General features: G+C 76.2%; 214 protein-coding genes, 3 tRNA genes, 1 pseudogene and 3 riboswitches (2 of these 221 only partly in view). Of the genes and pseudogenes, 105 read left to right on the top strand and 113 right to left on the bottom strand.

The genetic code is table 11. The features are described from left to right. Window positions 1-107: the 5' end (the start) of a hypothetical protein gene (locus BLQ97_RS21035; RefSeq protein ID WP_091368558.1), read on the bottom strand. It extends 451 nt beyond the left edge of the window; 107 of the gene's 558 nt are visible here — the first part of the coding sequence; it begins with the start codon at window positions 105-107; its stop codon lies off the left edge, out of view. A gap of 154 nt (window positions 108-261) precedes the next feature. On the opposite strand from BLQ97_RS21035, the gene BLQ97_RS21030 reads away from it, so the two are divergent. Together BLQ97_RS21030 and BLQ97_RS21025 are read left to right on the top strand one after the other, a co-directional pair. Beyond that, entirely contained in the window at window positions 262-1,095 is an 834-nt protein-coding gene (locus BLQ97_RS21030; RefSeq protein WP_217637301.1) for an SDR family oxidoreductase, read from the top strand. A 188-nt stretch (window positions 1,096-1,283) separates the two neighbouring features. Beyond that, complete coding sequence (locus tag BLQ97_RS21025) at window positions 1,284-2,477, top strand: sensor domain-containing phosphodiesterase (RefSeq protein WP_245692563.1); 1,194 nt, start codon at window positions 1,284-1,286, stop codon at window positions 2,475-2,477. A 34-nt stretch (window positions 2,478-2,511) separates the two neighbouring features. Here the strand turns inward: BLQ97_RS21025 and BLQ97_RS21020 are convergent, their stop codons facing one another. Beyond that, window positions 2,512-3,588, bottom strand: a complete 1,077-nt coding sequence (locus tag BLQ97_RS21020) for an alkene reductase (RefSeq protein WP_091368546.1) — start codon at window positions 3,586-3,588, stop codon at window positions 2,512-2,514. 72 nt (window positions 3,589-3,660) lie between these two features. Between BLQ97_RS21020 and BLQ97_RS21015 the strand changes: the two genes are divergently transcribed. Continuing rightward, entirely contained in the window at window positions 3,661-4,527 is an 867-nt protein-coding gene (locus tag BLQ97_RS21015; RefSeq protein WP_091368543.1) for an HTD2 family dehydratase, read from the top strand. After that, complete coding sequence (locus tag BLQ97_RS21010) at window positions 4,524-5,678, top strand: acyl-CoA dehydrogenase family protein (protein ID WP_091368541.1); 1,155 nt, start codon at window positions 4,524-4,526, stop codon at window positions 5,676-5,678. Before BLQ97_RS21015 ends, BLQ97_RS21010 begins: the two co-directional genes overlap by 4 nt. A 19-nt stretch (window positions 5,679-5,697) precedes the next feature. On the opposite strand, the gene BLQ97_RS21005 is transcribed toward BLQ97_RS21010, so the two are convergent. The 3 genes from BLQ97_RS21005 to BLQ97_RS20995 form a co-directional block, all read right to left on the bottom strand. Continuing rightward, on the bottom strand, window positions 5,698-6,456 hold the full coding sequence (locus BLQ97_RS21005) for an acyl-CoA thioesterase (RefSeq protein WP_091368539.1): 759 nt from the start codon (window positions 6,454-6,456) through the stop codon (window positions 5,698-5,700). A gap of 164 nt (window positions 6,457-6,620) precedes the next feature. Next, window positions 6,621-7,460: a LuxR C-terminal-related transcriptional regulator gene (locus tag BLQ97_RS21000; protein WP_091368536.1), complete on the bottom strand. Its 840-nt coding sequence runs from the start codon at window positions 7,458-7,460 to the stop codon at window positions 6,621-6,623. A gap of 187 nt (window positions 7,461-7,647) precedes the next feature. Continuing rightward, on the bottom strand, window positions 7,648-8,397 hold the full coding sequence (locus tag BLQ97_RS20995) for a LuxR C-terminal-related transcriptional regulator (protein ID WP_091368534.1): 750 nt from the start codon (window positions 8,395-8,397) through the stop codon (window positions 7,648-7,650). Window positions 8,398-8,785: 388 nt separating this feature from the next. Here BLQ97_RS20995 and BLQ97_RS20990 point away from each other — a divergent pair, with 388 nt between their 5' ends. The 19 genes from BLQ97_RS20990 to BLQ97_RS20900 all read left to right on the top strand — a co-directional run bounded on the left by BLQ97_RS20990 (window position 8,786) and on the right by BLQ97_RS20900 (window position 27,583). Beyond that, a complete protein-coding gene (locus BLQ97_RS20990; protein WP_091368531.1) occupies window positions 8,786-9,112 on the top strand; it encodes a TcmI family type II polyketide cyclase in 327 nt (108 codons plus the stop codon). A 26-nt stretch (window positions 9,113-9,138) separates the two neighbouring features. Then, the gene (accA, locus tag BLQ97_RS20985) at window positions 9,139-10,893 is read left to right on the top strand and encodes an acetyl-CoA carboxylase carboxyl transferase subunit alpha (protein ID WP_091368528.1); all 1,755 of its coding nucleotides are present in this window, start codon (window positions 9,139-9,141) and stop codon (window positions 10,891-10,893) included. A gap of 3 nt (window positions 10,894-10,896) precedes the next feature. Further along, window positions 10,897-11,400 carry an acetyl-CoA carboxylase biotin carboxyl carrier protein gene (gene accB / locus BLQ97_RS20980; RefSeq protein WP_091368525.1) on the top strand — a complete coding sequence of 168 codons (504 nt, stop codon included), beginning with the start codon at window positions 10,897-10,899 and terminating at the stop codon, window positions 11,398-11,400. Then, complete coding sequence (locus BLQ97_RS20975; RefSeq protein ID WP_175471854.1) at window positions 11,397-12,905, top strand: acetyl-CoA carboxylase biotin carboxylase subunit; 1,509 nt, start codon at window positions 11,397-11,399, stop codon at window positions 12,903-12,905. The genes accB and BLQ97_RS20975 overlap by 4 nt, the downstream gene beginning before the upstream one ends. Further along, a complete protein-coding gene (locus BLQ97_RS20970; protein ID WP_091368523.1) occupies window positions 12,872-13,135 on the top strand; it encodes an acyl carrier protein in 264 nt (87 codons plus the stop codon). Before BLQ97_RS20975 ends, BLQ97_RS20970 begins: the two co-directional genes overlap by 34 nt. A 29-nt stretch (window positions 13,136-13,164) precedes the next feature. Then, window positions 13,165-13,665 carry an SRPBCC family protein gene (locus BLQ97_RS20965; RefSeq protein ID WP_091368521.1) on the top strand — a complete coding sequence of 167 codons (501 nt, stop codon included), beginning with the start codon at window positions 13,165-13,167 and terminating at the stop codon, window positions 13,663-13,665. Next, window positions 13,662-14,621 carry an ACP S-malonyltransferase gene (locus BLQ97_RS20960; RefSeq protein ID WP_091368518.1) on the top strand — a complete coding sequence of 320 codons (960 nt, stop codon included), beginning with the start codon at window positions 13,662-13,664 and terminating at the stop codon, window positions 14,619-14,621. The genes BLQ97_RS20965 and BLQ97_RS20960 overlap by 4 nt, the downstream gene beginning before the upstream one ends. Further along, window positions 14,618-15,040 (top strand): cupin domain-containing protein, encoded by a 423-nt coding sequence (locus tag BLQ97_RS20955; RefSeq protein WP_091368515.1) that lies wholly within the window; start codon window positions 14,618-14,620, stop codon window positions 15,038-15,040. The genes BLQ97_RS20960 and BLQ97_RS20955 overlap by 4 nt, the downstream gene beginning before the upstream one ends. Further along, on the top strand, window positions 15,037-16,344 hold the full coding sequence (locus BLQ97_RS20950) for a beta-ketoacyl-[acyl-carrier-protein] synthase family protein (RefSeq protein WP_091368512.1): 1,308 nt from the start codon (window positions 15,037-15,039) through the stop codon (window positions 16,342-16,344). Before BLQ97_RS20955 ends, BLQ97_RS20950 begins: the two co-directional genes overlap by 4 nt. Beyond that, the gene (locus tag BLQ97_RS20945) at window positions 16,341-17,579 is read left to right on the top strand and encodes a beta-ketoacyl synthase N-terminal-like domain-containing protein (protein ID WP_091368510.1); all 1,239 of its coding nucleotides are present in this window, start codon (window positions 16,341-16,343) and stop codon (window positions 17,577-17,579) included. The genes BLQ97_RS20950 and BLQ97_RS20945 overlap by 4 nt, the downstream gene beginning before the upstream one ends. Then, window positions 17,576-17,923, top strand: a complete 348-nt coding sequence (locus BLQ97_RS20940; protein ID WP_245692562.1) for a putative quinol monooxygenase — start codon at window positions 17,576-17,578, stop codon at window positions 17,921-17,923. The genes BLQ97_RS20945 and BLQ97_RS20940 overlap by 4 nt, the downstream gene beginning before the upstream one ends. Continuing rightward, window positions 17,920-20,739: an FAD-dependent monooxygenase gene (locus tag BLQ97_RS20935; RefSeq protein ID WP_091368508.1), complete on the top strand. Its 2,820-nt coding sequence runs from the start codon at window positions 17,920-17,922 to the stop codon at window positions 20,737-20,739. The genes BLQ97_RS20940 and BLQ97_RS20935 overlap by 4 nt, the downstream gene beginning before the upstream one ends. Before the next feature lie 22 nt (window positions 20,740-20,761). Then, window positions 20,762-22,045: a cytochrome P450 family protein gene (locus tag BLQ97_RS20930; protein ID WP_091368506.1), complete on the top strand. Its 1,284-nt coding sequence runs from the start codon at window positions 20,762-20,764 to the stop codon at window positions 22,043-22,045. Continuing rightward, window positions 22,042-22,926 (top strand): TcmI family type II polyketide cyclase, encoded by an 885-nt coding sequence (locus BLQ97_RS20925; RefSeq protein ID WP_217637300.1) that lies wholly within the window; start codon window positions 22,042-22,044, stop codon window positions 22,924-22,926. Before BLQ97_RS20930 ends, BLQ97_RS20925 begins: the two co-directional genes overlap by 4 nt. Then, the gene (locus BLQ97_RS20920; protein WP_091368503.1) at window positions 22,917-23,348 is read left to right on the top strand and encodes a VOC family protein; all 432 of its coding nucleotides are present in this window, start codon (window positions 22,917-22,919) and stop codon (window positions 23,346-23,348) included. The genes BLQ97_RS20925 and BLQ97_RS20920 overlap by 10 nt, the downstream gene beginning before the upstream one ends. Before the next feature lie 225 nt (window positions 23,349-23,573). Then, window positions 23,574-23,720: riboswitch (cyclic di-AMP (ydaO/yuaA leader) on the top strand. Window positions 23,721-23,942: 222 nt separating this feature from the next. Then, window positions 23,943-24,545: an aggregation-promoting factor C-terminal-like domain-containing protein gene (locus BLQ97_RS20915; RefSeq protein ID WP_091368499.1), complete on the top strand. Its 603-nt coding sequence runs from the start codon at window positions 23,943-23,945 to the stop codon at window positions 24,543-24,545. Between the two features lie 125 nt (window positions 24,546-24,670). Further along, window positions 24,671-25,876: an EAL domain-containing protein gene (locus tag BLQ97_RS20910; RefSeq protein WP_091368495.1), complete on the top strand. Its 1,206-nt coding sequence runs from the start codon at window positions 24,671-24,673 to the stop codon at window positions 25,874-25,876. A gap of 100 nt (window positions 25,877-25,976) precedes the next feature. Next, window positions 25,977-27,080: a winged helix DNA-binding domain-containing protein gene (locus BLQ97_RS20905; protein ID WP_091368493.1), complete on the top strand. Its 1,104-nt coding sequence runs from the start codon at window positions 25,977-25,979 to the stop codon at window positions 27,078-27,080. Between the two features lie 65 nt (window positions 27,081-27,145). Continuing rightward, a complete protein-coding gene (locus BLQ97_RS20900) occupies window positions 27,146-27,583 on the top strand; it encodes a DUF1707 SHOCT-like domain-containing protein (protein ID WP_175471853.1) in 438 nt (145 codons plus the stop codon). On the opposite strand, the gene BLQ97_RS20895 is transcribed toward BLQ97_RS20900, so the two are convergent. Continuing rightward, the gene (locus BLQ97_RS20895) at window positions 27,572-28,432 is read right to left on the bottom strand and encodes a GGDEF domain-containing protein (protein WP_091368488.1); all 861 of its coding nucleotides are present in this window, start codon (window positions 28,430-28,432) and stop codon (window positions 27,572-27,574) included. The two genes, BLQ97_RS20900 and BLQ97_RS20895, sit on opposite strands and share 12 nt — an antisense overlap. A gap of 238 nt (window positions 28,433-28,670) precedes the next feature. Here BLQ97_RS20895 and BLQ97_RS20890 point away from each other — a divergent pair, with 238 nt between their 5' ends. From BLQ97_RS20890 to BLQ97_RS20880, 3 genes are all read left to right on the top strand, one after another. Beyond that, the gene (locus BLQ97_RS20890; RefSeq protein WP_091368486.1) at window positions 28,671-28,868 is read left to right on the top strand and encodes a hypothetical protein; all 198 of its coding nucleotides are present in this window, start codon (window positions 28,671-28,673) and stop codon (window positions 28,866-28,868) included. A 64-nt stretch (window positions 28,869-28,932) separates the two neighbouring features. After that, window positions 28,933-31,002 (top strand): hydantoinase/oxoprolinase family protein, encoded by a 2,070-nt coding sequence (locus tag BLQ97_RS20885; protein ID WP_091368483.1) that lies wholly within the window; start codon window positions 28,933-28,935, stop codon window positions 31,000-31,002. Next, on the top strand, window positions 31,002-32,882 hold the full coding sequence (locus BLQ97_RS20880; protein WP_091368480.1) for a hydantoinase B/oxoprolinase family protein: 1,881 nt from the start codon (window positions 31,002-31,004) through the stop codon (window positions 32,880-32,882). The genes BLQ97_RS20885 and BLQ97_RS20880 overlap by 1 nt, the downstream gene beginning before the upstream one ends. 52 nt (window positions 32,883-32,934) lie before the next feature. Here BLQ97_RS20880 and BLQ97_RS20875 read toward each other — a convergent pair whose 3' ends face one another. The 5 genes from BLQ97_RS20875 to BLQ97_RS20860 form a co-directional block, all read right to left on the bottom strand. Further along, window positions 32,935-33,714 carry an ABC transporter permease gene (locus BLQ97_RS20875; protein ID WP_217637299.1) on the bottom strand — a complete coding sequence of 260 codons (780 nt, stop codon included), beginning with the start codon at window positions 33,712-33,714 and terminating at the stop codon, window positions 32,935-32,937. A gap of 151 nt (window positions 33,715-33,865) precedes the next feature. After that, window positions 33,866-34,669, bottom strand: a complete 804-nt coding sequence (locus BLQ97_RS20870) for an ABC transporter ATP-binding protein (RefSeq protein WP_091368475.1) — start codon at window positions 34,667-34,669, stop codon at window positions 33,866-33,868. Beyond that, complete coding sequence (locus BLQ97_RS20865; protein ID WP_217637298.1) at window positions 34,666-35,733, bottom strand: ABC transporter substrate-binding protein; 1,068 nt, start codon at window positions 35,731-35,733, stop codon at window positions 34,666-34,668. The genes BLQ97_RS20870 and BLQ97_RS20865 overlap by 4 nt, the downstream gene beginning before the upstream one ends. Before the next feature lie 268 nt (window positions 35,734-36,001). Continuing rightward, a complete protein-coding gene (locus tag BLQ97_RS23525; protein ID WP_175471852.1) occupies window positions 36,002-36,169 on the bottom strand; it encodes a hypothetical protein in 168 nt (55 codons plus the stop codon). A 75-nt stretch (window positions 36,170-36,244) separates the two neighbouring features. After that, window positions 36,245-37,018 carry a helix-turn-helix domain-containing protein gene (locus BLQ97_RS20860; protein ID WP_091368468.1) on the bottom strand — a complete coding sequence of 258 codons (774 nt, stop codon included), beginning with the start codon at window positions 37,016-37,018 and terminating at the stop codon, window positions 36,245-36,247. Between the two features lie 87 nt (window positions 37,019-37,105). Between BLQ97_RS20860 and BLQ97_RS20855 the strand changes: the two genes are divergently transcribed. Further along, complete coding sequence (locus BLQ97_RS20855; RefSeq protein WP_091368464.1) at window positions 37,106-37,516, top strand: hypothetical protein; 411 nt, start codon at window positions 37,106-37,108, stop codon at window positions 37,514-37,516. Window positions 37,517-37,548: 32 nt separating this feature from the next. Further along, window positions 37,549-37,911 (top strand): nuclear transport factor 2 family protein, encoded by a 363-nt coding sequence (locus BLQ97_RS20850; RefSeq protein WP_091368461.1) that lies wholly within the window; start codon window positions 37,549-37,551, stop codon window positions 37,909-37,911. Window positions 37,912-37,923: 12 nt separating this feature from the next. Here the strand turns inward: BLQ97_RS20850 and BLQ97_RS20845 are convergent, their stop codons facing one another. Continuing rightward, entirely contained in the window at window positions 37,924-38,409 is a 486-nt protein-coding gene (locus BLQ97_RS20845; protein WP_091368458.1) for a DnaJ family domain-containing protein, read from the bottom strand. Window positions 38,410-38,443: 34 nt separating this feature from the next. On the opposite strand from BLQ97_RS20845, the gene BLQ97_RS20840 reads away from it, so the two are divergent. Then, on the top strand, window positions 38,444-39,013 hold the full coding sequence (locus BLQ97_RS20840) for an NUDIX domain-containing protein (protein WP_091368456.1): 570 nt from the start codon (window positions 38,444-38,446) through the stop codon (window positions 39,011-39,013). Here BLQ97_RS20840 and BLQ97_RS20835 read toward each other — a convergent pair. Beyond that, window positions 38,976-39,551 (bottom strand): NADPH-dependent FMN reductase, encoded by a 576-nt coding sequence (locus BLQ97_RS20835; protein ID WP_091368454.1) that lies wholly within the window; start codon window positions 39,549-39,551, stop codon window positions 38,976-38,978. The genes BLQ97_RS20840 and BLQ97_RS20835 overlap by 38 nt on opposite strands. 240 nt (window positions 39,552-39,791) lie before the next feature. Between BLQ97_RS20835 and BLQ97_RS20830 the strand changes: the two genes are divergently transcribed. Next, entirely contained in the window at window positions 39,792-40,805 is a 1,014-nt protein-coding gene (locus tag BLQ97_RS20830) for an ATP-dependent DNA ligase (protein ID WP_091368683.1), read from the top strand. A 251-nt stretch (window positions 40,806-41,056) separates the two neighbouring features. Here BLQ97_RS20830 and BLQ97_RS20825 read toward each other — a convergent pair whose 3' ends face one another. The 4 genes from BLQ97_RS20825 to BLQ97_RS20810 form a co-directional block, all read right to left on the bottom strand. Beyond that, on the bottom strand, window positions 41,057-41,560 hold the full coding sequence (locus BLQ97_RS20825; protein WP_091368452.1) for a MarR family winged helix-turn-helix transcriptional regulator: 504 nt from the start codon (window positions 41,558-41,560) through the stop codon (window positions 41,057-41,059). 32 nt (window positions 41,561-41,592) lie between these two features. Further along, window positions 41,593-42,630 (bottom strand): sensor histidine kinase, encoded by a 1,038-nt coding sequence (locus BLQ97_RS23520; RefSeq protein WP_175471851.1) that lies wholly within the window; start codon window positions 42,628-42,630, stop codon window positions 41,593-41,595. A gap of 119 nt (window positions 42,631-42,749) precedes the next feature. Then, a complete protein-coding gene (locus BLQ97_RS24320) occupies window positions 42,750-47,792 on the bottom strand; it encodes a SpoIIE family protein phosphatase (protein WP_139173776.1) in 5,043 nt (1,680 codons plus the stop codon). An 89-nt stretch (window positions 47,793-47,881) separates the two neighbouring features. Then, the gene (locus BLQ97_RS20810; RefSeq protein ID WP_091368443.1) at window positions 47,882-49,081 is read right to left on the bottom strand and encodes a DUF6986 family protein; all 1,200 of its coding nucleotides are present in this window, start codon (window positions 49,079-49,081) and stop codon (window positions 47,882-47,884) included. A 40-nt stretch (window positions 49,082-49,121) separates the two neighbouring features. On the opposite strand from BLQ97_RS20810, the gene uraD reads away from it, so the two are divergent. Genes uraD through pucL form a run of 3 tightly spaced genes read left to right on the top strand, consistent with a single transcriptional unit; the run spans window position 49,122 to window position 50,864 of the window. After that, complete coding sequence (gene uraD / locus BLQ97_RS20805) at window positions 49,122-49,619, top strand: 2-oxo-4-hydroxy-4-carboxy-5-ureidoimidazoline decarboxylase (RefSeq protein WP_091368440.1); 498 nt, start codon at window positions 49,122-49,124, stop codon at window positions 49,617-49,619. Then, window positions 49,616-49,933: a hydroxyisourate hydrolase gene (uraH, locus tag BLQ97_RS20800; RefSeq protein WP_091368437.1), complete on the top strand. Its 318-nt coding sequence runs from the start codon at window positions 49,616-49,618 to the stop codon at window positions 49,931-49,933. Before uraD ends, uraH begins: the two co-directional genes overlap by 4 nt. A 25-nt stretch (window positions 49,934-49,958) precedes the next feature. Beyond that, the gene (gene pucL / locus BLQ97_RS20795) at window positions 49,959-50,864 is read left to right on the top strand and encodes a factor-independent urate hydroxylase (protein ID WP_091368680.1); all 906 of its coding nucleotides are present in this window, start codon (window positions 49,959-49,961) and stop codon (window positions 50,862-50,864) included. A gap of 9 nt (window positions 50,865-50,873) precedes the next feature. Here the strand turns inward: pucL and BLQ97_RS20790 are convergent, their stop codons facing one another. Further along, on the bottom strand, window positions 50,874-51,353 hold the full coding sequence (locus BLQ97_RS20790) for a hypothetical protein (protein ID WP_091368436.1): 480 nt from the start codon (window positions 51,351-51,353) through the stop codon (window positions 50,874-50,876). A gap of 69 nt (window positions 51,354-51,422) precedes the next feature. On the opposite strand from BLQ97_RS20790, the gene BLQ97_RS20785 reads away from it, so the two are divergent. Beyond that, window positions 51,423-51,743 carry a cold-shock protein gene (locus BLQ97_RS20785; RefSeq protein WP_091368678.1) on the top strand — a complete coding sequence of 107 codons (321 nt, stop codon included), beginning with the start codon at window positions 51,423-51,425 and terminating at the stop codon, window positions 51,741-51,743. Between the two features lie 26 nt (window positions 51,744-51,769). On the opposite strand, the gene BLQ97_RS20780 is transcribed toward BLQ97_RS20785, so the two are convergent. The 4 genes from BLQ97_RS20780 to BLQ97_RS20765 all read right to left on the bottom strand — a co-directional run bounded on the left by BLQ97_RS20780 (window position 51,770) and on the right by BLQ97_RS20765 (window position 56,669). Then, entirely contained in the window at window positions 51,770-53,362 is a 1,593-nt protein-coding gene (locus BLQ97_RS20780; RefSeq protein WP_091368433.1) for a methyl-accepting chemotaxis protein, read from the bottom strand. Window positions 53,363-53,507: 145 nt separating this feature from the next. Further along, window positions 53,508-54,596 carry a class I SAM-dependent methyltransferase gene (locus BLQ97_RS20775; RefSeq protein WP_091368432.1) on the bottom strand — a complete coding sequence of 363 codons (1,089 nt, stop codon included), beginning with the start codon at window positions 54,594-54,596 and terminating at the stop codon, window positions 53,508-53,510. Between the two features lie 47 nt (window positions 54,597-54,643). Beyond that, complete coding sequence (locus BLQ97_RS24315) at window positions 54,644-55,759, bottom strand: class I SAM-dependent methyltransferase (protein ID WP_091368428.1); 1,116 nt, start codon at window positions 55,757-55,759, stop codon at window positions 54,644-54,646. Then, window positions 55,752-56,669, bottom strand: a complete 918-nt coding sequence (locus BLQ97_RS20765) for a haloalkane dehalogenase (protein ID WP_091368426.1) — start codon at window positions 56,667-56,669, stop codon at window positions 55,752-55,754. Before BLQ97_RS20765 ends, BLQ97_RS24315 begins: the two co-directional genes overlap by 8 nt. A gap of 296 nt (window positions 56,670-56,965) precedes the next feature. On the opposite strand from BLQ97_RS20765, the gene BLQ97_RS20760 reads away from it, so the two are divergent. Together BLQ97_RS20760 and BLQ97_RS20755 are read left to right on the top strand one after the other, a co-directional pair. Then, window positions 56,966-58,768: a S8 family serine peptidase gene (locus tag BLQ97_RS20760; protein WP_091368424.1), complete on the top strand. Its 1,803-nt coding sequence runs from the start codon at window positions 56,966-56,968 to the stop codon at window positions 58,766-58,768. A 4-nt stretch (window positions 58,769-58,772) separates the two neighbouring features. After that, a complete protein-coding gene (locus BLQ97_RS20755) occupies window positions 58,773-61,394 on the top strand; it encodes a putative bifunctional diguanylate cyclase/phosphodiesterase (RefSeq protein ID WP_091368421.1) in 2,622 nt (873 codons plus the stop codon). A gap of 73 nt (window positions 61,395-61,467) precedes the next feature. Here BLQ97_RS20755 and BLQ97_RS20750 read toward each other — a convergent pair whose 3' ends face one another. Both BLQ97_RS20750 and BLQ97_RS20745 read right to left on the bottom strand, forming a co-directional pair. Continuing rightward, window positions 61,468-62,304, bottom strand: a complete 837-nt coding sequence (locus BLQ97_RS20750; protein ID WP_091368420.1) for an SDR family oxidoreductase — start codon at window positions 62,302-62,304, stop codon at window positions 61,468-61,470. Window positions 62,305-62,344: 40 nt separating this feature from the next. Further along, a complete protein-coding gene (locus tag BLQ97_RS20745; RefSeq protein ID WP_175471850.1) occupies window positions 62,345-63,133 on the bottom strand; it encodes an inositol monophosphatase family protein in 789 nt (262 codons plus the stop codon). A 562-nt stretch (window positions 63,134-63,695) separates the two neighbouring features. Between BLQ97_RS20745 and BLQ97_RS20735 the strand changes: the two genes are divergently transcribed. From BLQ97_RS20735 to BLQ97_RS20715, 5 genes are read left to right on the top strand one after another with little or no spacing between them, the layout of a single operon-like run. Next, a complete protein-coding gene (locus BLQ97_RS20735) occupies window positions 63,696-64,718 on the top strand; it encodes an NADP-dependent oxidoreductase (protein ID WP_091368414.1) in 1,023 nt (340 codons plus the stop codon). A 42-nt stretch (window positions 64,719-64,760) separates the two neighbouring features. Continuing rightward, a complete protein-coding gene (locus BLQ97_RS20730; RefSeq protein WP_091113316.1) occupies window positions 64,761-64,955 on the top strand; it encodes a hypothetical protein in 195 nt (64 codons plus the stop codon). Continuing rightward, window positions 64,952-65,650, top strand: coding sequence for an alpha/beta fold hydrolase (locus tag BLQ97_RS20725; RefSeq protein ID WP_091368411.1), 699 nt, complete (start codon window positions 64,952-64,954; stop codon window positions 65,648-65,650). Before BLQ97_RS20730 ends, BLQ97_RS20725 begins: the two co-directional genes overlap by 4 nt. A 30-nt stretch (window positions 65,651-65,680) precedes the next feature. After that, window positions 65,681-66,079: a DUF1622 domain-containing protein gene (locus tag BLQ97_RS20720; RefSeq protein ID WP_091368410.1), complete on the top strand. Its 399-nt coding sequence runs from the start codon at window positions 65,681-65,683 to the stop codon at window positions 66,077-66,079. Continuing rightward, complete coding sequence (locus BLQ97_RS20715) at window positions 66,076-66,378, top strand: DUF1622 domain-containing protein (protein ID WP_217637297.1); 303 nt, start codon at window positions 66,076-66,078, stop codon at window positions 66,376-66,378. Before BLQ97_RS20720 ends, BLQ97_RS20715 begins: the two co-directional genes overlap by 4 nt. Here the strand turns inward: BLQ97_RS20715 and BLQ97_RS20710 are convergent. The 5 genes from BLQ97_RS20710 to BLQ97_RS20690 form a co-directional block, all read right to left on the bottom strand. Continuing rightward, window positions 66,357-67,379, bottom strand: coding sequence for a 1-aminocyclopropane-1-carboxylate deaminase (locus BLQ97_RS20710; protein WP_091368408.1), 1,023 nt, complete (start codon window positions 67,377-67,379; stop codon window positions 66,357-66,359). The genes BLQ97_RS20715 and BLQ97_RS20710 overlap by 22 nt on opposite strands. Further along, window positions 67,363-68,028, bottom strand: a complete 666-nt coding sequence (locus tag BLQ97_RS20705; RefSeq protein WP_245692559.1) for a GntR family transcriptional regulator — start codon at window positions 68,026-68,028, stop codon at window positions 67,363-67,365. The genes BLQ97_RS20710 and BLQ97_RS20705 overlap by 17 nt, the downstream gene beginning before the upstream one ends. Before the next feature lie 75 nt (window positions 68,029-68,103). After that, a complete protein-coding gene (locus tag BLQ97_RS20700) occupies window positions 68,104-68,676 on the bottom strand; it encodes a GNAT family N-acetyltransferase (RefSeq protein WP_175471849.1) in 573 nt (190 codons plus the stop codon). 14 nt (window positions 68,677-68,690) lie between these two features. Beyond that, entirely contained in the window at window positions 68,691-69,236 is a 546-nt protein-coding gene (locus BLQ97_RS20695) for a GNAT family N-acetyltransferase (RefSeq protein ID WP_245692557.1), read from the bottom strand. 14 nt (window positions 69,237-69,250) lie between these two features. Further along, entirely contained in the window at window positions 69,251-70,054 is an 804-nt protein-coding gene (locus BLQ97_RS20690) for an SDR family NAD(P)-dependent oxidoreductase (protein WP_091368404.1), read from the bottom strand. Between the two features lie 89 nt (window positions 70,055-70,143). Between BLQ97_RS20690 and BLQ97_RS20685 the strand changes: the two genes are divergently transcribed. Further along, the gene (locus BLQ97_RS20685; protein ID WP_091368402.1) at window positions 70,144-70,887 is read left to right on the top strand and encodes a Mut7-C RNAse domain-containing protein; all 744 of its coding nucleotides are present in this window, start codon (window positions 70,144-70,146) and stop codon (window positions 70,885-70,887) included. Window positions 70,888-70,997: 110 nt separating this feature from the next. Then, the gene (locus BLQ97_RS20680; protein WP_175471847.1) at window positions 70,998-72,290 is read left to right on the top strand and encodes an Nramp family divalent metal transporter; all 1,293 of its coding nucleotides are present in this window, start codon (window positions 70,998-71,000) and stop codon (window positions 72,288-72,290) included. A gap of 24 nt (window positions 72,291-72,314) precedes the next feature. Here the strand turns inward: BLQ97_RS20680 and BLQ97_RS23510 are convergent, their stop codons facing one another. Both BLQ97_RS23510 and BLQ97_RS20675 read right to left on the bottom strand, forming a co-directional pair. Next, complete coding sequence (locus BLQ97_RS23510) at window positions 72,315-72,485, bottom strand: hypothetical protein (RefSeq protein WP_175471846.1); 171 nt, start codon at window positions 72,483-72,485, stop codon at window positions 72,315-72,317. Window positions 72,486-72,510: 25 nt separating this feature from the next. Further along, window positions 72,511-73,419 carry an alpha/beta fold hydrolase gene (locus tag BLQ97_RS20675; RefSeq protein WP_217637296.1) on the bottom strand — a complete coding sequence of 303 codons (909 nt, stop codon included), beginning with the start codon at window positions 73,417-73,419 and terminating at the stop codon, window positions 72,511-72,513. A gap of 74 nt (window positions 73,420-73,493) precedes the next feature. Here BLQ97_RS20675 and BLQ97_RS20670 point away from each other — a divergent pair, with 74 nt between their 5' ends. Then, window positions 73,494-74,090, top strand: coding sequence for a TetR/AcrR family transcriptional regulator (locus tag BLQ97_RS20670; RefSeq protein ID WP_091368400.1), 597 nt, complete (start codon window positions 73,494-73,496; stop codon window positions 74,088-74,090). Window positions 74,091-74,112: 22 nt separating this feature from the next. Here BLQ97_RS20670 and BLQ97_RS20665 read toward each other — a convergent pair whose 3' ends face one another. Next, on the bottom strand, window positions 74,113-74,742 hold the full coding sequence (locus BLQ97_RS20665; RefSeq protein WP_091368397.1) for a class I SAM-dependent methyltransferase: 630 nt from the start codon (window positions 74,740-74,742) through the stop codon (window positions 74,113-74,115). Between the two features lie 134 nt (window positions 74,743-74,876). Between BLQ97_RS20665 and BLQ97_RS20660 the strand changes: the two genes are divergently transcribed. Continuing rightward, window positions 74,877-75,305, top strand: a complete 429-nt coding sequence (locus tag BLQ97_RS20660; protein ID WP_091368396.1) for a VOC family protein — start codon at window positions 74,877-74,879, stop codon at window positions 75,303-75,305. A gap of 5 nt (window positions 75,306-75,310) precedes the next feature. Here the strand turns inward: BLQ97_RS20660 and thiD are convergent, their stop codons facing one another. The 5 genes from thiD to BLQ97_RS20635 form a co-directional block, all read right to left on the bottom strand. Beyond that, window positions 75,311-76,141 (bottom strand): bifunctional hydroxymethylpyrimidine kinase/phosphomethylpyrimidine kinase, encoded by an 831-nt coding sequence (gene thiD, locus BLQ97_RS20655; RefSeq protein ID WP_091368393.1) that lies wholly within the window; start codon window positions 76,139-76,141, stop codon window positions 75,311-75,313. Beyond that, window positions 76,138-76,773, bottom strand: coding sequence for a thiamine phosphate synthase (gene thiE, locus BLQ97_RS20650; RefSeq protein WP_091368390.1), 636 nt, complete (start codon window positions 76,771-76,773; stop codon window positions 76,138-76,140). The genes thiD and thiE overlap by 4 nt, the downstream gene beginning before the upstream one ends. After that, window positions 76,770-77,555 (bottom strand): hydroxyethylthiazole kinase, encoded by a 786-nt coding sequence (thiM, locus tag BLQ97_RS20645; RefSeq protein ID WP_091368388.1) that lies wholly within the window; start codon window positions 77,553-77,555, stop codon window positions 76,770-76,772. The genes thiE and thiM overlap by 4 nt, the downstream gene beginning before the upstream one ends. Then, window positions 77,549-77,645: riboswitch (TPP riboswitch) on the bottom strand. It overlaps the preceding gene by 7 nt. Continuing rightward, the gene (locus BLQ97_RS20640) at window positions 77,638-78,273 is read right to left on the bottom strand and encodes a TenA family protein (RefSeq protein ID WP_091368386.1); all 636 of its coding nucleotides are present in this window, start codon (window positions 78,271-78,273) and stop codon (window positions 77,638-77,640) included. It overlaps the preceding riboswitch by 8 nt. After that, window positions 78,270-78,857 (bottom strand): TenA family protein, encoded by a 588-nt coding sequence (locus tag BLQ97_RS20635; protein ID WP_091368384.1) that lies wholly within the window; start codon window positions 78,855-78,857, stop codon window positions 78,270-78,272. Before BLQ97_RS20635 ends, BLQ97_RS20640 begins: the two co-directional genes overlap by 4 nt. Before the next feature lie 33 nt (window positions 78,858-78,890). Further along, a riboswitch (TPP riboswitch) is annotated at window positions 78,891-79,003 on the top strand. Between BLQ97_RS20635 and BLQ97_RS20630 the strand changes: the two genes are divergently transcribed. From BLQ97_RS20630 to BLQ97_RS20605, 6 genes are all read left to right on the top strand, one after another. After that, complete coding sequence (locus tag BLQ97_RS20630) at window positions 78,993-80,306, top strand: purine-cytosine permease family protein (protein ID WP_091368382.1); 1,314 nt, start codon at window positions 78,993-78,995, stop codon at window positions 80,304-80,306. Its footprint overlaps the riboswitch before it by 11 nt. After that, window positions 80,303-81,415: a glycine oxidase ThiO gene (gene thiO / locus BLQ97_RS20625; protein WP_091368380.1), complete on the top strand. Its 1,113-nt coding sequence runs from the start codon at window positions 80,303-80,305 to the stop codon at window positions 81,413-81,415. Before BLQ97_RS20630 ends, thiO begins: the two co-directional genes overlap by 4 nt. 3 nt (window positions 81,416-81,418) lie before the next feature. Continuing rightward, on the top strand, window positions 81,419-81,619 hold the full coding sequence (gene thiS, locus BLQ97_RS20620) for a sulfur carrier protein ThiS (RefSeq protein WP_091368377.1): 201 nt from the start codon (window positions 81,419-81,421) through the stop codon (window positions 81,617-81,619). Further along, entirely contained in the window at window positions 81,620-82,510 is an 891-nt protein-coding gene (locus BLQ97_RS20615) for a thiazole synthase (protein WP_281181455.1), read from the top strand. Next, a complete protein-coding gene (locus BLQ97_RS20610) occupies window positions 82,507-83,109 on the top strand; it encodes a thiamine phosphate synthase (protein WP_091368375.1) in 603 nt (200 codons plus the stop codon). The genes BLQ97_RS20615 and BLQ97_RS20610 overlap by 4 nt, the downstream gene beginning before the upstream one ends. Before the next feature lie 76 nt (window positions 83,110-83,185). Then, the gene (locus tag BLQ97_RS20605; protein ID WP_091368373.1) at window positions 83,186-83,611 is read left to right on the top strand and encodes an ATP-binding protein; all 426 of its coding nucleotides are present in this window, start codon (window positions 83,186-83,188) and stop codon (window positions 83,609-83,611) included. Between the two features lie 69 nt (window positions 83,612-83,680). Here the strand turns inward: BLQ97_RS20605 and BLQ97_RS20600 are convergent, their stop codons facing one another. The 3 genes from BLQ97_RS20600 to BLQ97_RS23505 form a co-directional block, all read right to left on the bottom strand. Next, on the bottom strand, window positions 83,681-85,765 hold the full coding sequence (locus tag BLQ97_RS20600) for a SpoIIE family protein phosphatase (RefSeq protein WP_245692555.1): 2,085 nt from the start codon (window positions 85,763-85,765) through the stop codon (window positions 83,681-83,683). Window positions 85,766-85,923: 158 nt separating this feature from the next. Then, window positions 85,924-86,799, bottom strand: coding sequence for a trypsin-like serine protease (locus BLQ97_RS20595; protein WP_091368371.1), 876 nt, complete (start codon window positions 86,797-86,799; stop codon window positions 85,924-85,926). Between the two features lie 838 nt (window positions 86,800-87,637). Next, window positions 87,638-88,408: a hypothetical protein gene (locus BLQ97_RS23505; RefSeq protein ID WP_175471845.1), complete on the bottom strand. Its 771-nt coding sequence runs from the start codon at window positions 88,406-88,408 to the stop codon at window positions 87,638-87,640. Between the two features lie 316 nt (window positions 88,409-88,724). On the opposite strand from BLQ97_RS23505, the gene BLQ97_RS20580 reads away from it, so the two are divergent. After that, on the top strand, window positions 88,725-90,080 hold the full coding sequence (locus tag BLQ97_RS20580; protein WP_091368362.1) for an APC family permease: 1,356 nt from the start codon (window positions 88,725-88,727) through the stop codon (window positions 90,078-90,080). Here BLQ97_RS20580 and BLQ97_RS20575 read toward each other — a convergent pair. Next, the gene (locus tag BLQ97_RS20575; protein ID WP_091368360.1) at window positions 90,022-90,936 is read right to left on the bottom strand and encodes an ATP-grasp domain-containing protein; all 915 of its coding nucleotides are present in this window, start codon (window positions 90,934-90,936) and stop codon (window positions 90,022-90,024) included. The genes BLQ97_RS20580 and BLQ97_RS20575 overlap by 59 nt on opposite strands. A 39-nt stretch (window positions 90,937-90,975) precedes the next feature. Here BLQ97_RS20575 and BLQ97_RS20570 point away from each other — a divergent pair, with 39 nt between their 5' ends. Continuing rightward, a complete protein-coding gene (locus tag BLQ97_RS20570) occupies window positions 90,976-91,923 on the top strand; it encodes a nucleoside hydrolase (protein WP_091368357.1) in 948 nt (315 codons plus the stop codon). Between the two features lie 6 nt (window positions 91,924-91,929). Here BLQ97_RS20570 and BLQ97_RS20565 read toward each other — a convergent pair whose 3' ends face one another. Further along, window positions 91,930-92,625: a GAF and ANTAR domain-containing protein gene (locus BLQ97_RS20565; RefSeq protein ID WP_091368353.1), complete on the bottom strand. Its 696-nt coding sequence runs from the start codon at window positions 92,623-92,625 to the stop codon at window positions 91,930-91,932. Window positions 92,626-92,763: 138 nt separating this feature from the next. On the opposite strand from BLQ97_RS20565, the gene BLQ97_RS20560 reads away from it, so the two are divergent. Then, window positions 92,764-93,261 carry an ATP-binding protein gene (locus tag BLQ97_RS20560; RefSeq protein ID WP_091368657.1) on the top strand — a complete coding sequence of 166 codons (498 nt, stop codon included), beginning with the start codon at window positions 92,764-92,766 and terminating at the stop codon, window positions 93,259-93,261. A gap of 6 nt (window positions 93,262-93,267) precedes the next feature. Here the strand turns inward: BLQ97_RS20560 and BLQ97_RS20555 are convergent, their stop codons facing one another. The 4 genes from BLQ97_RS20555 to BLQ97_RS20540 form a co-directional block, all read right to left on the bottom strand. After that, a complete protein-coding gene (locus BLQ97_RS20555; RefSeq protein ID WP_091368348.1) occupies window positions 93,268-93,504 on the bottom strand; it encodes a hypothetical protein in 237 nt (78 codons plus the stop codon). Between the two features lie 48 nt (window positions 93,505-93,552). Further along, on the bottom strand, window positions 93,553-94,242 hold the full coding sequence (locus BLQ97_RS20550) for an NYN domain-containing protein (RefSeq protein ID WP_245692553.1): 690 nt from the start codon (window positions 94,240-94,242) through the stop codon (window positions 93,553-93,555). Between the two features lie 115 nt (window positions 94,243-94,357). Then, window positions 94,358-96,460 carry a putative bifunctional diguanylate cyclase/phosphodiesterase gene (locus tag BLQ97_RS20545; protein ID WP_245692551.1) on the bottom strand — a complete coding sequence of 701 codons (2,103 nt, stop codon included), beginning with the start codon at window positions 96,458-96,460 and terminating at the stop codon, window positions 94,358-94,360. Between the two features lie 126 nt (window positions 96,461-96,586). Continuing rightward, on the bottom strand, window positions 96,587-98,215 hold the full coding sequence (locus BLQ97_RS20540) for an acyl-CoA dehydrogenase family protein (RefSeq protein WP_091368651.1): 1,629 nt from the start codon (window positions 98,213-98,215) through the stop codon (window positions 96,587-96,589). A 147-nt stretch (window positions 98,216-98,362) separates the two neighbouring features. Here BLQ97_RS20540 and BLQ97_RS20535 point away from each other — a divergent pair, with 147 nt between their 5' ends. Continuing rightward, the gene (locus BLQ97_RS20535; RefSeq protein WP_091368342.1) at window positions 98,363-98,689 is read left to right on the top strand and encodes a hypothetical protein; all 327 of its coding nucleotides are present in this window, start codon (window positions 98,363-98,365) and stop codon (window positions 98,687-98,689) included. Beyond that, window positions 98,686-99,921 carry a M14 family metallopeptidase gene (locus BLQ97_RS20530; RefSeq protein WP_091368339.1) on the top strand — a complete coding sequence of 412 codons (1,236 nt, stop codon included), beginning with the start codon at window positions 98,686-98,688 and terminating at the stop codon, window positions 99,919-99,921. The genes BLQ97_RS20535 and BLQ97_RS20530 overlap by 4 nt, the downstream gene beginning before the upstream one ends. A gap of 89 nt (window positions 99,922-100,010) precedes the next feature. Here BLQ97_RS20530 and BLQ97_RS24065 read toward each other — a convergent pair whose 3' ends face one another. The 4 genes and pseudogenes from BLQ97_RS24065 to BLQ97_RS20515 all read right to left on the bottom strand — a co-directional run bounded on the left by BLQ97_RS24065 (window position 100,011) and on the right by BLQ97_RS20515 (window position 102,941). Next, window positions 100,011-100,193, bottom strand: a complete 183-nt coding sequence (locus tag BLQ97_RS24065) for a hypothetical protein (protein ID WP_245692549.1) — start codon at window positions 100,191-100,193, stop codon at window positions 100,011-100,013. 127 nt (window positions 100,194-100,320) lie between these two features. Continuing rightward, window positions 100,321-101,163: pseudogene (locus BLQ97_RS20525) on the bottom strand (DUF222 domain-containing protein); the annotation flags it as partial. Between the two features lie 93 nt (window positions 101,164-101,256). Continuing rightward, the gene (locus tag BLQ97_RS20520; protein ID WP_091368335.1) at window positions 101,257-101,661 is read right to left on the bottom strand and encodes an SRPBCC family protein; all 405 of its coding nucleotides are present in this window, start codon (window positions 101,659-101,661) and stop codon (window positions 101,257-101,259) included. After that, a complete protein-coding gene (locus BLQ97_RS20515; RefSeq protein ID WP_091368332.1) occupies window positions 101,658-102,941 on the bottom strand; it encodes a competence/damage-inducible protein A in 1,284 nt (427 codons plus the stop codon). The genes BLQ97_RS20520 and BLQ97_RS20515 overlap by 4 nt, the downstream gene beginning before the upstream one ends. Window positions 102,942-103,119: 178 nt before the next feature. Here BLQ97_RS20515 and BLQ97_RS20510 point away from each other — a divergent pair, with 178 nt between their 5' ends. Further along, window positions 103,120-103,866: a hypothetical protein gene (locus BLQ97_RS20510; RefSeq protein ID WP_091368329.1), complete on the top strand. Its 747-nt coding sequence runs from the start codon at window positions 103,120-103,122 to the stop codon at window positions 103,864-103,866. Between the two features lie 27 nt (window positions 103,867-103,893). On the opposite strand, the gene BLQ97_RS20505 is transcribed toward BLQ97_RS20510, so the two are convergent. The 5 genes from BLQ97_RS20505 to efeU all read right to left on the bottom strand — a co-directional run bounded on the left by BLQ97_RS20505 (window position 103,894) and on the right by efeU (window position 110,719). Then, window positions 103,894-105,417, bottom strand: coding sequence for a protein kinase domain-containing protein (locus BLQ97_RS20505; protein ID WP_245692546.1), 1,524 nt, complete (start codon window positions 105,415-105,417; stop codon window positions 103,894-103,896). An 80-nt stretch (window positions 105,418-105,497) separates the two neighbouring features. Next, the gene (locus BLQ97_RS20500; RefSeq protein ID WP_091368326.1) at window positions 105,498-107,192 is read right to left on the bottom strand and encodes a serine/threonine-protein kinase; all 1,695 of its coding nucleotides are present in this window, start codon (window positions 107,190-107,192) and stop codon (window positions 105,498-105,500) included. Between the two features lie 185 nt (window positions 107,193-107,377). After that, on the bottom strand, window positions 107,378-108,679 hold the full coding sequence (efeB, locus tag BLQ97_RS20495; protein ID WP_217637295.1) for an iron uptake transporter deferrochelatase/peroxidase subunit: 1,302 nt from the start codon (window positions 108,677-108,679) through the stop codon (window positions 107,378-107,380). An 8-nt stretch (window positions 108,680-108,687) separates the two neighbouring features. After that, a complete protein-coding gene (gene efeO / locus BLQ97_RS20490) occupies window positions 108,688-109,845 on the bottom strand; it encodes an iron uptake system protein EfeO (RefSeq protein WP_091368324.1) in 1,158 nt (385 codons plus the stop codon). Then, a complete protein-coding gene (gene efeU / locus BLQ97_RS20485; protein ID WP_091368322.1) occupies window positions 109,832-110,719 on the bottom strand; it encodes an iron uptake transporter permease EfeU in 888 nt (295 codons plus the stop codon). Before efeU ends, efeO begins: the two co-directional genes overlap by 14 nt. 231 nt (window positions 110,720-110,950) lie before the next feature. Between efeU and BLQ97_RS20480 the strand changes: the two genes are divergently transcribed. Next, the gene (locus tag BLQ97_RS20480; protein ID WP_091368319.1) at window positions 110,951-111,727 is read left to right on the top strand and encodes an enoyl-CoA hydratase-related protein; all 777 of its coding nucleotides are present in this window, start codon (window positions 110,951-110,953) and stop codon (window positions 111,725-111,727) included. A 599-nt stretch (window positions 111,728-112,326) separates the two neighbouring features. Here the strand turns inward: BLQ97_RS20480 and BLQ97_RS20470 are convergent. The 3 genes from BLQ97_RS20470 to BLQ97_RS23500 form a co-directional block, all read right to left on the bottom strand. After that, complete coding sequence (locus BLQ97_RS20470) at window positions 112,327-113,973, bottom strand: dynamin family protein (RefSeq protein WP_091368312.1); 1,647 nt, start codon at window positions 113,971-113,973, stop codon at window positions 112,327-112,329. Further along, window positions 113,970-115,817 carry a dynamin family protein gene (locus BLQ97_RS20465; protein ID WP_091368309.1) on the bottom strand — a complete coding sequence of 616 codons (1,848 nt, stop codon included), beginning with the start codon at window positions 115,815-115,817 and terminating at the stop codon, window positions 113,970-113,972. Before BLQ97_RS20465 ends, BLQ97_RS20470 begins: the two co-directional genes overlap by 4 nt. A 116-nt stretch (window positions 115,818-115,933) precedes the next feature. Then, the gene (locus BLQ97_RS23500) at window positions 115,934-117,064 is read right to left on the bottom strand and encodes an IniB N-terminal domain-containing protein (RefSeq protein WP_091368306.1); all 1,131 of its coding nucleotides are present in this window, start codon (window positions 117,062-117,064) and stop codon (window positions 115,934-115,936) included. Between the two features lie 288 nt (window positions 117,065-117,352). On the opposite strand from BLQ97_RS23500, the gene BLQ97_RS20455 reads away from it, so the two are divergent. Then, the gene (locus BLQ97_RS20455; RefSeq protein WP_091368302.1) at window positions 117,353-119,242 is read left to right on the top strand and encodes an Hsp70 family protein; all 1,890 of its coding nucleotides are present in this window, start codon (window positions 117,353-117,355) and stop codon (window positions 119,240-119,242) included. Then, on the top strand, window positions 119,239-121,842 hold the full coding sequence (locus tag BLQ97_RS20450; protein WP_245692543.1) for a helix-turn-helix transcriptional regulator: 2,604 nt from the start codon (window positions 119,239-119,241) through the stop codon (window positions 121,840-121,842). Before BLQ97_RS20455 ends, BLQ97_RS20450 begins: the two co-directional genes overlap by 4 nt. Before the next feature lie 12 nt (window positions 121,843-121,854). Here BLQ97_RS20450 and BLQ97_RS20445 read toward each other — a convergent pair whose 3' ends face one another. After that, window positions 121,855-122,130, bottom strand: a complete 276-nt coding sequence (locus BLQ97_RS20445; RefSeq protein WP_245692540.1) for a hypothetical protein — start codon at window positions 122,128-122,130, stop codon at window positions 121,855-121,857. Window positions 122,131-122,235: 105 nt separating this feature from the next. Between BLQ97_RS20445 and BLQ97_RS20440 the strand changes: the two genes are divergently transcribed. Continuing rightward, window positions 122,236-122,874: an MBL fold metallo-hydrolase gene (locus BLQ97_RS20440; RefSeq protein ID WP_091368299.1), complete on the top strand. Its 639-nt coding sequence runs from the start codon at window positions 122,236-122,238 to the stop codon at window positions 122,872-122,874. 24 nt (window positions 122,875-122,898) lie between these two features. On the opposite strand, the gene BLQ97_RS20435 is transcribed toward BLQ97_RS20440, so the two are convergent. The 3 genes from BLQ97_RS20435 to BLQ97_RS20425 all read right to left on the bottom strand — a co-directional run bounded on the left by BLQ97_RS20435 (window position 122,899) and on the right by BLQ97_RS20425 (window position 124,170). Further along, on the bottom strand, window positions 122,899-123,165 hold the full coding sequence (locus BLQ97_RS20435; protein WP_091368296.1) for a GlsB/YeaQ/YmgE family stress response membrane protein: 267 nt from the start codon (window positions 123,163-123,165) through the stop codon (window positions 122,899-122,901). A gap of 100 nt (window positions 123,166-123,265) precedes the next feature. Then, window positions 123,266-123,727, bottom strand: coding sequence for an SRPBCC family protein (locus BLQ97_RS20430; RefSeq protein ID WP_091368292.1), 462 nt, complete (start codon window positions 123,725-123,727; stop codon window positions 123,266-123,268). Then, entirely contained in the window at window positions 123,724-124,170 is a 447-nt protein-coding gene (locus BLQ97_RS20425; protein WP_091368289.1) for a MarR family winged helix-turn-helix transcriptional regulator, read from the bottom strand. The genes BLQ97_RS20430 and BLQ97_RS20425 overlap by 4 nt, the downstream gene beginning before the upstream one ends. 60 nt (window positions 124,171-124,230) lie before the next feature. Between BLQ97_RS20425 and BLQ97_RS20420 the strand changes: the two genes are divergently transcribed. After that, window positions 124,231-125,400, top strand: a complete 1,170-nt coding sequence (locus BLQ97_RS20420; protein ID WP_139173775.1) for a phosphotransferase — start codon at window positions 124,231-124,233, stop codon at window positions 125,398-125,400. Here the strand turns inward: BLQ97_RS20420 and BLQ97_RS20415 are convergent. The 3 genes from BLQ97_RS20415 to BLQ97_RS20405 form a co-directional block, all read right to left on the bottom strand. After that, a complete protein-coding gene (locus tag BLQ97_RS20415; protein WP_091368283.1) occupies window positions 125,387-126,127 on the bottom strand; it encodes a GntR family transcriptional regulator in 741 nt (246 codons plus the stop codon). The genes BLQ97_RS20420 and BLQ97_RS20415 overlap by 14 nt on opposite strands. Window positions 126,128-126,191: 64 nt before the next feature. After that, window positions 126,192-127,460, bottom strand: a complete 1,269-nt coding sequence (locus BLQ97_RS20410) for a metallophosphoesterase (protein ID WP_245692538.1) — start codon at window positions 127,458-127,460, stop codon at window positions 126,192-126,194. Window positions 127,461-127,520: 60 nt separating this feature from the next. Continuing rightward, the gene (locus tag BLQ97_RS20405; protein ID WP_091368280.1) at window positions 127,521-129,140 is read right to left on the bottom strand and encodes a CYTH and CHAD domain-containing protein; all 1,620 of its coding nucleotides are present in this window, start codon (window positions 129,138-129,140) and stop codon (window positions 127,521-127,523) included. Between the two features lie 125 nt (window positions 129,141-129,265). On the opposite strand from BLQ97_RS20405, the gene BLQ97_RS23110 reads away from it, so the two are divergent. Continuing rightward, complete coding sequence (locus BLQ97_RS23110) at window positions 129,266-130,300, top strand: PRC and DUF2382 domain-containing protein (protein WP_139173774.1); 1,035 nt, start codon at window positions 129,266-129,268, stop codon at window positions 130,298-130,300. Window positions 130,301-130,304: 4 nt separating this feature from the next. On the opposite strand, the gene BLQ97_RS20395 is transcribed toward BLQ97_RS23110, so the two are convergent. Genes BLQ97_RS20395 through BLQ97_RS20370 form a run of 6 tightly spaced genes read right to left on the bottom strand, consistent with a single transcriptional unit; the run spans window position 130,305 to window position 135,604 of the window. Continuing rightward, window positions 130,305-131,066: a nitrilase-related carbon-nitrogen hydrolase gene (locus BLQ97_RS20395; protein ID WP_091368277.1), complete on the bottom strand. Its 762-nt coding sequence runs from the start codon at window positions 131,064-131,066 to the stop codon at window positions 130,305-130,307. Window positions 131,067-131,088: 22 nt separating this feature from the next. Then, a complete protein-coding gene (locus BLQ97_RS20390; RefSeq protein WP_091368275.1) occupies window positions 131,089-132,282 on the bottom strand; it encodes a pyridoxal phosphate-dependent aminotransferase in 1,194 nt (397 codons plus the stop codon). Further along, entirely contained in the window at window positions 132,282-133,751 is a 1,470-nt protein-coding gene (locus BLQ97_RS20385; protein WP_091368271.1) for an RNB domain-containing ribonuclease, read from the bottom strand. The genes BLQ97_RS20390 and BLQ97_RS20385 overlap by 1 nt, the downstream gene beginning before the upstream one ends. After that, complete coding sequence (locus BLQ97_RS20380; RefSeq protein ID WP_091368269.1) at window positions 133,748-133,972, bottom strand: RNA-binding S4 domain-containing protein; 225 nt, start codon at window positions 133,970-133,972, stop codon at window positions 133,748-133,750. The genes BLQ97_RS20385 and BLQ97_RS20380 overlap by 4 nt, the downstream gene beginning before the upstream one ends. A 2-nt stretch (window positions 133,973-133,974) precedes the next feature. Beyond that, on the bottom strand, window positions 133,975-134,679 hold the full coding sequence (locus BLQ97_RS20375; RefSeq protein ID WP_091368266.1) for an MOSC domain-containing protein: 705 nt from the start codon (window positions 134,677-134,679) through the stop codon (window positions 133,975-133,977). A gap of 1 nt (window position 134,680) precedes the next feature. Next, window positions 134,681-135,604: an aldose epimerase family protein gene (locus BLQ97_RS20370; RefSeq protein WP_091368262.1), complete on the bottom strand. Its 924-nt coding sequence runs from the start codon at window positions 135,602-135,604 to the stop codon at window positions 134,681-134,683. Window positions 135,605-135,933: 329 nt separating this feature from the next. On the opposite strand from BLQ97_RS20370, the gene BLQ97_RS20365 reads away from it, so the two are divergent. Next, the gene (locus BLQ97_RS20365) at window positions 135,934-136,926 is read left to right on the top strand and encodes a DUF222 domain-containing protein (RefSeq protein WP_245692536.1); all 993 of its coding nucleotides are present in this window, start codon (window positions 135,934-135,936) and stop codon (window positions 136,924-136,926) included. Beyond that, window positions 136,904-137,086 (top strand): hypothetical protein, encoded by a 183-nt coding sequence (locus BLQ97_RS24060; RefSeq protein ID WP_245692534.1) that lies wholly within the window; start codon window positions 136,904-136,906, stop codon window positions 137,084-137,086. The genes BLQ97_RS20365 and BLQ97_RS24060 overlap by 23 nt, the downstream gene beginning before the upstream one ends. Window positions 137,087-137,193: 107 nt before the next feature. On the opposite strand, the gene BLQ97_RS20360 is transcribed toward BLQ97_RS24060, so the two are convergent. The 3 genes from BLQ97_RS20360 to BLQ97_RS20350 form a co-directional block, all read right to left on the bottom strand. Next, window positions 137,194-138,351 carry a hypothetical protein gene (locus BLQ97_RS20360; protein ID WP_091368260.1) on the bottom strand — a complete coding sequence of 386 codons (1,158 nt, stop codon included), beginning with the start codon at window positions 138,349-138,351 and terminating at the stop codon, window positions 137,194-137,196. After that, complete coding sequence (locus BLQ97_RS20355; protein WP_217637294.1) at window positions 138,341-138,868, bottom strand: RNA polymerase sigma factor; 528 nt, start codon at window positions 138,866-138,868, stop codon at window positions 138,341-138,343. The genes BLQ97_RS20360 and BLQ97_RS20355 overlap by 11 nt, the downstream gene beginning before the upstream one ends. A gap of 112 nt (window positions 138,869-138,980) precedes the next feature. Beyond that, entirely contained in the window at window positions 138,981-139,568 is a 588-nt protein-coding gene (locus tag BLQ97_RS20350; RefSeq protein ID WP_091368258.1) for a TetR/AcrR family transcriptional regulator, read from the bottom strand. A 94-nt stretch (window positions 139,569-139,662) separates the two neighbouring features. Here BLQ97_RS20350 and BLQ97_RS20345 point away from each other — a divergent pair, with 94 nt between their 5' ends. From BLQ97_RS20345 to BLQ97_RS23495, 4 genes are all read left to right on the top strand, one after another. Then, complete coding sequence (locus BLQ97_RS20345) at window positions 139,663-140,826, top strand: acyl-CoA dehydrogenase family protein (RefSeq protein WP_091368256.1); 1,164 nt, start codon at window positions 139,663-139,665, stop codon at window positions 140,824-140,826. A gap of 113 nt (window positions 140,827-140,939) precedes the next feature. Next, on the top strand, window positions 140,940-141,371 hold the full coding sequence (locus BLQ97_RS20340) for a DUF1707 SHOCT-like domain-containing protein (protein WP_091368254.1): 432 nt from the start codon (window positions 140,940-140,942) through the stop codon (window positions 141,369-141,371). Window positions 141,372-141,446: 75 nt separating this feature from the next. Beyond that, window positions 141,447-141,842 carry a nuclear transport factor 2 family protein gene (locus BLQ97_RS20335; protein ID WP_091368252.1) on the top strand — a complete coding sequence of 132 codons (396 nt, stop codon included), beginning with the start codon at window positions 141,447-141,449 and terminating at the stop codon, window positions 141,840-141,842. A 100-nt stretch (window positions 141,843-141,942) separates the two neighbouring features. Then, on the top strand, window positions 141,943-144,603 hold the full coding sequence (locus BLQ97_RS23495) for a putative bifunctional diguanylate cyclase/phosphodiesterase (protein ID WP_091368250.1): 2,661 nt from the start codon (window positions 141,943-141,945) through the stop codon (window positions 144,601-144,603). A gap of 61 nt (window positions 144,604-144,664) precedes the next feature. Here the strand turns inward: BLQ97_RS23495 and BLQ97_RS20325 are convergent, their stop codons facing one another. Further along, on the bottom strand, window positions 144,665-145,111 hold the full coding sequence (locus BLQ97_RS20325; protein ID WP_091368248.1) for an ArsI/CadI family heavy metal resistance metalloenzyme: 447 nt from the start codon (window positions 145,109-145,111) through the stop codon (window positions 144,665-144,667). Window positions 145,112-145,191: 80 nt separating this feature from the next. On the opposite strand from BLQ97_RS20325, the gene BLQ97_RS20320 reads away from it, so the two are divergent. The 5 genes from BLQ97_RS20320 (at window position 145,192) to BLQ97_RS20300 (ending at window position 150,683) form a co-directional block, all read left to right on the top strand. Beyond that, window positions 145,192-145,593 carry an ArsR/SmtB family transcription factor gene (locus BLQ97_RS20320; protein WP_245692531.1) on the top strand — a complete coding sequence of 134 codons (402 nt, stop codon included), beginning with the start codon at window positions 145,192-145,194 and terminating at the stop codon, window positions 145,591-145,593. Between the two features lie 5 nt (window positions 145,594-145,598). Continuing rightward, window positions 145,599-146,009, top strand: a complete 411-nt coding sequence (locus tag BLQ97_RS20315; RefSeq protein WP_091368247.1) for an arsenate-mycothiol transferase ArsC — start codon at window positions 145,599-145,601, stop codon at window positions 146,007-146,009. A 352-nt stretch (window positions 146,010-146,361) separates the two neighbouring features. Further along, entirely contained in the window at window positions 146,362-149,220 is a 2,859-nt protein-coding gene (locus tag BLQ97_RS20310) for a zinc-ribbon domain-containing protein (protein ID WP_175471844.1), read from the top strand. A gap of 93 nt (window positions 149,221-149,313) precedes the next feature. Then, entirely contained in the window at window positions 149,314-149,985 is a 672-nt protein-coding gene (locus tag BLQ97_RS20305; RefSeq protein WP_139173773.1) for a hypothetical protein, read from the top strand. 5 nt (window positions 149,986-149,990) lie between these two features. Further along, on the top strand, window positions 149,991-150,683 hold the full coding sequence (locus BLQ97_RS20300) for an RES family NAD+ phosphorylase (protein ID WP_175471843.1): 693 nt from the start codon (window positions 149,991-149,993) through the stop codon (window positions 150,681-150,683). A gap of 144 nt (window positions 150,684-150,827) precedes the next feature. Here BLQ97_RS20300 and BLQ97_RS20295 read toward each other — a convergent pair whose 3' ends face one another. Continuing rightward, on the bottom strand, window positions 150,828-152,060 hold the full coding sequence (locus BLQ97_RS20295; protein ID WP_175471842.1) for a hypothetical protein: 1,233 nt from the start codon (window positions 152,058-152,060) through the stop codon (window positions 150,828-150,830). A 112-nt stretch (window positions 152,061-152,172) separates the two neighbouring features. On the opposite strand from BLQ97_RS20295, the gene BLQ97_RS20290 reads away from it, so the two are divergent. The 4 genes from BLQ97_RS20290 to BLQ97_RS20275 all read left to right on the top strand — a co-directional run bounded on the left by BLQ97_RS20290 (window position 152,173) and on the right by BLQ97_RS20275 (window position 155,096). Beyond that, entirely contained in the window at window positions 152,173-152,529 is a 357-nt protein-coding gene (locus tag BLQ97_RS20290) for a hypothetical protein (protein ID WP_091368238.1), read from the top strand. A gap of 4 nt (window positions 152,530-152,533) precedes the next feature. Further along, on the top strand, window positions 152,534-153,502 hold the full coding sequence (locus BLQ97_RS20285) for a tyrosine-type recombinase/integrase (RefSeq protein WP_091368236.1): 969 nt from the start codon (window positions 152,534-152,536) through the stop codon (window positions 153,500-153,502). Between the two features lie 164 nt (window positions 153,503-153,666). Beyond that, window positions 153,667-153,972, top strand: coding sequence for a hypothetical protein (locus BLQ97_RS20280; protein WP_139173772.1), 306 nt, complete (start codon window positions 153,667-153,669; stop codon window positions 153,970-153,972). 92 nt (window positions 153,973-154,064) lie between these two features. Further along, a complete protein-coding gene (locus tag BLQ97_RS20275; protein ID WP_139173771.1) occupies window positions 154,065-155,096 on the top strand; it encodes a hypothetical protein in 1,032 nt (343 codons plus the stop codon). An 80-nt stretch (window positions 155,097-155,176) separates the two neighbouring features. On the opposite strand, the gene BLQ97_RS20270 is transcribed toward BLQ97_RS20275, so the two are convergent. After that, window positions 155,177-155,722, bottom strand: a complete 546-nt coding sequence (locus BLQ97_RS20270) for an HNH endonuclease (RefSeq protein ID WP_091368232.1) — start codon at window positions 155,720-155,722, stop codon at window positions 155,177-155,179. An 803-nt stretch (window positions 155,723-156,525) separates the two neighbouring features. Here BLQ97_RS20270 and BLQ97_RS20265 point away from each other — a divergent pair. Continuing rightward, complete coding sequence (locus BLQ97_RS20265) at window positions 156,526-157,650, top strand: DUF3644 domain-containing protein (RefSeq protein ID WP_217637293.1); 1,125 nt, start codon at window positions 156,526-156,528, stop codon at window positions 157,648-157,650. Window positions 157,651-157,797: 147 nt separating this feature from the next. Here the strand turns inward: BLQ97_RS20265 and BLQ97_RS20260 are convergent, their stop codons facing one another. Both BLQ97_RS20260 and BLQ97_RS20255 read right to left on the bottom strand, forming a co-directional pair. After that, window positions 157,798-161,265, bottom strand: a complete 3,468-nt coding sequence (locus BLQ97_RS20260; RefSeq protein WP_091368230.1) for a hypothetical protein — start codon at window positions 161,263-161,265, stop codon at window positions 157,798-157,800. A 198-nt stretch (window positions 161,266-161,463) separates the two neighbouring features. Then, complete coding sequence (locus BLQ97_RS20255) at window positions 161,464-161,679, bottom strand: hypothetical protein (protein ID WP_139173769.1); 216 nt, start codon at window positions 161,677-161,679, stop codon at window positions 161,464-161,466. A 309-nt stretch (window positions 161,680-161,988) separates the two neighbouring features. Between BLQ97_RS20255 and BLQ97_RS20250 the strand changes: the two genes are divergently transcribed. Further along, window positions 161,989-162,831 carry a hypothetical protein gene (locus BLQ97_RS20250; RefSeq protein ID WP_091368227.1) on the top strand — a complete coding sequence of 281 codons (843 nt, stop codon included), beginning with the start codon at window positions 161,989-161,991 and terminating at the stop codon, window positions 162,829-162,831. 217 nt (window positions 162,832-163,048) lie between these two features. Then, window positions 163,049-163,465, top strand: coding sequence for a hypothetical protein (locus BLQ97_RS20245; RefSeq protein ID WP_091368225.1), 417 nt, complete (start codon window positions 163,049-163,051; stop codon window positions 163,463-163,465). On the opposite strand, the gene BLQ97_RS20240 is transcribed toward BLQ97_RS20245, so the two are convergent. The 3 genes from BLQ97_RS20240 to BLQ97_RS20230 form a co-directional block, all read right to left on the bottom strand. After that, on the bottom strand, window positions 163,434-164,309 hold the full coding sequence (locus BLQ97_RS20240) for a site-specific integrase (RefSeq protein ID WP_091368223.1): 876 nt from the start codon (window positions 164,307-164,309) through the stop codon (window positions 163,434-163,436). The two genes, BLQ97_RS20245 and BLQ97_RS20240, sit on opposite strands and share 32 nt — an antisense overlap. 283 nt (window positions 164,310-164,592) lie before the next feature. Further along, a complete protein-coding gene (locus BLQ97_RS20235; protein ID WP_091368221.1) occupies window positions 164,593-165,825 on the bottom strand; it encodes a site-specific integrase in 1,233 nt (410 codons plus the stop codon). Between the two features lie 266 nt (window positions 165,826-166,091). Further along, entirely contained in the window at window positions 166,092-167,429 is a 1,338-nt protein-coding gene (locus BLQ97_RS20230) for an ANTAR domain-containing protein (RefSeq protein WP_175471840.1), read from the bottom strand. A gap of 437 nt (window positions 167,430-167,866) precedes the next feature. Between BLQ97_RS20230 and BLQ97_RS20225 the strand changes: the two genes are divergently transcribed. Next, window positions 167,867-169,795 (top strand): SpoIIE family protein phosphatase, encoded by a 1,929-nt coding sequence (locus BLQ97_RS20225; protein WP_139173767.1) that lies wholly within the window; start codon window positions 167,867-167,869, stop codon window positions 169,793-169,795. A gap of 126 nt (window positions 169,796-169,921) precedes the next feature. On the opposite strand, the gene BLQ97_RS20220 is transcribed toward BLQ97_RS20225, so the two are convergent. From BLQ97_RS20220 to BLQ97_RS20205, 4 genes are all read right to left on the bottom strand, one after another. Beyond that, on the bottom strand, window positions 169,922-170,440 hold the full coding sequence (locus BLQ97_RS20220; protein ID WP_091368216.1) for a hypothetical protein: 519 nt from the start codon (window positions 170,438-170,440) through the stop codon (window positions 169,922-169,924). Continuing rightward, entirely contained in the window at window positions 170,437-171,075 is a 639-nt protein-coding gene (locus BLQ97_RS20215) for a hypothetical protein (RefSeq protein WP_139173766.1), read from the bottom strand. Before BLQ97_RS20215 ends, BLQ97_RS20220 begins: the two co-directional genes overlap by 4 nt. Window positions 171,076-171,200: 125 nt before the next feature. Continuing rightward, window positions 171,201-171,851, bottom strand: a complete 651-nt coding sequence (locus BLQ97_RS20210; RefSeq protein ID WP_091368212.1) for a hypothetical protein — start codon at window positions 171,849-171,851, stop codon at window positions 171,201-171,203. 173 nt (window positions 171,852-172,024) lie between these two features. Further along, window positions 172,025-172,110 (bottom strand) — tRNA-Leu (locus BLQ97_RS20205). A gap of 165 nt (window positions 172,111-172,275) precedes the next feature. Here BLQ97_RS20205 and BLQ97_RS20200 point away from each other — a divergent pair. The 7 genes from BLQ97_RS20200 (at window position 172,276) to pknB (ending at window position 181,797) form a co-directional block, all read left to right on the top strand. After that, window positions 172,276-173,106, top strand: a complete 831-nt coding sequence (locus BLQ97_RS20200; RefSeq protein WP_091368210.1) for an FHA domain-containing protein — start codon at window positions 172,276-172,278, stop codon at window positions 173,104-173,106. A gap of 13 nt (window positions 173,107-173,119) precedes the next feature. Continuing rightward, entirely contained in the window at window positions 173,120-173,578 is a 459-nt protein-coding gene (locus tag BLQ97_RS20195) for an FHA domain-containing protein FhaB/FipA (RefSeq protein WP_091368209.1), read from the top strand. A 55-nt stretch (window positions 173,579-173,633) separates the two neighbouring features. Then, window positions 173,634-175,052: a PP2C family protein-serine/threonine phosphatase gene (locus BLQ97_RS20190; protein WP_091368207.1), complete on the top strand. Its 1,419-nt coding sequence runs from the start codon at window positions 173,634-173,636 to the stop codon at window positions 175,050-175,052. Further along, a complete protein-coding gene (locus BLQ97_RS20185; RefSeq protein WP_091368206.1) occupies window positions 175,049-176,464 on the top strand; it encodes an FtsW/RodA/SpoVE family cell cycle protein in 1,416 nt (471 codons plus the stop codon). Before BLQ97_RS20190 ends, BLQ97_RS20185 begins: the two co-directional genes overlap by 4 nt. Next, the gene (locus BLQ97_RS20180) at window positions 176,461-177,909 is read left to right on the top strand and encodes a peptidoglycan D,D-transpeptidase FtsI family protein (RefSeq protein WP_091368204.1); all 1,449 of its coding nucleotides are present in this window, start codon (window positions 176,461-176,463) and stop codon (window positions 177,907-177,909) included. The genes BLQ97_RS20185 and BLQ97_RS20180 overlap by 4 nt, the downstream gene beginning before the upstream one ends. Beyond that, complete coding sequence (locus BLQ97_RS20175; protein ID WP_091368202.1) at window positions 177,909-179,726, top strand: serine/threonine-protein kinase; 1,818 nt, start codon at window positions 177,909-177,911, stop codon at window positions 179,724-179,726. Before BLQ97_RS20180 ends, BLQ97_RS20175 begins: the two co-directional genes overlap by 1 nt. 133 nt (window positions 179,727-179,859) lie before the next feature. Then, window positions 179,860-181,797: a Stk1 family PASTA domain-containing Ser/Thr kinase gene (pknB, locus tag BLQ97_RS20170; protein WP_091368200.1), complete on the top strand. Its 1,938-nt coding sequence runs from the start codon at window positions 179,860-179,862 to the stop codon at window positions 181,795-181,797. Window positions 181,798-181,856: 59 nt separating this feature from the next. Here the strand turns inward: pknB and BLQ97_RS20165 are convergent, their stop codons facing one another. Then, entirely contained in the window at window positions 181,857-182,507 is a 651-nt protein-coding gene (locus tag BLQ97_RS20165; protein WP_091368198.1) for an aminodeoxychorismate/anthranilate synthase component II, read from the bottom strand. A 42-nt stretch (window positions 182,508-182,549) separates the two neighbouring features. Further along, window positions 182,550-183,245: a DUF881 domain-containing protein gene (locus BLQ97_RS20160; protein ID WP_245692529.1), complete on the bottom strand. Its 696-nt coding sequence runs from the start codon at window positions 183,243-183,245 to the stop codon at window positions 182,550-182,552. A gap of 228 nt (window positions 183,246-183,473) precedes the next feature. Between BLQ97_RS20160 and crgA the strand changes: the two genes are divergently transcribed. Further along, entirely contained in the window at window positions 183,474-183,743 is a 270-nt protein-coding gene (gene crgA / locus BLQ97_RS20155; protein ID WP_091368197.1) for a cell division protein CrgA, read from the top strand. 497 nt (window positions 183,744-184,240) lie between these two features. Further along, window positions 184,241-184,645: a PH domain-containing protein gene (locus BLQ97_RS20150; RefSeq protein WP_175471838.1), complete on the top strand. Its 405-nt coding sequence runs from the start codon at window positions 184,241-184,243 to the stop codon at window positions 184,643-184,645. A gap of 3 nt (window positions 184,646-184,648) precedes the next feature. Here the strand turns inward: BLQ97_RS20150 and BLQ97_RS20145 are convergent, their stop codons facing one another. Continuing rightward, entirely contained in the window at window positions 184,649-185,413 is a 765-nt protein-coding gene (locus tag BLQ97_RS20145) for a rhomboid family intramembrane serine protease (RefSeq protein ID WP_091368629.1), read from the bottom strand. A gap of 134 nt (window positions 185,414-185,547) precedes the next feature. Next, the gene (locus BLQ97_RS20140) at window positions 185,548-186,081 is read right to left on the bottom strand and encodes a peptidylprolyl isomerase (RefSeq protein WP_091368626.1); all 534 of its coding nucleotides are present in this window, start codon (window positions 186,079-186,081) and stop codon (window positions 185,548-185,550) included. Window positions 186,082-186,218: 137 nt separating this feature from the next. On the opposite strand from BLQ97_RS20140, the gene BLQ97_RS20135 reads away from it, so the two are divergent. Beyond that, window positions 186,219-188,513, top strand: a complete 2,295-nt coding sequence (locus tag BLQ97_RS20135; protein ID WP_091368193.1) for a putative bifunctional diguanylate cyclase/phosphodiesterase — start codon at window positions 186,219-186,221, stop codon at window positions 188,511-188,513. 18 nt (window positions 188,514-188,531) lie between these two features. On the opposite strand, the gene BLQ97_RS20130 is transcribed toward BLQ97_RS20135, so the two are convergent. From BLQ97_RS20130 to gyrB, 6 genes are all read right to left on the bottom strand, one after another. Next, window positions 188,532-188,604 (bottom strand) — tRNA-Ala (locus tag BLQ97_RS20130). A gap of 28 nt (window positions 188,605-188,632) precedes the next feature. Continuing rightward, window positions 188,633-188,785, bottom strand: a complete 153-nt coding sequence (locus BLQ97_RS23490) for a DLW-39 family protein (protein WP_175471837.1) — start codon at window positions 188,783-188,785, stop codon at window positions 188,633-188,635. Between the two features lie 126 nt (window positions 188,786-188,911). After that, window positions 188,912-188,985, bottom strand: a tRNA-Ile gene (locus tag BLQ97_RS20120). 143 nt (window positions 188,986-189,128) lie between these two features. Next, window positions 189,129-189,920, bottom strand: a complete 792-nt coding sequence (locus BLQ97_RS20115; protein WP_091368190.1) for a DUF3566 domain-containing protein — start codon at window positions 189,918-189,920, stop codon at window positions 189,129-189,131. A 153-nt stretch (window positions 189,921-190,073) separates the two neighbouring features. Further along, a complete protein-coding gene (gene gyrA, locus BLQ97_RS20110) occupies window positions 190,074-192,542 on the bottom strand; it encodes a DNA gyrase subunit A (RefSeq protein WP_091368188.1) in 2,469 nt (822 codons plus the stop codon). 97 nt (window positions 192,543-192,639) lie between these two features. Further along, window positions 192,640-194,670, bottom strand: a complete 2,031-nt coding sequence (gyrB, locus tag BLQ97_RS20105) for a DNA topoisomerase (ATP-hydrolyzing) subunit B (RefSeq protein WP_091368186.1) — start codon at window positions 194,668-194,670, stop codon at window positions 192,640-192,642. Window positions 194,671-194,951: 281 nt separating this feature from the next. Between gyrB and BLQ97_RS20100 the strand changes: the two genes are divergently transcribed. Then, entirely contained in the window at window positions 194,952-196,469 is a 1,518-nt protein-coding gene (locus BLQ97_RS20100; protein WP_091368183.1) for an SDR family oxidoreductase, read from the top strand. Window positions 196,470-196,760: 291 nt separating this feature from the next. Here the strand turns inward: BLQ97_RS20100 and BLQ97_RS20095 are convergent, their stop codons facing one another. The 7 genes from BLQ97_RS20095 to dnaA all read right to left on the bottom strand — a co-directional run bounded on the left by BLQ97_RS20095 (window position 196,761) and on the right by dnaA (window position 206,317). Beyond that, window positions 196,761-198,521 carry an ABC transporter ATP-binding protein gene (locus BLQ97_RS20095; protein WP_091368180.1) on the bottom strand — a complete coding sequence of 587 codons (1,761 nt, stop codon included), beginning with the start codon at window positions 198,519-198,521 and terminating at the stop codon, window positions 196,761-196,763. 13 nt (window positions 198,522-198,534) lie between these two features. Continuing rightward, a complete protein-coding gene (locus tag BLQ97_RS20090) occupies window positions 198,535-199,407 on the bottom strand; it encodes a hypothetical protein (RefSeq protein ID WP_091368177.1) in 873 nt (290 codons plus the stop codon). Between the two features lie 13 nt (window positions 199,408-199,420). Continuing rightward, the gene (locus BLQ97_RS20085) at window positions 199,421-199,921 is read right to left on the bottom strand and encodes a DciA family protein (protein WP_091368174.1); all 501 of its coding nucleotides are present in this window, start codon (window positions 199,919-199,921) and stop codon (window positions 199,421-199,423) included. Further along, complete coding sequence (recF, locus tag BLQ97_RS20080) at window positions 199,914-201,074, bottom strand: DNA replication/repair protein RecF (protein ID WP_091368171.1); 1,161 nt, start codon at window positions 201,072-201,074, stop codon at window positions 199,914-199,916. Before recF ends, BLQ97_RS20085 begins: the two co-directional genes overlap by 8 nt. Before the next feature lie 27 nt (window positions 201,075-201,101). Continuing rightward, complete coding sequence (gene gnd / locus BLQ97_RS20075; RefSeq protein WP_091368168.1) at window positions 201,102-202,034, bottom strand: phosphogluconate dehydrogenase (NAD(+)-dependent, decarboxylating); 933 nt, start codon at window positions 202,032-202,034, stop codon at window positions 201,102-201,104. A 162-nt stretch (window positions 202,035-202,196) separates the two neighbouring features. Then, complete coding sequence (dnaN, locus tag BLQ97_RS20070) at window positions 202,197-203,408, bottom strand: DNA polymerase III subunit beta (RefSeq protein ID WP_245692523.1); 1,212 nt, start codon at window positions 203,406-203,408, stop codon at window positions 202,197-202,199. A gap of 1,103 nt (window positions 203,409-204,511) precedes the next feature. Next, window positions 204,512-206,317: a chromosomal replication initiator protein DnaA gene (gene dnaA / locus BLQ97_RS20065; RefSeq protein ID WP_091368162.1), complete on the bottom strand. Its 1,806-nt coding sequence runs from the start codon at window positions 206,315-206,317 to the stop codon at window positions 204,512-204,514. Window positions 206,318-206,929: 612 nt separating this feature from the next. On the opposite strand from dnaA, the gene rpmH reads away from it, so the two are divergent. The 8 genes from rpmH to BLQ97_RS20025 all read left to right on the top strand — a co-directional run bounded on the left by rpmH (window position 206,930) and on the right by BLQ97_RS20025 (window position 212,782). Continuing rightward, complete coding sequence (gene rpmH, locus BLQ97_RS20060; protein WP_091368159.1) at window positions 206,930-207,067, top strand: 50S ribosomal protein L34; 138 nt, start codon at window positions 206,930-206,932, stop codon at window positions 207,065-207,067. Beyond that, entirely contained in the window at window positions 207,006-207,464 is a 459-nt protein-coding gene (gene rnpA, locus BLQ97_RS20055) for a ribonuclease P protein component (protein ID WP_342670523.1), read from the top strand. The genes rpmH and rnpA overlap by 62 nt, the downstream gene beginning before the upstream one ends. Beyond that, window positions 207,461-207,880, top strand: a complete 420-nt coding sequence (gene yidD / locus BLQ97_RS20050) for a membrane protein insertion efficiency factor YidD (protein ID WP_091368153.1) — start codon at window positions 207,461-207,463, stop codon at window positions 207,878-207,880. Before rnpA ends, yidD begins: the two co-directional genes overlap by 4 nt. Next, complete coding sequence (yidC, locus tag BLQ97_RS20045) at window positions 207,873-209,060, top strand: membrane protein insertase YidC (RefSeq protein WP_175471836.1); 1,188 nt, start codon at window positions 207,873-207,875, stop codon at window positions 209,058-209,060. The genes yidD and yidC overlap by 8 nt, the downstream gene beginning before the upstream one ends. 129 nt (window positions 209,061-209,189) lie before the next feature. Next, the gene (locus BLQ97_RS20040) at window positions 209,190-209,834 is read left to right on the top strand and encodes a Jag family protein (RefSeq protein ID WP_245692521.1); all 645 of its coding nucleotides are present in this window, start codon (window positions 209,190-209,192) and stop codon (window positions 209,832-209,834) included. Further along, window positions 209,831-210,493, top strand: coding sequence for a 16S rRNA (guanine(527)-N(7))-methyltransferase RsmG (gene rsmG, locus BLQ97_RS20035; protein ID WP_091368148.1), 663 nt, complete (start codon window positions 209,831-209,833; stop codon window positions 210,491-210,493). Before BLQ97_RS20040 ends, rsmG begins: the two co-directional genes overlap by 4 nt. An 85-nt stretch (window positions 210,494-210,578) precedes the next feature. Continuing rightward, window positions 210,579-211,715, top strand: coding sequence for a ParA family protein (locus tag BLQ97_RS20030; RefSeq protein ID WP_091368145.1), 1,137 nt, complete (start codon window positions 210,579-210,581; stop codon window positions 211,713-211,715). After that, window positions 211,712-212,782 (top strand): ParB/RepB/Spo0J family partition protein, encoded by a 1,071-nt coding sequence (locus BLQ97_RS20025; protein ID WP_091368143.1) that lies wholly within the window; start codon window positions 211,712-211,714, stop codon window positions 212,780-212,782. Before BLQ97_RS20030 ends, BLQ97_RS20025 begins: the two co-directional genes overlap by 4 nt. 62 nt (window positions 212,783-212,844) lie before the next feature. On the opposite strand, the gene BLQ97_RS20020 is transcribed toward BLQ97_RS20025, so the two are convergent. From BLQ97_RS20020 to BLQ97_RS19980, 9 genes are all read right to left on the bottom strand, one after another. Continuing rightward, a complete protein-coding gene (locus BLQ97_RS20020; protein WP_091368139.1) occupies window positions 212,845-213,840 on the bottom strand; it encodes a D-alanine--D-alanine ligase family protein in 996 nt (331 codons plus the stop codon). Between the two features lie 5 nt (window positions 213,841-213,845). Beyond that, entirely contained in the window at window positions 213,846-215,246 is a 1,401-nt protein-coding gene (locus BLQ97_RS20015; protein ID WP_217637292.1) for an aminotransferase-like domain-containing protein, read from the bottom strand. A gap of 205 nt (window positions 215,247-215,451) precedes the next feature. Beyond that, entirely contained in the window at window positions 215,452-216,600 is a 1,149-nt protein-coding gene (locus BLQ97_RS20010; RefSeq protein ID WP_245692520.1) for an N-acetylmuramoyl-L-alanine amidase, read from the bottom strand. Window positions 216,601-216,740: 140 nt separating this feature from the next. Further along, window positions 216,741-217,067, bottom strand: a complete 327-nt coding sequence (gene trxA / locus BLQ97_RS20005) for a thioredoxin (RefSeq protein ID WP_091368131.1) — start codon at window positions 217,065-217,067, stop codon at window positions 216,741-216,743. A 149-nt stretch (window positions 217,068-217,216) separates the two neighbouring features. Continuing rightward, window positions 217,217-218,236 carry a thioredoxin-disulfide reductase gene (gene trxB / locus BLQ97_RS20000; RefSeq protein ID WP_245692518.1) on the bottom strand — a complete coding sequence of 340 codons (1,020 nt, stop codon included), beginning with the start codon at window positions 218,234-218,236 and terminating at the stop codon, window positions 217,217-217,219. A gap of 78 nt (window positions 218,237-218,314) precedes the next feature. Then, complete coding sequence (locus BLQ97_RS19995; RefSeq protein WP_091368130.1) at window positions 218,315-219,955, bottom strand: hypothetical protein; 1,641 nt, start codon at window positions 219,953-219,955, stop codon at window positions 218,315-218,317. A gap of 74 nt (window positions 219,956-220,029) precedes the next feature. Beyond that, a complete protein-coding gene (gene murJ / locus BLQ97_RS19990; RefSeq protein ID WP_245692516.1) occupies window positions 220,030-222,150 on the bottom strand; it encodes a murein biosynthesis integral membrane protein MurJ in 2,121 nt (706 codons plus the stop codon). Beyond that, window positions 222,147-224,402: a DUF6049 family protein gene (locus BLQ97_RS19985; RefSeq protein WP_091368127.1), complete on the bottom strand. Its 2,256-nt coding sequence runs from the start codon at window positions 224,400-224,402 to the stop codon at window positions 222,147-222,149. Before BLQ97_RS19985 ends, murJ begins: the two co-directional genes overlap by 4 nt. A gap of 67 nt (window positions 224,403-224,469) precedes the next feature. Then, window positions 224,470-224,946 carry an NUDIX hydrolase gene (locus BLQ97_RS19980; RefSeq protein ID WP_091112976.1) on the bottom strand — a complete coding sequence of 159 codons (477 nt, stop codon included), beginning with the start codon at window positions 224,944-224,946 and terminating at the stop codon, window positions 224,470-224,472. Window positions 224,947-224,988: 42 nt separating this feature from the next. Here BLQ97_RS19980 and BLQ97_RS19975 point away from each other — a divergent pair, with 42 nt between their 5' ends. The 4 genes from BLQ97_RS19975 to BLQ97_RS19960 all read left to right on the top strand — a co-directional run bounded on the left by BLQ97_RS19975 (window position 224,989) and on the right by BLQ97_RS19960 (window position 228,320). Next, a complete protein-coding gene (locus tag BLQ97_RS19975; protein WP_091368124.1) occupies window positions 224,989-226,482 on the top strand; it encodes a CCA tRNA nucleotidyltransferase in 1,494 nt (497 codons plus the stop codon). Then, a complete protein-coding gene (locus BLQ97_RS19970) occupies window positions 226,479-226,934 on the top strand; it encodes a helix-turn-helix domain-containing protein (protein WP_091368617.1) in 456 nt (151 codons plus the stop codon). The genes BLQ97_RS19975 and BLQ97_RS19970 overlap by 4 nt, the downstream gene beginning before the upstream one ends. Before the next feature lie 9 nt (window positions 226,935-226,943). Next, complete coding sequence (locus BLQ97_RS19965) at window positions 226,944-227,387, top strand: VOC family protein (protein WP_091368121.1); 444 nt, start codon at window positions 226,944-226,946, stop codon at window positions 227,385-227,387. A 96-nt stretch (window positions 227,388-227,483) separates the two neighbouring features. Then, on the top strand, window positions 227,484-228,320 hold the full coding sequence (locus tag BLQ97_RS19960) for a matrixin family metalloprotease (RefSeq protein WP_091368118.1): 837 nt from the start codon (window positions 227,484-227,486) through the stop codon (window positions 228,318-228,320). Here BLQ97_RS19960 and BLQ97_RS19955 read toward each other — a convergent pair. Further along, window positions 228,317-229,082 carry the 3' portion of an MFS transporter gene (locus BLQ97_RS19955; protein ID WP_091368115.1) on the bottom strand. 527 nt of this gene lie beyond the right edge of the window, so the window shows 766 of its 1,293 coding nt (coding positions 528-1,293); the start codon falls outside the window, past its right edge; it ends in the stop codon at window positions 228,317-228,319. The genes BLQ97_RS19960 and BLQ97_RS19955 overlap by 4 nt on opposite strands.

Raw genomic sequence — 229,082 nt, 5'->3', positions numbered from 1 at the left:
AGCCGCAGCCGGTGCAGCTCCTCCCAGACCACGGACGGCGGCGCGTCGATCACCCGCGACTGGCGGGTGACGTGGTCGGGCACCGGGACCACGTCGTCGAGGTCCATGCCACACCTCCCCCGCCCCAGGATGCCCCGCCGTCCGCGGCACCGGCACGGCCGCGGAACAGATCCCGGCACGCCGTCCTTGGTGGCGTCAGTGGCGCCGCGCCGTCGACGACGGCACCCGCCTGCCCGCGACCCCCGTCGGAGGAGAGCACCCGTGCCCACGACCTGGTTCATCACCGGCGCGTCCCGCGGCTTCGGCCGCGAGTGGACCACCGCCGCCCTGGAGCGCGGCGACGCCGTCGCCGCCACCGCCCGCGACCCGCGGACCCTCGACGACCTCGTCGCGCGGTTCGGCGACCGGCTGCTCCCGCTCAGGCTCGACGTGACCGACCGGGAGGCCGTCCTCGCCGCCGTGGCCCGGGCCCACGGCCACCTCGGCCGGCTCGACGTCGTGGTCAACAACGCCGGCTACGGCCAGTTCGGCATGATCGAGGAGGTCTCCGAGGCCGAGGCACGCGCCCAGTTCGACACCAACGTCTTCGGCGCGCTGTTCGTCACCCAGGCCGCCCTGCCGTACCTCCGGGAGCAGGGCTCCGGCCACCTCCTGCAGGTCAGCAGCATCGGCGGGATCAGCGCGTTCCCGAACATCGGCATCTACAACGCCTCGAAGTGGGCGCTGGAGGCGCTCAGCCAGTCCCTCGCCGCCGAGGTCGCCGGCTTCGGCGTGAAGGTGACGATCATCGAGCCCGGCGCGTACTCCACCGACTGGGGCGGCGCCTCGGCGAGGCACGCGACCCCCCACCCGGCCTACGACACCTTCCGCGAGGAGGCCGCCGAGCAGCGGCGGGCCCGCGCGGGCAACCCGGGCGACCCGGTGGCCACCCGCGAGGCGGTCCTCCGGATCGTCGACGCCGAGGACCCGCCGCTGCGCGTCTTCCTCGGCGACGGCCCGCTCGCCATCGCCACCCGCGACTACGAGTCCCGCCTGGCCACCTGGCGCGCCTGGGAGCCGGTCTCCGTCGCCGCGCACGGCGGCAGCACGGCCTGACGCCCGCCCCCGCCCGGCGTGGCGCGACCGCGGCACGCCGGGCGGGCGCGACAGGACGGCCTCTGATACCGCACAGTGAGGTCCACATCACCCCTCGTGGATGATGAGCGGAACGATCCCGTCTGCCGACGGGACGCGGCGCCGTGCCGGTCGGGGGACGGGACGTCCACGGGGGAGGACGCGTGCAGGTGGAGTGCTCGGAGGCCGCGCGACAGGTCGAGCGGCTGCTGCGGACGGCGCGCAGCAAGCTCGACCTCAGCGTCGCGTTCCTGAGCCGGATCGACGACACCGCGCGGACCGTGCAGGTCGTCGACTCGGCGGTGGCGGAGTTCCGCGCCGGCTACTCGGGCCCCCGCGACAGCGGGTTCTGCCTGGCCGTGGTCGAGGGGCGGCTGCCCCGCGTCATGCCCGACGTCCGGCGCGTCCCGGAGGCCGTGCGCCTGCACCCGGCCGACCTGCCGCAGATCCGCGCGCACGTCAGCGCGCCCGTCGTGCTCAGTGACGGCGCGGTCTACGGCACCTTCTGCGCCTTCGGCCTGACCACCGACCCCGAGGTCTCGCCGCGCGACCAGGCCCTGGTCGAGGTGCTCGCCGACGCCGCGGCCCTGGTCATCGAGCCGGAGGTGCGCCGGGCCGAGCGGCAGGCGGAGATCAACGGCCGGCTGGCCCCGGTCGTGGCCGGGGGCGGTCCCGAGGTGGTGCTGCAGCCGATCGTCGACCTGCGCACCGGCGCCCGCGTCGGCGCCGAGGCCCTGAGCCGCTTCCCCGCCGAGTGGGGCCGCGGGCCCGACGTCGTCTTCGAGGAGGCGCACAGCGTCGGCGAGGGCGACCGCCTCGAGCTGCTCGCCCTCACCCGCGCCGCGACGCTGCTGGACCGGGTGTCCGGCTACGTGTCGGTGAACCTCTCGCCGCAGACCCTGCTGACGCCGGCCTGCGGCGAGCTGCTCGCCCGGCTGCCGCTGCACCGCGTCGTCCTCGAGCTCTCCGAGCACGACCCGGTCGAGGACTACGCCGCCCTCGAGGCCGTCCTGGCCCCGCTGCGCGCGGCCGGCATGCGACTGGCGATCGACGACGTCGGCGCCGGGTTCTCCAGCCTGCGGCACATCGTGGTCACCGCCCCGGACGTGCTGAAGATGGACCGCAGCATCGTCAGCGGCGTCGACACCGACCCGGTGCTGGCCCGGCTCGCCCGGTCGCTGGTCGACTTCGCCCACGGCGTGGGCGTCGTCGTGGTCGCCGAGGGCGTGGAGACCCCGGCCGAGCACGCCGTGCTGCGCTCGCTCGGGGTGGACGACGGGCAGGGCTGGCTGTTCGGCCGCCCGGCGCCGGCGGACGTGCTCGCCGACGCCGGCACGGTGCCCGCGGCGTCCCTCGCCTCCTGACGGGGGGCGAGGGACGCCGTCCGCGCGCGGGGCGTCAGCCGGCGCGCAGCGCCGGGTAGTCGGTGTAGCCCTCGGGGCCGGAGCTGTAGAACAGGTGCGCCCTCGGCTCGTTCTCCGGGTGCTGCCCCGCCCAGCGCTCCACCAGGTCGGGGTTGGCGATGACCGCCCGGCCCACGGCGACGACGTCGGCGTGCGCGGAGTCGATCAGCGCCACGGCCTCCTCGCGGGTGGTCACCGAGCCGAAGCCGCTGTTGACCATCAGCGGGCCGTCGAAGCGCCGCCGCAGCTCCTGCACCAGGTCGCCGGCCGGCTCGCGGTGCAGCACCGAGAGGTAGGCCAGGCCCAGCGGGCGCAGCTGGTCGCCGAGGGTGCCGTAGGTGGCCAGCACGTCGGCGCGGTCGGGCTCGAGGGCGTCCTGGATGCCGTGCTCGGGGGAGATCCGCAGGCCCACACGGCCCGCGCCGATCGCCTCGGCCACCGCGGTGACCACCTCGACGACGACGCGGGCACGGTTCTCCGGCGAGCCGCCGTACTCGTCGTCGCGGACGTTGGCCGCCGGCGACAGGAACTCGTGCAGCAGGTAGCCGTTGGCGCCGTGGATCTCCACGCCGTCCAGGCCGGCCTCGACGGCGCGCTGCGCGGCGCGCACGAAGTCCTGCACGGTCGCGCGCACCTCGTCGGTGGTCAGCGCGTGCGGCACCGGGTAGGGCTGCTTGCCCTTCTCGGTGTGCCCGGCGCCGTCGATCGCGATGGCGCTGGGGGCGACCACCCGGTGGCCGCCGTTGACGTCGGGGTGGGTGACCCGGCCGCCGTGCATGACCTGCACGAAGACCTTGCCGTCGCGGGCGTGGACGGCGTCGGCGACGCGGCGCCAGCCCTCGACCTGCTCGTCGGTGACGATGCCGGGCTGCCCGACGAACGCCTTGCCCTCGATGTGCGGGTAGGTGCCCTCGGTGACGATCAGGCCGAGCGAGGCGCGCTGCGCGTAGTAGTCGACGACGAGGTCACCGGGGACGCCGGCCTGCCCCGACCGCATCCGGGTCAGCGGCGCCATCGCGACGCGGTTGGCCAGTTCGACGTCGCCCAGGATCACGGGTGAGAAGAGGTCCACGGAGGTTGCGACACCGCCCGGGCTCGGACCATTCCCCGGTGCGGCCGGGCTCACAGGCGGCAGGATGGCCCGGTGACGCCGCTCGCCTCCGCCGTCGAGGGCTGGTCGCCGGGGCCGGTGACCACCACCGCCCGCATCGGGGCCGGTCCGGCCGCCGCGTTCGCCGCGCTGCTCGACCAGCCCGCCCCGCCGCTGGCCGACGGGGACCCGCTGCCCCCGGGCTGGCACGGGTTCAGCTTCCTCGACCACCCCGCGACCGCCGACCTCGGTGAGGACGGCCACCCGCGCGCCGGGCACTTCCTCCCGCCGCTGCCGCACCGCCGCCGGATGATCGCCGGGGGCCGGCTGGAGGTCACCGCGCCGCTGCGGGTGGGCGCAGTGGTCGAGCGGACGTCGTCGCTGGCCCGCTGCGAGGTCAAGGCCGGCCGCAGCGGGGAGATGCTGCTGGTCACCGTGCGCAGCGAGCACCGGGAGGAGGGCCGGCTGCTGGTCACCGAGGAGCAGGACGTCGTCTACCGGTCGCAGGCGGGCGGCTCCTCCCCCGCCCCGGCCGGGCCGGGGACGCCCGCCCCCGCCGACGACGGCCCCGGCGTGGAGCTGCGGCCCGACGAGGCGCTGCTCTTCCGCTTCAGCGCGCTGACCTACAACGCGCACCGCATCCACTACGACCGCCCCTACGCCACGGGGGTCGAGGGCCACCCCGGGCTCGTGGTGCACGGCCCGCTGCTGGCGCTGTTGCTGCTCGAGGTGCCGCGGCGGCACGTCCCCGACCGGGCGGTCGTCTCCTTCACCCACCGGCTGACGCGACCGGCGTTCGCGGGGACGCCGGTCCGCGCGGGCGGTCGGGCCGACGGCGACCGGCTCGAGCTGTCCGCCGCCGCGGTCGGGCAGCCGTCGTCGATCACCGGTACCGCACTGCTCACGGGAGGAGCCCGATGACCGCGCTGAGCACCGAGGAGCAGGCCGTCGTCGACACGGTGCGCGCCTTCGTCGACCGCGAGGTGCGCCCGGTGGCGCGCGAGCTCGAGCACGCCGACACCTACCCCGAGGCGCTCGTCGAGCGGATGAAGGAGCTCGGCGTCTTCGGCCTGGCGGTGCCGGAGCCGTGGGGCGAGGCGCCCGTGTCGATGCCCTGCTACGCGCAGGTCACCGCGGAGCTGGCCCGCGGGTGGATGTCGCTGGCCGGGGCGATGGGCGGGCACACCGTCGTCGCCAAGCTGCTGGTCGCCTTCGGCACCCGAGAGCAGCAGGACCGCTGGCTGCCGCGGATGGCCACCGGCGAGGTGCGGGCGACGATGGCGCTCACCGAGCCCGGCGGCGGGTCGGACCTGCAGGCGATGCGCACCGTCGCCCGGCGGGACGGCGAGGGCTGGGTGGTCGACGGCGCGAAGACCTGGATCACCAACTCCCGCCGCTCGCAGCTCGTCGCGCTGCTGTGCAAGACCGACCCGGACGCGCAGCCGCGGCACCGCGGGGTGTCGGTGCTGCTGGTCGAGCACGGCCCGGGGCTGACCGTGTCGAAGGACCTGCCCAAGCTCGGCTACAAGGGCGTGGAGAGCTGCGAGCTGGTCTTCGACGGGTACCGGGCACCGGCCGACGCCGTCCTCGGCGGCGAGGAGGGCCGCGGCTTCGCGCAGATGATGACCGGCCTGGAGACCGGGCGGATCCAGGTCGCCGCCCGCGCCGTCGGCGTCGCGCAGGCCGCCTTCGACGACGCGCTGCGCTACGCCCAGGAGCGGGAGAGCTTCGGGCGGCCGATCTGGCAGCACCAGTCGGTGGGCAACCTGCTCGCCGACATGGCCACCTCGCTCACCGCCGCCCGGCAGCTCGTGCTGCACGCGGCCGAGCGCTACGAGACCGGGCAGCGGTGCGACCTGGAGGCCGGCATGGCCAAGCTGTTCGCCTCCGAGACGGCCATGAGGATCGCGCTCGACGCCATCCGCGTGCACGGCGGCCACGGCTACTCCACCGAGTTCGACGTCGAGCGCTACTTCCGCGACGCGCCGCTGATGATCGTCGGCGAGGGCACCAACGAGATCCAGCGCGACGTGATCGCCCGCCAGCTCGTCGCCCGGGGCGGCCTCGGCTGAGCGGGAGCGCCGCGGGAGGTCAGCGGGACAGCAGCCGGCGGGTCTGGCGGACCCGGGCCACCAGGGCGCCGTCGACCGTGCGCAGCTCGGCGTCGTCCACCGCGAGGTCGGCGTCGGTCCAGGCGAGCCGCTGGTCGACGCGCACCCAGTCGCCACTGGCCGGGAGCGGGCCGGCGAGGTGCGCGGTCAGCTCCACCGTGGGCATCACCGCCGGGGTGGTGCGGACGGCGAACAGCGCCGGCGGCAGCGCGTCGGCGAGCACACCGAGCTGCACGAGCGGCTCGAGGCCGCCGTCGACGCGCACCCACGCGTGCAGTCGCGGCTCCGGACCCCCGGCCAGCGGGCGGGAGGTGCCGAGGGCCCGGATCTCGGTGTGCTCGGCGACCGGCACGAAGTCGCGCGGCAGCGCGAACGGCACACCCTCGCGCACGGTGGGCCCGGGGACCGGCGGCACCGCCTCGCTCACCGGTGAGGACGGGCGCGCGAGCGTGAGCACCTGGGCGACGGCGCGCACCCGGCCCTCCTGGCTCAGCGTGGCCCGGACGCTGCCGGTGGTGCCGGTCCGGTCGGGGACGACCTCGACGGCGGCCTCGGTGTCCGCCACCACCGCGGCGAGCAGGTGCGCGGTCACCGTCCGGGGCGGCGACCCGGTGGCCGCGGCCGCGGCGGCGAGCAGGGAGCCCACCACCAGGCCGCCCTGCGTGCTGGTGAACGAGCGCCAGGTCGGGTCGAACGAGAGCACGCGGGCAGGCGGGTCGAGCACGGCGGCGACGTCCACGGGTCCTCCTCAGTCCTCGGTTGGGATGTCCAACCGGTCACGGGGAGATTAGCGCAGTCGGTACGGTTATCCAACTGACCGCTGCGTCACAGGACGGGGCACGACCTCCGGAGGAGGCGGGACGCGACCTCCGGAGGAGGTGCCCCGTCCGCCCGCGACGGACCTCAGGCGGCGGGCGAGGAGTCGCGGTTGACCAGGATGGCCAGCTGCGTCCGGGTGCGGACGTCCAGGCGCCGCATGGAGGCGGTCAGGTGGCTCTTGACCGTGGCCAGGCTCAGGAACAGCCGCGTGGCGATCTCCTCGTTGCTCAGCCCCTGCGCCACCAGCTCGGCCACCTCGCGCTGGCGCTCGGTGAGCCGGTCCAGCGCCCGCACCGCCGGCGCCGGGCGGGCCTGCGGGTCGGTCAGGTACTGCACCAGCTGGTCGGTGGCCGAGGGGTCCAGCGCCGCCTCGTGCCGAGCGAGCGCCCGCACCCCGTCGACCAGCCGCTGCGCGTCCGACCGGCGCGGCAGGTAGCCGCGGACGCCGGCCTGCAGGATCTCCACCACCTCGGGCTCGGACTCCGTGCCCGGCTCGGCGAGCACCAGCACCGCCGTGTCCCGCGAGCACAGCGTGCGCAGCAGCGGCAGCGCCGCGCCGGCCACCAGCCCCTGCCGGACGACGACGACCTGCGTGCGGCACCCGTCGGCCGCCTCCAGCGCCTCGGGCAGGTGTGTGGTCTCGGCGACCACCGCCATGTCCGGCTGGGCCTCGAGCACCTCGCGCATCCCGATCCGGAAGACCTCCTGGTCCTCGCAGAGCAGGACGCAGACCAGGCTCGTCGGCGTGTGCCCGGCGTGCGGGCGCGGCAGTGCGCGGCGCGCGGGCCCGTGCGGCGGCACCGGCCGCCGCGGCAGTGGCGGCCGCGCCGTCTCGTTCGTGATGGGACGCCCACCCGTCTGGCCGGGCTCGCGTTGTCGCAGGCCCGAGATCGTCGTGTGCGGTGCGAGTCCTTCGTGGTCCATGTCGTCCCCCCGGCGGCTCGGCGCTCCCCCGCGCCCCGACGCCGACCCCTCCGACACCCGTCCGTCTGCTCCGGACCCCACCGAGGGTAACGGTGCACGACCATGTCGTGCGCAGTTTTCTCCCAGCATTCGTCCAGGATCCGTCGAGGGAGCGGTGTACCACCACGGATGCCGGTGCGCGACCCCTTCAGCCCTCAGCCGGCAGGATGCTGCGGCCACCCCCGCGTCGTGACGCTCTGTGCACGTGGATGGCGAGTTGCGTGCGGTCACGGAGGGCGAGCCGACGCAGCGCCACGGTGATGTGGCCCTTGACCGTCGCCCGGCTCACCCGGAGCTGGTCGGCGATCTCGGCGTTGGTCAGTCCCTCGGCGACCAGCTCGGCGACCGCCTGCTGCCGCGCGGTGAGCGGGTTGTGGGCCGGGCCGTCCTCCGGGCGCTGGTCGCCGTCGAGCCGGTGCAGCAGCTCACCGGCGACGCACGCGTCGAGCACGGTCTCCCCGCGGGCCACCGCCCGCACGGCCTCGACCAGCCGCACCGAGGTCACCGCGGCGTGCACGTAGCCGCGCGCGCCGGCCTTGAGCACCTCGACGACGTCGCTGCCCGCCACGGCCTCACCCAGCAGCACGACCCGGTTGCCGGTGCGGCTCAGGGTCCGCACCAGCTCCTGCACCGCGGTCCGCCGGGTGTCGAGGCCGAGCAGGGTGACGTCGGGGGTCACGCCGGCGGCCAGCGTGAGCGCCTCGTCGACGTCGGCGGCCTCACCCACGACCACCAGGTCCGGCGCCCGGCGCAGCACGGTGCGCAGGCCGTGCCGCAGCACGTCGTGGCCGTCGCACACCAGCACCCGCACCGGCGGGCCGGCCCCGGGAGGCCCGGCCCCGGACGGCCCGGCTCCGGACACGGGGGCACCGGGGACGTCCCACTGCGGTCCACCCATCCGGTCTGCTCCGCTCCCCTCCGGCGCCCGAGGCGCGAGCTGGCAGGTCAGGAGCCGAAAACTAGGGGTTCCGCCGGTCGCTGACCATCCGAACGGCGCTGCGGGGGCGGGTCGACCGGCGAGTTCATACCCGGGTCGTGCCTGCGCCTCCTCCCCGGAGCGGGAGCGGCAGGTCTGCAGGTCGGGGTTGCCCCTCCCCGGAGCGGACCTGACCAGGCCGTTCGTACGGTGCCGGCGCCCGCCCGCCGTCCGGGGTCGGAGGGCCCTCCCCCTCTGGGTGGGCGCCGGATCCCGACGCGTGGCCGGTGTACCGGGGCGCACCGCGTTCCTAGCGTCGTCGGCACCCCGCCCGGGTCCCCCGGGGAGGCGGACGACGGAGGGATGTCCCGTGGACCAGACGATGATCATCGCGCGGATGGCGCCGGACCACGCCGAGGACGTGGCCGCCGCCTTCGGTCGGCACGACGCCACCTCGGCGCCGCACGAGATCGGGGTGCTCCGCCGCTCGCTCTACCAGTTCCACGGCATCTACGTGCACCTGGTCGACTTCGACCGGCCCGCCGCCGAGGCGATGCGCATCGCCCAGTCGCTGCCGGCCTTCCGCGCCGTCAGCGAGGACCTCAAGCCCTTCATCGAGGCCTACGACCCCGGCTGGCGCTCGCCGCAGGACGCGATGGCCCGCCGCTTCTACCACTGGACGTCGTCCCCCGAGTGATCGCGCGGGTGGCGAGGAGGCAACTGATGACACGTTCGGCGACCCCGGCACCACCGGTCCCCGCGCCGCAGCCCCCGGGCGGCTGGGTCTCCTGCCCCGCCTGCGGCTGGCTGCTCTACCGCAAGCGGCTCGACCGGGACCTGCACGTCTGCCCCGAGTGCGACCACCACCTGCGGCTGGGCGCCCGCGCCCGCATCGACCTGCTCGCCGACCCCGGCAGCTGGGCCGAGACCCACTTCGCCCCGAGCGCGCCCGACCCGCTGGCCTTCACCGACCTGCGCGACTACCCCGACCGGCTCGCGGAGGCCGAGCGCCGCTCCGGCGAGTCGGAGGCCGTCGTCGTCGGCACCGCCCGCATCGGCGGCGCCGAGGTGGTCCTGGCCGTCATGGACTTCGGCTTCCTCGGCGGCTCGATGGGCGTCGAGGTCGGCCGGCGGGTCAGCGGCGCCGCGGAGCTGGCCCTCGAGCGGGGCCTGCCGCTGGTCACCGTGTGCGCCAGCGGCGGCGCCCGGATGCAGGAGGGCGTGTTCTCCCTGCTGCAGATGGCCCGGGTCAGCTGCGCCTTCGGCCGGCTGCGCGAGGCCGGGCTGCTGTCGGTGTGCGTCCTCACCGACCCCACCTACGGCGGGGTGTCGGCGTCCTTCGCCACGCTGGCCTCGATCCTGGTCGGCGAGCGCGGTGCGCACGTCGGCTTCGCCGGGCCGCGGGTGGTCCAGGAGACGATCCGCGCCGAGCTCCCCCGCGACTTCCAGACCGCCGAGTTCCTCATGAGCCACGGCCTGGTCGACCGGGTCGAGAGCCGGGCGGAGCTGCGGCCGCTGCTGGTCCGGCTGCTCGCCCTGCACGGCGCCGGACCCGCCCCCGAGGCGCGCGGCGACGACGACCCGGCCGACGCGCCGGCGGTCGCCGAGGACGACGGTCCCGACGCCGACACCGACACCGATGACCTCGACGACACCGACGCCGACCCGTGGGACGTCGTCCAGCGGGCCCGGGTGACCGAGCGGCCCACGACGCTGGACTACCTGCACACCGCCTTCGACGACTTCGTCGAGCTGCACGGGGACCGCGTCTTCGCCGACGACCCCGCCGTGGTCGGCGGGGTGGCCGCGATCGGCGGGCGCCGCGTGGTCGTCCTGGGCCACGAGAAGGGGCACACGGTGCGGGAGCGGGTGGCCCGGAACTTCGGGATGCCGCACCCGGAGGGCTACCGCAAGGCGCTGCGGCTGCTCGACCACGCCGAGTCCTTCGGCCTGCCGGTCGTCACGCTGGTCGACACCCCCGGCGCGCACCCCGGCCCCGAGGCCGAGGAGCGCGGCCAGTCGCACGCGATCGCCGAGGCGATCCTGCGCAGCAGCCGCCTGCGGGTGCCGGTCGTCTCGGTGGTCACCGGTGAGGGCGGCAGCGGCGGCGCGCTGGCGCTGTGCACCTCCGACCGGCTGCTGGTCATGGAGAACGCCTTCCTGTCGGTGATCAGCCCGGAGGGGTGCGCGGCGATCCTCTGGCGGACGGCGGTGGCCGCCCCGACCGCGGCCCGCGCGATGCGGCTGGGCGCGGCCCACCTGCGCTCGGCCGGGATCGCCACCGCGGTGGTCCCCGAACCACCCGGCGGCGCGCACACCGACCCGCTCGCCGCGGCCGGCCTGCTGCGCCGGGCGCTGGTCCGCGAGCTCGACGACGTCTGCCGCCTCGACGCGGCCACCCTGCTCGACACCCGCACCCGTCGCCTGGCCCGCATCAGCGGCGACGACGGCCGCCCGCTGCAGCCCGTGGGGAGCTGACCGATGGCCACCAGCGAGCTCTCGGCCCGGAGTGCGGGCCCCGACGCCGTCGACGACGTCCGCGACCTGCACGACGAGGTCGTCGCCCTCGCCCGGGACCTGCCCGGCGGGCTGCGGCGGCTGACCGTCCGCGACGGCGACCGCGCCGTCGAGGTCGAGTGGGCGACCGGTCCCGCGGAGGCCCCGGCCGCCGCCGTCGTCCCGGTCGCGGCGGTGGTGCCGGCACCCGTCGCCGCGGGCCCGGCGGAGACGGAGGGCACCGCCGTCCGCTCCCCCCTCGTCGGCACCTTCTACACGGCGCCCTCGCCCGGCGCGGACCCCTTCGTGCGGGTCGGCGACGAGGTCGAGCCCGGCCAGACCGTCGGGATCGTCGAGGCGATGAAGCTGATGAACCCGATCGTCGTCGACGAGGCGGGCGTGGTCGCCGACGTGCTGGTCGGCGACGCGGAGTCGGTCGAGTACGACCAGGTCCTCCTGGTGCTGCGGCCGGCCGGGGGTCCGCGGTGATCGACCGCCTGCTCATCGCCAACCGCGGGGAGATCGCCGTCCGGGTCGCCCGCGCCTGCCGGGAGCTCGGCATCGAGGTGGTCGCCGTCCACTCGACCTCCGACCGGGACTCGGCCGTGGTCGCGATGGCCGACGAGGCGGTGCACATCGGGCCGCCGGCGCCGCGCCGCAGCTACCTGCACGTGCCGAACATCGTCGAGGCGGCGCTGCGCGCCGGAGCCGACGCCGTCCACCCGGGCTACGGCTTCCTCTCCGAGGACCCCGACTTCGCCGAGATCTGCGCCGCCGAGGGGCTGACCTTCGTCGGCCCGCCCCCGGCGGTGATGCAGCAGATGGGCAACAAGGCGACCGCGCGGCGGCTCATGGCCGAGGCCGGGCTGCCGCTGCTGCCCGGCGTGGTCGAGCCGGTGCGCACGGCCGAGGAGGGGCGGGCGATCGCCGACGAGATCGGCTACCCGGTGATCGTCAAGGCCGCCGCCGGCGGGGGCGGCCGCGGGATGACCGTCGTCCGCGAGCCGGAGGACTTCGACGAGGCCTTCACCACCACGCGGGCGGTGGCGCGCGCGGTCTTCCGCGACCCCACCGTCTACGTCGAGCGCTTCCTGTCCGGCGCGCGGCACGTCGAGGTGCAGGTCCTGTGCGACGCCCACGGCAACGGCATCTCCCTCGGCGAGCGCGACTGCTCCCTGCAGCGGCGGCACCAGAAGCTGCTCGAGGAGGGCCCGGCCGGCCACCTGACCCCCGAGCAGCGCACCGAGCTCGGCCGGCTGGCGGTGCACGGCGCGCTCTCGGTCGGCTACACCGGCGCCGGCACGATGGAGTTCCTCGTCGACGGCACGGGCGCGGCGTACTTCATGGAGATGAACGCCCGCATCCAGGTCGAGCACCCGGTCACCGAGCTGCTCACCGGCGTCGACCTGGTGCGCGAGCAGATCCTCGTCGCCGCGGGCCGGCGGCTGCAGCTGCGGCAGGAGGACGTCGTCCCCCGGGGCGCGGCGATCGAGTGCCGGATCAACGCCGAGGACCCCACCCGCGGCTTCGCCCCCGCCCCGGGCCGGCTCGAGGTGCTGCACGTGCCCGACGGGCCGTGGACCCGGTTCGACACCGGCTACCGCCAGGGCGACACGGTCAGCCCCGACTACGACTCGCTGCTGGGCAAGCTCGTCGTCTGGGCGCCCGACCGCGACCAGGCCATCCGCCGGATGGACCGGGCGCTGGCCGAGATGCGGGTCGAGGGCCCCGGCGTGCACACCACGATCGCGCTGCACCGCGCGCTGCTGCGCGACCCCGACGTCGTCGCCGACCGCCACGACGTGCAGTTCCTCGACCGCTGCCTGCCCGCGGTGCTCGCCCGCGCGGCCTCCCTCGACGCCGCCGCACCCGGCCTGCCGGCCTCCCGCGGCGGGCTCCAGCTCGTCCCCACCCCGACCGCGGACCCGCGGCCGGACCGCTCCACCGAAGGAGAGATCCCGTGTCCGCCACGACCTTCACTCTCGACGACCTGATGGCGCTGCTGTCCGAGAAGGCCGGCCTGCCCGCCGACGCGCGGACCACCGACCGGGACGCCCGGTTCAGCGACATCGGCCTGGACTCGCTGGCCTTCCTGTCGATGCAGACCGCGCTGCAGGACCGCTACGGCGCCGAGATGCCCGAGGAGAACCCGGAGCTCTACACGTTCGGCGAGATCGTCGACACGGTCAACGCCGCCGTCACCGACCGGGCCGGGATGGCCTGAGCCGGCCCGACCACCAGCAGGAGGCCCTCATGAGCAGCACCGTCGAGCCGGGCACCGAGACCGCCGGCCACACCGACAACGCGATCGTCATCGACGCCGACCTCGAGCTCGTGTGGCGGATGACCAACGACCTGGCCACCTGGCCGGACCTGTTCACCGAGTACGCCGAGATCGAGATCCTCGAGCAGACCGACACCTACTTCCGCTTCCGGCTCTCGATGCACCCCGACGAGAACGGGAAGGTGTGGAGCTGGGTGTCCGAGCGCACCCTCGACCCGGCCACCCACACCGTCCGCGCCCGCCGCGTGGAGCCCGGCCCCTTCGAGTTCATGGACATCTTCTGGAGCTACGAGCGGGAGGGGTCCGGCACCCGGATGCGGTGGGTGCAGGACTTCCGCATGCGGCCCCAGGCGCCGATCGACACCGAGGGGATGACCCGCCGGATCGACGGCAACTCCAAGATCCAGATGGGGATCATCAAGGAGAAGGTGGAGGCGGCCGCCCGTCGGGCCACGGAGGCGACGACGTGACCCGGGCCGCGGTCGTCCTCGCCGGGGAGGGCGGCGCGCGCGCCGGCACGCTGGACGCCTGGCTCGGCGACGAGCCCGCCCGGCAGGTGGCCGACGAGGCCTCCGCGCTGGTCGGGCGGGACGTCGCCGAGTGGTGGCGCGACCCGCTCAACCTGAGCGACCCGGTGGCCGCGCACGTCGAGGTCGTGGTCACCGGCGTCGCCGGCTACCGCAGCCTCGTCGCCCGCGGCCTGCGGCCGGTCGCCGTCGCCGGGCACGGCGTGGGCGAGTACGCCGCGCTGGTGGCCTCCGGGGCACTGCCGCTGGACCAGGTGGTCGAGCTGGTGCACTGGCGGGCCGAGCTGCTGTCCCTCTCGCCGCGCCCGTCCTGCGCGGGCATGGCCGCCGTCGTCGGCCCGGGCGCCGGCGAGGTGGCCCGCGCGGCGGTCGCCGAGGTCGGCGGCTGGGGCACCCTGGGCGTCGCCGAGTTCGACGGGCCGGCCCAGGTCGTCCTCTCCGGCACCTGCGAGGAGCTGGCCCGGGCGCGGCAGACCGTGCTCGCCGCCGGCCTGGACCTGGTCCGCCTCCCCGGGCGGGCGGCCTGCCACGGCCCGCTCATGGAGCCGGTCGCCCGCCACCTGGGCCCGGCGCTGGCCGACCTCGACTGGTCCGAACCCGAGGTGCCGGTGGTGCCCAACGCCGACGGCCGGCCCACCCGCGACCCCGGGCAGCTGGCCCGGTGCCTGCGCGCCCACCTCACCTCGCCGGTGCAGTGGGAGGCCACCTGCCGGTCGCTGGCCGCCGCCGGCGCCACGGCGGTGGTCGAGGTGGCCGCCGTCCCGCTGCTCGGCCCGCTCGTCCGCCAGGTCGCCCCCGACCTCCCGGTGCTGCACGCCGCCGGGCCCGACCTTCCGATCCCGACCGACCGGCCGGAACCCGCGATCGCGGGCCCGACCCCCACCGGAGGACAGTCATGACCACCATCCAGCACGCCCCGAGCGCCGTGCGCCTCGGGCCCACGGTGTCCCGCGCCGACACCGCCCCCAACCGGCGGCGCGGCGGCGACATCCGCGTCCTGCTCTCGCCCGCCAGCGTCGGCTCCACCGCCGGCTTCATGGGCACGCTCACGCTCGAGCCGGGCGAGGTCGTCACCGAGCACTGGCACCCGTACTCGGAGGAGTTCCTCTACTGCCAGAGCGGTGACGTCTCGGTCACCCTCGACGGCGAGGAGCGGCGGCTGACCGCCGAGTCGGCCGTGCACATCCCGATCGGCGTCAAGCACCGGATCGTCAACGACACCTCGACGACGGCGTTCTTCGTCTTCCTGTGCGGGCCCCTGGCCCCGCGGCCCGAGCTGGGCCACGTCGACACCGAGCTCCCCCCGGGCGTGCGGTGAGCGCCGAACGGCGGCGGGTCGTCGTCACGGGGATCGGGGTGGTCGCCCCCGGCTCGATGGGCCGCGAGGGCTTCTGGGAGATGATCACCGCCGGCCGGACGGCGACCCGCCGGATCAGCTTCTTCGACCCGGCGCGCTTCCGCTCGCAGGTGGCCGCGGAGGTCGACTTCGACGGGCGGAAGCTGGGCCTCACCGCCCAGGAGGTCCACCGCAACGACCGGTTCGTGCAGATGGCGCTGGTCGCCGCCGACGAGGCGGTCGCCGACAGCGGCCTGCGCTTCGGCGTCGGCGGGACCGGCAGCGACGCCGTGGACGCGCCCGACCCCGACCGGGTCGGCGTCACCCTCGGCACGGCGGTCGGCGCGACCATGCGGCTGGAGCAGGAGTACGTGTCGGTCAGCGACGCCGGCAAGCACTGGCTGGTCGACCCCCGCTACGCCTCCCGCTTCCTCGCCCACGCGCTGGTGCCCAGCTGCGGCGCGACCGAGCTCGCGGTGCGCTTCGGCGCGCACGGCCCGGCGACCGTGGTCTCCACCGGCTGCACCTCGGGCATCGACTCGGTGGGCTACGGCAGCCAGCTGGTGGAGGACGGCGACGCCGACGTCGTGATCGCCGGCGCCAGCGACGCGCCCATCTCACCGATCTCGATGGCCTGCTTCGACACCATCCGGGCGACCACCGACAGCAACGACGACCCCGAGCACGCCTCGAAGCCCTTCGACGCGCGGCGCAACGGGTTCGTCATGGGCGAGGGCGCGGCGGTGCTGGTGCTCGAGGAGCTCGAGCACGCGCGGCGGCGCGGCGCGGAGGTGTACTGCGAGGTCACCGGCTACGCCAGCCGCTGCAACGCCTTCCACATGACCGGCCTCAAGCCCGACGGCACCGAGATGGCCGAGGCGATCGACCAGGCGCTCGACCAGGGCCGGATCGACCCCGCCGAGGTGGGCTACGTCAACGCGCACGGCTCGGGCACCAAGCAGAACGACCGGCACGAGACCGCGGCGGTGCACAAGAGCCTCGGCTCGGCGGCCGACCGGGTGGCGATGAGCTCGATCAAGTCGATGGTCGGCCACTCGCTGGGCGCCATCGGCTCCATCGAGATCGCCGCGACGGCGCTGGCCGTGCAGCGGGGCGTGCTGCCGCCCACGGCCAACTACGAGGTGCCCGACCCCGAGTGCGACCTCGACTACGTGCCGAAGGTCGCCCGGGAGCAGAAGGTCGACGTCGCCCTGTCCGTGGGCAGCGGCTTCGGCGGTTTCCAGTCGGCCATCGTGCTGGCCAGCCCCACCCGGAGGACCGAATGAGCCTGCTCGTGACCGGCCTCGGCGTCGTCGCCCCGACCGGGGTCGGCGTCGAGGCGCACTGGGAGTCGCTGCTGCGCGGGGAGCACGCGATCGGCCCGATCGAGGGCTTCGACCCCTCGGTCTACGGCATCTCGCTGGCCGGGCAGGTCCGCGGCTTCGACCCCGACGAGCACGTCGCGCCGCAGCTGAAGGTGCAGACCGACCGCTGGACGTGGATGTCGCTGGCCGCGGCCACGCTCGCCGCGGAGGACGCCGACTACACCGCGCCGGAGGACGTCTACGCCACCTCGGTGTTCCTCGCCTCCGGCTCCGGCGGCAACGAGTTCAGCCAGCACGAGATCCAGGGGCTGTGGGCGCGGGGGCCCAAGGCGGTCGGCGCCTACCAGTCGATCGCCTGGTTCTACGCCGCCAGCACCGGTCAGGTGTCCATCCGCGACGGCTACAAGGGGCCCTCCGGCGTGGTGGTCAGCGAGGGCGCCGGCGGGCTGGACAGCATCGGCTGGGCCCGGCGCGTGGCGCGGCGGGGCACGCCGGCGGTGCTGGTGGGCGGCACGGAGGCGGGCATGTGCCCGTACGCGCTGCTCTGCCAGGCCACCAGCGGCCGGCTGTCGACGGCCACCCGGCCCGAGGAGGCCTACCTGCCCTTCGACCGGCGGGCCAACGGGCACGTCGTCGGCGAGGGCGGGGCCATCCTGCTGGTCGAGGAGCCCGGCGCCGCCCGGGCCCGCGGCGCCCGGCGGGTGTGGGGCGAGGTGGCCGGCTACGGCGCCACGCACGACGCCCACCACCACGAGGACCCCGCCCCCGACGCGGCGCAGTACGCCCGCGCGATCCGGCTGGCGCTCGCCGACGCCGGCGTCTCGCCGGACGAGGTCGACCTCGTGGTCGCCGACGGCGCCGGCACGCCGGAGCTCGACGCGCTGGAGCTGGCCGCGATCGGGGCGGTGTTCGGCGGCCGCCGCACGCCGGTGCCGGTGACCGCGCCGTCGTCGTGGACCGGGCGGCTCATGGCCGGCGGGTCGGCGCTCAACGTGGCCACCGCCCTGCTGGCCATGCGCGACGGCATCGTGCCCGGCACCGCCCACCTGCAGGAACCGGTCGGGGCACCGGGGGTCGACCTCGTGCAGGCCACCCGCGTGCAGGAGCTGCGGACCGTCGTGGTCCTGGCCCGCGGCGCCGGCGGCTTCAACAGCAGCCTGGTGCTGCGCCGCGACCCGGCCGGGGCGACGGCGTGAGCGCCCCGGAGGAGCGGGCCGCCGTCCGGACGATGCTGCGGATGCGGACGCGGGAGGGCTGCGAGGCCGCCTTCGAGGCGGCCTGGCGCCGGGCCGCGGCCGAGATCGCCCGCGTGCCGGGCAACATCCGCCAGGAGCTGGTGCGCGACGCCGACGACCCGCGCACGTTCGTCATCACCAGCGACTGGACCGACCGTGCCGCCGTCGACGGGTTCGGCCGCAGCAGCGCCCGGGAGACGCTCACCGAGGCGCTGCGCGACCTGCGCGAGGACGCCGCCCGCAACACCTACGAGGTGCTGGCCGTCGTCCCCGGCGCGGGGCGGCCGGTGGAGGCCCGGGCATGACGGCACCGGGCACGGGGAGGGCCGCCGCCGTGCGGACGGTCCTGCGGGTGCGCGCCCGGGAGGGCTGCGAGGACGCCTTCGCGGCGGCCTGGCGGCAGGCCGCCGCCGCGGTCGCCCGGGTGCCGGGCGTCCTGCGCCAGGAGCTGGTGCGCGACGCCGACGACCCGCGCTGGTACGGCTTCGTCAGCGACTGGACCGACCGGGCGGCGGCGGACGCCTTCGAGGGCAGCGCCGCGCGGGAGGTCCTCACCGCGGCGCTGCGCGACCTGCGCGAGGACACCGCCCGCGAGACGGTCACGGTGCTGGCCACGCAGGCGACCGAGCCGCGCCGGCCGGTGCGCATCGACTTCTCCACCAGCGTCGCGCCCGGCGAGCAGGTGGCCTTCGAGCGCGCGTACACCACGGTCACCCAGCGGATCGGGGACTCGCGCGGCTACGTGCGGGAGGAGCTGCTGCGCGACGCGAGCGGCCTGCGGTACCACATCTTCGCCGAGTGGGAGTCCGAGGACGACTTCGTCGCGTGGGTGGAGGACCCCTCGCACATGGCGGCCGGCGCGCCGCTGGCCCGCTGGCACTCGGTGGAGTTCCGCCGCGAGGTGCTCGAGATCCGGCAGCGGACCGACCCGGAGGAGGACTTCCCGCCGCTGTCCCCGCCCGGCGGGGACGTCGAGGTGGCGCGGGTGCGCGTCGACTCCGCCGTCACCGTGGAGCCGTGGGAGCAGGAGGCCTTCGAGCTGGCCTACCTCGCCGCCGCGCAGCTGGCCCGCAGCGCCCCCGGCCACGCCCGCGAGGAGCTGCTGCGCGAGGCCGACGGCCGGCGCTGGCACGTGGTCGCCGAGTGGGAGTCCGAGCAGCACTTCACCGACTGGACGGCGGAGCCGGCCAACTGGGCCGCCGGGCCGCTGGGCCGCTGGCTGGCCCGCGGCGAGGACCGCCGGGTGTTCGCGCTGCGCGTGCGCCCCGAGCCGCCGTCGGCGGCGCCCGCTCCCGTGCCCGCCGCCGTGCCCGTGGCGCCGGAGCCCGACCTCGAGGTGGTGGCCGGGCCGCCGGTGACCACGGTGCCCAGCGCGAGCGTGCAGGAGTTCGTCGAGAAGCCGGACGACGGGCACGCGGCCGCCGCCGCGGCGCTGCCGGTGCCGGCCGACCTCGCGGGCGCCTCGCGCACCACCGGCCGCACGGTCGAGGTGCTCGTCGTCGGCGCCGGCCCGGCCGGCCTCACCCACGCCATCGAGCTGGCCCGCCGCGGCGTCGCCGTCCGCGTCGTGGACAAGCGCCCCGAGGCGTCCACCCAGGCGGACAAGGCCATCGGCATCCACTGCCGGACGATGGAGATCTGGGAGGACCAGGGCATCGTCACCGAGGCGATGGACGCCGGGATCTGGCTGTACGGCCAGACCGTCTTCGTCAACGGCGTGCAGACCCACCAGGTCGACTGGGCCGGCCTCGACGAGCTGCCCTACGCCCACCTCGGCCTCCCGCAGTACGAGACCGAGCGGCTGCTCGGCGCGCGGCTGGCCTCCCTCGGTGTGGTCGTCGAGCGCGGCGTCGAGCTGGTCGCCTTCACCCAGGACGACGAGGGCGTCACGGCGCGGCTGCGGCACGCCTCCGGCGAGGAGGAGACCACCCGGGCGCAGTACCTGGTCGGCTGCGACGGGGCGCACAGCGCCGTCCGCTCCGGGCTGGGGCTGGCCTTCGAGGGCGGGCTGTCGATGTTCCCGCAGCTGTTCATGCTCGGCGACGTCGACGTCGACTGGGACCTGCCGGCCGGGCACCTGGTGCGCTTCGTGCGCATCGAGAACGAGGACGACTTCACCGGCATGCTCGTCTGCGTCCCGCTCAAGGGCCGCAACCGCTACCGGATCGCCACCCTGGCCCCGCAGCGGTGGCAGGACGCGGTCGGCTCCGGCGTCGTCCCGCCCGGGTTCTGGCAGGAGTACGAGCCGCCGACGCTGGCCGACATCCAGGCCGCCATCGACGACCTCGGCCCCGAGGGGACGACGGCGAGCAACCTGCGCTGGTCGTCGATCTTCCGGATCAAGCACGGCATCGTCGACCGCTACCGCGAGGGACGGGTGTTCGTCGCCGGCGACGCCGCGCACCTGCACCCCCCGGCCGGCGGGCAGGGCATGAACACCGGCATCCAGGACGCCTGGAACCTCGGCTGGAAGCTCGCCCTCGCCGTCCGGGGGCTGGCCGCGCCGGGACTGCTCGACAGCTACGAGGCCGAGCGCCGGCCCGCCGGGAAGATGATCGTCGACCGGGCCGTGGCCATCGCGTTCACCGACGAGATGGACATGGTCGACGAGAAGGCGCAGTTCCTGCTCGAGATGCAGATGACCATGAACTACGCCGGCAGCCCGCTGGTGGGCGAGGCGGCCCCCGGCGGCTTCCCCGCCGGGCCCGAGCCCGGGCACCGCGCGCCGGACGTGCACGGGCTGCGGCGCTTCGGCGTCGCGCACCCCCTGCGGCTGTTCGACCTCACCCGCGGCACCCGCTCCACGCTGCTGCTGTCGGCGGATGCCGGCGCGTCCGAGGAGCAGGTGGCGGACCTGGAGAAGCTCGCCGTCGCGGTGCGGCAGCAGACCCGTGGCGAGGTGGCGGCCTACCTCGTCGCCGCCCCGGACGCCCGGGTGCCGTTCCTCGTCGACCTGCCCGTCGTCCGCGACGCCGAGGGCACCTTCGCCGCCGCCTACGGCACCGCGGGCGCCGGGACGGCGGCCCACCTGGTCCGCCCCGACGGCCACGTCGGCTTCCGCAGCCGCCCCCTGGACGAGGGCGCCCTCCTCGACCACCTCGCCGGCGTCTTCGCCCCGTGACCCCCACCCCCCAGGAGCCGAGATGACCCAGACCGCCCCCCGGAACCCCGCGGCGCCCCCGGACGACGTCGTCCCCGGTCAGGAGATCTACACGCCGGAGTTCCGTGCCGACCCCTACCCCGTCTACGCCCGGCTGCGCGCCGAGCGGCCCGTGGTCAAGGTGCGCACACCGCGCTTCGACTCCTTCCTGGTGACCCGCTACGCCGACGCGCGCGAGGCGCTGTCGGACCCGCGGCTGTCCAAGGACCTGTACCGGGCCGGCGACACCTACCTCGCGGTGTTCGGCGAGAAGGCCCGGCAGATCAACACCAACATGCTCAACTCCGACCCGCCCGAGCACACCCGGCTGCGCCGGCTGGTGACGCAGGCGTTCACGCCCAAGCGCATCGAGGCGATGCGCCCCCGGGTGGAGGCGATCGTCGCGGGCCTGCTCGACCGGATCTCGCCGCGCGGGGAGTGCGAGTTCGTCGACGAGTTCGCGCTGCGGCTGCCGCTCGCGGTGATCGGCGACCTGCTCGGCATCCCCGAGGCCGACCACGAGGAGATCCTGGCCGGCACCCAGGTGATCCGGACGGTGGGCACCGGCGGCCGCAGCCCCCAGGAGGACCGGGCGGCGATCGGGCAGGCGCAGGAGCGGCTGCACGCCTACTTCACCGGCCTGGTCGCGGCCAAGCGCGCCCACCCCGGCGAGGACCTGGTCAGCGGGCTGATCGCCGCCCGGGACGGCGACGGCCGGCTGTCGGAGGCCGAGCTGGTCTCCAGCTGCTTCCTGCTGCTGTTCGCCGGCTACCAGACGACGTCGGACTTCCTGGGCAACGCCGTCGTGGCGCTGCTGACCCACCCCGACGAGATGGCCCGCCTGCTCGCCGACCCCGACCGGGTGCCGGAGGCGGTCGAGGAGCTGCTGCGCTTCGACGGGTCGGTGCCGGTGTCGAGCTTCCGGTTCGCCACCGAGGACCTCGAGATCGGCGGCGTGACCGTCCCGGCGGGCTCGATCGTCACCGTCGTGCTCAGCGCGGCCGACCACGACCCCGAGCTCACCGCCGAGCCCGACCGGCTCGACCTGGACCGGGGGCCGACCCAGCACCTGGCCTTCGGGCACGGCATCCACTACTGCCTGGGCACCGCACTGGCCCGGCTGGAGGCGACGACGGCGCTGCGGCAGGTGCTGCTGCGACTGCCCGACCTGCGCCTCGACGTCCCCGTGGAGGAGCTGCAGTGGCTGCCCGCCGCCTCGGCCTTCCGCGGCCTGCTCTCCCTCCCCCTCCGTTTCACCCCCACCCCTGTCCCCGGAGGAACCCGATGACCCAGACCGAGCACCAGACGACCCCGAGCACCCCGACACCCCGGTCCGCCGACCCCGCGGCCGACGCCGCGACGACACCCGTCGAGTACCCGCCCCTGGCGCCGATGACGACGACCGCCGCCACCCCGGCGAGCTGGGCGTCGGCCACCTGGCGGCCGTTCCGCAACGTCATCGTCTGCCGGATGGTGCCCGGCAGCGAGGACAAGGTCGGACCGGTCTTCGCCTACTACGACCAGACGACGCGACCGCAGGACCTGGGCGTCGTCGGCCGGGTGCTGCTCTCCTACGAGGACCTCTACCTGCACGTCATCGAGCGCAAGCAGGACCCGGCGGTCTCCGGCCAGCGCCGCGGGCTGCCGGCCTTCCAGGCGATCGCCGAGGCCATCGAGCCCTACGTGACGCCCTACGCCAGCTACTGGGAAAACCCGTCGCACTCGGTGGCCAAGCACTTCTACAGCTGGCTGCCCGAGGGCGAGGTCTCCCCCGACCGGGAGATGACCGTCATCGTGCAGCGGATGAAGCCGGGCACCGAGGAGGAGATCGCCCGGGTGTTCGCCGAGTCCGACGCCGGCGGGCTGCCCACCGAGACCGGGGTGACCGGCCGCTGGCTGTACTCGATGGAGGACGTCTTCGTGCACCTCCTCGAGCAGGACCGGACCAAGGCCGCGGCCGTGCGGCAGAACCACGAGTCGATGCGGCCGGCCTTCGCCAAGGTGATGGCCGACCTCGCCCCCTACGTCAGCCCCTACCGCCCGGAGACGTGGCAGACGCCGCGCGACTCGGTGGCCACGGTGTTCCACCGGTGGACCGCACCGGACTGGAAGCCCGGGGACCCCGAGCCGGTGCTGGCGCAGGAGGAGGCCCCCTCGTCATGGACGTGACCCTGCGCGGGATCGCCTCGATCACCTACTGGGCCGACGACGTGGCCGCGGCCGCGGCCTGGTACACCGAGTTCCTGGGGGCGGGACCGGTCTTCACCCGGCCCGGCGCGAACGGGCAGCTCGGGTACGCCGCGTTCGCCGTCGACGAGCGGACCCGGCTGGCCATCGCCGGCCGCGCCACGGCTCCCCCCGGGGCGGCACTGGAACCCGGCGGGGCGGTCGGGCACTGGCGGGTCGACGACCTCGACGCCGTGCTCGACCAGCTGGCGGCGATGGGCGCCAAGGAGTGGATCCCGCTCACGCCGCACGGACCCGTGGTCAGCGCGAGCGTCCTCGACCCCTTCGGCAACGTGCTGGGCCTCATCTCCGACAACCACCCGGCCGCCGACTTCCGCGGCGGCCCGCCCCACCGTCCCGCCTGACGCGCGACGGAACGCGACCGCCGGGACCCCCTCGGGTCCCGGCGGTCGCGTCGTGTCCGGGCCCGGGTGGTCGCGGCGGGTGACCGGCCCTGCGCGGTGCGGGATCCGGTGTCGGCCTGTCGCGTGCCCCCGGCGCCGGTTCAGGTCACGGGATTGTCACGGACCGGTCCCCTCCTTAGCGTTTCGGCGTCCGGCCGGGCGTCTCGCCCCCTCCCGGGGGCCCCGCGCCGGATGCCGCCGAGTCGCGCACGCGCGAGCCGGGGACCCACCAGCACCACCGGGGTGAGTCCCGCTCCCGGACACCCGGGAGCAGGTAGGGCACTCCCAGCCCGAACCCGTCAGCTCACCCGGTAGGCGGCCAGGGGAGAACGGAGTACAGCCGCGCCCGGGGCCCACCGCCCCCGCGCCCCCAGGTCCGGGACCGTCGCGCTCCCGCCTGTCCACCAGCACGCACAGCCGTCGCACGGCGCCCTCAGCCGGACCCCCGTGTCCGGCCGGTGCCGCACGCCCGGCTGACGACCCCTGCCCCGCACGACCGCTGCAGCGCCGTCGCCCGACGGTGCCGCACGTCCGCGCCTCCAGGAGGACGGCTCCATGCACGCACGCACCACGATCACGCACGCCCGCACCCGTCGCCGGGCCCTGCACCTGCTCACCGCCACGGGGGCCATGACCCTCGCGGTCGCCTTCGCCGGGCAGTCGGCCGCCCAGGCCGACGACTGGTCCCGCGGCGGCGGGTCCGGGTGGAGCGACGGCTCGGGGAACGGGAGCTGGCACGACGGCCCCGCCGCGCCGGCCCCCGAGGCGGCTCCGGCACCGGCGCCCGCACCCGCCCCGGCCCCTGCTCCGGCACCGGCGCCCGCCCCCGCACCGGCGCCCGCCCCGGCACCGGCGCCCGCGGCCTCCGGTGAGCAGGCCTACAAGGACCACGCGGCCGCCCAGCTCGGCGACGCCACCCAGTTCGGCTGCCTCGAGCAGCTCTGGGAGGCCGAGAGCGGCTGGGACCCGAACGCGCAGAACCCCACCAGCACCGCCTACGGGATCCCGCAGTTCCTGGACTCGACCTGGGCCAGCACCGGCATCGCCAAGACGTCGGACCCCTTCCGGCAGGTCGACGCCGGGCTGATCTACGTCGAGAACCGCTACGGCAGCGCCTGCGCCGCCTGGGACCACTTCCAGACCAACGGCTGGTACTGAGCCCCCGCCCGCAGCGAGCTCGGCCCGCCGGGTCCCACCCCTCGGGGTGAGGCCCGGCGGGCGCCGGTCCAGGCGCGCCCCGCGGCGGTCGAAGAGAGGGGACAGCCACCGGACGGGAGCACACCATGGGCAGGACGCGCACCGACGCCGAGCAGCAGGTGGCCGAGCTGCTGCACACGGCGAGGAAGTCGCTGCACATGCCGGTCGCCTTCCTGACCCGCATGGACGGGACCACCCAGCACCTGGAGGTGGTCGACACCCGGGTGCCGGTGCTGGTGCAGGAGGGCGCGAAGGTCGTCCAGGAGACGTCGTTCTGCCAGGCGATCCTCGACGGCAGGCTGCCGCCGGTCATCGACGACGTGAAGAAGTACCCGCTGGCGATGTCGCTGCCCTCGGCGCGCATCCCGCGCATCCGCAGCTACGTGTCGACGCCGGTGACGCTGTCCGACGGCAGCCTCTACGGCACCTTCTGCGCGTTCGGCTTCACCTCCGACAAGGAGCTCACCACCCGCGACGAGGCCCTGATGAAGGTCCTCGCGTCGGCCGCCTCGGTGGTCATCGAGCCCGAGCTGCGCGCGCAGCAGCGCCGCGACGACATCGACGGCCGGCTCGACCCGCTGGTCGCCGCCGGCGGGCCGACCGTCGTCCTGCAGCCGATCGTCTCCCTGACCAGCGGCGCCCGCGTGGGCGCCGAGGCGCTCAGCCGCTTCCCCGCCGACTGGGGCAAGGGCCCTGACGTCGTCTTCGAGGAGGCGCACAGCGTCGGCCGCGGCCACGAGGTGGAGCTGCTGGCCCTGCGGCGCGCCGCCGAGCACCTGTCCCGCGTGGACGGCTACGTGGCGATGAACGTCTCGCCGCAGACCCTGCTGACGCCGGAGTTCTCCGCGCTGCTGCACACCCTGCCGCTGCCCCGCATCCTGCTGGAGCTCTCCGAGCACGACCCGGTCGAGGACTACGACGCGCTCACCACCGCGCTGGTGCCCTTCCGCGCCGCCGGGATGCGGCTGGCCATCGACGACGTCGGCGCCGGCTTCTCCAGCCTGCGGCACATCGTGGTGACCTCCCCCGACGTCATCAAGATGGACCGCAGCATCGTCAGCGGCCTGAACACCGACCCCGTGCTGGCCAAGCTGGTCGAGTCGCTGGTCACCTTCGGCCACGGCTGCGGGGTCACCGTGGTCGCCGAGGGCATCGAGACCGGCGAGGAGGCCGCCGCGCTGCTCGACCTGGGCGTCGACCTCGGGCAGGGCTGGTTCTTCGGCCGCCCCGGGCCGCCGGAGTCCCTGACCCCCGTCGCGGTGCCCCGGCCCCGGCTCGGGCAGCCGGCCTGACGCCCACGGGCCCGGGCGGGTGTGCACCTGCCGGGCCCGCGCCGGCGGACGAGGGGCCGACCGGCGCACGGTCGTCGGCCGCTGCCCCTACCGTGCTCGCGTGCCCCCCTCCGCCACCGCCCGTGACGTGCTGGCCCACCGCGTTCCCGCCCAGCAACTGGACCGGGACACCGGCACGGTCGCCGGCACCGCCGTCCTCGACCTCGGCGTGCAGGACACCGGGCCCGACGGCGGGCTGTGGGCGCTGGCCAACCGCGGCGTCGTCCCGGAGCCCGGGGAGCTGGTGACCGTCTGGACCCTGCGCGGCGCCCCGCACCGCTACCGCCGCACCGATCTGCCCGCCGTCGCCGCGGCCACCGCGCCGTTCTCCGAGGCCGACGCGGCCAAGCGGGTGTTCGACGCGGCGAAGCCGCTCCGGGCCGCGGGCATCCCGGTGCTCACCGCCCTCGACCGGATCGCCGGGCGGATGCGGGAGATCGTCACCGCGCCGACGGGCAAGGGCGAGATGTCGCGGCGGCTGTCGGACGCGCTCGCGGACGCCGACGGGCCCGGCCCGTACAACCGGTGGTGCCGCCCCTGCGGCGCGGTGCACCTCTACGAGCAGCCCTTCCGGCTGGCGGCGCTGCGCGCGGGGCTGGAGCTGCAGCCCGGGACGTCGCCGCCGGTGCTGCAGCCGGTCCCCGGGTTCGCCCCCGCCGCCACGGTCCCCGACCGGCTCGACGTCGTCCGCGCGTACCTGCACCTGCTCGGCCCGGCCACGCCCGCGCACGTCGCCGGGTACCTCGACGCGCCGGTGAGGGAGGTCCGGGCGCGCTGGCCCGAGGACGTCGTCGAGGTCGACGTGGACGGCGAGCGGCGCTGGCTGCTCGCCGCCGACGCCGACCGGCTGGGCGCCCCCGCGCCGGGGGTCACCCGGCTGCTCGGCCCGTTCGACCTCCTCCTGCAGGGCCGCGACCGCGAGACGCTGGTCGCCGACCCCGCCCGGCGCGCGGCCACCTGGCCCACGCTCGGCCGGCCCGGCGCGGTGCTGCACGACGGCGCGCTGGCCGGGCTGTGGCGGCCGCGGAGGTCCGGCTCGTCGCTGACGGTGGCCGTCGAGCCCTGGGTGCGGGTGTCCCCCGCGCTGAGGGCGGCCGTCGGCGAGCAGGCCGAGCGCCTGGCCGCGTCGCGCGGCACCCGCCTCAGGGCCGTCGAGCTGGCCTGAGGGGGACGCACCGTCCACCGGACGACGGACCCCGCAGCGCCCCCGGGGGTGCCACGATGCCCGCCATGGGGAAACCGGTCCGGACCGAGGAACTGCGGGTCTCCGACGACGAGCGCGGCGCGGTGCAGGAACGGCTGCGCCGGGCGGTGGGCCACGGCCAGCTCGACCTCGACGAGTTCGACGAGCGGGCGCGCGCGGTGTGGGCGGCGCGCACCCGCGGCGAGCTCGACCGGGTCACCCGCGACCTGCCCGAGCCGCCGCCCCCGCCGCTGCCGGCCCCGCGGCACCGCGTCTTCTCGACCACCGCCGGCGGCACCACGATGCGGGTGCTCAGCACCGTCTGGGCCAGCGTGCTCGCCGTGAACCTGGTGGTGTGGACGCTGGTGTCCCTCGGCAACGGCGGGGCGGTGTACCCGTGGTTCATCTGGCTGGCGCCGTCCGGGGCGGTGCTCACCGTCCTCTACGCCACCGGCATCGGCCGGCCGCGGGGCTCAGCGCCGTGACCGGCGGCGCTGCCGGGTCTTGGCCCCGTACATCGACCGGTCGGCGCGGGCGATGACCTCGTCGGGTGTCTCCCCGGGGCGCCCGACGGCGCTGCCGACGCTCACGCCGACCACGAGCGGGCCCGCGGCCGTGGGCAGGGGGACGGCGGCCTGCTCCCCGACCCGCTCGGCCATCCGGCCGAGCTCGTCGTCCTGGCACCCGGGGCAGAGCACCACGAACTCGTCGCCGCCGAACCGCGCGACGACGTCGCCCGGACCGCCCAGGGTGCGCAGCCGGGCCGCGACCTCGACCAGCACGGCGTCGCCCACCGCGTGACCGTGGTCGTCGTTGACCTTCTTGAACCCGTCGAGGTCGCAGAACAGCACGCCGCAGACCTCGTGCCGGTCGGGGGCCAGGTGGCGCTCGAGCTCCTCGAAGAACGTGCCGCGGTTCGGGATGCCGGTGAGCCGGTCGGTGCGCGCCCGCTCGCTGAGCAGCTCCTCGCGGCGCCGCTGGTCGGTGACGTCGATGCCCACGCAGGCGACCGCGTAGGGCCGGCCGGCGTCGTCGACCAGCACGTTGTTCTGCATCGACACCAGTCGCCGGCCGCCGTCGGCGGTCAGCCAGTCCCCCTCCTGCGGGAACGCGCGGCCGGTGAGCACGGCGCGCTCGACGGCGTCGAGGGCCAGCTCGCGGTGCTCGGGGACGACGAAGACGTCGACGAACGACCGGCCGAGCAGGTCCGCAGGCGCCCGCCCGGTGAACCGCTGCAGCGCGGGGTTGGCCAGCAGGATCCGCCCCTGGGCGTCGACGACGCAGACCAGGGCGTCGGTGCCCTCGACGAACTCCCGGGCGAGGCGGTCGTCCACTCAGCCCGCGGCGCCGGGGCCGCCGACCCCCGCGGGACGGGGCGCCGCCCGGCCGGTCGCGCACTCGTTCGCCATGTCGCCTCCTGCGGGTCCGCGCCCCTGGGAGACGCGCTGCACGGCATGACACCACGGGAGGGCAGCCCCGTCGATCCGGTGCGGGTGCGTGTCACGGGGTCACGTGCCCGCGCCGGGGCCGCGGGGTACGCCCCCGGGCACCGGAACGACCGAGGAGGAGACCATGACCGGTCCCGACGACGCCTTCCTGGCGCCCGACGACGCGCTGCGCGAGTTCGACGACGTCACCGACCTCCCGGCCGGCACCGACGGCGGCCGGCGCTCCGGCGAGGAGGGTGCGGGGCGCCCGGACCCGACCGGGGCCGCGGTCGAGGACGCCGGCCGCTCCGCCGGCCCACCGGAGGGCGGGACCGGGTCGTAGCCCGGCGCGGCCGCCCCGGCCCGGTGCTTCCCCCGGAGGTATCTCAGCCCTAAGGTACCTGCGCATGGAGCCGCGTCGCGTCCGGATCGGCATCGACACCGGCGGCACCTTCACCGACGTGGTCGCCGTCGACGAGGACACCGGCGCGACGACCACCACCAAGACGCCCTCCACCCCGGCCGACCCTGCCGAGGGCTTCCTCGCCGGCGTCCGCAAGGTGCTCGGCCTGATGGGCCTCGACGGCAGCGCGGTGACGGCGGTCAGCCACGGGACGACGGTGGCCACCAACCAGCTGCTCGAGGGCAGGCTGGACCGGATCGGGTTCCTCACCACCGAGGGCTACGAGTCGGTCCTGGAGATCGCCCGGCAGTCGGTGCCCGACGGCTACGGCAACAGCTACTTCTGGGTCAAGCCGCCGCGGATCGTCCCGGCCGACCTGGTGCGCACCGTGCGCGGCCGGCTCGACCACACCGGCGCCGAGGTCCGGCCGCTCGACGAGGACGACGCCCGCGCCGCCGCCCGGTTCTTCCGCGAGGCCGGCGTCGGCACCATCGGCGTCTGCCTGCTGCACTCCTACGCCGACGACGCCCACGAGCGCCGGGTCCTCGAGGTGCTCCGCGAGGAGCACCCGGACGCCGTCGTCAGCATCAGTTCGCAGGTGCTGCGCGAGTACCGCGAGTACGAGCGCTCGGTGACCACGCTGGTCGACGCGGCCGTGAAGCCGAAGGTGGGCGCCTACGTCACCAACATCCGCACCCGCCTCGACGAGATCGCGCCGGGCGTTCCCTTCTACGTGATGAAGAGCAACGGCGGCGTGCTGTCGGCCGCCGAGGTGGTGCACCAGCCGATCACCACGATGCTGTCCGGCCCGGCTGCCGGCGCCCTGGGGGCCGCGCTCATCGCCGGGACGGCGGGCTTCGACCGGGTGCTCACCTGCGACGGCGGCGGCACCTCCACCGACGTCACCGTGGTCGTCGACGGCGAGCCGGCGCTGACCACCGAGGGGTCGGTGGGCGACTACCCGAGCAAGATCCCGATGATCGACGTCGTCACCGTCGGCGCGGGCGGCGGCTCGATCGCCTGGCTCTCCCCCGAGGGCACGCTCAAGGTCGGCCCCCGGTCGGCCGGCGCCGACCCCGGCCCGATGTGCTACCCGGACGGCGGCGACCGGCCGACCGTCACCGACGCGCACGTCGTCCTGGGCCGCATCCCCCCGCACCTGCTCGGCGGCGAGATCCCGCTGTCGGTGGACGCCGCCCGTGACGGGCTGAAGCGGCTGGGCGCGGAGCTCGACATGGACCTCGAGCGGACGGCCACCGGCATCCTCGAGATCTCCGCCTGGAACCAGGCCAACGCGCTGCGCCAGGTGACGGTCGCCAAGGGCCTCGACGTCCGCGACTTCACGCTCACCACCTTCGGCGGCTCGGGCTCGCTGCTGGCCTGCCGGCTGATGGACGTCCTCGGCCTGCCGCGCACGCTGGTGCCGCCGAACCCCGGCAACGTCAGCGCGTTCGGCCTGCTCACCGTCGACGTCCGCAACGACCACGTGCAGACGGCGATCAGCCGGCACCTCGACCTCGACCTCGACCGGGTGCGGTCGGTGTTCGCCGACCTGGAGGCGCGGGCCCGGACCGCGCTGGACGGCGAGGGCTTCGGCCGCGACCAGCAGCGGGTGCAGCGGACCGCCGACCTGCGCTACGTGGGCCAGGCGTTCGAGGTCCGCGTGCCCGTGCCCGACGGCGACCTCGACCGGGCCGCGGCCGAGGAGGTCGCGCGGGCCTTCCACGCCGCGCACCGGCAGCTCTACGGCTACGACTTCGCCACCGACCCGCGCCAGGCCGTGGAGTGGGTGAACCTGCGGGTGAGCGGGATCGGGCCGATCCGCCGTCCCGACCTGGTGGCGCTCCCCGCGCGCCAGGGCGGGGTGGAGCGGGCCGTCACGGGCTCGCGCCGCGTCTTCTTCGACGACTGGGTGGACACGCCCACGTACGACCGGCCCGCGCTCGCGCCCGGCGACGTGGTCAGCGGCCCGGCGGTCGTCGAGGAGTTCGGCTCCACCGTCCCCGTGCACCCCGGGTTCGCGGCCACCGTGGACGCGTACGGCAACCTGCTGATCGAGAGGGCCACCGCCTGATGGACCGCCTCCCGCGCGCGGACGGCGCGACCGGCGCCGACCCGGTCCTCGTCGAGATCGTCGCCGGCACGCTGGCCGCGATCGAGAAGGAGGTCGAGACCTCCATCGGCCGCACCTCGCGGTCGCCGATGATCCGCGACGCGCACGACTTCCGCGCCGGCATCCACGACCGGCAGCTGCGCAAGCTCACCGGCCGCTCGTACTCGGCGCTCGTGCACCCGGTGGTCCGCGACCACCCGATCGGGACGATGAACCCGGGTGACGTCTTCTTCCACAACGACGTCTACCTCTCCGAGGGCGGGATCGGGCACCTGCCCGACCTGTGCGTCACGGTGCCGGTGTTCGCCGACGTCGACGGCGCCCCGACCGTGGTGGCGTTCGTGCAGGCGTTCGGCCACCACGACGACATCGGCGGCGCCGTCCCCGGGTCCATGCCGTCGGCGGCGACCAGCGTGTACGAGGAGGGCCTGATGGTCCCCCCGATCAAGCTGTGGGACCGCGGCGTCCGCAACGAGGCGGCGCTGCGGATCATGACCCGCAACTCGCGGATGCCCGACTCGCTGGCCGCCGACCTCGACGCCGAGTGCTCGGCCTGCCTGGCCGGTGCCCGCCGGCTCGGCGAGCTGTTCGACCGCTACGGCGTGGCCGCCGTCGAGGCCTGCTTCGAGGCGATCCTGGCCGCCTCCACCGAGGTGTACCGGCGGGAGGTCCTGTCGCAGATCCCCGACGGCACCTACGTGTGGGAGGACTACGCCGAGCACGACGGCGTCGAGCCGCCGAAGCTGCACCGCCAGCGGATCACGCTGACCATGGACTCGACGGCCGACGTGCCGCTGGTCGTCGACTTCACCGGCACCGGCCCGCAGGCCAAGGGACCGATCAACCACTGCGGCGACTACGCCGACGGCAACTTCCTCAAGAAGTGGCTGGCGCCGATCCTGCGCAACCTGGCCGAGACGCCCGAGCGGATGGCGCAGCTCGACGTCAACGAGGGCGTCGTCCCGCTGATCGAGATGCGGTTCCCGGAGAAGGGCACGCTGCTCACCCCGGTCTTCCCGGCACCGACGAACGCCCGGACGTTCGTCATCCTGCGGCTGCTCGGCGTGCTGGCCGGCGTGCTGGCCAAGGCCACGGGCGGCCGGATGCCCGCCGACCAGGAGACCATCCGCTACACCGGTGTGTACGGGACCGACGCCGACGGCCAGCCGTACCTGATGCGCGAGGTGCTCGGCGGCGGCTCGGGCGGCCGGTACTACGCCGACGGCGAGGACACCATCCACGTCGTCCCGGACTCGCGGAACCTGCCGACGGAGTTCACCGAGTCCCGCTTCCCGCTGCGCGTCGAGCGCCTCGGGCTGGCGCTGGACTCCGGCGGGCCGGGCCGGTACCGCGGCGGCTGCGGCTACGAGAAGCACGTCCGCGTGCTGCGCGACGCGCACTTCATGTCGATCGCCGACCGCTCGATCCTGTCCTGCTGGGGCGTGAACGGCGGGAGGGCCGGCCGGCCGTTCCAGGTGACCGTCGACCCGGGTGGCCCCGACGAGCACGACGTCGACGCGCTGGCCGACGCCGAGCCGCTGCCCGCCGGCACCGTCGTCCGCATCCGGACGACCGGCGGCGGCGGGTGGGGCGACCCGTTGGGGCGGCCGGTGGAGGAGGTGCTGCGCGACGTCGCCTGGCGCAAGGTGTCCGTGGCCGGCGCGCGGGAGGACTACGGCGTGGTCCTCCGGGACGACGGCACCGCCGACCACGCGGCCACCGCCGCGCTGCGGGAGGAGCGGTGCGCGGCCCGCACGGGCGACGAGCCGTTCTTCGACCGCGGTCCCGGGTACGCGCTGCTCTCCGGCGGCGCGACCTCGAACGAGTTCGACCACCTGTAGCACGCGACGCCGACGCCCGTCCGGTCACCTGCCGGGATCGGCGCCGGGCCGCTCACCGGTCGACGGTCAGCCCGCGCCGGCGGAGGACGCCGCGCTCCAGCGGTGCGAAGACGAGCAGCTCGATGGCCACGCCCACCAAGAGGATGAGCGTGATCGAGGTGATCACCAGGGACATCTGCGACAGTTCGCGCCCGATGTTGAGCAGTTGCCCCAGGCCCTGCCCCAACGACGGGGAGTAGGTGATCAGCTCGGCGGCCATGAGTGACCGCCAGGCGAACGCCCATCCCTGCCGAAGTCCGCCCAGGTACCCGGGCAGTGCTGCCGGCAGCAGGACCAGCCGGATGCGGCCGAGTCCACCGAGGCCCAGGACACGGCCGACCCGGTCGAACAGCGGCGGCACCTGCTTGAAACCGGTCAGCAGCCCGTTGGCGATCGACGGGACCGCGCCGAGCAGCACGACCGTGTAGATGGCAGCGTCGGTCAGTTGGAACCAGATGATCGCGGCCGGGACCCAGGCCACCGACGGCAGGCTCTGCAACCCGCTGACGATCGGCCCGATGGCTGCCCGGAGCCACGTACTCGCCCACATCGCCAGCCCCAGCAGCGTGCCGATCACCAGCGACAGTGCGAAGCCCACCCCGCCCCGGCTCACGCTGGTCCAGATGGCCTCGGCCGCGCGGCCGTCGGTGACCGTCTCCCAGAAGGTGGTGGCGACGTCCGTCGGGCTGGGCAGCGCATAGGACGGTTTGAGCCCGGCGGCATGGACGAGCTGCCACACCCCGACGAGTGCAGCGAGGAAGACCACCGGCGGGAGGACCGAGTGGACGAGCACGTGCCACGGCCGACGGCGGGGCCGGGCGACCGACGCCGTGTCCAGTGCGTCGAGGCCGGCTTCGACACTGCGCCCCGGGGTTGCTCTGCCCTGCTGCTGACCCGTGTGCGTCTCGACGTGCCCGGCCGGGAGCCGGACGGGAGTGGAGGACTCACCGGGCATGGCGGCTGATCTCCCGGTGCAGCTCGGTGGTGATCTCGGTGGCCAGCGCTCCGACGCCTGGGGACTCGATGGCCCGCGGCTGGGACAGCTCGACCGCCCACTCCCGGACGATCCGCCCGGGACGCGAGCTCATGAGCACCACCCGCTGTGCGAGGCGGACGGCTTCCCGCACGTTGTGGGTCACGAAGACCACGGTCAGTCGCTGGGTGCTCCACACACGCACCAACTCCTCGTGCAGGACGTCGCGGGTGATGGCATCGAGTGCGGCGAACGGTTCGTCCATGAGCAGCACCGGGCTGTCCTGTGCCAGAGCCCGCGCAAGGGCGACCCGCTGCCGCATCCCCCCCGACAACTCGTGCGGGCGCTTACCGCTCTGCCCCTCCAGGTTGACCAGCCGCAGCAGCCGGGCGGACTCCTCCCGGCGCTGCGCCCGCCGCATGCCCCGCGGTTTGAGCGCGAGCTCCACGTTCCCCCCGGCGGTGAGCCAGGGCAGCAGCGCGGGTTCCTGGAACATCAGCGACGGACGGTCGGCGGCCACGTCGACTGTCCCCGCCGTCGGCTCGGCCAGTCCCGCGAGGAGGTTGAGCAGCGTGGACTTTCCGCAGCCCGAGGCGCCCAGCAGACAGAGGAACTCACCCGGGGCGACGGTGAGGTCGACGCCGTCCAGGACGGGAGGCCCCATCCGGTCGAAGGACTGGCAGACCCCCTGCACCCGCACCGACGGGCCGGCCTCGGCGCCAACGCTCCGCAGCCCGCCGGCGCCGGAGGACGTTGACGCGGTGACGGTGCTCATTCCTCGCCCAACCCCTCGGAGGTGACCGGGTCCAGACCCTGGTCGGACAGCACCGCGTTGAGTGGCCGGAGGTCGTAGATCCCCTCCAGGTCGACCTCCTCCTCGGTGGTGCCCGCCGCGACGCCGTTCTCCGCGGAACGGGCCAGCGCCGTGGCGATCGGGTCGTAGGTCACCGTCAGCTCGCTCCACGCCCGGTCCAGCACCGGCCCGGCCAGCTCTCGGCCGCCCGCCTCCCCGAGCGCGGCGTTGACCGCTGCCTTCGCACCCTCGGGATCGTCAGTTGCGAACTCGACCGACTCGACGTGGGCCCGGAGCAGAGCGTCGACCGTCTCCGGGTACTGCTCGAGGAACTCGGTGCGCACGATCAGGTGCGTCGTGACGAACTGCCCGTCCGGCCACAAGTCCTTCTCGTTGACCAGCACCGTGCCTCCGGCGTCGAGCACCAGCGCAGAGGCATAGGGCTCGGGCACCCAGGCGCCGTCGAGCTCACCGGACTGGAACAGGTTGGGGATGTCGCTGTTGGGTGTCGGCGCGATCGTGACGTCCCCGCCGCCCTCGACGCTGTTCTCCAGCCCCTGTTCGGTGAGCCAGGTCCGCAGGGCGACGTCCTGGGTGTTGCCCAGCTGAGGGCTGGCGAGCGTGGTGCCCCGGAGGTCGTCCGGGGAGTCGATGCCCTCGCGGACGACGAGCTGGGCGCCTCCGGACGCTGCACCCGCGATGATCCGGATGGCGTCACCGTTGCTCTGCCCGTAGGCGTTGATCGTGGGGCTCGGGCCGATGTACGCAGCGTCCAGCGCACCGGCGAAGAGGGCTTCCACCTCGTCCGGTCCCGCGTTGAAGACCTGGGTGCTCAGCGTCGTCCCGTCGCCGAGCTCGTCGGCGAAGTAGCCCTGTTCGACCCCGATGAGGGCCGCGGCGTGGGTGACGTTGGCGAAGTAGCCCAGCCGGACCTCGTCGGCGACGCCACCGTCGGTGGAGGCCGCCGCGGTGTCGTCATCGGAGCCGCAGGCGGCCAGCCCCCAGGCCAGGGGGAGGACCGCGAAGGCGACGCCAGCGCGACGCAACGTGCGAGGGGACCTACGGGTCATCCGATCCTCACGACTGTCAGGCTCCGCCCCTGGGTGGGCTCTGGAGCAGGGGCGCGCAGTGAACCGCACAAGTCCATGGACTTGATAGGTTTTTGGCCGTTGCCCTCTGCAGTCGGTGAGTCGACTCGCCGTTCTCCCCTCGCGTCGTCACTCTCGGCAAGCGGCCCCCCGGATAACCGGATCGCCTCGTGCGCTGGCCCTCCGCGCCCGCACCCCGGGTCCCGGGGGACCGGGGTGCGAGTGCTCAGGTGACCGGGTCGGTGCTCCCGGCGCCGGGCTTGACGTCGTCGCCGGTCTGGCCCTCGTCGCCCTGCGTGGAGCTGTCCTCCTCGACGCCCTCGGGCCGCAGCGGCGTCTCCTCCAGCACCTGCTTCTCGGCCTGCTCGCGGTCGGTGCCCGGCACCTCGGTCATGGGGACCTCCTCGGTCGTCGCCTGCGCGGTCCCCCTACCCGGTCACCGGGCCGGCAGACCGGGGTTCGCTGCCGGTTAACGCGCGCCCAGCACCCGGGCCGTGTGGTCGTCGGCCGGCAGGAAGGCCTCCACGGACAGCTCCGCGGCGGTGAGGTCGACGGCGGTGCCGAACGTGGTCACCGTGCTGAGGAAGGACAGCACGCCGTCCCCGGTGCGCAGCCGCAGCGGGACGGCGATCCCGTCGGGCGTCGACCGGTCGGTGCCGCCGGGCAGCGCGGCGAGCTCCCGGTGCAGCGCGGCCAGCCCCGGGTCGCCGGTCAGCCGCGCCTCGCGGCCGAGCCGGTGCAGCACGTGCGCCCGCCACTGCGCGAGGTTGGCGATCCGCGGGGCCAGCCCCTCGGGGTGCAGGCTCAGCCGCAGCACGTTGACCGGCGGCTCGAGCAGGTGCGCGGCGGCGCCGTCGAGCAGCGGCGCGACGCCCGCGTTCGCCGTCACCAGCTCCCACGAGCGGTCGACCACCAGCGCCGGGAAGGGCTCGTGGGCGGCGAGCACCCGCTCCAGTGCCCGGGTGACGGCGGCCAGGTCGGGCGAGTCCAGGCCCCGGCGTCCGTAGGCGGGCGCGAAGCCCGCGGCCAGCAGCAGGTCGTTTCGCTCGCGCAGGGGGACGTCGAGCTGCTCGGCGAGGCGCAGCACCATCTCCCGGCTCGGCCGCGACCGGCCGGTCTCCAGGAAGGACAGGTGCCGCGCGGAGACCCCGGCGTCGTTGGCCAGGTCCAGCTGGGACAGCCGGCGGCGCTGCCGCCAGCCGCGCAGGAGGTCCCCGACGTCGGGTCGCGCGGCGGTGGTCACGGCGCGGACGCTAGCGACGGCGTCGTCCGGCGTCGCCTACCCGCGAGGTAATCGACGCACCTCCCCCGCGGCGCCACTGTCGTCGCCATGACGCACACCACCGCGACCACCGCCCCCACCCGTCGCCCTCTCGGCCCGCTCCCCCTGGCGCTGCGCCTGGACGCCGGCGTCACCGGCGTCAACGGCCTGGCCTACCTGGCCGCCGCGCCGCTGCTGTCCGGCCTGCTCGGCGTCCCCGCCGGGACGCTGCGCGGGCTGGGCGCCTTCCTCGCCGTCTTCGCCGCCGGGGTCGCGCTCGTCGCCGCCCGCACGCCCGTCTCGCGGGGCGCCACGGAGGTCGTCGTCGGCGCCAACGCGCTGTGGGCCGCCGGCAGCGTCGCCGCCGTGGCCGCCGGCCGCTTCGACCTCACCACCGCCGGGACGGTCTGGGTGCTGCTCCAGGCCGCCGTCGTCGCCGGCTTCGCCGCCCTGCAGCTCACCGCCCTCCGCACCCACTGACCGCACCGGACACGAGACGAGGAGAGACCGCCGTGACCGCCACCCCCGACCTCGCAGACCGCTACCTCGCCGCCTGGAACGAGACCGACCCCGCCGCCCGCCGCGCTCTCGTGGACGCGTTGTTCACCGAGGACGTGCGCTACACCGACCCGGTGGCCGACGTCTCCGGCCGCGAGCAGCTCGCCGGCCTCATCGGTGCCGTCCAGGCACAGTTCCCCGGGTTCGTCTTCCGGGCCGCCGGGGACGCCGACGCCCACCACGAGCAGGTGCGTTTCACGTGGCACCTCGGGCCCGACGGCGCCGAGGCCCCGGTGACCGGGTTCGACGTCGCCGTCACGGACGGGGACGGCCGCATCCGCGCCGTGCTCGGCTTCCTCGACCGCGTCCCCGCGTGAACGGATCCCGGCTCAGCGCCGCCGCTGCCACCAGCGGCGGCGCGACCGCGTGGGCGCGCCCTCCGCGGCCGGCGGCTCGGGAGCGGGCGGCGGCCGGTCCGCGCGCCAGCGCCCGACCAGCGCGTCGACGTCGGCCAGGCCCGGCACCGGCGACCAGCGGCTCTCGGCCGGTCGCCGCCAGAAGGCCTCGACCCGGGCGTTGTAGTCCTCGGCCACAGCCCGCACGGCGTCCTCCGACGGCAGCGCGGCCACCCGCGCGGGCAGCTCGTCGCGCTCCCGGCGCAGCGCCAGCCCCGGCGGCAGCATGTCCGCGGGCGAGACACCCTCCCGGCGGGCCTTGGCGATCGCCCAGTCGTAGGCGGTCTCGTCGGGGTCCCACGCCGGCAGGGGCCGGCCGGCACCGCGCAGGCCGGTGAGGTCACCGCGCTCCTGCGCCTGCCGGATCTGCTGCTCGACCCACGTCTCGAAGGACACGCCCGGCGGCTTGCGGTCGGTCACCGCCCCATCGTCCGCCTCTGCCAGGCTGCGCTGCATGCGGACGACGGGCAGCCGGGAGGTCTACCGCAACCCCTGGATCCGGGTGCGCGAGGACACCGTCGAGCGGGCCGACGGCTCCACCGGCGTCTACTCCGTCGTCGAGAAGCCCGACTTCGCCGTCGTCGTCGCCGCCGAGCGGGGTGGGTTCTGGCTGGTCGAGCAGTTCCGCCACCCGCTGGGCCGCCGGGCCTGGGAGTTCCCCCAGGGCACCTGGGCGGCGGGCAGCAGCGGGACGGCGGAGGAGCTGGCCCGCGCCGAGCTCGCCGAGGAGACGGGCCTGCGGGCCGGCCGGCTCGAGCACCTCGGCCACGCGGACCTCGCCCCGGGGCTGTCCACCCAGGAGTTCGACGTCTGGCTGGCCACCGACCTCACGCCCGGCCCGACCGCCCGCGAGGCGACCGAGGCCGACATGGTGGCGGCGTTCGTGCCGGAGGCCGAGCTGCGGGCGATGGTCCGCGACGGCCGGTTCACCGACGGTCCCTCCCTCGCCGCCTGGGCCCTCCTCCTGCTGGGCGGCCGGGAACCGGCTACGCGGCGGCGCGCAGGGAGCGCAGGGCGGGGGTGACGCGGGCGAGCTCGTCGAGCATCGCCTTGCCGCCGGCCTCGAGCTCGGCGTTGGGCACGAACTCGTCCTCCTCGTCGAGGAACTGGGCGAAGAACGGCACCGAGACCGCCTCGGGGACGGTGTGCACCCGCAGCGCGCCGAGCACCGGCTTGACCGCCGACGACGCCCGCAGGCCGGCCGAGACGCCGCCGTAGGTGACCAGCCCGGCCGCCTTGTCCGCCCACTCGACCGACAGGTAGTCCAGGGCGTTCTTCAGCGACGCCGGGAAGGAGTGGTTGTACTCCGGGGTGACGAGGACGAACGCGTCGGCGCGGGCGACCGTCGCGCTCCAGTCCCTGGTGTGCTGGTGGGTGTACTGCTGCAGCCGCGGGTGGTTCGGCTCGTCGAACACCGGCAGGGCCACCTCGGCGAGGTCGACCAGCTCGACGTCGAAGCCGCCGTGCTCCTGCGCCAGGCGCTGCACCCAGCGGGCGACGGCGATGCCCCGGCGGCCGGGACGGGTGCTGGCGGCGATGACCTGCAGGACGGGACGGGACACCGGGACCTCCGTGGACGGCGGGAACGACTCGTTGAGACCTCAACGGTTTCCCCGGCCGGCTCCTTCCGCCACCGGACGTGACCCCCGCCGCAGCACCGTGACCCGATCGAGCCGAGACGCCGCGACCGCCGGCGTGCGCCGCGACCGGTGCCGTCGCGGAGCGTCGCGACCCTCCCAGAACGGGTGATCCCGCAGCTCGGGAGCCTGCACCCGGGGGCGCGCAGCCCCGACGCTGTCCCGGTGCCGCTCACCGTCCCGGGGTTGCCGGACCTGCCGCCGGACCTCGCCGGGCCGGTCGCGGTCGAGCTGGCCAAGCCGGTGCGGGACCTGCCGCGGGCCGACGCGCTGCCCGGCGGCTGCCGCTACGAGCCCAAGTGGGACGGCTACCGGCTCGTCGTCGTCCGCGGCGGGGCGGGCACGCGGCTGTGGTCCAAGCAGGGCCGCGACCTCACCGAGCGCTTCCCCGACGTCGCCGCGGCCGCCCGCGCGCAGCTGCCGGCCGGCACCGTGCTCGACGGCGAGGTCGTCGTCTGGAACGGCGAGCGCCTCGACTTCGGCCTGCTGCAGCGCCGCATGGTCACCCCCCTGTCGCGCATGGCGGCCCAGGCCGCCGCGCACCCGGCCTCCTACGTCGCCTTCGACCTGCTCGCCGCCGGCGGGGAGGACACCCGCGCCCGGCCGCTGCGCACCCGCCGGGCCCGGCTCGAGGAGCTGGCCGCCCGCTGGGCCCCGCCGCTGCAGCTCTCGCCCCTCACCGCCGACCCGGAGGAGGCCCGGGGCTGGGCCGAGGACCTCCGCCCCCTCGGCGTCGAGGGCCTGGTCGCCAAGGGCGCGGCCACCCGCTACGCCGGCGGGCGCCGCGAGTGGCTGAAGGTCAAGTCCTGGGAGACGACGGAGGTGCTCGCCGGCGGGGTGGTCGGCACGCTCGAGCGGCCGAGCCAGCTGGTGGCCGGCCGCTACCGGGACGGCGAGCTGGTGGTCGTGGGCCGCACCAGCCCGCTCTCCCCCGCCGCCGCGGCCGAACTGGCCGCCGTCCTCACCCCGGCCGGGCCGGACCACCCCTGGCCCGACCGGATCGGCACCGGCCGCTTCGGCGGCGGGCGGCTGTCGGTGCCGCTGACGCGGGTCGAGCCGGGCGTCGTCGTCGAGGTCAGCGCGGACGCCGCGCTGCAGGCCGGCGTCTTCCGGCACCCGCTGCGCTTCGTGCGGGTGCGTCCGGACCTGCACCCCGAGGACGTGCCGCCCGCTGACTGACGCCGGCCCCGCGCACCACCGAGGACGTCACCCCGGGAGGACCCACGGCGCCCGCCCGAACGGGGCGCCCGTGCGCCTCCCGCACCGCCGGCACACCTTGTCGTCCGGCTCCGGGGGCAGCTCGCCCTCCGGGTGTCGCCGGACGTGGGAGTGCAACCCGAACCGGCACCGCAGTGGCTTCCCAGTCATGGACCGACGCCAGGAGCCGCCGATCCGGCCCGACAGGGGAGGACGGCCCAGCGGACCGGGGCTCAGGGACGCTGCGGCAGCCGCCCGAGGGTGACCAGGAAGCGGCGCAGCAGCCCGGAGAGCTGGGCGAGCTCGGCCGGGGAGAGCCCGGCCAGCAGGCCGCGCTCGGTCTCCAGGTGGTCGGGCAGCGCGGCGTCGAGCGCCGCGCGGCCGGCCGGGGTGAGGGTGACGACGACGGCCCGGCCGTCGGCCTCGCTGCGCGTGCGGGTGATCAGGCCCTTCTCCTCCAGCCGGTCCAGCCGCTGGGTGATCGCCCCGGAGGTGACCAGCGCGGTGCGCATGAGCGCGCTCGGCGTGAGCTGGTAGGGCTCGCCCGCCCGGCGCAGCGCGGCCAGCACGTCGAAGGCGGGCGCGTCGAGGCCGTGGCGGGCGAAGGTCGCGCGCTGGGCGAGGTGGACCTCCCGCTGCAGCTGGGTGATCCGGCCGATGACCCCCATCGGCGAGCAGTCCAGGTCGGGCCGCTCGCGCGCCCACTGCTCGAGGATGAGGTCGACGGCGTCCTCCACGCCGGTAGCTCAGCAGTGAGGGATCGACAGCGTCAAGCCGCGCTGGACCGCCCGGGCGGGTCGCCGAGGCGGGTGCTCAACCGCACGGTGAGGCCGTGCGGGCCGCGCCGCAGGTCGACGGAGTCCCACAGCTTGCGCGCGAGCCACAGGCCCATCCCGCCGGCGGCGAGGTCGTCGCCGTGCGCGGGCACGAAGCCCGCGAGGGGGTCGTCGAAGCCGGTGCCCGAGTCGGTGATCGTGCAGACCATCCGCGCGCCGTCGGTCCAGACCCGGGCCGAGACCGGCTGCCGCCCGTGCCGGAAGGCGTTGGCCGCCACCTCGGCGAGCGCCAGGTGCAGGTCGGCGCGCCGGTCCTCGTCGGGCACCAGGTCGGCGAGGACCTGCCGGAGCGCGCCGCGCAGCGCCGGCAGGGTCGGGGCGCCGTCGACGACAAGCACCGGCCGGCCGTCCTCGACCGGCTCGCGGACGGCGGCGAGCTCGCGCAGGTACTGCTCCGGCTGGTGGTAGCCGCTGCTGGCGACGCGGATGCCACCCATGATCAGCTCGGGGTGGGTGTGCCGCGCCGCAGCGACGACGTCGGCGGGCAGCCGCCCGCGGTCGTAGACGCACAGCGCCGTGACCGGCGCCCGCGCCATCAGCGCGTTGGACATCGACTCGAAGCGCCGCACCTCGCGCCAGCGCAGCGGGTCGGTCCCCCACTGCGGCTCGGCGACGACGCGCAGCCGGCCCGAGCGGCTGCTGCGCGCCTGCTCCAGGAAGCGCCGGACGACGACCAGGGCGTCGGGCGCCCGGACCCCGCGCATCGCGATCCGCTCGTCGGCCTCGACCGCAGCGGCCCCTGCGCCGAGCGCGCGGCGGACCGCCGCGGCCACCTCCGGGGCGAGGGCGAGGACCGGCAGGTCCCCCTGCTGCAGCCCCTCCTCGACGCACGCGGCGGCCACCGCGACGAGCTCGTCGGCGGACTGGACCGCGGCCGCGGCGTGCGAGAAGGCAGGCGGGGGCTGCCCGACGGACGCGCGCGAGCGTCCCGGCTCCGCCTGCGTGGCGGAGGCCCCAGCGAGTGGATCCACGGGCCCCTCGACCGTTCTGGGCCGGTGGTCCCCAGCCGTCCGACCCCATTGTGGAACACCCGGCGGGACACCTCCCGGCGGGGTGTCCCCTGCCACCCGCCCGGGGGAGCCGGTGGGCGTCAGCGGCGGCCCAGCTGAGCACCCAGCTCGAGCACCCGCTCGGCCGCCGAGCCCGGCCGGGTCCGCACGTCCAGCCCGCCCGAGCGGGCCGCCGCCGCCGACCGCAGCTCGAGCACCAGGTGCACGCCGGCGCTGGCCAGGTAGGTCACCGGCCGCAGGTCGAGCACCGCCCGCCCGCCCGGCGGCAGCTCCTCCAGGGCCCGCAGTCCCTCGGCCCGCAGCGCGGGGGCCACCGCGAGGTCGACCTCGCCGGTGACCTCCAGCCGGAGGCCGTCGCCGTCCCGGTGCACCGCCAGGCGCGCCGGCCCGGCCGCCGACGGAGCCGGTCCCCGGCGCACCGGCGGGTCGGCGGCGCCCGGCCCGGCCGGCACGAACCGGAACCGCACCGTCGTCCCGGCGCCGTCGGCGCCCTGGGCGTCGGGCGTGCGGGCCACCTCGACGTCGCTGGCCAGGGCGGAGATCAGCTCGAGGCCGCGGCCCCGGTGGCCGGGGTCGGCCGGCACCGGCCGCCACACGCCCTCGTCCCGGACGCAGACGTCGACGCTGCCGTCGGGGGTGCGCTCGAGGCGGTACTCGCACCGGCCCTCGCCGCCGTTGGCGGCGTAGGCGTGCTCGACGGCGTTGGCGAGGGCCTCGCCGAGGGCCAGCTGCAGGTCGTCGAGGCTGTCCTCGGGGAGGCCGGCGGCCAGCGCCCAGGCGGTCACCGTGCGGCGGACGCGGCTGAGCCGGGCGGGGTCGGCCGGCAGCGTCTCGTGCACCGGCGGGGGCGTGAGGCGGCCGGCGATCACGGCGACGTCGTCGGGCGGGGTGGAGTCGTCGAGCACCGCGGCGAGCAGCGCGCGCGTCAGCCGGGCGGGGTCGACGGCGGTCAGCCCCGCCGCGGCCGTCCGGAGCCGCTCCAGGCCGGCGTCGAGGGGCTCGCCGCGGCGCTCGACGAGGCCGTCGGTGTAGAGCAGCAGCGTCGCGCCGGGCGTCACGGTGGCGCTGCCCTCGGCGTAGGGCCGCCGTCCGACGGCGCCGAGCACCGCGCCCGCGCCGTCCTCGAGCAGCGTGGCGGAGCCGTCGGCGAGCAGCAGGGGCGGCAGGTGGCCGGCACGGGCCCAGCGCACCGTGCCCGCCTCGCAGTCGAGGACCAGGCAGGCCGCGGTGGACGCCCGGGCGCCGGGCAGCCGCGCGGCGAACCGGTCGAGCAGCTCCAGCGCCTCGGCCGGCGAGCTGCCCTGCAGCAGCGCCACGGACAGGGCGCTGCGCAGCTGGCCCATGACGCCGGCCGCCGCGGGCCCCTGGCCGACGACGTCACCGACGGCGACGGCCACCCGCCCGCCGCCGAGCTCGACGACGTCGTACCAGTCACCCCCGGCGGAGGTGCCGGCGGCGCCGGGCAGGTACTCGGCGGCCAGGGCCAGCCGGTCGAGCCGCGGCAGCTCCTGGGGCAGCAGGTCGCGCTGCAGGGTGGAGGCGATGTCCTGCTGGGCGCGGTAGAGGCGGGCGCGGTCGAGGGCCTGCGCGCACTGCTCGGCGACCGCCAGCAGCATGCCGCGCTCGGCCGCGCCGAAGCGGCGGGCCTCCGGGAAGCCGATGCCCGCCACGCCGACCACCCGGCCGGCCACCACCAGCGGCAGCGCCACGGTGGAGGTCAGGCCGAACGCCGCCAGCGTGGTGACCTGCCCGTCGGGGAGTCCGTCGCCGCCGCGGGCGCCCGGCCAGTCGGCCATGTCCTCGACCCAGAGCGGCCGCCGCTCGGTGACCGCCGTGGTGACCGCCAGCGGCGCCGACAGCGGGATGCGGGCCCACTGCCGCTCGGCCTCGGGCGCCGATCCGGTGAGCGCGAGCAGGCGCAGCTCGCGGCCGGCGTCGTCGAGCTCGAAGACACCGACCCGGCTGCCGTGGCCGGTCAGCGTGCCCACCTGCTCGGCCGTGGCGCGGGCGACGTCGACCGGCGTGCTGGCCGCCGAGAGCTCCGCGGTGGCCCGCTGCAGCAGGCCCAGCCGGCGCGCGGCGGCCCGCTCCTCGGCGAGCAGCAGCGCGTTGTCCAGGGCGAGCGCGGCACGGGCGGCGATCTCCTCGGCCAGTGCCCGGTCGTCGTCGTGAAAGGCGGGGGCGTCCTCGCGGCGGCCCAGGGCCAGCACGGCGCGGACGGCGCCGCGGACCGACAGCGGCACGGCCAGCGCCGAGCTCAGGTCCAGCCGGACGCCGGTGTCGCCGCGCCCGTCCAGCCGCGGCCGCAGCTGCGACTCGCCGGTGTCGAGGACGACCCGGCCCAGCCCGCCGTGCGGCTCGAGGCCGGCGGGCGCCTCCGCGGGGTCGCCGTCGAGGCCGGCGTGGCCCACGTAGCGCAGCCGGCCGTCGTCGCCGACCAGGCGGACGGTGCAGGCGTCGGCCAGCCGCCGCTCGACCAGCAGCCGGGCCAGGCCGGCCAGCTGGCCCTCCACCTCGGTCTCCCGGTCCAGCGCGGTGCCCACCTCGGCGAGCAGCGTCTGCCGCTCGGTCTCGCGGTAGCGGGCGTTGATGTCGGTGCAGCTGCCGACGGCGCCCTGCCGCGGGTCCCCGCCGATGGGCGCGCCGCGCTCGAGCAGCCAGTGGTGCGCGCCGTCGGCCCGGCGCAGCCGGAACTCGACCTCCCACCCCTCGCCGCGCTGCAGCGCCGCCGCCACCGTCCGGGCGTAGCGGTCGCGGTCCTGCGGGTGCAGGCCCTCGCGCCAGCCCTCGCCCCGCTCCTCCTCGGCCGGGCGGCCGGTGAAGGCGCTCCAGCCGGCGTTGAGGAACACCCGGCGGCCCTCGCCGTCGGCCACCCAGATCAGCGCCGGCGCGAGGTCGGCCATGGCGGTGAAGCGCTGCTCGGCCGCGCGGCGGGCGCGGCCCAGCTGCAGGTGGGCGTCCACGCGGGCGAGCAGCTCCTGCGCGGAGAACGGCTTGACCAGGTAGTCGTCGGCGCCGGCGGCCAGGCCCTCCACCGCCGCCTCCTGCCCGGCGCGGGCCGACAGCAGGACGACGGGCACGCGGGCGGTGCGCGGGTCGCCGCGCAGCGCGGCCAGCAGCCCGACGCCGTCCAGGCGCGGCATCATCACGTCGCTGACGACCAGGTCGGGCGGGTCGGCCTGCGCCGCCTCGAGCGCGGCCTGCCCGTCGGCGACGGCCTGGACGCGGTGCACCGGGGACAGCAGCCGCACGACGTAGTCGCGCATGTCGGCGTTGTCGTCGGCCACGAGCACCCGGCCGGCGCGGGCCGGGACGGTCTCCGGCGCGGCGGCCGCGCCCTCTCCCCCGGGCAGCCAGCGCAGCGCCTCGGTGACGTAGGGACCGGCGGCCGCGGAGACGGCGGGCGCCTCGGGCACCGCCGCGGCGAGCCGGTCGGCCGGCAGGTGGCCGGTGCCGGTGGGCAGCACGACGGTGAACGCGGTGCCGACGTCGGGCGTGCTCTCGACGTCGATCGTGCCGCCGTGCAGCGCGACCAGCTCGCGCACCATGGCCAGGCCGATGCCGCTGCCCTCGCCCGACCGCGCCCGGGCACCGGAGACCCGGGTGAAGCGCTCGAACAGCCGGGGCAGCTCCGCGGCGGGGATGCCGGTGCCGGTGTCGGCGACGGTGAGCACGGCGGCGCCGTCCCCGCCACCGTCCCCGCCGGCCTCCTCGCGCAGCCGCACCGTGACCCCGCCGGTGAAGGTGAACTTCAGGGCGTTGGAGAGCAGGTTGAGGACGACCTTCTCCCACATGTCCCGGTCGACGTGCACCGGCCGGGACAGCGGCGGGCAGTCGACGGTGAGCGTCAGGCCGGCGCGGTCGAAGGCCGAGCGGAAGACGCTGGCCAGCTCGGCGGTGACCGCGGCGAGGTCGACCGGCTCGAAGCGGGCCTCGATCCGGCCGGCCTGCAGTCGCGAGAAGTCGAGCAGGGTGTTGACCAGCTTCTGCAGCCGCAGCGCGTTGCGCTCGACGACCTCCAGCTCCTGCGCCACCCGGGCGTCGGCGGCCGCCACCGGGGAGGACCGGAGCTCGGCGACCGGTCCCATGATCAGCGTCAGCGGGGTGCGGAACTCGTGGCTGACGTTGCTGAAGAAGTCGGTCTTGGCGCGGTCGAGCTCGGCGAGCGCCTCCGCGCGGCGGCGCTCGGCGAGGTAGGCCTGCGCGTCGCTGACGGCGGTGGACACGTGCCCGGCGACGAGCTCGGTGAAGCCGCGGTAGTCGGTGTCCAGCGCGCGGTAGGGGTTGACCCCCAGGACGAGGACGCCGGCCGTGTCGGCCGCCGCCGCCGTGGTGATCGGGAGGACGACGGCGCGGTCGGGCCGCAGGTCGCCGACGGGAACCGCGGCGAGGCGGTCCCCCGCGTGCTCGCGCAGCCCGGACACGACCTCACTGCGACCGCCCGCCGCGACCCGCTCGACGGCGGCGCCGAGGTCGTCACGCCGGACGACCGCGGGGTCGGTGACACCCGCGGTGCCGGCCACCTCCAACGCGCCGCCGGCCGTGCGCAGCAGGGCCACGGCGAAGGGCAGGTCGGCGCGGTGGGCGGCCAGGACGTCGACGACGGCCCGGCAGGCCTCGGCCTCGCTGCCCACCGGGGCGGTGGAGAGCTCGCCGAGGTCGCGCAGCGCGCGCAGCCGGCGGTCCCCCAGCACCTGCGCGGTCGTGTCGTTGACCGCGATGAAGACGCCGCCGACGTCACCGCTCTCGTCGGTCACGGGGCTGTAGGAGAAGGTCCAGTAGGACTCCTCCACGTAGCCGTGCCGCCGGAGGAAGAGCAGCTGGTCCTGCGAGTAGGTGGCGCCTCCGCCGTCGAGCACCTGCCGGGCGAGGGGCCCCAGGTCGTCCCAGGCCTCGGCCCAGCACTCGGCGGCGCCCTGGCCGAGCGAACGGGGGTGCTTGGTGCCGAGCAGGGGCAGGTAGGCGTCGTTGTAGAACTGGACCAGCTCGCCGCCCCACCACACCAGCATCGGGAAGCGCGAGTCCAGGCAGATCGACAGCGCGGTGCGCAGGCTCTGCGGCCAGCCGCTCTCGGGGCCCAGGGGGGTGGCCGCCCAGTCGACCGTGCGCACCAGGGCGGGCATGGTGGCCTCCGGGGTGGCCCCCTGCCCCGTCACCGCCCCATCACGGGAGCAGCCTAGGCGCAGCCGGGGGTTGCCCGCGGCGCCGGGCGTCAGCCGCGACCCGCCAGCCCGTCCAGCGTCACCCGGTCGAGTCCGGTCGCGGCGGCCACCTCGCCGTCGTCCACCGCGCCGCAGTCCAGGCCGCGCAGCACCACCCCGGCCAGCGCGCGGGCGGTGGCCGGCTCGTCGAGCACGCCGGCGTCGGCCCGCGCGGCGTAGGCGGCCAGCCGCGCGGCCGCGGCCGGCAGCGCCCCGCGGAAGAACGCGTAGGTGGCCGTGTAGCGGGTGACCAGCTGCGCGGGGTGCAGGTCCCACCCCTGGTGGAGGCCGCGCACCAGCGCCCGGCGGACCAGGTCGGCGTGCACCCGCCAGCCGGCGTGCACCTGCTCCCGCGGCCCGACGGGCAGCACGTTGGTCGACCCGTCGACGGCGTGCGCCCCGGTACCGGCGACGGCGACCTGCGCCAGCTGCTTGGCGAGGTCGGCGGCCGGGTGGTCGGAGGCCTGGTGGGCCGCGGCGATGCCGAGGGAGGCGGTGTAGTCGTAGGTGCCGAAGTGCAGCCCGGTCAGCCGCGGGCCGGCGGCGTGCACCATCCGCGCGAGGGTCACCGCGCCGTCGGCCCCGAGCACCGCCTGCGGCGTCTCCACCTGCAGCTCCAGGTCGAGCGCGACGCCGTGCGCGGCCTGCAGCGCGTCGAGCACCGGCAGGAGGGCGCGCACCTGCTCGACGGCGGTCACCTTGGGCAGGGTGACCACCGCCCGGGCCGCGCCGAGGGCGTCCAGGAACAGGTCGAGGGAGCGGACGCCGCGGCGGCGGGTGGGGTCCTCCAGCGACTTCGCGCGGATGCCGACCGACGGCGGGGCGGTGCCGGCGGCGAGGTCGGCGGCGACGGCGGCCGCGGCGCGCCGGACGTCGTCGTCCTCGTCCCCGGGCCCGCCGCGGTAGCCGTCCTCGGCGTCGACCCGCAGGTCCTCGACCGGCTCGGCGGCGAGCTTGGCGCGCACCCGCGGCAGCACCTCCGCCAGCAGCGCGGCCGGGTACCCGAGGTCGGGCAGGCCGTGCTCGTCCAGCGCCGCCAGCGCCGCGGCACCCCACGCGGCGGCCACGCCGGGGACCACGGCGTCGGCCGGCACGTAGCAGGTGTGCACCGGCTGGCGGCGGGGGCGCTCGCCCGGGTAGGCCGCCCGCCGCGCGGCGTCGACCGGGGCGAGCCGCCGGTCGAGCTCGGCGTACACGGCGTCGTCGAGCAACGCACCCTCCCTCGGCCGGCCGGGCTGCCATCCTGTCACCGTGTCCCGCCTCGACGAGTTCAACGGCCGGCCGGCGGACGCCGCGGTCGAGGCCCTGCGCGCCTGCAACGCCGCGCCCCGGTTCGCCGCCGGGCTGGTCGCCGCGCGGCCCTTCCCCGACGCCGACACCCTCGTCCGCCGCGCCGGCGAGGTGGCCCGCGCGCTGCCGTGGGACGAGGTGGAGCTCGCGCTGGCCGCGCACCCGCGGATCGGCGAGCGGGTGGCGGGCGACTCGGCCGAGGCGGCGGCCTCCCGCCGCGAGCAGGCGTCGGTGGGCGGGGCGGACGACGCCACCCTGGCTGCCCTGGTCGAGGGCAACCGCGCCTACGAGGAGCGCTTCGGGCGCGTCTACCTGATCCGCGCGGCCGGGCGGTCGCCGGAGGAGCTGCTGGCCGAGCTGCGCCGCCGGCTGGGCAACGACGAGGACGCCGAGCGCGCCGAGGTCGTCGAGCAGCTGGCGCAGATCACCGAGCTGCGGGTGCGGGAGCTGGTGTCGTGAGTGTGTCGACGCACGTGCTCGACGCCGTCGCCGGGCGGCCGGCCGCGGGGGTCGCCGTCCGGCTGTACGCGGGGGACGAGCTGCTCGCCGAGGGCAGCACCGACGCCGACGGCCGCTGCCGGCTGACCGAGGAGGCCACCGTCGCCGGGCCGCACCGGCTGGTGTTCGCCACGGGCCCGTGGTTCGCGGACCGGGAGGTGGCCGCCTTCTGGCCGGAGGTGACGCTGACCTTCGCCGTCACCGCGCCCGCGGAGCACCACCACGTGCCGCTGCTGCTGTCACCCTTCGCCTACTCGACCTACCGGGGCAGCTGACGTTCCACGTGCAACAGTGCGCCGCATGGCGATCGTGCTCGGACCCAACCAGTACGGGAAGGCGGAGGTCCGCGTCGTCGCGGTCGACCGCAGCTCCCCCCGCCACGAGCTGGTGGACCTGAACGTCAGCACCAGCCTGCGCGGGGACTTCGCGGCCGCGCACACCCGCGGCGACAACGCGCACGTGCTCACCACCGACGCGCAGAAGAACACCGTGTTCGCCTTCGCGCGCGAGGGCGTCGGCTCCCCCGAGGCCTTCGGGCTGCGGCTGGCCCGCCACCTGGCCGGCTCCTACGGGTGGATCACCGGCGCCCGGGTGGCGGTGGAGTCCTACGGCTGGGAGCGGATCGCCGTCGGCGGCCGGCCGCACGAGCACGCGTTCCGGCGGCCCGGCGGGGAGGTGCGGACGGCGGTGGTCACGGCCGACGGCGACGACGTGCACGTGCTCGCCGGGCTCGGCGACCTCGTCGTCCTCAAGACCACCGGCTCGGAATTCTCGGGCTTCCCGCGGGACCGCTACACGACCCTGGCCGAGACCCGCGACCGCGTCCTGGCCACCGCGGTGACCGCCCGCTGGCGCTACACCGGCACCGACCTCGACTGGGACGCCCGTTTCGCCGCCGTCCGCACCACGCTGCTCGAGACGTTCGCCGCCACCCACTCCCTCGCGCTGCAGCAGACGCTGTACGCGATGGGCGAGGCGGTGCTCGAGCGGTTCGCCGACGTCGCCGAGGTGCGGATGTCGATGCCCAACCGGCACCACTTCCTGCAGGACCTCTCGGCGTTCGGCCTGTCCAACACCCCCGGCGAGGACGAGACGCTCGTCTACCACGCCGACGACCGGCCCTACGGCCTCATCGAGGGCACCGTGCTGCGCGACGACGTCCCGCCGGCCGAGGTCGCCTGGCTGGGCACGCCCGGCTTCTGCTGAGCGGCGCGGTCAGGACGGGGTCTCGACGCCGACGCCGCCCATCACGGCCCACCCGTGCAGCCGCAGGTCGGCGTCCCGTGGGTCGTCGGTGCGCCGCACTCCGGGTGCCAGCCCGACCCCGCCGGCGACGGCGCGCGTCCCGGACCACACCCGCCAGCCCGGCGGCACCCGCACCGCGGCGCCGCCCATCACCGCGCGGACGGTGACGTCGACACCGCCCGGCACCGGCGCCAGCCCGGTCAGGTCGACCTCGCCACCGGCCATGACGACGTCCAGGCCGACCCGCGACAGCGCCGGGTTCCGCGGCCGGAGCTGCGCGCCGCCCATCACGCGCACCCGCCGGACGACGGCGGAGCGGTCGTCACCCTCGTCCGCGCGCAGCGACCACACCAGGCCCGCGACGGCGACGGCGCCCTGCACCGCGAGGGTCGCGCCGATCCACGGCAGGGCCCGGCGCAGGCGGGACGGGGTGCGGCGCGTCGTCCTCATGCCGACAGGGTGGTCGCCCCGGCGACCCGGCACCAGCACCCCGCGAGCCGGCTGCGCGACGATGGGTGCGTGACGTCGCTCGGCACCGTCCGCGTGTGGCACGCCGAGGAGGGGTGGGGCGTCGTCGACTCGGCCGACACCCCCGGTGGCTGCTGGGTGCACTTCTCGGCCGTCCTCGTCGCCGGGTACCGGACCCTCGACGCGGGGCAGCCGGTGGCGTTCACCGCCGAGGCCGCCGAGCAGGACGGCCACCCCTTCCGGGCGGTCGAGGTGTGGCCCGCCGGCCAGGCGCCGGTCCGGGACCACGGGGAGGTCTCGGGACCCTCTGCCGCCCACTCCTCCACCCTGACCCTGACCTCCGACGAGGAGACGGGGACCGGCCCGCCCTGACCCGGCACCCCGGGAGGGGACGGGGCTCACCAGCGGAAGTGCGCCACCGAGGACTGCAGGTCGACGGCCAGCCGGGCGACCTCGTCGATCGCCGTCCGCGCGTCCTCCATGGCGCGCGTGGTCGCGGTGCCCGCGCCGGCGACCGCCTGGATGTTCTCGGCGATCCGGCCGGCCGAGAGCGCCGCCTCGGTGACGTTGCGGTTCATCTCCGTCGTCGTGGCCGTCTGCTCCTCCACCGCCGCGGCGATGGTGCCCTGCGAGTCGTTGATCAGGCCGATGATCGAGGAGATCTCGCCGATCGCGGCGACCGCGCCCTCGGTGTCGGTCTGGATGGCCTGCACCCGCGCGGTGATGTCCTGGGTGGCCTTGGCCGTCTCCTGGGCCAGCTCCTTGACCTCGTTCGCGACCACGGCGAAGCCCTTGCCGGCCTCACCGGCGCGGGCCGCCTCGATGGTGGCGTTGAGCGCGAGCAGGTTGGTCTGCTCCGCGATCGAGGTGATGACCTTGACGACGCCGGCGATCTCCAGCGACGACTCGCCCAGCTTCGCGACGGTGGTGGTGGTCGCGTCGGCGACGGTGACGGCGTGCGCGGCGACCCGCGCGACCTCGCTGGCGTTCTGCGCGATCTCGCGGATGGAGACGCCCATCTCCTCCGAGCCGGCGGACACGGTCTGCACGTTCTGCGACACCTGCTCGGCGGCGCCGGCGACCACGCCGGACTGGTCGGCGGAGGCCACGGCCAGCCGGGCGAGGTCCTGCGCCGAGGCCGACAGCTCCTCGGTGGCCGAGGCCAGCGTGGTGGAGCTGTCGCCGATGGTGGCCAGCACGGTCCGCACGGTCCCCATCGAGGTCTCCAGCGCGACGGCCATCCGGCCCACCTCGTCGCGGCTGGCGACGCCGGTGGAGCCCCGCAGGTCGCCCTCGGCCATCGCGGCCACGACCGCCCCGACCCGGCGCAGCGGGCCGACGACCGAGCGGGTGACCGCCCAGCCGAGCAGGCCGAGCACGAGCACGGCCGCCCCGGCGACGGCGAGGACGAGGGGCCCGGCCGAGTCGAGCTGGCCGGTGGTCTCCTCCGCGGCCGCCTCGGCCCGCCGGCCGATCGCGTCGCCGACCGTGGGGAGCTCGTCCTCGAGCTCGGTGAAGGCGGCGAGGAACTGCGGGTAGCCGGCCTGCGCCACCCGGACGTCCTGACCCGCCGCGGTGACGACCTGGTCGGCCGCGGCCAGGTAGTCGTCCACGGCCGGCCGCACCGCGGCGACGGCGGCGTCGACGTCGCCGCCCACGCCGTCGGCGACGACCGCGTCGAGGTGGTCGCGCAGGGCCGCGGCGTGCTCCCGGAGGTCGCTCTGCGCCGCCCGGTGGTCCTGCACCTGGCCGGCCTGGGCGGCCTGCAGCGCCTGGAGCACGTCGGCGCGGACGGCGTCGTGCACCATGTCCGCCCCGAGTCCCTCCGCGGTCGCGTGGGTGGTGGCGAGCAGGACGTCGGTGCGGTCGCCCGCCCCGGAGAACTCCTGCACCGCGATGAGCGTGACCGCGCCGAGGGCGAGCGCCCCGGCTCCGACCAGCGCGGACAGCTTGACGCCCAGGGGGCGGTCGGACCAGGTGGTGCGCGGCATGGGGCTCTCCCGGAGCGCGGTGGACGGCGCAGCGCAGCGCCGGTGCCCTTCCCATCGGCGGGGACCGGCGGGAGTCGCACCGGATCGCGCACGACCGGGTGTCCTTCCTGGTTCCGGTACGTGCGGTGCGCCGTCCGGCCGGGGCTCAGCCGGTCCGCAGCCGGTAGAACCGGAAGACGTCGTGCGGGACGGGCACCACGTCGAGGCCGGTGAAGCCGGCGGCCCGGGCGTAGCCGGCCAGGGTGTCGGGCCGCATCACCGTCCCGGTCCCGGCCGAGGGGTGGGTGGAAAGCCCGTCGGGCAGGCAGCAGGTGAGGCTGTAGCCGTACATCAGCCGCTCGACGCCGTCGCCGGGGGCGGTGAACCGCTCGGCCACCGGCTCGTCGACGACGAGCACGGTGCCGCCCGGGCGGACCATCCGGCGCATGGCGGCGAGCACCGCCACGGGGTCGGCCAGGTCGTGCACGCACTCGAACGCGGCGACCAGGTCGTAGCCGCCCGGCTCCCCCGCCTCCGCGGCGTCCCCCTCGGTGAACCGCACCCGGTCGGCGACCCCGTGCTCCTCGGCGTTGCGCCGGGCCTGCGCCACCGAGGGCCCGTCCACGTCGAAGCCGTCCACGTGCGCCCGCGGGTACGCGCGGGCGGTGCCGACGGCCGACCAGCCCATCCCGCAGCCGACGTCGGCCACCCGGCCGCCGGCCCGCAGCGCCGCGTCGACCCCCGGCACGGCCGGCAGGTCCTCCGCCGCCATCGGGCCGAGGAAGTAGGCGCGGTTGGCGGCGGCCTGGGCGTCGCGGGCGTCGTCCATCTCGGCCCAGGACAGCCCGCCGCCGGTCCGGTAGGCCTCCAGCAGCCGGGGCACCTGGCGGGTGAACACCAGCGCGGCGTGCACGAACGGCGGCACGAAGGCGAGGTCGTCGCGGTCGACGAGGACGGGACGGTGCGCCGCGGGCAGCGCGTACCGCCGCTCGTCGGGCGCGGCGGCGACGTCGTCGACCGTGAGGATCCCGGTGACGGCCTGCTGCTCGAGCCACTCGCGGGCGTAGCGGGCGTCGGTGCCGGTGCGGGCGGCCAGCTCGGGGGCGGTCGCCGGGGCGTCGGCCAGCGCGCGGTACCAGCCGAGCTCGCTGCCCAGGTGGACGGCGGCCAGCTCCAGGCCGGCGGTGACCGCCTCCAGGAGACGCTCGGAGAGGGCGGTGGTGGCGTCGACGGGCGGGGTCTCGGTCGTCGTCATGCGTCCCGACCGTGGCCCCCCGCGCGGAGCACGACCAGGGCCCTCGGTCACCGCCGGGTCGAGACGCTCACGGTGTAGCGCCGGTCGTGCGCCGCCGCCCGGGTGGGCCCGACCAGCCGGCGCAGCGCCGCCCGGTGCGGCAGCCGGTTGTTCCACACGGCCCAGAGCTCCCCGCCCGGGCGCAGCACCCGCGCCGCGGCGCTGAACAGCCGGTCGGCGGCCGCGGTGACCACGGCGGCGCCCAGGTGGAACGGCGGGTTGCAGACGACGAGGTCCAGCCCGCCGTCGGGCAGGGACGCCGCGCCGTCGTCGCGGAGGACCGCCACCCGGTCGAGCCCGGCGCGCCGCAGGGTCGCCCGGGCCGAGGCGACGGCGGCGGCCGACTGGTCGGTCGCGGTGACGTGGACGTCCGGGCGGGCGCGGGCGAGGGCGGCGGCCAGCACCCCGGTGCCGCAGCCGAGGTCCAGCGCCGTCCGGGCGCCGGGGGCGGCGGCGGGCAGGGCGGCGAGCAGCAGCCGGGTGCCCTCGTCGACCCGGGTGCCGGCGAAGGCGGCGCCGTGCGCGCAGACGTCGAGGCCGAGGGCGGTGTCGTGGCGGCAGCGGGGGAAGGTCGGCCGCACGCCCGGGCGCGGCCCGCGCGCCACCAGCACGCGCGACTTCTGCCGGGCGAGCGTGGCCGACACCTCGGTGAACCCGGCGCCGAGCACGTCGTTCATGCCGAGGGTCATGTGCTTGACCCGGCCGCCGACCAGCACGGTGACGCCGGGGTCGGCCGCGGCGGCGGCCAGCTCGGTGAGCTCGCGCAGCGCGTCGAGGGCCCGGGGCGCCTTGGCCAGGACGAGGGTGGCGCCGTCGAACAGCGCGGTGTCGAGGTCCCCGTGCCGGTAGGAGCCGGCGAGGCCGGTGCGCGCGGCGTTGCGGGCCAGTGCCTGCTCCCCGACCAGCAGGTCCTGGTGCACCCGGACGTCGGTGGCGCCGGCCGCGACCGCCCCGAGCGTGAGTGCGCCGTGGGTGTCGTCGACCACCACGACCCGCTGCCCGGGGAGCCGCTCGGCGGTGTCGAGCAGCAGCCGGTCGGTGGCGTCGACGGCGACCAGGTCGGGCGCCTCGACGTCGGGCTCGCGGCGCAGCTGCGCGAGGACCTCCTCGACCGCCTCAGGCACGGGGTGTGGCGGCGACGAACGCGGCGACCGCGCGGCCGAGCTCCGCGCCGACGTCCTCCTGCAGGAAGTGCCCGCCGCCGCGCAGCGTCGTGTGCGGCATCCCCTGCGCGCCGGGGACCAGCCGCTGGAACACCCGGTCGCCGCCGCCGGTGATCGGGTCGGCGTCGCTGAACGCGGTGAGGAACGGCTTCTCCCAGCGGGAGAGCACCTCCCACGCGGCTCGGTTGGCCGCCGACGCCGGGTCGTCGGGCGCGGTGGGCACCAGCGCGGGGAACACCCGGGCGCCGGCCTTGGACGCCTCGTCGGGGAAGGGCGCGTCGTAGGCGGCGACCACCTCCGGCGGCAGGTCGGTGACGGTGCCGTTGGCCACCACGCGGCCGACGTCGAAGCGCGGCGCGGTCGTGGCGAACCGCTGCCAGGCCAGGAAGGCCTCGCTCATCGGGGTGTCGCCGGTGGGCAGCCCGGTGTTGGCGACGACGACCCGGGCGAACCGGTCGGGGTGCTCGGCCACCAGCCGCAGCCCGATCAGCCCGCCCCAGTCCTGCCCGACCAGCGTGACGTCGGCGAGCGCCAGCCCCTCGAACAGGGTCTGCCGCATCCACTCGACGTGCGCGGCGTAGCTGTACGCCGCGGGGTCGGTGGGCTTGTCGGAGCGGCCGAAGCCGACGAGGTCGGGGGCGACGACGCGCAGCCCCGCGGCGGTCAGCTCGCGGATCGCGTGCCGCCAGAGGAAGGACCACGACGGCTCGCCGTGCAGCAGGACGACGACCTCGCCGCCGGCCGGGCCGACGTCGACCACCGCGACCCGCAGCGGGGTGCCGTCGCCGGCGTCGAAGGTGACGTAGCCGGGCGGGTACGGGAAGTCCGGCAGCGCGGCGAACCGCTCCTCCGGCGTGCGGACGACGTCCATCGGTGACCTCCGGGGCACGAGAACAGGCACAGGCACAGGCGGGACCCACGTCCGGCGGCCCGCGGACGTGTCCAGAGCTTCCTCTGCCGCGACGCCGGCGGCCGCACCTGCCCCGGAGGGATGAGGGCGGCCGCGGTCGCCGTGCTCCCCGGCTCCCCCGTGCCGATCACTCCCGGTGCACCACCAGGCACAGGGATGTGCACCGACACCAGGAGGTATCGCGGAGTGAGCACGAGAGCAGGGGTCCGGCCCGGGAGGGTCCGGACCCGACGAGGCGTGTCGTGGGGTGATCCCGCATGAACGCGCGCCGGTGGGCGACGGTCACCGTCCTCGCCGCGCTGGGCGGGGGACTCGCCGGTCCCGCCACCGCGGCGGCGGCAACGCCCGGCCAGGCCGCGCCCGTCGACGTCATCGTCCGGGAGCTGCCGGGCACCGGTTCGGGTCCGGAGCGGGCCGTCGAGGCCCTCGGCGGCACCGTCGGCCGCGCCCTGGGCATCATCGACGCCTTCAGCGCCCGCGTCCCGGCAGACCGGCTCGGCGCGCTGCGGGGCGTGCCCGGCGTCGACTCGGTCACCGAGAACGCACCCGTCCACCTCACCGGCACCGACGTCGAGGCGGCCAACGCGCTGACCGGGTCGCTGGACGCCATCACGCACGACGTCATCGGTGCGGCCGGCATGTGGGACCGCGGCTTCACCGGCCGCGGTGTCGACGTCGCCGTCATCGACTCCGGCGTCGTGCCGGTCGACGGGCTGTCGGCACCCGGCAAGGTCGTGCACGGGCCGGACCTCTCCTTCGAGGCCTCGTCCTGCTCGGGCAACCGGTGCACGGCCGCCCCGGCGCGGTACCTGGACACCTACGGGCACGGCACCCACATGGCCGGCATCATCGCCGGCCGGGACGCCGCCACGCCCGGCCCGGTGACCAGCGGCGACCGCACGACCTTCACCGGGGTGGCCCCCGACGCCCGCATCGTGAGCGTCAAGGTGGCCGACTCCCGGGGCGCGACGGACGTCTCGCAGGTCATCGCGGCGATCGACTGGGTCGTGCAGAACAAGGACCGCAACGGGCTGGACATCCGCGTGCTGAACCTGTCCTTCGGGACCGACGGCGTGCAGGACTACCGGCTCGACCCGCTCGCCTACGCCGTCGAGGTGGCCTGGCACAGCGGGATCGCGGTCGTCGTGGCGGCGGGCAACGGCGGCTACGGCAGCGCAAAGCTCAACGACCCGGCCTACGACCCGTTCGTCATCGCCGTCGGCGGGGTCGACGGCCGGGGCACCCACGGCACCGGCGACGACGTCGTCCCGTCGTGGTCGAGCACCGGGGACGGCACGCGCAACCCCGACCTCGTCGCGCCCGGCGCGTCGGTGGTCAGCCTCCGGGCGCCCGGGTCCTACCTGGACGCGCAGTTCCCGGGGGCGCGCACCGGCGAGCGGTTCTTCCGCGGCAGCGGCACCTCGCAGGCCGCCGCGGTGGTCTCCGGGGCGGCGGCGCTGCTGGTCCAGCAGCGGCCGGACATCACCCCCGACCAGCTCAAGGCGCTGCTGCGCGGCACGGCCAAGGCCCTCCCGGCCGCGGACCCGGTCGCGCAGGGCCGCGGCCTGGTGGACCTCAAGACGGCCTGGACGGCGGCCACGCCGTCGGCGTCGTCGGCGGCCCAGACGTGGCCGCGGTCGACCGGGCGCGGCAGCCTCGAGGCGGCCCGCGGGTCGTCGAACCTCACCCTCGACGGGGGCACCCTCGAGGGCGAGGTCGACGTCACCGGCCGCGCCTGGGACGCCGCGCGGGTGACCGCGTCCTCGGCCGCGCGCACCGCGTGGACCGGCGGCTCGACGACCGCCTCCGGGTGGACCGGCGGGGCCTGGAACGGCCGCGAGTGGTACCCGACGGGGGCCGCCGGGCAGCCGCTCGGCATGAGGTGGTCCGGCATGAGCTGGTCCGGCATGTCCTGGTCCGGCATGAGCTGGTCCGGCATGAGCTGGTCCGGCATGAGCTGGTCGGGGATGTCCTGGTCGGGCATGTCCTGGTCCGGCATGTCCTGGTCCGGCATGAGCTGGTCCGGGATGAGCTGGTCCGGCGCCGGCTGGGGCGGGTAGCACCGTGACGACGACGGCGAACGGCGCCCCCACCGCGGGCAGCCGCGTGCTCCGGCTGGGCCCCGCCCAGCGGATCCTGCTGCTCACGGCGGCGCTGGCCCTGGCCGCGACGGTGCTGTTCGCCGTCGTCGTCCGCTCGCTGCCCTCCCCCACCACGGTCCTGCCCCTGCCGTGGGTGGTCTGGGCGGTGGCCTTCGCCCTGACCGAGACCCTCGTGGTGCACGTGCAGTGGCAGCGCGAGGCGCACACCTTCTCGATGGGCGACCTCGTCCTGGCCGCCGGCCTCTTCCTCGCCCCGCCGACCGACCTGGTCCTGGCGCAGCTGGCCGGTGCGACGGTCGCGTTCGTCCTGCACCGGCGCCAGCGCGGAGTGAAGCTGGCGTTCAACGTGGCGCTGTACGCCCTCGGCGGGGCCCTCGGCACCGCGGTGTTCGCCGCGCTCGGCGGCCCGGCCAACGGTCCGTGGGCGTGGGCGGCGGCGCTGGCCGCCGTCCTGGTCACCACGGTGCACGCCGACCTGGCCATCTTCGCCGCGATCAGCCTCTCCGAGGGCCGGGCCGACCCGCAGCCGCTGCTCGGCATGCTCGGCCTGTCGCTGCCCTTCACCGTCGGCTCGGCCGCGGTCGGGGTGATCATCGCCCGCACCGGGGTCCAGGACCCCGCGTCGCTGGCGCTGTTCGCCCTGCCCACCGTGCTCATCCTGGCCGCGTACCGGGCGTACACCGGTACCCGCCAGCAGCAGGAGCAGCTGCGCCTGCTGCACGAGGTCACCTCGCTGCTGCACCAGAGCTCCGACCTCGACGCCGCGCTCACCGACTTCCTCGACTCCGTCCGCGGCGCCTTCCGCGCCGGGTCGGCCGAGCTGGTGCTGCTCGGCCACGGCGGGGACGACGAGGCCACCGTGACCCGCACCGAGCACGACGCCGACCCGGTGGTCATGGCCCCGCTGGAGGACGTCACGCCGGTGCGCGAGCTGCTGGCGGCCGGCCTGCCCTCCGGCGTCACCCCGGCCCGCAACGGGCGGCCCGGCGCCGCGGCGCTGGACGCCTACGCCCGCGGCCGCGGCATCGGCGAGGCGATGGTGTCGGTGCTGCGCACCGAGGACCGCGTGCACGGGCTGCTGCTGGTCGCCGGCCACGTCGGCGACGTCGGCACCTTCGGCCGCCACGACCTCGCGGTGCTGGAGACCTTCGCCCGGCACGTGGCCACCTCGCTCGAGCGCGGCCGCCTGGAGCAGAGCCTGCACCACGTGACCGAGCTCAAGGAGCGGCTGCGCCGGCAGGCGCTGCACGACGGCCTGACCGGGCTGCCCAACCGCACGCTGTTCCTCGACCGGGCCCGGCACGCGATCGCCGTGGCCGGCCGGACCGGCACCTGGCCGGCGGTGCTCTACCTCGACCTCGACGGCTTCAAGCCGGTCAACGACACCCACGGGCACGAGGCCGGCGACCAGCTGCTGCGCATCGTCGCGGCGCGGCTCACCCGGTGCCTGCGGGCCGACGACACCGTTGCCCGGCTCGGCGGCGACGAGTTCGCCGTCCTGGTCGAGGGGCCGGTCGCGGAGGACTACCTGCGCGAGGTGGTCGACCGGATCGAGGCCGCGGTGGGCGAGCCGGTGGACCTGGGCGACGGCCGGCTGGTCTCGATCGGCGTCAGCGTCGGCGTGGCCCTCGGCGGGGCCGGGACCGCGGACGCCGACGCGCTCGTCCGGGCCGCCGACGACGCGATGTACCGGGTCAAGCGCGACCAGGAGCCCCGCGGCGCCTCCGAGCGGGTGCCCGCCGCGGCCGACCCGGCCGACGAGCTCGCCCGCGCCGTCCGCGACGGCGAGATGCGGGTGGTCTACCAGCCGCTGGTGGACCTGCGCAGCGGCCGCCCCACCGGCGCCGAGGCGCTGGTCCGCTGGGAGCACCCGGTCGACGGGCTGCGGACGCCGGACCGCTTCCTCGGGCTGGCCGAGCGGACCGGCCTGGTGGTCGAGATCGGCGCCCTGGTGCTGCGGGAGGCCTGCACCCAGGCCGCCCGCTGGACCGCCGCCCGCCCCGACGCGACGGGCCTGACGGTGACGGTCAACGTGTCGGCCCGGCAGCTGTCCGCACCGGGGTTCACCGACGACGTCCGCGCGGTGCTGGCCGACACCGGCCTGGCCGCCCGGCACCTGGTGCTGGAGGTCACCGAGACGGCGCTGATGGAGGACCAGGAGACGGCCGCGGCCACGCTGCGCCGGCTCCGGGCCCTCGGCGTGCGCATCGCCGTCGACGACTTCGGTACCGGCTACTCCTCGCTGGCCTACCTCAGCCGCTTCCCCGTCGACCTGCTCAAGGTGGCCCGCGAGTTCGTCAGCCGGGCCGGCGAGGACGGCGACGACGACGCGATCACCCGGGCCATCGTCGACCTGGCCGGCACGCTGGGGCTGCTCACCGTGGCCGAGGGCGTGGAGACGGCCCGGCAGTACGAGTTCGTGACCGCGCTGGGCTGCGACCTGGCCCAGGGGCACCTGTTCGCCCGTCCGGTGCCCGCCGAGGTGGTGCACGCGATCCTCACCGGGGTCGAGGGCACCCCGCGGCCGGCCGGGGCGGCGCCGTCCCCCGCGGTGCCCGGGACGCTGATGGCCGTCTCCCCCTGAGCGGCTGGCGGCGGCCCGGCAGCGCGTCGTCCTGCGTCACGGACGCGATCGACCCGGCCCGCTCGGCGGGCGCTCAGGCCCGGGGCGCCCGGCCCGACGCGAGCGCGGACAGGACCTCGGCGGGGTGGCGCGGCTCGCGGCCGAGCAGCCACCGCAGCACGCCCGGGCTCCCCGCGAGCCCGTGCCGGTCGTACCAGTCGAACATCGCCTGCAGCGCCCGCGGGCCGTACCCGTCCGACGCCCCGTCCCCGGGCGGCTCGCGCCGGCGGCGCGCCGCGAGACCCAGGTCCCGGGCCAGGGCCGCGACGGTGGTCGTCGGACCGGCGAGCTCGTAGGTCGCCCCGGTGTGACCGGACCCGGTGAGCACGCGCGCGGCGACGTCGGCGACGTCCGCGAGGTCGACGAGGGAGAACGGCCGGTCGACGGAGTAGGGGACGACGAGCTCGCCGCCCGTGACGGCGGGCACGAGGTTCTGCACGTAGGCGGAGGGCTGCAGGACCGTCACGTCCAGCCCGCTCCCCCACAGCAGCTCCTCGGCCCGGAGCTTCCCCCAGTGGTGCGGCATCGCCTGCAGTCCCGGCCGCAGGACCGAGTGGTGGACGATCCGCTCGATCCCGTGCTCGCGGGCCGCCGCGACCGCCCGGCCCACGATCGCCGGCTCGTCGGGGTGCAGGTTGGGCGCCACGACGTACAGCGCGGTCGCGCCCGCCACGGCGGCGGTGACCGACTCCCCGACCTCCAGGTCGACCGCCGTCGACGGCACCCCGGGGAACGGCGCGGGCGGCGAGGGGCCGTCGCGGACGAGCCGCCGGACCGACGCCGGTGCCAGGCCCCGCTCCAGCAGTGCGCGGACGACGGCCCGGCCCGTCTTCCCCGCCGCGCCGAAGACGGCGATCACCGGGTCGGGCACGGCTCACCGTAGCCAGGGGCGCCGGGGCCGCACCCGGTGGTCACGGCCGTCCCGGGTGGCGCAGTGCGGCGAGCAGCCGGCCGTGCAGGGCGGCGTTGGAGTACAGGCCGCCGCCCCGGTGGCTCGCCCGTCCACCGGTCGGGTCGGTGAAGCGACCCCCGGCCTCCTCGACGAGGAGGATCCACGGCGCGTGGTCCCAGGCGTGGTAGCGCTCCGCGAGGAAGGCGTCGATCTCACCGCGGACGAGCTCCACCAGCGGCAGGGGGCTCGCCGGTGGACGGGCCGCACCGGCCGGGAGGCGGGCCCGGGACTCGTCGTCCAGGGCGTCGAGGACGGCGGCGGCGAGGGTCGCGGTCGTGCTGACCCGCAGGCGCCGGGTGGCGCTTGCCTCGCGCGGCCAGGACGACTCGAAGGCGCCGCCGCCCCGGGTCGCCCACCAGCAGCGCCGCAGCGCCGGGGAGGTCACGACCGCGACCTCCCGGGTCCCGCAGACCTCCAGCACCACGTGGATCCGCCAGTTCGGGTCGCCCCGGCCGAAGAACCCGGTGCCGTCGACCGGGTCGAGCACCCAGACCCGGTCGGCGTCCCCGAGGCGGCCGAGCTCCTCGCCGAGGAACGCGTCACCGGGCCGGGCCGCCGACAGCGTCTCCCGGAGGAGGCGCTCCACCGCCCGGTCGGCCTCGGTGACCGGCGTGCCGTCGGCCTTCGACGTCACCGGGACGCCGGCCCGGAAGTGGGCGAGGGCGAGCTCCGCCGCCCGGTCCGAGGCGTGGAACGCCAGCCGGAGGTCGTCGGCGGTGTCGCGGGCCGGGACCCGGTCGTCGGGCACGGGGCTCCTCCGGATCTGCTCCCCACAGGGTCACGGAGGCGGGTCGCCCGGCCGGCTGCTGGGAGCGGCGGCCTGGGCAGGGTGCGGCGGCGCGCTCGCTACGCGAGGCGCCACCAGCGGCGGTCGACGGACGTCGGCACGGGAGGACCCTGTCGAGGCGGGGGCCGTCCCCGGTCACGGTGCGCCGTTCGCCCGACCTCCGGCGGAGACCGCACGCCATCGACCTCGAGGTCGACCGACACCGGCGCGCACGGCGCACCCGGGGCTGCTCGTCGACGGACTGCCGGCGCCGGCCCGCCGGCTGGTGGACGCCGGGCACCCCCGTGACCTGGGACGACGACTTCCCCGGCCACGACCGGTTACACGCCGCCGACCCGTTCGGCAACCGCCTGGAGTTCCTGCAGCCCCACGCGGGCTGACCGCCTCCGTCGACCGGGTCGGGGAGGCCGGGCCGGACCGGTCGTCCCCGCCGGGCCGGACACCGTCCCGACGGTGGCCGCCCGGGGTGCGACGTGCGACCGTCCCGGTGGCAGCACGACCCCGACGACGCAGGAGGCGCCCCGTGCCGATCCCCGCCCGCGAGTGGCACCTCGCCGCCCGCCCCCACGGCGAGCCGACCCCCGACGACTTCGCGCTGGTCGAGGTCGAGCACCCCGACCCGGCCGAGGGCCAGGTGGTGGTGCGGATGGTGGCCATGTCGGTGGACCCGTACATGCGCGGGCGGATGCGGCTGGGCCCCTCCTACGCCGCGCCCTGGGAGGTCGGCGAGGTGATGAAGGGCGGCGCCGTCGGCCGCGTCGTCGTGTCCCGCTCCCCCGACGTCCCCGAGGGCGCGCTGGTGCTCACCGACGCCGCGTGGCGCGACGTCGCGGTGCTCGACGCCCGGGCCGTCCGGCAGCTGCCCGCCACCGAGGACCTCCCGCTCACCTACTCCCTCGGCATCCTCGGCATGCCGGGCCTGACCGCCTACGCCGGGCTGTTCCGGGTGGCCGCCTTCCGGGAGGGCGACGCCGTCTTCGTGTCCGGCGCGGCCGGGGCGGTGGGCAGCGCGGTGGGCCAGTTCGCCCGGCTGCGCGGCGCCTCGGCGGTGATCGGCAGCGCCGGCAGCCCGGAGAAGGTGGCCTGGCTGCGCGAGATCGGCTTCACCGCCGCCTTCGACTACCACGACGGGCCGGTGCGCGACCTGCTCGCGCAGGCCGCACCCGACGGCATCGACGTCTTCTTCGACAACGTCGGCGGCGAGCACCTCGACGCCGCCCTGGGGTCGATGCACCTGCACGGCCGGACGACGATCTGCGGCGCCATCTCCTCCTACAACGCGACCGAGGCGGTGCCCGGGCCGCGGAACTTCAGCTCGCTGATGATCGCCAAGCGGCTGGCGGTCACCGGCCTGCTCGTCGGTGACCACACCGACCTGCACGGCGAGTTCACCGAGACCGTGTCCGGGTGGATCCGGTCGGGGGAGCTCGTCGTCCGGGAGACCCTCTACGAGGGGCTGGAGAACGCCGTCCCCGCCTTCCTCGACCTCCTCAAGGGGGCCAACACCGGCAAGATGGTCGTCCGCCTCGCCCCCGATCCCGACTGACCGGCGGTTGCACCTCCCCGGCGCCGGGCACACGCCCCGACCATGTGGCTGTTCCTCACCCGCCGGCTGCGGGTCTGGCTGATCGTGACCGTGCTGGTGCCGCTGGCCACCGGACTGCTGCGCCGCGTCGGGCAGGCGCTGGAGCGCCGCCGCGGGCCGAACCCGGTGAGCCGGGCACTCCTGCAGGCCGGCGACCTCGGCGACCGGGCGCGCGCCCGGCTGCGCGGCCGCCGTTGACGACCGCCGCCCGGGTCCCCGCCCTCGACCACACCCCGGCCACCGCGCGCACCCGCGCGGTGGCCGTCTTCGCGCACGGCGGCACCGTCGCCAGCGTCGAGCCGCCCCGGGAGCGCGCGCTGTCGCTGATCCGGATGCGCGCCATCCAGGAGGCGGTGTCCCGCGCAGCCTCCGGGCGCGGGGTGGACACCTACCTGGTGCGCTACCGCGTGGCCGGCTGGAACGGCGACGCCGCCGACGCGCACGCCGACGTCCGCTGGGCGCTGGACCGGGTGCGCGAGCGGCACGGCGACGTCCCGGTGGTGCTGGTCGGGCACTCGATGGGCGGGCGGGCCGTGCTGCGGGCCGGCGACGACCCCTCGGTGGTCGCGGTGTGCGGACTGGCCCCGTGGACGCCGCCGGGCGAGCCGGTCGGCCACCTGCGCGGGCGCACCGTCGTCCTCGCCCACGGCCGCGGCGACCGGTGGGTGCCGGCCCGGCTGTCGGAGGACTTCGCCGTCCGGGCGCACCGGGCCGGGGTGCGCGTCGCCCGGTTCACCCTGCCCGGCGGGCACGGGATGGTGCGCGCGGTGGGCCGGTGGCACGCGCTCGTGCGCGACGTCGTGCTGGCGGGGGCCGGGCTGGCGCCCGAGCGCCCCGACGTCCGCGCCGCCCTGGACGCGCCGCCGCCGGACGGCCTCGCCGTCACGTTGTGACCGGACCGCGGCGCGGGTAGGGGCGGCGGCGTGGAGGAGCTGCTCGCCGACGTCGTCGGCGTCCTGGTCACCGTGGTCGAGGCCTGCGGGGCCGCCGTCATCCTGATCGGGGCGGTGTGGGCGTTCGTCCGCTTCGTGTGGGTGGGCGTGCGCCGCGGCGGCTCGCACGCGTTCGTGCCGGTGCGGCTGACCCTCGGCCGGTTCCTCGCCCTGGGGCTGGAGTTCCAGCTGGCCAGCGACGTGCTGCGGACGGCGGTGGCGCCCAGCTTCCGCGAGCTCGGCCAGCTGGCCGCCGTCGCCGCGATCCGGACGGCGCTGAACTACTTCCTGTCCCGGGAGATCGCCGAGGAGCGCCGGCAGGTGGCCGAGGAGACCGGAGCACCGGCACCCGACCCGGCGTCGGCCGAGCACCGCGGGCGCGGCGTGTGACCTCGCTGGGGGCGGTACCGGGACTGCTGGCGCTGGCCGTCAGCGGGCTGGCGCTGGTCGCCGGGACGGTCGCGCTGGCCGCCACCCGCCGTCCCGCCCTCGCGCTGGCCGTCCTGCTCGACCTGCTGCTCGCTGCGGGCCTCCTGCGGCTGGCGGCGGAGCCGACCTGGACGTCGCTCGGCACCGCGGCGGCGATCGTCGCGCTGCGCCGGCTGATCGGCGCCGGCCTGCGCGCCGGGGGCCGGACGCTGGCCTCCGCCGCTCCCCGCGCCGTGCGTCAGGAGAACAGCGCGCTGTAGCCGTTGAGCGCGGGCTGGCCGCCGAGGTGGGCGTAGAGCACCGTCGCCGACGGGCCGATCTCGCGGCGGCCGACCAGGTCGAGCACCGCGGCCATCGACTTCCCCTCGTACACCGGGTCGGTGACCATCCCCTCGGTGCGGGCGGCGGTCTCCATCGCGCGGATGGTGGCCTGGTCGGGGATGCCGTAGACGCCGCCGTGGAAGCGCTCGTCGAGCTCGACGTCGTCGAGGGTGAGTTCCCGCTGCACGCCGATGGCCCGCGCGGTCCGCCGGGCGATGCGCAGCACCTGGTCGCGGGTCTCGGCGGGCTTCGCGCTGGCGTCGACGCCGAGCACCCGCCGCGGCCGGCCGCCCTGCTCCTCGAGCAGCGCGAACCCGGCGACCATCCCGGCCTGCGTCGAGCCGGTCACCGAGCAGACGACGACGGTGTCGAAGAAGACGCCGAGCTCGGCCTCCTGCTGCGCGACCTCCAGCGCCCAGTTGGCGAAGCCGTGCCCGCCGAGCGGGTGGTCGCTGGCGCCGGCCGGGATGGCGTAGGGCTTCCCGCCGCGCGCCTCGATCTCGGCGAGCGCGGCCTCCCAGCTCTCCTTGAACCCGATGCCGAACCCGGCCCTGACCAGCCGCACGTCGGCGCCGGCCAGCCGGCTGACCAGGATGTTGCCGACCTTGTCGTAGACGGCGTCGGGCCAGTCCACCCAGCTCTCCTGCACCAGCACGCAGGACAGCCCGACGTGCGCGGCGACGGCGGCCACCTGCCGGGTGTGGTTGCTCTGCACCCCGCCGATCGAGACGAGGGTGTCGCAGCCCTGAGCGAGGGCGTCGGCGACGAGGTACTCGAGCTTGCGGGTCTTGTTGCCGCCGTAGGCGATGCCGGAGTTGCAGTCCTCCCGCTTGGCCCAGACCGCGGCGCCGCCGAGGTGCGCGGTGAGCCGGTCGAGCCGGTGCACCGGCGAGGGGCCGAAGAGCAGCGGGGTGCGGGGGAAGTCAGCCAGCGTCGTCACGGGTCTCCTCCAGTTCGGACAGCAGTGCGGTCCAGATCGCGGTGGTGGTGGCGACGGCGGCGTCGACGTCGGCCACCGCGCAGGCGGCGATGAGGCGGTCGTGCAGGACGACGGACTCCCGGCCGTGCGCCGCGGCGAAGCGGGCGCGCTCCAGCCGGCGGATGGCCGGGGTGAAGCGCTCGACGGTCGCGGTCAGCGCGGTGTTGCCGGCCCGGGCGAGCAGCACGGCGTGCAGGTCGTCGTCGGCGGCGAGGGCGGCGTCGAGGTCGCCGGCGTCCACGGCGGCGGCGAACCGCCCGTTGGCCGCGCGCATCGCGGCGACGTCGCCGTCGGTCACCTGCCCGGCCGCCTCCCGGGCGGCGAGCTCGTGCATGGCCCGGACGACGACGGCGGCGTCGCGCACCTGGCCCGGCCGCAGCGGGGTGACCCGGGTGTGGCTCTGCGGCTTGGCCTCCACCAGCCCCTCGTCGACCAGCCGGGCCAGCGCGGCCCGCACCGGCGCGACCGAGAGGCCGAGGCGGTCGGCGAGCTCGGCGTCCTTCACCACGGCGCCCGGCGCGAGGTCACCGCTCACGATCGCGGCCCGGATGCGGGTGAGCGCCTGGTCGCGCAGCAGCACCCGGCCGACGGGAGCGAGAGCGGCGGCCACAACTGACATCTCAGATGTCAGACGCCGTCACGTCAACCCCCGCAGGCGGACCCACCCACCCGGACGCCGACCCGCTCACCGCGCCGGGCGGCTGCGGAGGTCGGGGACGTCGTCGTCGGCCAGTCGCGCCCACAGCAGCTCGTCGCGCCGCACGCCGTCGCCGTAGCGGTGCGAGCGGCGCAGCCGTCCCTCGAGGGTGAACCCGGCCTTCGCCGCGACCCGCCCCGACGCCGGGTTGTCGACGGCGTGCACCAGCTCGACCCGGTCGAGCAGCAGCGCGGTGAAGCCCCAGCGGACGGCGGCGTCGACGGCGCGCGCGGTCAGCCCGCGGCCCCGCACGGCGGGCACCGCCCAGTAACCGACCTCGGCGTCGCCCTGCACCAGGTCGATCGAGTGCAGCGACACCGAGCCGCACAGCCGGCCGCCGGCGGCGTCGGCGACCGCCCAGGTCGCCTGCGTCCCCTCGCTCCAGTCGGCGCGGCGGGCCACCCAGTACCGGGCGTCCTCGAGCGTGCGGACCCGTCCGGGGTTGCTCCACAGGTCCGTGGCCGGGTCGGTCAGCGCGGCCTGCACGGCCTCGGCGTCGCCCGCGCGCCAGGGCCGCAGCACGAGCGGGCCGGCGGGCACCTCGGTGGGGAGCGGCTGCACGCCGGGATCCTGCCTCAGCCGAGGTGCGGGGCCTCGTCCCCGGCCAGCCGCGCCCACACCAGCTCGTCGTGCTCGGCCCCGTCGCCGTACCGGTAGGAGCGGCGCAGCCGGCCCTCGAGGGTGAAGCCCGCCTTGGCGGCCACCCGCGCCGACGCCGCGTTCTCCGCGGCGTGGAACACCGCCACCCGGTCCACCGGCAGGGTGGCGAACGCCCACCGGACGGCGGCGTCGAGCGCCCGGGCGGCCACCCCGCGGCCCCGGGCGGCGGGTGCCGTCCAGTACCCCGCCTGCGCGTGGTTGGTGACGACGTCGACCGAGTGCAGCGTCAGCGAGCCGAGGAACGCACCGGACCCGGCGTCGGCGACCGCCCACGACACCCGGTTCGGCTGGCCGGTCAGCCGGGCGAGCAGCGCGACGGTCTCCTCCCGGGACGCCACGCCGCCGGCCCACAGCCGCACGGCCGGGTCCTGCTGGGCGGCCCACACGTCGTCGACGTCGTCGTCCCGCCAGGGGCGCAGCCGGACGGGGCCGGCCTCGACGACGGCGGGACCGGGCAGCACCCGGCCATCGTGCCTCAGCCGTCCGCGGAGCCCGGCTCGGCCATCTTCCGGTTGAGCTTGGCGGCCACGTTGCCCGGCGTGACCGCCGACAGCCGGCCCATCGCCTTGCTGGCCAGCGACCCGGCGAACACCGACGCCTCGCCGTCCATCAGCCCCTCGTAGCCCTGGCGGGCCACCTGCGCGGGGTCGTCCTTCGCGTCGGTCGCCCCCATCCGGGTGTCCGTGAGGTCGGCGCGGTCGAAGAACTCGGTGTCGGTGGGCCCGGGCAGCAGCGCGGTGACGCTCACCCCCGTGTCCGAGAGCTCCTCGCGCAGCGCGAGAGCCAGGTGCTGGACGAACGCCTTGCTCGCGCCGTACACCGCCTGGAACGGCTGCGGCGCCTGCGAGGCCACCGACGAGGTGAACAGGATCCGGCCCTCGCCGCGGGCGGCCATGTCCTGCGCCACCCGCTTGGCCAGGTGCACGGTCGAGCCGCAGTTGAGCGCCACGATGCCCAGCTCGGCGTCGAGGTCGGTGTCGGTGAAGGCCCCGCCGACGCCCACGCCGGCGTTGATCGCCGCGGCGGCCAGCGGGCGGCCGGCCCCGCGGACGGCGGCGACCAGCAGCTCCCGGTCCTCGTAGCGGGTGAGGTCGCCGCGCACCGGGGACACGTGCGCCCCCGTCGCGCGCAGCGACTCGGCGGCGGCGTCGAGCTCGTCGTCCTCGGCGGCGACGACGAGGTCGAAGCCGTGCTCGGCGAACTGCCGGGCCAGCTCCAGGCCGATGCCGCTGGAGGCACCGGTGACGAGGGCGAGGGGGCGGTCGGTGGGCAGGGTCACGGGGACTCCCGGGGGTCGCGGGTGCGGTCTGCGGACCCATGCCCGCTCCGGCGGGGTCCGACCCATCCGCGTCCGGGTAGGGGCCGGCCGTGGTCCGCCCGCCCGACGCCGCCGTCACGGTCGCGGTCGACGACGCGCTGCGGCCGCTGCTGCCCGCCCGCGACCGCGCGGCCGGCCGGCGGGTGCTCGCGGCCGACCCGGACGCGACCGTCGGGCACCTCGTGCAGGCCGCCGGGGTCCCCCTCACCGAGGTGGGCCGACTGCTCGTCGACGGCGTCCCCGTCGCCCGGGACGCGCGCCCGCGGCCCGGCGCGACGGTCGCCGTCCGTCCCGTGCCCCGCCCGCAGCCGGTGCCGCCGGGTGGCTTCCTGCTCGACGTGGGGCTCGGTGCGCTGGCCCGGCGGATGCGGCTGCTCGGCCTGGACACGGCCTGGTCGCCGGAGGCCCGCGCCGCGGACGCCGACGACGCCGAGCTGGTCGCGGCCGCCGTCGCCGAGGACCGGGTGCTGCTCACCCAGGACCGCGGGCTGCTGATGCGCCGCGCCCTGCCGGCCGGGGCGTGGGTGCGCGGCGCGGCGCCGGACGAGCATCTCGCCGACGTGCTCGACCGCTTCCGCCCCGCGCTGGCGCCGCTCACCCGGTGCCCGGCGTGCAACGGGGTGCCGGTCGCCGTCGACGCCGCCGCGGTCGCCGCCGAGCTGGAGCCGGGCACCCGGCGCACCGCGAGGGACTTCTCCCGGTGCCCGGGCTGCGGCCGGGTCTACTGGCGCGGCGCCCACGCCCGGCGCATCGACGCCCTCGTCGAGCGCGCCCGGCGACTCACCGCCGGCTGACCCAGGCCAGCCTCACCTCGGCCCACGCGGGCCACGGCCTGGCCCCACCGTGACACCCGGGGCGGGCAGAGCGAGGGCAGGAACCCCGACCCGTCCCCTGCGAGGCCCCCGTGTACCTGTCGAAGACCGAGGCCGCCGTCCTGCCGACGACGCTCGTCGGCACCCCCCGCCCGTCGCCCGCGCCGGCCGGACGGCGGCGGGTCTGGCCGCTGCTGGGTCCGGCCTTCGTCGCCGCCGTCGCCTACGTCGACCCCGGCAACTTCGCGACCAACTTCTCCGGCGGCGCCTCGTTCGGCTACACGCTGCTGTGGGTGATCGTCGCGGCCAACCTCATGGCGATGCTCATCCAGAGCCTGACCGCCAAGCTGGGCCTGGCCACCGGCCGCGACCTGGCCACCCTGTGCCGCGAGCGGCTGCCCCGGCCGGTGACCTGGGGGCTGTGGCTGCAGGCCGAGGCGGTCGCCATCGCCACCGACCTCGCCGAGATCGTCGGTGGCGCGGTGGCGCTGTACCTGCTGTTCGGGGTGCCGCTGCCGATCGGCGGGCTGATCACCGCCGTCGTCGCGTTCGTGCTGCTGGGGGCGCAGTCGCGCGGGCACCGGCCCTTCGAGCGGGTCATCACCGGGCTGCTGCTGGTCATCGGCGCCGGGTTCGCCTACACGCTCCTCGGTGCCGGGGTCGACGTCGGCGGGCTGGCCGGCGGGATGGTGCCCTCCTTCGAGGGCCCGGAGAGCCTGGTGCTGGCCACCGGCATCCTCGGCGCCACGGTCATGCCGCACGTCATCTACGTGCACTCCGCGCTCACGCCGGGCCGCTACGGCGACGTCGTGACCGCCGGCCGCACGCACGAGGGCCGGCGCCGGCTGCTGCGGGCCCAGCGCCTGGACGTGCTGCTGGCGATGGGCGTGGCCGGCCTGGTCAACGCCGCGATGCTGGTCATCGCCGCGCAGTTGTTCACCGGCAGCGCCGACGAGGTGACCTCGCTGGAGGGCGTGCACGCGGGCCTCGGCGCCCAGCTCGGCGGCGGGGCCGCGCTCGCCTTCGCCGTCGCGCTGCTGGCCAGCGGGTTCGCCTCCTCCTCGGTCGGCACGCACGCCGGGCAGGTGGTGATGGCCGGGTTCCTCAAGCGGCACGTCCCGGTGCTCGTCCGCCGGCTGGTCACGCTCACCCCGGCCCTGGCCGTGCTGGTCCTCGGCGGTGACCCCACGACCGCGCTGGTCTGGTCGCAGGTGGTGCTCAGCTTCGGCATCCCGTTCGCCCTGGTGCCGCTGCTGTGGCTGACCAGCCGCCGCGACCTCATGGGGGGCTGGGTCAACCGCCGGGTCACCACGGTGGCCGGCGCGGTGGTGGCCGCGCTGATCATCGGCCTCAACGGCCACCTGCTGCTCGGCCTCGTGCGCTGAGCGCGGCGACCGCCCGCCGGTGGTTCAGGCGGGTTCGGGCACCCCACCGGGGTCGCCGCCGGGGTCGTCGGGCGTCGGCTCGACCGGCGCGGGCGGCAGCGGCTCGGGGGCGTCCGGGAGCAGCTCGCCCGGGTCGTCGGGGACCGGCTCGGTCGGGTCGATCAGCGGCTCCGGCTCGGGGATCGGCGAGACCATCCGCCGAGTCAACCAGCGCGTCGGCTCAGGCGCGACGGGCGGCGGCCTGGTCGGCGGTGGCCCGGACGTCGTCAGCGAGCACCGGCCACAGCGCGCGGGGCAGCTCGTGGCCCATCCCCGGGTGGACGACGAGGCGCGCGCCGGGCACCGCGGCCGCCGTCGCCTCGCCGCCCTCCGGCCGGATCACCACGTCGCTGTCGCCGTGGACGACCAGCGTCGGCACCCGGACGGCGGCCAGCTCGGCGCGCAGGTCGCGGGCGACCCGCTCCGCCGCCTGCTGCCGCTTGGCGCCCGGCCCGGTGAGGCCCTGGTCGTCGCGGGCCACGGCCACCCGCAGCATCCCGAGGTGGTCCTCGCGGGAGGCGGGGTAGCCCGGGGAGCCGGTGACCTCCTGCATCGCGACCAGGAAGTCGGCCATCGCCTCGGGCGTCGCCGGCCGGCCCTGCTCCTTCGCGAGCCGCCGTGCCCTGCGCACCAGCGCCAGCGTCGTCCGGGCCCGCATCCGGCCGATCCGCGGCGCGGGCTTCGACATCACCGAGGTCAGCGAGAGCACCCGGCCGGGGTGCTCGACGGCGAGCAGCTGGGCGATCATCCCGCCCAGCGAGGCGCCGACGACGTGCGCGGACGGCCAGCCGACGGCGTCCATCACGGCGACGGCGTCGGCGGCCATGTCCGACAGCGTGTAGGCGGCCGGCACCCGCGACCACGCCCGCGCCGGCACCGGGCCGTCGAGGTGGGTGGACAGGCCGACGTCGCGGTTGTCGAACCGGACGACGCGGAAGCCACGGGCGACCAGCTCGGCGCAGAAGCCGTCGGGCCAGCCGACCATCTGCGCGCCCAGTCCCATGACCAGCAGCAGCGGCTCGCCGTCGGGCTCCCCGAGCACCTCGTAGGCGATGTCCAGGTCTCCGGAACGGGCGGTCAGGACGGGCACGACTGCCTCCTCGGTCACTGTCGGGATACAGTCGTACCACAGTTTGGGTACAGGTGTACCCGGGAGGAGGAGCGGTGCCCCGGCGGGTCGACCACGACGAGCGGCGGCGGGAGCTGACCGCCGCTCTGCTGCGCATCGCGAGCACCCGCGGGCTGCAGGCGGTGTCCATGCGCGAGGTGGCCGCGGAGGCCGGGGTGTCGCTGCGGGTGGTGCAGTACTACTTCACCGACAAGCGCACGCTCATGGCCTCGGGGATTCCCGAGCTGGCCGCGCGCCTCGACCGGCGGGTGCGCGAGCGCGCCGCCGCACACGGCACCGGGTTGCCGCCGCGCACGGTGCTCGAGGTGGTCCTCGGCGCGATCCTGCCCACGGACGACGACAGCCGCGCCGACCAGCTGGCCTGGACGGCGTACTACGCGGCCGGCCTGACCGCCCCCGCGGACGCCGTCGACGGCCGGTACGCCCCGGACGCGCTGGAGCGCTGGCTGACCGGGGTGCTGGAGCGCGCCGTCGACACCGGCGAGGTGCCGGCCGACGTCGACCCGCGGATCGAGGTGGTCGGCCTCCTGGCGCTCACCAACGGGCTGGTGAGCAGCGTGCTGGGCCAGCAGCGCACCGTCGACGACGCGCTCGCCGTCGTCCGCTACCGGCTGGACCGCCTGTTCCGCTGACGTCGCGCCTTCCCGGAGCGGGTCAGCGCACCGCGACGCCGAGCACGTGCGGGCTGGCCGGCACCCGGACGCGCGCCGGCGGGAAGTCGAAGCGCCGGACCCGCCGCACGGTGAAGCCCGCGGCCGCGATGGCGCCGACCTGGTCGGTGGCCGTGTGGCAGCCGCCCGCCAGCAGCGGCCAGACGGTGGCGTCGACCAGGCGCTGCACCCGCTGCAGCCGCCGGTCCTCGGCGACGGTGTGCTCGAGGAAGCGCAGCTCGCCGCCCGGCCGGAGCACCCGGCGCAGCTCCGCGAGCGCCCGCGCCCGGTCCCCGATGCTGCACAGCACCAGGCACAGGACGGCGGCGTCGACCGAGGCGTCCGGCAGCGGCAGCTCCTCGGCGGTGCCGGCGACCACCTCGACGCCGACGCCGGCTCCCCGAGCGGCCCGCTCCGCCGCCGCGCGCAGCCGCGGTTCGGGCTCGACCGCCACCACGCGGGTGACCGTGCGCGGGTAGTGGGCGAAGGTGAGCCCGTTGCCGCAGCCCACCTCTACAGCGGCGCCGGCCAGCCCGTCGAGGAGCTCGCGGCGCAGCTCCGCCATCCCGGCGTCCTCGAGGCGCCTGCTCACCCGCTCGTAGAGGCGGCTGAACACCGGTCGGGAGGTCGCCACGGGTGCACCGTCGCGGCACCCGGGCGGCGGCGTCAACCGGGCGGGGCCACCGCGGCCGGGACGGGGGGCCTTCCGCGGGACGCCCTCCTCCGGTGGGCTGGGCCGCAGCGCGGAGGGACCGAGGGAGGAACCGGATGAGGACCCTGCACGTCGGCCTGCGGGTCGCGGACCTGGGACGGTCGCTCGCCTTCTACACCGGCCTCGGGTACGAGGTGCTCGGCGGCGTGCCGGAGACCGAGTTCGGCAGCCTCACGATGCTGAAGCTGCCCGGTGACGAGTTCGTCAGCCTCGAGCTCGTCCACGACCCCGCCGGGGACCCGGTCACCGCGGGCGGCCTGAACCACCTCGTCGTCCAGGTCGAGGCGCTGCACGAGACGGTCGCCCGGCTCGCCGCCCGCGGGATCGAGGCCGGACCGCCGGGCTCACCCGACGGCTCCGGCGACCTGTGGACGGCCTGGCTCACCGACCCCGACGGCCGCCGCGTCGAGCTCGTGCAGTGGCCGGCCGGGCACCCCGCGGGCATGACCGCGGCCGACCTGTCGGGGCAATCCCCCGGCGGGTGAGCCGGTCAGGCGGGCCAGACGCCGGCGAAGTGGTGCACGGGCCCGTGGCCCGAGCCGATGCCCAGCGACTCCCCCGCCGCCAGCGCCCGCTGGAGGTAGTCGCGGGCCTGCTCGACCACCGGCTCCCAGTGGCCGGGTCCGCCGACGCCGCGGGCGGTGAGCGCGGCGATCGCCGACGACAGCGTGCAGCCGGTGCCGTGCGTCGCGGAAGTGGCCACCCGCGGCCGCCGGGTGAGGACGACGCCGTCGGCGGTGGCCAGCACGTCGACGCTCTCCGTCCCGCCCAGGTGCCCGCCCTTGAGCAGCACCGCCCCGGGCCCGAGCTCCAGCAGCGCCTCGGCCTGCGCGGGCAGCTCGTCGACGCTCGTCGCGGGCGGCACGCCCAGCAGGGCGGCGGCCTCGGGCACGTTCGGCGTCACCAGCTCGACCACCGGCAGCAGCTCCGACCGGACGGCGGCGACCGCGTCGTCGTCGACCAGCCGGTCGCCGCTGGTGGCGACCATGACCGGGTCGCACACCACCGGCCCGGCGACCCGGTCGGCCAGCGCGGCGGCGACCGCGCGGACGACGTCGGCGGTGCCGAGCATCCCGGTCTTGGTGGCGTGCACGGTCACGTCGGCCAGCAGCGTGCCGACCTGCTCGCCGACGAACGCCGCCGGCACCGGGTGCACGCCGGTCACGCCGCGGGTGTTCTGCGCGGTCAGCGCGGTGAGCACGGCGGTGCCGTAGACGCCGAGCGCGCTGAACGTCTTGAGGTCGGCCTGCACGCCGGCGCCCCCGCTGGGGTCGCTGCCCGCGACGGTGAGCGCGACCGGCACCCCCGCCCGCCCGGTCACCGGGCACCCCGCAGCGCGCGGGCCGCGGCGGCCGGGTCGTCGGCCGCGCAGATCGCCGACACCACGCAGATGCCGTCCACGCCGGTGACCAGGCGCGCCCGCTCGACGTCGATGCCGCCGATCGCCACCGACCGCAGCCCGCCGGCCGCCGCGCGCGCGGCCAGCGCGGCGACGCCCTCGGGGCCCAGGCCGGTGCCCGCGTCGGGCTTGGTCGGCGTCGTCCACACCGGCCCGATGCCGACGACGTCGACCGTGCCGGAGGGGAGCGCCAGCGCGACGTCGAGCTCGTCGTCGGAGCCGGTGGACAGCCCGAGCAGCCGGTCGGGGCCGATCCGCTCGCGGACCTCGGCCGCGGGCAGGTCGTCCTGGCCCACGTGCACCCCGTCGGCCCCGGCCAGCAGGGCGACCTCGACGTCGTCGTTGACGACCAGCGCCACGCCGGTGCCGGCCAGCACCTCCCCGACCGCCAGCGCCAGCGCGCACAGCTCCCGGCTCGACGCGGTCTTGTCGCGCACCTGCACCGCGGTCACCCCGCCGGCCACCGCGGCGCGGACGACGTCGGGCACGCCGCGCGGGCCGGCCAGGGCGGTGTCGGTGACCAGGTACAGCGTCGGGTCGAACGGCGGCCTCACGCGGTCACCTGCGCGGCGGAGAGGTCGGCCACCGCGTTCAGGGCGTCGAGCCACAAGGGGGCGAAGGTGCCCGGCCCGGCCGCGACGGCGGCCGCGGCCTCGGCCGCCAGCGCGACGTGCGCGTGCGCCGCGACCGCGCCGGTGAGCGGGTCGCCGGTGGCGGCCACGTAGGCGGCGACCAGCGCGCCGAGCGCGCACCCGGCGCCGGTGGTGCGGGCGAGCAGCGGCGACCCGCCGCCCACCCGGACGGTGCGGGATCCGTCGGTGACGACGTCGACCGCGCCGCTGACGGCCACCACGCCCCCGGTGCGCCCGGCCAGCGCGACGGCGGCGTCCAGCGCGTCGTCGGCGGCCGCGGTCGAGTCCACCCCGCGCCCGCCCGCGCCGGCCCCGGCCAGCGCCATCACCTCGGAGGCGTTGCCGCGCACCACCGCCGGCCGCGACCCGAGCAGCTCGCCGGCCAGCTCCGTGCGGAAGGGCAGCGCGCCGACGGCGACCGGGTCGAGCACCCACGGCGTCCCGGCGCCCGCGGCCGAGCGGGCGGCCAGCCGCATCGCCTCCGCGGTGGCCCGGGTGACGGTGCCGACGTTGACCAGCACCGCCGAGGCGACGGCGGCGAAGCCCTCGGCCTCGGCGGGCTCGTCGACCATCGCCGGGGCCGCGCCGACGGCGAGCAGGGCGTTGGCGGTGAGCGTCTGCACCACCGTGTTGGTCAGGCAGTGCACCAGCGGCGCGCTGTGGGTGAGCGCGGACCGGGCACCGGTCAGAGCAGCGGCGTCCATCGCCGTGACATCCCTTCGCCAGCATGACCTGGACAGGTTCGGCGGGTGTGTTCTCAGCCCGCCGGACGGCGGACACCCCGAGTCACTGCCCGCCGACGCTACCCCCGCCGCGCCAGGCGCCGTCGAAGAAGCCCAGCTCCAGCTCCATCGCCCGCCGGTAGGCCCGGCGGACGGCGGGGGTGCCGGCGGCCAGCCGGTCGAGCAGCGCCTCCAGGGTGGCGGCCAGCTCCGCGAAGGCCGGGTCGGCGTAGGTGTCCACCCACTCCCGGTAGGGCCCGGTCGCACGTGGAACGAGACCCTGGCCGAGGTGCGCGTAGAGCCGCATGCACGGCGTCATCGCCGCGCACGTCTCACCGACGTCGCCCAGCGCCGCCGTGGCCAGCAGGAACTCGGTGTAGGCCGACGTCGCGGGCGTCGGCTCCACGCCGGCGAGGTCGATGCCCCACCGCGCGGCGTAGCCGTCGTGCAGCCGCAGCTCGTCGCGGACGCCGGCCAGCAGGTCGGCGAAGGCCTCCAGCGTCGCGCGGTCGCGGCTGTGGGCCACCCCGAGCGCGTAGGCGCGGGCGAAGGCCTCGAGGAAGAACGCGTCCTGGGCGACGTAGCCGGCGAACCGCTCCCGCGGCAGCGTGCCGTCGGCGATCCCGGTGACGAAGGGGTGCTCCAGCGCGGCGGCGGCCAGGTCGGCGCTGCCGCCCCACAGCTCGGCGGACAGGCTCACGGCAGCGCCGTCGCCCAGAACGCCTCCTCCGCGGCGGCCACCTCGAGGAACACCGCCTCGTCCGGCGGGCCGGCGTCGTCGGCCGCCGACTCCAGCCCGGCCACGTAGGACGCGAAGCCGGGCACCGTCCAGTGCTCGACGAACTCCCGGTAGGGCTCGGCGCCGGGCAGCGCGGCCGACCAGGCGTCGAGGTAGGCCCGCTCGACCGCCCAGAGCGCGGTCAGCGCGGTCGCGGCGTCGGCCGCGTCGAGCCGGTACAGCAGGTCGCCGTAGGCGATGGTGGCCGGCAGCCGCGGCGCGGCGAGGTCGAGGCCGCGCGCGTCGGCGACCCGGGCGAACCAGTCGAGCTCCCCGACCAGCGCCACGCAGCCGCCGGCCAGCACCGCCTGCGCCGGCCGCGGCGCCCGGGCGAGCAGCCGCGCCTGGAAGCGCAGCAGGTCGGCGAGGAAGTGCGCGTCCTGCACCAGCCAGGTGTCGAAGGCCCCGGCGGGCAGCGTGCCGTCGCGGACGGCGTCGAGGAACGGAGCACGGGTGGCCCGCCGCCACGCGTCGGGGTGGCGGGTGAGCAGCTCGGCGACCGGCACGGCGGAGCACCCTACGGGGTGCGTATCGTGACCTGCGCCATGTGCGGGAGCTCGGGGCGACCGGGCTGAGAGGGCGGCTGTGCGCGCCGCCGACCGCTGGAACCTGACCGGGTAATGCCGGCGTAGGGAGCAGTCGTGAGCACCGACGTCCGGGGCACCGCCGACGCCCCCCTCACCCTCGACCAGGCACCGCCGCGCACGCTCGGGCTCGGGGCGAACCTGGGCCTGTGGGCCAACCTCGGCGTCAGCGTGCTGCTGCCGGTGGCCGCCGTCTTCGTCGTGCTGCCCGGCCGGCCGCTCGGCGTCACCGTCGCCGCGGTCGTCGTCGGCGCGGCTGTCGGCGCGACCCTGCTCGGGCTGGTGGCCGCGGCGGGCGCGCGGGAGGGCGTCCCCGGGATGGTGCTGCTGCGCGGGCTGCTCGGCCGGCGCACCTCGTGGCTGCCGACGGCGTTCAACCTCGTGCAGTGCGTCGGCTGGGCGACCTTCGAGATCGTGGTCATCGCCGAGGCCGCCTCCCGCGTGCTCGACGCGCCGCGCTGGCCGTTCGTCGTCGCCGCCGGGGTGCTGGCGACGGCGATGGCGCTGCGGCCGCTGGGCGTCGTCCGGGTGCTCTCCCGGTACGCGGTGTGGGCCGCGCTGGCCGCCGTCGGCTACCTGTTCGTCGAGGTGCTGCGCGAGCCGCTGCCGCCGCTGCAGGGCGGCGGGGCGACGTCGTTCTGGACGGCGGCCGACATCGTCATCGCGCTGCCGGTGTCCTGGCTGCCGCTGGCCGCCGACTACACCCGCCACGCGCGCAGCGCCCGGGCCGCCGGCGTCGGCTCGGCGGTCGGCTACGGCCTGGCCACCGTGGGGATGTTCGTGCTCGGCGTGCTCGCGCTGGCCGCCTACGGCAGCGCCGGGCTCGACGTCATCGACGCGCTGCTGGCCGTGCCGCTGGGCGCCGTCGCGGTGCTCGTGCTGGTGGCCGTGGAGCTCGACGAGGCCTTCGCCAACCTCTACTCCACGGCGGTCTCGGCACAGAACGTCGTCGCCCGGCTCGACCGGCGGGCGCTCGCGCTGGCCGTGGGCGCGGTCGCCACGCTGCTCGCGCTGACCGTCGACGTCGCCGCCTACGAGCCGTTCCTCTTCCTCATCGGCGCGGTGTTCGTGCCGCTGGCCGGCGTGCTGGTCGTGGCGTACTGGACCGCCCCGCGCGGGCGCTGGGACACCTCCGACACCGCCCCGGCCCGCCCGCTGCTGCTCCTGCCGTGGGCCGCGGGGTTCGCCGCCTACCAGCTCACCCTGCCGACGTCCTTCCCCGGTCCGGGCGCGGGCTGGACGGCGTGGTGGACCGCGCGGCAGGCCGACCTGGGCGTCGACCCCGCCAACGGCTGGTCGGCCTCGCTGGTCGGTCTCGGCGTCGCCGTCGCGCTCACCCTGCCGCTGGTGCTGCGGGACCGGCGCCGGTGACCGACGTCGCCGTCGCCGGGGGCGGGCTGGTCGGGCTGGCGGTCGCCTGGCGGGCCGCCCGCCGCGGGCTGTCGGTGGCCGTGGTCGACGACGCCCCGGGCACCGGCGCCTCGGCGGCCGCCGCCGGGATGCTCGCCCCGGTCACCGAGGCCGGCTACCGCGAGGAGCCGCTGCTGCGCCTGGGCCTGGCCTCGCTGCAGCGCTGGCCCTCCTTCGCCGCCGAGCTGGAGGCGGCCTCCGGGCGGCCGGTGGGGCTGCGCACGGCGGGCACGCTGGTGGTCGGCTTCGACGACGACGACGTCCGCGAGCTCGCCGCGCTGCACGCCTTCCAGCTCGAGCTCGGGCTGGCCGCCGAGCGGCTGACCCCGCGGGCCGCCCGGCGCCGTGAGCCCTCGCTCACCCCGCGGGTGCGCGGCGGCCTGCTCGTCTCCGGCGACCACTCCGTCGACGGCCGCGCGGTGCACGCCGCGCTGCTGGCCGCCGCCGAGGCCGAGGGCGTGCGGCTGGTGCGCGACCGGGTGGCCGGGCTCGCCGTCGACGGCGGCCGCGCGACCGGGCTGCGGCTGGCCGGCGGGACGACGCTGGGCGCCGGGCAGGTCGTGCTGGCGCTGGGCGCCCGCAGCGGGCAGCTGCCCGGCGTCCCGCCGCTGCCGGTGCGGCCGGTCAAGGGGCAGGTGCTGCGGCTGGCCGGCGCGGACGGGCTGCTCGAGGGCACCGTGCGGGCGCTGGTGCGCGGCCGGCAGGTCTACCTGGTGCCCTACGGCGGCGACCGGCTCGTCGTGGGGGCCACCGTCGAGGACCGCGGCTTCGACCCCACCGTCACCGCCGGCGGCGTGCACGACCTGCTGCACGACGCCATCGACGTCGTCCCCGGCATCACCGAGCTGGAGCTGGTCGAGACGCTGGCCCGCTGGCGCCCGGGGACGCCGGACAACGCCCCGCTGCTCGGGCCGGCCTCGCTGCCCGGGCTGGTGCTGGCCACCGGCCACCACCGCAACGGCGTGCTGCTCACTCCCGTCACCGCCGACGCCGTCGCCGGCCTGCTCGCCGACGGCGCGCTGCCGGAGGTGGCCGCCCCCTTCACCGCCGACCGCTTCCGGAGGGACTGACCCGTGCAGGTGACCGTCAACGGCGAGACGGCCGAGCTGGCCGACGGCGCCACCGTCGCCGACCTGGTGGCCCACCGGGCGCCCGGCCACGACCGGGTGGCCGTCGCGCGCAACGGCGACGTCGTCCCGCGCAGCAGCTGGGCGGCGACCGCGCTGACCCCCGGCGACGCCCTCGAGGTGCTCGCCCCCACCGCAGGAGGCTGAGTGAAGGACCCCCGTGCCCCCGACCACTCGCAGGCTCGCGGCGGGCCCCTGCACGCGGGCCGAGAGGACCGGACTGAAGGCCTCACCCAGGACCTGGCGCCCGCACTCGCGCGGGAGGAGGCCGGTGACCCGTTCGTCCTCGGCGGGGAGACGTTCACCTCCCGGCTGCTGCTGGGCACCGGCGGCGTACCCAGTCTCGAGGCGCTGGAGGCCGCCGTCCACGCCTCGGGCACCCAGTTGGTGACCGTGGCGCTGCGCCGCGTGGAGGCGTCGGCCGCCGGCTCGGTGATGCAGGTCCTCGACCGGGCCGGCGTCCGGCTGCTGCCCAACACCGCCGGCTGCCACACCGCGCGGGAGGCGGTGCGCACCGCGCGGCTGGCCCGCGAGGCGTTCGGCACCGACTGGGTCAAGCTCGAGGTGATCGGCGACGAGCGCACCCTGCTGCCCGACGCGGTGGAGCTGCTGGACGCCGCCGAGGAGCTGGTGGCCGAGGGGTTCACCGTGCTCGCCTACACCACCGACGACCCGGTCCTCGGCCGCCGGCTGGCCGACGCCGGCTGCGCCGCGGTGATGCCGCTGGGCTCCCCGATCGGCAGCGGGCTGGGCATCCGCAACCCGCACAACGTGGCGCTGCTGCGGGAGGCCGTCGACGTGCCGGTGGTGCTCGACGCCGGCATCGGCACCGCCTCGGACGCGGCCCTGGCCATGGAGCTCGGCTGCGACGCGGTGCTGCTGGCCTCCGCGGTCACCCGCGCCCGCGACCCCGAGCGGATGGCGCTGGCCATGCGGCAGGCGGTGGAGGGCGGCCGGCTGGCGCGGCTGGCTGGCCGCATCCCGCGGCGGTGGCACGCGGAGGCCTCGACGTCGTTCGAGGGCCTGCCCGCGCTGTGACCCTCCCCCGCCTGCTCGTCGTCACCGACCGCACGCAGGCGGCCGGCCCGCTGCCCGAGGTGGTCGCCGCCGCGGTGGACGCCGGGGCCCGGGCGGTGTGGCTGCGCGACCGCGACCTGCCCCTCGCCGAGCGCCGGGCGGTGGCCGCCGACCTGCGCGCCGTGCTCGACCCGGTGGGCGGGCTGCTGGTGTGGGGCGGCGCGGCCGGGGCGCCGGAGGGCACCGCGGTGCACCTGACCGCCGCCGACCCGTTCCCCGCCGCGCGGCCGCCGCTCGTGGGCAGGTCCTGCCACTCGGCCGCCGAGCTGGCGCGGGCCGCCGGCGAGGGCTGCGACTGGGTGACGCTGTCGCCGTTCGCGCCGACCGCGTCCAAGCCCGGCTACGGCCCGGCGCTGGGCACCGGCGGGCTGGCCGCGCTCGCCCCGGGCGCCCCGCCGGTGCTGGCGCTGGGCGGGGTGCGACCCGGTGACGTGCCGGGCTGCCTCGCAGCCGGGGCGTCCGGGGTGGCGGTGATGGGGCCGGCGATGCGCGACCCCGCCGTCGTCGCGGCGTACTGCGCCGCCCTCGCCGCCTGTGACACCGGTCCCACCCGGGTTTGAGCGGCCCCCCGGCGAGCCATACGCAGGTGTTCGACGTGCAGCCCCGGGACGAGGGCTCGAGGCGAGGAGACACCGGGTGGGACGGGGAGTGGCCGGTGCGGGCTGGCCCTCGGCGTCCCCGCCCCCGGCGTGGGACGGGCTGCAGTGGCGGCTCTCCGACGTCACCGAGCTGCCCCGCGTGCGGGAGGAGCTGCGGCGGCACACCGCGGCCCAGGGCCCGGTGGAGCTGCGCGACCGGTTGCTGCTCGTCCTCGACGAGATGGCCTCCAACGCGCTGCGCCACGGCGGCGGCCGCGTGGAGGCCTGCGTCCGGCGCACCGGCGACGCGTTCCTCGTGGCGGTCTCCGACGGCGACCCGCGGACGCCGCCGACGCCGGCCGTCGACCGCGACCCCAGCGAGGGCGGCCTCGGCCTGCACCTGATCGCCGAGCTGTCGACCGCGCACGGCTGGTACGTCGAGGGCGACGCCAAGACCGTCTGGGCGGTCCTCCCCCGCAGGTGAGGTGCTGGAACGGCCTCCCTGCAGGGGCCCGCCGCGAGCGTGCGAGCGGTGGGGGGCAGGGAGGTCCTTCTATTGGGCGTGCAGGCGGATGGCGACCAGGGCGACGTCGTCCTGGAGGCCCTCGGGGCGCAGCCGGGTGACCAGCGCGTCGCACAGCCGCTCCAGCGGCAGGTCCGCGAGCTGCGCCAGCGCCGTCCGCAGCAGCTCGATGCCCTCGTCGAGCAGCAGGTCGCGACCCTCGACCAGCCCGTCGGTGTAGAGCAGCAGCGTCGAGCCGCGGGCGACCTCCACCGCCGAGGACGACCGCCGCGCGCCGGGGTCGACGCCGAGCATCAGCTCCCCGCGCTCGGTGCCGAGCGTGCGCACCTCCCCCGAGGGCGTGAGCAGCAGCGGCGGCGGGTGGCCGGCGTTCGACCAGCGCAGCGTGGTGCGGCCGGCGGCGCGCTGCTCCGGCGTCTGCTCCACCCGGGCCACCACCGCGGTGGCCATCGAGTGCAGGCCGAGCCCGTCGACGGCGGCGTCGAGCTCGGTCAGCACCGCGTCGGGCGGGTGGTCGCCGCGGTGGGCGATCCCGCGCAGCATCCCGCGCAGCTGGCCCATCGTGGCGGCGGCCTCGGTGTCGTGGCCGACGACGTCGCCGATGACCAGGACCGTGGCGCCGTCGGGCTGCAGGAACGCGTCGTACCAGTCGCCGCCGACCTGGGCCGCCTGCACGGCCGGCTGGTAGCGGACGACGATCTCGGCGTGGTCGGGCTGCGGCGGCGCGGTCAGCATGCTGCGCTGCAGCGCCTCGGCCAGCCGGCGCTGCTGGTCGAACAGCCGGGCGTTGTCCAGCCCGAGCGCCACGCGGTCGGCGACCTCCCGGGCGGCGCGGACGTCCTCGGCGTCGGCGGCCGGGCGGTCGCTGCCGCGGTAGACGCTCAGCGCGCCCAGCGTCCGCCCGCGGGCGAGCAGCGGCAGCGTCACCGCCGAGCGCGGCGCCAGCACGTCGAAGACGTCGCGCACCTCGCCCTCGGGCAGCGTCGGCCGCACGACCGCCTGCACGTCGTCGACGGTGAGCAGCCGGCCGGACTCCAGCGCCTGCAGCACGGGGGCGTCGGGCGCGACCGAGGCCAGCCGCAGGCCGGCGTAGGTGGCGGTGGTCGTCCGCAGCGCCGGGTCCCGGTGCCACGAGGCGACGTCGCGCATCCGGCCGTCCACGGCGTCGGAGAGGGTGAGGACCACCCAGTCGCCGAGCACCGGGACCACCGCCCGGGCGACCCGCTGCAGCGCCCGCTCCTCGGCGGTGGACGAGCCGAGGGCGGTCGACATGAGCGCGCTGACCTCGGCCACCAGGGCCAGCCGCGCGGCGCTGTCCCGGGCCTGCTGCTCGGCGGCCCGCCGCTCGGTGACGTCGAGGAAGTACACCGACAGCCCGTCGGGGCCCGGCCACGCGCGCACCTCGTACCAGGCGTCCAGCGGCGGCGGGTAGTGCGCCTCGAAGACCCGCTCCTCCCCGGCCTCCGCCGCGGCGCGGTAGTGGGTCTCGAAGTCGCTGCCGACGGCGGCCGGGAACAGCTCCCAGATGACCCCGCCGAGCAGCTCCTCGCGGGAGCGGTGCAGCACCCGCTCGGCCTCGGCGTTGACGTAGGTGAACCGCCACCGGCGGTCGAGGGCGAAGAACGCCGACCGCATGGTCTCCAGCACCCGCGAGACGCGTGCCTCGCCCTCGCGGACCCGGGTGGTGTCGATACCGGCCCCGAGCAGCCGCACGGCGACGCCGGAGGCGTCGGTGAGCGCGCGCCCGCGGCCCTCGATCCAGCGGATCTCGCCCGAGGGCAGTACCGCGCGGAACTCCGCGGCGTAGTCGCCGCAGGTGTCGATGGCGCCCTGCAGCGCCTGCAGGGTGCGCTCGCGGTCGTCGGGGTGCAGCCGGGCGGCGAAGGCGTCGATCGTCTCGCCGAACTCGCCCTCCTCGAAGCCGAAGAGCGCGAGCAGCTGCTCGTCCCACGTCAGCCGGCCGGTGACCAGGTCCCAGTCGAAGCTGCCGATGCCGGCCGCGTCGATGGCCAGCTCGAAGCGCAGCCGGCTGACCTCGGGGTCGTCGGACAGCGGGGACAGCGGGCGGGGCGGCGCTCCGCCCGGGGACCCCGGACGCTGCTCGGGCAGGGTCACAGGGGCGGTTCCATTCGGTGCGGTCGGCGGGCGGTCCGCCGTCCTTTCTCTCACGTCGGGGCGCGCCCCTCCAACCGGTGTGGGCGAGACGACACCGTCCGGGACGCACGGGAGCCCCGGTCCGCGGGTACGGACCGGGGCTCCCTGGTGTGCGGGGGTCAGCCCGCCGCGGGGGTCACCCCGAAGGTCGCCAGCCAGCTCTGCACGACGGGGACGTCCACGCGCTGCAGGCCGTCGATGTAACGGCAGTTGGACGTGTAGCCGTAGCTGGTGACGGTGACCAGGTGGCCCGAGTCGGGCGCGAAGGACGGGCCACCGGAGTCGCCGAAGCAGGTGCCGCCGCCGGCGCGGACGTCGTGCTCGTTGCCGTTGACCTGCAGGATCTGCGGGGTCAGCTTCTGACCCACGACGTCGGTGTAGCGGCGCAGGATCGGGTAGCTCATCGGCGTCGGCTTCTGCGGGCCGGAGTCGGCCTGGCGCACCTCGGTGCCGTAGCCGACGACGCGGAACGCCGTGTGGTTCAGCCGGGGCTGCGCGTAGCGGTCCAGCTCGTTCGGCGCGGCCAGCTGCGCCGGCGCGATGCCGGCCACGGCCTCGTCCAGGACGACGACGCCGACGTCGTTCCAGTTGGCCTGGTCGGTGAAGTCGGAGTACCGCGGGTGCGTGTGCGCGGTGCCGCGGTGCCAGCCCGCGGGGAGCTCGTCGGCCGGCCCGTAGCCCGCGGCGGTGTCCCCCGCGACGGGCAGGTCCGACGGCGGTGCCTCGTCGATGACCGGGTCGAAGGAGACGATCGTGTCGCCCTCGGTGCCGGCCGTGCAGTGCGCCGCGGTGACCACCACGGTCGGCGAGACCAGCGTGCCCGAGCAGCGGTAGCGGCCGCCGTCGTCGTAGAAGGCCAGCATCCCCACGTTGGCGTAGGTGTTGCCGCGGTCCTCGATCCCCCCGGTGACCGCGCCGGCCGGTGCCGGCGCGACCAGTCCCACCGTGAGCAGCGCAGCGGTGCCGGCCAGCACCGCCTTCGTGCGTGCGTGCATCCTCGTCCCCTCGTCGTGAGGCCACACCGCCGTTGGCGTGCCTCCGGAGAGCAACGAACCGCACACGGACGAGATGCGCAACCCCCGGGTTCCGGTGTTTTCCGGTCCGGTGACGCCGGACGGGCGCCCTCCCCGGCCGTCCCGGCGGCGCTGCCGGGTGGGGGTCGGGGAGGGCGCCCGTCGTCGGCCGTGACGCGCGGCGCCCGCGGGGCGGGGCTGCCGTCCTGGCCGCTGCTCGACGGCGCCGGGCCTGGCGGACCGCGGCCGGGTGCGCCGCACGTCTCCACCGGTCCGGCCCGCGAGGGGCCGGGGCCGGCCGTCGGGCGCCCGTCCCGGCCAGGTCCGGCCGGTCAGAGACCCGGGGGACGGGGGGACGTCCGCCCGGGCACCGGCGGGTGCCTGGGGGTCGCCTCCTTCGCGGCTTTCGCTCGGCGGGGCGCGGTGGCGGTCGTCTGCGCCTCCCGGGAGGGTCCGCGCGCTGTCCGGGGAGGAGCAGCCGGCGGTGGGTCGAGGCGGGAGCGGTCGTGCGCCGTGGTCTGTCGGTGCGGGGCTGCCGGCGGCCGCGCGCCGCAGCGGTCGTCCGCGCCTCCCGGGAGGGTCCGCGCGCTGTCCGGGGAGGAGCAGCCGGCGGTGGGTCGAGGCGGGAGCGGTCGTGCGGTGCGGTCGGTCGGCGGCGGTGCCGCGGAGGAGGGCCAGGGGGCGGCCACGGGGGCCGGGGGGAGCGGTGCGCGACCGGTCCGGCGGTCCCGGCCACCCAGGGGGGAAGTGGTGGCCGGGCCCGTCGTCCTCGTCGGGCGAGGGCTGGGACGGCGTCCCCGGGGAGGGGGCGCGCTGCGGGTCAGTCGGGAGCCGGTGGCGGCGGCCGGGGCGAGCCCCGGGCCGTGCCGGGCACCGGGTCGCCCCGGGCCCGCGCCGAGCCGGACCGGCCGGGTGGGCCGGTCCCGCTCCGGAGCACCGCCGGGCGGGCGGGCCAGCCGGCCGGGGCCAGCCCGGGGCCGGTCCCGCCGGGGCGGTGCGGGGGGACCGGCCGGGGTGTCCCGGCCGGAGGGAGCGCCGCGGCGGGGGAAGACGCCGCGGGCTGGACCGTGGGGGTGCTGGGCAGCTCGGTGAGCACGACCGGGCCGGAGGCCGCCGGGCGGGCCGGGGCGGGCCGGCCCCAGGCCAGGTGCGCGCCACCGGGGCCGGCGCCCCACGACGCGAGGCGGCGCAGCGGGTTGGGCCGCGGCGGGGGCACCACGACCGGCGCCGTCGGCCACGCGGCGTGCGCCGCTCCGGGGCCGGCGCCCCACAGCGCCAGGCGCCGGGTCGCGGCCCGCAGCCGGGCACGCAGCCGCGAACCGGCCGGCGCGGGCACCGGCGCGGACGCGGGCGCGCTCGTCACGGGCGGCGCCGGGCGGGGCCGCGGGACCGGCACCGGGCGGGCCACCGGCAGCGGCCGCAGCGTGCGCGGCGCGCCGGGCGAGCGGGTGGCCACCGCCCGGCGCGGGCGCGGCCGGCGGGGCAGCGCGTCGGCCCGCTCGAGCAGGTCGAGCAGGCCGGCGAGGCCGACCGCCGTCAGGTCGTCCGGCAGGGTCGCCGACGACGGAGCAGCTGCCCTGTCGATCGCCATGCCGTCCTCCTGGGGTCTGTGTCCGCGGCCGGGGAAGGTGCCGCGGACGAGGTGAACGGTAGGGACGACGGCGCCCCTGAACGGCCGTTCACGACACCGCGCACCGGCCCCGTGACGCAACCGTTGCGAGCCTCTGACCTGCGGTTCGGCGACCCGGCGCTGCCGCCGAGCACTTGTCGACAAGCCGGTGGCCCGCACGCTCGGGAGCCGCCGGGGAGGCCTCCGGTCACCCCGGGACACGCCCCGGCGCGCCGCGTGTCGCGTGCCACGGCGTCCCGGTTGGCGGGTGGTTCCGGGCCCACCCAGACTCGGGTGGGTGACCTCCCCGCCCACGGACACCGCCCCGGCCGCGTCCGACACCAAGCTGCGCCGCGCCGTCACCGGCCCGCTGCTGTTCCTCTTCATCCTCGGCGACGTGCTGGGCGCGGGCGTCTACGCGCTCGTCGGCGAGGTGGCCGGGGAGGTCGGCGGCGCCATCTGGGTGCCGCTGCTGGGTGCGCTGGTGCTGGCCCTGCTGACGGCGGGCAGCTACGCGGAGCTGGTCACCAAGTACCCGCGGGCGGGTGGCTCGGCGGTGTTCGCCGAGCGGGCGTTCCGCTCGCCGGTGGTCGCCTTCCTGGTGGGCTTCTGCATGCTCGCCGCGGGGGTGACCAGCGCCGCGGGCCTCGCGCTGGCCTTCGCCGGCGACTACCTCGGCGTGTTCCTGGACGTGCCCGCCGCCCCGGCCGCGCTGGTGTTCCTGCTGGCCGTGGCGCTGCTCAACGCCCGCGGCATCCAGGAGTCGCTGCGCGCCAACCTGGTGATGACGCTGGTGGAGACCTCGGGGCTGGTGCTCGTCGTCGTCCTCGGCGCCGTGGTGCTGGGCCGCGGCGACGGCGACCCCGGCCGGGCGCTGGAGTTCCCGCCGGGGGTGTCGGCGGGGACGGCGGTGCTCGCGGCGGCGCTGCTGGCCTACTACTCCTTCGTCGGGTTCGAGACCTCGGCCAACGTCGCCGAGGAGGTGCGCGACGTGCGGCGGGTCTACCCGCGGGCGCTGTTCGGCGCGCTGCTCACCGCGGGCGCGGTGTACGTGCTGGTGGGCCTGGCCGCGGCCGTCGTCCTGCCGCCGGAGGAGCTGGCCGGCTCGAGCGGGCCGCTGCTGGAGGTCGTCCGCGCCGCCGACGCCGGCGTCCCCGACTGGCTGTTCAGCCTGGTCGCCCTCGTCGCGGTCGCCAACGGCGCCCTGCTCACCATGATCATGGCCAGCCGGATGGCCTACGGGCTGGCCGAGCAGCACCTGCTGCCCGCCGTCCTCGGCCGGGTGCTGCCGCGGCGGCGCACGCCGTGGGTGGCCATCGCGGTGACCACGGTGGTGGCGATGGCCCTCACCCTGGTCGGCGACCTGGCCACGCTCGCCAGCACGGTGGTGCTCCTGCTGCTGTTCGTCTTCCTCAGCACCAACGCCGCGGTCCTGGTGCTGCGCCGCGACCGGGTGGAGGGCGACCACTTCCGCGTGCCGGCCGTGGTCCCGGTGCTGGGCATCGCCTCGTGCCTGCTGCTGCTGTGGCAGCAGGAGGCCCGCACCTGGGCCCTGGCCGGGGTGCTGCTCGCCGTGGGCGTGCTGCTCTACCTGGTCACCGCGCTGCCCCGGCGCCGGGCCGAGGCGCGGGAGGGGGACCGAGCCGGGCACTGACCGCGGCGGCCAGCCGCGCGGCGGCCCGGTCGTCGGTGGTGAGGAACAGGCTGGGCTCGGTGAGCTCCACCTCGATGACCTGCGGGTCGCCGTCGGGTCCGGGCACCAGGTCGACCCGGGCGTAGAGCGGGGCACCACCGGCGCGCGCGGCCACCCACGCGAGCGCCCGGTCGCCGAGCGCGCGCTGCCCGGGGGTCGCGGTGCGGCGGGTGATCTCCTCCTCGGCGTAGAGCCCGGGGCCCAGCGCCGCCCCGGCGAGCAGCGCCCCCTTGCCGAAGGCGTGGCCGAACCGCCCGTCGACGTAGACCAGCCCGGTCTCGCCCTCGGCGTCGAGCCGGTCGAGGTAGGGCTGCACCATCACCGCCCGGCCGCTCGCCAGCACCTGCTCGGCCAGCGCGGTGGCCGCCACCCGCTCCGCCGGGCCGAAGCGGGCGGTGTCGCGGGCGCCGGCGGAGACCGCCGGCTTGACCACGACGTCGCCGGACCAGCGGTCCAGCGCCGCGGGCACCTCGGCGGGCCGCTCCGCCCACGCGGTGGGGACGACGGGCACCCCGGCGGCGGCCAGCTCGCGCAGGTAGCGCTTGTCGGTGTTCCAGGTGAGCACGCCGACGGGGTTGTGCAGCGCGGTGACCGTCTCGACGCGGCGCGCCCAGGCCAGGAACTCCTCCCGGCGCGGCGCGTAGTCCCAGGTCGAGCGGACCACGACCGCCCGCGCGGCACCCCAGTCGACGCCGTCGTCGGCCCAGTCGGCGGCCTCGGCGGTCAGGCCCTCGGCGGCGAGCGCGGCCACCAGCAGCGGCTCGTCCTCGTCCTCCCCGAGAGCGGGGGCGCAGCTGGCGAGGAGCACGTCGGGCACGCGCCGATCCTGCCCGACGGCATCTGCTGGGATGACGGCGTGCCCCGACCCCTGGTGATCGACACCGACCCCGGCATCGACGACGCGCTGGCCATCCTGCTGGCGCTGGGCAGCCCCGAGGTGGACCTGCGGCTGGTCACCACCGTGCACGGCAACGTGGAGCTGCCGCAGACGACGGACAACGCGCTGCGGGTGCTGCACCTGGCCGGCCGCTCCGACGTCCCGGTGGCCGCCGGCGCCGCCGAGTCGCTGGTGTACCCGCAGCCCGAGCGCGCCGGGCACGTGCACGGTGCGGCGGGCCTGGGCGGGGTGCAGCTGCCGCCGTCGCCGGCCGCCGTCGACCCCCGCCCGGCGGTGGTGGCGCTGGCCGAGCTGCTGCTGTCGTCCGACGAGCCGGTGACCGTGGCCGCCATCGGGCCGTGGACGAACGTCGCGCTGCTGCTGGCCACCTACCCGGAGGCGGCGGAGCGGATCGGCCGGCTGGTGCTGATGGGCGGCTCGGCCGGGCGCGGCGGCAACGTGACGGCGGCCGCGGAGTTCAACGTGTGGGCCGACCCGGAGGCCGCCGCGCGGGTGCTGGGCTCGACGGTGCCCACGGTGCTCGTCGGTCTCGACGTCACGCTGCCCACGGTGCTCGGCGAGGAGGGGGTCGCCCGCTTCGCCGCTGCGGGGCCGGTCGGGGCGAGCGCGGCGGCGATCCTGCAGCAGTACCTCGACCGGGCGCGCGGCTCGTCCGGCACGACCGGCGTCGTGGTCCACGACGCCCTCGCGCTCACCGAGGCGATCGTCCCCGGGACGCTGGGCACGGTGCGCCGCGACGTCGTCGTCGACACCACCCGCGGCGCCGGGCGCGGGCAGACGCTGGTGGACCGGCGCGCGGTGTCGGACTCCCCCACCGCGGTCGACGTCGCCGAGACCGTGGACAGCGCGGCCGCCGTCGAGTTCCTGGTCGGCCGGCTGACCGGCCTCGCCGCCCGGGTCGGCTGAGCCGGCTCAGCCCGCCGGCGGCTGGTGCGTGGAGGCCACGATGCCCGCGGCGATGTCGCGCAGCTTGCGGTTGTAGCGCTGCGAGGCCTCGCGCAGCAGGTCGAAGGCCGCCTCGGCGTCGACCCGCCGCTGCGCCATGAGCACGCCCTTGGCCTGCTCGATCACCGCCCGCGACTCCATCGCCCGCTGCATGTTGTGGGCCTGCTCGCCCAGCTGCGCGTGGGCGTCGGCGTTGGCCACCGCGATGGCGACGGCCTCGGCCACCTCGCGGGCGGCCTCGGCCGAGGCGTCGGAGACGAAGGCGGCCGGCCGGGTGGAGTAGGTGTTGAGCGCGCCGATCGAGCTGCCCTGGTAGGGCAGCGGTGTGGACAACGAGCTGCGGACGCCGACGCCGACCACCCGGGCGGCGTAGTCGGGCCACCGCTGCTCGGTGGTCATGTCGTCGATCCGCAGCACCACACCGCCGCGCCCGGCGTCCATGCAGGGGCCGTAGCCGCGCTCGTACTGGATCTCGTCGGCGGCCAGCGCCATGTCCCCGTGGTGGGCGGCGGTGACGGCGGTGTCCCCCCGCAGCAGCGTGATCGACGTCGACTCGGCGCCGGGGACGTGCTCGTCGGCCAGCCGGGTGATCTCGCCGAGGACGTCGGCCAGCTCGCGGTCGGCCAGGCGCAGCCGGCTCAGTGCTCGCCACAGGGCTTCCACGGCCCCATCCTGCCCAACGGCAGGCCGCCGGGGGGCACGGCGGCCGCCTCCGAGGGGCCGCCGCTGCGACCACGACGGGTTTCGGTCAGGATGGAGCCGGTCGGGCGTGGTGTCGCGGAGCGGACGCGAGGGGTGGCGATGGGCCAGGAGACGTGGCCGCGCGCAGCCGTGCCCTCGGTGGCCGGCGACGTCTGGCACTGGCAGCTGGAGGCCATGCACGTCGTGTCCCGCGTCCGGGCCGACCTGCGCGCCCGGATCGCCCACCCCTCGGTGAGCTCGTCGTCCACCGACGACGCCCGCGACGGGCTGCTGCTGGTGTTCGAGGAGCTCGCCTCCAACGCGCTGCGGCACGGCGGCGGCGACGTCCGGGCGCTGGTGGTGGCCAGCCCCGCGGGGTGGCTGCTCGACCTCAGCGACGAGGCGCCCGAGAAGCCGCCGGTGCCCGCCGTCGACCGGGATCCCTCCCTCGGCGGGATGGGCCTGCACCTGGTGGCGCAGCTGTCGGTCGACTACGGCTGGGAGCGGCGCCCGGGCCGCAAGCACGTGTGGGCGCGGCTGCCCTCGGGGCTGCAGCCGATCGAGGGCTTCAGCACGCACGTCCCCGAGCCGCGGGCGCCGGAGCTGCCCACCGACTGACCGCCCTCAGGCGGAGTCGGCCACCGCCGCGCCGTCGTGCTCGGCGCGGGCGCAGTGCGCGCAGCAGTAGAACTGGCCCTCGACGGTCATGCCGTGGCCGACCACCTTCACGCCGCAGTGCTCGCAGATCGGCGCCATCCGGTGGATCGCGCACTCGAAGCTGTCGAAGGTGTGCGTGACGCCCTGCGCCACCACCTCGAAGCTCATCGCGTAGTCGTTGCCGCAGACCTCGCACACCGCCATGGCCCCTCCCTTCCCCGGGAGGGACCGCCGGACACCGCCGCCGGCCGATCAGCCGTTGCGGCGGGCGCTCCAGGTGGAGACGAAGTCGCGCAGGCTGCGGGTGGGCCGCAGCCACGCGCCGTCGGGCGGCAGCGCGTCGAGGCGGACGCGGTCCAGCGGCGCGGCGAAGGCGCCCGGCACGTCCTCGATGTCGATGAACTCGATCAGCTCCGAGCCGATCGCGTAGCCGGCGACCTCGCTGAACGCGACGACGACGACCTGCGTGCCGGCACGGGAGAGCTCCTCCAGCGGCTCGGCGAAGTTGCGCCCGTCGCCGGAGAACACGACCAGCCGCCGCAGCCGGTGGCTGTGCGACCGGACACCGATGTGGTCGAGCATGTCCTGGTCGATGTCGTCGTCGGGCTGCTGCTTGGGCCGCGCGAAGACGGCGTAGCCGAACCCCCGCAGCGCCTCGACCCAGCCGCGCATGCTCCCCACCACCGGCGGGATGTTGGCGAAGACGCAGGCCTCGACCTCGGGGGCGTCCGGTGCACCCGGGTCGCCGGCGCCGTCGACGAACCAGGCGGCGATCGCGTCGAAGCGCGGCCGGGAGGCGGCGGTGGGCCGCGCGCCGATGACCGTCGACAGGGTCATGTCGATGTTGGGGGCGTCCCAGATGAGCAGGTCCAGCGCCGGCCGGCCGCGGCCGCGGTCGGCGTCGGCACCGGTGAGGACGGCCGTACCGGTGGTCTCGGTCACGGGGGCAGTCTGCCCGGCCTCCACCGCGGCGGGGGCCGGTGGGTCGGGCGGCGCCGGCGGCCCGGTGGGCGAGCCGGCCCGGCGGACGGCGCGGCGGCGCACCCGCTGGATCACCTCAGCGCAGCTCCCCGGCGAGCGCCAGGGCGCAGGAGTCCCCGCCGCCGGCCCGCACCCGGTCGGCCCAGCGGGTGACCTCGCCGGAGGCCATGGGCCGGGCGAGCAGGTAGCCCTGGGCGAGGTCGCACCCGGCCTCGCGGACCATCCGCAGGTGCTCGGCGGTCTCCACGCCCTCGGCCACCGACCGGATGCCCAGGCTGTGCGCCAGCCCGACGATCGCGCCGAGCACCGCGCCGGTGCCCCCGGCGGCCAGCCGCTCGGCGGCGCTGATCAGCGACCGGTCGATCTTCAGCGTCCCGATGGGCAGCGCCATGAGCTGGGCCAGCGACGACCAGCCGGTGCCGAAGTCGTCGATGGCCACCCGGACGCCGAAGCCCCGCAGGATGGCCAGCTGGTCCTCGGCACGGGTCGGGTCCTCGGCCACCGTGGTCTCGGTCAGCTCCAGCATCAGCTGCTCGGGCGCCAGTCCCGACTCGCGCAGCGCCGTCCGCACGTCGCGGACCAGCGTCTCGGCGGAGAAGTGGCGGGCGCTGATGTTCACCGCCATCCGCAGCGAGAGGCCCTGCTGCGCCCACTCGGCGGCCTGCCGGGTGGTCTCGTGCAGCAGCCAGCGGGTGATCGGGATGAGGTGACCGGTCTCCTCGGCGACGGAGAGGAAGGCGTCCGGGGCGAGCAGGCCGCGCTCCGGGTGCTGCCAGCGCAGCAGCGCCTCCACGCCCTCGACCTCGCCGGTGTCCAGGCGCACCACCGGCTGGTAGTGCACGACGAACTGGTCCAGCGCCCCGTCGCGCAGCCGGGTGGCGACGTCCATCCGCCAGCGGGCGGCGTCGCGCAGGCCCGGGGAGAACAGGTGCACGCGGTCGCGGCCGGCCGCCTTGGCCTCGTAGCCGGCGGCGTCGGCGTCGCTGAGCAGCTGGTGGGCGTGCCGCAGGCCGGGCTGGGCGACGGCGACGCCGATGCTGGCCGACACCGGCACCGACAGGCCGCCGGCGACGAACGGGCGGCCGAAGGAGCGCTGCAGCCGGAAGGCCAGCGAGGCGGCCTCGGGGGTGTCGCAGGACCGGGCCAGGACGACGAACTGGTCGCCGCCCAGCCGGCCGACGGCGTCGCCGGGGCGGACCTGCGTGGTCAGCCGGGTGCCCACCTGGCGCAGCAGCTCGTCGCCGACGGCGTGGCCCAGGGAGTCGTTGACGGTCTTGAAGCCGTCGAGGTCCAGGAAGAGGAGCGCGGTCCGGGACTCCTGGTCCTCGAGCGCCTCGCCGATGAGCTGCAGCAGCCGCGCGCGGTTCGGCAGGCCGGTGAGGTCGTCGTGGTTGGCCTGCCAGGTGAGCCGCTCCTCGCCGCGGGCGCGCTCGGTGAGGTCGGTGTGGGTGATGACGACGGAGCCGGTGTCGTCCACGCGGGCCGCCTGCAGCCGCCACCAGGTCTGCTCGCCGCCGAGGTCGTGGGAGTAGTCGTGGGCGAAGGTGCGGGCGGGGCCGCCGGAGGGCTGGTTGCGCAGCTGGTGCAGCCCGGCGGTGATCCGCTCCACGTCGGCCGGCTGGAGGCCCTGGGCGATCCGGGCCAGGTAGTCGTCGCCGACGTCGGCCGGTTGCCAGCCGCTGGCGCGCACCCGGTCGGCGTTGCCCGCCCAGACGCGGTTGGCGGTGCGGATCCGGCCGGTCTCGTCGAGCAGCACCGTCGGGGAGGGCAGGGCGTCGAGCACCGCCGTCGTCCGCTGCAGCGCGCGGGCCTGGGCGGCCTGGGCGCGGTACCGGGAGTCGACGTCGCGCAGGAAGACCACCACGCCGCCGTGCGCGTCGGCCGTCGCCCGCACCTCGAACCAGCGGTCGGCCGGTCCGTAGAGGTACTCGAACGCGCGCGGCTCGCCGTCCGCCAGGACCGCGTGCACGTGCCGCTGCAGCTCGGAGCCGAGGACGTCGGGGAAGCACTCGCGCACCGGGCGGCCGAGCAGGCGTTCGGGTGGCCGCTGCAGCAGCCGGGCGAGGGCCGCGTTGACCCACGTGAAGCGCCACTCGTGGTCGAGCCGGCAGACGGCGTCCGGCACGCCGGACAGCAGGTCCGGCGGAGCCGGCAGACCGGCGTGGTGGGTCTGGTGCACGTGCTCTCTCTCCCCCTGTCGCCGCTCGCCGGGCCTGCCGGGCAGGCCGATCGGCGACCGGACCGGGACGAGTGGGAAGTCGGTCCGTGCGCGACGCCTACCCGAGGGTAGTGGAGCGCCGGAGGATCAGACAGCGGTGACCGTGGACCGCGCGACGAGACGGGCGGCGGGGACGCCGGCCGGCAGCGTGCCGAGGACCGTTCCCCAGTCCCCGCCCAGGCGGGAGGCGCAGAAGGCGTCGGCGACCTCGGCCGGGGCGTGCCGCAGGAGCAGCGAGCCCTGCAGGCAGAGGGCGAGCAGGCCGGCGACCCGGCGGGCCCGCACCGGCAGCGGCGCGGGGTCGCCGAGCTCGGCGGCGAGGCGCTGCACGGCGGCGTCGAAGCGCCGGTCGGCACCGCGGGCGAGCTCGATCTCGGCGGTCACGGCGGCCAGCGACTCGCTGGTGCGGCCGAGGGCGCGGAGCACGTCGAGGGCGATGACGTTGCCCGAGCCCTCCCAGATCGAGTTGAGCGGCGCCTGACGGTACAGCCGCGGCAGGCCCGACTCCTCGACGTAGCCGTTGCCGCCGAGCACCTCGAGCGCCTCGGCGACGGCGGTCGGCGTCCGCTTGCAGACGAGGAACTTGGCCGCGGCGCCGGCCAGCCGCAGGAACGCGGTCTCCCCGGCGTCGACGGCCGCGGCGAGGCGGACCGCCAGCGCGGTGGCGGCCTCGCTCTCGACGGCGAGGTCGGCGAGGACGTGCTGCATCAGCGGCTGGTCGGCGAGCGGAGCGCCGAAGGCCCGGCGGTGGCGGGCGTGGTGCAGGGCCTGGGTGAGCGCGGCGCGGACGGTGGCCGCCGAGCCGACGACGCAGTCGAGGCGGGTGGCGTTGACCATCTCGATGATCGTCGGCACACCCCGGCCGGGGTCGCCGACGAGCCAGCCGGTGGTGCCGTCGAACTCGACCTCGGCGGAGGCGTTGGCGCGGTCGCCGAGCTTGTCCTTGAGGCGCTGGAGGCGGAAGACGTTGCGGCTGCCGTCGGGGAGCACCCGGGGGACGAGGAAGCAGGAGAGGCCCTCGTCGAGCTGGGCGAGGACGAGGAACAAGTCGCTCATCGGCGCGCTGGTGAACCACTTGTGGCCGGTGAGGGCGTAGGTGCCGTCGGTGCCGGCCACCGCGCGGGTGGTGTTGCTGCGGACGTCGGAGCCGCCCTGCTTCTCGGTCATGCCCATGCCGGCGACGAGGCCGGGCTTGGCGGCGGGGTCGGTGAGGCCGGGGGCGTAGCCGGTCCCGGTGAGGCCGGGCCCGTACCGGGCGGCGAGCTCGGGGGCGGCCCGCAGCGCGGGGACGGCGGCGTAGGTCATGGTGACCGGGCAGCCGTGGCCGGCCTCGACCTGCGTCCAGCCGAGGTACCCGACGGCGCGGCGGACGTGGGCGTGCCGGTCGCCGGCGTCCGCGGCGGCCCACGGCGCGCCGGCCAGCCCGTGCGCGAACGCCGCCCTCATCAGCTCGTGCCAGGCGGGGTGGAACTCGACCTCGTCCACGCGGTGGCCGTAGCGGTCGTGGGTGCGCAGGACGGGGCGGTGCTCGTCGGCCAGGCGGCCCCACTCGCGCGCCTGCTCGCTGCCGGCGAGGGCGCCGAGTTCGGTCAGTGACGCGAGCGCGGCCTCGTCCGCGTACCGCAGACACGCCTCGCGCAGCGCGGCGTCACCGGCGATCGGGTCGTGCCCGACCAGCGGGGGGACCTGGTTGGTGACCTCGTGCGTCGCGCTCACGGCGGGCACCGTACGACCTGCGGCCCGCGCGGCAGCCGTGACGCAGCGGTGACGGCGGCCCGCTGTACTGGGACCGCGCACCCCACCCAGGACCCGGCGGGCGGCGCACCGCCGTCCCGCGTCCCCACCCGCTGCGCGGAGGTACCCATGCCCGTCTTCCACATCACCGCCCACGGAGCCGGCCGGGAGGCCATGGCCGACCTGGTGCGGGTCCACGGCGTGCGGGTCCTCCCGCAGACCCTGCACGAGGACGGCGAGCGGGCCCGGGTCGACGCCCTGGCCGACGAGGCCGCCATCGATCGCCTGGTCGGCGCGGGGTACCAGGTCGACCGGCACGAGGACGTCGACGAGGCCGCCCGCGCCGACCTCGGGCAGGTGGGCCAGGGCAACAGGTTCGCCGCCGAGCTGGCCGCGGCGATGCAGGCAGGAGCTGGGCAGACGGGGAGCGCGCAGACGAGGGAGGACCGGTCGTGAGCTACCTGAACGTCGCCGAGGTGGAGACGGCCCTCGCGCTGGCCGCGCGGCCGGAGAACGCCGCGTTCACCGAGCTGACCCCGCTGCCGCACCGCACCTGGGAGGGGCGCACCTGCTCGGCCCTGCGCATCGGGGCGGCCCGCACCGCGCGAGCGGGGGTCTACCTGCTCGGCGGGGTGCACGCCCGCGAGTGGGGCAGCCCCGACATCCTGGTCAACCTGGCGCGGCTGCTGACCGACGCCTACCGCACCGGCACCGGCATCACCCAGGGCGGGGCGAGCACCAGCGCCGAGGAGGTCCGGCGCATCGTGACCACCCTGGACGTGGTCGTCCTCCCCCAGGTCAACCCGGACGGCCGGCACCACTCCATGACCCGCGACCCGATGTGGCGCAAGAACCGCCGCCCGGCCGGTCCCGGTCACCCGCGCTGCCCCGGCGGCGGCGGGCGGGGGCCGGGGGTGGACCTCAACCGCAACTACGACTTCCTGTGGGACCACACCACGGCGTTCAGCCCGCAGGCCCCCGTGGCGACCTCCGACGACCCGTGCGACGAGGTCTACCGCGGACCGGGAGCCGCCTCCGAGCCGGAGACCGCCAACGTCACCTGGCTGCTCGACCGGTACCCGTCGGTGACCCACTTCGTCGACGTGCACTCGTTCGGCGAGATGATCCTCTACAACTGGGGCGACGACGACGACCAGACGACCGACCCGTCGATGACGTTCGCCAACGCGGCCTGGGACGGCAAGCGCGGCATCCCGGACGCCACCCCGGGCGGCGACCCGCACCAGTACCGGGAGTACCTGCCGGCCGCCGACCTGGACGAGGCCGTCGCGCTGTCGGGCGTCATGCGCGACGCCATCCGGGCCGCGCACGGCCGGCAGTACTCGGTGAGCAGCGCCGTCGGGCTCTACCCGACCTCGGGCACCTCCGACGACTGGGCGTTCTCCCGCCACTTCACCGACCGGACCGACCGCCGGGTGCTGGGCTTCACCATCGAGTGGGGACGGCAGCGCCCGTCGATCCCGAAGAGCTTCCACCCCGACTACCCGGACATGGTGCCCGTCATCGAGGAGATCACCGCCGCGCTGCTGGCCCTGTGCTCCACCGTCGCCGACCGCGCCGCCGGCTCCGCACTGGGCGACCAGCCCCCGGCCGTACCGGGACAGCGGTCGCACGCCGGCACGACGGCGGACACCGCCCTGACCGACAGCACCGGTCAGCGCGGGTAGCGGGCCGACCCGCACGCCGGCGACCACGCACGCCTGCCCTCCTCCCGTTCCACGTGGAACGGGAGGAGGGTGCGACTCCGGTCGGGGGGTCAGGCGGCGGGTTGCAGCAGCGGTGGTGGGACGCCGATCTCGGTGCCGTCGGGGCGCCAGGTGCGCCACCGCCCGTCGGGTCGTCGCTCGACGCGGAAGCCGTGGTGGACCTTGGTGTGGTGCCGTTCGCACAGCAGGGCGGAGTTGGCGAGGTTGGTCTCGCCGCCGTCGAGCCAGTGCACCAGAGAAAGGACCCCTCCGCCCCCCACCACTCGCAAGCTCGCGGTGGGCCCCTGCGGAGGGGCCACACCGGTTGGCCAGGCGCTGTTCGCGGCCCAGGTCCAGCGGTGCCCCGTCGGGGCCGAACACCACGCGGCTGACGGTGCTGTCGCAGGCCAGCCAGCGGGCTCTCGCGGCGGAGACGACGGCGCCGAAGCCCATCCGGGCGGCCTCCGGGCCGGTGGCGGTGCCGGCGAGGTCGTCGAGGTCGATGACGACGGCCACGTGCGGCTTGACGGTGCCCAGCACCGGCAGCGAGCCAACGGCGAGGGTGGTGTCGCACAGCTGCACCAGCGCATCGCCGAGCCGCTGCGCGCGGCTGCGCTCGTCCCCGGCCGGCCGGTCAGCCTGCACGAACGACTCCAGTGCCGCCTGCAGCTTCTCCCCGCCCACCGCGTCGAGCTCGAAGCGGCCGCTGAGCGTGCCGTCGGCGTGCTTGGCCAGCGTCAGCCGCCGCCCCTCGGTCGGGTCGGGCTCCGGCCCGTCGGGATCGAGCCGGGCCAGGTAGTGCCGCACGGCAGCGACGAAGTCGGCGTGCGCATGCTCGACGGCCAGGCCGGTGAGCACCGCGTCGACCTCGCCCAGCACCACGCCCTGCTCGGCGGCCGCGGCCAGGCGCTCCGGTGTCAGCGCCGCGGCCGCCACGGCGACCTGCTCGGCCGACACCAGGCCGGCGTCGTGCGCCTCGGCCAGCGCCGGCAGGTGCGCCAGCACCCGCCCGTTGCCCACGACGCGGGCGGCCGCCGCGGCCGAGAGCCGGCAGTGCCCGGCCAGCCACGAGCGCATGCTCTTGAGCCCGTCGCGCTCGGGCGCCTGGGACAGCTCGGCGGCCCGCACCCGGCGGGCCAGCGCGGCGTCGATCCGGTTGCGCTCGGCGACCAGCGCGGCGACGTCCTCCAGCACGTCACCGGTCGACCAGTCATCCGAACACATGTACGAAGCCTAGCCGAGTGATTCGGCTTCCGCGCGGTGAACCCGCAGGTCAGCGGCTCGTCCACAGGTTCCGACAGCGCCTTGACACGCGAGTCACGGGGCTCGGTCGAGCGGGCGGACCAGGCGACTGATCGCGAGCTGCGCCAGCGGGGCGTAGGCGACGACGACCGGGAGCGGGCCGGTGATCCGCAGCCCGGTCGTGCTGCCGCCGTCCGGACCGTCGGAGACCCAGTGCACGAGGTGCAGCCGCACCGGGCCGGCCGACACCGTCCACGCCCAGCGCCGCGCCGCCTCGTCCACCGACTCGACGACGAACGGCAGCCGCACCCCGAGCGGCCCGCGCACGCGCCCCTCCACCCCGGCCGCCAGGCGGGGCACCGGCACCTGCACGCCGGTGATCTGCGGCGCCCACGTCGGCCACCGCGCGGGCTCGGCGTAGCGCTCCCACGTCTCGGCCGGCACCAGCGGCCCGCTGGCGTGCAGCGTCACGGTGCTCACGCCGGCGGCCCGCCGAGCAGCAGCTGGCGCAGCAGGTGCAGCGCCAGGACGACGGACCGCTCGCGCACCGCCGTCCGCGAGCCGGGGAAGCGCACCGACCGCGCCTGCGTGCCGCCGGGCCCGAGGACGCACAGGTGCACGGTGCCGACCGGCTTGTCCGGCGTGCCACCGCCCGGCCCGGCGATGCCGGTGATGCCGACGCCCACGTCGGCGCCGAACCGCGCCCGCGCCCCCTCCGCCAGCGCCAGCGCGACCTGCGGGCTGACCGCGCCGAACTCGGCCAGCACCTCCCCCGGCACGCCGACGAGCTGCTCCTTGGCCGAGTTGGCGTAGGAGGTGATCCCGCCGAGTACCCAGGCCGAGGACCCGGCGCGCTCGATCAGCCGGGCCACCAGCAGCCCGCCGGTGCACGACTCGGCGGTGGCGATGGTCAGCCCCTGGTCGGACAGCGCGCCGGCCACCAGCTCGTCGAGCGTCGGCCCGGTGGAGAACAGCGTGGCGGCGTACTCCTCGGCGAGGGCGGCGGCCAGCCGGTCGTAGGCGGGCTGGGCCTCGGGCGCGAAGCGGGTGACGATCTCCAGCTCGCCCTCGCGCAGGCAGGTGGTGATCTCCAGCCCGTCCAGACCCGGCTCGAGCCCGCGCAGGCTGGCGGCCAGCTGCGCCTCCAGCGTCCCCCACAGCCGGATCGTCTCCTGCCGGAGCTCGGTGGCCCCGGCGAGCACCTCGCGCACCGGCGCGGCCGCCAGCGCCGCCGGCCACATGCCCTGCAGCTCCGACGGCGGCCCGGGCAGGACGACGACCACCGGCCCGCCGCGCCCGTCGGCGGGCGGGACCACCAGGCCGGGCGCCGTCCCCACCGGCTCGAGCACCGTGGCCCCCGCCGGCACCATCGCCTGCTTGCGGACGCCGGCCGCCGTCGCCTCCGGGTCGGCCCGCCAGCCGCGGCGGGCCATGAGCCGCTCCACCACGGCGGCCACCCGCTGCTCCAGCTCCGGGTCGACGGCGAGCGGCCGGCCCTGCACCTCACCGACGACCGCCGCGGTGAGGTCGTCGGCGGTGGGCCCGAGCCCGCCGGTGGTGAGCACCAGGTCGACGCCGGAGGAGGCGAACCAGGCCAGCGCACCCCGCACGTCCTCCGGGCGGTCGCCGACGACCAGCACCGAGCCGACGTCGACGCCGGCCTGCCGCAGCTGCTCGGCCAGCCAGGGGCCGTTGCGGTCGGCGACCCGGCCGGTCAGCACCTCGGTGCCGGTGACGACGATCCCCGCGCGCGTACCCACCCGCCCGACCCTAGGAGGACCGGCGGACCCGGGCAGGACGGACCGAGCCGGACAGGACGGACGGATCCGTCTCCGGACCCGCCGCGGACCTCCCGGGCCCGGCCGGGGGGCGCCGCTAGCGTGGCGGGCAGAGACCGGCTCCCCGAGGGCCCCACCCGTCCGACGGAGAGGAACGACCGTGACCGCCACGCCCCCGGCCGGCCCGCGCACCCAGGAGATCCCCCTCGTCCCGCCCGGGGCGACGGCGGCCGGCGCGGCCGAGCAGCACCCGGCCCCCGTGCCCGACGCCGCGGCGCACGCCGCTCCCCCGCTGCCGCCGCCCGCGCCGGGTGCCGGCAGCACCGCCGTGCAGCCCCGCGTCGAGGACCCCGCGCCCTACGGCAGCGGGCTGCAGCCCACCGGCCCGCTCGACGCCTTCTTCGGCCCCGCGCCGGTGCCGCACCCCGCCCCGGCCGAGGCCGGCCCCGCCGCACCGCACGCCCCCCACGGCACCTCCGGCCCGCACGACGCCCCGGCGCGGCCCGCGACCCCCGCGGCGAAGCGGGCCCGGACCCCCCGGACGCGCACGCCGCAGGACCGTGCCCTGCTCACCGGCGCCGGCCTCGTCGCCCTCGCCCTGGTGCTGTTGGAGCTCGGCCTGGCGCTGCGCTGGGGCGGCGACCGGCTGTGGGCGGAGACCCCGCTGTGGTCGGCGTTCGCGACGCTCGCCGTGCTCGCCGGCGCGCTGCCGTTCGTGTCCCGGCTGCGGCTGCCCGGCGGCGCCGCGACGGCGGAGCGGGCGGCGCTCGGCGGCCTGGCCGGCCTGGGCGTCTTCTGGCTGCTGGTCGCGCTGCCCGACGCCGACACCGACCGCGGCTTCCTGCTCACCGCCGCGCTCGCGGCGCTGGGCCTCGCCCAGTGGCTGGTACCCGGCCGCCGTCGCTGATCCCCGGGGCCGCCCCGCGGGCGCCGGTCAGCCGGCGCGGCCCCGCCCGTTGCCGTTCCCGCCGGCGTTGCCGTTGCCGTTGCCCTGCCCGTTGCCGTTCCCCTGCCCGCCGGCGTTGCCGTTGCCCGGTCCGCCGGGGCCCCACGTCGTCCCGGGAGCCGGGGCGGAGGAGGCGGGTGGCGCGGGCGGCTCCGCCGAGGTCTGCGGGGCCGGCTCCGACGCCTGGGGCAGCACGGTCGGCTCGGCCGGATCCGGGGTCGGTGTCGCGGGCGCCGCGGCGACGGTCAGCGTGACCACCTCCGCCGGCGCGAGCCGCCCGACCGGTCCGACCGCCGTCACCGTGCCCGCGGCCACGTCCGCCGTCGCCTCCGTGGTCCGCTGCACCCGCAGCCCCGCCGCGACCAGCTCGGTCTCGACGTCGTCGGCGGAGCGGCCCACCAGGTCGGCCCAGCGCACCTCGACCGCCGTCGGCTCGGCCTCGGCGACGGTGGCCGGGACGTCGGCCCCCGGCCCGGCGACCTGCAGCACGCCCACCCCGATCGCGGCGCCGGCCACCAGCGTCGCCGCGCCGGCCAGCAGCCGGCCGCCGCGCCGCGGGTGGGGGGCGGCGCCGCCCACCGGGGAGCGGGTGTCCGCCCCGGCCGGGACCGGCGCGTCCGCGGGCACCGGCCGGGTGACCGGCAGCGGCGTGGTGGCGGGGGCCGGGGCGGGCGGCAGCTCGCGGCCCGCCCGCACGGCCTCGACCGCGTCGTGGAGGGCGGCGCCGTCGGGGAAGCGGGCCGCGGGGTCCTTGACCAGGGCCCGCGCCACCAGCGTGCGCACCGGGTCGGGCACGTCGGCCGGGAGGGGGTCGGGCTCGTCGCGGAGCTGGCGCAGCGCCACCTGCACCGGGTGCTCGCCGTCGAAGGCGCGCCGGCCGGCCAGGCACTCCCAGGCCACCATGCCGAGCGCGTAGACGTCGCTGGCCGGCCCGGCCTTGCCGCCCCCCGCCTGCTCGGGTGAGAGGTAGCTGGCGGTGCCGACCACCTGGCCGGTGCGGGTCAGCGGCGCGCTGGCGGCCGACCAGGCGATGCCGAAGTCGGTGATCTTCACGCTGCCGTCGCGGCCGAGCAGCACGTTGCCCGGCTTGACGTCGCGGTGCACCACCCCGGCGGCGTGCGCGGCGGCCAGCGCGGCCGCGGTCTGCCCCACGACGTCGAGCACCCGCTCCGGCGCCAGCCGCGGCTCCCGGGCCAGCAGCGCCGACAGCGGCTCGCCGTCGACCAGCTCCATCACCAGGAACGCGCACAGCTCGCCGTCGTCGCTGAGCACCTCGCCGTAGTCGTGCAGCGCGGCGATGTTGCGGTGCTGCAGCCGCCCGGTGAGCTGGGCCTCCGTGCGGAAGCGGGTGCGGAAGGTCTCGTCGCCGGTGTACTCGCTGCGCAGCACCTTGACGGCGACCTCGCGGCCCAGCCGGGTGTCCCGCGCGCGCCAGACCTGCCCCATGCCGCCGGTCGCGATGAGGTCGGTCAGCTCGTAGCGGTCGGCCAGGACGCGGCGCACCGGACGCACGGGCTCCCCCTCCCCTCGGCGGCGGTCTCCCACCTTCCCCTACCACGGCACGCGGCGCACCGGTTGCCCACGCGCACCGGTCAGGGAGCGGAGGACCCCGCTGCCGGGGTGGGACTCGGGGACCCCGGCCGGCCCCAGGGCGCCGACGGGGTGGCCGAGGTCGGGCCGGCCGTCGTCGTCGGCGCCTCGGGGGTGGTCGTCTCGACCGGCGTGCCGGTGGCCGTCGGGTCCGGGGACGGCGAGGGGGTCGGGGTGCCGGTCGGCGTGGCCGACGACGTCACCGGGACCTCCGGCGTGGGCGTCACCGCCGTGGTCTCGGGCGCGGCCGGCAGCGGCTGGGCGTCGGGGGCCGGGGCGCTGTCACCGGTCACCGGGGAGACCTCGCCGCGGTCCTCCCGCTCCCAGGTGCCCGTGTCCCGGCTCGGCGGCGCGACCGCGTAGGTGACGACGACGTCGTCGTCGGGCTCGAGCGTCACGCCGGTGGGGGAGAGCGCGACCACCAGCCCGGGGACGGCGGAGCCGGTGACCTGCTGGTGCCGCTCGACGCCGAGGCCCAGCGCGGACAGCTGGGTGGCGACGTCGTCGACCGGGCGGCCGACGTAGTCGCCGGCCACCAGGACCAGACCGTCCTCGCCGTCGCGGGTCTGGGCCGCGACGACCGGCGGCGGCGTGGCGCCGTCGGACACCGCGGTGAAGACGACACCGGCCAGGCCGGCACCGAGGAGCAGCGCGATCAGCGGCACGAGCACCGCCGCGGCCCGGCGCCGCGGCGGCGGGGGGCCGCCGTGCCGGGCTCCCCCGGTCGGGGCGGGCGTCGCCTGGGTGGCCGGCCCGGGGTCGACGTCCGGTGCGGCGGCGGGTGCGGCGGTGGGCACGGCGGTGGGCACGGCGGCCACCGGGACCGGGGCGGCCGGCGGGGGAGGGGGGTCGGCGGGCAGCCGACCGGCGCGGGCGTCCGCGACCGCGGCCACGAAGGCCGCGCCGTCGGGCATCCGGGCGGCCGGGTCCTTGGCCAGCGCGCGCCGGATGAGCGTGCGGACGCCGCCGGGCAGCGTGTCCGGCAGCGGCTCGGGGTCGGAGCGCAGCTGCTTGAGCGCGATGGTGATCGCGTTGTCGCCGTCGAAGGCGGGGTGGCCGGTCAGGCACTCGTAGCCGACCAGGCCCAGCGCGTAGACGTCGCTGGCCGGCGTGGCCAGGTGACCCTCGGCCTGCTCCGGCGAGAGGTACTGCGGCGTGCCGATGACCTGCCCGGTCTGGGTGAGCGGCACGCTGCCGGCCGACCAGGCGATGCCGAAGTCGGTGATCTTCACGCTGCCGTCGGGCCGCACCAGGATGTTGCCGGGCTTGACGTCGCGGTGCACGAGGCCGGCGCGGTGGGCCTCGGCGAGCGCGGCAGCGGTCTGCCCGAGCACCGACAGCGTGGTGCCGGCGTCCAGCGCCCCCTCCTGCCGCAGCAGCGTCGACAGCGGCGGCCCCTCGACCAGCTCCATCACCAGGTAGGCCAGCTGCTCGCCGGTGTCGGCGGCCTCGGTCTCGCCGTAGTCGTAGACGGTGGCGATGTTGGGGTGGCTCAGCGCCGCGGCGTGCTGGGCCTCGGCGCGGAAGCGGGCGAGGAAGGTGGGGTCGCCGGTGTACTCGCTGCGCAGCACCTTGACCGCGACCGGGCGGTGCAGCAGCAGGTCGGTGGCCCGCCAGACCTGGCCCATGCCACCGGAGGCGATGAGGCCGGAGAGCTCGTAGCGGTCACCGAGCATGCGGCGACCCGGTTCCACCACGGGAGCTCTCCATTCCCTGCCGGCCCCTCGGCTCGGCGCCGTTCCTGCCGGTCCGGCGCCGCTCCCCTGGCCAGGAGATGCCCGGGCCGTCCCAGGACACACATCATCCCAGCAGCCCCACCCGAACAGGTACGTCCCACGCGTCACAGCTGCGCAACGACCCGGTGGACGGGCGGGGCGCGGCCTCAGCCGAACAGGGCGCGGCCCCACCAGTCGTCCGCGTCGCGCACGCCCGGCGGGCAGGCGAACACCGCCGACGACGTGTGCCGGACGTACTCGTTCATCGCGTCGAGCCGCAGGTTGCGCTGCACCTGCACGAACCCGGTGGCCGGATCGCGCTGGAAGGCGATGAAGAACAGCCCCGCGTCGAGCCGGCCGAGGCCGTCGGAGCCGTCGACGAAGCTGTAGCCGCGCCGCAGGATCGCCGTCCCGGAGTTGGTCGGGTGGGCGAGGAAGACGTGGCTGGTCTCGGGCACCGCGAACTCGCCGTCGACCTGCGTCGTGAAGTCCACCGGGTCGAACTCCGCCCGCTGGCCCAGCGGCGCCCCGCTGCCCTTGGTGCGGCCGATGGTGCGCTGCTGCTCGTCGAGCGAGGAGCTGTCCCACGGCTCGACCAGCATCCTGATCCGCCGGGTGACCAGGTAGGACCCGCCGCGCAGCCACTCGGCGGCCGTCCCCTCGACGTCGTCGCCGACCCAGACGAACCGGTCGAGCGCGCTGCCGTTCTCCGCCTTGAGGTTGGCGGTGCCGTCCTTGAACCCGAACAGGTTGCGCGGGGTGTCCTGGCCAGTGCTGGTCGACGACGTCCGGCCGAAGCCCAGCTGCGACCAGCGCACGCTGACCACGCCGGCGCCGATGCGCACCAGGTTGCGCACCGCGTGCACGGCGACCTGCGGGTCGTTGGCGCAGGCCTGCAGGCACAGGTCGCCGCCGCTGATCGCCGGGTCGAGCTGGTCGCCGGGGAAGGCGGGCAGCTCCACCAGCGGCGCGGGCCGGCGGGCGGCCAGGCCGAAGCGGTCGACGCCGTCGGCGGTGGTGAACAGCGTCGGCCCGAAGCCCACGGTGATCGTCAGCCCGGACGGCGGCAGGCCGATCGCCTCCCCGGTGTCGTCGGGCGGCGCGTACCGCTCCCCCGCCACGGCGCCGACCTCGCCGGCGTCCTGCCCGGCGGTCATCCGGCGGGCGGCGGCGGTCCAGTCGCGGAGCAGCTGGACGAGCTCGTCGCGGCTGTCGGTGGTGACGTCGAGGGCGACGAAGTGCAGCCGGTCCTGGGCGGGGGTGACGATCCCGGCCTGGTGGGCGCCGTGGAAGGGCACCGCGTCGGTCGGGGACGGCGCGGGGGCGCCCGCGGCGTCGTCGGCGGTGGCCCGGCCGAGGGCGCCACCGGCCGCGCCCCCGGCGAGCACGCCGGCCGTGCCGACGCCGAGCGCGCCCAGCAGCCGGCGGCGGGACAGCCCGCCCCGCCGGCCGTCGTCCGGTCCGGTCACGGTGCTCCTCAGCGGTCGGCGACGACCGCCGCGACCCGGCTGACCGACTCCGACAGCGCGGTGACGCTGTCCGACAGGCCGCGCAGCTGGTCCTCGGTGAGCTGGTCGTGCGGCGTCCAGCCGCCGTCGGTGCGGTACTGCTCCAGCTCGGCCTCGGTGGCGGCGAACCGCTCGTCGATCTCGGCGACCAGCTCGGGGTCGGCCTCCTCGAGGTAGGGGCGCAGCGCCTGGACGGCGGCCTCGGAGCCCTCGAGGTTGGCGGCGAAGTCCCACAGGTCGGTGTGCGAGTAGCGGTCCTCCTCGCCGGTGATCTTGCCGGTGGCGATCTCGTCGAGCAGGGCCTTGGCGCCGTTGGCCAGCTGCAGCGGCTCGAGCGTCGTGCCGTCGGCGAGGTCGACGACCTCCTGCACGTCCGCCAGCAGGCGGTCGGCGTAGGGGGCCATCCCCTCGGTGGTGCCGCCGACCCACAGCGCCTGCTCGATGCGGTGGAACCCGGTGAAGTCCTCGCCCTCGGCCTGGTCGCCCTCGCGGCCGTCGATGAGCGGGTCGAGGTCGCCGAAGACCTCGGCCACCGGCTCGATCCGCTCCCAGTAGGTGCGGGCGACGGGGTAGAGCGCCTTGGCGCCCTCGACGTCGCCGGCCTCGACCGCGTCGGTGAAGGCGGTCGTCTGCTCCAGCAGCGCGCCGGTCTGGCTCTGCACGTAACGCTGGTAGTCCGCGCTCGCCCGGGCGAGGGTCTCGTCCTCCGACAGGGTCGCGGCCTCGCCGGTGACGGTCAGGCCGGCTCGGATGCCGTCGCCGACCATGCCGGGCTTGCAGGCGGTCTCGTAGCTGCCGGCGGGCAGCTCGACGAGCAGCTCGCGGGTCAGCCCCGGGGCGATGTTCTCCACCTCGCCCATCACCCGGTCGCCGTCGGCGTAGACGTAGAACTCGGTGACCTGGCTGCCGGAGTTGGTCACCGCGAAGCTGTGCGTGCCGGCGGGGAGCTCCGCGCTGGCGACGTCGCAGGCGTCGTCGGTGGCCGCGACGGGGACCGTGTCGGCGGCCTGCTCGCCGGCGGCCGCGGCGGTGCCGCCGTCCCCACCGCCGCCGCCGCAGGCCGCGGTGGTCAGCGCGGCCAGCAGGGCGGCGGTGAGGAGGGGCAGGCGGCGGTCACGCACGGACATGCTCAGGGGTCTCCGAGGGCGAGGGGGACACGGCGCGGTCGGCCGCGGCGGGGGTGGGCCGGCGGGCCGGCCAGAGGAAGGCGACGAGGACCGGCAGCAGGTAGGCGGCCCAGGCGACGGTCTCCAGCACGGTGGGCGCCGCGGTGACGTTGACCATCCCCGCGAGGGCCGCGCCGTACCAGCTGTTCGGGTCGAGCACGCCCGAGACGTCGAAGGCCAGGACGTCGAGGCCGGGCAGCACGCCGGCCTCCTGGAAGTCGTGCACGCCGTACTTGAGGATCCCCGCGGCGACGAGCACCAGCAGCACGCCGCTGACGGTGAAGAACCGGCCCAGGTCGATCCGCACCGCGCCCGCGTACAGGGCGGCGCCGAGGACGACGGCGGTGAGCAGGCCGGCGGAGATGGCCACCAGCGGGGTCGCCGTCGTCGTGGCGCCCTGGGCGGCGGCGTAGAAGAGCAGCGTCGTCTCCAGGCCCTCGCGGACCACGGAGAGGAAGGCGACGCCGGCGACGGCGAGCGCGCCCGTGCCCAGCGCGTGCTCGAGCTGCCCGGTGAGCTCGCCCCTGAGCCCCCGGGCGGTCCGGCGCATCCAGAAGACCATCCAGGTCACGAGCGCGACGGCGAGCACCGAGGTGACCGCCTCGAACAGCTCGCGGGAGCGGTAGTCGGCCAGCAGCGTGGTCCCGGTCCAGGTGAGCAGTGCGCCCCCGAGCACCGACAGCGCGACGGCGGCGACCACGCCGGCCCACAGCGGCAGCAGCTGGCGGCGCCGGCCGGACTTGACCAGGTAGGCGACCAGGATGCTGACCACCAGCGTGGCCTCCAGCCCCTCGCGGAGGCCGATGAGGTAGCTGGCGAGGAACGCCTGGCCCATGGCTGACCCCTCTGTCGGGAGCGGTGACCCCCGTCTCCGGACTGAGGGCAGGCACACCTTACTCACGACCCCCCGAGCCCCACGCCCACCGGCCGGGAGGAGGGCGGCGATGATCAGGTGACCTGATCCCAGCGCGTCCCACCCGACGTCCCACCGTCCGGTGGGACGCGCTGCGGTGCGGTAGGACGGCACCGGACGACGGACGACGACGAGGGACCAGGAGGGGCGACGATGCCCGGTTCGGTGACGCGCGAGGACGCCGGCGGCGTCGCGACCATCACGCTCCTCAGGGCGGGGCTGACCAGCGCGATGCGGCGCGAGCTGCTCGAGGTGGTGCGCGGGGTGGCCGACGACGGGTCGGTGCGCGCCGTGCTGCTCACCGGCACCGGCCGCGCCTTCTGCGTCGGCCAGGACCTCGCCGAGCACGTCGAGTCGCTGCGCGGGGACGCCGAGCACTCCCTGTCGGTGGTGGAGGGCGAGTACAACCCGCTGGTCCTGGCGCTGTCGGCGCTGCCCGTGCCGGTGGTCGTGGGGATCAACGGCGCGTGCGCCGGCGCCGGCCTCGGGCTGGCCCTCGCCGGCGACCTGCGGGTGGCCGCGGCCGGCGCGAAGTTCACCACCGCGTTCACCGGCATCGGCCTGTCCAGCGACTCGGCGCTGGCCGCCCGGCTGGTGCACAGCGTGGGCGTCGCGCGGGCCACCGAGCTGCTCCTGCTGCCCGACCCCTTCCCGGCCGAGACCGCGCTGCAGTGGGGCCTGGTGCACCGGGTGGTCGACGCCGCGGAGGTGGCCGGCGAGGCCCGCGCCCTGGCCGAGCGGCTGGCCACGGGCCCGACCGCCGCCTACCGCGCGGTGAAGACCGTGCTGGCCACCGCGGCCACCGACGGCCTCGAGGACACCCTGGCCCTGGAGGCGCGGCTGCAGAACGAGCTCGGGCGGACCGCCGACCACAGCGAGGCCGTCGAGGCGTTCCTCGCCAAGCGCACGCCGCGGTTCACCGGTCACTGACCGCGAGCGGCACGCTGCCGGCCGTGCCGACACGAGCGGCTCGCGGGCGCGCCGCCGGGTCCACCGGGCGGGCCGCGGCCGGGCCGGACGGGCGCGGTGCCACCCTCCGCTGACCCGGCGGGGAGGGAGACACCGTGGACGGAGCGCGCGGCGGCGGGACGGCGGAGGCGCCCCCGGCGGCTGGGCCGGCCACGGGGGAGCGGCCGCTGCCCCGCCGGCCGACGGCGGGCGCCCCGCCGCGCACCGCCCCGCCGCGGCCCCCGGTCACCAGCGACGTCGCGCCGCCCGGCCCGCCGCCGGTGCCGGCCCGGCCGCGCGCCGTCCGCGCCGCGGCGCTGCTCTGCTCGGCGGGCGTCCTGGCGGCCGTGCTGGGCCTGCTGGCCGCGCTGCTGGACCGGGCGGCCCTCGACGCGCGGCTGACCGCGACCGCCACGGCGCAGGACCCGGCGGCGACGGCCGCGGACGTCGCCGACGCCGTCGACGTCACGGTCGCCCTGGTGGCCGGCGCCGTCGCGGTCGGGGTCGCGCTCACCGCCGGGGCCGCGGCCCTCGCGGTGCGCCGGCGGTCGTGGGCGCGGTGGCTGCTGCTGGCGGTCCTGCTACCGACCCTGCTCGCCCTCGACGTCGCGCAGGGCACCGCCGCGGGCGACGCCGACCTCGACCGCGTCGCGCTGGTGGTGGCGGCCGGTTGCCTCCTGCTGGCGCCCGTCCCGCTGTTCCTGCGGCCCGCCCGGGCCTGGTACCGCGCCCCCTGACGCCCCGTCGGGGTCCCCGTCGAGGACGGCCAGCACCCCCTCGCAGGAGCGGACGACGACGTCGGCGGCGTCGGTGGCCGCGCGGTCGGCGAGCGGGTCGGCGGCCACCTCCTGCCAGCGCCGGAGCGCCTGCCGGGCCGCCCCGCGCAGCGACGCGACCGGGGTGTCCGCGGGCAGCCCGAGCCGCGCCGCGGGGCCGGTGCCGGCCGCGCCGAGCAGCCGCTCCCCCTCCGCCCGCAGCGCCGGCGGCAGCGGCCCGGACGACGACCGGGTGCGCGCCAGCAGGGCGAGCTCGGGGAGGTCGTCGGCCGCCAGCCGGATGCGCTCGACCCCGGCCCGCACGGTGCCGGCGCCGGGCACCGGGTGCTCGGCCAGCACGCCCTCCAGGAGCCGCAGGGCCGCCGCCGTCCGCACCGGCCCGCCGCGGGCGGTGAACTGGACGGCGAGCAGCCGCTGGAGCTCGACCAGACCGCTGCGGCGCAGCAGCTCGTCGGCCAGCGCGACCGCGTCCTGCACGCCGGCCCGCACCAGGGCCACCGACAGCCGCACCCCGAACAGGCCCAGCCGGTCGAGCAGCGCCACCCGGTCCTCCGGCGGGAGGGGCACCGGCGCGTCGGGCCGGCAGAACCGGTCGGCGCTGAGCAGCAGGCCGGTCACCGCGGCCGGGTCGGCGGTGGCCAGGCTGCGCAGCGCGAGGAAGTCGCCCTGCCGCAGCGTGCGACCGGCCAGCGCCACCTTCCCGGCCACCGGCACGACCGCCGAGCTGACCGCCTGCAGCTGCGGGTCGGCCGACATCCGGCGGGCGGCCTCCGCGGCGGCGCGCAGGGCGTCGGGCCGCCCGGCGCCCACCTCGTCGGCCCGCGACAGGACGGTGACGGTCGAGGTCAGCGTGCCGGTGGCGCCGGTGGCCTCCTGGAACGCGCGGAGCACGGCCAGGTCGTCGGGCTGCGGCTGACGGGTGAGGTGCACGACGGCGTCCGCGCCGGCCGGGCCCCCGTCGTCGCCGAGGAAGGCGTGCGTCCGGTCGCTGGTGCCGGCCGACAGCGACCCGGTGCCGGGGGTGTCGACCAGCGTGGCGGCCAGCAGGTCGGCCGACGGCCAGTCGACGACGAGCCGCGCCACCTCCTCCGGCGGGGTCCCGGCCAGGTCGAGCACCAGCCCCCCGCCGTCCCGGCGCACCGGCAGGTCCCGCGTCGCGCCGTCGGTGCCGGTGAGCACCACGCGCGGCGTGGCGCCGTAGCGGTACTCGGTCACCACCCGCGTGCACTCGCCGGCGTCCGTGGGTGCCACCCGGGCGCCGACGAGGGCGTTGAGCAGCGTGGACTTGCCCGCCTTGACCCGCCCGACGATCGCCACGCGCAGCGGCTCGTCGAGCCGGCGGCGCGCGGCGGCCAGCCGCCGCACCGCCGGGGGCACGTCCGCCCAGCGGGCCAGTGCGTCGTCCAACAGCTCCCGGACGTCGTCGGCCGCCGGTCCCCCGGGGTCGGTCACGGGGCGGCCACCGGGGCGGGCACCGAGGAGGGCACGGCGGCGGGAGCGGGCTCCAGCCGGCGGACGTCGGCGGCGAGCCGCTCGATCCGGTCGAAGCGGGCGCGCAGCACCCGGGTGCGGGCGTCCTGCTCGGCGGTGGCCTCCTTGGTCGAGCGCTGCGCCGCCCGCACGGCGTCGGCCAGCGAGCGGGCCGCCTCGTCGGTGGCGTCGGTGATCAGGTCCCGCAGCGTGCGCTGCACCACGCGCAGCCGGTCCTTGAGGTGCTTGCCCACCTGGAAGACCACCTCGTCCAGGTGTCGGCGGACGACGGTGCGCGCCTCGGACTCCCGCCGCTGCCGGCGCTGCCGCGCGTCGTCGTTGTAGGCCTTGCGGCCGAGCAGCACGCCGGCGGCCAGCGAGAACGGGTTGATGATGGCCAGTCCGGCGAGGCTGGTGACCAGGCCGGTCATGAGCACGCCGGTGTAGGAGCCGCGCAGCCCGACGAGCACGCGCTCGCGCAGGGTCAGGTCGCCGTCGTCGATGCCGGGGACCTCGACGAGGGCGGCGAGCGCGTCGGCCGCGGCGCCGACCCGCAGGTCCGGGACGGCGACGCCGCCGTCCCGGGCGAACTGCTCGACCACCCGCTCGGCCAGCCACTGCGAGCGCTGCTCGGCCCACACGTAGCTGTCGGCCACCGCGGCCGCGACGCGCTGGTCGAGCCACGCGGTGACCTCCGGCCAGGCCGGCCCCGGGTCGCGGGCGGCGATGACCTCCTCGGCCTCGCGGAGCACCACCCGGGAGCGGTCGCGCAGGTCGTGGTCGATGTCGGCCACCAGGTCGGTCACGCCGTCGGCGAGCACCTGCTGCCAGCGCGAGGAGCGGCGGCGCTGGTCGTCGACGGCGGCCCGCGCCTGCTCCAGCTCGTCGAGGAGCGCCTCCCGGGACGCCGGGTCCTCCAGGGTGCGCAGCTCGCTGCGGGTGGCCAGCGCCAGGTGCCCGGTGACGGCGGTGAGGTCGTGCACCAGCGAGCGGCGGGCCAGGGCGGCGGCGCGGCCGGCCACCTGCTCGCGGAGGTGGGCGACGAGGGCGCCGATGCCCGACTCCTCGTGCAGCTCGCGGTCGCGGTGCTGCACCGCGAGCAGGGCCAGGGTGGAGGAGACGGCGAACAGCGGGACGTCGTGGCCGCGCCGGTCGAGGTGGGCGCGGTCGAGGTCGGCGACCTGCCGCCAGTCGGGACAGGCGTCGGTCTTGGTCAGGACGCAGACGACCGTCGGGCACAGCGCCGCGGCGTGCTCGAGGACCGCCATCTCCGGCGCGGTGAACTCCTGGCTGGCGTCGGAGACGAGCAGCACGGCGTCGGCGGTGGGCAGCAGGTCGACGGTGGCCAGCGAGTGCGCCACCCCGAGCCCGCCCACCCCGGCGGTGTCGACGAGCTCCAGCCCGCGCTCGAGGAGCTTCCGCGGCAGCTCCACCTCGGCCCGCACGACCCCCTCGGCGCCCGGGCCGGCGACTCGGGCGGCGACCGTCTCGACCGGCACGGGCACGCGCTCGGTGGCCTCCTCGTCTCCACCGCCGGCCGGGCCGGGAGCCACCGTCCGCACCAGCGCGGCCCGGGGCGCGTCGCCGGCGCGCACCACGGTGGGGACGGCGGACACCACGTCGTCGGAGACAGGGCAGACCGGCACGCCCACCAGGGCGTTGACCAGCGAGCTCTTGCCCTGCCCGGGCTCGCCGACGACCAGGACCCGCACGCCGGGGGACGCGGAGCGCCGGCGCGCCAGGGTGAGCCGGCGGTGCAGGTCGGCGCGCCCGCCCTCCTCGGCCAGCGCGAGGGCCCGGTCCACGAGCTGCTCCGGTGTGACCACCGCCACCTCCTCGGTCCGGACGTGCCTACCACTCCCCGGCCGGGGACGGACCGGGGACAGGCCGGGGCCCGGCCGGGCGTCCGCCGGGACGCCGGGCCGGGCCGGGAGGCGGTCGGTCAGTGCGGCGCCTCGCCCCAGCCGCCGTCGACCGCCACGAGGGTGTCGTCGACGTCGAGGACGTCGTCGTCGGAGAGGTCGTTGTCGTCGAAGGAGTCGTTGACCGACTCGTCGACGGAGTTGTCCTGGGACAGGTCGTTGTCGTCGAAGGAGTCGTTGACCGACTCGTCGACGGAGTTGTCCTGGGACAGGTCGTTGTCGTTGAACGAGTCGTTGCCCGAGTCGTCGACGCCGTCGTCGTCGGACAGGTCGTTGTCGTTGAAGGAGCCCGTCACCGACTCGTCCACCGAGTGGTCGGAGGCGTCCGTGGTGGTGTCCCCGACCCGGCCGCCGCGGTCGGCGACGGTGGTGTCCCCCTCGTTGTGACTGCCCACCTGGTCGCCGCCGACGACGCTGCCGTCACCGGTCTCGACGCCCACGGAGTCCTCGATGACCGGGCTGTCGTCGCCGACGGTGACGGTGTTGTCCCGGACGACCGGGTTGAACGAGTCCTCGACCGTGTGGACGGAGTGGTCGTTGCCGACGTCCTCGAGGTCGACGTGCACCGAGTTGTCCGTGCCGGCGTCGACGGTGACGTCCTCGACGTCGTCGCCGGCGATCACGCCGGCGCCGTCGAGCACGACGTTGTCGTCGCCCCAGATCGCGGTCGCGTCGCCGCTGACCCAGATGCTGTGCGAGGCGTCGATCTCCACGTCCACGTCGGTGTTGCTGTAGGAGACGTCGTACAGGTGCGTGATCACCACCGTCTCGCTGCCGGCGGCCGGGACGGGGGCGGGGGCGGGTCCGCCGTGGTGGTCGCCGCCGTGGTGGCCGGCCCCGCCGTGGTGGTGGTCGTGGTGGGCGGGCACGGCGGGCTGGGCGTGCCCGCCGCCGGGCTCGTCGTCGTCGCAGCGGCCGCCGCCGTGGTGCAGAGCGTGCGGGTGGCCGTAACCGCCGTCAGCCGAGCCGCTCCAGCTCACCGGCGCGGACCCGGCCACCATCGGCATGAGGTCGTCGACCTCCGCCGGCGTGGCGTCGACCCCCGCGGCGGCGAGCGCGCCGGCCGGGTCGGCGGCGTACGCCTCGGCGGCCTCGGGGTCGCGCAGCAGGTCGAGGATGTACTCGATCAGCGAGCTGGCCAGGTCCGTCATGACAGGTCCTCCCGTGGGTGTGCGCCGTCCGCCGTGGGCCGGCAGGCAACGGCAGTCCAGCCCGCCCCCGCCGTCCCGGTCATCGGGACCTGCTCCCCTCCTCCGGTGCCGCGTTGGGGGTGCGTGCTGACTGCGCGTTAGGGGACACGGGGTGTCGCCCCCCGATCACCGGCGGGTGCGGGCGGGGCGCGTGGCGGACCCGAGACAGGTGGGGCGTGCGGGACATACGGTCCGCGGACGCACCGGTTCAGCGGACGGGTCGGCGGCCGGGCACGACGGGGGGCACCTGTGCGCGACGGCGAGTACGGGCTGGGCATCGACATCGGCGACCGCACGGTGGCCGCGGCGGTCTGCGGCGCGGGGTCGGCGGCGGCCGAGCCGCTGCCCCTCGGCCGCGCGGGCACGGCCCCCGCCGCCCTGGCGGTCGACGACGACGGCGTCCGACTCGGCGACGACCTCCCCAGCCGGCCGGTGCACGTCCTGGCGCGCGTCGGTGCGGCGACGCCGGTGCGGCTCGGGGCGCGCGCGGTCCCCGCCGCCGCGGTGGCCGCCGCGGTGGTGCAGCAGGTGCGCGCCACCGCCGAGCGGCGGGAGGGCCGGCCCGACGCGTGGACGGTGGTCACCGTCCCGCCGTCGTGGGCCGGGCACCGCCGGGGGGCGCTGGCCCGCGCGCTGCAGGAGGCCGGCGTGCCGCGCTTCACGCTGGTCTCCACCGCGGTCGCCGCCGCGGCCCGGCACGTGGCCACCGGCGCCCTGCCGGCCCGGCCGACCGTCGCCGTCTACGACCTCGGGGCGAGCACCCTCGACCTCGCCGTCGTCGGCCCCGACCCCGACGACACCGCCTCGCCGGTGCTGCGGCACCTGGCCGAACCCCCGGAGCCGGTGGCCTGGGGCGGCCGCGACGTCGACGACGCCCTGCTCGGCCTCGTCCGCCGCTGCCTGGAGGCACCGCCGGACGAGCGGGCCGGCCCGGCGCTGCGCGGCGTCTGCACGGCCGCCAAGGAGGAGCTGTCCGAGCGGACCGCCGTCGGGGTCCGGGTCGACCCGCGGGCCGGCGGCGTCCCCGAGACCGTGCGGGTGACCCGCGAGGAGCTCGACGAGCTCGTCACCGCCGCCGTCGAGGACTCGGCCGGCCGGCTGTCGGCCGCGGTCGCGGCCGCGGGCCTCGCCGCCGCGGACCTGGACGCCGTCGTGCTCGCGGGCGGCGCGTCGCGGATGCCCGTCGTCGCCGAGGTGCTCTCCGGCGAGCTCGGCCGGCCCCTGGCGCGCGAGCCCGAGCCCGGGCTCAGCGCCGCGCTGGGTGCCGCCGGGCTGGCCGCGGCCGCCCTCGCCGACGCCGGCGAGCCCGCGGACGCCACCGTGCCCCCGACCGGCCCGCCGGACACCGGCCGGCACGTGCCCGCGCCGCGGCCCGCACGACGGCAGACGGCCGGGGGCACCCCGCGGCGCCGCGCCGGCCGCTCGCTGGCGGTGGCCGGCCTGCTGCTCGCGCTGCTGGTGCTGCCGCCCGTGGTCCTCGGCCTGCTCGGCTCCGTGGGCACCGCGACGCCGGCCGGGGAGGGCGTCCCGGTGGCCCAGGGACAGCCGGTGGACGCGGCCGGGGACGCCCCGCCGCCGGGAGCCGACAGCGCGCCGCCGGCCACCGCGGACGGCGGGAGGCCCGCGACCGCGCGGCCGGCGGACACCGGCGGGACGGGCAGCGGTGAGACGGGCAGCGGGGAGACGGGCAGCGGGGAGACGGGCAGCGCGCCCACCACGACCGGCGGCGCCCCGACCGGGACGCCTCCCGGGACCGCCGCCGGCCGGACGACCGCGGGGACGACGACGGTGACGGGGACGGCCGGCACCCCCGCCGGGACGCCGTCGGCCACGGCCGGCACCCCGCCCCGGGCCCCGGCGCCGGGCACCGCGACCGGAGGTGCCCCGGGCACGACGCCGCCGCAGGACCCCTCACCGCCCTCCGGCCCCGCCCCGACCCCCACGCAGGAGCCGCCGGACGCGTCGGGCGGCCCGGGGCCCTCCGGGACCCCCGCCCCCACGGACGAGGAGACCCCCGGCCCGGCGACGCCCACCGACGCCGGGCCGGACCCGACCGGGACCCCGGCGCCGGAGCCGGGGCAGCCGGCTGCCGACGGCACGGACACCACCGCCGACGCGTCCGCGCCGGTGACCCCGTGACCGCGGCCGGGACGCTCGGCGGCACCCTCCTGCGCGGCACCGCCGTCGGGGGGAGTGCCCTGGCCGCCGTCGCCGGCGCGCCCGCGGCCCGCCCGGCCGGCCCGCACCACGACCTCGCCGCGGAGCACGGCGCGCGCGCCGTCGTGGTGCAGGGGCCCGGCGGCACCGGCAAGACCCGCCTGCTCGCGGAGCTCGCCGCCGCCCACCGGCGGGTCGGGCGGACGGTCCTCGACGGGCGCACCACCGACCCGGCCCAGGCCCCCGACGGGTGCGTCCTCGTCGTGGACGACGCCCACCGGATGACCGCGGAGCTCGCCGAGCGGGTGCGCCGGGCGCTGCTGCCCCCCGCCGGCCGGGTGGTCCTCGCCGCCCGGCCCTGGCCGCGTCCCGCCGCCCTGACCGGGCTGCTCGGCGAGCTGGCGGCCGACCGGCACCCGGTGGTGCTCGGCCACGCCGACCGCGCCACCGTGGCCGGCTGGGCGCAGGACCACCTGGGGTCGGCCGCGACGCCGGGCCTGGCCGACGCGGTGCGGGCCGGCACCGGCGGGCTGCCGTCGCTGGTCCACGACCTGCTGGCGGCCCTCGCACCGCGCGGCGGCCGGGGCGGCCGGGGTCCCGGGCGGGCCGTGCTGCCGGGCCTCCCCCCGGTCCCGGAGGAGGTGCTGGCGCGGCTGCACGCCGACCTCGACGCCCTCGACGAGCCGACCCACGCCCTGCTGCACGCCGTCGCGACCGGCGCCCCCCTGGACGACGAGGTGCTCGCCGAGCTGCTCGCCGTGCCCGAGCCGCGGGTCGCCGACCTGATCGCGGCGGGCCGCGCCACCGGGTACCTGCTGGCCGGCGGCCAGGTGGTGCCGCTGGTCCGCCAGGTCGTGCTGGCCACCACGCCCGCCGACGTCACCCGCCGAACCCGGCGGCTGCTGCTCGGCGTGCTGGTCGGGCGGGGCGAGGAACCGGTGGGCCTGGCCCGCGCGCTGGCCGCCGAGCGGGTGCGCGACCGCCGGGCGGCGGAGCTGCTGGAGCGGCAGGCCGACGCGGCGCTCACCGCCGACCCGGCGCTGGCCGCCGAGCTGCTCGGCGCGGCCGCCGACTGCGGAGCCCCGGTGTCCGGCCTGGCCGCCCGCCGGGCGCAGGCCGCCGCGCTGACCGGCGACCTCGACGGGGCGCTGCGGGAGGCCGACGCCGCCCTCGCCGACCCCCGGGCCGGGGACCGCCCGCGCGCGGCCGGGGTGGTCGCGGCGGTGCTGACCCGGCGCGGGCTGCTGGTCGAGGCCGCGGAGATGTACCGGCTGGCCGGCCCGGACCGCGCCGGGGCGGCGGCGCTGGCGCTGCTGGCCACCGGGGCACGGGAGGAGGCCGCCGCGGTCCTGGCGGAGCACCGCCCGCGCGGGACGACGGTGCTGCCGGTGAGCGAGGAGCTCGTGGCGGAGGGGGTGACCTGCTCACTGCGCTCGGGGGCCGAGGCCGCCGACGGGATCGCCGCCGCGCTGTCCACGCTGACCCGCGCCGCGGCGCTGCTGGAACCGGTGGGCCGCACCGCGCTGCTGCCCGACACCCCCTCGGCGCTGGCCGCGCTCGTCGCGCTGCACTGCGGCGAGCTCGCGGTGGCCGAGTCGGTGCTGCAGCGGGCGGTCGCCACCGACCTGGGCGGGGTGCCGGCCCGTCCGCGGCACCTGCTGCTGCTCGCCTGGATCGCCATGCTGGCCGGCCGCGGCGGCCGCGCCCGGGAGCTGGTCACCGAGGCGCAGGACGCCGCGGGCGGGCACCTCGAGCCGCGCGACGAGGTGTACCGGCAGGCGCTGGAGGTGGGGCTGGCCCGCCGCAGCAGCGACGTCCCGGGGCTGGTCCGGGCGTGGGTGCGGGCGCGCGAGGCCGTCGTCCGGTACCCGGTGGACCTGTTCACGCTGCTGCCGCTGGGCGAGCTGGTCGTGGCCGCGGCGCGGCTGCGCGACGGTGACCGGCTGCGCTCGCACCTGGCCGAGGCGCAGGCGCTGCTGCGCCGGCTGGGCGACCCGCAGCTGTGGGCGGCGCCGCTGCACTGGAGCGGCGCGCAGGCGGCGATCATCACCGACGACCCGGGCGCCCTGCGCCCGCACGCCGCCGCCCTGGTGGCCGCGGCGCGCACCAGCCCCTACGCGGCCACGCTGGCCGAGGCCGGGCGGACCTGGCTGCGGGTGCTCACCGACGAGGTCGACCCGCCGGCGGTCCTGGCCGTCGCGGAGGCGCTGGCCGAGGTGGGGCTGGGCTGGGACGGCTCGCTGCTGGCCGGGCAGGCCGCGGCCCGGGCCCGCGACCCGCGGTCCCGCGCGGGCCTGCTCGCCTGCGCGCGGACGCTCGTCGGCACCGGGACCCCCGACGGCGCGGCCGAAGCGGGGCACGACGCCGGTCCGGCGGCCGCCTCCGGCGCGCTCAGCGAGCGGGAGCGGGAGGTGGCCCGGCTGGTGGTGGCGGGGCGGACCCACCGGGAGATCGGGCTGGCGCTGTTCATCTCGGCGAAGACCGTCGAGCACCACGTCTCGCGGATGCGCCAGCGGCTGGGCGCCGGGACCCGGTCGGACCTGCTGGCCCGGCTGCGGGCGGAGCTGGGCGAGGACGCCTGAGCCCAGCGGGCGTCAGCGCGCGGAGGAGCGGGACAGCACCACGCAGGGGACGCAGACGTCGCGGGCCTCGGTGGGCCAGGGCTCGTCGACGCTGACGCGGGCGAGCGTGCCGCACAGGGTGAGCTCGCAGGCGCCGTCGACCTCGCCGGCCGGGCGGTGCAGCTCGACGGCGTGCCACAGGGCGGCGGTGGGGCCGTGCGCCCGGCTGCGGGCGGCGGCGAAGGCGGTGGCGGCGAACGCCGTGGGGGCGCCGGCGGGGGCGGGGGCGGGGACGGTCGGAGCGGCCATGCAGGGAGGGTCGGCAGCGCCCGAGCGCCCCGGGAGGCCCCGCGCCCCCGGACCACCCACACGGGTGAGGGGGCGATCACCCGGACCGGGCGGCAGGATGCGCTCATGGAGCTGACGAAGCACGGGCACGCCTGCGTGGTCATCAGCGACGGCGACCGGCGGCTGGTCGTCGACCCGGGGGCGTGGACCGAGGCCGGGGCGCTCGACGGGGCCAGCGCGGTGCTCGTCACCCACGAGCACCCCGACCACGTGGTGCCCGAGCAGCTGCGGGCGGCGCTGGAGGCCCACCCGGCGCTGGAGGTGTGGACGAACCCGTCCGTCGCGGCGCTGTTCGAGGGGCTCGGGTCCCGGGTGCACGCCGTCGGTGACGGCGACACGCTGACCGCCGCGGGTTTCGAGGTGCAGGTGCACGGCGAGTGGCACGCGGAGATCCACCCCGACATCCCCCGGGTGCGCAACGTCGGCTTCCTCGTCGAGGGCCAGGTGTTCCACCCGGGCGACGCGCTCACCGTCCCGGGGACGCCGGTGCCCACGCTGCTGCTGCCGCTGCACGCGCCGTGGTCGAAGGTGGCCGAGCTCATCGACTACGTGCGGGCGGTCGACGCCGACCAGGCCTTCGCCGTCCACGACGGCCTGCTCAACGACACGGGACTGGGGCTGCTCGCCGGCCTGCTCGGCGAGCGCGGCCCCGGCACGCCCACCCCGTACGGCCGGCTGACCCCGGGGGAGTCGGTCGAGCTCTGAGGCCGGCCGGCTCCCCCGCGGGCGTCAGCGCCGGACGGAGCGGTTCCCGCGGCCCGCGACGCTCTCGGCGACGCCGATGAGCAGCACGGCGGCGACCACGGCGAGCACGAAGCCCAGCACGTTGAGCTCCCAGATGCTGCCGGTGCCGAAGAACTGGGCGATCAGCCCGCCGATGAGCGAGCCGACCAGGCCCAGGGCCAGGGTGGCGAGGATGCCCAGGTGCTGCTTGCCCGGGACGATGAGACGGGCCAGGGCTCCGATGACGAGGCCGGCCACGAGGAATCCGATCACGACTGTCCTCCAGGAGGGGTGCCGCGCCCGGCCGGTCACCGGGCGCTCCGGCCCTCCCCCTACCCCCGCGGACGACGGCGACGCGTGTCCCGCGCCACCGTCAGTCGGCGGTGACCTGCTCCACGTGCGCCGGGAGCTTGTCCAGCTCGCCGTCGACGGTGCGCTGCACCACCCGCTGCATCGCGGTGCGGGAGAGCCGGTCGGCCAGCCGCACCCGCACGGGCTCGTGGGTCAGCGTGATGGTGACCAGCGTGCCGCCCCCGGCGCCGTCGGCGAGCTCGATGCGCGTCGTCCAGGTCTCCGGCGTGAGCTGCAGGCGGGTGGCCACCACCCGCTCGGGCTCCCACTCGACGATCTCCCCGCGCGGGGCGCCGGCGCGGGGCTGCTCGTCCTCGCCGAGCCGGCCGGGCACGCAGACGAAGCGGGTGCCCGGGCCCGCGGCCGCGCCGTCGACGACGTAGGAGACGTCGCACACCGCGCAGTAGGGCTCGAGCACGGCCAGGGCCCGCCACACGCGGCCGCGCGGGGCGGCCACCTCCCGACTGCCGCTGGCCGTGGTCACTCCCCGACCGTAACCGGCCCCGGGGCGAGGTCGGCGAGCACGGCCCGGGCCACCGCGTAGCGCTCCTCCCCCACCCGGGCGGCCCACTCCCGCTCCACGGCCGCCAGCCGGCGGCGGACCGCGGCGGTCGCCTCCCGGCCGCGGCCGGTCAGCCGGACCAGCCGGGCCCGCCGGTCGGTGGGGTCGGGGACGACCTCGACGTAGGCCCCGGCCTCCAGCGGGGCCAGCGCCTGCGCGAGCGCCTGCTTGGTCAGCCCGCTGGCCGCGGTCAGCCGGGTCAGCCGCTCGCCCTCGGGCGGCAGGAAGGAGAGCAACCGGTAGTGCCGCACCCGCAGCCCGGGGAACGAGGCGTCGCTCAGCGCGTACAGCTCGGCCCGGATGCGGTGCATCGCCTGCTCGAGCAGCACGACGACGAGCGGTTCCCCGTTGACGGGCTCGGACACGGTGGCCCACCATCTCCCCAGGTAGACAAGCGGCTTGACCATCCTCCCACGGAGCCCGCGATGACGACCTCCCCCCGCCCCCCGGCGTCCCCGGTGACCGGCCTCCCGGGCGGCACCGCCGTCGCCGAGCTGCTGCCCGGCCTGCGCCGCCGGGCGGGCGACCCGGACCTCGTCGTCGACGCCGTCACCTGCCGGCCGCTCCCCCACGACATCAGCGCGCCGTCCACCCGCGCGCTCACCCGCGTCGCCGTCGACGCCCGGACCGGGTCCGGCGCGCCGGTGGTGCTGCGCCTGGTGGCCAAGGAGCTGCAGGCCGCGCGGTACGGCCTCCCCGCGCAGATCCCCGAGCCCGAGCGCCGCCGCCTCGACGCCGTCATCCCCTGGCGGCTGGAGGCCGACGTCCTCGCCGCCGACGTCGCCGGCTGCGCGGTGCCGGGCCTGCGCCCGCCGGACGTGGTCGCGGTGCACGAGCAGCCCGGCGACCGGCTCACCCTGTGGCTGGAGGACGCCGAGCCCGTCGGGACCCCGTGGACGGGCGACGACACCGTGCGCGCCGCGGAGGCCCTCGGCCGCCTCGCCGCCCGCCGCCGGGGACGGCCGTGGCCGGCCCTGCCCTCCGGTGACTTCCTCACCGGCTACCGGGACGACCAGCTGGGCAGCTGGGCGGTTCCCTGGCTGCTCGACGACGCCACCTGGGCCGCGCCGGTGATGCGGGTCCCCGAGGTCGTGGCCCTGCGGGCGGAGGTCTGCGCGCTGGCCCGCCGCGTCGGCGACCTGCACGCCCGCCTGGCGCCGCTGCCGGTGCTGCCCAGCCACGGCGACGCGACCCCGATGAACCTGCTGCGGCCGGCCGCGGCACCGGACACGTTCGTGCTGGTCGACTGGGCGATGGCCGGGCCCGCGCCGGCCGGGTACGACCTCGTGCCGCTGCTGTTCGGCCGCGGGGAGTGCGGCGCCGCCCCCGCCGGGGAGGTGCCGGGCCTGCTCGGGCCCGCCGTCGCGGCGTACGTGCGGGGGCTGGCCACCGAGGGCGTGACGGTGTCCGCCGAGGAGGTGGAGACCGGCGTGCTGCTGGCTGCGCTGCTGCGCTACCCGTGCACCGGGATGCCGCTGCACGTGCTGTTCGAGCCGGCGACCGACGAGCTGCTGGCGTACGCGGCGCGGCGCGCGGACTTCGTGCGGATGGTGCTCGACCTCGAGCCCCGGCTGGCCGCGCTCAGCGGCCGGTGACCGAGACCTCGAACTCGACCTGGCTCACGTCGGGGCGCAGCCGGGAGAAGCTGTGCACCAGCGGGTGCCCCGCGCTGTCGCGGACGGTGGTGCGCACGACCAGCAGCGGCGACCCGGCGGCGACGCGCAGCAGGTCGGCCTCGTCCGGGGCGGCGGTGCCGACGTCGACGACGATCCGCGCGTGGGCGAGGTCGGCGCCGTACTCGCGGCGGAGGAAGTCGTAGAGCGAGCCCTCGGTGAAGTCCTCCTCGGCCGCCATCGGGTAGCGCGCGGCGGGCAGGAAGCTGTGCGCGACGTGGTTGGGCGCGCCGTCCACGCTGCGCAGCCGCTCGAGCTCGACGACGTCGGTGGCCACCTCGAGGGCCAGCTCGGCGGCCACCGCCGCCGACGCCGGGACGACGCGCTGCTGCAGCACCGTCGTCCCCACCTGGGCGCCCTGCTCGGCCATGACCGAGCTCCACCCGGCGATGCGGTGCACGAAGCTCTCGCGGTACTCGTGCCGGATCGCCGGGCGGGTGACGTAGGTGCCGCGCCCCTGCTCGCGCACGAGGTGGCCGTCGGCGACCAGGCCGTCGACGGCGCGGCGCAGGGTGATCCGGCTCACGCCGTACTCGGTGCACAGCAACGGCTCCGGCGGCAGCAGCGCACCCTCCGGCATCGCCGCGACCCGGCGCCGGAGGTGCTCCCGGACCGAGAGGTACTTCGGTCCCGCCGTCGCCGCCGTCACGCCCCCCACCCTAGGCGCCGGTAGACGTCTGCGGACGTCATGTCGTATGAGACGTCTCTCGTGTTCACCCGGTCGAGGCGCGCAGCTCGACCACGGTGACCTCCGGGCGGGCACCGACCCGCATCGGCGGCCCCCAGTACCCCGCGCCCGCCGTCACGTAGAGCTGGGTGTCGCCGTGCCGAGACAGCCCCTCCACGGCGGGCTGGTCGAGCCGGATCGCGTAGTCGAAGGGCCACAGCTGACCGCCGTGCGTGTGTCCGGACAGCTGCAGGTCCACGCCGGCGGCACCCGCCTGCTCCACCTGCACCGGCTGGTGCGCCAGCAGCACCACCGGGGTGGCGTCGTCGCGGCCGTCGAGCGCCGCGTCGAGGTCGGCGCCGTGCCCGGGGACGCCGGAGCGAGCCGCCGTCCGGTCGTCGATGCCGGCCAGGTCGAACGACGCCCCGTCACGGGTCACCGGCACCCGCTCGTTGCGCAGCACCTCCACGCCCAGCGTGGGCAGGTGGCGCAGCCACGCCCGGGTGTCGACGAAGTACTCGTGGTTGCCGGTGACGAAGTAGACGCCCTGCTCGCTGACCAGGTCGGCCAGCGGGGCGACCTCCCCGCGCAGCTCGTCGACCTCGCCGTCGACCAGGTCGCCGACGATCGCCACCACGTCGGGACGCTGGGCGTTGACCACCTCGACCAGCCGCTCGAAGCGCCGTCCGCCGTAGGTGGCCGACAGGTGGCCGTCGGAGAAGGTGACGATCCGCAGGCCGTCGAGGGCCGGGTCCAGCCGCGGCAGGGTGACCGGCACCCGCCGGACGACGGGCGCGGAGTTGGCGAGGTAGGCGCCGGTGCCGGCGGTGGCCAGGGCCGTCACCCCGGCCGTGACCGCGAGGGACCGGGCGATGAACAGCCGCCGGGAGGGGTCCGCCGGCTCGGAGGAGAGCTCCGCGGGGGCCGGCTCGGGCGCGGGGCCGCCGACGGGCACGGGCTCGCGGGCGGGCGCGCGCCGGCGGTCGAGGACGCGCAGCAGCAGGCGCACCGGCTCGAGGGCCAGCAGCGCGAGGAAGGCGTAGAAGGCGACGCCGAGCCAGCTGAAGCCGACCCAGGCCAGCGGCGCCTGCGCCGACAGCGACAGGTCGCGGCGGGTGAGCACGGCGGCGGCGGGCAGCAGCGCGAGCAGGACGGTGAGCCAGGTGAGCCGGCGGCGCAGCCGTCCCGGGCGGGTGGTGCCGCGGACCAGCCGCCACCACAGGTAGCCGTGCAGGACGAGCAGCGCCGCCAGGACGACCGTGCCGAACCCCAGGAGCGCGATCAGGGACAGTGGAAGGACCTCCTCGCCCCCCACCACTCGCAGGCTCGCGGTGGGCCCCTGCGAGGAGGCCGTCGGAGGCGGGGCACCCCCAGGTTACGCGCGGGCGGCGGCCCGGACGGCGGCGCGCAGGCCCGGCTCCAGCGCCCAGAACGCCTGGTCGGCGTGCTCGGCGCGGGCCTCCTCCAGGCCGTGCAGCCGGCCGTAGGTGAAGGTGTCCTCCCCCGCGCCGACGGCCGCGGTGGCCAGCCGCAGGCACCACTGCCGGGTGACGACGGTGTCCTGCGCCTCGCCGAGCACGTCCTGCACCTGCTTCGTGCAGGCGACCAGCGCCTCGGCGGGCGCGCCCAGCACCGTCGCGGCGACCTCGGCGGTGTAGCGGACCCGCTTGGCGGCCTTGCGCACCTCGTGCAGGGCGTGCTCGGTCTCGTCGAGGTGCGCCCCGGGGTCGGCCGCCTCGCGCCCGCGGGCCTCCTCGACGCGGGACCGCAACCGCTTCCCGGTGCGCCGGACCGCGTCGGCGAGGACGGCGTGCGCGGGCTCGCCGGCGGCGGCGAGCAGCGGCGGGTCGGCGAGCAGCGCGTCGAGGGAGTCCAGCAGCGCCAGGTGCCGGCGGTCCGACAGCGCCCGGACGGCGGCCTTGCGGCCGCGCTCCACGTCGGCGACCTCGGTGGACCGCAGCCGCGCGGACACCGGGCCGCGGACCAGCTCGACCGGCTGGGCCTCGACGACGGACCTGAGGTGCTCGAGGGCCACCTCGCCGTCCCGGGCGCCGGAGAGCTGCCCGCCGATCCACTGCAGCTCGTCGCGCACCGGGTCGGTGGCGGTGCGGTCGAGGACCGGCCGGAAGGCGGCCAGGACGCTGCGCAGCCGGCGGCAGGCCACGCGCAGGTCGTGGACGCCCTCGGGGTCGCCGGTGCGCACGCCGATGTCGGCCGTCTGCAGCGCCCGGGCCTGCGCGCGCACGGCGGCGAGCACGACCTCGGCCGCCGTCGGCCCGCCCCGGTCGCGCTTCCTCCCCTTGCCGCCCTTCTTCTTCCTCCCGCCGTCCTCCGCGACGGCGGCGGGCGGACGCGGCGGGGCGGGCGCCAGGGCGGCGAGCCGGTCGGCCAGGACGCGGGAGAGCTTCGAGGGGACGGCCGAGGGACGGATGCCCGCGTCGGCAAGCGCGGCGGTCACGGCGTCGAGCAGCGCCTCGTCGCCCTCGACCAGCTCCACCTCGACCTCCCGCCAGGTGGTCGTGGTCGCGGCCGCGCCCTCCTCGGCGGCCAGGGCGGTGCCGGTGACGGTGTCCGCGGCGACCTCGGCGAGCACCCGGCCGCCGTCGTCGAGCAGCGGCGTGACCTGCCGGGTGGTCTGCAGGGTGGCGACCGGCACCGGCCGGACCCCCCGCAGCACGGCGGTGACCGGCTCGGTCACCGCCCGCGGCACCTGGGTGCGCCGGACCCCCAGCGGGGCGTGCAGCTCGCGGCGCGAGCCCGCCACCGCGGTGGGCAGCTTGAGGTGCCAGCCGGCGTCGGTGCCGCCGGTGCGGCGCCGCAGCGTGACCCGCGCGCGGGCCAGCCGGAGGTCGGGGGTGTCCCAGTAGGTGGCGTCGAGGTCGTGGGTGACGACGTCGCCCACCGCGGCGATCCCGCCGACGCCCGTCACGTCGGGCAGGACGGCGTCCGGCCCCATCTCGAACTTGCGCTCCACCTCGAGCTGTCCGCTGGTCACGACGTCCTCCTCCGACCGCAGTCCCGTGATCGACCGTAGGGGCGCGACGGGTGTCGGGGCACGTCAGAGCGGGCACTGTCCCGCGCGAGCGACGCCAGAGCCGGCGTTCCGAGGAGGCGAGCACCGTGTTGAGCGAGCGAGACCTGTCCGCGGCCATCGGCAGCACCGCGCAGGGTCCGGACGGCGAGAAGATCGGCACCGTCGAGAGCTTCTTCGTCGACGACCGCACCGGCGCGCCCACGTGGGTGGCCGTGGCCACCGGCCTGTTCGGCACCCGCCACTCGATCGTGCCCGCGACGCAGGCCACCTTCACCGACGGCGTGCTCAGCGTGCCGGTGGGCAAGGAGGCGGTCCGCTCCGCGCCGCACCTGCGCGGGGACCACCTCGGCCCCGAGGAGGAGGACCAGCTCCGGCAGCACTACGGCCTGGGCAGCCCGGGCCTGGCCGCACCCGGCCCGCAGGACCCCGGCCCGGGCGCGCCCGGCCCCGACGCGGCGGCCGCCCCGGCCACCGGCGCCTGGTCGCCCGCCGCCGACCGCCCGGTCCCGCCGGGGAGCGAGGCACCGGACGCGGGGGCCACCGCGCCCGCCGCGCCGACGCAGCGGGTGGCCCCGGTGGGCGCCGCCGGCGGTGCTCCCGCCGCCGTCCCGCCGCAGACCGCACCGCAGCCCGCCGCCCCGACCCCTGCCCCGACCGCGGCCGAGCCGCCCCGGCAGGCACCCGACGGGTCGATGGTGCGCAGCGAGGAGCGGCTGCGGGTGGGCACCGAGCAGGTGGCCGCCACCCGCGTCCGGCTGGTCAAGTACGTGGTCACCGAGCACGTGCAGGTGACCGTGCCGATCCGCCGCGAGGAGATCCGGGTCGAGCACGTGCCCCTCGACGCCCCCGACGTGCCCGGGGAGTCCCTGGCCCCCGCCGGCACCGGCGCCCCCACCGGCACCGGCGCCCCCACCGCCGGCAGTCCGCTCGGCGCGGGGACCGGTGCCGGCCTGCCCGAGGAGATCGTGCTGCACGCCGAGCGCCCGGTCGTGGGCGTCGAGGTGGTGCCGGTCGAGCGGGTGCGGCTGCGCACCGAGCTGGTCGAGGGTCAGGAGCGGGTCACCGAGCAGGTGCAGCGCGAGCAGATCGCCGTCGACCAGACGCCGGCGCCGCCGCACTGACCCCCTAGCTGCGGCGGTCGGCCAGGAAGGCGAAGCGCTCGCGGGTGGCGGTGACCTCGGCGGCGTCGACGTCGGCGAGCACCAGGGTCTCGCCGCCCGCGGCGCTGGCCAGGACCTCGCCCATCGGGCTGACCACCTGGCTGTCGCCGGCGTGCTCGATGCCGTCGCCGCCGGTGCCGACGCGGTTGCCGGCGACCACGTAGGCCTGGTTCTCGATGGCGCGCGCCCGCAGCAGCGTCGTCCAGTGGTGGCGGCGGGCGGCCGGCCAGTTCGCCGTCACGAGGTAGACGTCGGTGGTCGGGGCCGCGGTCCAGAACACGTCGGCGAAGCGCAGGTCGTAGCAGACGAACGGGGTGACCCGCAGGCCCCCGACGGTCACGCTCACCGGGGCGTCGCCGGCCAGGTAGCGCTCCGCCTCGCCGCCGTGGGTGAACGGGTGCAGCTTGCGGTAGCGGTGCACCGTGCCGTCCGGGCCGGCCAGCACCAGGGAGTTGTACGGCAGCTGCTCGCCCGGGGCGACCTCCGGGCAGCTGCCGGCCACCCACACGCCGTGCGCGGCGGCCTGCTCGCACAGGAAGCCCGCCGACGGGCCGTCCTGCGGCTCGCCGATGCCCGGCGTCATCGAGAAGCCGGTGGAGAACGTCTCGCTGAGCAGCACGAACTCCGCCCCGGCCGCGGCCGCGCGGGCCACCTGCGGCGCCAGCCGGGCGTAGTTGGCCTCGCGGTCCTCCCAGACGATGTCGTGCTGCACCACACCGAACCTCACGACCGACCTCCCGATCCAGACCTCACGTGCGCATCCTCCCCAGCCGGGCAACCGCCTCGGCGAGCACCTCGTCGCGCTTGCAGAACGCGAAGCGCACCAGCGAGCGGCCGAGGTCGGCGTGCTCGCGCGTGTAGAAGACGCCCGAGGGGACGGCGACCACCCCGGCGCGCTCGGGCAGCTCGCGGCAGAACGCCAGCCCGTCGCCGTCGGGCCGCACGCCCGAGACGTCCACGGTGGCGAAGTAGGTCGCCTGCGGGCTGACCGTCGGCAGCTCGGCCTCCCGCAGGCCGGCCACCAGCACGTCCCGCCGGCGCTCGAGGTCGGCCGCGATGCCGGCGAAGAACGCGTCGGGCAGCGCGAGCCCCGCGGCGATCGCCGGCTGGAACGGCCCGCCGTTGACGTAGGTGAGGAACTGCTTGGCGGTGCGGACGGCGGCCACCAGCGGCGCCGGGCCGCAGATCCACCCGATCTTCCAGCCGGTCGTGTTGAACGTCTTGCCGCCGCTGCCCACGACCAGCGTCCGCTCCCGCATGCCCGGCAGCGTGGCCGCCGAGACGTGCTCGGCGCCGCCGAAGACCAGGTGCTCGTAGACCTCGTCGGTGAGCACCAGCAGCCCCGCCTCCAGCGCCACCTCGGCGACCTCGGCCAGCTCGGCGCGGTCGAGCACGGTGCCGGTGGGGTTGTGCGGTGAGTTGAGCAGCAGCAGCCGGGCGCGCGGGGTGACCGCGGCGCGCAGGTCGGCCGGGTCGAACGTCCAGTGGCCGTCGCCGGTGCCGGGCGGCGGAGGGGTCAGCGGCACCGGCCGGACGACGCCGCCGGCCATCGCGACCGCGGCGGCGTAGCTGTCGTACATCGGCTCGAGCAGCACGACCTCGTCGCCGGGCTCGACCAGCGCCAGCAGCGCGGCGGTGAGCGCCTCGGTGGCGCCGGCGGTCACCAGCACCTCGGTGTCGGGGTCGTAGCGCAGGCCGCGGAAGCGCTCGAGGTGCGCGGCGACGGCGGCCCGCAGCTCCGGCGTCCCCGGACCGGGCGGGTACTGGTCGGCGGGGGTGCCGATCGCGGCCCGGGCGACGTCGAGCACCTCGGCCGGGCCCGGGGTGTCGGGGAAGCCCTGCCCCAGGTTGATCGACCCGGTGGCCACCGCGAGCGCGCTCATCTCGGCGAACACCGTCGTCCCGAAGCCCTGCAGCCTCCCGGCCAGGTACGGCTCGCGCATCAGTCCCCCACCACCGTGAACCGCACCGACCGCCGGGCGACGTCGGCCTCGACCAGCCGCACCCGCACCCGCGAGCCGGGCACCAGGCCGGCCCCGCTGCAGCGGGCGCGGATGGCCGGCTCGGCGAGCACGACGGTGCCCCGGTCGTCCTCCACGTCCACCACCACCGCGGCGAACTCCTCCCCCGTGCGGCCGGCGAGCAGCCAGGCCTCCGTGGCGTCGACGGCGGCCCGCTCGACCGCCCGGGTGCGCCGGTCGGAGGCGGCCATCGTCGCCGGCAGCGCCGGCAGCGCGGCGCGGACGGCGGGGTCGGGCTCGCGGCCGGCGGCCACCGCCAGGCAGACCTCGGTGGCGAACCGGTCGGCCAGCCGGCGCAGCGGCGCGGTGACGTGCGCGTACGGCGCGCCGACGCCGGCGTGCCCGGTCTGCTCCGGCGGGGCGCCGTCGAACGCGGTGTAGGCGGCGCCGCGCAGCAGGGTCGCCGCCTCCTCGCGGAAGGCCGCGTGCCGCGGGTCGACGCCGTCGAGGGCGGCCAGCACCCGACCCGGACCGGCACCGTCCGGCCACGCGACGCCGAGCGCGGGTGCCAGCCGGCGCAGCCGGTCCACGTCCTCCGCCCGCGCGGGCGGCAGGGTGCGCAGGAGGCCGACCCCGGCGCCGAGCATGAGGTCCGCCGCGACCCGGCCGGTGAGCAGCGAGATCTCGGCGTTCCACCGCTCGACCGGCAGGTCGCTGCGGCTCACCAGCGTCCAGCCGCCGGCGTCGGTGCGCACCACCTGCTGCTCGGGCGTGCCCAGCTCGACGGCGCCGCGGGCGACGGCGGCCTCCTCGAGCAACCGCCCGAGCTCGGGCAGCAGCGCGATCGGCTCCGGGAGGGTGCCGGCGTCGGCGGCGGCCTGCACCTCGGGGTAGGCCAGCTGCGCGCGGCTGCGGACGCGGGCGCGGCGCAGGTCGACCGAGCGCACCGCGCCGTCGCCGTCGAGCCGGACGGTCCACAGCGCCGCCGCCCGCTCCTGGCCGGCCAGCAGGCTGGCGGCACCCTCGCTGAGGCCCGGCGGGTGCAGCGGGGTGCGCCCGTCGGGGCTGTAGAGGGTCTGGCCGCGGCGGTGGGCCTCGGCGTCGAGCGCGCTGCCCGGGCGGACCACCGCACCGACGTCGGCGATGGCGTAGCGGACCAGCCAGCCGGCGCCGTCCCGCTGCAGGTGCACGGCCTGGTCGAGGTCGCGGCTGCCCGGCGGGTCGACGGTCACCAGCTCGACGGCGGTGGCGTCCTCGTCGGGCAGCACCGGTGGGCGCGCGGCCTCGGCGAGCACCTCGGGCGGGAAGTCCTCGGGGACGTCGAACTCGGCACGGATGACGGCGAAGTCGGGGCCCGGCGGGGCGTCGTCCGGCCAGCGCGGGAGGACGGGGTCCCAGACGCCGCTGCGCCGGCCGGCCCACGGCGCCGTCTCGTTCCACGTGGAACTCACGCGACGCGCACGTCCCCGGCACCGGCGATCGAGACGACGTCGCCGCGGCGGACCTGCCGGCCGCGGCGGTCCTCGGGCTCGCCGTTGACCCGCACCGCGCCGGTGACCAGCACGTCCTTCACCTGGGCGCCGGTGGGGACGGCGTCGACCAGCTTGAGCAGCTGGCCGAGGCGGATGGAGTCCTCACCGGGACGGAGCTCGACGGTGCGCACGGCGTCCATCCTCAGGCCGGCACGAGCTCGTCGCCCACCGCCACCCGGCCGGGCACCGGGACGAGCGCGCCGACGGCGAGGGTGCTGGCCCGCTCGCGGTGGATCGTCTTGAGGACGGTGGTGTCGCGGCCGATCCCGCCGGGCTGCGGGCGGGTGACCATGACGCAGCGGCTGACCGGCTTGAGCACGTCGAGCACGGCGGTGCCCAGCCGCACCGTGCTGCCCAGGAGGCCGTCCTCGCCGGCGCCGTCGAGCAGCACGTTCGAGCGGAACCGGCGCCGGTCCCACGTGCCGAGGGTGCCGGTGGAGACCAGCGAGACGCGGGTGCGGGAGCTGTCGTGGAAGGCGCCAGACGCGCCCTCGAAGGCGTCCCAGACGTCCTCGTCGTCGTCGGGGACCTCGTAGTGCCGCGGTCCGTGGTCGGCCTCCGCGGCGCGCAGCGTGACCGACCGGCCGAGCCAGTCGGACAGGACGCCGTCGTCGGTGGTCACCGTGCCGTCGGGCAGCACCACCTCCACGCCGCCGTCGGCGGTCAGCCGGGCGGCGGCGAACAGCAGGTCGGGGACGCGGCGCGCGGTCAGGCCGTAGCCGGTCGAGCGGTCGAACAGCGCCCACTGCCGGTCGCCGGCCAGCCCCTGCGGGCCGACGTCGACGGCGTCGAGCCGCTCGCCCTGCAGCGACTTGACCGGGTAGCGCCACAGCTCCAGCACGCGCACGTCAGGCCGCCGTCCAGGTGAGGGTCCAGGTGCCCGACCAGCTCTCCCCGGGGTCGAGGACCACGAGGTCGACGCCGTCGGCGAGCGCGTTGGGCGGGCACGTCATCGGCTCGACGGCGAGGCTGCGGCGGCGCTGGCCCTCGGGGAGGGTGTCGCCGCTGTAGACCTGCAGCCACGGCCAGGCACCGTCGACGGCGAGCTCGAGCGCCCCGACGGGCCCGCGCAGGGAGACGCGGGCCCAGCCGTCGCCGTCGCGGACGAGGTCGGTGACGGCGTCGTCCAGCGCGCGGTCACCGATCCGGCCGACGGCGCCGTCGAAGGGCCGGCGGCCGCCGGTGGGCAGGCCGCCGTCGAGGTCGAGGGCGGTGCGGGCGGGGACGGTCAGCTCGGCGTCCCCGATGCCGCCGTCCCGGGTGGCGCCGACCGACAGGTAGGGGTGCATGCCGGCGCCGAGGGGCGCCGGCCGGTCGCCGGCGTTGCGGACCCGCACGGTCACGGTGAGCCGGTCGGGGGTCAGGTGCGTGTCGACGGCGGCGGCCAGGCGGAACGGGTAGCCCGGGCGGGCCTCGACGACGGTGCCCACGGTGAGCGCGTCGGAGTGGCGGGCCAGCACCGACCACTGCTGCCAGGTGACGAGCCCGTGCGCGGCGGGCTTGTCCGGTCCGGCGGTGTCGAGCTGGAGCTGCCGGCCCTCCCACGTCCACCGCCCGTCGCGCAGCCGGTTGGGCCACGGCAGCAGCACGCCGCCGCGCCGCCCGGCCGGGACGCTGCCCGCCGGGTAGCCGTCGAGGACCTCCCACTCCCCGACGGTCAGCGCCCGGAGGCCGCCGCCGCGCAGGTCGACGGCGAGCCGGGCGTCCCCGCTGACCAGCTCGACCCCGGTCGGCTCGGTGGGCGGCCAGGCGGTCATCGGCGGGACGCTCATGCCCGGCAGCCCACCACACGCAGGCCGCCACAGCCCAGCGGGTCCGCGCCGTCGCACGGCAGGCCGACGCGGTGGGCGCGGCGGGGCACCGTCGAGGACCGGGTCGTCGGGGTACGGCCGGGTCCACGGGCACGCGCCTGCACCTCGCGCAGGAAGACCGCCGCACCGGTGGGCCCGATGCGGGGAACCCGACTGATGTGCCGCCGGCCGCCCTGCCCACCGGCGCGGCGGCTCGCCACCCCTGTCAAGGTGCTTGCGACATCTGTGGACAGGCGTCTGACCTGCGGATACGTAATGCGACAGGTCGCTCGTTCAGCTAGACTTCGTACATGTGTTCGGGTGACTGGTCGACCGGTGACGTGCTGGAGGACGTCGCCGCGCTGGTCGCCGAGCGCAACCGGATCGACGCCGCCCTGGCCCGCCGGGTGCGGGACGCGGAGCTGGCCCAGGCGGCCGAGCGCGACGGGCTGAAGTCGATGCGCTCGTGGCTGGCCGGGCACTGCCGGCTCTCGGCCGCCGCGGCCGCCCGCATCGTGGGCAACGGGCGGGTGCTGGCGCACCTGCCGGCGCTGGCCGAGGCGCACGACGCCGGGCTCGTGTCGGCCGAGCAGGTCGCGGTCGCAGCGACCGCGCTGACGCCGGAGCGCCTGCAGGCCGCCGCCGAGCAGGGCGTGGCGCTCGGCGAGGTCGACGCGGTGCTCACTGGCCTGGCCGTTCAGCAGCCGCACACCGACTTCGTGCACGCGGTGCGGCACTACCTGGCCCGGCTCGATCCCGACGGCCCGGAGCCCGATCCGACCGAGGGGCGGCGGTTGAGCCTGGCCAAGCACGCCGACGGCAGCCTGAGCGGCCGCTTCGAGCTCGACGCGGTGGGTGGGGAGAAGCTGCAGGCGGCACTGGAGTCGTTCGTGCAGGCCGACCGGCCTGCCGGGGACGAGCGCAGCCGGGCGCAGCGGCTGGGGGATGCGCTGGTGCAGCTGTGCGACACCACGCTGGCCGCCGGTTCGCTGCCGGTGCTGCGGACGGTGAAGCCGCACCTGGCCGTGGTCATCGACCTCGACGACCTCGCCGGCACTGCCACCGGCCCGGAGGCCGCGCGGATGGGGTTCGGCGCGGTGATCTCCGCCGCCCGCGCCCGCTGGCTGGCCTGCGACAGCACCGTCTCCCGCGTGGTCTTCGGCCCCGACGGCGCGCCGGTCGACCTCGGCCGCGAACACCGCCTGGCCAACCGGTGTGGCCCCTCCGCAGGGGCCCACCGCGAGCTTGCGAGTGGTGGGGGGCGGAGGGGTCCTTTCTCTGGTGCACTGGCTCGACGGCGGTGAGACCAACCTGCAGAACTCGGCGCTGCTGTGCGAGCGGCACCACACCAAGGTCCACCACGGCTTCCGCGTCGAGCGACAACCGGAAGGACACTGGCGGACCTGGCGACCCGACGGCACCGAGATCGGCGTCCCGTCACCCCTCCTGCAACCCGCCGCCTGACCACCTGAACGGGACCGGGCACGGCCGCCGCCGACCAGCGGACGGCCGTGCCCGCGTGCGCGGGATCAGGAGCGCGGGGTCAGGCGCCCGCGGTCAGGGGCTCGCGGTCAGGAGCTCGCGGTCACCTGGTCACCGATCTGCAGCACCTGGTCCCGGGTCAGCTGCCGCGGCGCCAGCAGGAGGAAGAGGCGCCCGTCCGGGAGCCGGCCGACGAGGGTCCAGGAGCCGGGGCCGCCCGCGTCGTCCTCGACGGCGGCCAGCAGGCCCGGCCGGCCCTGGACCGTCACGGACTCCGGCGGGCCGGCCACGGGGATCCCCTCGAGCAGCTCCTCCGGCGTACCGGGGTACTCGGCGCCCACCACGCTGACCCGCAGCAGCAGGGCGGGATCGGCGTCGCTGACCAGGTCGAGGCTGCGGCTCTCCTCGTAGCCGCCCACCGACCACCCCGCCGGCGCCAGCCCGAACTGCAGGCCCACCGGCTGCGGCCGGTCGACGATCGACCCGGCCACCCGCACCAGCGACGCGGTGTCGGCCTGCGGCCCCTCACCCAGGAGCCACACCCACCGTCCGTCCGGCCGCTGCCACAGCAGGCTGACCGCGTCCCGCTCGCGCCACACCGCGGCCTCGGCGCCGTCGACCGTCGCCGTCCCGGTCGGCTCGCCCTCCGGCGAGAACCCATACTCCCCGGACGACCGCGGGTCCTCGGGGAAGAGGCCCAGCAGCACCCGGCCGGGGTCGACCGCACCGGGGTCGGCGGGCGCGTAGTCGGCGACGTAGAACGGTGGTGTGCTGCCGTACCGGGGGATCCCGCCGCGGCGGCTGTAGGAGGGGGTCAGGCCCTCGGGCACCTCGGCGAGGGTCACCGGGAAGGTGACCTCCTCGGCCGCCACCAGCGCGATCCGGCCGGACAGCCCGCCCGGAGTCACCGGCGCCGTGGCGGTCGGCGTCGCCGTGGACCCGGCCGGGGTGTCCGGCGAGCCCACCAGGACGGCCGTCGTCGCGGCGGCCGCGACCGCCACCAACGCCGTCGTGACGCGGACGACCGCCCGCCGACCGGGCCGGCGCCGTCCCCGGCGCACGTCCGCACGGGCGTCGGCGACGAGCTGCCGTGCCGCGACGACCGACGCCGGCTCGTCCGCGACGAGCGACAGCCCGACGTCGGCCGTCACCAGGTCGAGGAACTCCTCGGGCAGCGGGGGCAGGTCGGCGTCCGACGGGGTGGCGGCACCGGCGAGCAGCGCGTCCAGGTCCTGCTCAGAGAGCACGGTCGGCCTCCTCGGTGGACGAGAGGACGGCGCGCAGCCGGGTGCGCGCCCGGTGCAGCCGGACCCGCGCGGTGCCCGGCGCGACGCCCAGGGCGGTGGCCGCCTGCGCCGGGGTGGGGCCCTCCCAGGCCACCAGCGTCACGAGCTCGCGGTCCTCGGCGGACAGCTCCTCGAGGGCCGCCCGCACCCGCTGCCGGTCTGCGCGGCCGGCGTGCACCTCAGCCGGGTCGGGGACGGCCTCGCCGGCCATCGCCGCGGCGAGCCGCTCCCCCAGCCGGCCCGATCGCAGGGTGCTGCGGGTGGCGTTGGCCAGGCACAGCCGGGCGATGCCGAACAGCCACGGCCGCACCTCGTCGTCGGCGTCCGGCAGGTCGTCCCGCCGCCGCCACGCGGTCGCGAAGGTCTCGGCCACCACGTCGAGGGCGTCCTCCCGCGACGCCGCCCGCCGCAGCGCGTACCCGAGGACGGCGGTGCCCAGCTCGCGGTAGGCCTCCTCGACGCGGTACGGAGCCGCCACGGGCCCGGTCGTGGGCGGCGGCTGCCCGCGCATCGCGATCACACCCCCACATGTCCGGTCCGGCCCGATCGTCACGGAGGCGGCGGACGGCGTCCCCCGGCGACCGCGACGCTCAGCGGCTGATCCCGTGCAGCAGCAGCGCGGCGAGCTCGCGGTAGGCGGCGGCGTCGTCGAGGCCGGTGGCCCGCGCGGTGTCCCCGCGGCCGATCCGCAGCATCAGCGTGGTCACCGTGTCGGCCACCAGCGCCGCGTGCACCTCCCGGAACCGGCCCGCGGCCACACCCTCGGCGATCAGCGCGCTCACCCGCTGCGCGGCCACGGCGGTGTTGTGCTCGTAGACCGCCCGGGCCGGCGGGAACGCCTCCAGGTCGCGGTGGAAGGCCCGCGACGCCGGCGTCAGCGCCCGCGCCACCGCCTCCAGGTAGGCGGTCACCCGCCGCGCGGGGTCACCCTCCCCCGCCGTGCGCGCCTCCACGGCCTCGGTGGCCCGCCGGAAGAAGTGCCGCACGACGCGGACGGCGAGCTGCTCCTTGCTGTCGGCCAGCGCGTACAGCGTCGTCTTCGAGCAGTGCAGCCGGACGGCGAGGTCCTCGAGGGTGAACCGGGCGAAGCCCTCGGCGAGGAACAGCTCCTCGAGCTGGTCGAGCAGCTGGGCCTGGCGGGCGGTCAGCCGCCGCTCCCCGGTGTCCGTCGTCGTCACCGCACCTCCCGGCCCGACAGCATGCGCCTGGACGCACGACAGTACTGCGGTACCGTCTGCAGTACTGCTGATCCGTCCGCGACGAGGGGGACCCGTGGCCGTCGACCGAGAGCTGCCCACCCAGGAGGCGCACGACCTGATCGCGCTCACCCGCGACCTGGCCGACGCCGAGCTGGCCCCCCGCGCGGCGGAGTACGAGCGCGAGGAGCGCTTCCCGCGGGAGGTGTTCGCCAAGCTCGGTGAGGTCGGCCTGCTCGGCCTGCCCTTCGGCGAGGACGTCGGCGGCGGCGGCCAGCCCTACGCCGTCTACCTGCAGGTGATCGAGGAGCTGGCCGTGCGGTGGGCCAGCGTCGCGCTGGGCGTCAGCGTGCACACGCTCGCCTGCGGGCCGGTCGACCGGTTCGGCACGCCCGAGCAGCGCGAGCAGTGGCTGCCCGAGATGGTCGGCGGCCGGCTGCTGGGCGCCTACTGCCTGTCGGAGGCGCACGCCGGCTCCGACCCCGCCGCGATGCGCGCCCGCGCCGTCCGCGACGGCGAGGGCTGGGTGGCCTCCGGCGAGAAGGCGTGGGTCACCCACGGCGGGCAGGCCGACTTCTACTCGACCTTCCTGCGCACCCCCGACGACGGCGACCGCGCGATCTCCTGCTTCCACCTCACCCCCGACCTGGCCGGCTTCGGCGCCGCCCCGCCCGAGCAGAAGATGGGGCTGACCGGCTCCACGACGGCCGCGATGCGCCTCGACGACGTCGCCGTCCCGGCCGGCCGGATGGTCGGCGAGCCCGGCCGCGGCCTGGCCATCGCGCTGTCCGCGCTCGACTCCGGCCGGCTCGGCGTCAGCGCCGTCGCCGTCGGCCTGGCGCAGTCCGCCCTCGACGTCGCCGTCGCCTACGCGCTGGAGCGCGAGGCCTTCGGACGGCGGATCGTCGACCACCAGGGCGTCGCCTTCCTGCTCGCCGACATGGCCGCCGCCGTGGAGTCCGCCCGCGCCACCTACCTGGTCGCGGCACGCCGCAAGGACGCCGGCCTGCCCTACTCCCGGCAGGCCAGCATCGCCAAGCTGGTCGCCACCGACGCCGCGATGAAGGTCACCACCGACGCCGTCCAGGTGCTCGGCGGCGCCGGCTACACCCGCGACCACCCCGCCGAGCGCTACATGCGCGAGGCGAAGGTCATGCAGATCTTCGAGGGCACCAACCAGATCCAGCGCATGGTCATCGGCAAGCACCTCGCGAAGGAGGCCACCCCCGCCAACGGCTGAGACCACCGGCGGCTGACCGTGCAGGACGCACGGCCGATCGGTGACGTCTGTCAATGGTCGCCGGCGCGGGGGCTGGGGAGACTCGGGGCACACCGCCCGACGAGGAGTCCGAGATGCCCGAGCCGCACCTGCGCGCCGCCGACGCCGACCGCGCCGCCGCCGTCACCCGACTGGACCAGGGCCTCACCGACGGCCGGCTGACCCTGGCCGAGTACGAGGACCGCGCCGCCCGGGCACACACCGCCCGCACCTACGGCGAGCTCGCCGAGCTCACCGCCGACCTGCCGCGCCCGGCCGACCGGCCGCGTCCCGTGGCCCGCGCCGTGTACGGCGGCCCGTGGCACGGCGCCTGGGGTCACGACCTGCGCGCGGCCTGGGCCGGCTGGGCGACCACCGCGGTGGTCGTCGTCGCCGTCTGGCTGGTGTCGGTGGTCGCCACCGGCGACCTCCGCTACCCGTGGCCGGTGTGGGTCGTCGGCCCGTGGGCCGTCGCCCTGGTCGCCCGCACGATCGGTGCGCGTCGTCGGGGACAGCCGGGCACCTGAGATCCGGTGCGGGTGCGTCCGCTCCGGCGCGGGTAGCCCTGCGGGGACCGCAGACGACCTCCCGGGAGGACCCCCGTGCACACGCTCACCGAGCGCTTCACCGACGCCCTGCACCACCTCGACGCCACCGGCGACGCGCAGCCGATGGTCGACCTCACGGGCGCGGACGCCCAGCTAATGAAGCTCAACCAGGACCACGAGACGCGCGGGCCCGACGGCGCCAAGCGGTTCTGGGAGGACTACCGCCACGTCTTCGGCGAGCTGGAGACGACGTTCACCGGCAGCGCCGTCGGCGAGCGGACCGCCGCGCTGGAGTGGGAGTCGACGGGCACCCTGCGCAGCGGCAAGCCCTTCCGCTACCGCGGCGTGACCGTCATCGAGGGCGACGGCTCCGACGACGGCCCCCTCACCGGTGTCCGCACCTACTACGACTCGGCCGCCTTCATCCAGGAGACCGCCGGCACGGCGTGACCCCACCGCGGCGGCCCCGGTGTCCCGGGGTCGCCGCGGGTCACCCGGACGGGTGAGCAGCGGGTCAACCACCGCGGCGATCCGGTCGATCCCGTTCCCCATGAGTGCCACCCGCCCACCTGGGGAGCGCGCCGCCCGGGACGGCGCTCCCCTGTGGCTCTACCTCACCGCCCTCGTCCTCGTCCCCCTGCTCGGCGTCGCCGGCCTGACCACGGTGATGGTCCGGTCCGCCGTCGTCGAGTCCGGCAGCGCCGCGCGCGCCGCGGCGGCCGTGGGCACCGTCGCCCGGCTGGACGCCGCGCGCAGCGGGGTGGCGCACGAGATGATCCCGTCGCTCGCCCTCACGGTGATCGACGACCCGGCCAGCGCGACCGAGCTCGGCGTGCCCGTCGGGCAGCTCGCCACCCAGCGGACGATGACCCTGGCCATGATCGAGCAGAGCCGGGCGGCCACCGACGACGCCCTGGCCCCGGCCGGCACCGTCGACTCGCCGACGCTGGCCGACGCCGCGCGGCGCGTCGCGGAGCTGCGCGCCCTCGTGGACGCGCACGACCTGCGCGTGGACCTCCTCTACGACCGCTACCTGGCTCTCCTCGACGACCTCGGCACCGCGCAGCGCGAGGCGGTCGGCGCGGCCGCGTCGGAGGAGCTGCCCGCCGCCACGCTGGCGGCCACCCGGGACGTGCAGCTGGTGGGCGAGCTGGTCACGGCGGCCATCGGACAGATGCCGACCTTCTTCGGCGCGCAGCTCGACTGGGGCCGGTCGGGCGACTTCCGGCAGGACTGGCAGGCCGACTGGGCCGCCTACACCGCCGCCCAGCAGGTGATGGGCCGGCTCAGCCAGGACTCCCTGCGCGAGGAGTGGCAGGCGGTCAGCACCTCCCCGGCGGTCACCAGCGTCGACGGCGTGCTGGCTGCGCAGGCCGGGGACGCCGCCGCGACCGCGCTGCCGCTCGCGGACCTGGTCCGGCTGGTGATCGGGACCTCGGCCCGCGACGCCGCCCTCACCGACCTCCTGGACAGCGCCGCCGAGCGCGCCCAGGACCTGGCCGCCGCCGACCGCGCCCGGGCCACCGACCACCGCGACCTCGTCCTGGGGATCGCCGCCGGGCTGGTGCTGGTCTCGCTGCTCGGCGCCCTGTGGGTCGGCCGCAGCATCTCCGGCGCCCTGAGCCTGCTCGCCGACCGCGCCGAGCACGTCTCCCAGGGCCGCCTGGTGGACGTGCCGAGCGTGGGCCCCCGCGAGGCGCGCACCGTCTCCCGCGCGCTGGCCTCGGCGGTCGCCGGGCTGCGGCGCATCCAGCACCAGGCCAGGGCCATCGCCCGCGGCGACCTCGCCCACCCCGTCCTCGACGAGCCCCTCCCCGGGCCGCTGGGCCAGCTGCTGCACGCGTCGGTCGAGCAGCTCGTCGACACCCTCCGCCAGCGGGACACCCTGCAGTCCGCGCTCGCCCACCAGGCCGCGCACGACCCCCTCACCGAGCTGCCCAACCGCGCGCAGGCGCTGTCCCTGGTCACCGCCGCGCTGCACCGCGGCCGGCGCACCGGGCACCCGACCGGGCTGCTGTTCGTCGACCTCGACGGCTTCAAGGCGGTCAACGACGGGCACGGCCACGCGGCCGGCGACGACGTGCTGCAGGAGGTCGCGCGCCGGCTGCGCGACGCCGTCCGTCCGGGGGACGTCGTCTGCCGGCTCGGTGGGGACGAGTTCGTCGTCCTCGTCGAGGAGGCCGGGTCCGAGCGCGACCTGCTCGGCCTGGCGGAGCGGCTGATCGCGGCGGTCAGCGAGCCGATGACCGCTGACGGCTCCGCGGTGCGGATCGGCGCCAGCATCGGCATCGCCGTGTGCAGGGACGCGGACACCGACGCCGACGCGCTCATCGCCGAGGCCGACACCGCCGCGTACCGCGCCAAGCACCGCGGCCGGGGGCGGGCGGAGCTGTTCGACGAGGCGCTGCGCCTGCAGCTCAGTGCCCGGTCGGAGATGGAGGCCGCGATCGTCGCCGGCCTGGCCGCCGGCGAGATGACGCTGCACTACCAGCCCGTGCTCGACCTCGCCGCCGGCCGGCTCGAGGGCTACGAGGCGCTGGTGCGCTGGGAGCGCCCGGGGGTGGGGACGGTGCCGCCCGGCGACTTCGTCCCCGTGGCCGAGGAGAGCAGCCTGATCTGCGACCTCGACCGGTGGGTCCTGCACGAGGCGACCCGCCAGCTGGCGGAGTGGCGGGCAGCCGACCCGGTGGAGCCCGGCGAGCCCGAGCCGACCGTCGCGGTGAACGTCTCCGGCCGCCACCTGGCCGACCGGCGCATCCTCGCCGACGTCACGGACGCCCTCGCGGCGTCGGGCCTCCCGCCCCGGCTGCTCGTGCTGGAGGTCACCGAGACCGTGCTGGTCAACGACCCCGTCGCGTTCACCCACCTGGCCGCGCTGCGGGAGCTGGGCACCACGATCGCCATCGACGACTTCGGCACCGGCTACACCTCGATCGGCCAGCTGGGGAACATGCCGGTGGACACGCTCAAGATCGACCGCAGCTTCGTCGCCTCGACGCAGCCCGGGCACCCGGAGCTCGTGGCCCTCATGATCCGCGCCGCCCACACCTTCGGGCTCACCGTGGTCGCCGAGGGCGTGGAGGAGGAGGAGCAGGTGGCGTGGCTCCGCGACCAGGCCTGCGACCAGGCGCAGGGCTACCTGCTGTCCCGCCCCCTGCCCGCGGCCGCCGTGGCGGCCCTCCGCCGGCCCGCGGTGCCCGCCGGCGCCTGAGCGGCGGACCCGCACCCGACAGCGGCCCCCGGGGCATCCCGGGGGCCGCTGTCGTCGGCGTTCAGCAGCAGGCGGCCGGCTCCAGGCTCTCCGCCGTCGCGGCAGGGGTGCAGCAGGCCGGCGCGTCGCCGGAGAACGTGGGGCTGTCCGCGAGCACGGTGTAGACCTCCCACCGCTCGCCGCCGGGGGTGTCCTGCACCCAGAACTTGGTCTGCTCCGCGTAGCAGCAGGTGGAGTCACGCTCCTCGGTCGAGGCGAGGCCGGCTGCGGCGAGGCGGGTCCGCTCGGCGTCGACCACGTCGACGTCGGCCACCTCGATGCCCAGGTGGTTCAACGTGCCACCGGTGCCCGGGTTCTCCAGCAGCACCAGCTTCAGCGGCGGGTCGGTGATCGCGAAGTTCGCGTAGCCGGGCCGGGTCTTGGCCGGCCCGGCGCCGAACAGCCTGCTGTAGAAGGCGGTGGCGGCCTCGACGTCGTCGACGTTGAGCGCGAGCTGGATGCGGGACACGGTGACCTCCAGGGCGGACGAACACGGAACCATTCACAGACGTCGATGGATGAAGGTGCCGCTATCATCGACAGATGTCAATGGGTTTGCGACAGGCGACCGTCGACGACGAGGAGATCGACCCGATGACCGTGCGCGAGCTGACGGTGCTCGACCAACCCGAGGTGGCGGCCTGCTGCGCGCCGCTGTCCGCCGAGGTGCTGTCCGCGCCGGGCGCGGAGGTCCTGGCCAGGCAGTTCGCCGCCCTGGCCGACCCGGTCCGGCTGCGACTGCTGTCACTGCTGGCCACCGCGGAGGACGGGGCGGTCTGCGTGTGCGACCTGACCGAGCCGGTCGGCCGCACCCAGGGCACGGTCAGCCACCACCTGCGGATCCTGGTCGAGAGCGGGCTGGCCACCAGCGAGAAGCGGGGCCGCAACGTCTGGTACGCCGTCATCCCGGCGGCGCTCGAGTCGCTGCGCAACGCCCTGGCGCCCCGGTGAGCGCGATGGACCCGGCGCCGGCCACGCCGTCCGTGCTGTTCAGCTGCGTGCACAACAGCGGCCGCAGCGTCGCCGCCGCGGCCCTGCTGCGGCACCACGCCGGCGACCGCGTCGACGTCCGCTCCGCCGGCTCCGAGCCCGGCCCGGCGGTCAACCCGGTCGTCGCCCGGGTGCTCGCCGAGCGCGGCCTGCCGGTGACCGACCACACCCCGACCAGGCTCGAGCGCGGCCTGGTCGAGGCCGCCGACGTCGTGGTGACGCTCGGGTGCGGCGAGGCCTGCCCGTACGTCCCGGGCACGCGGTACGAGGACTGGGAGGTCACCGACCCGAAGGGCCAGGACCTCGCCACGGTGCGGCGCATCGTCGACGACCTCGACGCCCGCGTCCGCCGGCTGCTCGCCGAGCTCGTCCCATAGGCCGGGGGGCCGTCGGCGGGGACCGCCTGGTGCTGGGTGGGCAAGGGGGGAGTTGGCGGTGCGTCACTGGGCGATTCCCCAGCGGAGCCAATCCTGGGCGCTCCTCCTGCTCCTGATCCACCGTCCCGGTCGGCGCCGCGGGCATTCTTCCGGGCTTTCATGATCACGATGGAGACGCTACGCCGTCCCTCGGACAGTGCATGGGCGTGATCGCCGCGCACGGGTCCGGACTGCCTCAGCCTTGACTAACAACCTCGCGGCACTGCCCTGAACGTCATCCGGCGCCGTACAGCGGCCGGTCGCGCTCGGCAGGTTGGCGGATCGTCGTGACTGCGCCGTACGGTCACGCCCCGTGACGAGCCGGCGCAGCTCCAAGTACGGCACCGTTGCCGATCACCCGATCTTGGCTGCTCAGTTCGACGTCGTACGCAACGGTCGCCCGCCCCATGAGGTGAAGGCCAGCACCCCCGACAAGCTGTGGTGGACCTGCTCGGTCGCCCCGGACCACCGCTGGGCGGCCTCCGGCAGCAACCGCGTCCGGTTGGGTAGCGGCTGCCCGGCGTGCGCGGGCCGTCAGGTGTCGGTGACGAACAACCTGCTCAACTACCCGGAGCTGGCCGTGCAGTTCGACCTCGGGGCCAACGGCGGGCGCACCCCGGATCTGGTGGTCGCGACCACAGGCAAGCGTCTGTGGTGGCGTTGCCCGGTCGCCGACGATCACCGCTGGCAGGCGAAGGGCGCGGACCGAGTCGCCGGCACCGGATGCCCGGCGTGCGCCGGCCAGCAGCCGTCGGTGACCAACAACCTGCTCAACTTCCCGGAGCTCGTCGCGCAGTTCGACGTGCAGGCCAACGGCGAGCGGACTCCCGACCAGATCGTTGCCGGCACCCACGCGAAGCTGTGGTGGACGTGTCCGGTCGGCGACGACCACCGCTGGCAGGCAAAGGGCGAGGACCGAGTCGCGGGCGCCGGGTGCCCGGCGTGCGCCAGCAAGCGGGTGTCGGTGACCAACAGCCTGGCCCGGTATCCGGAGCTGGCCGCGCAGTTCGACGTGCAGGCCAACGGGTGCACACCCGAGCAGGTAGTGGCCGGCACTCACCGGCGGCTGTGGTGGACCTGCGCGGAGGGCCCGGACCATCACTGGCAGGCAACCGGCGCGGACCGCCTTGCCGGCACCGGCTGCCCCGCCTGTGCCGGCAAGCGGGTGTCGGTGACCAACAGCCTGGCCCGGCATCTGGAGCTGGCCGCGCAGTTCGACGTGCAGGCCAACGGCGGGCGCACTCCCGACCAGATCATCGCGGGCACCAACGAGCGCCTGTGGTGGCGCTGCCCGGTCGCCGACGACCACCGGTGGCGGGCCAGCGGCGGAGACCGGCTGCGTGGTCGCGGCTGCCCGGCCTGCGCGGGCCGGCAGGTGTCGGTGACCAACAGCCTGGCCCGCCACCCCGAGCTGGCCGCGCAGTTCGACATCCAGGGCAACGGTGGGCGGACTCCCGACCAGATCATCGCGGGCACCAACGAGCGCCTGTGGTGGCGCTGCCCGGTCGCCGACGACCACCGGTGGCGGGCCAGCGGCGGAGACCGGCTGCGTGGTCGCGGCTGCCCGGCCTGCGCGGGCCGGCAGGTGTCGGTGACCAACAGCCTGGCCCGCCACCCCGAGCTGGCCGCGCAGTTCGACATCCAGGGCAACGGTGGGCGGACTCCCGACCAGATCATCGCGGGCACCAACGAGCGCCTGTGGTGGCGCTGCCCGGTCGCCGACGACCACCGCTGGGTCGCGGCCGGCAACAGCCGCGTCGGCTCGAGGGCCCGAGGCTGCCCGGCGTGCGCCGGCCGGCAGGTGTCGGTCACCAACAGCCTGGCCCGCCACCCGGTGCTGGCTGCGCAGTTCGATGTGCAGGCCAACGGCGGGCGGACTCCCGACCAGATCGTCGCCGGCACCGCTGAGCGCCTGTGGTGGCGCTGCCCGGTCGCCGACGACCACCGGTGGCGGGCCAGCGGCGGAGAGCGACTTGAGGGAACGGGCTGCCCGGCGTGCGCCGGCAAGCGGGTGTCGGTGACCAACAGCCTGGCCCGGTATCCGGAGCTGGCCGCGCAGTTCGACGTGCAGGCCAACGGGTGCACACCCGAGCAGGTGGTCGCGACCACGAGCAAGCGCCTGTGGTGGCGCTGCGCGAAGGGCCCTGACCACCGCTGGGTCGCCTCGGGCAGCAATCGTGTGCACTTGGGGGCTGGCTGTCCGGCGTGCGCTGGCCAGCAGCTGTCGGTGACCAACTCGCTGGCCCGGTATCCGGAGCTGGTCGCGCAGTTCGACGTCGAGGCCAACGGCGGGCGCACTCCCGACCAGATCGTCGCCGGCACCACCGAGCGCCTGTGGTGGCGCTGCCCGGTCGCCGACGACCACCGGTGGCGAGCGACGGGGGACAACCGGGTGCGCCGCGGGATTGGCTGCCCGGCGTGCGCGGGCCGTCAGGTCTCGGTGACCAACAACCTGCTCAACTACCCGGAGCTGGCCGCGCAGTTCGACGTGCAGGCCAACGGCGGGCGCACCCCCGACCAGGTGGTCGCCGGCACCAACGCGAAGCTGTGGTGGGCCTGCCTGGTCGCGGCCGACCACCGCTGGCAGGCCGTCGGCTCCAGTCGCATCGCCGGAAGCGGGTGCCCGGCCTGCGCGCTGGTCGCTGTCTCGGCCCGGGAGGTCCGGCTGGCCGCCGAGCTTGCCGCAGTGCTCCCTGGTCTCGATGTCGACGACCACCGCGTCGAACTGCCGGGTCGCCGGGCGCAGCACGTGGACGTCCTCGACCACGGACGTCGCCTGGTCGTCGAGTACGACGGCGTCTACTGGCATGCCGGTGAGAAGAAGGAGGCCGGGGACCGGGCCAAGACCGCGCGGCTAACCGAGGCCGGGTACACCGTCATCCGGGTCCGCGAGGCGCCCCTGGCACCCATCACCGTCGCCGACGTGACCGTCCGCCCCACGGAGCCGATCCACGCGGTCACCGCCGCGGTCCTCGACCGTGTCGCGGAGCTCCGCCCCGACCTGCTTAGCGCTGCCGAAGCCGCCGCCTATCGCCTCGACGGTCGAGAGCTGGCCACTCACGCGGCCGAGGCCCGGCTCGCGGATCTGCGTGCTGAGGCGGCACGCCGGCGAGCGCGGGCAGCGGACGACATGGGGAGCCCGCGGCCGCCGGACGACGACGAGGCGGCCTGATCGTCGCGCAGGACCCCTTGTCGCCCCGCAAGGAACCCTGCGTGATGACAATGATGGTTGACACCTGCTCTCATCCTGCTCACAATCGAGTACATGAGCGCGCCGACCACCCCAGGCATCGCGACCCTCAAGGGCGCGACGGCCGCGAAGGTGGCGAAGGACTGCCTGCACCTGAAGGTCGCCCCCCGCCAGAAAGACCAGTTGGTCGTGGCGGTGGCCGCAAGCGATGCGACCGAGGCGGCGGAGCTCGTCGACCTCATCACCGCCGCTAAGTCCGTGCTGGGCCGTGAGCGCGGCACCCTTGAGCGGGTCCTGCAGGCACTGCTGCCGGCCAAGAGCTACACCAACTCGTCCCCCGCGGTGCTCGAGCAGGTGCAGCGCAACGCCGAGGCGCGCGCCCAGCTGGCCGACGAGTTCGGGCTGCTGTCCAGCGGCGATGTCGCCAAGCTCGCCGGCTCCACCGCGAGCAACCCGGCCGCCCTGGCCAATCGCTGGCGCACCGAGGGGAAGGTGTTCACGGTCGATGACGCGGGGTCGCAGCGCTTCCCGGGCTTCCAGTTCGGGAAGAACGGTCGCCCGTTGCCTGTCATCGCCGAGATCCTCGCGGCCATCGGCGAGCGGCTGACCAGCTGGGAACTGGCGCTCTGGTTCACCAGCAGCAGTGACTGGCTGGGTGGCGAGCTGCGTCCCGTCGACGTGCTCGACAGCGATCCGGAGCTGGTTGTCCGCGCCGCGTCTGCGCTTGCGGGCGAGCTCCTCGCCTGACCGGGGTGAGTTCTCCTGCGCGGCCGCCGTCACGGGTTCCGGCGCCGGTCGTCGTGCCGGCGCCGGGCGCCCCGGACAGCCTCGACCCGCTCCTGACAACCTGGGAGGCCGGCAAGGAGTTCCACCGCTGCTACGAGGTCGACTGGCGTCCGTGGGACTTCTACGCCGGCGATGACACCCGCCGCAGCCGCTTCTCGCCGTTCATCCCGGACGGCGCCACGGAGCCCCTGCCGGTGCTCTACGGCGCCAACGACTTCGACGGCGCCGTGTTCGAGACGGTGTTCCACGACGTGCCGATCCGCGGGGTCCGGCGCGTGCCGCACGCCAAGCTGCTGCACCGCCTGGTCACCGTCCTCATCCCGACCCGGGACCTCACCCTCGTCGACCTGACCAGCGACGGCCTGCGCCGGCTCGAGATGGAACCCCAGGAGCTCACCACCTGCGGCGCCCCCTCCTACCCGGAGACCGCGGCGTGGGCCCGGGCCCTGCACGCCCACCCGCACCGCGTCGACGGGCTGCTGTGGGTCTCCCGGCAGCGCAACACCAGCCAGGCGCTGGTCCTCTTCGGCGATCGGGTCAGCGTCAGCGACCTGGCGCTCGCCCCGAAGGTGCCTCTGACGCTCGGGGCCGGCGCCGGGCTTGACGCCGTCTGCGCCGCGGCGAGCCGCGTCGGCATCACCATCACCGGTCTCGTCTGACGTCGGACGGCCGGGCTCGTCGGGCGGGCGGCGAGGGCTCCGGTCCGTATGGCAGATAACGCGTAGGGGTGGGGTGCGCGGCCGGCGTCGGTCCGAGCGGGCGCCGGCGGGATCGCCGGGGCCGTAGCGTCAGGGAACTGGTCGTTATCTGCCATCGTCGCCGCCGGCCCCGTCCTGAACGGCGATGCCCTCGTCGATGTAGGAGTGGTCGCCCTCGACCTCGAGGTCGAACACGTAGCCGCCCTCGCAGGGCTCCTCGACGACCTCGCGGACCTTCCGCCACAGGTAGGACTCGTCCTGAGCGCTCCGGTAGTCCCGCAGGTGGTGCCCGGAGATGTACTGCTGCTTGAGGGGGTTCCGCACGGCCCGAAGGCCTGCGGTGACCCGCTCTCCACATCCGCATCGGCAGTACCCCTCGCGCGACTCCTCCTTGCGCTCCGACGGCAGCGTCACGTTCCAGCGGTACTGGCGGGTTGCGGCGTGCCGGTTGACCGACGGCTCCGAGCCGACGATGGCCGGCCGCCGGCCGAGACCTACGGCGATGGCGTGCATGTCCAGCGCCAGTCGGGCGGAGACGGTGATGCCGTCCCGGCTGGCGACGTTGCCGCGGACCCGCACGTATCCATCTCCGTCGTACCAACCGCCCAGCACGCCGGCGAGGAACGCGGCGTCGCCCGCGGTGACGTGCTCGGACAGGTGCTTGTCGCCCCGCTTGGTGGTCCCCGGGACGAGCCGCTCGAACAGCAGTCGCCACGCCTTGCCGTACAGGACGACGTTCACGACGCCGTTGGGCCGCGGCTGAGCACGCCCCTCGGCCCCCAGCGCCTCCTTGATGAGTGCCACCGTCTCCGGGGCGAGCGTGTCCCGCTCGTGTGCGCCGTAGGTCCACACCACCTTGTTCGCGGTCGTGTTCCCCTCCGCGGCGTAGAGGCCGAGGAGGCGCCCCAGGGCCGCAGTCATGGGCAGGCGCGGGGGCAGGGCCTCGACAACGGAGTCGACTGCACCGGTCTTGCCGTAGTGGGTGACCGTGCGCGCGCCTCGGGTGGGGGCCCGCAGCTCCATGAGGTTGACCAGGGCACCGGGCTCGATGCTGTCCGCTCGGGCGGGGATGTAGCGGGGCAGCGCGATCCAGTCGTCGTCGGTGAGATCTCCCGCCGCGACGAAGCCGCGACGGGTGAGCACCGGGCGGTCCGGGGCGCACCGGAGGTGCGAGTGCCCCCAGGCGACGATCCTGATCAGTGCTCCGGTGTGCCGCCGGGCCATGACGTGGGTGACGGTGCCTGTGCGGCCTTCCGCTGTCGCGACCTCGTCGAGGACGCGGATGTCGCGGATGAGGCGTTGGGAGCCGTCGGCCATGCGGATCATCACGGCCAGCATGAGAGCAGTCGGTGACGACCTTCCGGGACGCCGCCCCGCAACGCTGGCCGGGGCCACTGCCTGCACATTCCTCGCCATGTTCCTGTCGGTGGCCTGCTCTACCGTCCAAGCTGTGGCCGTGGAGGAGTACCGCCGGACGTACCGCTGCGGCCTGACCCGCTACGACGTGCAGCGCGACCCCGTCGACCACGCCCTGGACAAGGTCCTGCCAGCCGACCTCGGCCCGGTGCACGCCGTCCCCATCCCGCCGCAGGACGGCCGGATGCTGCGAGAGCCGGAGTTCCTCGACGGGTGGGGCTACGCCACCGCCCTGTGCGGCACCACGGTCAAGGTCCTTCTTCCGCAGTCCTTCGACCCCGGGGACGAGGACAGCTGCCGGCGCTGCGTGGGGCCTTCGTTGCGCGGAGGGGACGCCCCCAGTCGCCGCGACGACGAGCCGGACGCCGACCGCGACGACCAGGAGCAGTGACCCGATGACCGCCGTGACCCGCCTGCACCGCGCCGCCGGCCCGGTGACGCTGGCCGACGCGTCCCGCCGGTTCCTGCGCCGGGACGCGTTCGAGCCGCCCACCCGGCTGGCCTACGGCCGCACCCTGGCCGCGCTCACCGAGGTCGTCGGCGCCGACGCCGACATCGCCGCGATGACCACCGAGCAGCTCGAGGACGAGCTGCTCGAGCGCTGGGCCGACGCCGCGGCGACCACCTACAACCGGCACCGGGCGGCGCTGCTGAGCTTCTTCGGCTGGTGCGTCGAGCGCGGCTACCTCGCCGCCAACCCGGCCGCGCTGGTCGAGGCGCGCAAGGTCCGCCGGCGCAGCGAGGACGAGCGCCGTGAGCGGCCGATCAGCCGCGACCTCATCGCCGCGCTGTGGACCCTCGACGGCGTCGCCGGCCGCGACCGGCTGTTCTGGCGGATGGCCTACGAGACATGGGCGCGGGCCGAGGAGCTCCTCGGCATCGACATCGAGGACCTCGACACCGTCCGCCGCGAGGCGCGGGTGCACGGCAAGGGCAGCGACGTGGAGACGGTGTGGTGGGCCACCGGCACCGCCCGACTGCTGCCCCGCGTCATCGGCGACCGGACCGGCGGCCCACTGTTCCTCGCCTCCCGCCGGCCGACGAAGCCGATGCCCGCGGCCAACGTCGACCCGCACACCGGCCGGGCCCGGCTGTCCTATCGGCAGACCGAGCGGATCTTCGCCGAGGCCGGGCGGCGGCTCGACCCGGACGGCCCGCCGTGGACCCTGCACCGGCTGCGCCATGCGGGCATGTCGCACGCCGTCGAGGACGGCTACTCCGTCGCCGCCATCCGCGCGAAGTCGCGGCACGAGTCGCTCCGATCGCTGGAGGTCTACACGAACCCCAGCGCCGACTCGATCCGCGCGATGACCGACGACCTCGACGGCACCGCCCGCCGGCGCCGCCGGCAGGGCACCCGCTGAACGGGCGCGCGCAGGCGCTGGTCACGCTGCTGGCGCCCTACGCCGACCCGGAGTTCGAGCAGATCGGCCGGCTCGTCGGGGTGCCGTCGGCCGTCGGCGAGCAGGCCCTACGCCTGCTGACACCGGACCAGGTCACCGCACGCTGCAACGGGGCACAGCCGCCCATGTCCTGGCTCGTCCGACAGGCCGGCCTCCTCGGCGGGCAGCTGGTCGGCGGGCTCGCGCCCGGCCGGGCCTACGTCCGCTTCGACGGGGTGCAGCTGCCCCCGGAACCGGCCCGCATCCTGGCCCGCCGGATGGCCGCCGAGTGGCCGGCGACCGCGGAGGCCGCCGACGCCCTGACCGCAGCGGTCGCCGAGGCCTGGACGTCGTGGACGGCCCGGCAGCCCTCGTGGACCGGAACCGGCATCGACCTGCTGAGCGGGGCGCTACCGCCCGACACCGCCTGCGTGGGGTTCTGGTGGGACTGACCCGGTGCCACTGCCGCCGTTGCGGCACTGCGGCGTTGCGGCATGACCGCGGGTGCGCCGGCGGCGGGCAGGAGCAGCCGTAGCGTGCCCCGGTGAGGAAACGTGGGGACGCGGCGGTGACGAGCAGCAACGGGGCGTGCAGCACTCCGGGCTGCGGGAACGGGTCGCGGTGGCCGCGGCGCAACCGCGGCATGGGGTTCTGCGACGCCTGCCTGACGGGCCTGGTGCAGGCCTGCGACGCAACGGTGGTCCGGCTCGGCGACGGGCCGCGGGACCGGTTCCGCACCCGGCACAACCCGTGCGGCGCGGTCGTGGACGTGTCGCTGGCGATGCTCCGGCGCGGCGGCTGGGTCTGCCAGATGTGCAAGCACGGCGGCTGGTCCTGGCACTCCGGGTGGTCCGGCGACTGGCCGGTGGCCCGGCAGGAGCAGCTGTTCGCCGCCGCCGGCCTGCGGCCGCTGCAGCCGCTGGGCGACGCCCACCGCAGCGACCCGGTCAACGTCGAGTGCATCGAGTGCGGCGGCGCCCAGGTCGACACCCTGCGGGGCTTCTCCGAAGGGGTGCGGCTGTCCTGGCTGCCCTGTCACCACTGCAACACCGCCCGGTTCCGGCCGACGACCGCGACGGTCGCCGCTCGTTTCGAGGCGCTGGGCCTGCAGTTGCTCGACGAGTTCGACGGGGACCCCGGCCGACCGCTGCAGGCCGTCTGCCGGCGCTGCGGCGCTCCCCGGGCGGTGGCGTGGACGGCCATCTGCTCGGGCACCCCGCCGTGCCTGCGCTGCGACGGCGCCCGGCTGGACCCCGACGCCCCGCACCGGGTCTACCTCGTGCACTTCCCCTACCTCGGCGACGTCGGCGTCTACAAGGTCGGCATCACTCACTGCGCCGACGACGGTCGGCTCAACGCTCACCGGCGCGCCGGGGGCGTCGTGCTCCACACCGTGCAAGTCCGCGACCGGGCCACCGCGCTGGTCCTCGAGCGGCACGTCCTCGAGCGCTACCTGCCCGCGGCCGCGGTGTCGTTCCCGTCGGAGCTGCTGCCGCACGGCGGCGCCACGGAGTGCTGGTCCGCGCACGCCGGCTACCCCGACCTTGCTCACGCCGCCGACGGACTGGCCCGGTAGCAGTCGCCGTCGGCGAAGTCGTCCCACAGGTTGTGGGACGACTTCAACGGCAGCGGCGCGGCTCCGCCTTCGCGGTCCGCTCAGCGCAGCGGGCGGTCATCGGGGTCCTCTGTCCGGGCGCCCTTCTGCACGTTGCAGAGCCAGTGCGCGAGCTGGGTGTTGTCGCGGCTGTGCGCGCCGCCCACGACGAGCGGCACGACGTGGTCGAGGCTCGCCGACGCGGGGTCCGGCCAGCGCAGGTCCCGGTCCACCGGGCCACCGCAGAGCCGGCAGTGCCAGCCGTCCCGCTCGAACACCTTGATGGGGTCGAAGCGCTCAACGGTCGCGCCTTCGAGGCGGACCCGGCGGGCGTGCCGGGCGGTCGACGACGAGGTGCGGCGCCGCTCCTCGGACAGAGCGGTCCGCGCGGCGGTCCAGAGGGTGATGGGATGTCGGGCGGCCACCGGAACGCAGACCACCGCCTCCCAGCGGAACTCCCGGCCCTCGGGCGTCACGTCGCTGATGAGCTCGTGCGTCCAGTGCAGCGTCTTCCCGTCGACCGAGGCGGTCTGCACGAGGTGGTGGCCGGAGGGGTCGAACTCACCGATGAGGCCGGACCCCCGGCCGTCGACCGAGGCGGTCTGCACGAGGTGGTGGCCGGAGGTGTGCTGTGCGAGGAAGAAGCCGTGGGGGCGTGCTCAGGAACGCGCGGCAGCTCCTCCGGGCGCACCCACTCGTAGACGGTGACCTCGCCGTCGCGCTCCACCACATCGCCGGAGCGCGGGCTGAATCCGTCGAACTCGTAGCGCAGGCCGTTGTCCGCCGGCGTCGGGAGGGTGGCGAACACCCGCGGGGACGGGTCCTGCCGCGGGTCCGGCATCGGCGCGGGCCGGGGGATGGGCAGGTCGGCGCCCTTGTCGATCAGCCGGTTGAGCTGCCGACCGAGCTTGGTGTTGCACCGGTCGCTGCAGACGTGCCGGTCGCGGTACTTCCAGAAGGCGTTCGCCGGCACCGGTTGCCCGCACTTGACGCACGGTTCGCCTCCGGCCGCTCGGCCGTCGGGGTGCCGCAGCAGCGCGTCGCGCCACTGCCAGTAGTCGTCGATCTGGGCGTGGTCGGCCGCTCCCGCGGAGCTGGTCGTCACGGGCTTCCTCTCGGGTTCACTGCTGGGCGACGCGGTTCTCGCTGATGATGCGGCCGGTGACCCGCACGAACAGCGCGGCTCGCTCGTTCGAAACGGACGGGCGTCACCCCCTGCTGCCGAACTCCGAGCCCTCCGAAGCCCACCAGGCGTGCGACCTCGCCCCGACGGTCAACTCCCGTCCAGGGGCCGACGGGCCCGGCCGCCCGGCTCGCGTGCCCGCACCCTCGGCGACCAGCCGCTGAACGGCTCGTAAGGTCGGCCACCGGCCCGCAGCACGAGGCCGGACACACGGGGGAGCGGGGAGCGGTGCGGCTACGCAGACGGGCGGCGATGTTCCGGGCGGCCGCGGTCGAGTCCATGACCCTGGCCGTGGAACTGTTCAACCGGCCCAGCCCGGTCGCGCGCGACCACGCCGTCGTCATGATGGCCGCGCACAGCTTCGAGATGTTGCTGAAGGGGATCATCTTCCAGGCGCGCGGCACCGTGCGGGAACCCGGCTCGGAGGACTCGCTCAGCCTCGGCCGGTGCATCGACATCGCCGCCGACGACCTCACCGTCTTGCGACCCGACGAGCGGGTCGTCCTGCGCTCCCTCAAGCAGGACCGGGACGCCGCCACCCACGACGTGATCGTCATGGCCGAGGAGTTGCTGTGGGTGCACATGCGCTCCGCGGTCACCATCTTCCAGCGGCTCTCCCGCGACGTCCTCGGCGTCGAGGAGGCCGCGCTGCCCGGCCGCGTCCTGCCGGTCAGCGCAGCGCCGCCCGAGGACCTCGGCCAGCTCCTCGACCAGGAGGTCGAGGCCGTCCGGCAGCTCCTGCAGCCCGGGCGGCGGCGCCGGGATGAGGCGGCCGCCCGCCTCCGCCCTCTGCTCGCCCTCGACGGCAGCGCCACCGGCCGCAGCGACCCTCCCACCGACCGGGAGGTCGCCCGCGCTGAGCGGGCCCTGCGCGCCGGGAATGACTGGCGCACCGTCCTGCCCGGGCTCACCACCCTGAGCGTCCGCAACCGCCCGCACCCGGACGCCAGCGAGATCGTGCTGCAGGTCGGGAAGGCCCCGGACGCCGTCCCCGTCCGCCGCGCCCACGCCGGCGAGGACGCGACCGCGCTCGCCTACCGCCAGTCCAACCCGTTCGACGAGTTCAGCATCAAGCTGACCTCCTTCGGCGAACGCCTCGGCCTCGGCCGCCAGCAGGGACTGGCGATCGTAGAGCACCTCGAGCTCAAGGACGACGACCGGGCCTACTTCATCCGACGCAACCGAAACGGCAACGTCGTATACCAGGGGCTCAGCGCGCGCGCCCTGCACATCGCCCGTCAGGCCCTCGACGACGGCCTCGACGTCGACGCGGTCACCCAGGCCTACAACGCCCGCCGCCGACCCGGCGCGAAGGCGCGGCCCCGCCGCGCCGCGCCAGCCGAGAGCGCGTAGTTCCATACCAGGAGGTCTTGTAGCCACCGGCAGCGCACAACCTCACGGTCAGACCGAGCCTGCCGTCGCTGTGGTGGTGACGCAGGCTCGCGCCGCGCGGCCACCCGACTCATGCGACCGCTGCCGCCAGTTGTCCCACGAGCAGCGTCAGGTGTCCGCGGCTGCCTGTCCGGCCTGCCTCGCCTCGGCGAGCGCATGCACGGCTGCCGCATCGAACCAGCGCCAACCGGTGCCGTCGCCTCGGTGGTCGTCGAGCACACCCGACGCTGCGAGTAGCCGTACCTGCTTGGCGGACAGCCCGAGGACCGCAGCGGCCGCGGAGACGCTCATGCGGCCGCACTCACCGTTGATGACTCCGGCGCCCGTCGCCGGCACAGCGGCAGCGACCCGCGTCCGCGGCACGCTCTTGATCCAGGCATCGAAGGCCGCGGGCAGCACCCGAGGGTCGCCCGTGCTGGTGCGCACGGTCGCGAGATGACCCCGGTCGATCTCCTTCTCGACGAAGCTGCGAGAGCGGCCGCTCCGTCGCACCACCTCGGGGATCGGCATGGCCTCGATGAGATCGCCGGCGGCCGGGACGAAGGCGGCCACGACCGACGGGTGCAGCCGGCGATCCTCACGCGAGGGGCGCGGGACCCGCTTGTAGGCGAGCAGCCCCTGATCGCAGTACTCCCGGACGCGCCACTCCGGGACACCCAGCCGGCGCGCGACCTGAGCCGGCGACATCAGACCGTCCTTGATCCCGCCGCGATGCCCGACGGCGCGCTTCTGCGCCAGCGCGATGACCGTTGCCCGCTCGTACATCGTGGCCCCGGCGACCGTGACCGACGGCAGCTCTCCCCGCCGGTGCAGATCCCCGACGGTGCCCACTGTCACCTGCAGCAGTTGCGCAGCGGCCGGACCGCGCAGCAGATCACCGGCCAGCCGGGCTATCCCGACGTCGGCGAGCCGCAGCTCCGCGGCGGTCGCCCGCCGCGTGCGCAGGCCGTCGGCGGTCGCTTCCCGCTCCCACTTCACGAGGTAATCCCCGGGGAGCGGCGCGTCGGCGAGCGCCGGATCCGGCAGCCGCAGGCAGGTCGGACAGATGACGCCGTACGCGGCGGTCTCCGGCACGTACAGCACATGGGTGAGGAGCCCAGCGCAGCCCTCGTGCGGGCATCGGCGCAGCGCGCGACGCGCGGTGGCAGGAGCCATGCAGATCGCCGGTCGGCGGCCGAACGGTTTCGCCAGCCGCGCCGGGTCGGCGTCAGCGGCCACCTGCAGCGGGGCGACGTCCGCAGCGCCGCCGGCCACGCGCAGGACGGCGACGAGCCGGCGGTCCGGTGCGTGCACGCACCCCGTCCACGCCTTCCAGGCGCCGGCCGCGTCGTGGAGGTACGGCGCGGTGAGCACGGCGATCGTCGCCGCGGTCAGGCCCCGCGGCATGGGCACGACCCTCGGTGCGACCGCGGCGACGACCGTCTGCCGCGTGACCAGCACCGGGTTGTCCAGCAGGGCGGTGCTCATGGTGTCGATCCCACGCTCGGCGAACCAGGCCACCATCGTCGCCCGGACCCACGCCGCCGTCCGGGCATGCTTCGCGGCCAGCTTCTCGACCGTCGCGCCGCGCGCCCAGGCCGCGACCATGCCGGCCGCCTCCACACCGGCGGGCCGCACGTTGGACGTGTTCGGCCATTCGAACTTGACCGGCAGGTCGGCCTCCGTGCCGTCGGTCAACGCGATGCGCGCGACGGTGCGGGCCAGGATGCAGCCGGTCGTCGTGTCGTAGCGGCCGCTCAGCCCTTCCACGAGCCGAAGGCCGGCGACCGCGCGCCGCAGCTCCGCGTCCGGCTCGCCGTTCCAGTGCATGAGCGCGGTCGCCACACCGATCGGGGTGCGCAGGTCGGCCTCGTCCTGCGGCGGCGCTGCGGCCGCGACCGCAAGGTCCGCCTCGAACTGCGCGATCTGGGTTTGCGCTTCCGCGGCGTGCTCGAGCGACAGCTGCTGGTCGCGCAGGTGCTCGGCGGCGGCGGCCGGCGCGTTGCCGTCCATCGCGAGCTGCGCCAGGTCCTTCGCGCGGGCCGCCTTCTCCCCGGCGGCCGACTGCCGCGCTCGCGCCCGGGACAGTGCGGCCCGCAGCTCGCGGACCTGTGCCGGCTCGGTGCCGGCCACCGCCGTGAGCGGCCGGCTGCGCGCGGCACTGCCGGCCAGCGCCTCCAGGAAGGCGTGGCCCAGCAGGTTGAACGCGTGCCGCATGTTCGTCGACGCGGCGAGCTTGCTGCGCTGGTTGTCCCAGACGGGCGGCTGGTCTGCCGGACCGGGCATGTACCGCAGCTGCAGCGTCGTGTGCTCGTGCACAAACCGCCACCACCGCCCGCCCTTGTGCCACATCGGGGACAGGTGCATGAGCTGGGTGCTCCACTGGCCGCCGCGGTCCGCCGGGATCTCGGCGTTGCGGCGCGCGTGCTGCTTGTCCACGCCCTGCCACACGTCAGTGGGGATGCCCCACGGCGATCCGTCGACGTACGGCACGGGCAGGCGCATGGTGATCGTGGTCGCCCTGCGGCCATCAGGGCGGCGCGTCAGCTTCCGTCCCGCGGCGTCCTTGATCGGCGCGCTGGTCGAGCGCTCCACGTCCAGCAGCCCGGTGCGGTGCAGCCGGGCGTACGCCGGCGTCAACATCTGTCGGACGATGTTGATCCTGCGCTGCGCCGGCAGGTCGCCGAGGGTTCGGCCGGACCCGTCCCGCAGCGGCCACCCGGCGAGTCCAGGGGTCTCGCCGATCTGCCGGTAGGTCAGCCCGGCGGCGAACTGGCGCCACAGCAGGGCGACCATCGGAATCAGGTGCTCGACGACGGTGATCGACCCCTTGTCCGGCAGACGGCCGCCGTCCGGGGTGTCCCGCCAGACGGGCCCGTAGCCGGGCGGGCAGGCGTGGTAGTTGAAGTCGCGCTTGGAGTGGCCAACGTCGCCGGCGTCGAGTCGGTTGATCCGGCCGGCGAGCACGTCCTGCTTGAACTGGACGGCGTTGCCGTCACCCTTCGTCGTGGCGTCGATCGTGGTCAGCAGCCAGGACGACGGGTCGGTGAGATCGCGGCTGATTCCCTCGGCCAACAGCTCGACGTCGCGGTGCCGCATAGCGTCGAGAACCTGCATGCCGAGGCCCAGGTTGCGGACCAGTCGGTTCACCTTCGGCGTGGCGATGACCCGCAGCGCTGGAAGCGTGTTGATCCCTTCCAGCAGGAACGCCGTCGCGCCGTTGCGCGGCGCCCCCGTGCGATCGCCGTCGAACGCCGGCAGGTCGTTCTCCACCGCGCTGGCGGGAATCAGCGTGACCAGCACGCCGGCCACGACACCCGCGTAGGCGACCACGTGGCGAGGCGCGCGAGGATCCAGATCGGCGTACGTCACCGTCTCCAGGCCGGCGATGAGCCGATCCCGGTGACCCTCGGTCGTGTCCTCGGTAATGTCCGGGCCGAGCCTGGCCAGCGCCGTGCCGATGCGTGTCCCGGCGGACTGGTACGTCAGCGTCTTCTTGAGGTTGGCCAGCTCCTCGCGCGCCTCTGGGTCGGAGATGCGCACCACCGCCCACTCGGCTACGCCGACCGGCACCGGCACCTTGTTCCACAGCATCACCGACGCTCCTCGCGCCGACGCAGTGGCTGTCGTCATCGTTGCTCCTCGTCGCGAACTTTCCTTCGCGGCGGACAGTGCAGGCGCCCCGACAGACGGCATTCATCTCAGTGATCGGCTCGTGAGCCCGGCTCCATACGAGATGGCTCGCAGCCTCGGGAGGCTCCACGAACTTGCCCTTCGTCACGACGAAGGCGCAGCTCAGGCTTCTACCGGCGCGGCGGTCCGTACGACGACCAGCTGAACCACGACGGCGGGCGCCTCCCGGGCAGAACCCTGCCCGGACCCCTCCGACGACATGGCGACGGCGCCGATGAAGGCGTCGCGCACCGATGGATCCGCGTCCTTGAGGATCGCGCGGAGGCTCATCTCCAGCGAGGTGCCGCGACCGATGACGTTCTCGTGAATCTCACCCATGCGGGTGACGGTCCGGTCGCTATGCGGGCGCGCAATGAGCACCCGTGGATTCCGGCGCGAGTGTCATCTGTCCGCTCGGGAGTCGCGGTTCCCTAATGTGCCGAATGCACAACGCGGCGCAGGTACCGATCTCGATCTCCGCGGAAGTTCGTGCCCCTCTGCCATAGGGACTGCCAGGCGCCATTCCCCATCAGAGCTCATTCGAATGAGGGAAGTCGCATTCGATGTGAGCTGCGGAACGATCCGTCCGCTGTCCGGCGAGCCCCTTAGAAGTGGAGCGCGGCATTCCCGAGACCACGAGGAGGTCCCATGTCCGCGCCCCACCTGCACCCGCACACCGTCACCATCCACGGCGTGCCCGTGACGCCCAGCCAGCTCCGCCTCGCCGACGGGTCCGAGTTCATCGTCACCACGAACGTGCCCGGCACGACCGGCGGGAAGCTGGCCGGCATCAGCAGCGCGAGCTTCTACGCCATCCTCGGCCGGCTGCGCGTCCCCACCGGCCCGGCCGCCGGCTACCTCGGCGAGACCGGCGCCCTCAAGAACCGGCCCGCTGTCAGCTACGGCCGCTGGGCGACCACCCTCCGGCTGCTCGTGCCCGTCGCGATGGTGCTCGTCCTCCCGCCCTCGGCGTCGACGAACCCGGGGGCCGCGCGTCGGCACCAGAACCCGCGGTTCCGCAGGCTCGTCGAAGGCCGGATGGTCCGCGACCTCAACGCGGGCATCACCATGCTGAACACCCAGAGCGCCCCCATCGAGAGCAACCGCCGGCTGCCGCGCGCCGACCGGCTCGCCGCCCTCGCGCTCGCCGACGAGATCACCGCGAACATCACCGAGTACGCCCTCGGTCACACGGCCAACCCGCACCCGTTCCCGGCGACGACCAACAAGGAGCAGGCCATCCGGGTCATCAGGGCCAGCAACCGTGCGCTCGACACCGACGACGTCGTCCAGCTCACCGGACAGGCGGGCAACCCCGTCCCCGGGTTCTCCCCCGACTTCACGATGCGTCGTGACCTCAACGACCGTGAGCAGGTCGCCGGAGGCACCCCGCGGATCTTCACCTGCCTGATCACCACCGACAACGGCTCGGTGCGCCGCCTGTACTACGGCCCCCACCTCACCAAGCACCAGGCGATCGCCAGCTACTGACAGCCAGCGGTGCGGGTGCCCCCGTAGCGCCCGCACCGCTGCGCTCACCCGGCGAGCGGTGAGACAGGGTCGCTCCGCTCGCCAGCCATCCCCAGCGGCCCGGCAGGAGGTCCCCGTGCCAGCAGCACCTTCGGTCCTGAGATGGCGTCGCTGGTCGGGGCCGGGCTGGGCCTCCTACGCGGCCAACTGGCCCGGGCCCCTCGGCGAGGACGGCGCCGTGGCCTACGTCGGCCGATGCGATGACCTACGACCGCGCTGCCACACCTGCGGCCGTCCCGCAACGCTCTGGCAGGCGGCCCTCGCGCTGCCCGCGCCGTTCCCCGGCGCGCTCGACGCCGCCGGCGGCGGATGCACCCGGGCCCACGCCGTCCACGGCCTGCCCGCCGACTGGACCGGCATCGCCACGGTCTACGCGCTGGTCGCGGCCGCCCTGCGCCAGGACAGCAAAGCGACCTCGGTGCACGAGGCCCTCGCGCGGCGACGATCCCGCCAGGCGGAACGAGCGCTCCTGCTCTCCCGCCTGGAGCGCCCCGCCCGGCGGGTGGCGCTCGAGCTCTGGCGGACCACTCCCGGGCTTGGTGTCGACGACACCGAGACGATCGTCACCGCGGTGCTTGCTCCGGCACAGCAGTGACGGTCGGTCGCCCAGGTCCTTCCCCCTCCCCGGGTGGCCGCCAGGGCCGACGGGGCTCCGGCGGTCGCCGGACAGCGGCAGCGTCGACAGCGACGAGTCCCGGGCCAGAACGCAGCAGGGGCCCACCTGATGGTGGGCCCCTGCGGGCTGCGACGCCGTCGACGTCAGCTGCCGCACCGCGGCGGTCGGTGCAGCCACGGGTGGTCGCCCCCGTGGAGGGCGACGACGGCCGCGGCGACGTCCGCAGGCCGTACCGCGACGTGGCACCCCCGCTGTGGCCGGGGTGGAGGCGGGCGAAGCGAGTCGCGACCGCCCGGCCGCTCCGGCGCTCCACCGCCGCGATCGCGGTCAGGCGCAGGGTGTGGCTGGTGACCTTCTCCTCGTCCGCCCACGGGAGCCGCAGCCGGACGCGGTCGAAGAGGCAGTCGAGGCGCCGCCGGGTGATCGGGGTGTTGCCCCTCCGGCTGTCGGGCCGGTGGCGGAACACCTTGTCGTCGGGGTGGCTGGCGCCCCGCGCCGCCGCGAACTCGCGCAGGTTCGCCACGAACCAGTCCGGCACCGGCTGGCGGACGACCCTGCCGAACCTGTCCGGGCCGAGCTGGATCGTGCACTGGGCCTCGTGGATGCCGCCGAGGGTGAGGTCGAGGATGTCCTGCGGGCGCGCGCCGGCGATGAGGATCGTCTCCACGATGTGCTCGTCGAGCTCGGGGTCTTCGCCCGTCCCCGCGACGACGGTCATCAGCTCGTCGAGCTGGTCGGGCGCCAGCGCCCAGTGGCGGGAGTTCGTGACGGGGATGCCGTGCTCCTGGGCGTCGACGCGCGGGAGGGGGCTGTGGTTGGTCATGGGGACCTCGTTCGTGTCGGTGCCGGCCGGTGCCGGCGGGCGGGAACGAGGCGGACGGTCCGGGACACCGGCGTGCAGTCAATCGCCGGGCGTGGACGCGCCGGATCGCCCGGGCGGTACGACGTGCCGGCCCCCGGCCCACACAGGTCCGGTCGGGGGAAGCAGCGAAGCGGTTCGCTGGTCAGCCAGCCGCCGTCTGTTGCCGACCAGAAGCGTCGTGGGGCAGGAACGCCGCAGGGGCCCACCTGGTGATGGGCCCCTGCGGGGTGTGACGCCGTGCGCGTCAGTCGGTGCGCGGCCGCGGCTCGCGGTGCAGCCACGGGTGGTCGCCGCCGTGGATGGCGACCACCGCCGTGGCGACCTCGCGCGGCCGGGCGACGGTGTAGCGGCCGTTGACATCCTCGGGCTCGTGCCGGGCGAAGGCGATGGCGACGCTGCGGCCGTAGGTCCGCTCGACGACGGAGATGGCGTGGTGCCGCAGCGTGTGCGCGGTGACCTTCTCCTTGTCGGCCCACTCCAGCCGCGCCTGCACCCGGTCCTGGAACAGGTAGTCGAACCGGCGGCTGCCGATCTTCTTGCCCGGCCGGCCGCCGGACGGGCGCCGCCGGAAGACGGCGTCGTCGGGCGCGGTCGCCCCGCGGTTGACGGCGAAGGCGTGCAGCTTCGCGACGAACCAGTCCGGCACCGGCTGGTGGACGACCTTGCCGTTCTTCTCGTCCAGCCGGACCGTGCACTCGGCGTGGTCCAGCCCGCCGAGCGTGAGGTTGAGGATGCCCTCCTTGCGGGCGCCGGCGACGAGGATGGTCTCGACGATCATCTCGTCGAGCACGGGGTCGTCGCCGGTGGCGGTGCACACCGCCCACAGCTCGTCCATCTGCACCTGCTCCAGCGCCAGCCGGGTGCCGTCGATCCGCTTGGGCTTGTCGATCTCCTGGGAGGGGTCGAAGGCGCGGGCCAGGTGGCGGTCCTTGACCGCGGTCTTGAACACCCGCCGCCACGCGCCGACGGCGTTGTACTTCGCGCCGCTGGCGGTCGAGTTGTGCACGAAGCGGCCGGCGGCCCGGCGGTTGGCCGCCTTCACAGCGGCGGCCGCCATCGCGCGCGCCTCGATCGCGCGCAGAGCCTCCTCCAGCTGGGACGGGAGGACCTCGTCGGCCCACAGGTCGCCCAGGCCCCGCCACACGACCGTGCCGTCGGGGCCCTCGCCCTTCCAGCCGTTGACGAGGAAGTCGATGTAGCCCTCGTAGGTGCCCCGGGTGCTCTCGGTGAGCCCCTCCAGGGTCTTCTCGGCCAGCTCCCGCATCGTGATGCGGGTGCCGGGCACCATCCCGGGCCGGGGGCCGGCCGTGGGGGCGACGGTGACCTCCAGCGCCTCGGCGGTCACGCCGGCGGCGAGCCCCAGGGCTTGGGGGTTGAGCAGGCCGGCCTCGATGGCGCGGCGGACCACCTCCGTAGCGGAGGCGAGCTGCGCGATCGGGTCGACGATGGGGGCGGTCGCGGGCAGCGGGTCGGACATGGGTAGTTCTCCTCGATGAGGACCGGCAGGGCGCCGGGCTCGGTTGCTGACGAGCCGGACCGTGCGGGCCCCACGAGGGTCGGCAATCGCCTGCCGTGTCGGCGAGGGGCACCTCGCGCCGCCCGATGTCCGGAATGCGGCGGCGCCGAGGGCGGCACTGCTGTGGTGAGTTCTGGCTGTGCGGCCGTGAAGGCCACTCCGCCGTCGGAGGGCTGCACCTGGGCGGGAGTCAGGGGCCGACGCGACGCCGGCTAGCAGCGGCTCGCTCAGATGTGGTCGAGGATGGTCAGCACGTCTGGATGGCCGGCGACCACCATCGGGGCCAGGTCGCGGAGCTTGACGTTGAGTGCCTGGCTGAGCCGGGACAGCCGCGCGAACGCATCCTCGGCAGAGACGCCTGTGCGGGCGATGATCACTCCTTTGGCCTGGTCGATCACCGCCCGCGACATCAACGCCCGCTCCAAGTTGGCGGCCAGCTGTCCGAGCGCGGCTCGCTCGGCGACCTCGCGCAGGATCGCGGCAACCGCTGCGGCGACCATCTCACCGAGGCGGACGCTGTCGCCGGTGAACACCGCCGGCCGGTCGCTGTAGACGTTGAGCACCACCCAGCGGTCGTCGGGCAGCTGCGCCGGCACGGCGAGCACACTGCGCACGCTGTCGTCGGTCAGCAGCCGGCGCAGCCGCGGCCAGCGCACGTCGGTGGTGACGTCGGCAGTGACGACGACGGCCCGCTGCTCGTAGGCGTCCTGGCAGGGGCCCTGCCCGGCGGCCAGCTGACGACCGTCGAAGACCTGCGCGACGGTGTCGTCGCTGGCCAGCAGCTGCGGCTCGACCGGGGGGCCGACGTTGATGCTCAGCGCGGTGGCGCCGGGCACCGCTCCGCGGATGACGGTGGCGATCCGCTGCAGCAGCCGGTGATCGTCGCCGGACTCCAGCGGCAGGAGGACCAGCTCGGCGAACGCCTGCGCCATCGCCATGCCCGTGGCGCCGGCTTCACCGGCCACGGGCTCCGTGGCCGCGACCGCGGCGCCGGAGGGCGGCGCGGTCGTACTGCTGCCCTCGGGCGCTTCGATGCCCAACCAGCGCACCACGACCGGCCCCGTCGAGGCAGCGTCGACCCAGCCGAAGAGCCGCACGGGCCGGACCGGCCCGTCCCGGCCGCGAAGGGTGACGTCCACCTGGATCTCGCCGCGTTCGCCGGTGGCCAGCGCCGACAGTGCCCGGCGCAGCGGGCCGCGGTCGGCCAGATCCACCCACGCCGGCAGCACCCGGCGGGCCAGCCGGGCGGCGGGCAGGCCGAGCATCTGTGCCGCGGCCGGGTTGCCGTGCAGGATCTGCCCCTCGGTGTCGGTCTGCAGCAGCGCCACCGGCAGCATGTCGGCCAGCTGGTGTTCTCGGCGCCGCTGGTCGCCGGCGAGTAGTTCCGCGATCGTCTCCTGGTGGGTGCGCAGCTCCTCCTCGGCGACGCGCAGCTCCTCGTAGGCGACGCCGAGCTCGGTCACCGCCTCCGACAGCTGCTCCTCCGGCACCAGGGCCGCACCACGGAGGCGATCGAGCGCGGCCGCGATGACGGTGGAGTCCACCTGCACCGGTGGATCGACCACGGCGCCCTCCTCGCAAGGTGGGATGTCCGCGCGCTGTGTCTTCGCGCCCCCGCAGCGTAGGGCCGGCCTGCGTTTGCGGTGAGCGCCGGCCGGCCCGCCGCGACCGCGCAGTCGCCCGGCCATCCGTGCCTCCGTCACTGCTCGGAGCCGGCCTGCCGGACCCCGCCCGGGTCCGACCGCTCCGGCTCCTGACGGACGCATCGGTGGCGCTCGGGCGTGTCTTGCGAGCTCTCGGCCCTGCGGGCACATTCTGCTGGTGAGCTTCGCGCCTGGGGGACGCGTCGTCACGGCGGCCACGGAGGCCAGGCCGCGGCGCCGGCAACCCGTGCACCCAGCATGTCGCTGGTCTGCATCGACCCGGGCCCCGGTCCCTCGTGCGCGCCGACGGCTGCGCCCCGTCGTCGGTCGCGGCGGCGTGGTCGTGCGCAGGGGGTGGCGTGCAGGAGTCTGAGCTCCCCATCGAGGCAGGCGTCGGCAGCGACCGTGTCCGGTCGGCCGCGCTGCACCAGCTGCCCTGGTACGCCATCGTCTACGAGGGCCCCGAGCACCGGGTCGTGGCCCTCAACGCCGAGTTCCTCCGGGTCCTGGGCGGCTTCGACCCGGTCGGCATGCGCGCCGCCGACTTCCTCGTCGGCATCGCGGGGCAGGGGGTCATCGAGATCTTCGACCGCGCCTACGCCGGCGAGCGGGCGATGCTCGACCGGATCCGCCTGGCCGTGGTGACGCCGGACGGGCACCAGGAGGAGATCGTCCTCGACTTCGAGGTCGGCCCGTTCCGGGACCGGCACGGCGAGATCGTCGGGGTCCTCGGCGTCGGACGCGACATCACCGCCGCGGTCCGTCGTGAGGAGGCCGACGCCGCGGCGGCGGCCGAGCTGGGCCGGCGCTACCGGCGGGCCACCGACGTCATCGACGAGGTGCAGCGCGCGCTGCTGCCGGCGTGGCTGCCGGTGCTGCCGGCCCTCGACGTCGCCGCCAGTTACAGCATCGGCGGCGCCGAGCAGGCGGCCGGCGGGGACTGGTTCGACGTCCTCCCGCTCGACGACCGGACCATCGCCGCCGTGGTCGGCGACGTCGTCGGCCACGGCGTGGACGCCTCGGCGGTGATGGCTCAGCTGCGGGCGGTCGCCCTCGAGCGCCTGCACGCCGGCGCCGGGGTCGCCGAGGTCGTCGCCGCCCTCGACCGCTTCACCCAGGTCGTGCCCGGCGGCGCCGGCAGCACCGTCTGCGTCCTCACCCTCGACCTGCCCAGCGGCGAGCTCCGCTACTGCAGTGCCGGCCACCCGCCGCCGCTGCTCGCCGGCGGTACCGGCGGCAGCGCCTACCTGGCGCCCAGCGGGCAGGGACCCCTCGGCGAGGCCGGGGACCGACGCACCCTCACCGCGCGGCTGGACGACGGCGTGCTCCTGCTCTACAGCGACGGGATCGTCGAACGCCCCGGCGTGCCGGCCACCCGCGGAGTCGTCGAGCTCCTCCGGATCGCCACCGCGGCCGTCGCCGACGAGCTGCTGCCCGCCTTCAGCCTCCCGGCGGCGGTCGACCGCGCGACCGTGCAGGTGCTCGAGCGCCTCACCCGGGAGACCGGCGCGAGCGACGACGTCACCCTCCTCGCTCTGCAGCGCGTGCCGGCGCCGGCGCCGTTCCGCCTCGAGCGCGTCGTCGGGCCGGGCGACGTCGCCGAGGTCCGGGCATCGCTGCGCGCCTGGTTCCGGCCGGGCCAGGTCGACGAGCACGCCCTGGCCGAGCTCGACCAGATCCTCACCGAGCTCGTCGAGAACACCGTCGAGCACCCCTACGGCGGCGCGGGTGGCCCGGTGACGGTGTGCGCCGACCTCGCCCCGAGCGGCGACCTCACGCTCACCATCAGTGACCGGGGCCCGTGGCGTCCTCCGGCTGGGTCAGTCCGGGACCCCGGCATCGGGCTGGCGCTCGTCCGCCAGCTGTCGGCCGCCGTGTCGATCGACCACGAGCACGGCACCGAGGTCACCGTCCACCACCGCCCGTGGAAACCGTCCCGGAACAGCGTCCCGCGGCCCCCGGCGACTCCGCCCGGCCTTGCCGACGTCTACCTCGAGGGGCACGGCGACCGCAACGTGCTGCGGGTGCGGGGACCCATCGACGCGGCGATGCTCGAGGAGCTCCAGTCGCACCTGGCCCTGAGCACGACACCTGGCGCGCCGGACCTCGTCGTCGACCTCGACGACGTCACGGTCCTCGCCAGCACCGCGATCAGCACCCTCCGGGCCGGCCTGCAGCACGCAGGGCAGGTCGGGGTGAGCGCCCGCGTCCGCTGTCGCCCCGGCAGCGTCGCCCAGCAGGTCCTCGCACTGGCCGGGATCCCGACCGCCACCGACGCCGATGACTGACCACGTCCCGGCCCGCGTGCCGCAGCACCCGGTGGAGCTCGGTGACGCATCGCCGGGCGGGTCGCTGCTCAGCTGAACGGCCCGGCGCCTGGTGGTGCCGGCGGCCCACGTCCCGACTCCCTAACGTCAGGGCTGCTGGCCGCGGACCCGCACATCCTGTACCGCCGCGGTGAGCTCCTCGTCGGTGAGCGGGCCCCACTCCTCCTGCAGGTCAGCGAGCACCCGCTCCAGGGCGGCCATCCGCAGCGCCCGCGCGGTGTCCGCGGGATCGAGGTCCACCAACGGTCGCCGCGGGCGGCGCGCGGTGTGCCGCGGGCCGTCGGCGGTCAACCACGCAGGCGCCACCTCCGGTGGCCCGTAGATGATCGGCCCCTCCGACGCCGGGCCGTCATCCCACAAGCTGCGAGCCCACCGCCGCGCGGTCTCGACCTCTTCGGTGGCCACCTGCAGCAGCGCCCGGTGCCGGACGACGACCTTGTCGGCGATGCGCAGCGACGCCTGCGTCTCGGCCAGCTGCTGCTGCAGCTTGGCCAGCGCGCTCAGGCCCACGGCGAGCAGGTCGCCTCGGTCGGCGCCGGTCGCGTCGGCCAACTGCTCGATCACCGCGCGCAGCCGCCCGGCCGGTGACGGCCGCGGGGCGGTCACGGCTGCTCCGGCGCGGCGAGCAGCCAGGCCGGCGGCGGCCCCAGGCCGGTTCGGGCCGGTAGGCCGAAGGTGTCGGCGAGCAGCTGGGCCCACTTGACCGCCTCGGCGCGGGCTGCAGTGAGCTGCTCGATGCGGGCGTGCGCGGCGGCGAGCTGCGCCACCAGTGCCTCGTTGGTGTCCTCGAGGTGGCGGAAGCGGACGCCGGACTCGTCCTGCTGAGCCTCCAGCAGCGCCACCTCGGCGGCCTGCCGGCGAACGAGCGCCCGCAGCTCCTCCCGGTCGGTGAGGAGTGTCCGGGCCTCGGCGAGCGCCGCGTCCAGTGTGGGGATCTCCGAGGCGCGGGCGAGCAGCTGCGCAACCGGATGGTCGGGACTGAACGCCGCACCGCCGGCCAGCTCGGGTGAGCCCCACCCGCCGTCCACGCTGAGGACGGCGTCCCCGCCGGCGTCGATGAGCCCCCAGCCGCGTTCACCGGCCGGCTGCCGCAGGCCGGCGTCAAGGCCGAGGGCGGCGTCCTGCGCGGGAGTGCGGCGGTCGTAGACCCTGCCGGGGTCCAGCCGGATCCAACGCCAGGGCCCCGGCGGCACGTCGGGGCCGGTCGTGTGTGCGCTGTCCTGCGGCGGGTCGGTGACCATGCCCGTGATCATGCGATCGGGGTGGGACAGCGGCGTTGGCGCGCACGCGGGCGTGGTGTTGCGTGCATGTCGATCGGTGCTGCGCACTGAAGAGCAGCGACGCCAGCGAAGCCCGCACCAACGGGTCAACAGCTGTCGGCCGGGCGCTGCGTGCCACGGTCCACCGCCTGCCAGCGGCCCCTGATGCGGCTGCCGCCAGCAGCGGGCCGCGCCGGTGCCGGCTCCGCGGCCGCCTCGGGCGGCCCACTACCGGGCAGCGCGCCGATCAGCTGCTGGAGCGCGTCGGCCGCGGCGAACAGGTGCAACTCAGCGGTGTCCACGACGACCCCGGCGAGGACCTGGTCGCCGGGGCGGACGTCGAGGGCGCCCAGGACGGCCGGCGGCAGGGTGAGGCGCCGCTGGGCGTCGACGGGCACCGGGGTGAGCAGGGGGCTGTCGGCGGCGGCGCGGACGACGATGTGCCCGTTCTCGCGGGCGGCGACGAGGAAGGTGTCCGGCGTCCAGCCGAGCGCGGACAGCGCCTTGCCGAGGTTGATCCGGTTCTGGGCGTCGATGCGGGCGGCCTGCGGCTCCCGAGTCGCGCCGTCCCGCGCCGGGCGCGCGGCGCGGTCGGCCAGGTGGACGACGGGGGCCAGCCGCCCCTCGGAGGCATCGACCTCGGCGGCGCGGCCGGCGGCCGGCCCGGAAGGAGCCAGGGTGTCGACGCCGGGGTAGGGCGCCTTGATCCCGGCGACGCGGGCGGCGGTGCGGTGGCGGGTGTCCAGTCCGTGCGGCATGAGCGCACAGGTCCCGGACTGTCCGGCGGGCGCAGTCACCTTTGCGGCGGGCTGCTTCGGAGGAGATGCGTGCGCAGCCGCGGCATCTCCGGACTGGTGGCAGTCGGGGTATGCCGCCGCGGTGCGGCGAGCGGCCTCAGCCGCCTGGGGATCCTGGGGGATTCCCCAGGATCTGGTGGGCAAGGGGGGAGTTGAACCCCCACGTCCTCTCGGACACACGGACCTGAACCGTGCGCGTCTGCCATTCCGCCACTTGCCCTGGCGAGGAAGGACAGTAGCAGCCCGCCGGCACGGGACCGTGGAGGGGTGGGCAGGCGGCCCCGGCGCGGCTCGGGACGTCGGGCGTTGCTGGCCGGTCGGGCACCCGTCACCCGGCTACGATCACCCGGAGGACCATCGGCCGGGCGAGCGTGGAGGAGCGACTGTGGGCGTGCTGCAGCGCTTCGAGCGACGACTCGAGGGCATGGTCGGCTTCGCCTTCGCCCGCATCTTCAAGGGCAAGGTCCACCCCGCCGAGATCGCCAAGGCGCTTCAGCGGGAGGCCGACGAGCAGCGCTCGGTGCTGGGCGAGGGCCGGGTGCTGGCGCCCAACGTCTACGACGTGCGCCTGGGCCGCACCGACTACGACAACCTCGCCGAGTGGTCCGAGCAGCTGGCCGCCCAGCTCGCCGACATGGTCTCCGAGCACATCGACGACGAGGGCTGGCAGGTCTTCGGCGAGGTGCAGGTCCGCCTCGAGCGCGACGACGAGCTGCCCACCGGCGTCTTCGAGGTCAGCTCGCACGTGGCCGACCCCGCGCGGCCGGGCACCCGGGGCGACGCCGCGCCGCCGCTCGCCCCGCCCCCCGCGCCGCCGGCGACCGGGGCGGGCGGGGTCCCCCCGCTGCCGCCGCTGCGCGGCCGGATCCCCACCGACACCGGCAAGCAGCACCCGTCGGTCGTGGGGCGCGCCGGCAGCAAGCCCGGCGTCACGCACGTGCTCGTCGTCGACGGGCCGGGCACCCGGCACGAGCTGACCACCGGCCGCAACGTCATCGGCCGGGGCACCGAGGCCGACATCCGGCTGCCCGACACCGGCGTCAGCCGCAAGCACGTGGACGTCGTCCTGGACAACGGCACCGCCTACGCCGAGGACCTCGGCTCCACCAACGGCACCCTGGTCAACGGCCGCAAGATCACCCGGCAGGCGCTCGCCGACGGCGACGTCATCCGCATCGGCCACTCCGTGCTGGTGTACCGGCAGGACGGCGCGTGAGGGGGAGCCGGCCGTGACCGCCGAGATCGTCCTGCAGGTCTTCCGCTTCGGGTTCCTGCTGCTGCTGTGGCTGTTCATCTTCGCGGCGTTCCGGGTGGTGCGCGCCGACCTCTTCGGCGGCCGCGCCGGGCGGGTGGCCTCGGTGCCGCCGCGCGCGGCCGTCCCGGGCCGGAAGCGCGGACGCGGGCCCCGCACCCTGGTGGTGACCGCGGGGCCGCTGTCCGGCACCAAGATCACCCTCGGCGAGCAGCCGATCCTCATCGGCCGTGCCGACGACTCCACGCTCGTCCTCACCGACGACTTCGCCAGCTCCCGACACGCGCGCCTGACCAACCGTGGGGGACAGTGGTACGTCGAGGACCTCGGTTCCACCAACGGCACCTACCTCGACCAGCAGCGGGTGCAGGGCCCGCTGCTCGTGGCCCCGGGCCAGCCGATCCGCATCGGCCAGACCGCCCTGGAGCTGCGTTGACGGGAACCATGCAGGCGACCACGGGGAGCGGCAGAGCAGACGTGAGCAGGGTCCGATGAGTCTCGCGCTGCGCTACGCCGCCCGTTCCGACCGCGGCCTCGTCCGCGGCAACAACCAGGACTCGGTCTACGCCGGGCCCCGGCTGCTGGCCGTGGCCGACGGCATGGGCGGGCACGCCGCCGGCGACGTCGCCAGCAAGGTCGTCATCGCCGCGCTGGAGCACCTCGACGAGGACGCCCCCAGCGGCGACATGCTCCAGGCGCTGCGCGAGGCGGTGTTCGACGGCAGCGAGCACCTGCGCGAGGTGATCCGCGAGTCGCCGCAGCTCGAGGGCATGGGCACCACGCTCACCGCCGTCCTGTTCGCCGGCGGCCGGCTGGCGCTCTGCCACGTCGGCGACTCCCGCGCCTACCTGCTGCGCGACGGCGTCTTCACCCAGATCACCCACGACGACACGTTCGTGCAGACGCTCATCGACGACGGCCGGATCACGCCCGAGGAGGCCAACCACCACCCGCAGCGCTCGCTGCTGCTGCGGGCGCTCAACGGCCAGGACGTCGACCCCGACCTGTCCATGCGCGAGGCCCGCGCCGGCGACCGCTACCTGCTGTGCTCCGACGGCCTCTCCGGCGTGGTCAGCGAGGAGACGCTCGCCGAGGCGCTCAAGGACCCCGACCCGCAGTCGACCGCCGACCGGCTCGTCGAGCTGGCGCTGCGCAGCGGCGGCCCGGACAACATCACCGTGATCGTGGCCGACGTCGTCGAGGACACCGGCACGGGCACCAGCATGGAACCGGTCGTCGACGGCGCCGCCGGGGACAACCGCGGGCAGCGGGCGGTGGACCCCCGCTCGGCCGCCGGGCGGGCCGCGCTGGCCGACCCGCCGCCCGAGCCACCCCCACCCTCGACAGGACCCACGGCCGCCGCACCCCCCGACCGCCGCCGCCCTCGGCGGCGGCTGTTCCTCGTCGTGGGGACGGTGCTGGTCCTGGTGATCGGCGGGATCGCCACCTGGCTGTGGGTGCTGACCCACTGGTTCGTCGGTGTCGAGGCGGCCGGCGGCGACCGGGTGGCCGTCTTCCGCGGGTTCAACACCGACCTGCTCGGGCTGGACCTGTTCCGGGTCGACGACGTCACCGACATCGCGCTGGCCGACCTGAGCTCCTACGACCAGAACAGCGTGCGCCGGGGCATCGAGGCCGACACCGCCGACGACGCCCAGCGGATCGTCGACGAGCTGCGGACCATGGCGCTGCCGGTCTGCCCGGCCACGCCCACCTCGGCCACCCCCACCTCGGCCGCTCCCACCTCCGAGCCCCTGCCGCTGCCCGAGGCCGCGCCCGGCACCGGCGCCGCGCCCGGCACCGACGCCGTGCCCGTCCCCACGACCACCCCCACGCCCTCCCCCACGACGACCTCGTCCGCTCCGGCGACGACGCCCGAGCCGGGAGTGGACTGCCGGGAGGCCGAGTGACCGCCGGCCCCTCCACCGACCCGCGCGCGGGCGCGCCCGGCGCGGCGACCCCCACCCGCCGCAACACCGAACTGGCGCTGCTGGGCTTCGCCGTCCTGATCACCCTCGCCGCGCAGTGCATCGTCGACCTCACCGTCACCGGGTCGCTGCGCGCGGAGCTGGCCACCTTCGGCGCCTGGTTCGCCGCCATCTGGGCGGGGCTGCACCTCGTCGTCCGCAAGCTCGCCCCCTACGCCGACCCGCTGCTGCTGCCCGCGGTGGCGCTGCTGTGCGGCCTCGGGCTGACCATGATCCACCGGCTCGACCTGGCCGACGAGCAGGCCGACGCCGCCTCCGGCGGGGACGCCCCGGTGCAGCTGCTGTGGGCGACCGTGGGCGCGGGTCTGTTCGTCGCCGTGCTGGTCGTCCTGCGCGACCACCGGCTGCTGGCCCGCTTCGCCTACACCCTCGCCCTGGTCGGGCTGGTGCTGCTGGCGCTGCCGGCCGTGCTGCCCGCCTCCGTCTCGGAGGTGTACGGCGCCAAGATCTGGATCCGCGTCGCCGGCTTCAGCATCCAGCCGGGCGAGTTCGCCAAGATCTGCCTGATCGTCTTCTTCGCGTCCTACCTGGTCGACAAGCGCGACGTCCTGGCGCTGGCCAGCCGCCGGGTGATGGGCCTGGAGATCCCGCGGGCCCGCGACCTGGGCCCGGTGCTCGTGGCCTGGGCGCTGTCCATCCTCGTGCTGGTCTTCGAGCGCGACCTGGGCAGCTCGCTGCTGCTGTTCGGCATCTTCGTCGTGATGCTCTACATCGCCACCGAGCGGTCGAGCTGGCTGCTCATCGGCCTGGGCCTGTTCGCCGCCGGGGCGTTCCTCGCCTACCAGCTGTTCGGACACGTGCGGGTGCGCGTGGACACCTGGCTGGACCCCTTCGCCTACCGCGACGAGGGCGGCTACCAGCTCGTCCAGTCGCTGTTCGGCCTGGGCACCGGCGGGCTGTTCGGCGCCGGGCTCGGCGGTGGGCGCCCCGACCAGGTGCCGGTGGCCAAGAGCGACTTCATCGCTGCCGCGCTCGGCGAGGAGCTGGGCCTCTTCGGCCTGGTCGCGCTCATCGTGGTCTACCTGATCCTCGTCGAGCGCGGCCTGCGCACCTCGCTGGTCGTGCGCGACGCGTTCGGCAAGCTGCTGGCCGGGGGGCTGGCCTTCGCCGTCGCCTGGCAGCTGTTCGTCGTCCTCGGCGGGGTCACCGGCCTGCTGCCGCTGACCGGGCTGACCACGCCGTTCGTCGCCTACGGCGGCTCGTCGCTGGTGGCCAACTTCGGGCTGGTGGCGATCCTGGTCCGGATCAGCGACGCCGCGCGCCGGCCGGCCGCCCCGCCGGCGCCCCCCAAGCCGGCCATCGGCGAGGCGCCCACCGAGGTGGTGACGCCGTGAACGCCCCCCTGCGCCGGGTGGCCATCAGCGTGCTCGTGCTGTTCACGCTGCTCATCGTCAACGTCAACTACATCCAGGTGGTGCGCTCCGACGAGCTGCGCGGGGACTCCGGCAACACCCGCGTGCTCACCGAGGAGTACTCGCGGGAGCGCGGCTCGATCGTCGTCGACGGCACCGAGGTGGCGCTGTCGACGCCCACCGACGACACCCTGCAGTACCTGCGCGAGTACCCGCAGGGCCCGGTGTACGCCCCGGTCACCGGCTACTACTCGCTGGTCTACGGCGGCTGGCAGCTCGAGCAGGCGGAGAACGAGGTGCTCGCCGGCTCCGACGACCGGCTGGCGCTGCGCCGGCTCGCCGACCTCTTCACCGGCCGCGACCCCGCCGGCGGCGACGTCGTCCTGACCCTGGACCCCGCCGTCCAGGAGACCGCGATGGCGCAGCTCGACGGCGTCACCGGCGCCGTGGTCGCGCTCGACCCGGCCACCGGCGCGGTGCTCGGCATGGCCAGCACGCCCAGCTACGACCCGGCGCAGCTGTCCAGCCACGATCCGGGCGCCATCCGCGACTACGCCGCCGAGCTCGACGCGATGGACGCCGACCCGCGGCTGAACCGGGCGATCCAGGACAACTACCCGCCGGGCTCGGTCTTCAAGGTCATCGTCTCGGCGGCGGCCCTGGCCAGCGGCGAGTACACCCCCGACACGGTGATCCCCGCGCCGGACACCCTCACCCTGCCCGGCACCTCGACGCAGCTGCGCAACTTCGGCAACTCCTCGTGCAGCAGCAGCCAGGAGCAGTCGCTCATCGACGCGCTGACCATCTCCTGCAACACCGCCTTCGCCCAGCTGGGCATCGACCTCGGCGAGGACGCGGTGCGGGACATGGCCGAGGCGTTCGGGATGACCGGCGAGTCGCGCACCATCCCGCTGGAGACTGCCGGGAGCAGCGTCGGCGACATCGAGAGCGAGGCGGCGCTGGGCCAGAGCTCGATCGGCCAGCGCGACGTCCGGATGACCCCGCTGCAGGCGGCGATGGTCGCCGCGGCCGTCGGCAACGACGGGACGCTCATGACGCCCTACCTGGTCGACCAGGTGCGCGCGCCCGACCTGACGGTCATCGACCGGGCCGACCCGGAGGAGCTCTCCGAGCCGGTCGGCCCGGAGGTCGCCGACCAGCTGCAGGAGATGATGGAGAGCGTCGTGGCCAACGGCAGCGGCCGCGCCGCGCGGATCGCCGGCGTCACGGTCGCCGGCAAGACGGGCACCGCGCAGGTCGCCGAGGACGTGCCCGACCACAACTGGTTCATCGGTTTCGCCCCGGCCGACGACCCGCAGATCGCCGTCGCGGTGTTCGTCGCGAACGGCGGGGGTACCGGCGGCGACACCTCCGCCCCGATCGCCCGCGAGGTGATCGAGGCCTACCTCGAAGGGCAGGGGGGCTGATGGCCCTGTCCACCGGCACGGTGCTGGCGGGCCGCTACGAGATCACCGAGCCGATCGCCACCGGCGGCATGGGTGAGGTCTGGCGCGCCCGCGACCGGGTCCTCGACCGCGTGGTGGCCGCGAAGGTGCTGCGCAGCGAGTTCACCGGCGACCCGAGCTTCGTGGCCCGCTTCCGCAACGAGGCCCGGCACACCGCGGCGCTGTCGCACCCGAACATCGCCTCGGTCTACGACTACGGCGAGACCGACGACGAGCGCGGCCACCAGCTGGCGTTCCTCGTCATGGAGCTGGTCGAGGGCAAGCCGCTGGTCACGATCCTGCACGAGGAGGGGCGGCTGCCGGTCGACTGGACGCTGCACGTCCTGGGCCAGGCCGCCGACGGGCTCTCCGCCGCGCACGCCGCCGGCGTCGTGCACCGCGACATCAAGCCCGGCAACCTCATCGTGCGGCCCGACGGCGTGGTCAAGCTGACCGACTTCGGCATCGCCCGCACCCGTGACGCCACCCCGCTCACCCGCACCGGCATGGTCGTGGGCACCGCGCAGTACCTCTCCCCGGAGCAGGCGCAGGGGATGGAGGTCACCGCGGCCTCCGACGTGTACTCCCTCGGCGTCGTCGGCTACGAGTGCCTCACCGGTGGGCGGCCCTTCGACGGCACCTCGCAGGTCGCCATCGCGCTCGCCCACATCAACCGCCCGCCCCCGCCGCTGCCCGCCGAGATCCCGGTGCGCGTGCGCCAGCTCATCGAGCGCGCGCTGGCCAAGGACCCCGCCGACCGGTTCACCGACGGCGCCGACTTCGCCGCCGCCGTCCGGACGGTCGCCGCCGGGGGACCCGCGCCGGTCCCCCCCGCCACCGGGCTGGCCGCGGCCGCCACCACCGAGGTGATCCCCGAGGTGGCCGACGACGGCACCCGCGTCCTCGGTGCCGCCGCGGGCGGGGCCGTCGCGGGTGCCGCGACCGGGGCGGCCGCGGCCGCCGCCGGCCCGCGCACCGGCGGGCGGCACGCCGCCGGCCCGCGCACGATGCCGCCGCTGCAGGGCCCGCCGGTCGACGACGAGGACGGGCAGCGCTGGGACGACGAGCCCGCCGCCCGGCGCTCCGGCAACCGGCGGGGGCTGTGGATCGCGCTCGGGCTGGTGCTCCTCGCCGGGCTGCTCACCGGCGCCTTCCTCCTCCTCGGGGGCGGGGACGGCGACGACGGCGGCACCGCCGACCCGACCCGCAGCAGCGCGCCGACGTCCGCGGCGACCACCCCCGCGGCCGCCCAGGTGGCGGTGCCGGCGGCCGCCGAGCTCATCGGCGAGGACGCCGACGACGTCGAGGCCGACCTGACCGACGCGGGCCTGCAGGTGTCCCGCACCGAGGCCACCGGTGCGCAGCTGGCCGCCCTGGGCCGCGACCTGGACCCGAACGACGTCGCCGGTGTCGCGCCGGCGGGCACCACCGTGGCCGCGGGCACCGTCGTCACCCTCACGGTGGCCGTCGACGGCTACACGGTCGAGGAGGAGGACTCCGGGGACGACGGCGGCGCCCCGGAGCCGACCGAGGACGGCGACCAGGGCGACGACGGCGGCGGCACCACGCCGGCGCCGGCGCCGGCCACGACCACCCCCGCGCCGCAGCCGACCACCACGGCGCCGCAGCCCACCACCCAGGCCCCCACCACCGTCCCGACGCCGACCAGCCAGGCCGGCACCTCCGCCCCGCCGCCCACCACGACGGCGCCCGCCGAGGGCGACGGGAACGCCGGTCAGGGGCCCTTCGGGCCGCAGAGCCCGGGCGTCCAGGGCGCGGACGAGGGCCGGCCGGCGTGACACGGCTCCCCCGCGGTGCCCGGGAACCGGGCGTCCCGGCGGTTACGCTGCCCGCCGGGACGGGGCCCGTCCCCGGCGCTCCCCTGCGCCCGCGCCCGCCCGCGCGCTCCCGCACCGCCCGAGAGGACTCCCGATGACCACCCCCCAGGTGCTGGGCGAGCGGTACGAGATCGGCGGGGTGCTCGGTCGCGGCGGCATGGCGGAGGTGCACCTCGGGCGCGACCTGCGCCTCGGCCGAGAGGTCGCGGTGAAGGTGCTGCGCAGCGACCTCGCCCGCGACCCGTCCTTCCAGGTGCGCTTCCGCCGCGAGGCCCAGGCCGCGGCCTCGCTGAACCACCCGGCCATCGTCGCCGTCTACGACACCGGCGAGGACCGCAACACCAGCGGCGCGACGCCCTACATCGTCATGGAGTACGTCGAGGGCGAGACGCTGCGCGACGTGCTGCGCCGCGAGGGCGTGCTGCAGCCGGAGCGGGCGATGAGCCTGACCGCCGACATCTGCGCCGCGCTGGACTTCAGCCACCGCAACGGCATCGTGCACCGCGACGTGAAGCCCGGGAACGTGATGATCACGCCCGAGGGCACCGTCAAGGTGATGGACTTCGGCATCGCCCGCGCGGTGTCGGACTCCGCCGCGACGATGACCTCCACCGCCGCGGTCATCGGCACCGCCCAGTACCTTTCCCCCGAGCAGGCGCGCGGCGAGGCCGTGGACGCCCGCTCCGACGTCTACTCGGTCGGCTGCCTGCTCTTCGAGCTGGTCACCGGCGCGCCGCCGTTCACCGGCGACTCGCCCGTGTCGGTGGCCTATCAGCACGTGCGCGAGGACCCGCGGCTGCCGTCGTCGGTGAACCCGGCCGTGCCGCCGGAGCTCGACGCGATCGTGCTCAAGTCGCTGAGCAAGAACCCGGCCAACCGCTACCAGTCGGCCGCGGAGATGCGCAACGACCTGCTCCGGGCGCTGGCCGGGCAGCGGGTCGAGGCGACGCCGGTCATGGGCGACGCCGAGAAGACCACCATCCTCGGGGCGACCCCCGGCTTCCCCGGTGGCGGGGACGGCTGGGACGACGACGAGACCGCCCGCCGGCGCAAGCGCAACCGCGTCATCGCCGCGGTGGTCGGCGCGCTCGTGCTCGTCGGCGCCGTCGTCGGCATCGCGCTGCTGGTCAACTCCGGCGGCGACGACCCCGAGCAGCCGCAGGCCGCCGCCCGGGTCACCGTGCCGGCCGGACTGGTCGGCCAGCCGGAGGCGCAGGCCCGCACCGCGATCGAGGGTGCCGGGCTGACCGTCGCCGACGAGGTGACCCCGCAGCAGGTCGACGACGAGACGCAGGTGGGCACGGTGCTCGCCACCGACCCGGCCAGCGGCGCGCAGGTCGAGGAGGGCACCGAGGTCGCGCTGACGGTGGGCGTCGCCCCCGACACGGTCCGGGTCCCCCAGGTCGTCGACCTCGACGAGGACCGGGCGCGGACGGCACTCGAGGACGCCGGGTTCACCGGCAACGTGAACTCCGAGGACGCCGACTCCCTCGCCGAGGAGGGCACCGTCGTCGCCGTCGACCCGGAGGAGGGCAGCGCCGTCGCGCCGGACACGACGGTCACGCTGTCGGTCTCCGACGGCACCGACGTCGTCCCGGACGTCGCCACCCAGACCGCGGACGCGGCCCAGCAGGCGCTGCAGTCGGCGGGCTTCACCACCGTGACCGTCACCGAGGTCGAGTCCGACCAGCCGGCCGGCACCGTGATCGGCAGCGACCCGGCCGCCGGTCAGCAGGCCGCGGCCGGCGACCGGATCACCCTGCAGGTGTCCAGCGGCCCGGGCGAGATCACGGTCCCGCGAGCCATCGTCGGCGCCTCCGAGCAGGCCGCCCGGCAGGCGCTGGCCCAGGCCGGCTTCACCGGGACGGTCACCGTGCAGCCCACCGAGGCCGAGAACGGCCTGACGCCGGGCACGGTCGCCGGCAGCGACCCCGAGCCGGGGCAGACCGTGGCCCCGGACGGGTCGATCACGCTGCTGGTGGTGCAGCAGGGTCCCCCGGCCGCACCGACGACGGCCTCACCACCGAGCTGATACCGGTCACGGACGCGACGAGGGCCCCTCCCCAACCGGGGAGGGGCCCTCGTCGTCCGTCAGCCGACGGCGGCCGACAGCCGGCGCGCACCCGCCGCGGCGGCCTCGACGACGTCCTCCCCGGGGGCCAGGCCGCAGGCGGCCAGCCAGGTGGCCAGCATCCGGTGGCCGCCCTCGGTGAGCACCGACTCGGGGTGGAACTGCACCCCCTCGACCGGCAGCTCGCGGTGCCGCAGCGCCATGACGATCCCCGACGGCGTCGTGCCGGTGACCTCGAGCTCGGCGGGCACGGTGGCGCGGTCGACGGCCAGCGAGTGGTAGCGGGTGGCGGTGAACGGCGAGGGCAGGCCGGCCAGCACACCGGTGCCGTCGTGCACCACCTGGCTGGTCTTGCCGTGCAGCAGCTCCGGCGCCCGCACCACCTCGGCGCCGAAGGCCTCGGCGATGGCCTGGTGGCCCAGGCACACGCCCAGCACCGGCGTCCCGGCCTCCGCGGCCGCGCGCACCATGGGCACGGTCACCCCCGCCTCGGCGGGCGTGCCGGGACCGGGCGAGAGCAGCACCCCCGCGACGTCGAGGTCGGCGAGCTCGTCGACGGTCACGGCGTCGTTGCGCCGGACGACGCACTCCACGCCCAGCTGGCCGAGGTACTGGACCAGGTTGTAGACGAAGCTGTCGAAGTTGTCGACGACGAGGACCGGCCTGCTCACGCTCCCTGTGTACACCGGACGCCGGCGCGGCCGGGACGGGGATCAGCCCTCCGAGGGGGTCGCGTAGGCCATGTCGAGCGAGCCGCCGTAGGCCGGCAGCACGACGTCGGCCCGGTCGCGCACGGCGAACCCGAGCCCGTAGGCCTCCACCGCCTGCTCGAACACCGCCACCTGCGGCGACACCGCCAGCTGGGCGCGGACGGCGGCGGGGTCGCCGACGGCGGTGACGACGAACGGCGGCGACCAGGTCCGGCCGTGGAGCAGCAGCACGTTGCCGACGCAGCGGACCGCGCTGGTCGCGATCAGCCGCTGGTCCATGATGGCGACCCCGTCGGCGCCGGCCGCCCACACCGCGTTGACCACCGCCTGCACGTCGGACTGGTGGATGACCACGTCGTCGGGGCGGGCTCCGGCGGGCAGGCTGCCGTCGGGACGGCGCGGGGCGTCGTCGAGGGTGATCTCCACCCCGCGGCCGGTGAGCGCCACCAGCCCGGCCGAGAGCGCCCCGCCGTCCCCCTCGGCCTGCGCAGCGGCGACCGCGCCGTCCCGCGAGGCGGCCTGGTCGGTCAGCGCCTCCGTCTGCTCCTCCAGCTGCGCCAGCTGGTCCTCCTGGGCGGCGATGACCTCGTTGCGCTGGTCGATGAGCGTCGACAGCTCGGTGACGTCGCCGGCGCGCAGGTCGCTGCCCTGGGCGGTCTGGCCCGACGTGGCGAACAGCAGCCCCGCAGCGAGCGCCACCACGGGCACCAGGGCGCCCCATGCCGACCTGTCTGCCGACCTGTCTGCCGACCGGCCGGGCCGCACGGTGGCCGGGCGGGGCACGAGTGGCGTCACGGGGGCTCCTGGGACACGGGAGGAGGAGGTCGGGCCGTCGGCGCGGCCGTCGCCGTCCCCCCGCAGCTTAGGCTGGCGGGGACACGTGCCGGTCGCGACGGACCGGTGCCCGGGGAGCAGGAGTCGAGAGCCGTGCCCAAGTCCAAGGTGCGCAAGAAGTCGGTCTACACGCCGCCGCAGGGCGTACTGCAGCCGCAGGCCGGTGCCCGCGCCGTGCAGCCCAGCCCGCGCTGGTACGCGCCGCTGATGGTCGCGCTCATGGTGCTCGGCCTGCTGTGGATCGTCGTCTACTACGTGGCCGGCGACCAGATCCCGTTCATGGTGTCGCTGGGCGCCTGGAACTTCGCCATCGGCTTCGGCGCGATGGTGCTCGGCCTGGTCATGTCCATGCGCTGGCGCTGAGCGCGGGGCCCCTGCGGAGGGGCCGTCCAGCGCGTCACGTGGCCCTCGTCCCCTCCTGGGGACGGGGGCCACGTCGCGTCCGCGGGGTGTACACCAGGCCACCCGGGCGGCCGTCCCCGGGGGTGGCGGTCACTGTGCACAGGCGGTCGGCGCGTCCACAGGTCGACAGGGCGCTCCGCCCCCAGGGTTGTCCACCAGGTGTGGAGAACGGGTGTTCGACTCCACCGCGCTGACCTGGACGGATGCCGCGGGTGAGGCGGGTGGGACGAGGAGGACGGCCCCGTAACTACAGGTCTGTGCTTTGTCCCCAGCTGTGTACCCAGCTGTGGATGTGTCGACATGACAGCCTGCCCGATCCGGTCACCGACCGCTACTGCAGGACTGCGCGTACGGGGTCGACACGCGGGCCGAACTGGGCACTTCCCGCTGACGACCCGCCGTCCCCAGGCTCCGGGGCCTGTGGACACAGCCCCGCGCCGATCCGGCAGGCTGGGGACGTGCAGTGGACGGCGCGGACGGCGGAGACGGTCACCCTGGCGCTCGGCGGGGTGCTGCTCGCACTGGCCGCCCTGGGCCTCGACGCCGTCGGCCGGGTGCTGGTCGGCGGGGCCGCGGCGCTGCTCCTGGCGCTGGCCGCCCGGGACGTCGTCCTCCGGCCGCGGCTGTCCGCCGACGACGCGGGCGTGGAGGTGCGCACGCTCGGCGGGCGCACCCGGCTGCCCTGGCCGGTGCTGCGGGTGCGGCTGCGGACGACGCGGCGGCTCGGGGTGCGCTCCCGGCTGCTGGAGCTCGACACGGCCGGCGGTCCCGACGACGACGGCACGCTGGTGCTGCTGGGTCGCCGTGACCTCGGCACCGACCCGGCCGCCGTCGCCCGGGCGCTGGACGGGCTGCGCCCCTGACGGCTACAGGCCGAGGACGGCCACCGGGGTCGGTACGGCCAGCGCGAGGACGACCAGCACGGCGGACAGCGCCGCCAGCCCGGCCGCCTGCCCCCAGCCGCGGCGCCGGGTGAGCACCAGCAGGCCGGTGGCCAGGACGCCGGCGACCAGCCCGCCCAGGTGGCCGAGCAGGGAGACGCCGGGCAGGAAGCTGATGACGACGTTGATGGCCAGCAGGGTGAGCAGCCCGCGCAGGTCCTGCCGGGCGGCCAGCATGAGCACCCCCAGGGCGCCCAGGAGCCCGTACAGGGCCGCGGAGGCACCGGCCACGGCCCGGCCCGGCTCGCCGAACAGCTGGATGGCCACCGCGCCGCCCAGGGCGGAGACCAGGTAGACCGCGAGGTAGCGCGCCCACCCGAGACGGCGCTCGAGCTCGGGGCCGAACACCAGCAGGCTGAGCATGTTGAGCAGCAGGTGGGTGATCCCGATGTGCAGGAACGCCCCCGTGAGCAGCCGCCAGTCCTCGCCGAGGACGACCTGCACCGGGATCTGGGAGAACTCGGCGAACACCGGCGAGCGCCAGTTGTCCAGCGGCGGGTTGCCCACCGAGACCGCCGAGACGGCCGTGACGACGAAGACCGCGACGTTGACCGCCACCAGGCCGGCGGTGACCGGGCCGAAGCGGCGGCGGGCGGCGGTCCAGCGGGGGACCGGCCGGGCCGCGCGCACGCCGGCGTGGCCCGCGCGGACGTCGTCGGGGCACTGGAAGCCGACCGAGGCCGGGACCATGCACTCGGGGCAGATCGGCCGGTCGCAGCGCGTGCAGCGGATGCCGGTCGGCCGGTCCGGGTGGCGGTAGCAGGTGGCCGGCGGGGGCACCGGCGCCGGGACGTCGCCGGTGCCCCCGTCGGACGGCGAGGCGGTCAGCTGCGCTGCACCTCGACCGACTGCAGGACGACGTCCTCCACCGGCCGGTCGCCGCGGGCGGTGGCCACCTTGCTGAGCCGGTCGACGACCTCGCGGCCGGCCTGGTCGGCGACCTCGCCGAAGATCGTGTGCTTGCCGGTCAGCCACGGGGTGGCGGCGACGGTGATGAAGAACTGCGAGCCGTTGGTGCCGGGGCCGGCGTTGGCCATCGCGAGCAGGTAGGGCCGGGTGAAGGCCAGCTCGGGGTGGATCTCGTCGCCGAACTGGTAGCCGGGGCCGCCGATGCCCTGCCCGAGCGGGTCGCCGCCCTGGATCATGAAGCCGTCGATGATCCGGTGGAAGACGGTGCCGTCGTAGAGGCGGTCGGTGGTCTTCGCGCGGGTGCGCGGGTGCGTCCACTCGCGGCGTCCCTCGGCCAGGTCGGCGAAGTTGGCCACCGTCTTGGGCGCGTGGTCGGGGAACAGGTCGACGGTGATGTCGCCGTGGTTGGTGTGCAGCACGGCACGGCGTGCGGGGGTCGCTTCAGTCACGGCGCCCACTCTCCCACCCTCCCGGCGGACGGTCCCGCGGGACGACGGCGCAGCCGCCACCGCCGGTTGCCCCCCGGAGGGGTGGTGCCGGGCGGGGACGGCTGCACGAGCCGGGCGGGGACGCCGATGCAGGTCCCGTGCACCACTCCGAGACCACCCCCGCGACCCCGTCCGGGGTCCCCCTCGCGGCCCTGCGCCGCGCGCTGCAGGTGGTCGCCGCCGTCGCCGGCGCGCCCTACCTGGTGTCCCTGCTGCCGGGCGTGCGCTCCGCCACGGGCATCTCCACGGTGCTCGACGGCTGGTGCCAGCACGTGTTCCTGGTCGCCGTCATCGGCGTCGTGTTCTGCCGGGCCCTCGGCTCGGCCACCGACCGCCGCGCCTGGACCGCCTTCGGGCTCGGCATGACCGCCTTCGAGGCGGGCAACCTCGCCTACCTGCTGCACTACCAGCAGCTGGAGGTCGTCCCCTACCCGGCGTGGCAGGACCTCGGCTGGGTGCTGTTCTACCCGTGCGCCTACACCGCGCTGCTGTGGATGCTGCGCGAGCGGCTGTCCCGGCTGACCGCCAGCACCTGGCTCGACGGGCTCGTCGTCGGCCTCACCGTGGCCGCACTGGGCGCGGCGGTCGCGCTGGGTGCCGCCGTCCGCCACGCCGACGGCGACGTCGCCGTGGTGCTGGTCGGCCTGGCCTACCCGGTGGCCGACCTGGCGCTGCTGACCCTCGTCGCCGGCGGCATCGCGGTCACCGGCCGCGGGGCGGGCAGCGCCTGGTGGTGGCTGTGCGGCGGCGTCGGCCTGTTCGCCGTCGTCGACACCGTCTACGCCTTCCAGCTCGCCGCGGACACCTACGTCGACGGCGGCCCGGTGGACCTTGGCTGGGCGCTCGCCTTCGCCTGCTTCGGTGCCGCGGCCGGCCGGCGGGCCGTCCCGGAGCCCGCGCGGCGCCCCGACGGCACGGTGGCGCTGCTGCTGCCCGGGGCGTGCGCGCTCGGCGCGCTGGCGCTGCTGCTGCACGGCTACCTCGCGGGCGGCGAGCCGCTGGCCGGGTGGCTGGCCCTCGGCGCGGTGCTGGCCGCGCTGGCGCGCACCGCCCTGACCGTGCGCGACGTGGCCGCGCTGGCCGACAGCCGCCGCCAGGCGCGCACCGACGAGCTCACCGGGCTGGTCAACCGGCGCGGCGTCTACGAGGCGCTCGCGCACCTGGACGACGAGCTGGCCGCCGGCGCGGAGGTGGCCGTGCTGCTGGTGGACCTCGACCGGTTCAAGGAGATCAACGACTCGCTCGGGCACGCCGCCGGCGACGCGCTGCTGCGCCAGGTGGGCCCGCGGCTGGCCGCGGACCTGCGGGCGACCGACGTGCTGGCGCGGCTCGGCGGCGACGAGTTCGTCGTCGTCGCCCGGGACGTCGACGCCGACGGTGCCCTCGCCCTCGCCGGGCGGCTGCGGGCCCGGCTGCAGGAGCCGTTCAGCTCCGGCTCCATGGAGCTGACCGTCGACGCCAGCCTGGGCATCGCCGTCGGCCCCGGGCAGGCCCGCTCCGCCGAGGAGCTGCTGCAGATGGCCGACCTCGCGATGTACACCGCCAAGCGGCACCGGGCCGGGATCGCGGTCTTCGACGAGGCGCGCGACGGCCAGGGTCGGCACCGCCTCGAGCTGGCCGAGCAGCTGCGGGCCGCGTTCGGCCGGGGTGAGCTGGTGCTGCACTACCAGCCCAAGCTGCACCTGGGCGGGGACGCGGTGGCCGGCGTGGAGGCGCTGGTGCGCTGGCAGCACCCGACGCGCGGGCTGCTCTACCCCGACGCCTTCATCGACGTCGCCGAGTCCTCCGGACTGATGGGCGAGCTGACCGTCGCGGTGCTGGACCTGGCGCTGTCCCAGGCGCGGGCGTGGGCCGACGACGGCCACCCGCTGGACGTCGCCGTCAACGTCAGCCCCTCGAACCTGGTCGACGAGCGGTTCCCCGACGAGGTCGCCTCACGGCTGCGGGTGCACGGTCTGCCGGCGTCGGCGCTGGTCCTGGAGGTCACCGAGAGCCTGCTCATGGAGGACCGCGAGCGCGCGGTGGGCGTGCTGCGGCGGCTCCGGGACGCCGGGGTGGGCATCGCCATCGACGACTACGGCACCGGCTACTCCAGCCTCGCCTACCTCGCCGAGCTGCCGGTCACCGAGCTGAAGCTGGACCGGGCGTTCGTCGGCACGATGGTCGACAGCCCCCGCAACCAGGCGATCGTCACCTCGACGCTGCAGCTGTCCCACGCACTGGGGCTGCAGCTGGTCGCCGAGGGGGCGGAGGACCAGGCCACCGTGGACGCGCTGGCCGACCTCGGCTGCGACCAGGTGCAGGGCTACCACCTCAGCCGGCCGCTGCCGCCCGCGGAGCTGGTCGGCTGGCTGCGGGCCCGTGCGGGGCGGGCGACGCCGCTGCCAGCCTGACCCGGCCGGCGGGGAGGGTGGAGACGAGGGGAATCGAACCCCTAACCCCCGCCTTGCAAAGGCGGTGCTCTGCCAATTGAGCTACGTCCCCGGCGGCGCCCCGAGCCGGGGCGCCGGGGTCAGCCGGTGGTGGGGCGGCTGACGGCCTGCGGACCGCTGGTGGCCTCGTGCCACAGGTCGGCCTCGCCCTTGGCCGCGGCTCCGCCGGAGCGCCGGCGCAGGGCCGCCAGGGCGCCCGCCGCGGCTGCGGCCAGGGCCAGCTTCTTGAACACGCGGTACCTCCCGGGGTGGACGGCGCCGCGGACGACGACCCTCGCGCCGTGGTCCGTGGTGCCGTGGTCCGTGGTGCGGTGGTGCTCGCTCCGGCGCCGGCCGAGGCCGGGGCACCGGGTCACGGGTGGGCCTGGGAGGACTTGAACCTCCGGCCTCATCCTTATCAGGGATGCGCTCTAACCGCCTGAGCTACAGGCCCGTGGACCTGGGAAAGCGTACCCGCCCGCGTCCCGCCGTCCGCAGGGGGGTGGCCGCACCGGCCCGGAGACGCGTCAGGCGCCCCCTCCCGAGTGCGGAGAGGGCGCCTGACGTGCGCTCACCGGCCGCGGGGCCGGCGGGGGCTCACTCGCGCTCGGCGAGGGTGACCTCCAGGCCGCCGACGAGGTCGGCGCAGAGGTTGTAGATGAACGCCGCGACCGTGCACAGCGCCGTCATCAGCACGATGTTGATCGCACCGATGACCGCCGCGCCGCCGAAGACGACCCCCGGCGTGATGACGTCCCCGCCGCCCTCGCCGCCCGAGGCGGTGCCCAGCTGGCCGAAGAGGTCGTTGAGGGTGTCGAAGACGCCGACCCCGGAGAGGACGCCGTAGAGGATCCCGACGGCGACCATCCAGATGAAGAACATCGCGATCGACAGGACCAGCGAGATCTTCAGCGCCGACCAGGTGTCGATGTGCCGCAGCTGCAGGCGGGCGCGGCGCGGCCCGCGGGGCCCGCGCTTGGGTGCCTTGCCGCTGCCGGCCTGCTGCTGGCCGGGGGCGGCCGCCGGCGGGCGGGCCGCGGCGGCGGCCGCCGGGGTGATCGTCTGGGTGGTGCCGGAGGACCCGCCCTGCGGCGCGCTGGCCGGCGCCTGCGCCGGAGCCGGTGCCACCGCCTGTGCCGGGGCCTGCCCGGTGGCGGGCTTGCCGAGCGGCACGCCGCCGCTGGGCGGGGCGGTGGTGGCGACGGGCGCGGTGCCCCCGCTCGCGGCCGAGGCGCCGGTGGGCGGGCCACCGGCCGCCGGGGTGCCGGCCGCGGAGGCGCCGGCAGCCGGGCCGCCCGCGGACGCCGGGTCCGCGCCGGGCGTCCTGTCCGCTCCCGCTGCGCCGTCCGGGCGGGTGCCCGTGCGCACCGCCTGCGGCCGGTCGCTCATGCTCGTCTCCCGTTCGCCTGCGGCCCTCGCCGCGTCCTCGCGCCCGGGCCTCCCGGCGCGGAGCCGGGGGCGCCCGGGCGCCGGTCGTTCCCGTCAGGGCGACGGCGGGAGCCGTGGCCCGCGGCCACGACCCACCGTGCTCCCACCCTCACCCTAGGCGGCGGGCTCGTCGTTGTCCGTCGTCCGGGCGATCGCCACGATCGTCACGTCCTCGGGCAAGTTCATGAGCTTGACACCCATGGTGGCCCGGTCCTTGTTGTGGCGCACGCCGTTGACCGGGGTCCGGATGACGCCGCCGCCGGAGGTGATCGCGTAGAGCTCGTCGCCCAGGCGCACCGCCAGGGCGCCGACCAGGTTGCCCTTGCGCGCCTTGGGGTCGGCGGTGAGGACGCCCTTGCCGCCGCGGCCCTGCGGCGGGTAGTTCTCGATGCCGGTGCGCTTGGCGAAGCCGCGCTCGGTGGCCACGAGGACGTCGACGCCCTCCTCGACGACCATCATCGACAGCAGCTGGTCGTCGGCGCTCAGCGAGATGCCGCGCACGCCCTCGGTGGCCCGGCCCATCGGCCGCAGCGTGGCGTCGTCGGCCTTGAACCGGATCGACATCGCCTTGCGGGTGACCAGCAGCAGGTCCTGCTCGGGGTCGATGAGCGCGGCGCCGACCAGCTCGTCGCTCTCGCGCAGGTTGATGGCGATGACGCCGCCGCTGCGCGGGGAGTCGAAGTCGGCCAGCCGGGTCTTCTTCACCTGCCCGTTCGCCGTGGCCAGGACCAGGTACGGGGCCACCCCGTAGTCCTTGATCTGCATGACCTGGGCGATCTTCTCGTCGGGCTGGAAGGCCAGGATGTTGGCCACGTGCGCGCCGCGGGCGGTGCGGTTGGCCTCGGGCAGCTCGTAGGCCTTGGCCCGGTAGACCCGGCCCTTGTTCGTGAAGAACAGGATCCAGTCGTGGGTGGAGCCCACGAAGAAGTGGTCGACGAGGTCGTCCTGCTTGAGCTGGGCGCCCATCACGCCCTTGCCGCCGCGCCGCTGGGAGCGGTAGAGGTCGCTCTTGGTCCGCTTGGCGTAGCCGGTGCGGGTGATGGTGACGACGACCTCCTCCTCCGCGATGAGGTCCTCCATCGACACGTCGCCGTCGTTGGCGACGAACTGCGTGCGCCGGTCGTCGCCGTACTTCGCGACGATCTCGGCGAGCTCGTCGCGGACGATCTGCCGCTGCCGCTCGGGGGACTCGAGGATGGCCTGGAGGTCGGCGATGCGGGCCTCGATCTCGGCCAGCTCGTCGAGGATCCGCTGCCGCTCGAGGGCCGCCAGCCGGCGCAGCTGCAGGTCGAGGATCGAGACCGCCTGGATCTCGTCGACGTCGAGCAGCTCCATCAGGCCGGTGCGCGCGGCGTCGGCGGACTCGCTGTTGCGGATGAGCGCGATGACCGCGTCGAGCTGGTCGAGGGCCTTGGCGTAGCCGCGCAGGATGTGCGCGCGCTCCTCGGCCTTGCGCAGCCGGTAGCGGGTGCGCCGCTGGATGACCTCGATCTGGTGCAGGACCCAGTTGCGCACCAGCTCGTCGAGCCGCAGCGTGCGCGGCACGCCGTCGACGATGGAGAGCATGTTGCAGCCGAAGGACGTCTGCAGCTGGGTGTGCTTGTAGAGGTTGTTCAGCACGACCTTGGCCACGGCGTCCCGGCGCAGCGTGATGACCAGCCGGCGCCCGACGCGGTCGCTGGACTCGTCGGCGATCTCGCTGATGCCCTGCAGGCGGCCCTCCCGCACGCCCTCGGCGATCGCCTCGGCGAGGTTGTCCGGGTTGACCTGGTAGGGCAGCTCGGTGACGACGAGCTGCACCCGCCCGCGGGAGTCCTCCTCCACCGTGACGACGGCGCGCATGCGCACCGAGCCGCGACCGGTGCGGTAGGCGTCCTCGATGCCCTCGCGGCCGACGATCAGGCCGTGCGTGGGGAAGTCGGGGCCCTTGATCCGCTCCATGCACGCGGTGAGGGCCTCCTCCGGCTCCGCGTCCGGGTGGTCGAGCATCCAGAAGACGGCCTCGGCCACCTCCCGCAGGTTGTGCGGCGGCATGTTGGTGGCCATGCCGACCGCAATGCCGGCGGAGCCGTTGATCAGCAGGTTCGGGATGCGCGAGGGCAGGACGACCGGCTCCTCGGTGCGGCCGTCGTAGTTGCCCTGGAAGTCGACGGTCTCCTCGTCGATGCCGGCGAGCATCTCCATGGCCAGCGGCGTCAGCCGGCACTCGGTGTAGCGCATGGCCGCCGCCGGGTCGTTGCCCGGGGAGCCGAAGTTCCCCTGGCCGTCGATCAGCGGGTAGCGCATCGACCAGGGCTGGGCCAGCCGCACGAGGGCGTCGTAGATCGCCGAGTCGCCGTGCGGGTGGTAGTTGCCCATCACCTCGGCGACCGGGCGGGCGCACTTGACGTATCCGCGGTCGGGGCGGAAGCCCTGGTCGTACATGGCGAACAGGACCCGCCGGTGCACCGGCTTGAGCCCGTCGCGGACCTCGGGCAGCGCACGGCCCACGATCACGCTCATCGCGTAGTCGATGTAGCTGCGCTGCATCTCCTGCTGGAGGTCGACCGCCTCGACGCGGTCGCGGGCTGGTGTCTCGGTCACTGGTCAGGTCTCTCTGGTGGGTGGCACAGGAGGGGGACGGCCGGCCCCCTCGCCGGCTCCCACGCCGGGCGGGCGTGGGGGGCGAGGGGGTCCTCGCTCACACGTCGAGGAACCGGACGTCCTTGGCGTTGCGGGTGATGAAGCTGCGGCGGGCCTCGACGTCCTCGCCCATCAGCACGCTGAAGATCTCGTCGGCCGCGGCGGCGTCCTCGAGGGTGACCTGCCGCAGGATCCGCGTCTCGGGGTTCATCGTGGTCTCCCACAGCTCGCTGGCGTTCATCTCGCCGAGCCCCTTGAACCGCTGGATCATCTCGTCCTTGATCTTGCGGCCGCCCTCGACGCCGGCGCGCACTACCGCGTCGCGCTCCTTGTCGCTGTAGGCGTACTCGTCGCCGACCTTGCCGCCCCACTTGATCTTGTAGAGCGGGGGCTTGGCCAGGTAGACGTACTGGCCCTCGACCAGCGGGCGCATGAAGCGGAACAGCAGGGTCAGCAGCAGCGTGCTGATGTGCTGGCCGTCGACGTCGGCGTCGGCCATCAGCACGATCTTGTGGTAGCGCAGCTTCGAGATGTCGAACTCGTCGTGGATGCCGGTGCCGAATGCGGTGATCATCGACTGGACCTCGGTGTTCTTGAGCACCCGGTCGATGCGCGCCTTCTCGACGTTGATGATCTTCCCGCGGATCGGCAGGATCGCCTGGTACATCGAGTCGCGGCCGGACTTGGCCGAGCCGCCGGCGGAGTCGCCCTCGACGATGTAGACCTCGGAGTTGCGCGGGTCGGTGGAGCGGCAGTCGGCCAGCTTCCCCGGCAGGCCGCTGACCGACAGCAGGCTCTTGCGGGCCAGCTTGCGGGCGTCCTGCGCGGCGCGGCGGGCCCGGGCCGCCGAGGCGGCCTTCGTGATGATCGTCTTCGCCTCGGTCGGGTTGGCCTCGAACCAGTGGCCGATCTGCTCGTTGCAGATCCGCTGCACGAAGCCCTTGACCTCGGTGTTGCCGAGCTTGGTCTTGGTCTGCCCCTCGAACTGCGGGTCGCCGAGCTTCACCGACACGATCGCCGCGAGGCCCTCGCGGATGTCGTCACCGGTGAGCTTGTCGTCCTTCTCCTTGAGCAGCTTCTTGTCCACCGCGTACCGGTTGACGATCGAGGTGAGCGCCGCGCGGAAGCCCTCCTCGTGGGTGCCGCCCTCGTGGGTGTTGATGACGTTGGCGAAGGTGTGCACCGACTCGGAGTAGGCGTCGGACCACTGCATCGCGACGTCGACCGACATGGCCATGTCGTTCTTCCCGGTGCCCTCGGCGGAGAAGCCGATGACCGACCGGTGGATCGGGGTCTTGCGCCGGTTGAGGTGGGCGACGAAGTCGACGAGGCCGCCGGCGTAGCGGTAGGTGACCTCGGTCGGCTCGAAGGCCTCCTCGTCGGCCTCCACCGGGGCCGCCAGGGTGGCCAGCGACTCCTCGCCCAGGCCCGTCTCGGCCTTGCCGTGGCCGGGGCGCTCGTCGCGCAGGACGATGGTCAGGCCCGCGTTGAGGAAGGCCATCTCCTGCAGCCGGCGGTCGATCGTGTCGAACGAGTAGGTCGTCGTCTCGAAGATGCCGCCGTCGGCCCAGAAGGTGATCGACGTGCCCTGCTTCGTCGTCGGGCCGACCTTCTCCAGCGGGCCGGGCTTGGCCTCCGCGTAGGACTGCCGCCACTCGGTGCCGTCGCGCCAGACGCTGACCTCCAGCCGCGTCGACAGCGCGTTGACGACGGTGACGCCGACGCCGTGCAGGCCACCGGAGACGCCGTAGCTCTTGCCGTCGAACTTCCCGCCCGCGTGCAGGACGGTCATGATCACCTCGACGGTGGGCCGCTTCTCCACCGGGTGCACGTCCACCGGGATGCCGCGGCCGTTGTCCTCGACCCGCACCCCGCCGTCGGCCAGCAGGGTCACCCGGACCGTGTCGCAGTAGCCGGCCAGCGCCTCGTCGACGGAGTTGTCGACGACCTCCCACACCATGTGGTGCAGGCCGCGCTCACCGGTCGACCCGATGTACATGCCGGGGCGCTTGCGGACCGCCTCGAGCCCCTCGAGGACGGTGATGGAGCTGCCGGAGTAGGAGTTCTCGGTCTTCGGTCGAGCGACCACGTGGGGCCCTTCTGTCACGCTGCCGGCGCACGGGGGCCTCCCTGCGGGAGGGGTCCCGGGGGCGCACAGCGCCGCTGAGCCGGATGCTGGGGATTCCTGGCCTCCATGTTACCGGGTGCACCGACAGGAACGACGCCGTCCACGCCCTGACGGCGTCGCTGCGCCACTGGAGGTACCGGCTGCACCACCCGTGTTGGGTGAGGGGTCGACACGCCCGTCCAGGGACGCTGGACGGGTCGACCGGACGGCGCCGTCCGCGACGGGCTCCCAGACTGGTCGACATGCAGCCCGCCGAGCGTGCACTCACCTGTCTGGTCACCGGCGCCACCGGCTACGTCGGCGGGCGCCTCGTCCCGGAACTGCTGGCCGCCGGGCACCGCGTGCGGGTGCTCACCCGGTCGCCGCGCAAGCTCCGCGACGTGCCGTGGAGCGACCGGGTGGAGATCGCCGAGGGCGACGCCACCGACCCCGAGGCGGTCCGGCGCGCGTGCGAGGGCGTCGACGTCACCTACTACCTCGTCCACTCGCTCGGGGTCGGGCCGTCGTTCGAGGAGAAGGACCGGAGGACCGCCGAGGTGGTGGCGCGCGCGGTGCGGGAGGCGGGCGTGGGCCGGCTGGTCTACCTCGGCGGGCTCGAGCCGGACGACGAGGAGCTCTCCCCGCACCTGCGCAGCCGGGCCGAGGTGGCGCGCGTCCTGCTCGGCTCGGGCGTGCCCACGGTCGTGCTCCGGGCGGCGGTGGTCATCGGCTCGGGATCGGTCTCGTTCGAGATGCTGCGCTACCTCACCGAGCGGCTCCCGGTGATGGTGACGCCGCGCTGGGTGCACAGCCGCATCCAGCCGATCGCGATCCGCGACGTGCTGCGCTACCTCGTCGGCTGCGCCACGCTGCCGCCCGACGTGCACCGCTGCTTCGACATCGGCGGTCCCGACGTCATGGACTACGCGACGATGATGCAGCGCTACGCGGAGGTCACCGGCCTGCCCCGGCGGCGGATCCTGCCGGTGCCGATCTTCACGGCGTCGCTGTCGAGCCACTGGGTCGGCGTCATCACCCCGGTGCCCGCCTCGATCGCCCGTCCGCTGGTGGAGTCGCTGCGCAACACCGTCGTCTGCTCCGAGCACGACATCGCGCGGTACGTGCCCGACCCCCCGGAGGGGCTGCTCGGCTTCGACGAGGCGGTGCGGCTGGCGGTGCTCAAGGTCCGCGACAACGCCGTCGACACGCGGTGGACCGGCGCCTCGGTGCCCGGGGCGCCGTCGGACCCGCTGCCCAGCGACCCCGACTGGGCCGGCGGCAGCCTCTACCTCGACGAGCGGACCCGGGAGACCGACGCCTCGCCGGACGCGCTGTGGCGGGTCGTCGAGGGCATCGGCGGGGAGACCGGCTGGTACAGCTTCCCGCTGGCCTGGGAGGTGCGCGGCTGGCTGGACCGCGCGGTGGGCGGCGTCGGGCTGCGGCGCGGCCGGCGCGACCCCCGGGACCTCTACGTGGGCGACGCCCTCGACTGGTGGCGGGTCGAGGAGCTGGAGGAGGCCCGGCTGCTGCGGCTGCGCGCGGAGATGCGGGTGCCGGGGCTGGCCTGGCTCGAGTTCCACGTGGAACGGAGCGACGCCGGGCGCACCCGGCTGCGGCAGAAGGCGACATTCCACCCGCTGGGCCTGGCCGGGCAGCTGTACTGGTGGAGCGTCTCGCCGTTCCACGGGATCGTCTTCGGCAGCATGATCCGCAACATCTGCCGCGCGGCCGAGGCGCTCGAGGGCGGCGACGAGCGGGCGGCGACCAAGCGCGCCGCGTAGCGATGACACCGCGGTCCTACCGGACCGCACCGCGCTCACGAGCCGTCCCCGACCAGCGCTGAGCCGGACCACGGCGTCCCGGCCGGGAGCCTCCGGCCCCGCGGCCGGTCCCCCGTCCCGCGCGGGACGGCTCACCTTCGCTGCGGCCCGGGGGCTGGGCGGACCTCGGTGCCCCCCCTGCCGTCCCCGCTGGTTGGCCGACCGCGTCCTACCGCACCGCAGCGCGTCCCACCGGACCGTGGGCGCTCGGGTGGGACGCGCGATGATCAGGTCACCTGATCGTCGCGCGGGTCACACGAGCAGCTGGGCGGTGGCGAGCTCGCGGTAGAGGGGGCTGGTCTCCACCAGCTCGTCGTGGGTGCCGCGGGCGACCACCCGGCCGGCGTCGAGGACGACGATCTGGTCGCTGTCGAGCACGGTGGACAGCCGGTGGGCGACGACGAGCAGCGCCCGGTCGGCGGCCGCGGCGGCCAGCGTCTCCCGCAGCAGGCCCTCGTTGCGGGCGTCGAGGCTGGCGGTGGGCTCGTCGAGCAGCAGCAGCGCCGGGCGGGCCAGCAGCGACCGGGCGATGGCCAGGCGCTGCCGCTCGCCGCCCGACAGCAGCACGCCCTCGTCGCCGACCGGCACGTCCAGCCCGCGGGGCGAGCGCTGCACCACCCCGGTCAGGCCGACGTCGGCCAGCACCGCCCACAGCTCGTCGTCGGCGGCGTGCGGGGCGGCCAGCAGCAGGTTCTCGCGGACGGTGCCCGCGAGCACCGGCGCCTCCTGCTCCACGTAGCCCAGCTGCGCGCGCAGCGCCGCCCGCGGCAGCTCGCGCACGTCGGTGCCGGCCCACCGGATCGTGCCGCCGGACAGCGGGTAGAAGCCCTCGACCAGCGCCAGCACCGTCGACTTGCCCGCCCCCGAGGGCCCGACCAGCGCCACCCGGCTGCCGGCCGGCACGGTGAGGGAGACGCCGCGCAGCACCTCGGTGCCGTCGGGGTAGGCGAAGGAGACGTCGTCGAGCTCGAGCAGCGGGACGCCCGGTGCCGCCGTCCGGGGCGCCGTCGTCGCGGTGCCCACCTCGGCGACCTCCGCGCGCTCGGGCTCGAGCGCCAGCACCTCCTGCACGCGGGCCAGCGCGCCGAGCCCGGTCTGCAGCTGCGTCCACGCCCCGATCGCCTGGCCCAGCGGCATGACCAGCAGGAACAGGTAGAGGATGAACGCGACCAGGTCGGCGACGGCGATCGAGCCGGTGGCCACCCGGTACCCGCCGAGCCCGAGGACGGCGAGGAAGGCCCCCTGGACGGCGACCGTGCCGGCCGGCTGCACCAGCGCTTGCACCCGCGCCACCGAGACGCCGGCCCGGTAGGCCCGCCCGGCGCTGTCGCCCACGCCGGCCACCTCCCGGGCGGTCGCGCCGCTGGCCCGGATGGTCCGCACCGCCGACAGCGCCCGCTCGACGGCCGCCGTCATCGCGCCGACCTCCTCCTGGGCCTGCCGCGACAGCCGCCGCACCCGCCGGCTGGAGGTCACCACCACGGCCAGCCCCACCGCGACCGCGCCCACGGTGACCAGCAGCAGCCACACGTCGACCAGCGCCATGGCCACCAGCGCTCCGACCGCGACCACCGCCGAGCCGGCCACCTCGACCACACCGGAGGTGACCGTGGCCCGCAGCAGCGTGGTGTCGGCACCGACCCGGGACATCAGGTCACCGGTGCGACGGCGGTCGTACTCGGCCACCGGCAGCCGCAGCAGCCGGTCGGCCAGCGTCCGGCGGGTGGTGAGCACGACGCCCTCGCCGGTGCGCTGCAGCAGGTAGGACTGCACGGCGTTGAGCACCGCGCCCGCCACCAGGACCAGCACCAGGGCGGCGACCGCGGGCAGCAGCGGCCGGCCCGCGCCCACGGCGGAGATCACCCGGCCGGTCAGCGCCGGCTGGGCCAGCGCCGCGGCCGCGGCCACCAGCGACAGCCCGGCGGCCAGCAGCAGCGGCCGGCGGTGCGGGCGGACCAGCGGCAGCAGCTCGCGCAGCCCCGCCGCCGGCGGCGCCCCGCCGGGGTCGGTCACGCCCGCCCCGGGCTCACGCCGCGCCGGCGAGCGCGGCGACCATCGCGGCCAGCAGCCGCGCGTGGTGCTCCAGCAGCTCGGGCCGGTGGCCGTCGGGCCGGACGGCGGCCAGGTGGCCGGCGGCGGTCCAGAACTCGTCGCCGTCGTCGGTGCCCAGCAGCAGGCCGCGCACCACCGGGTCGGCCACCAGCCGGCGCGCGGCCGCACCGCTCGCCTCGTCCGGCACCGCCGCCAGCAGCACCCAGCGCGCGTCGAACGCCTCGTCGCCGCTCGGCAGCGGCACCAGGCCGCCGGTGCGGTGCCGCCAGAACCGGGCCGGGGAGAGCCGCAGGCCCGGCAGCGGCAGCAGCACCGGGGCGGCGGTGACCGCCCACTGGGGCACGGTCCGCCGCTTGTCGACGAAGACGACGTCGAAGGCGACGAGGTCCACCGCCCCGGCCCGGCCCCGCATCACCCCGGCGGCGCGGTGCTCCTTGGCGGTGCGCACCGGGGCGGTGGCCACCAGCTCGGCGAGGACGGCGTCCTCCGGCGCGGTGCCGTCGGAGACGGTCCAGCCGTGCTGCAGCGCCCAGCCCTGCGCGCCCACGGTGTCGCCGCGGTAGGCGAAGACCTGCTCGGCCACCGACGGCGTCCGCGGCCGGCCGCCCCGGCCCACGACCGGGCCGGTCGGCGCCGGCGGCTGCTCCTCGGTCCGGCGCTCGGGCTCGGCCGCGGGCAGGTCCCAGCCCGGCGGCTGCCAGGCGCCCGACCCGCCGCCCTCCCCCGGCGCGGGCGCGCGGTCGCCCTTGCCGAGGTGCACCGGCTCCGACCAGCCCTCGGCCCTGTCGCCGGGGCGGTCGTCGCGGTCGTCGTCGCGGTCGTCGTCGCGGTCGTGCGGGCTGCTCATCGGGGCACCGTCCTCATCCGTACGTGTCGCGGGGCCCCCGCCCGCGGACCGACCGCGGGCCCTTCTTCCAGCTGGGGGCCGTCGGTCCGACAACGCGCAGCCGGGTCACGACGTCCCCGCCCACCTGCGCGCGCAGCCGCGCCAGGATCGTCGGGGCCAGCAGCCGCAGCTGGGTGGCCCACGCGGTGGACTCGGCGACGACGAGCAGCTCGCCCTCGGTAAGCGTCTCGGGACGGCAGTGCGCGGCGATGTCGGGGCCGACCAGCGCCGACCAGCGGCCGAACACCGCGCCGACGCGGGTCTGCTCGGTCCAGTCCTGCGTGCTGACCAGCGAGTCGACCAGCCGGCCCAGCGGCTGCGGGTCGTCGTCGCCGGGCCGCGGGCCGGTCCACTTCCGGCGGGGGCCGGCCACCCGGCGGCGGGTGGGCGCGGGACGGGCCGCCGAGGCGGCGCGGGCCGCCTCCAGCGCCGCGCGGGCGATGTCGCTGGGCCGCGCCGGCCGGTCCTCAGCCACCGGGCACCGTCTCCACCAGCGTCGCCGTCCCCCCGGAGACCTCCACGCGGGCTCCCCTCAGCTCCTCCGGCACGTCGTCGAGGACGGCCGCGGTGATGAGCGTCTGCTCGGCCGACCGGGCGACGTCGGTCAGCGCGGCCCGCCGCCCGGCGTCGAGGGTGGCGAACACGTCGTCCAGGACCAGGATCGGCTCCTCGCCGTCGGCGCGCCGCAGCGCGAAGCAGCCGAGCTTGAGCGCCAGCGCCAGCGACCAGGACTCACCGTGGCTGGCGAAGCCCTTGGCCGGTGCCGGGCCCAGGTGCAGCACCAGGTCGTCGCGGTGCGGGCCGACCAGCGTCACGCCGCGGTCGACCTCGTCGCGCCGGCGCTCGGCCACCCGCTCGCGCAGCGCCGCCGACAGCTCGGCCACCGGCGGGGTCGCCGTCCCCCCGGTCAGGGGCGTCCCGTTCCCGGCCAGGGGCACGCTGCTGGCGTACCCGAGACCGGCCGGGGCCGCGCCGGGTCCCGCCACCGCGGCATAGGCGCGCGCCACGTGCGGTGCGAGGTCGGCGACCAGCGCCAGCCGGGCGGCGAGCAGCTGGCCGCCGAGGTCGACGAGGTGGGCGTCCCAGACGTCGAGGGTGGCCAGCGCGTCGCCGCGCGCCATCCGGGCGGTCTTGAGCAGCGCGTTGCGCTGCTTGAGCACCCGCTCGTAGTCGCTGCGCACCCCGGCCAGCCGCGGGGTGCGGCTGACCAGCAGGTCGTCGAGGAAGCGGCGCCGCTCGGCGGGGTCGCCGCGCACGAGGGCGAGGTCCTCGGGCGCGAAGAGCACGCTGGTGACCAGGCCGAGCAGCTCCCGCGGGCGCGGCAGCGCGGCCCGGTTGACCCGCACCCGGTTGGCCCGCCCCGGGTTGACCTCCACCTCGACGAGCAGCTCGCGGTCCTCGCGGCGCAGTGCCGCGCGGACGACGGCCTGCGCGGCGCCGTGCCGGACCAGCGGGGCGTCGGCCGACACCCGGTGGCTGCTCATCGTCGCGAGGTAGCCGACGGCCTCGACGAGGTTGGTCTTGCCCTCCCCGTTGCGGCCGACGACCACCGTGGGGCCCGGGCGCAGCGCCAGGTCGACCTTCTCCCAGTTGCGGAAGTCGACGAGCTGCAGGTGCCGGACGTACACCTCAGGCCCGACCCCGGAGGTCCTTCTTCACGCGGGGCGCTCGACCTCCTGCGCGCGGACGGCGTGCACCGCGTGCCCGCCGAACTGGTTGCGCAGCGCGGCGACGGCCTTCATGGTCGGCGAGTCGTCCTGGCGCGAGGAGAAGCGGGCGAACAGCGACGCGGCGATCGCCGGCATGGGGACGGCGTGGTCGATGGCCTCCATGACCGTCCACCGGCCCTCGCCGGAGTCCTCGGCGTAGCCGCTGATCTTCTCCAGGGTGGGGTCCTCCTGCAGCGCGCGGACCAGCAGGTCCAGCAGCCAGGAGCGGATGACGGTCCCCTGGGTCCACGAGGCGACGACGCCCGGGACGTCCTCGACCAGGTCGACGGCGGCCAGCAGCTCGTAGCCCTCGCCGTAGGCCTGCATGAGCGCGTACTCGATGCCGTTGTGGACCATCTTCGCGTAGTGGCCGGCGCCCACCGGGCCGGCGTGCACGAACCCGGCGCCGGGGATGGCCTCGCCCGACTCGTCGGTCGGCGCCGGCGGCTTGAGCGCGTCGAAGACCGGCTGCACCTTGGCGACGTCCTCCTTCGACCCGCCCACCATCAGCGCGTAGCCGTTCTCCAGGCCCCACACGCCCCCGGAGACGCCGGCGTCGACGTAGCCGATGCCCTTCTGCCCGAGGTGCTCGGCGTGCTCCTTGTCGTCGGTGAACTTCGAGTTCCCGCCGTCGACGACGACGTCCCCCGCCTCGAGCAGCTCACCGAGGTCCCGCACCGTCTGCCGGGTCGGCTCCCCGGCGGGCACCATCACCCACACCACGCGCGGCGCCGAGAGCGCACCGACCAGCGCCTCGAGGCTGTCGACGTCCCGCTTGCCGGGCGAGCGGTCGTAGCCGACCACCTCGTGACCGGCGCGGCGCAGCCGCTCGGCCATGTTGCCGCCCATCTTGCCCAGCCCGATCAGCCCCAGCTGCACGGTCTCGTCCTCTCGTCACGCGTCGTCGTCGCAGGCGGGCGCACGCACCGCTGCGGGTGCCCGGGGTGTGCCGTGCCCGGCCCGGCGGCCCGGGACACCTCCGGCCCTCCTGCAGGGTCCCGCCGCGAGCTTGCGAGTGGCGGGGGGCAGGAGGGTCCTTCTTCAGCCGGGAAGGCGCACCGGCATGATCAGGTACCGGTAGCTGCCCGGGCGGTCCGCGGCGGCCTGCGCGCCGTCCGCGTCGTCGGTGGCCGGGTCCTCGACCCCGGAGAGGACGGCGGGCTTGAGCGGGCTGGTGAAGTCCATCCGCGCCCGGCCGGTGTGCACCGCGGCCAGCCCGTCGAGCAGGAACGTCGGGTTGAAGCCGATGGTCAGCGGGTCACCGTCGAAGTCGACGTCGCAGCGCTCCTCGGCCTGCCCTTCGTCGTCGCTGCCGCCGGCGCGCAGGGTGACCTGACCGGGGGTGAACTCGCAGCGCAGCGGGGTGCCGCGCTCGGCGACCAGGGCGACGCGCTTGGCGGCGTCGGTGAACTGCACGACCGGCAGCGTCGCGTTGGCGCTGGACTCGGTGGGCATGATCGCCCGGTACTTGACGAACTCGGCGTCGAGCAGCCGGGTGGTGGTCTGCCGGTCCTTGCCCGACAGGCCCAGGATGCCCTCGCCCGAGCCGCCCGAGGACAGCGAGACGACGATCTCCGGGCCGCTGGTGAGCGTGCGGGCGGCGTCGGCCAGCGTGCGGGCGGGCACCAGGACGGCGGCCGACAGCCCCGGCGTCTCCGGGCGCCAGGCGAACTCGCGCACCGCCAGCCGGTAGCGGTCGGTGGCCGCCAGGGTCACCCGGTCGTCGTCGATCTCCAGCCGGACGCCGGTGAGCATCGGGAGGGTGTCGTCCCGGCCCGCGGCGACGGCGACCTGGCCGACGGCCTCGGCGAAGACGTCGCTGTCGACCACCCCCGCCGAGGAGGGCATCGACGGCAGCGAGGGGTAGTCCTCGGCCGGCAGGGTCGGCAGGCTGAACCGCGCGTTGCCACAGGTGATCGACAGCCGGGGTCCCTCGGCGCGGACGTCGACCGGGTGCGGGGGCAGCGCGCGGGTGATCTCGGCGAGCAGCCGGCCGGGCACCAGCGTCCGGCCGCTCTCGCTCGCCTGCACGTCGACCTCCGCGCGCGCGGAGACCTCGTAGTCGAAGCCGGAGACCGACAGCTGGCTGCCGTCGACCTCGAGCAGGATGCCGGCGAGCACCGGCACCGACGGGCGCGGCGGCAGGCTGCGCGCCGTCCACGCGACGGCATCGGCGAGCACCTCGCGTGTCACCCGGAACTCCATGACCGACCCACCCCAGCTCTGCACGGTCCACTGCTGTCGTCTGCGCACCTGTGCTCCCCGGTGTCCGTGCAGCCCGGGGACGGTGCTCGGTGCGTCCTGCGCGGTTCATCGTGCCCGTCGGTGCGGGCATCGGGGAACCCGGGACCCGATCAGGTGCCCCGCTGTCCGCTCCAGGCCCTCCAGCCCGCGCTTCCCCACCCCTACTGGGGTTCGAGAAATCCTGGATCTAACTCCCTCATCTCCGTCATCACCGGTGTGGAAGCTGGGGATCGAGCCCCTTCGCGCAGGTCAGGCCGGAAGTCGACATGTTGGTCCACTGTGGGGAACCGACCGTCTCCTGTTGTCGACACGTGGACATCTCGACGGGTGTGCACACCGAGCGGCCGCAGTCCACCTCCTGTCCCCTGCTCCCCCACCTCCGATCCCCAGTCCGTGCCCAGGTCGCCGCCGGGCCGCGGTGGACGTGCCCGGCGCGGCGGTGGACGAGGGCCGCGGGGAGGCGGGAAAGCGCAGGTCGGTACGGTCGCGTGACGCTCCGTGCACACCTGGGGAGTGGCCTGGGGACGAGTCCCCCGCACCGGGGCCGCCGCGGTCCTCCGGTCTCGGCCGGGTCACGATCTCCCCAGGGTGTGCACATCCCTGGGGACAACTCGGCGACCTGTCGACAGCGGCGGGGTGCCCGACCGGCCTCGAGGCCTGCGACGACGCGGCGGTCGGCGGTGTCCCCACCCTCCCCCGGTTGTGGACAGCCCGCGAGCCGGCGCGGTCCCGGGAGTGGACGGCGGGGCCTCCGCAGCCCTCGTAGCCGGCGACCGCGTGCACCCACGCACCACTCGACCGGCCGTCACCGCGCCCCGGCGCACACCGTCGACGGGCGCGGGTCAGTCGTCAGAGGGGGACGGCGCAGTGGCGAGCCGCCCTGCGCAGGACGGGGGACCGGCCGCGGGGCCGGAGGCTCCCGGCCGGAGACGGCCTCGATGGCCTCAGTGCACCCGCTCGGCCTCGGTGCAGGGGCCCGCGCCCGGGCGAGCCGCCCTGCGAGGCGGCGGGAGGAGTGGGGCCCGGAGGGTCCCGCGACCGAGCGCCGGGGTGGGCTCAGCGCAGGCCGGGGACGGCACGTGGCCGCCGGTGCGGTCCGGAGGACCGCAGTGTCACTGCCGGGCGCGACTCTTGATGCGGGCGGTCAGCTCGGTGACCTGGGTGTACGTCGCCCGGCGCTCGCTCATCAGGTTGGTGATCTTCTTGACGGCGTGCATGACGGTGGTGTGGTCCTTGCCGCCGAAGGAGGCGCCGATCCGCGGCAGGGACAGCTCGGTGAGCTCCCGGCACAGGTACATGGCGATCTGGCGGGCGTTGACCAGCGTGCGGCTGCGGTTGGCGCCCTGCAGCTCCTCCATCGTCACGGAGAAGTACTCCGCGGTGGCCGCCATGATGATCGCCGCGGTGATCTGCGGGCCCTGCTCGTCGCTGATGAGGTCCTTGAGCACCAGCTCGGCCAGCGGCAGGTCCACCTGCTGCTTGTTCAGCGACGCGAACGCCGTCACCCGGATCAGCGCGCCCTCGAGCTCGCGGATGTTGGTCTGCACCTTGCTGGCGATGAACTCCAGCACCGGGTCGGGCACCTGCAGCCGCTCGCCGTAGGCCTTCTTCCGCAGGATCGCGATGCGGGTCTCCAGGTCCGGCGCCTGGACGTCGGTGATGAGGCCCCACTCGAACCGCGTGCGCAGCCGGTCCTCGAGCGTCGTCAGCTTCTTCGGCGCCCGGTCGGAGGTGATGACGATCTGCTTGCTCGCGTTGTGCAGCGTGTTGAAGGTGTGGAAGAACTCCTCCTGCGTCCGCTCGGCGCGCTCCAGGAACTGGATGTCGTCGATGAGCAGGAAGTCGATGTCGCGGTAGCGGCGGCGGAAGTCCTCGGCCCGGCCGGAGTGGACCAGGTTGATGAACTCGTTGGTGAACTCCTCGGTGCTGACGTAGCGCACCCGCACGTTGGGGAACATCCGCGCTGCGTAGTGCCCGATCGCGTGCAGCAGGTGGGTCTTGCCCAGCCCGGAGTCGCCGTAGACGAACAGCGGGTTGTAGGCGCGCGCCGGGGCCTCGGCGACGGCGACCGCGGCGGCGTGGGCGAACCGGTTGCTGTTGCCGATGACGAAGCTGTCGAAGACGTACTTGGGGTTCAGGCCCGGGTCCTGACCGGCCGGCGGGCGGCGGTCGCCGAACAGCGGGACGGCGCCCCCGCCGGCCCGGCCGCCCGCCCGCCGCGGCGCGGTGTCCTCCTCGGGCGGCGGCGCGACGTCGTCGCCGAGGTCGAAGGGCAGCACCTCGGCGCCCTCGCCCGGGCGCACGCCGCGCCGGCGGCCGGTGCTCCGCCCGCGGCCGGCCGGGCTCCAGTCGGTGGCGCCCCACTCCTCGGCCGGGGCGCCGGCGGCGGGCTGGTCGTAGGACGGGCCGTCGTAGGCCGGGGTGTCGTACGCGGGGGTGTCGTAGGCCGGGGTGTCGTAGGACGCGGCGTCGTAGCCGGGCGCGGGCTCGTAGCCGCCGGCCCCGGCGGGCCGGTCCAGCGGGCGGGCGTCGCTGCGCACGCCGAACGCGCTGCGGCCGTCGTCGGCCCGCTCGCGCTCCTCGTCGGAGGACAGGTCGGCCGACGGCGCCCACGGCCGGCGGGTGGGCGGCTCGGCGGCCGAGGTGGCGGCGTCGGCCGGCAGGTCCTCGAGCTGGATGGCCACGCCGATGTCGCGGCCGAGCTGCTCGGACAGCGCCTCGGCCAGCACCCGGCGCATGCGCGACTCGAGCACGGTCTGGGTGAACTCGTTGGGCGCGGCGAGGACGGCGGTGCCGCCCACCAGGCCCACCGGCCGGGTGAGGTTGAGCATCGCGTTCTGCTGACGGGTCAGGCTGGTGGCCAGCCGCTCGCGGACCGAGTCCCAGACCTCCGCCAGGTCGACCGTGGCATCGGCCATGACCCTGTCCTCCCCAAGCTGTTCTCGTCCCCGTGACCGACCTGCCGCGCTCCCGGGTCCCCGGCACCGTGGCTGCCCGGTTGTGGACATCCGGACACAGGTGTTCCACACGAGTGTCCACAGGCTGTGCACGACTGGCGACACGGCGCCTTGTCGACCCGCTGCTGCGGGGCGGCCCCGGCGTCGTCGCTGGTCGGGAGGGAGGTCGTGATACGGCTCGAGGCGGGCGGCGATCAGGTCGACCGGGTGGTCGGCCCCCGTACCGGGCTGTCACCCGGACCGGAGCGACGGCGACGCTAACAGCCCCGTCCACAGCCCGGCAACGACGCCCGGGTGCGCGTGGGACGGCCGGTGCGCGTGTCGGTCGGCGTGTCGTCGCCGCCCCGTCGGCGCGCCGACACCGCGTGTCCCCCGGGCGGCGGGAGCATGTCCGGTCGCCGTGCCGCCGGAGCGTGCGGGTCCGGTCCGGGGACGGCGTCCCGGGGGGCGCGCTGCTCGGGTTATGCTGGGCGGAGTCCGTGGACCGGCCCGGGCGCAGCCCTGCCGCCGGTCCGCGCGCGTGCCTGCCCACCGGCCGGCCGCACCGCCGACGTCCCGCCGTAGGAGTACCCCGTGAGCAAGCGCACCTTCCAGCCGAACAACCGCCGCCGGTCCAAGACCCACGGTTTCCGGCTGCGGATGCGCACCCGTGCGGGCCGCGCGATCCTCACCGGTCGCCGCCGCAAGGGTCGCGAGAAGCTCTCCGCCTGAGGTGCTGCCCGCGCAGGCCCGCCTGCGCCGGCGTCCGGAGTTCACCGCGGTCGTCCGGTCGGGCCGGCGTGCCGGTCGGCCGACCATGGTGCTCCACTACCTCCCCGCCCGACCCCCGGCCGCCGCGGCCGGGGGTCCTGGCGTGCCCGGGGACGCCCCGACCGGCCCGCGGGCCGGCTTCGTGGTCGGCAGGGCCGTCGGCAACTCGGTGGTCCGGCACCGCGTGACCCGGCGGCTGCGCGCCGCCGTCCGCGAGGAGCTGCGCCGGCTGCCCGCGACCGCCGACCTGGTCGTCCGGGCCCGGCCCGAGGCCGGCACGGCGACCTCCGCCGACCTGCGGCGCGACCTCGCCGCCGGCCTGGACCGCGTGCTCGCCGAGCGGACGCGGTCCTCGTGACCGCCGGGCCCGCACCCGACGGTGCGGCACGCCGCCGGGGACCGGTCGCCCGCGCCCTGCTCGGCGCCATCGGCTTCTACTCGCGCGCCGTCAGCCCCGCGCTGCCCCCGCGCTGCCGTTTCGCCCCCACCTGCAGCGCCTACGCCGCCGAGGCGGTCGCGCTGCACGGCGCCGGCCGCGGCTCGTGGCTGGCGCTGCGGCGGCTGCTGAAGTGCGCCCCCTGGCACCCCGGCGGCTTCGACCCGGTGCCGGCGCCGCGCGCCGGCCGGGCGGCCGCCGGAACCCGCGGGACCGGTCGTCCGTCGAGGTCTGCGGCACCCCTCGCGGTGCCCGCCGCCGACGGCGCCCGTCGTCCCGCCCCCGAGACCTCACCGGCTGACCGCCGGTCCCCGCAGCAGGAGGCTGGCGTTGCTTGACTGGCTCTACACCGCGATCGCCTTCGTCATGAAGGTCTGGCACGGGGTGTTCTCGTCCTTCCTCGACCCCGCCGGCGGCATCACCTGGGCGCTGTCGATCGTGTTCCTGGTCGTCACCGTGCGGCTGATCCTCTTCCCGCTGTTCGTCAAGCAGGTCAAGAGCCAGCGGGCGATGCAGGAGATCCAGCCGGAGATCCAGAAGCTGCGCAAGCAGTACGGCGCCGACCGGCAGGGCTTCAGCCAGGCGATGATGGAGCTGCAGAAGGAGCGCGGGGTCAACCCGCTGGCCGGCTGCCTGCCGATCCTCCCGCAGATCCCGGTCTTCCTCTCGCTGTTCCACGTGCTGCGCCGGCTGCGGCCGGGCGCGCCCGGCCTCTACAGCTGGGACGACGAGCTCACCGACCAGGCCGCGAAGGCCGAGCTGTTCGGCGCGCCGATCTCCTCGTCGTTCAACATGACCGGGCAGAAGGCCGCCGACATCCTGGCGCTGCCCGGCGTCAGCGAGGCCGGCATCCGCACCGTGGCGCTGATCCTCATGGTGATCATGTGCGCCACCACCTTCTTCACCCAGAAGCAGATCATGCGGCGCTCCGGCCCGGTCGAGGGCCAGGCCGCGATGGTGCAGAAGCTGCTGCTCTACGGCATGCCGGTCAGCCTCTTCGTCACCGGCTTCTTCTTCCCGATCGGCGTCCTCCTCTACTGGATGACGAACAACCTGTGGACGCTGGGCCAGCAGTTCTTCATCCTGCGCAAGATGCCCCCGCCCGGGTCCCCCGCCGCGCTGGCCAGGTCCGCTGCCGACAAGCCCGCCGTCGACCCGAAGACCCTCGCCCCCAAGCCCGGCGCCAAGCCGGTGCGCAGCCGGGGTGGCCGGCCCGTGACGTCCGGGGTGGACCTGGGCAAGGACGGCGACCGCGACCCCGGCACGCCGGATTCCCCGTCCGCTGACGGCGTGACGCTGTCGAAGAGCGGGCCCCCCGTCACCGACGGCCCCGCCCCCGCCGACGGCACCGCGGCCACCGACGGTCCCGCGGGGACCGACGGGACCGGCGGCACCGGCAGCACCGCGTCCGGGTCCTCCGCCGGCCGTCCCGGCGGCGGCAGGAGTGGCTCCCGCCCGGGCAACCGCGCGCCGCACGGGCGGCCCGCGGGCACCGGCGGGAAGCGCAAGCGCCGTTAGCCCCGCGGCGGCCCGGTCCGGCGTCCCCCGCCGCCGCGGCCGCCCCGCCGGGCGGCGCGCCCCGCCGCGCGCCCGGCTCCCCAGACCACCGGGTCCGCCCGGCTGCCCGCACCGACTGGAGGTACCTCCGTGAGCGCTCCGCACCAGCCGCCCTCCGACACCGCCGCGACCGCCGAGGCGACCGCCGGCGCCGTCCTGAGCCCCGCGCCGGACACCGCGCCGGACGGGCCCACCGACCTGCCCGACCGCGACGAGGCCGGCGCCGACGCGCTGGTCGAGCCGGCCGACGAGGTCGACGTCCGGGCCGGCGGCACCGACCTGCTCGTCCGCGAGGGCGACGTCGCCGGCGACTACCTCGAGCGGCTGCTCGACATCCTCGACGTGGACGGTGACATCGACCTCGACGTCGAGGGCGACCGTGCCTCGGTGGCCATCGTCGGCGGCGACCTGCAGGACCTCGTCGGGTCCGACGGCTCCGTCCTGGAGGCCCTGCAGGAGCTCACCCGCCTGGCCGTGGCCCAGTCGACCGGCGTCCGCAGCCGGCTGATGCTCGACATCGGCGGCTACCGCGCCCGCCGCCGCGCCGACCTCACCTCGCTGGCCGCCGAGGCGGCCCGGCGGGTCGCCGCCGGGCGGCAGGCCGAGCGGCTGGCGCCGATGAACCCCTTCGAGCGCAAGGTCGTCCACGACGTCGTCGCCGGGGTCGCCGGGGTGCACAGCGAGTCGGAGGGCGAGGAGCCGAACCGGCGCGTCGTGGTCCTGCCAGATCGGTGACCGGGCCCGCTGCGCCCGGGGTCGGGGCGCCGCCCGCGCCCGACGTCGCCGGTCCCGTCTTCGGGGAGGCGCTGCCGGCCGCCGAGCGCTACGTCGCCCGGCTGGCCGGTGACGGTGTGACGCGTGGGCTCATCGGGCCGCGTGAGGTCCCACGGCTGTGGGAGCGGCACGTGCTCAACAGCGCGGCGGTGGCCGAGGCGGTGCCCGAGGGTGCCCGGGTGGTCGACGTCGGCAGCGGTGCCGGCCTGCCCGGCATCCCGCTGGCGCTGGCCCGCCCCGACGTCGTCCTCACCCTGGTCGAGCCCATGGCCCGCCGGGTCGAGTTCCTCGAGGAGGTCGTCGCCGAGCTCGGCGTCCCCTGGCGGGTGGTCCGCGGTCGCGCCGAGGAGCGCGCGGTGGTGCGGACGGTCGGCCCGGTCGACGTGGTCACCGCCCGGGCGGTGGCGGCGCTGCCCCGCCTCGTCGGCTGGTGCCGCGGCCTGCTGCGGCCCGGCGCCCAGCTCGTGGCGCTCGTCGGTGCCCGCGCCCTGGAGGAGCTCCCGGCGCTGCTCCCCGAGCTGGAGCGCGCGGGGATGCGTGACGTGCACCCTCGGGCTGTCGGCGCCGGGCTCGGGGAGGCTGCCACTACCGTGGTGGTCATGACCCGTGGGTCGCGGTGAGCCGGCGGCGCGCCGTTCCACGTGGAACCCGCACAGCTATCCCGACCCCGTTCCACGTGAAACGGGTCGGCGAGGAGGACCCGCGATGACCGACCCGGGCCAGCGGCTGCGCTCCAGCCTCGCGGCCGACACGGCGGCCGCCTCCGGCACGGACTTCGACAGCCCCATCGCCATGGAGGCCCTGCGCGCCACGCGGGTGCTGCACGCCGCCGACCAGGAGCCGTTCCCGGCGCCCGGCCGGCTGCGGGTGGTCACCGTGGCCAACCAGAAGGGCGGCGTCGGCAAGACGACCTCCACGGTCAACCTCGGCGTCGCGCTGTCCCTCTACGGCCTGCGGGTGCTGGTCATCGACCTCGACCCGCAGGGCAACACGAGCACCGCCCTCGGTGTCGAGCACACCGTGGGCACGCCGTCGATCTACGACGCCCTCGTCGGGGACCGCTCGATGGCCGACGTCGTCCACCCGACGACCGCCAGCCCGAACCTGCGCTGCGTCCCGGCGACGATCGACCTGGCCGGCGCGGAGATCGAGCTGGTCTCCGTGGTGGCCCGCGAGTACCGGCTGCGCCGCGCGATCGAGGGCTACGTGCAGTCGCTGCCCGAGGAGCGGCGGCCGCACTACGTCCTCATCGACTGCCCGCCGTCGCTGGGCCTGCTGACGCTCAACGCGCTGGTGGCCGGCGACGAGGTGCTCATCCCGATCCAGTGCGAGTACTACGCGCTGGAGGGCCTCGGCCAGCTGCTCAACAACATCGAGCTGGTCCGCGCGCACCTGAACCCGGGCATCGCCGTCCGCACGATCCTGCTGACGATGTACGACGCGCGGACGAAGCTCGCCGACCAGGTCGCCGAGGAGGTGCGCAGCCACTTCGGGGAGCTGGTGCTGGGCACGGTCATCCCCCGCAACGTCCGGGTGTCGGAGGCGCCGGGCTACGGGCAGTCGGTGCTCACCTACGACCCGGGCTCGCGCGGGTCCACCAGCTACGTCGAGGCGGCCCGCGAGTTCGCCGAGCGGGGCGTGCACCTCGTGCCCGAGGCCGACCCGCGCCCGATGGGGCCGCCGCCTCCCCCGCCGCCCCGGACCGCGCCGATGCCCGCCGTCCGCCCGCAGGCGTCGGCCACCGGCTCGCTCGCCGACAGCTCCCTGGCCGGAGCGGCCTTCGCCGGCACCGACGCGGCCGTCCTGCCCGTGCCCACCTCCGTCGACGAGGAGAACCGATGAGCAAGCGTGGCGGCCTCGGCCGGGGCCTGGCGGCGCTCATCCCCACCAGCGCTCCCCCGGTCGAGCAGCCGACGCTGCCCGAGTCCGAGGCGCCCGCCCCCGAGACGGGTGGGACGCCGGAGACGGGCGGGACGACGACGGGGACGACGCCCTCGCCGGTCACGCTGCTCCCCCCGGCCGCGCAGGCCGCCGCCACCGTCGCCGCGCAGGCCGAGGCCGCCGTCGGCGTCCCGGGCGCCCAGCTGCGCGAGGTGGCCGTCACCGACGTCGTCCCCAACCCCCGCCAGCCGCGCCAGGTGTTCGACGACGAGGCGCTGGAGGAGCTCACCCACTCGGTGCGCGAGTTCGGCCTGCTGCAGCCGGTCGTGGTGCGCGAGCGCACGCTGGACGACGGCAGGGTCGGCTACGAGCTCATCATGGGCGAGCGGCGGCTGCGCGCCGCCCGGGGCGCCGGACTCGAGACGGTGCCGGCGATCGTCCGCGAGACCGAGGACGACGCGCTGCTGCGCGACGCGCTGCTGGAGAACATCCACCGCGTCCAGCTCAACCCACTGGAGGAGGCCGCCGCCTACCAGCAGCTGCTGGAGGAGTTCGGCGCCACCCACGAGGAGCTGGCCGGGCGCATCGGGCGCAGCCGCTCGCAGGTCACCAACACCATCCGGTTGCTCAAGCTGCCGGTGAAGGTGCAGACCCGGGTGGCCGCGGGCGTCATCACCGCCGGACACGCGCGGGCGCTCCTGGGCCTGGACGACCCCGAGGCGCAGGACGCGCTCGCCACCCGGATCGTGGCCGAGGGGTTGTCGGTGCGGGCCACGGAGGAGGCGGTGGCACTGGCCGCCGCCGAGCAGCCGGCCGCGCGCCGACGGGCCCGCCGGTTCAGCGCGCCGGGTGTGGAGGACCTCGCCGGCCGGCTGTCCGACGTCTTCGAGACCAAGGTCAAGATCCAGATCGGCCGGGCCAAGGGGCGGATCGTGGTCGAGTTCGGCTCGGTCGACGACCTGCAGCGCATCATCGGCCAGATGGCGCCGGACGTCAGCGGGCGCCGGGAGGGCTCCGAGGGGTCCTGATGACACAGAGCCCGGGTTCCGTCACGGACGGAACCCGGGCTCTGTCGCTCTCGGGCTGCGGCTCAGGTGGTGCCGCGCGCCCGCCGGGTGAGCAGCCGGGAGAGGACGTCGCCGAGGTCGTGGCCGGCCGCCTCCACCGCCATCGGGAACATCGACGTCTCGGTCAGCCCCGGGGAGACGTTGACCTCGAGGAAGTGCACCTCGCCGTCGGGACCGACGATCGCGTCGGTGCGGGAGAGGTCGGCCAGCCCCAGCGCCCGGTGCACCCGCACGGCGAGGTCGGCCGCGCGGGCCGCCACGTCCTCGGGGACCCGGGCCGGCGCGTGGTACTCGGTGAGGCCCGGCGTGTAGCGGGCCGTGTAGTCGAAGACCCCGGACTCCGGCGCGATCTCCACCGCCGGCAGCGCCTCCGGGCCCTCGCCCAGGTCGACCACCGAGACCGCCAGCTCGACGCCGTCGACGAACCGCTCGACGAGCACCGTGTCGCCGTAGGCGAAGCAGCTGACCATCGCGGCGGGCAGGTCCTCGACGCGGGTCACCTTCTGCGCGCCCAGCGCCGATCCGCCGGAGGCCGGCTTGACCATCAGCGGCAACCCGAGCCGGGCGACGATGAGGTCGAGGACGGCGCCGGCGCCCAGCTCGCGGAAGGTGCTGTGCGGCAGGGCCACCCAGTCCGGCGTCGTCAGGCCGGCGCCGCGCACCACCGACTTGGCCGCCGGCTTGTCCCACGCCAGGCGGCAGGCGGCGGCGGGCGAGCCGACGTAGGGGACGCCGGCGAGGTCGAGGACCGCGCGCAGGGCGCCGTCCTCCCCCGTGGCCCCGTGCAGCGCGATGAACACCGCGTCGGCGGGTGCCGCGGCCAGGCCTGGCAGGAGGTCGGCGTCGGCGTCGCGCAGCTCGGCGTCCACGCCGACGCGGGCCAGCTCCTCCACCACCTGCGTGCCGGAGGACAGGCTGACCTCGCGCTCGAAGGTCAGGCCACCGGCCAGGACGACGGCGTGCAGGGGGTGCTCCTCGGAGGTCGTGGTCGGTGCCGCGGGTGCGGCGGGCTCGGTCACGGGGGTCAGTCCTCCGACCGGTCGCTGTTGGCGGGGCCGACGATGGTCTCGGCGGTGTGCGTGGGCGCGGGGCGTCCCACGGCCCGGAAGGTGCCGGTGTCGACGGCGTCGAAGGTGCTGTGCAGGTCCAGCTCGGCCTCGATGACGCGGGCCAGCCGGCGCACGCCCTCCCGGATCTGGTCCGGCTCGGGGTAGCAGTAGGACAACCGCATGTACTCGCGGCCCGCGCCGTCGGCGTAGAAGCCGATCCCGGGCACGTAGGCGACGTGCGCGTTGACCGCGCGCGGCTGCATCAGCTTGCTGTCCAGGCCGTGCGGGAGCTTGAGCCACACGTAGAAGCCGCCGTCGGGACGTGTCCAGGTGGTGCCCGGCGGCATCAGCGCGTCGAGCGACTCCAGCGTGGCGTCCCGCCGCTCGCGGTAGAGCTCGGTGAACAGCTTGATCTGCTCGCGCCAGGGCTGGGTGTCGAGGTAGCGGGCCACCGCGTACTGGGTCAGCGACGGCGGGCAGAGCACCTGCGCCTCCGTGGCCAGCACGAGCTTCTCGCGGACGGCGAGCGGCGCGAGCACCCAGCCGACCCGCAGGCCCGGGGAGAAGGTCTTGGAGAACGAGCCGAGGTAGACGACCCGCTGGGAGTTGCGGGCCCGCAGCGCCCGCATCGGCTCGTGCTCGAAGCCGAGCAGGCCGTAGGGGTTGTCCTCGATGACCAGCAGGTCGTACCGCTCGGCGATGTCGACGATCGCCTGGCGGCGCGGCTCGGACAGCGTCACGCCGGCCGGGTTGTGGAAGTTCGGCACGGTGTAGAGGAACTTCACCCGGTCGCCGTTGGCCCGGCACTCCAGCAGCGCCTGCTCCAGCGCCTCCGGGATCAGGCCGTCGTCGTCCATCGGGACGTGCCGCACCCGTGCCTCGGCGGCCTGGAAGACGCCGAGCGCACCCACGTAGGAGGGGCCCTCGGCGAGGACGACGTCCCCCGGGTCGCAGAAGACGCGGGTGACCAGGTCCAGGCCCTGCTGGGAGCCGACGGTCACCACGACCTCGCTGGGCGAGGCGTCGGTGATGCCCTCGAGCGCCATGACGTCGCAGATGCGCTCGCGCAGCCGCGGGTCGCCCTGGCCGGAGCCGTACTGGAGGGTCTGCGCGCCCATGCCGCTGACCAGCTCGCCGATCATCGAGCCGACGGCGTCGAGCGGGAGCGCGGTGACCGCGGGCATCCCGCCGGCCAGCGAGACGACCTCGGGCCGGCTGACGACGGAGAACAGCGCGCGGATCTCCGAGCTCTTCATCCCGTGCGTGCGTGCTGCGTACCGGTCGGCGAGGGGGTCCAGCCGCGGGTGGCGGGGCACGACGTGGGAGTGCGGGTGCGGGGAGCCGGGCGACACCGGACCCGGTGGGAGAGAGGCCACCCGTCGAGTGTAGGGAGCCCACCCGGGGGTCCCGACCGACACGGCGGGTCGAGACGGACCGGTCACACCCCGGACCCCAGGAGTCCCACGCGTGCGGGCCCGCGACGGCGTCGCGCCGTCCTACCCCACCGCGGCGCGTCCTACCGGACCGTCCACCGTCGGGTAGGACACGCGATGATCAGGTCCGCTGATCATCGCCGCGCGGCTACACCCGGCTGGGCAGGACGAAGGTGCCGGTGGGGGGGTCGGCGTCGGCCGGCAGGAACAGCCGCTGGACGGCGGCCAGGACGGCGGAGGCGACGCTGCTGCGCACCCGGGCGTCGAGCAGCAGCAGCCGGTCGACCGGGTGGGAGAGGTAGCCGCAGTCGAGCCGGACGGCGGGCATGCGGCTCATCCGCAGCAGGTCCCACGTCTTGGGGTGCCCCCCGAGGTCGAGCATGCCGGTGCGGGCGGTGACCTCGCGGCGGACCAGGTCGGCGAACCGCTCCCCCACCGTCGACGACGTCCCGGAGCCGGTGCCGTAGTAGTAGCTGGCCACGCCGCGGGCGTGCTCGGACTCGTGCGCGTCCAGGTGCAGGGAGACGAACAGGTCGGCGCGGGCGTCGTTGGCGAAGCGGGTGCGCTCGGCGGCGGTGGGGTCCTGGTCGGGGCCGCGGGTGAGGTAGACCGTGGCACCGGCGGCGGCCAGCTGGCCCTCGATGCGGCGGGCGAGGTCGAGCACGAGGTCGGCCTCGGTGGTCTCGCCGGAGGTGCAGCCGGGGTCGTCGCCGCCGTGTCCGGGGTCGACGACGATGCGGCGGCCGATCAGGTGCGGGCCGCTGTCGACGAAGGAGGCGCTCTGCCGGAGCAGCTGCGGGCGGCCGCCGGTGACCTTGCGGCCGAGCTGGCGCAGCGCGCGCAGCGTGGCCGGCCCGCACGTGCCGTCGGCGGTCAGCCCGTAGTCGCGCTGGAAGGTGCGCAGGCCGGTCTCGGTCTCCGGGCCGAAGGTGCCGTCGGCGCGGCCGGCGTCGTAGCCGAGCTCGAGCAGCCGCTCCTGCAGGCCGGTGACGTCGTCGCCGCGCATCGGCCGCTCGGGGTCGTGGTGCAGCAGCCGGTCGCCCAGCGACCAGCGCGCCTCCGACAGCGCCCGGTAGGTCTCCTCGCCGACGCGGCCGTCGACCGACAGCCCGCGCACCTGCTGGAAGTGCCGGACGGCGAGCTCGGTGGCCTGGTCGTACACCTCGGCGCCGTCGTCGTCCGGGATGCCGTCGGCCGGTGCGAGCAGGCCCAGACTGCGCAGGGCGGCCCGGACGTCGGCCACGGCGGGGCCCCGGCTGCCGGGACCCAGCGGCTGCATGCTGCTCTCGCTACCCATCGTGCTCCCGATTGTCCCGTCCACGACCCCGACCGGCCCGCCGGGGGTCCCCCGGACGCACCGGGGCCCGCTCCTCCGGGGGAGGAGCGGGCCCCGGTGTCGGCCTCCCGAGGGGGAGGTCCTGCCTCAGGTGTCCCGGCTCAGATGTAGTCGGCCAGGTCGGAGAGGATGGCGCCCTTCGGCTTGGCGCCGATGATGCTCTTCACCGGCTTGCCGCCCTGGAAGACGGTCATCGTCGGGATCGACATGACCTGGTAGTCACGGGCGATCTGCGGGTTCTCGTCGATGTTGAGCTTGGCGATCGTCAGCTTGTCGCCGTGCTCGCGGGCGATCTCCTCCAGGACGGGGGCGACCATCTTGCACGGGCCGCACCACTCCGCCCAGAAGTCCACGAGGACGGGCTTGTCGCTGCCCAGCACCTCGTTGGCGAAGCTGGCGTCGGTGACGGTCACGGTGTTGCCTGCCATGGTCGTTCTCCCTGTGGGTCGATCGAGGTCTGCGGTGTGGGGCCTCTGCCGGGGGTAACCCGCGGAGAGGGCGCGCTATGCCCGGAACGGCCCCCTCGCAGGGTCCCGCGCCGAGCGGAGCGAGGCGTGGGCGGCGAGGGGGTCCCTCCTCAGCGCTCGTCGAAGGTCTCGGCCAGCCAGCGCTCGGCGTCGATGGCCGCCGCCGCCCCGGTGCCGGCCGAGGTGATGGCCTGCCGGTACACGTGGTCGACGACGTCGCCGCAGGCGAAGACGCCGTCGAGGTTGGTGCGCGTGGTGGGGTGCTCGACCTGGATGTAGCCGGAGTCGTCGAGCTTGAGCTGCCCGACGAACAGCTCGCTGCGCGGGTCGTGGCCGATGGCGACGAACACGCCCGAGACGGGGAGCTCCTCGGTGGCGCCGGAGGCCACGTCGGTGAGCTGGACGCCGGAGACGGTGGAGTCGCCGAGGACGTCGGTGACCTGCTTGCCGAGGGCCCAGCGGATCTTCTCGTTGTCCTGCGCGCGCTTCTGCATGATCTTCGAGGCGCGCAGCTCCTCCCGCCGGTGGACGACGGTGACCGTCTTGGCGAAGCGGGTGAGGAAGGTGGCCTCCTCCATCGCCGAGTCGCCACCGCCGACGACGACGATGTCCTGGTCGCGGAAGAAGAAGCCGTCACAGGTGGCGCAGGCCGAGACGCCGTGGCCGAGCAGGCGCTGCTCGTTGTCCAGGCCCAGGTACCGGTACTTCGACCCGGTGGCGACGATGACCGCGTGCGCGAGGTGCACCTCGTCGCCGACCTTGACCACCTTGGGGCTGGCGGTCAGGTCGACCTCGGAGACGTCGCGGGCCACCAGCTCGGCGCCGAAGCGCTCGGCCTGGGTGCGCATGTCCATCATCAGCTCGGGGCCCTGGATGCCCTCGGCGAAGCCGGGGAAGTTCTCCACCTCGGTGGTCGTCATCAGGGCGCCGCCGAACTGGGAGCCCTCGAAGACCAGCGGGTGCAGGTTGGCCCGCGCGGCGTAGACGGCCGCGGTGTAGCCCGCCGGGCCCGACCCGATGATGATCAGGTCACGGACGCCGTCGTGCTCGGCGGGCGGGATCGCCGGGGAGGTGATCTCGGTCGTCGTGGCGGGGCCGGGGGTGGGCTGGGAGTGGGTCACGCGCGGCACAACGCCAGATCGTAGGGCCGCATTCCGTGGTCAGGGGACGGGTGGGCCGCCGCCGGCCCCCGTCCGGGGGGACGCCGCTCAGGAGGCGGAGCTGACCGCGACCTCGGCCAGGGACCCCTGGAAGCCGTCGTCGGCGGGCACCAGGCCGGTCACCCACACCGCCACGTACTGCGTGGTCACCGGCTCGTCGAAGGTCAGCTCGGTGGTGCCCTCGACGGTGCCGTCGGCCGCGACGGCGTAGGAGTCCAGGTCGCCGTCGGGCGAGTCGCCGGTGCGCACCTCGACGGTGATGCCCGGCGTCGTCGTGGTGAGCGTGACCCCGCCCACCGGCTGCGCCGAGCCGAGGTCGTAGACGACGCCGACGCCGGGCTTGAGGTTGCCGAAGTCGGCCGAGCCCCGGTAGGTCAGCGTCGACCAGGCGGTGGCCGGGTCCCCGTCGAAGGAGGCGGGGACGTCGTCGACGTTCTCCGGCTCGCCGTCCCCGAACGGGTCGAGCACCGTGGCACCGGTGATGGCCGCCGGTCCGGCCGCGGTCGCGGGGACGGGGCTGGTCTCGGCGGCGGGGCTGGTGGACGGGGCGGACGGCGCGGCCCCCGGCACCCGGTCGACCTCCTCGTCGGCCACCGACAGCACGCTCGTGCCCACCCACCAGGCGAGCGCGACGACGATCAGCAGCGCCAGCAGCGGGAGCCCGACGACCAGCAGGCGCCGGCGGGTGGCCGAGCCCGGCCGGTCGTCGCCGTCGAGGTCGTCGTCGGCCGCGAGGTCGTCGGCGAGGTCGTCGGCGAGGTCGTCGTCGGCACCGTGGTCGCCGTCGAGGAGGTCGTCGTGGTCGGACCGGCGGCCGCTCGGGACGGGCGGCAGGGTGCCGGGCGGCCGGCGCTGCGGCCGCTCGTCGTCCTCCCCGTGACCGGCGTCGGCCGCGCGGTCGGCCGCCGCGGCGCGCTCGCTCTCCCGGTGCTCGCGCAGCCGGCCCAGCCACCCGCTGTCGCTCTCGTCGCCGCCGCGGACCGGGCGGGCGCCGGTGCGGGGGCGCTCGGCGAGCAGCGCGGCCATCGCGGCGGCGCTGGACAGCCGGGAGCCGGGCTCGGTGGAGCGCGCCCGGCGGACCAGCGCGGCGAGGTCGGGGGCGCCGATCTCCGGCGCGGCGCCCGGGGTGCCGGCCTGCCGGCCGGTCAGGCAGAGCTCGAGCAGCGCGCCGAGGGCGGAGATGTCCTCCTGCACGCTGCCGGTCGCCGCCGGGACCGCGCGCAGGCCGACCAGGCCGTTGGGCCGCAGCACGACCGTCTCGGGGCCGAGCCCGCCGACGGCCAGGCCCACCCGGTGCGCCTCGGCGACGCCCTCGGCCAGCCGGCGCAGCACGGTGCGCGTCTCGCGCTCGCCCATGGGGCCGGCGGCCAGCCGCTCGTCGAGGGTCTGCCCGTCGATCCACTCGTTGACGACGTAGGCCGGGCTGCCCGACCCGCCGCCGGTGCCCTCGGAGGCGTCGTAGACCATGGCCAGGGCGGGCGTGGCCAGCCCGCCGGCGGTCAGCGCGCGGGTGATCCAGGCGCGGGCGGGCGGGCCGCCGGGCACGTGCACGCGGACGGCGACGTCGCGGTTGAGGACCCGGTCCTTGGCCCGCCAGCTGTGGATGACGCCCGTCTCGGTCCGCTCGACCGGGCCGACCTCGTCGAGGGGGCGGTAGCGGTCGGGGAGGCCGGTGATCGTGGACGTCATCGACGTGGCCGACCTCCCTCGGGGTCCGGCGGCTGGCTGCCCCGGTGCGGGCGCCGGACCCGGACGGACGGTGCTCACCCGCGGCCCAGCCGCGCGCGGACGGCGGCGAGGGGCTCCCGGAGCTCCGGGACACGGGCGAGCACGAACCCGGCCAGGGTCGTGGCACCGACGACCACGGTACCGACCAGCACGGTCGCGAGCGAGCCCCCGGCCGAGGTCCCGAACGCGTCGTCCGTCACGCCGACCACCAGGCGGCCGGCGAGGGCCCCGACGGCCGCCGCCGCGGCCATCCGCAGCACCGGCCCCAGCGCCCGGCCGCCGGCTCCCGTCCGCAGGTGCCGGCGCAGCGCCACGTGCCCCAGCGCCCAGCCGGCGAGGTAGGTGACGCTGGTGGCCAGCATGAGTCCCGCGACGACGTGCTCGGGCTCGACCAGCGCCGGGACCAGGAACAGCAGCGGTACCCGGACGGCGACCATGCCGACCTGGATGAGCGTCGGCGTGCGGGCGTCCTTCATCGCGTAGAAGACCCGCAGCTGCAGCAGGGTGACCGCCATCGGCAGCAGGCCGAACGCGCCGATGGCCAGCGCCGCGCCGATGCCCTGGGCCTGCTCGACGGAGGTGTTGCCGCGGGCGAAGGCGACGACGCCCAGGGCCGGGCCGAGCACGGTGAGCGCGGCGGTGACCGGCAGCAGGCCGAGCGCGGAGAGCCGGGTGCCCAGCGCCAGGTCCTGCACCACGCCGGGGACGTCGTGGCGGGCGGCGGCGCGGCTCATCCGCGGCACGAGGGCGGTGAGCAGCGCGACGCCGATGATCCCGTAGGGCATCTGGAACAGCAGGCTGGCGTAGGCGAAGGCGCTCGAGCCCAGGCCGCCCTCGCGGGCCGCGGCGTTGGCCACCCGGGTGGCGACGATGACGCCGACCTGGCTGACCGCGACGTAGAGGACCACCCACCCGCCGAGGCCGCCGACCTCGCGCAGGCCGGTCTGGCGCACGTTCCACCGCGGCCGCAGGGGGACGCCGGCCCGGCGCAGCAGCGGCACCAGGACCACCGCCTGCAGCACGATGCCCAGCAGCGTGCCGCCGCCGAGCAGCCACACCTGCCCGCCGGTGATCGTCCGCGGCTCGAGGCCGCCGGGGCCGCCGGCCGCCAGGAACAGCAGGCCGGTGACGATGACGACGACGTTGTTGAGCACCGGCGCCCAGGCGGGTGGGCCGAAGACGCCGCGGCTGTTGAGGATCGCCTGGGCCAGCGCCCCGACCCCGTAGAAGACGATCTCGACGAGCAGGATGCGGGCCAGCCAGTTGGCCAGCCGCACCTGCTCGGGGTCGCCCTGGATGCCGTAGAGGGCGGTCAGCAGCGGCGCGACGACGACGGCGACCGCGGTGACCAGGACCAGCCCGGAGATCGCCAGCGTGGACAGCCGCTGCGCGTAGGCCACCCCGCCGTCGCGGTCGCGTTCCTGGGCGTGCACCAGCAGCGGCACGATCACCGAGGTCAGCACGCCGCCGAGCAGCAGCTCGTAGACGATGTTGGGCAGCGTGTTGGCGGTGTTGTAGGCGTCGTTGACCAGCCCGACGCCGAGCGCCGCGGCCAGCACCATCGTGCGCAGCAGACCGGTGACCCGGGAGACGAGCGTGGCCACCGCCATGGTGCCGGCGGCGCGCAGGATGCCCCGGCTGCCGCCGGGCGGGCCCTCCCGCTGCTGCGCCTCCTCCTCGGTCTCCCCCTCCGGCCCGGGCGGCACCGGCGGCAGCTGCAGGATCGGGATGACCTGCGTCTCGTCGGCCGGGATGAACCGGCGGCGGGCCGGCGGGGGCACCGGCGGCAGCGGCCGCTGCGCGCGCTGCGGCGCGGCCGGCGCGGGCACCGGCGGTGCGGACGCGGGCGGTGCGGCGGCTTGCGGTGCGGCGGCCGGTGGGGGGACCGGCGGCACCGGCCGGGCCGGTGCGGCGGGGGCGGGACCGGGCGACGCGACCGGGTAGGGCGGCGGGGGCAGCGGCCGGGCCGGCCGGGCCGGGGAGGACGGCGAGGACGAGGGGGTCGGCGCCGCGGCCCGCGACGACGGCGGGGCGGCCGGCGGCACCGGCGGCAGCGGACGGGGCGCCGGACCGCGGGCGGGCCGGCCCTCCTCCGCCACGTCGGGGGACGGGTCGCGGGCCGTGAGCTCCTCCTCGCTGCGCGGGCGGCCGGTCACACCGGGCTCCGGCTGGGCGGCCAGGCGGTGCCCTCGGGCTGCTCCTCCTCGGCCGCGCCCCGGCGGCGGCGCAGCACGAACAGCACCCCGCGGCGGAGGAAGAGCAGGCCGAGCAGGACAGCGGCGCCGATGGTGATCGACAGCGAGATGGTGCCGTACGTGGTGCTGCGCACCTGGATCGCCACCGGGTCGCCCAGCGGCCCGCCGTCGGGCGTGGTGAGCGCCGCGGTCACGGCGAAGCGCCCCGACTGGCTCAGGTGGGTGGGCACCTGCAGCGTCGTGCGCTGCTGCGGCGCGACCTCCTGGACGCCGACGTCGTCGATCGCCAGCCCGACGTTGTCGCGGGTGCGCACGGCGACCCGCACCCGGACGGCGAAGGGCAGGTCGTTCTGCACCGTGAGCACCAGCGGCGCGTCGTTCGAGGCCAGGCTGTAGCTGCCCTCGGCCGGGGACAGCAGGGTCACCTGCTCGCGCAGCCCGCCGACGGTGGCGCGCAGGTCGGCCGCGGCGGCGCGCGCGCCCTCGGGGTCGCCTCGCCAGGTGGCGGAGGCTGCGCGCGCGGTGGCGGCGTCGTAGGGGGCCAGCGCGTCGGCGGGCTCGCCGACGACGGCGCCGGCCAGGTCGTCGCGCAGGTCCACCGCGGCGGCGACGTCGGTCAGGGCGGCCGGGTCGAGCGCCAGGGCCTCCCCGTTCTCACCGTCGGCGGGGCCGAGCGCCCCGTCCGCGCCGCTGACCGGCCCCGCGGCGAGATCGGCGAGGGTGGCCGGGCGCAGCCCGGGCAGCGTCGTGTCGGCGATCATCGCGGCGACGCCGGCGGGGTCGGGGTCGACGTCCCGTGGCGGCGCGACCAGCACGGTCTGACCCGCCGGGTCGGCCACCGGCTGCTGGGAGAGCAGCACCAGCTCGGCGAGGTAGCGCTGCTCGGCCACCCGCACGCCGCCCTCGGCGGTCCCGGCCGACCCGACCAGGCCGGAGAGCTGCCCGTCGGCGACGAGCGCGGGGACCGGTCCGTCCTGCCCGGCGACGGTCGCCCGCGCGGCGGCGGAGCCGTCGAGCCCCAGGACGTCGTCCGCGCCGGTCAGCGCGCCGGAGTCGAGCACCACCGACTCGACGCCGCCGTCGGTGAGCGTGGTCAGGGTGTCGGCGCGCAGTGCGCCGCCGGCCGCCCAGGCGAGGTCGGTGCGGAGCGTGACGCCGAGCCGCTCGGTCAGCAGGTCGGCGCCGGCCGGGCCCGGGGAGTCGCCGCTCGCCACGGCGCCGCCGTCGCGGTCGGCCGCGTCCTCCGCGGCGCGGGGCAGGCTGCGGGTGACGACGGCGGGGAGGCCGGCGGCCTGCAGCGCGTCGGCGTCGACGTCGCCGTAGGACAGCGCGACGACGGGGTGGTCGGCGGCCACGGCGCGCAGCCGGTCCAACCACGCGGCGGCGGCCTCGGTGCCGGTGCCGGCGCCGTCCTGGCCGGCCACGGCGTAGGGCCCCTCGGCCATCAGGGCGAGCTCCTCCACCAGCACCGGGTCGATCGCCAGGGTCACCGGCGCGAGCGGGCCGGGCCCGGTGGCGCCGGGCAGGACCGCGCCGGGCAGGCGCTCGAGCACCGCGAGCGCGCGGTCGAGCCGGCCGTCGCCGGACACCGCCGCCGCCAGCCCGTCGTCGACGAAGCCGCCGGCGGCGTCCCGGTGGGTGCGCTCGACCAGCGGCCACAGCCAGGCGACCGACGTGGCCGACGCCGGGGGTGCGGTCTGCTGCACGACCGAGGTGGTCACCTCGCCGACCCGGCTCTGCCCGCCGTCGGGGTCGGTGGCGTTGAGGTTGAGCAGCAGCGGGTAGACGCCGTCGCGGTCCATGCCCAGGTCGGCGGTGGTCGCGGTGTAGGCGAAGGTCGCCTCGGCGCCGGGCGCGAGCTCCCCGGCGACCGGGGCGAACGCGGTGCTGACGGCGGTGACCGGGTCGGGGTCGGCGTCGGCGGCGAGCAGCTCGGCCCGGGTGGTGACCACCTCACCGCGCTGCAGGCGCACGGTGAGGTCGGTGAGCGTCTCGCTGCCGGTGTTGGTCAGCCGGCCCTCGACGGTGACCGTGCCCCCGGGTGCGACGGTGCGCGGGTCGAGCCGGGTGACCTCGACGGCGACCGGCCGGTCGTCGGCGGGCGGTGCCGGCGTGGGGGTGGCGGGCGCGGCCGGGGCGGGCGGCGCGGCGGCGAGCAGCGGGAGCACCAGCAGGGCCGTCGTCAGGGCCCGGGTCCGCCGACGGCGCGTCACGGCTCCCCCGCGCCGGCCGTCCCCGGGCCGGGGGGTGGGATGCCTGGGAGGGACCTCGGGCGCCGGGTCACGCACTGTCGGCGAGCAGCGCGGGCGCGCGCTCGACCAGCGCCCGCTCATCGGCGTAGGCGAGCCGGCCGCTCAGCTCGTCGAGGGGCACCCAGGCGACCTCGGTGACCTCGACGTCGGCGTCGGACAGCGCGCCGCCGATGGCGCGCAGGAGGAAGTGGTGCACCGTCTTGTGCACGCGGCGGCCCTCGGCGACGAACCAGAAGTCGATGATCCCGAGCGGGGCCAGCACCTCGCCGATGATCCCGGTCTCCTCGGCGACCTCCCGGACGGCGGTGTCCTCCGGGGTCTCGCCCTCCTCGATGTGGCCCTTGGGCAGTGACCACAGCAGCCGGCCCCGCCGGTCGGTGCGCCCGATGAGCGCCGCCCGGGGTCCGTGGATGCCGTCGTCGGCGACGACCAGGCCGCCCGCGGAGGTCTCGTCGACCCGGCGCAGACGGCGGCCGGGGCGTCCACGTCCGCCGGTCCCAGCCATGCCAGGAGGGTAGCGCGAGTGTTCCCACTACCCTGGCTCGTCGTGTCCGGACAGCCCGAGAGTCGCCCGGCCGCCGTGGCCGTCCCCCCGGCGGTCCAGCAGGCCGTGCGCGACCTGGTCGAGGTCTCCCCCGTCCTCGTCGAGCTCGGCGAGCGGTTCGCCGCCGCCGGCTTCGCGGCCCACCTCGTCGGCGGGTCGGTGCGCGACGCGCTGCTGGCCGCGGGCACCGGCGCGACCCCGCCCGCCGGCGACCTCGACGTCACCACCGACGCCCGGCCCGAGCAGGTGCTCCGGCTGCTGCGCGGCTGGGCCAGTTCCACGTGGAACACGGGGATCGCCTTCGGCACGGTCGGCGCCGAGGTCCGGCACGGGGGTGCGGCCACCCGGCTGGAGATCACCACCTACCGCGCCGACCGCTACGACCGCGAGTCCCGCAACCCCGAGGTCGCCTGGGGCGACTCGCTCGTCGACGACCTCGCCCGCCGCGACTTCACGGTCAACGCGATGGCCGTCTCCCTCGGCCCGGACCGCACGGTGACCGACCCCTTCGGCGGCCTCGGCGACCTGCTGGCCCGCCGGCTGCGCACCCCCGGCGCCGCGGCGGACTCCTTCGCCGACGACCCGCTGCGGATGCTGCGCGGGGTCCGGTTCGTCGCCCAGCTCGGCCTGACCCCCGACGAGGAGGTGGTCGCGGCGATGACGGCGATGTCCGGCGAGCTGGCCCGGATCACCCCGGAGCGGGTGCAGGCGGAGCTGTCCAAGACACTGCTGCAGCACGCCCCCCGGGCCGGGCTGGAGCTGTTCGTCGGCACCGGCCTGGCCGACGTCGTGCTGCCGGAGCTGTCCGCGCTGCGGATGGAGATCGACGAGCACCACCAGCACAAGGACGTCTACAGCCACTCGCTGACCGTGCTCGACCAGGCGATCGCGCTGGACGAGGCCGACCCGGAGGCGCCGTCCCCCGACCTGGTGCTGCGGCTGGCCGCGCTGCTGCACGACGTCGGCAAGCCGGCCACCCGCCGGCACGAGCCGCGCGGGCGGGTCTCCTTCCACCACCACGAGGTGGTCGGCGCCAAGCTGGTGCGCAGGCGGCTGCAGGCGCTGCGGTACTCCAAGGAGGTCGTGGAGGACGTCTCCCGCCTGACGTTCCTGCACCTGCGGTTCCACGGCTACGGGACCGGTGAGTGGACCGACTCCGCCGTCCGCCGCTACGTGACCGACGCCGGCCCGCTGCTGTCCCGGCTGCACAAGCTGGTGCGCTCGGACTGCACGACGCGCAACCGGCGGCGCGCGGCCGCGCTGGCGGCCACCTACGACTCGCTCGAGCGGCGGATCGCCGAGCTGTCGGCGGCGGAGGACCTGGCGCGCGTGCGCCCCGACCTCGACGGTAACGCGATCATGGAGATCCTCGGCATCCCGCCGGGCCGCGAGGTCGGCGAGGCGTGGAAGCACCTCAAGGACCTCCGCCTCGAGCGCGGCCCGCTCGACCGCGAGGAGGCCGAGGCGGAGCTGCGCGCCTGGTGGGCCGCGCGGTGACCGCCGGGCCGGCGCGGGCCGCCGACGACGTCCTCGTCCACCTGCGCCGCGCGCGCGACCACGCCGACCGGCACGTCGCCGAGCCGCTGGACCTGGCCGCGCTGGCCGCCGTCGCCGCGCTGAGCACGTGGCACGTCCACCGGCTGTTCACCGCGACCTACGGCCTCTCCCCCGCCGCCCACCTCTCGCGGCGGCGGGTCGAGCGGGCGCAGGACCTGCCGCGCAGCACGAACCTGACCGTCACCGAGGTCTGCCACGCGGTCGGCTCCACCAGCCTGGGCTCCTCCGGCAGCCGGTTCCGCGAGCTCGTCGGCGAGACGCCCAGCGCCTTCCAGGCCCGCTGGGCCCGCACCGGTGCGCCGCGCATCCCCGGGTGCCACGTCGTCATGCGCGGGCTGGCCGAGCACGGCTCCGCGAGCGGGGAGGAGCACGGGGACGGCGACGCTCCGTAGCCTCGCGGCGTGATCACCAACGTCTCGCTCGTCAGCGTCTGGGTGCGCGACCTCGACGAGTCACTCGCCTTCTACACCGACGTCCTCGGCTTCGAGGCCAGGGACGACATCCAGCTCGGCCCGGACTTCCGCTGGGTGACCGTCGGCCACCCCGGCCAGCCCGAGCTGCAGGTGCACCTGACCACCCCGAGCCGGCCGCTGTCGGACGACCTCATCGCCGCGATGCAGCGCGCCCAGGCCGAGGGCGGGCTCCCGGGGATCGGCGTCAACGTCGACGACTGCCAGAAGACCTACGAGGAGCTCTCCGCCCGGGGCGTCGAGTTCCTGCAGCCGCCGACGCAGCGGCCCTACGGCGTCGAGGCGCTCATGCGGGACAACTCGGGCAACTGGATGGTGCTGGTCGAGCCGCGCGAGTACACGCCCGAGGACTTCGAGGGCCAGGACCTCTCCTGACCTCCCCCGGCCGGGTGCGGTCACCCGGCCGGGGGATCTCCCGCCGCGCCGTCCGCCGGTAGGACCGACTGCCGGACCGGACGGCGGGAGGCACGGGTGGACGGCGGGGCGCACCCCGGGAGCGGGCACCCTGCGCTCCCGCAGCCGCGCGGCGCCGTCCGCGGCGCGCCGGCCGTCGTGCTCGCCCTCGCCCTCGCGCTGGGCGCCACCTGGGTGGCGGACCGCCCGGGGTGGCCGCCGACCTCGGCCGCCGCCGGCCCGGCCGCGGTCCGCCCGACCCCCGGCGTCGGGGCCGCGGACGCCCCGCTCGGGCAGCCGCCGACCGTCCCGGAGCAGGGGACGTGGAGCGCGCTGCAGCACCAGGGGGACGGCGAGACGCCGGTCGCCTACGACCCCTGCCGGCCGGTCCACTACGTCGTCCGGTCCGACGGCGGCCCGGCGGGCGCGGCGCGGCTGGTCGCGGAGGCCGTGGCCGAGGTGTCCGCGGCCACCGGGCTGCGGTTCGTCGCCGACGGCGGCACCGACGAGGGCTGGTCGGAGGACCGCCCGGCCGCCCAGCCGGGCCGCTACGGCGACCGCTGGGCACCGGTCCTGGTCAGCTGGGAGACGCCCGCGACGGTCCCGGCCCTCGCCGGCACGGTGGCCGGCGTCGGCGGCAGCGAGGCCTGGTCGGCGGGCGGCCCGTACGTGTACGTGACCGGCGCGGTCGCCGTCGACGCGGAGTGGGCCCGCTCCCGGGAGGGGGACCCCGAGGGGCGGGCGGCGCTGCGCGGCGTGCTGGTGCACGAGCTGGCGCACGTCGTCGGCCTCGGGCACGTCGAGGACCCCGGCGAGCTCATGTCCCCGCACGGCAACGCGACCGGGCAGCTGGGACCCGGTGACCGGGCCGGCCTGGCGCGGCTGGGCCGGGGGGCCTGCGAGCCGCGCCTCTAGGGCAGGTCGGCGTGGGAGCGCGTCAGGTGGGCGTAGAGCGCGGCGGTGAGCAGGTACCCGCCCGCGACGACGGCCAGCGCGGCGACCGAGCGGCCGTCGGGCGGCAGCAGCAGCGCGGCGGCGACCAGCGCCGTCACGTAGCTGACGTTGACCAGGGTGTCGTAGACGGAGAACACGCGGCCGCGCAGGTCGTCGTCCAGCGACTCCTGCAGCGTGGTGTCCACGCAGATCTTCACGCCCTGCGCCACCAGGCCGAGCACGAACGCGGCGGCCACGGTGGACGGCGGGGTGAACGGCAGGCCCAGCGCCAGCTGCAGCACGCCGCCGACGGCCAGCACGCCCGCCGTCCAGCGGCGCCGGCCCACCCGCCGCACAGCCGCGGGGGTCACGGCGGCGGCCAGCACGGTCCCCGCGGCACCGGCGGCGACCGCCTGCCCGAGGCCGACCAGGCCGCCGGGCACGAGCCCGCCGACGTCGGGGAAGCCGGTGCGGAAGAGCAACAGCGTCACCAGCGTCAGGACGCCGTAGCAGAGCCGGTGCGCGCTGATCGCCAGCAGCGCCGCGGCCACCGGAGGGCGGGCACGGGCGTGCCGGGCGCCCTCGGCCATCCCGCGCACCACCGCCCGCGCGGTCAGCCGGTCCGGCCCGGCGGCGTCGGGGCCGTCGTCGGGGCCGAGGTACCCCGGCCCGAAGCCGGCCACCACGAGCGAGGCCGCCAGGTAGGGCAGCGCCGCGGAGAGCGCCACGGCGGCGTAGACGGCG

This window comes from Geodermatophilus telluris (genome assembly GCF_900102745.1).
GTDB classification, from domain to species: domain Bacteria; phylum Actinomycetota; class Actinomycetes; order Mycobacteriales; family Geodermatophilaceae; genus Geodermatophilus; species Geodermatophilus telluris.
This window is presented reverse-complemented; position numbering and strand designations above follow the sequence as displayed.

Coding starts and splice junctions, on each gene's coding strand:
- BLQ97_RS20555 (WP_091368348.1), bottom strand. CDS start 93,504: ATGGCGGTGTGCGAGGTCTGCGGCAACGACTACGCGATGAGCTTCGAG.
- BLQ97_RS23510 (WP_175471846.1), bottom strand. CDS start 72,485: ATGGTCTCGCCGATCCCCGAGCCGGAGCCGCTGATCGACCCGACCGAG.
- trxA (WP_091368131.1), bottom strand. CDS start 217,067: ATGGCAGGCAACACCGTGACCGTCACCGACGCCAGCTTCGCCAACGAG.
- BLQ97_RS20890 (WP_091368486.1), top strand. CDS start 28,671: ATGACCGGTCCCGACGACGCCTTCCTGGCGCCCGACGACGCGCTGCGC.
- BLQ97_RS20995 (WP_091368534.1), bottom strand. CDS start 8,397: ATGGGTGGACCGCAGTGGGACGTCCCCGGTGCCCCCGTGTCCGGAGCC.
- BLQ97_RS20535 (WP_091368342.1), top strand. CDS start 98,363: ATGCCCGTCTTCCACATCACCGCCCACGGAGCCGGCCGGGAGGCCATG.
- BLQ97_RS20190 (WP_091368207.1), top strand. CDS start 173,634: ATGAGTCTCGCGCTGCGCTACGCCGCCCGTTCCGACCGCGGCCTCGTC.
- BLQ97_RS20910 (WP_091368495.1), top strand. CDS start 24,671: ATGGGCAGGACGCGCACCGACGCCGAGCAGCAGGTGGCCGAGCTGCTG.
- BLQ97_RS20965 (WP_091368521.1), top strand. CDS start 13,165: ATGAGCAGCACCGTCGAGCCGGGCACCGAGACCGCCGGCCACACCGAC.
- BLQ97_RS20925 (WP_217637300.1), top strand. CDS start 22,042: ATGACCCAGACCGAGCACCAGACGACCCCGAGCACCCCGACACCCCGG.
- BLQ97_RS23505 (WP_175471845.1), bottom strand. CDS start 88,408: ATGGCGATCGACAGGGCAGCTGCTCCGTCGTCGGCGACCCTGCCGGAC.
- BLQ97_RS20760 (WP_091368424.1), top strand. CDS start 56,966: ATGAACGCGCGCCGGTGGGCGACGGTCACCGTCCTCGCCGCGCTGGGC.
- BLQ97_RS24320 (WP_139173776.1), bottom strand. CDS start 47,792: ATGCCCGCCCTGGTGCGCACGGTCGACTGGGCGGCCACCCCCCTGGGC.
- BLQ97_RS20765 (WP_091368426.1), bottom strand. CDS start 56,669: ATGGACGTCGTCCGCACGCCGGAGGAGCGGTTCGCCGCGCTGCCGGAC.
- BLQ97_RS20100 (WP_091368183.1), top strand. CDS start 194,952: ATGCAGCCCGCCGAGCGTGCACTCACCTGTCTGGTCACCGGCGCCACC.
- BLQ97_RS20295 (WP_175471842.1), bottom strand. CDS start 152,060: ATGCTGGCCGTGATGATCCGCATGGCCGACGGCTCCCAACGCCTCATC.
- BLQ97_RS20240 (WP_091368223.1), bottom strand. CDS start 164,309: ATGACCAACCACAGCCCCCTCCCGCGCGTCGACGCCCAGGAGCACGGC.
- BLQ97_RS20250 (WP_091368227.1), top strand. CDS start 161,989: ATGTCCGCGCCCCACCTGCACCCGCACACCGTCACCATCCACGGCGTG.
- BLQ97_RS20315 (WP_091368247.1), top strand. CDS start 145,599: ATGGACCCGGCGCCGGCCACGCCGTCCGTGCTGTTCAGCTGCGTGCAC.
- BLQ97_RS20560 (WP_091368657.1), top strand. CDS start 92,764: ATGGGCCAGGAGACGTGGCCGCGCGCAGCCGTGCCCTCGGTGGCCGGC.
- BLQ97_RS20445 (WP_245692540.1), bottom strand. CDS start 122,130: ATGGCCGCTCCGACCGTCCCCGCCCCCGCCCCCGCCGGCGCCCCCACG.
- BLQ97_RS20440 (WP_091368299.1), top strand. CDS start 122,236: ATGGAGCTGACGAAGCACGGGCACGCCTGCGTGGTCATCAGCGACGGC.
- BLQ97_RS20255 (WP_139173769.1), bottom strand. CDS start 161,679: ATGGGTGAGATTCACGAGAACGTCATCGGTCGCGGCACCTCGCTGGAG.
- efeU (WP_091368322.1), bottom strand. CDS start 110,719: ATGGGCCAGGCGTTCCTCGCCAGCTACCTCATCGGCCTCCGCGAGGGG.
- pknB (WP_091368200.1), top strand. CDS start 179,860: ATGACCACCCCCCAGGTGCTGGGCGAGCGGTACGAGATCGGCGGGGTG.
- thiM (WP_091368388.1), bottom strand. CDS start 77,555: ATGGACGCCGCTGCTCTGACCGGTGCCCGGTCCGCGCTCACCCACAGC.
- BLQ97_RS20390 (WP_091368275.1), bottom strand. CDS start 132,282: ATGCGCGAGCCGTACCTGGCCGGGAGGCTGCAGGGCTTCGGGACGACG.
- accA (WP_091368528.1), top strand. CDS start 9,139: ATGACACGTTCGGCGACCCCGGCACCACCGGTCCCCGCGCCGCAGCCC.
- BLQ97_RS20855 (WP_091368464.1), top strand. CDS start 37,106: ATGACGCACACCACCGCGACCACCGCCCCCACCCGTCGCCCTCTCGGC.
- BLQ97_RS20010 (WP_245692520.1), bottom strand. CDS start 216,600: ATGGGTAGCGAGAGCAGCATGCAGCCGCTGGGTCCCGGCAGCCGGGGC.
- BLQ97_RS20340 (WP_091368254.1), top strand. CDS start 140,940: ATGCCCGAGCCGCACCTGCGCGCCGCCGACGCCGACCGCGCCGCCGCC.
- BLQ97_RS20210 (WP_091368212.1), bottom strand. CDS start 171,851: ATGCCGCACGGACTGGACACCCGCCACCGCACCGCCGCCCGCGTCGCC.
- dnaA (WP_091368162.1), bottom strand. CDS start 206,317: ATGGCCGATGCCACGGTCGACCTGGCGGAGGTCTGGGACTCGGTCCGC.
- BLQ97_RS19980 (WP_091112976.1), bottom strand. CDS start 224,946: ATGGCTGGGACCGGCGGACGTGGACGCCCCGGCCGCCGTCTGCGCCGG.
- BLQ97_RS20900 (WP_175471853.1), top strand. CDS start 27,146: ATGGGGAAACCGGTCCGGACCGAGGAACTGCGGGTCTCCGACGACGAG.
- BLQ97_RS21010 (WP_091368541.1), top strand. CDS start 4,524: ATGACCGCGCTGAGCACCGAGGAGCAGGCCGTCGTCGACACGGTGCGC.
- efeO (WP_091368324.1), bottom strand. CDS start 109,845: ATGTCCGTGCGTGACCGCCGCCTGCCCCTCCTCACCGCCGCCCTGCTG.
- BLQ97_RS20380 (WP_091368269.1), bottom strand. CDS start 133,972: ATGGACGCCGTGCGCACCGTCGAGCTCCGTCCCGGTGAGGACTCCATC.
- BLQ97_RS20365 (WP_245692536.1), top strand. CDS start 135,934: ATGTGTTCGGGTGACTGGTCGACCGGTGACGTGCTGGAGGACGTCGCC.
- pucL (WP_091368680.1), top strand. CDS start 49,959: ATGGCGATCGTGCTCGGACCCAACCAGTACGGGAAGGCGGAGGTCCGC.
- BLQ97_RS20935 (WP_091368508.1), top strand. CDS start 17,920: ATGACGGCACCGGGCACGGGGAGGGCCGCCGCCGTGCGGACGGTCCTG.
- BLQ97_RS20880 (WP_091368480.1), top strand. CDS start 31,002: ATGGACCGCCTCCCGCGCGCGGACGGCGCGACCGGCGCCGACCCGGTC.
- BLQ97_RS20280 (WP_139173772.1), top strand. CDS start 153,667: ATGTCCTGGCTCGTCCGACAGGCCGGCCTCCTCGGCGGGCAGCTGGTC.
- BLQ97_RS20730 (WP_091113316.1), top strand. CDS start 64,761: ATGTGGCTGTTCCTCACCCGCCGGCTGCGGGTCTGGCTGATCGTGACC.
- BLQ97_RS20030 (WP_091368145.1), top strand. CDS start 210,579: ATGACCGACCCGGGCCAGCGGCTGCGCTCCAGCCTCGCGGCCGACACG.
- BLQ97_RS21000 (WP_091368536.1), bottom strand. CDS start 7,460: ATGGACCACGAAGGACTCGCACCGCACACGACGATCTCGGGCCTGCGA.
- BLQ97_RS20235 (WP_091368221.1), bottom strand. CDS start 165,825: ATGTCCGACCCGCTGCCCGCGACCGCCCCCATCGTCGACCCGATCGCG.
- BLQ97_RS19995 (WP_091368130.1), bottom strand. CDS start 219,955: ATGACGTCCACGATCACCGGCCTCCCCGACCGCTACCGCCCCCTCGAC.
- BLQ97_RS23495 (WP_091368250.1), top strand. CDS start 141,943: ATGAGTGCCACCCGCCCACCTGGGGAGCGCGCCGCCCGGGACGGCGCT.
- BLQ97_RS20175 (WP_091368202.1), top strand. CDS start 177,909: ATGGCCCTGTCCACCGGCACGGTGCTGGCGGGCCGCTACGAGATCACC.
- BLQ97_RS20480 (WP_091368319.1), top strand. CDS start 110,951: ATGCCCGGTTCGGTGACGCGCGAGGACGCCGGCGGCGTCGCGACCATC.
- BLQ97_RS20370 (WP_091368262.1), bottom strand. CDS start 135,604: ATGAGCGTCCCGCCGATGACCGCCTGGCCGCCCACCGAGCCGACCGGG.
- BLQ97_RS20215 (WP_139173766.1), bottom strand. CDS start 171,075: ATGGTCACCGACCCGCCGCAGGACAGCGCACACACGACCGGCCCCGAC.
- BLQ97_RS20595 (WP_091368371.1), bottom strand. CDS start 86,799: ATGCACGCACGCACGAAGGCGGTGCTGGCCGGCACCGCTGCGCTGCTC.
- accB (WP_091368525.1), top strand. CDS start 10,897: ATGGCCACCAGCGAGCTCTCGGCCCGGAGTGCGGGCCCCGACGCCGTC.
- BLQ97_RS20915 (WP_091368499.1), top strand. CDS start 23,943: ATGCACGCACGCACCACGATCACGCACGCCCGCACCCGTCGCCGGGCC.
- BLQ97_RS23500 (WP_091368306.1), bottom strand. CDS start 117,064: ATGACGGACCTGGCCAGCTCGCTGATCGAGTACATCCTCGACCTGCTG.
- BLQ97_RS20145 (WP_091368629.1), bottom strand. CDS start 185,413: ATGGTCCCGGCCTCGGTCGGCTTCCAGTGCCCCGACGACGTCCGCGCG.
- BLQ97_RS20955 (WP_091368515.1), top strand. CDS start 14,618: ATGACCACCATCCAGCACGCCCCGAGCGCCGTGCGCCTCGGGCCCACG.
- BLQ97_RS20870 (WP_091368475.1), bottom strand. CDS start 34,669: ATGAGCACCGTCACCGCGTCAACGTCCTCCGGCGCCGGCGGGCTGCGG.
- BLQ97_RS23525 (WP_175471852.1), bottom strand. CDS start 36,169: ATGACCGAGGTGCCGGGCACCGACCGCGAGCAGGCCGAGAAGCAGGTG.
- BLQ97_RS20780 (WP_091368433.1), bottom strand. CDS start 53,362: ATGCCGCGCACCACCTGGTCCGACCGCCCCCTGGGCGTCAAGCTGTCC.
- BLQ97_RS20660 (WP_091368396.1), top strand. CDS start 74,877: ATGAGGACCCTGCACGTCGGCCTGCGGGTCGCGGACCTGGGACGGTCG.
- BLQ97_RS20945 (WP_091368510.1), top strand. CDS start 16,341: ATGAGCCTGCTCGTGACCGGCCTCGGCGTCGTCGCCCCGACCGGGGTC.
- BLQ97_RS20920 (WP_091368503.1), top strand. CDS start 22,917: ATGGACGTGACCCTGCGCGGGATCGCCTCGATCACCTACTGGGCCGAC.
- BLQ97_RS20885 (WP_091368483.1), top strand. CDS start 28,933: ATGGAGCCGCGTCGCGTCCGGATCGGCATCGACACCGGCGGCACCTTC.
- BLQ97_RS20305 (WP_139173773.1), top strand. CDS start 149,314: ATGAGCGCGCCGACCACCCCAGGCATCGCGACCCTCAAGGGCGCGACG.
- BLQ97_RS20420 (WP_139173775.1), top strand. CDS start 124,231: ATGACGACCTCCCCCCGCCCCCCGGCGTCCCCGGTGACCGGCCTCCCG.
- BLQ97_RS20790 (WP_091368436.1), bottom strand. CDS start 51,353: ATGAGGACGACGCGCCGCACCCCGTCCCGCCTGCGCCGGGCCCTGCCG.
- BLQ97_RS20115 (WP_091368190.1), bottom strand. CDS start 189,920: ATGAGCGACCGGCCGCAGGCGGTGCGCACGGGCACCCGCCCGGACGGC.
- BLQ97_RS20090 (WP_091368177.1), bottom strand. CDS start 199,407: ATGAGCAGCCCGCACGACCGCGACGACGACCGCGACGACGACCGCGAC.
- BLQ97_RS20320 (WP_245692531.1), top strand. CDS start 145,192: ATGGGTTTGCGACAGGCGACCGTCGACGACGAGGAGATCGACCCGATG.
- BLQ97_RS20025 (WP_091368143.1), top strand. CDS start 211,712: ATGAGCAAGCGTGGCGGCCTCGGCCGGGGCCTGGCGGCGCTCATCCCC.
- BLQ97_RS20930 (WP_091368506.1), top strand. CDS start 20,762: ATGACCCAGACCGCCCCCCGGAACCCCGCGGCGCCCCCGGACGACGTC.
- BLQ97_RS20775 (WP_091368432.1), bottom strand. CDS start 54,596: ATGACGACGACCGAGACCCCGCCCGTCGACGCCACCACCGCCCTCTCC.
- BLQ97_RS20840 (WP_091368456.1), top strand. CDS start 38,444: ATGCGGACGACGGGCAGCCGGGAGGTCTACCGCAACCCCTGGATCCGG.
- BLQ97_RS20285 (WP_091368236.1), top strand. CDS start 152,534: ATGACCGCCGTGACCCGCCTGCACCGCGCCGCCGGCCCGGTGACGCTG.